Consider the following 230686-nt stretch of genomic DNA (forward strand, 5'->3'; position numbering starts at 1 on the left):
TGGCGACGTCGATACGCACGTGGGCGATGTCGTTGAGGCCGAGGTCGTCCGGGGAGAGGTGGTCGGTGCGGCCGTCGATGTCGAGCAGCCGCTCGATCGCCGCGACGCGTCCCCGCACGAGTGAGGTGCCGTAGCGGACCTTCACGGGGGAGCCGGGGCGCAGGGTGCGGTCGCCGAGTCCGACGAGTGTGGCGGCGAAGGAGCGGGTCGGCTCCGGGCGGTCCTCACCGGCGATGAGGTCGCCGCGGATGAGGTCGATGTCGTCGGCCAGGCGCAGGACCACGGAGTCACCGGCGTGGGCGGAGCGGACCTCGCCGTCGGCGGTGTCGATGTGGGTGACGGTGCTGGTGCGCCCCTCGGGGAGGTGGACGGTGTCGCCGACGGTGAGCACGCCGGCGTCGACACGCCCGGCGTAGCCGCGGTAGTCGGAGGAGTGCTCGCGGATGACGTACTGGATCGGCAGGCGGAAGCCGAGGGCGTGGGCGCGGCCGCGGTGGACCTCGACGCTCTCGAGCAGTTCCAGCACCGTCGGCCCCTCGTACCAGGGGAGGTTCGCCGAGGGTTCGACGACGTTGTCGCCCAGCAGCGCGGAGACGGGGATGACGTGCGCGTCGTCGACGCCGACGTCGGTGGCCAGCGACGTGAACTCCGCCTCGATGTCCCGGAAGACGGCCTCGGACCAGTCAACGAGGTCGATCTTATTCACCGCGAGGAGCACTGTGCGCACCCCGAGGAGCGCCGCGACGGTGAGGTGGCGGCGGGTCTGCTCGACGACGCCGTGGCGGGCGTCGACAAGCAGGACGACCACCTGCGACGTGGACACGCCGGTGACGGTGTTGCGCGTGTACTGCACGTGGCCGGGGGTGTCGGCGAGGATGAAGGTGCGGCGGTCGGTGGCGAAGTAGCGGTAGGCCACGTCGATGGTGATGCCCTGCTCGCGTTCGGCGCGGAGGCCGTCGACGAGCAGTGAGAGGTCCAGGCCGCCGTGGAAACCGCGGTCGGCGGAGGTGCGCTCGACGGCGGCGAGCTGGTCGGCGAGGACGGAGCGGGTGTCGTGGAGCAGGCGGCCCACGAGGGTGGACTTGCCGTCGTCGACGGAGCCGGCGGTGCACAGGCGCAGCGTCTCGCGGGTGCGCAGGAGCGTGGTGGTCATCAGAAGTAGCCTTCCTTCTTGCGGTCTTCCATGGCGGATTCACTGAGGCGGTCGTCGGCGCGGGTGGCCCCGCGCTCGGTGAGGGTGGAGGTGGCGATCTCGGCGATGACGTCGTCGACCGTGGTGGCGTCGGAGAGCACCGCACCGGTGCAGGACATGTCGCCGACGGTGCGGTAGCGCACGCGGCGGACCTCGAGGGTCTCGCCCTCGCGGGGCCCACCCCACTCGCCGGCGGTCAGCCACATGCCGTCCCGCTCGAAGACGGCCCGCTCATGCGCGAAGTAGATCTCCGGCAGCGCGATGCCGCGGGCGCCGATGTACTCCCAGATGTCGGCCTCGGTCCAGTTGGAGATGGGGAAGACGCGGACGTTCTCGCCCGGCAGGTGGCCGCCGTTGTAGAGGTGCCACAGCTCCGGGCGCTGGCGGCGCGGATCCCAGCCGCCGAAGGAGTCGCGCACGGAGAAGACACGCTCCTTGGCGCGCGCCCGCTCCTCGTCGCGGCGGGCGCCACCGAGGACGGCGTCGTAGCCCTGCTCGGCGATGGTCTCCACGAGGGGGACGGTCTGCAGGGGATTGCGGGTGCCGTCGGGACGTTCGACGAGGTCACCGCGGTCGATCCAGTCCTGCACGTGCGCGACGCGCAGCCGCACGCCGGTCTCGGCGACGACTCGGTCACGGAACTCGATGACCTCGGGGAAGTTGTGGCCGGTGTCCACGTGGAGCAGCTCGAAGGGCACGGCCGCCGGAGCGAAGGCCCGGCGCGCCAGCTCGAGCACGACGACGGAGTCCTTGCCGCCGGAGAACAGCAGCCCGACCCGGTCGAACTGCCCGGCCACCTCCCGGAGGATGTGGATGGACTCGTTCTCGAGGTCCTGCAGATGGGGGGAGAGTCTGGTGAGGGTGGTGGTGGTCATGAGTGGAGCCCGCATTCTGTCTTGTTCTGTCCGGCCCAGCGGCCGGCCCGGGGATCCTCCCCGTCGGCGACGGGGAGGGTGCAGGTGGCGCACCCGATGGACGGGTAGCCCTGCGTGGTCAGGGGGTGTCGGATGAGGTCGTGGTCCGCGATGAACGCCTCCGTGTCCACGAGGGACCACGTGACCAGCGGCGAGATCTTCAGCCGCCCCGTCGCGTCAAGGCTGAGCGCCGGGGCGTGCGCCCGGGTCGGTCCGTCAGCGCGGCGCAGGCCGGTGACCCACCCCGCGTACGGGGTCAGGTGCACGGCCAGCGGCTCGACCTTGCGCATGCGGCAGCACGCGGCCGGGTCGCGCCGGTACAGGCCGGGCCCGTAGGCGGCGTCCTGCTCCGCCCGGGTGAGCGTCGGCGTCGCGGTCACCAGCGTCTGCGGGTACCGCCTGTCGACGTCCCGCGCCACCGCCAGCGTCTCCTCGAAGTGGTAGCCGGTGTCGAGGAAGAGCAGGTCGGCGTCGGGCGTGTGCCGGGCGGCCAGCTCCGCGAGGACGGTGTTCTCCATCGAGAGCGTCACCGCGAGGCGACCCGGCACGTGCTCCCGGGCCCACGCCAGGATGACGTCGGCGGGGGCGTCGTACAGCTCATCCGCGTGCTTCTCGACGAGCCGCGCGTTCTCCTCCCGCACCGCCCCCGGCAGGTCCCCGGTGGCGGTGGGGCCTGCCGGGCTGACGGCGGGGTCGTTGAGGTGGCCGCGACGGGACAGGGAGAGCTGGATCGCCGCACTCGTGGAGAGTGCCGGGGCCGGTCGGCGCGCCGGGGCGTCCTGCCCGTGGTAGCGGACGGAGAACACCCGGGTGCAGTCGCGGCACAGCCAGGCGAAGTCGTCCTCCGTGTTGGGCAGCAGATCCTCGCCGGCGCACCACGGGCAGTGCAGCGGATGGTTGCGGTTCGGGTTGGGGGCGCGACGGAAACTCACTGGAGGTCCTCCTCGGCGGCGCGCTGGACCCACTCCTGGAAGGTCTCCTCCGGTCGGCGCTGGTCCCGGAAGTGGGTGACCACGCGGGTGACGTAGTCCCCGATGTCGTCGGCGAGCACCTTGTGGCCGCGGAGCTTGCGGCCGAAGTTGGCGTTGAGGCTCATCGACCCGCCGAGGTGCACCTGGAAGCCCTCGACCCGGTTGCCGTCGGCGTCGGTGACGGTCTGGCCCTTGAAGCCGATGTCCGCGACCTGCGTGCGGGCACACGAGTTGGGGCAGCCGTTGACGGCGATGCGCACGGGCACGTCGATGTCGCCGACGCGTTCCTCCAGCTCGTCGACCAGGGCCACGGCACGCGACTTGGTCGTCGCGTGCGCCAGTTTGCAGAACTCCAGGCCGGTGCACGAGATGATGTTGCGGCGCCACTCGCTCGGCTTCGAGTACAGGCCGGTCTCGTCGAGGGCGGCGGCCAGGGCGGTGAGGTCGGTGCGCTCGACGTCGAGGAAGAGCAGCTCCTTCTCCGAGGTGGTGCGGATGCGCTCGATGCCGAAACGCTCCGCCACCTCGGCGATGGCGATGAGCTGCTCACCGGTGGTGTGCCCGACGGTCGGCTTCACGCCCAGGTAGAAGCGGCCGTCCTTCTGCGGGTGGATGCCGATGTGGTCGCGGTAGCCGGGGTTGGTGGGCTGGCGGGGTCCGTCGATGAGCGGGCGTCCGAGGTACTCCGTCTCGAGGACGTCCCGGAACTTCTCGATCCCCCATTCCGCCACGAGGAACTTGAGACGGGCACGATTCCGCAGGCGGCGGTAACCGTAGTCGCGGAAGATCCGGGCGACGCCGGCCCACACGTCCGGCACGTCCTCCAGCGGGATCCACGCGCCGAGCGACTGCGCGAGCATCGGGTTGGTGGACAGGCCACCGCCGACGAAGCACTCGAAACCCGGGCCGTGCTCGGGGTGGACGGAACCGATGAAGGCGACGTCCTGGATCTCGTGGGTGACGTCCTGGCGCGAGTGGCCGGAGATCGCGGACTTGAACTTGCGCGGCAGGTTGTGGAACTCCGGGTTCGGCAGGTGCTCGCGCTGGATCCGCTCGATCGCCGGGGTGGCGTCGATGATCTCCTCGGCGGCGACCCCCGCGACCGGGGAGCCGAGGATGATGCGCGGCACGTCACCGCAGCCCAGCAGGGGGCTGAGCCCCACGGAGTCGAGCTTCTCCCAGATCGCCGGGATGTCCTCGATGCGCAGCCAGTGCAGCTGGATGTTCTGCCGATCGGTGAAGTCCGCGGTGCTGCGGGCGTAGTCGCGGGAGATCTCCCCCACCGCGCGGAGGCGGGCCGGGGTTACCTGGCCGCCCTCGAAACGCACGCGCATCATGAAGTAGCGGTCCTGCAGCTCGGCGTCGGGCAGCTGGCCGGTGAGCTCACCGCCGAGATCCTGGCGGCGCTGCGTGTACAGGCCCAGCCACTTGAAGCGCGGGGCGAGGTCGTCGGCGGGGATGGAGTCGAAACCCTGCTTCGAGTAGATGTTGACCACCCGGTCGTAGACGGCGAGGATGTCGCCGTCCTGCTTCACCTCCTCCACGTGGTTGAGCGGCGTGGTGCCGTCGATCCGCCACTGGCCCTCCGGCTTGCGGGCGCGTCTGGGGCGCTCGCGGCGGGGTGCCTTCTCGATCGTGGTGGTCGTGTCCATGACCATCTCCCTACTGAACTGTTCTGTCTATTTCATTCACGTGGATTCGGCGCCGGGCGCCGCCACGGAGCCCCTGCCGGGGCGTCTGCAGTGGATTAGAGCAGACAGATCAGTTCATGGCAATGGTGGAGAGATGTAGATACGTCATGATTTTGGGCAACTTTCCCGATCATGGCTGTACGTAGTGTTTATATCCGACATACATTCACTGAATTGAATTGGGGGCGTCGAAGAGCGATGCCCGGACCCTGAATTGAAGTCGCCTTTTCGCTTGCATTACCGCCCAGGGGTGCTACTTTCACAGACCAGTCAGTCTAGTGATTTCCCGAAAGGAACCCATGAGCCAGCCCACCCTCCGCATCGCCGTCATCGGCGCCGGCCCCGCCGGCATCTACGCCTCCGACCTCCTGGTGAAGAACGCCGCCTCCATCGGCCGTGAGGTCCACGTCGACCTCATCGAGAAGCTGCCCGCCCCCTTCGGGCTCATCCGCTACGGCGTCGCCCCCGACCACCCGCGCATCAAGGGCATCATCACCTCCCTGCACCGCGTCCTCGACCGCCCCGAGATCCGCCTGCTCGGCAACATCGAGATCGGCCGCGACGTCACCGTCGAGGAGCTGCGCGAACACTACGACGCCGTCATCTTCGCCACCGGCGCCATCGCCGACCGCGACCTGGACATCCCGGGCGTCGACGCGCAGGGCTCCTTCGGCGCCGCCGACTTCGTCGGCTTCTACGACGGCAACCCCGAGTTCCCCCGCACCTGGGACCTGTCCGCGCAGTCCGTCGCCGTCATCGGCGTGGGCAACGTGGGCCTCGACGTCGCGCGCGTCCTGTCCAAGACCGCCGACGAACTCAACGTCACCGAGATCCCCGACAACGTCTACGAGACCCTCCGCACCAACCAGGCCACCGAGGTCCACGTCTTCGGCCGCCGCGGCCCCGCGCAGGCCAAGTTCACCCCGCAGGAACTCAAGGAACTCGACCACTCCCCCACCGTCAACGTCGTCGTCGACCCCGAGGACATCGACTACGACGACGCCAGCATCGAGGCCCGCAGCAGCTCCAAGTCGCAGGACCTCGTGTGCCAGACCCTCGAGGGCTACGCCATCCGCGAACCCAAGGACGCCCCGCACACCCTGCAGATCCACCTCTTCGAGTCTCCCACCGAGATCCTCACCCGCGACGGCCGTGTCGTCGGCCTGCGCACCGAACGCACCGAACTCGACGGCACCGGCCACGTCCGCGGCACCGGCACCTTCACCGACTGGCCCGTCCAGGCCGTCTACCGCGCCGTCGGCTACCGCTCCGAGCCGGTGCCGGGCGTGCCCTTCAACCATGTCGAGCATGTGATCCCGAACGACGGCGGCCACGTCCTCGACCCCGCCGGCACCCCCGTCCCCGGCCTCTACGCCACCGGCTGGATCAAGCGCGGCCCCGTCGGACTCATCGGCAACACCAAGTCCGACGCCAAGGAGACCACCGACCTCCTGCTCGCCGACGCCGCCGCCGGACTTCTCGACGCCCCCCTCCACCCCGCCGACGCCTTCCTCCAGCTTCTCGACGCCCGCGGCATCCCCGTCACCACCTGGGAGGGCTGGTACCGGCTCGACGCCGCCGAGCGCGCCCTCGGCGAGGCCTCCGGCGTGGAGGGCAAGGAGCGCCGGAAGATCGTCGAATGGGAGGAGATGGTCAGCCACGCACACATCACCCCGGCCTATGTGTGATTTCTCAGGCTCAGGGCCGGCAGCTGAGACTGGGCAGCGCTATGCCACGGGCCATGACACGCCGGGCCGGATAAAAATTCCTGACCCTGAGTCGATCTAACTGCGGTAACGGTCCGGTAGGCGAATTGTTACCGATCAGCAACCGTCCAAATTCATACCCACTAATGTGATCACTGTTACTCTCAAGAGTGGAAAGTACAACTGACAATTCTTAAGGAGAAACATCATGCGCGGTAGCGGACTCATCTGGACCATCGTCGGCATCCTGGCCATCATCGCCCTAGTCATCTGGATCATGTCGGCGATGTAATTCGCCCAGCATTAACCACCTGACTCCGAGGCACGTGTCCCCGGACCCTCCACTGGAGGTGCCGGGGACACGTGCGTTCCGGGGTACTGATGCCCGGGGCGATCCTGGAACCGGTAGTTCTTCGGAGATGCCGGAAGTCGGATGTGTCTTCAGCTTGGAAGGCTGAGGTTTTGTCGGCCAGCCTCTGATACCGGGAGTATCTGGGCCGCGAGTTAAGCGGAAGCCGGCGGGGCTTCATCCCCGCAGTACAAAACGCCACCGGTTGCCCTGCGGATAAGCTCAGGCTCATCCCCGCTGACGCGGGGAGCACGGGTCCGGAGCCTGCCCGACATCCGCCCCCGGGGGCTCATCCCCGCTGACGCGGGGAGCACCCGGCCAGACCAGAGCCTTCGAACGTGCACTGGGGCTCATCCCCGCTGACGCGGGGAGCACGCAGTGTGGGCTTGCCCGCAAATCGTGGACAAATAGTTAAGCGGCTACCAGCGCCGCAGCTGGCTGATCAAGCGATAATTCATAGGCCACCGGACTCAGAAAGCCGATGGCGGAATGCCGGCGGTAGCGGTTGTAGAAGACCTCGATCCACTCACTGACACCGTCGTAAACCTCCACCCTGGTGGCGAAGGCATGCCGGTAGAAATACTCGACCTTCAACGTCGCCCAGAACGACTCGGCCATCGCATTATCCCAGCACACCCCGGTCTGACCCATCGACATCCGCACACCGACTTCACGGGCGGCCTCATCCAGCTGCCAGCTGGTGAACTGGGCACCGCGGTCAGCGTGCAAGATCACCTGCTCCGGGAGGCTGCCACGGGTGGCTCGCGCGTTGTTCAACGCTGTGAGCACCAGATCGGTGTCCTGCCTCGGTCCCATCGAATGCCCAATGACCCGACGAGAGTGCCCATCGCGGATAGCACACAGATACACCCAGCCTTCGCCGCAGCGCAGGTAAGTGAAATCCGTGATCCAGGCGGCGTCGAGACGTCCGTGATCCCAGGTACGCTCACACAGATCCTCGTGCCGGCACTGCGCCTGTATTTTACGCCCGGGCACCCGAAACGACCTGGTCGACAATCCCTCCAGGCCTTGACGTCGCATGGATCGTGCGACCGTCTTACGGTCCACGTCCACACCGGCATCATGCAGGTCAGCGGTGATTCTCGGGGCACCGTAGGTGCCCCGGGAACGGTCATGGAACCAGCGGACCTGCTCATCCAGATCCTGCTGACGCGCACGGCGTTTACCAAGAATGTTCCGGCGCTGTGACCAGGCGTAAAACCCGGACCGGGAGACGTCCAGCACGCGTGCCATCATGGTGACCGGGTAGTTCGCCTTCTCTTGCGCCATTAGCTCGAACCGTTCCGGTGCTGTTGCTTGGCGGCGAAGAAGGCGCTGGCTTTTCCCAGGAACTCGTTTTCTGCCTTCAGGTCAGCGACTTCCTTACGTAGCCGGGCGATTTCGGCTGCCGTTTCCTCCGGTGACGGCTGTCCGGTGTCGGTGGAGGTGCGCCGGATGCGTTCTTTTTTGACCCAGCTACCGAGCAGTTGTTCGCCGAGGTCGAGCTGCTGGGCGACCGCCCGGATCGTTTGTCCGGTATCGAGGACCAGGCTCGCGGCGTCGCGGCGGTACTCCTCGGTGTATCGGCGTCGTTGTCCCATGTGAACATCCTTCCGCAGGGCACGGTGGCCCCGCTAGTTTAGGTGTCCACGACAAGAGGGTAACCCCAGTGGCCGGTGGACTCGTCCGAGTGCACCTGGGCTCATCCCCGCTGACGCGGGGAGCACTTCTCCCGCGCCGCGTCGAGCTCCTCCAGCGCCGGCTCATCCCCGCTGACGCGGGGAGCACGCAGCCGCACCGCCAACAACAGCGGCGAGGGGCGGCTCATCCCCGCTGACGCGGGGAGCACTGGATGCCGTTCCCGGGCCGATGCCTGCCCCGGGGCTCATCCCCGCTGACGCGGGGAGCACGCCACTGTGAAGCCAGTCGCGACCGCCGCCATCGGCTCATCCCCGCTGACGCGGGGAGCACCGTTTCGGGAATGAGCGCGAGACGCCGGGGGCGGGCTCATCCCCGCTGACGCGGGGAGCACGCATGTGTTCCATGAGGCACCCGAGGGGCCTGGGGCTCATCCCCGCTGACGCGGGGAGCACGTGGAAATCGACAACGCCGAAGGCCTACTCGCCGGCTCATCCCCGCTGACGCGGGGAGCACACGTCGGTAATCCCCCCGGATTCCTTTTTGATTGGGCTCATCCCCGCTGACGCGGGGAGCACGCGGATGCGGTAGGACTTTCCGAGTCGTAGGTGGGCTCATCCCCGCTGACGCGGGGAGCACGGCCGACCGCGATTGCCACCGCAGCCGCATCCCGGCTCATCCCCGCTGACGCGGGGAGCACGCGACCCAGCGGCCACGCTTCTCCGGCGGCTCCGGCTCATCCCCGCTGACGCGGGGAGCACTCGCGCAGGTATTGCGCGTTCCCGGCCCCCCACGGCTCATCCCCGCTGACGCGGGGAGCACCGGTCCCAGCACCCCCGACAACCTCGCCACCGCGGCTCATCCCCGCTGACGCGGGGAGCACCTGTGGGAGCAGTACCCGGAGCTGAGGCCGGAGGGCTCATCCCCGCTGACGCGGGGAGCACCCGAGTAATTAAGGAGTACTGATATGCCTACAAGGCTCATCCCCGCTGACGCGGGGAGCACATGAGGGGAAATAATGGCGTATACAAAGACCGCGGCTCATCCCCGCTGACGCGGGGAGCACGGCAAGGAGATCAAGCTGACCGCCCCCGCGGACGGCTCATCCCCGCTGACGCGGGGAGCACCGTCCGAGGCGGCGCTGGACCTCGGTCGCTCGCGGCTCATCCCCGCTGACGCGGGGAGCACTTGGTACATGGGGAGGATGCCCCCACTCCCGCGGGCTCATCCCCGCTGACGCGGGGAGCACAGCCGACGCCAACGGCACCCTCACCATCGAGGGGGCTCATCCCCGCTGACGCGGGGAGCACATCAAGCAGTCCGTGAAAAACGTGGACGAAGTTGGCTCATCCCCGCTGACGCGGGGAGCACACTAACCGGGAAGTCCGGGAGGGTACGTCTGCGGGCTCATCCCCGCTGACGCGGGGAGCACATCCAGCCCTACAACGACCACGCTGTTGCGACGGGCTCATCCCCGCTGACGCGGGGAGCACTGCTGTGGCTGCAGCAGGACGCCGCTCAGATCGGGCTCATCCCCGCTGACGCGGGGAGCACAGGATGTCGATGACGGGGCGGGTGTTGGCTCGGGGCTCATCCCCGCTGACGCGGGGAGCACCATGGTGCAAACGCTGACACAGGCTCACGCCGACGGCTCATCCCCGCTGACGCGGGGAGCACGCCTCCGCGTCCAGCTGCATCAGAGCCTCCGAGGGCTCATCCCCGCTGACGCGGGGAGCACCGGACGATGCGCACGACTCACCGCCGGGTCCTGGGCTCATCCCCGCTGACGCGGGGAGCACCAACCCCCGCAGAGATTGACTACGAGGCCGTAGGGCTCATCCCCGCTGACGCGGGGAGCACCTTGTGAAGCGTGCTGAGCGTCGCCAGGGCCAGGGCTCATCCCCGCTGACGCGGGGAGCACCGACTTTCAATCGGTAGTAACAGTGTGATACTGGGCTCATCCCCGCTGACGCGGGGAGCACTTTTCCAGTCCGTCTCCGATAGCGCGACAGAGCGGCTCATCCCCGCTGACGCGGGGAGCACAGCGTCGGCGGGCGGCGGCGGAGGAGAAGCGGCGGCTCATCCCCGCTGACGCGGGGAGCACCGCGGACCCCGCTGATATAGCGCTCGTGGATGGGGCTCATCCCCGCTGACGCGGGGAGCACCTGGAGTCGTCGGCGGGGCGTCGCCTCGGGATTATGGCTCATCCCCGCTGACGCGGGGAGCACGCCGGGGTGTGCTCGTCACACACCCCATAGGGGGGCTCATCCCCGCTGACGCGGGGAGCACGGGTTGAGGACATACTCCGGCTCCATCGCCGTCGGCTCATCCCCGCTGACGCGGGGAGCACTCTACGCGCGCCCGGCTGTGAAGTCGAAGGCTGGGCTCATCCCCGCTGACGCGGGGAGCACTAGCCACGCGCAACAACACGCAGCGCAACCACCGGCTCATCCCCGCTGACGCGGGGAGCACGACATGACACCATCAACCAGCCTGGGGACGGTGGGCTCATCCCCGCTGACGCGGGGAGCACGCGGCTTGGTCAGAGGGTCCGGCAGGTGCCGGGGGCTCATCCCCGCTGACGCGGGGAGCACCGGGACATGGCCGGCCGCCAACGATCCCGCAGCGGCTCATCCCCGCTGACGCGGGGAGCACTCGTGGCTGTCGACGTCGATGCCGGCCAGCAGGGGCTCATCCCCGCTGACGCGGGGAGCACCCGGTCGGCCACCTGAAGGGGGATCTGCTGACGGGCTCATCCCCGCTGACGCGGGGAGCACCGCCGGAAGCATGATCCGCTGCCGGCCTACCAGGGCTCATCCCCGCTGACGCGGGGAGCACTTCCTCGACCCCGAGGGGTATATCGACGACGCCGGCTCATCCCCGCTGACGCGGGGAGCACTGAGGTCACGGAGCAGGGTGTCACGTCGGGTGAGGCTCATCCCCGCTGACGCGGGGAGCACCCGCTAGTTTCAGACACTTCGATAGCCTGACACGGCTCATCCCCGCTGACGCGGGGAGCACCCAGTTTTCGCGGGGTTGGACTGAGGTGGCGCGGGCTCATCCCCGCTGACGCGGGGAGCACCCGGCCTCGATCCACTCATAAATGGTGGACTTCGGCTCATCCCCGCTGACGCGGGGAGCACGCCTTGTGGATGAGCAGGCCGCGGCGGGTGCGCGGCTCATCCCCGCTGACGCGGGGAGCACCAGCGCCCCGGAATCCACCCGGTCCGCCGCCGCTGGCTCATCCCCGCTGACGCGGGGAGCACGTGTGCGAGGAGTGCGAGGGCGACATCCTCGAGGGCTCATCCCCGCTGACGCGGGGAGCACCTGAGAACCCCTTATTGCGAGCTGCTTCAAGTGGGCTTGGGGTTACCCTCTTGTCGTGGACACCTAAACTAGCGGGGCCACCGTGCCCTGCGGAAGGATGTTCACATGGGACAACGACGCCGATACACCGAGGAGTACCGCCGCGACGCCGCGAGCCTGGTCCTCGATACCGGACAAACGATCCGGGCGGTCGCCCAGCAGCTCGACCTCGGCGAACAACTGCTCGGTAGCTGGGTCAAAAAAGAACGCATCCGGCGCACCTCCACCGACACCGGACAGCCGTCACCGGAGGAAACGGCAGCCGAAATCGCCCGGCTACGTAAGGAAGTCGCTGACCTGAAGGCAGAAAACGAGTTCCTGGGAAAAGCCAGCGCCTTCTTCGCCGCCAAGCAACAGCACCGGAACGGTTCGAGCTAATGGCGCAAGAGAAGGCGAACTACCCGGTCACCATGATGGCACGCGTGCTGGACGTCTCCCGGTCCGGGTTTTACGCCTGGTCACAGCGCCGGAACATTCTTGGTAAACGCCGTGCGCGTCAGCAGGATCTGGATGAGCAGGTCCGCTGGTTCCATGACCGTTCCCGGGGCACCTACGGTGCCCCGAGAATCACCGCTGACCTGCATGATGCCGGTGTGGACGTGGACCGTAAGACGGTCGCACGATCCATGCGACGTCAAGGCCTGGAGGGATTGTCGACCAGGTCGTTTCGGGTGCCCGGGCGTAAAATACAGGCGCAGTGCCGGCACGAGGATCTGTGTGAGCGTACCTGGGATCACGGACGTCTCGACGCCGCCTGGATCACGGATTTCACTTACCTGCGCTGCGGCGAAGGCTGGGTGTATCTGTGTGCTATCCGCGATGGGCACTCTCGTCGGGTCATTGGGCATTCGATGGGACCGAGGCAGGACACCGATCTGGTGCTCACAGCGTTGAACAACGCGCGAGCCACCCGTGGCAGCCTCCCGGAGCAGGTGATCTTGCACGCTGACCGCGGTGCCCAGTTCACCAGCTGGCAGCTGGATGAGGCCGCCCGTGAAGTCGGTGTGCGGATGTCGATGGGTCAGACCGGGGTGTGCTGGGATAATGCGATGGCCGAGTCGTTCTGGGCGACGTTGAAGGTCGAGTATTTCTACCGGCATGCCTTCGCCACCAGGGTGGAGGTTTGGGGTTACCCTCTTGTCGTGGACACCTAAACTAGCGGGGCCACCGTGCCCTGCGGAAGGATGTTCACATGGGACAACGACGCCGATACACCGAGGAGTACCGCCGCGACGCCGCGAGCCTGGTCCTCGATACCGGACAAACGATCCGGGCGGTCGCCCAGCAGCTCGACCTCGGCGAACAACTGCTCGGTAGCTGGGTCAAAAAAGAACGCATCCGGCGCACCTCCACCGACACCGGACAGCCGTCACCGGAGGAAACGGCAGCCGAAATCGCCCGGCTACGTAAGGAAGTCGCTGACCTGAAGGCAGAAAACGAGTTCCTGGGAAAAGCCAGCGCCTTCTTCGCCGCCAAGCAACAGCACCGGAACGGTTCGAGCTAATGGCGCAAGAGAAGGCGAACTACCCGGTCACCATGATGGCACGCGTGCTGGACGTCTCCCGGTCCGGGTTTTACGCCTGGTCACAGCGCCGGAACATTCTTGGTAAACGCCGTGCGCGTCAGCAGGATCTGGATGAGCAGGTCCGCTGGTTCCATGACCGTTCCCGGGGCACCTACGGTGCCCCGAGAATCACCGCTGACCTGCATGATGCCGGTGTGGACGTGGACCGTAAGACGGTCGCACGATCCATGCGACGTCAAGGCCTGGAGGGATTGTCGACCAGGTCGTTTCGGGTGCCCGGGCGTAAAATACAGGCGCAGTGCCGGCACGAGGATCTGTGTGAGCGTACCTGGGATCACGGACGTCTCGACGCCGCCTGGATCACGGATTTCACTTACCTGCGCTGCGGCGAAGGCTGGGTGTATCTGTGTGCTATCCGCGATGGGCACTCTCGTCGGGTCATTGGGCATTCGATGGGACCGAGGCAGGACACCGATCTGGTGCTCACAGCGTTGAACAACGCGCGAGCCACCCGTGGCAGCCTCCCGGAGCAGGTGATCTTGCACGCTGACCGCGGTGCCCAGTTCACCAGCTGGCAGCTGGATGAGGCCGCCCGTGAAGTCGGTGTGCGGATGTCGATGGGTCAGACCGGGGTGTGCTGGGATAATGCGATGGCCGAGTCGTTCTGGGCGACGTTGAAGGTCGAGTATTTCTACCGGCATGCCTTCGCCACCAGGGTGGAGGTTTACGACGGTGTCAGTGAGTGGATCGAGGTCTTCTACAACCGCTACCGCCGGCATTCCGCCATCGGCTTTCTGAGTCCGGTGGCCTATGAATTATCGCTTGATCAGCCAGCTGCGGCGCTGGTAGCCGCTTAACTATTTGTCCACGATTTGCGGGCAAGCCCAGTTTACGACGGTGTCAGTGAGTGGATCGAGGTCTTCTACAACCGCTACCGCCGGCATTCCGCCATCGGCTTTCTGAGTCCGGTGGCCTATGAATTATCGCTTGATCAGCCAGCTGCGGCGCTGGTAGCCGCTTAACTATTTGTCCACGATTTGCGGGCAAGCCCAGCTCATCCCCGCTGACGCGGGGAGCACCCTTGGTCCACGCGAACAAAAAGCCCCGGCCTAGGCTCATCCCCGCTGACGCGGGGAGCACGGGCGATTATTGGAGAAGCCGTTGATTAGTTTCGGCGCATCCCCGCTGACGCGGGGAGCACTTGACCATTGACGGACTGCCGCCGGACTCGACGGGCTCATCCCCGCTGACGCGGGGAGCACGCGATTTTATCCCTGGCGCGCACGAGCTGGACGGGCTCATCCCCGCTGACGCGGGGAGCACTTTTCGGCGTTCGCAGTGTAGGTATTCACAGGCGGCTCATCCCCGCTGACGCGGGGAGCACAAGACCGTCTACACCGACGGCATCAAGCCGGTGGGCTCATCCCCGCTGACGCGGGGAGCACTGGCGGGACATGCCGGCCGCCTCGGCGATCTGCGGCTCATCCCCGCTGACGCGGGGAGCACCCGCACCGCCAGGACTGGCATCTCCTGGAACCCGGCTCATCCCCGCTGACGCGGGGAGCACGATTTGGTTGGAGTCGATGATTTCGGGCACATCGGCTCATCCCCGCTGACGCGGGGAGCACCACGTGCACTGGGGCACCCACAGCGCACTGCGGGGCTCATCCCCGCTGACGCGGGGAGCACGAGGGTGTCGGCTGCGGACTGGGCGTCCATGAGGGCTCATCCCCGCTGACGCGGGGAGCACCTGGCGGTCAAGGCGCGGATTGTGAAGTCCGCGGGCTCATCCCCGCTGACGCGGGGAGCACATCGCCACCGTCGCAGCATTCCTCATCAACCGCGGCTCATCCCCGCTGACGCGGGGAGCACATCACCTACACCGTGACGGTGGCGTAGTGGTGGGGCTCATCCCCGCTGACGCGGGGAGCACCTTGACTGCTCTAAGTCAGAGGATGCGACCGCGGGCTCATCCCCGCTGACGCGGGGAGCACATCACCTACACCGTGACGGTGGCGTAGTGGTGGGGCTCATCCCCGCTGACGCGGGGAGCACCTTGACTGCTCTAAGTCAGAGGATGCGACCGCGGGCTCATCCCCGCTGACGCGGGGAGCACGCTGCGACGGTCAGGACGTGAACGGCGATCTAGGGCTCATCCCCGCTGACGCGGGGAGCACCGGAAGAAGGCTGCTGACAGGCTATTGAAGCCCGGCTCATCCCCGCTGACGCGGGGAGCACAAGCCGAAGGGCTCCGAGGATTCGGAGTGGATGGGCTCATCCCCGCTGACGCGGGGAGCACCCGATAGCAGCCACCGACGTATCGCCCAGGTACGGCTCATCCCCGCTGACGCGGGGAGCACGACCCACCTACGGCAGCACTGATCATGTGGCGGGGCTCATCCCCGCTGACGCGGGGAGCACGAGCACCCCACTGGACAGGTCGATCCCGTAGTGGGCTCATCCCCGCTGACGCGGGGAGCACTCCGCGTCCTCGCCTGCGGGCGGGGGTGTGATCGGCTCATCCCCGCTGACGCGGGGAGCACTTTCGTCCGGCCTGCCGGGTGGCGTCACGTCGGGGCTCATCCCCGCTGACGCGGGGAGCACCCGATAGCAGCCACCGACGTATCGCCCAGGTACGGCTCATCCCCGCTGACGCGGGGAGCACGCCTTCCGCACGTCACGGCCCTCAGCCAGCGTCGGCTCATCCCCGCTGACGCGGGGAGCACCTGGTCCTGGGCTCGGGGGGTTGGTGCCCTATGGGCTCATCCCCGCTGACGCGGGGAGCACTTCGGTGTCGTCTGTCCTGTTTCCTGGGCAGACGGCTCATCCCCGCTGACGCGGGGAGCACCCTACCGCTAGCCACCCCCATACGGGGGCATGAGGCTCATCCCCGCTGACGCGGGGAGCACTTCGTCTTGGTAATCCGCCCATCATCCACCCACGGCTCATCCCCGCTGACGCGGGGAGCACCCTACCGCTAGCCACCCCCATACGGGGGCATGAGGCTCATCCCCGCTGACGCGGGGAGCACTTCGTCTTGGTAATCCGCCCATCATCCACCCACGGCTCATCCCCGCTGACGCGGGGAGCACACCTCGGGGGGGGTCATAGGGTGTGCCGTCGGGGGGCTCATCCCCGCTGACGCGGGGAGCACCGGCGCCACTGTGAGTCATAGCCACGGGCGCGGGGCTCATCCCCGCTGACGCGGGGAGCACGCGCCACCGGGCCCGGGCCGGGGGACTCGGTGGGGCTCATCCCCGCTGACGCGGGGAGCACGCTTGTTCCCGGTTGAGTACGCGCCGCCGCCGGGGCTCATCCCCGCTGACGCGGGGAGCACCAGCACCTCGGGGCCAGGAGAACCCGGGGGTTCGGCTCATCCCCGCTGACGCGGGGAGCACTCCCCCTACGGCGGTGGTGGCGAGGATATGCCGGGCTCATCCCCGCTGACGCGGGGAGCACGTCCGTGATGGGCGTGCGGCGTGGCTTTGCGGGGGCTCATCCCCGCTGACGCGGGGAGCACTGCCCAGCGTGTTCTCGGTGGTGTGGACGATGAGGCTCATCCCCGCTGACGCGGGGAGCACTTTGATGTGCAGATCAAAGTGCCGAAGCGCCGGGGCTCATCCCCGCTGACGCGGGGAGCACGACACCGGACAGGTGACGGACATGTACTACATGGGCTCATCCCCGCTGACGCGGGGAGCACCCAGTCGGTGATGAAGCGACGGACTGGGACATCGGCTCATCCCCGCTGACGCGGGGAGCACCGCACGCCGGTATCCGTCCCGTCGACCCACCAGGGCTCATCCCCGCTGACGCGGGGAGCACCCGGTGAGCATGTTCAGGGTGCCCACGTTCGGGGGCTCATCCCCGCTGACGCGGGGAGCACCTAAATCGGGTTGCCGGCAGCGTCGTAGAACGGGGCTCATCCCCGCTGACGCGGGGAGCACCGTGACCCCGCCGGCAAGCCCCGCTCCAAGACCGGCTCATCCCCGCTGACGCGGGGAGCACCTGGTCCTGGGCTCGGGGGGTTGGTGCCCTACGGGCTCATCCCCGCTGACGCGGGGAGCACTCGAATCTGAAGGGCGCGCGTCCGTGGGTGCACGGCTCATCCCCGCTGACGCGGGGAGCACGAAATGTTCCCGTTCGATCAGTTTAAGGCTCTGGGCTCATCCCCGCTGACGCGGGGAGCACAGAGGCTGAATCGTCGACCTCGTGGTGTTGTTGGGCTCATCCCCGCTGACGCGGGGAGCACCTGTGTGGTGTGCAGGGATGCGTGCCCGAGGTGGGCTCATCCCCGCTGACGCGGGGAGCACTGCAAAAAGAGCAGTGGGATCTGGTCGCGCAGCGGCTCATCCCCGCTGACGCGGGGAGCACCTCGCGAGCTGACGGACCGCATCAAGATCGCGGGGCTCATCCCCGCTGACGCGGGGAGCACCGGGGAAACCGTGTCCGGCGTTTCCGTGTCCGGGGCTCATCCCCGCTGACGCGGGGAGCACATCGTCTCCAGCTTCGCCTGCATCTCCTTGTCCGGCTCATCCCCGCTGACGCGGGGAGCACGACCACGCTTCCTTCTGCTGCGGGTACATGGCCGGCTCATCCCCGCTGACGCGGGGAGCACGAGGTCTCCCCGTTCTCGAGGGCAGCGGTGTTGGGCTCATCCCCGCTGACGCGGGGAGCACAAGGCGTGGGACGCCATGGACAGCGAGGGTCGGGGCTCATCCCCGCTGACGCGGGGAGCACATCCCCCCGGATTCTTGTTTAGGTGCCGTAATCGGCTCATCCCCGCTGACGCGGGGAGCACTTGGAAGGCCAAATTGATACTGGTCTGCAATTCGGCTCATCCCCGCTGACGCGGGGAGCACCCAACCATTCGAGAAGTGCGAGCGGCTTGACCGGGCTCATCCCCGCTGACGCGGGGAGCACTTTTCTGCTCGTACACGGACATGGACAGGGCACGGCTCATCCCCGCTGACGCGGGGAGCACGTCTCCGGGGTGACACCCATCGTGCGGACCAGCGGCTCATCCCCGCTGACGCGGGGAGCACGTAGTCGCGGGCGTTCTGCAGCCGGACTACCCGGGCTCATCCCCGCTGACGCGGGGAGCACGCACCCGGGGGTTTCGCCTTGAAAAGCCTTGCCGGCTCATCCCCGCTGACGCGGGGAGCACACGTGGACGCGGGCACAGTGCGCGCGCGCGACCGGCTCATCCCCGCTGACGCGGGGAGCACTCCATCGGAGGCACCGTCGTCAGCGACGGGCAGGGCTCATCCCCGCTGACGCGGGGAGCACAGCACATCACCCGACGAGGTACGGCGGACCACCGGCTCATCCCCGCTGACGCGGGGAGCACCTCGCTGAACGTGAGGCGAAGACCGATGATGAGGGCTCATCCCCGCTGACGCGGGGAGCACTCGGCGGTGGCCTCGGCGGGCTGCTCCTTGGCCGGCTCATCCCCGCTGACGCGGGGAGCACGTGTCCGGCACGCGCTACTCCTCCGACGCCGACGGCTCATCCCCGCTGACGCGGGGAGCACCAGCGGGTCGGCGCAGAGTATGTTCTACGGCTGGGCTCATCCCCGCTGACGCGGGGAGCACAGACGCACATTCCCGTCAGTCAGCGCCGAGCAGGGCTCATCCCCGCTGACGCGGGGAGCACGGGGCATCCCCGGCATCCGCGCCGGCGTTCGCCGGCTCATCCCCGCTGACGCGGGGAGCACGTGCCGGAGACAGGCCCGGTGACCCTCGCTGAGGGCTCATCCCCGCTGACGCGGGGAGCACGCCGCAGCTATGGCTGCGGAGGCGGCGAATGAGGGCTCATCCCCGCTGACGCGGGGAGCACGAGGCTAGTGAGCATTACGCCTTCCGGCCGTTCGGCTCATCCCCGCTGACGCGGGGAGCACAACATCGATCTGCTCGGTTCCGATCCGGAGAAGGGCTCATCCCCGCTGACGCGGGGAGCACTCCGATACTGCGCGGCGCTGACTGACGGGAATGGGCTCATCCCCGCTGACGCGGGGAGCACTGGGCTGATGCAGGCCGGTCTGTCCAGACACGGGGCTCATCCCCGCTGACGCGGGGAGCACTTAACACTGGCGGTAACCATCGCGATAGTGCTGGGCTCATCCCCGCTGACGCGGGGAGCACGATACGTCACAGGTGACGAACATGAGAAACATGGGCTCATCCCCGCTGACGCGGGGAGCACACGACGATGGACCTCGGCAACCGTATCGGGGCGGGCTCATCCCCGCTGACGCGGGGAGCACGCGATGGTCAAGGACCTCGATCACATTGTGCTGGGCTCATCCCCGCTGACGCGGGGAGCACCCGGCTAAGGCTGGTGACGGCCAGACCACCGCGGGCTCATCCCCGCTGACGCGGGGAGCACCGATGATGAACCTCCGTACCAGCGTGCACGAGGGGCTCATCCCCGCTGACGCGGGGAGCACGGTTACCTCTCCCCGGACGGCGTCGCGATCAACGGCTCATCCCCGCTGACGCGGGGAGCACTCGACACCGATGGACCGCTGGTTGATATCCCAGGGCTCATCCCCGCTGACGCGGGGAGCACCAGGGTGCCGAACCTGACTCAATCGGACATTAAGGCTCATCCCCGCTGACGCGGGGAGCACCACGGACGCGGGTACCTCGGAGACGGCGAACAGGGCTCATCCCCGCTGACGCGGGGAGCACCACGGCAACGTGGGCGGAGGCCGTGGCAGGCGGGGCTCATCCCCGCTGACGCGGGGAGCACGACACCGACGGCGACAGGGGCACGTCACCGGTGGGCTCATCCCCGCTGACGCGGGGAGCACCTCGTCGCTGTCGAGCCCGTGGCCACCGAGTTGGGCTCATCCCCGCTGACGCGGGGAGCACAGGGGACCTATCAGGCCAGTGACCATGGACGCGGGCTCATCCCCGCTGACGCGGGGAGCACAAGGTGTCGCTGATTAATAAGGGGCATGATTTCGGCTCATCCCCGCTGACGCGGGGAGCACATTGTTGTTGATAGCGAGCACCCGGAATTGTCGGGCTCATCCCCGCTGACGCGGGGAGCACGTCGACGGTGGCGACATGCTCATTCGGCACGGGGGCTCATCCCCGCTGACGCGGGGAGCACGATGTTGAGCAGCAGTCTAAGCCCAATGATGAGGGCTCATCCCCGCTGACGCGGGGAGCACGTCAACCTTGCTCGGTTGCGTGCCGTAGGGTTGGGCTCATCCCCGCTGACGCGGGGAGCACATCACTCAGTCCGACCACTCCGTGACGCTTCAGGGCTCATCCCCGCTGACGCGGGGAGCACAGCAGCACGGATCGTCGCCACCACGAAGGCGGGGGCTCATCCCCGCTGACGCGGGGAGCACCCCGTAATCTTGTGTAGAGACATGTCGGCCTCGGGCTCATCCCCGCTGACGCGGGGAGCACCGGTGAGGTATCCGACCTCTTTCCCTGCCATACGGCTCATCCCCGCTGACGCGGGGAGCACTGCCGGAATCGCAGTGGCCAAACCTGTCGAACGGGCTCATCCCCGCTGACGCGGGGAGCACTGGGACATGACATAGAACGCATGCCCGCCACTGGGCTCATCCCCGCTGACGCGGGGAGCACACGCCACCCAATCCCACCAGTGGCTAGGCCAGAGGCTCATCCCCGCTGACGCGGGGAGCACTTGGCCCCGTTGATATACGTGTCATAGGAACCGGGCTCATCCCCGCTGACGCGGGGAGCACTGTTCCCAGGTGGCGATCGCCGACGCCGCTGAGGGCTCATCCCCGCTGACGCGGGGAGCACCGGCCCCAACACAACGGCAAAGGCCGGGTGTGCGGCTCATCCCCGCTGACGCGGGGAGCACTAGTCATGCGGCTTGTATTTCATCCAGGATTCCGGCTCATCCCCGCTGACGCGGGGAGCACTCCAGTGGTGGGATAGTCGTCAGGCCCGAGCAGGGCTCATCCCCGCTGACGCGGGGAGCACTGCGCGGACGCGGGCCGGGTCTGCCACACCTCGGGCTCATCCCCGCTGACGCGGGGAGCACGTCATGCGCCCACATTCCGACGCAATCGGCCTGGGCTCATCCCCGCTGACGCGGGGAGCACCGCACTATCGCCAGCCTGCTGGACAACGGCCAGGGCTCATCCCCGCTGACGCGGGGAGCACGCTGGTGTGGGATAGGCCCATGCCTTCTTTGAGGGCTCATCCCCGCTGACGCGGGGAGCACCCCGCGTAGTCCGTGACCACAGCAACAATCTCCGGCTCATCCCCGCTGACGCGGGGAGCACGGGTGCCCTTCGGGTTAGCCATTCTGGTTGTCCGGCTCATCCCCGCTGACGCGGGGAGCACGACAGTAATTATGAGCGCGCCGAAGTACATTAGGGCTCATCCCCGCTGACGCGGGGAGCACCGAGGTCACAGCCGTAGAAGTGGTGGAAGTCAGGGCTCATCCCCGCTGACGCGGGGAGCACTGCTCCGCGCACAGTGTGAACACCGAGTCCTTGGGCTCATCCCCGCTGACGCGGGGAGCACGTGACTACTGGCTTAACGAATCCACGATGGAGCGGCTCATCCCCGCTGACGCGGGGAGCACGCCACCTGGGGGACGGGCACGGCCGTGATGAGCGGCTCATCCCCGCTGACGCGGGGAGCACCATGACCTACGGCTCCAGCCTGACCCGAGAGCCGGCTCATCCCCGCTGACGCGGGGAGCACTCCTGGACCTGGACGGGTCCTACGCCCCGCTCAGGCTCATCCCCGCTGACGCGGGGAGCACTCCTGGTGGTGGAGAATCTGGACGGCACCCCGAGGCTCATCCCCGCTGACGCGGGGAGCACCTGCAGCACGGCGGGCCGGGCACGGGTGAGGTGGGCTCATCCCCGCTGACGCGGGGAGCACCCCATCGACCGGCCGGCCGCGTCCGTCGCCTTCGGCTCATCCCCGCTGACGCGGGGAGCACAGGGAGGGGTCATTCGACAGGGAGAGCATGGAGGGCTCATCCCCGCTGACGCGGGGAGCACGGGGTGGATGAAACACAGTGGGTGCTGGGGGCGGGCTCATCCCCGCTGACGCGGGGAGCACTCTGCACGACATCGCGACGACGATGACGACTGAGGCTCATCCCCGCTGACGCGGGGAGCACGTCAGGTTCACCGTGTGGCCGCCTGCCCTGCGCGGCTCATCCCCGCTGACGCGGGGAGCACGCCTCAACGAGGTTGAGGGGATGAAGGCCAACCGGCTCATCCCCGCTGACGCGGGGAGCACGAGGCGGCGCAGCGTGAGCGGGATAAGCAGCGGGGCTCATCCCCGCTGACGCGGGGAGCACTGACGCAGCTCCTCCACCTCGAGGGCCATGTCCGGCTCATCCCCGCTGACGCGGGGAGCACTCGTGGGCTGTTGCAGCAGCCTCACCCACTACAGGCTCATCCCCGCTGACGCGGGGAGCACCAGGTCGGTATCCGCATCCGTCGGGAGGATCATGGCTCATCCCCGCTGACGCGGGGAGCACGGCGGATACCGTTTTCACCGACCTGGATGGTGCGGCTCATCCCCGCTGACGCGGGGAGCACCAGAAGTCGCACGCTGACTTCGTCGCCCGCTTCGGCTCATCCCCGCTGACGCGGGGAGCACGACAGTGAGCTGGCGGACAGTCTGCAGGAGTGGGGCTCATCCCCGCTGACGCGGGGAGCACAATTGCTCTCCGTCGCCCCACCTGCCCGCCCCGGGCTCATCCCCGCTGACGCGGGGAGCACGGGGGGCGTGGAGGTGTGCGCCTCGGGCGGTGAGGCTCATCCCCGCTGACGCGGGGAGCACAACGCCTCCCAGAAGCGCCTCCTCGGGGACCTCGGCTCATCCCCGCTGACGCGGGGAGCACCTCAACCCCGAGTTCGCCAGCTGGATGATGGGGGGCTCATCCCCGCTGACGCGGGGAGCACGGTTCCACCCCGCCGACAAGAACACGTAGGTTCGGCTCATCCCCGCTGACGCGGGGAGCACACGGGGATGGAGAGCTGGCGGGTGTTGATGGCCGGCTCATCCCCGCTGACGCGGGGAGCACGGATCTGGCGGTCATGCTGCTTCTCCGTTCAGGGGCTCATCCCCGCTGACGCGGGGAGCACGCGGTCTGCTCGGCGGGGGTCAGCCAGGTGTGCGGCTCATCCCCGCTGACGCGGGGAGCACCTCGAACGCTGACCTCACGAACTCCCTGAACGCGGCTCATCCCCGCTGACGCGGGGAGCACGACAGACAGCCCGGCGCGGTCGTCGTGAAGTCCGGCTCATCCCCGCTGACGCGGGGAGCACAAGCGCCGCGGCACGACTAACCCCGGCGACCAGGGCTCATCCCCGCTGACGCGGGGAGCACAACACCAGCAAGGGGGTGAGCAGGTTTGACCCGGGCTCATCCCCGCTGACGCGGGGAGCACAACGACCCGCCGACCACGGCGCAGAAGGACCGCGGCTCATCCCCGCTGACGCGGGGAGCACGGGACAGCGGGCCACTGGCTGCTGACCACCCACGGCTCATCCCCGCTGACGCGGGGAGCACCGGAGATCCAGAAGATCCTCGGATACCAGTTGCGGCTCATCCCCGCTGACGCGGGGAGCACACTGGCTGAGCTGCACCATTCCAATGGAAAACCGTCGTGCAGATACAACTGTAGTTTGTCGATCGCGCTAATAACGGCTTTTTCGTATTTGCCTGGCCTTGCTCCATCCGGTCCGGCGGGTGAACTTCTTCTTGGAGGGCCGGACCATCAGAGTGAGGCCATCGAAGTCGGTGGGTTCCCAGTCGTGTCGGTGTGTGCGAAACTCCATGCCCTGCTCATTGTTGGTGCTGTAGACGAGCAGAGCGCGGCCGTCCTTCGACAGTTCGACAGTTCGCTCCCACAGAAGGTCTCGTATGCGGGCACTGGGGCGGCCAACGAATACTCCCGGGGAGATCTCCGATAGCCACTTGGTCAGGTCTCCCCGTAGTCCTGCGGGGCAGGCGGTCACGACCAGGACGATCATCAGAGGTCGATTCCTTCCGGTTCGGCCCAGTTGATGCCGGCGGCGATGACCTCGAGCTCGTTCCAGAGCATCAGCTCGACGTCAATCGAATCCGGGTCATCTTCCGTCCGCATGAGGCTGTGCAGGTCTTTCACCATGCGTTCCATGAGTCGGTGTTCGACAACTTTCTCGCGGACTCTGCGGCGGACGTTCTTCACGGCGTCGAAATCCGGGTCAGCTGCGGCATCGAAGGCTGCGGGAATGGAGATCTCTGCTTTGTAGAGGTCCGCAATGTCGTAGACGAATGCACGGTCAGTGCCGCTGTGGATCACTCCCAGTGAGGGTACGAATCCCAACGCTGTGATGACGGCGTGCGCGACTCCGTAAAGGGCGGCATTGGCGCCGGTCAACGCCCGGTTGATCGGGTCCCCGGATTCAAAATCGTTGGGGTCGTAGCTTCGCCGGTCCCAGTACACGCCGACCCGCTGCGCATGTTCCGCGTAGATGCGTTTCATCCGCGCGCCTTCACGGCCCCGGAGCTGGGCCATCGTTGCACGTGAAACATCCTCACCGGCGAATCTCATGCTGTACATGGCCCGCGCACATTCCAGGCGACGCCGCTGATGACTGACTATCGACGCCTGCGCCTCCGCATTCCGTGACGTCTTGGCGGGAGGTCGTCCATGTGCGTAATAGCGGACGCCCTTTTCACCGGTCCAGACGACGGACACCCCGGCATCCCCCAGCAGCGCCATGGCCGCATAGGTGACGCGGGTACCGGGCCCCAGGAGAAGTGCGGCCAGTGTGGTCGCCGGGACATGCGCGATGCCCCGCTTGTCGGCAATGGTCAGCGCATTGTTGTCGCGGTTGACCACTGCTCGTTCGACGTAAAGGAAGCTGATGCGTCTTTCCACGCGCGCCAGCTCCTTACGCACAATGGGCACTTCACTCGGGTTCCGCACTGGTCACCCTCCGATTCGGGCCAGAGTCAGCAGTCCGCAGCCGTATGCTCGGGCGCGTCCGATGCCCTGGTTCAGGGTCGTCCGCAGGGCCTCCGCGTCGATGATCTCGAGGGTGCCCTCGAAGCGCGCGGTCGACAGGGACACCGTCCGTGACGACGACTCGTTGTTCTTCCGGAAGGTCTTGCGCTCACGGCCGACCACGACGGCGTCGTCAAGCAGACGGAAACCGGCGGTCTCGCTGCGTTGAGCGAGCCAGGCGAGCTGCTGTTCGGCGGTGACATGGGCGACAATCTTGCCGCGTGTGCCGCGTTCGCCGGCTTTCGATGACACCGGGTTGGCCACCAACGCAAATCGCCACCGCTGTCCCTTGACCAGGGTGTCCTGGAAACGCTGATAGTCAGCGCTCTGCGGAGGGCGGGTATCCCAGCCGGCCTGTTCGACGATGTGCAGTGCATCGGGTTTCTCCGGACCCACGATGTACAGGATGTGCTCGTCACCCTGGGAATCAGCGCGCCACAGCACACGCGCGGAGGAGGCGTCGATGTCCGGAGGGAAGGCCGAACGGACCGCCGCATGCATCGCCTCGGGGTTGGTCAGCAGTTTCCGCCCCCCACGCTTCCGAGGGTTGAGGTAAATGCGGGTCAGGGTGCTCATACTGAAATCACCGTCTCGAAGAAGGGGTCAACCGAGGTGCCCATGTCGTTGGGGAAGACACAGCCCTCCGGCTCCTGGACAACAGTGCGCCAGGAGTACACACGGTTCTCCTGGGAGAACGACACCGGCACATCCTGCTGCGCGACACCGCTCTCCCCGGGCCGGGCATCGCGGTAGATGGGCAGTTCCACGTTCTTGGCACGTGCCTTCCGGTGGAAGTCGGAGGCGTGCCACGGCTCCGCGCGCAGCGCCTCCACCGCCGACTTGTCGACGACCTTCAGCACCAGGTTCACCGGCGCCGGGCAGGAACGTCGCCCCAGGTAGAGGGGGAAACGGGGGTTCTTCAAGGCGTCGGCCAGACCGTCGACAACCTCCCGGTGGGGGCTTTCCAGCGCCGCCACGAAAGCGGCGTCCGACAGGTAGTAGCGGGTGACCAGGTTGGCGTGCTTCGCACCCTCAGCCAACGCGGTCTGGTAATCGCGCATTAGGCTGCCGGGCTGATCCACACGCACGGCCAGAGTGAGTTCCGCCAGATCCTCGACCGGATCCGTACGGCGTCGGCCCTCTGCTGCGGCGAGCAGTCCGATGATGCCGGACTTCGTGGGCACCTGACCGGTCGTACGCTGTTTGTAGCGGCTGGAATCACCCCATGACTGCATGGGCCCCTTCAGCAGAAGGAGCAGTGAGTGCGCCATGATCAGGCACCTGCCTCTGCGATGGCCTCGCGGACCAGTCCGTCCAGCTCAGGCAGCGTGGTGGTCGTGGCGATGTCCTGGAAAGGCTCGGTGAGATCCCCCAGCCCCACGACGAATGCCCGGGCCGGCACGAAACCGTAGGCGGACTCGATGGACTTCTCCTCCTCGGCGAGCGCGCGGGCACCCGCCTGTCGACGCCCCTCGTTGCTGCCGGCGGCCACAGGGTTCTCGAAGGCGTTGACCAGGGAGATCGACCGGTCCTCACGCACCGTCACGTAGACCAGCTCGGGGAGCGTGTTGTGTGCGAAGGTGTTCTGCTTGCCGGTGGGCAGGCTGGTAATGAAGCTGCGCACGAACGCGACAGCAGCGGTGACAGCGGCCTCCCGGTCACCGAGATTCTCCGCCAGGGACTCCACGTCGAGGGTGGCGAAGCGGTACAGCGTGGAGGACATCATCTGGACGGTGCCCATCATGCCGGCACCGGTCTCGTCATGATCCTCGACGACGTCATCCACGGCCGTGAAGAAATCGAACTCCGGCTCGGACTCGTGGATGCCGATGGCGTGCGCCACCTGCACGGAAGCATCCACGTTGTACGCGGCATCATCGGCGACCATGCGTCCGAACATGGCGATGTCGACGCTGTGGTCGGTGTCGATCAGCTTCGCGACGTCCGTCTTCTTCAGGTTCTCCCCGTCCGCGTCCACGATGGCCTGGGCGAGGTTCTCGATCTGACGCGGGCTGAGGAACAGCAGGTACCCGGTCTGCTGGAAGATGCGGCGCTGCTCCTCCTCGCTGTCGGTCTCCTTGACCTTCGGCTCGACGAGCTTGATCTTGACCACCTTGAACGCCTGGGCAACGCGATCCTCGGCGCGGTCCTCCGTCCAGGCTTCGCCGCCGAGTTCCATGACCTTGTTCACCACGAGTTCAACGACATGCTTCGTGCGGTAGCCAACGCTGGCGGGGTCGAAGGTCTCCTCGAAGTCCTTGCGGATGGCGCGCTTCCAGGACTGGGAGGACACACGCTGGCGCGGAACGCCGCCGTAGACGGCGCTCTTCGGGGCACCGGTGTCATCGCGGTTGATCAGGCTGGGGGGAAGGGTCTGCAGGGCATGGATGTCGATGATGAGGGACATGATGTTCCTTTCGGGAGGTGAGGTCAGTTGTCAGAGGTGGTGTCGGAGTCTGCGGCGGAACGGAAACGCCCCATGGCGAAGTCGCGGCCCCATCGCAGGAGGACGCCGGCACGTCGGTCGTCGTAATCAAGTGCGCGCAGGTCGTTGGCGAACTGGGCGTAATCGAAACCCAGCTGCTCTCCCCGCAGGAGAGTGACCATGGACCGCGTGTGGTTGAGGCGGGCACGGGAGGAGCGGGCGAGCAGGAGGGCGTCGAAACGCGGTTTGAGGGACGCTGACTCACTCTGCGCGTACAGACGCCCACAGGCGGTGGCGAAGGAGACCCCGCGCACGTGCATGGGCCGGGTGGAGCTCTGCATGTGCAGCGCAAACAGCGTCAGCGCATGGAATGCGGCGGCCTCTGAAGGGGATGCCGCGTCCCCGTGTCCGAGCGAGTTCTCGTTCAGGGCCGGGCTGAGCACGAGCAGGGTCTTCTCCAGGGAGAGCGGATCCTGTTCGATGGGCTGCCCGGCGCGACGTCGCAGTTCCGCCAGCACTCCCCTGGCCTGCGCCTGGGCGCGTTCGCCCTGCTCTCCGAGAATCTGCGACTGCAGCCGCGTGGCTGTCGCGCCCACGGAGACGAACAACGTGTCGCGTTCCGTTTGTTGTGTCATCGGTAGTTCTCCTTAGTCTTCGGTGTCATCGGTGTCGTCGATGCGGTGGAGGATCTTCCTCAGTCGTCCCTGCAGCATCCGGTAGGCGGATCCTGCGGACAGGATGCGGGTGCCCGCACCGTCGGGACCACTGCTGATCTCCCGGCCGACCAACGCCTTCGGGCCGGCACCGCGCATGAGCTCTGCGGCACGCTCGAGGATCTGCTCCCTGACCTCCACCTGCCAGTCGCTGATCTGCCTGTCGGTGTCATCCGGGTCAAGTTTGCCCAGCCAGGTGACGAAGCGCGGCTCAATTTCCGCAAGGATCCCATCCGTGGGGTCCGGCTGGAACTCGTACATGCCGCCGGCTGCCTCCAGGAGGTGGCCCGCGAACTGGCCCAGCGCGATTGCTGCATCCCGGGTGGAAGCAGCGGCGTCGATGACCTCCGCGCGGAGGTCCGCGGCCTCGGGTTCCAGCAGGGCCACCGGCAGATCGATCCGCCCGGTGACCACCGTGGCCACGGAAGATTCATTGGGCCCATAGGAGACCGACACCATCTGGATGTCCAGGACCGGGGGCATCTCCACGTCTTCCGCGATCTCCGCCAGTTGCGAGAGATTCCGGGGGCGGATGGGTGCCACGTTCTTCCCGTCGAAGCCCGGGTCCCGGTCCAACGAGATGAGGGGCTCCAGGGAACGCCACATCGTCCGGTTCGGATCGAAGGGCTGGGCGTAGTGGACAACCTTCCCGCCCTTGGACTGGTTCTTGCTGAAGCGGTACGGCGTCATCGGGTCGTCCAACACGTTGGCGCCGGCATCGGGGATGCGGTCACCGTTGCTCACCAGCACGGCCGTCACCCGACCGTCCTCGACGAACAGGCGAACGCGCCGCCCCTGCCAGGTGGCCAGGTCGCTGGGCCCCTGCGGGCCCGCGGTCTCTCCCGCACCCTCCGGCTTGTCGATGTGCCTCTCCGCCGCCGTATCCTGATTCCTCTCCCAGACCGGCCGGTCGTTGGTATCTGTGAGAGCTTTCTGCGTGGTGTTGAGGAGGAGCGTCTCCCGCAGGTTCTTGCCCACGACCAGGGTGCCGCCGGTACGGCCGGTCCAGCCGGTGCCGATCGGATAGCCTCTGCCACCCTTGACGCGGGCATCACCGACGGCGCCCGACTTGATGCCGGAGTAGTCGTAGGCCTGCGCGTAAATCAGCCAACGGGCGGCCTCCGCCAGGTCAAGGGATTCGCGTGCCTCGCCGGCGCGCATGGTGAAGTACTCGTCCTCTGCCTCCGGGATGATCCTCTGCACCGGGAAACGCGAGTCCTTCGACGTGCGGAGATCCGCCACCTGCATGAAGGGCTTCTCGGGGTGCAGGAGATCGAAACGGTCCTGGTATTCATCCAGGTACTCGCTGACCAGCTGGTCCGGCCCGCCCAGTTCCTTGAGCCGCGCCTCAAACCATCCCGCATAGGTGAAGGTCTGTCCGGGGCGGACAAGTGTCTCCGGGTGATGTGCCCGCCAGAAGATCGCCAGCAGCACGCGGAGAACCGCATAGTTCTGGGTGGGGGAATCGCCGCGGATACTCCTGACCTCATGCTGTCCGTCGAAGATGTCGCGGATGCCCAGGAGCTTCTCGCTACCGTCGGCTAATTCGCAGTTGATCCACGGCTCGGTGAGCAGGGAATAGGTAGGTGGTGAACTCACATTGTCCTCTCAATAAAGCGCATTGTTGTGATTTGTATCCGATTCAGCGGTTTTGTTCTCGACTTTGGTGTTCCTCTCCGCCGACCATCTCCAGCCCGAGTTCGGACGTGTACCGAAGCCGGCCGCCATTCAGTTCCGCCTCACCGCCCTCGTTGAAGCGGAGCGCCACCTGCCCCTTGAGCAGGAAATGTCCGGTCCATCCGATCGGCGTCTGTTTCTCCAGTTGATCGATCACCGCATCAAAGTCAGAGGCAAAGCGGGTGAGTCTGGCCGGCAGGCGGATCACGGAGGAGGCCAGCTGAAATGCTGTGTCCCGGTCCAGCACATCGTCGTCGACAAGTTCGATGTCATTGCAGTCGGCGTCGGGTGTCGGCATGGGCCGGTACCCGTACTCGGTGTCGATGACCGGGATGACCTCGATCGTGGGATCCGTGTCGCGCACCTGCGCGACGCCGGCCTCCTCCCCGGTCGGGGTCTTCTCGTCCATGCCCCGGTGATACCTCCCGAACAGACCCTCGAGTTTGTCCGCCTGGTCCGGTTCCGGGATCTGGAATGCGCGGGCCCTCAGCTCCGCTGTCCCCTGATTCATCTTCAGCTGGGACTTCACCTCCGTGTACGTCTCCGCCCAGGCGGCCGGTGGCACAAAATCGGGAGAGTAGGTGCGCTGGACGAGGGCGGAGACGTCATCGGGGCGTCGGAAAGCTGTGGAGAGATTCGCCAACGTCGACATGAGAATGGCGGGCTCATACACGGCGGCGCATCCCCGGTCGAAGACCGGGACCGGATCCGTGGCCAGGAGGCCGCGGACGTAGACCTGCGGCTCACGCAGCGCGGCAGGACGGTCCTCCACGGGCCGCTCATGGCGGTGCATACGGCCGATCCGCTGGATCAGCAGGTCCATGGGGGCGATATCGGTGATGAGGGCGTCCGCGTCAATGTCGAGACTCTGCTCGGCGACCTGCGTGGCACAGATGATCCGCCGGTACGGGCGCCCCTCCCCGCGGCGGGAATCGGGGCCGAGAGCCTCCCGCAGCCGGTCCTCCTTGAAGGCGCGGTCCGAGGCCAGGAAAGCACTGTGGTGGAGCTCCACCTCTTCGGGGAAGGCCTGCGAGATCTCCGCGTACGCATCCTGTGCACGACGGACGGTGTTGCTGATGATCAGCAGGCAGCCGCCATCCTCAGTGAGCTTCTCGACGAGCCCCCGCAACTCCTCCAACCCGTCCGGCACGATCTCGATCGAGGCCTCGATGTCCGTCGGACGTGACTCCACCTCAATCTCACGCACCCCCTGCCCGTCGACCACGGTGATCAGCGGATACGCCTCGGACAGGTCCTCGGGGAACGTGTCCTGGGTCTCCGAACCGTAGGCCTCGACCAGCGCCAGCTTCGTCTCCTTGGGCAGCGTCGCGCTGAGCAGGATGACGGACACCCCATACCGGGCCAGCCACCGCAGCGCCAGCTGCAGGTAACTCTGCATGTAGAGGTCGTAGGCGTGCACCTCATCCACGATGATCACCTTGCCCGCCAGTCCGATGTGCCGGAGCATGGAGTGCTTCATCTGCAGGGCCATCATCAACACCTGGTCGACGGTGGCGACGACGAAGTCGGACAGCATGGCCTTCTTCGTGCCCTGCATCCACTGGCTGGCCACCACGGCTCCGTGCCCGCCGTCGGTGTCGGTGCCGATCCCGCCCATCCGCAGCTTCTCGAAGTCCGCCGACAGCATCTTCCGCGAATGGACCAGGTTCATCGAGGTCACGGTGTGTTCCGGCGTGTTGCGTGTGGCCCACTCCGCGACCCGGTGGAACAGTCCGTTCGCCGTTCCCATGGTCGGAGCCGCGAGCAGGAGCCCCTGCGCCCGGGTGTCAGCGGCGATACGCTGCCCGGCGGCCAGGGCGGCCTCCGTCTTCCCCTCCCCTGTCGGGGCCTCCACGATGAGCAGGCACGCACCGTCCACGTCGGACACCGCCTCGAACGCGGCCTTCTGCATCGGGCGCGCCCCGAAATGCTCCGGCCACCCGAAGGCCCGACGGTAGAACTCGTCCGTCCCTTCATCCGGTTGGTACTCCACCGCCCACGGGCGAGTGAGATCCACCGCCGCGAACCCGGAACGGACGCGCTCCGCCTGTGAACCTGATGCCACCATGGGGAACGCCTTCTCATTGGAGGCGATCCAGTCCGCCATGACCAGCAGACCCACCAGCCGCATGGTCACGTCAGCGTGGATCTGCTCCGGCAGCCGGGGCAGAACCTCCTCCACACCCGCCACCTGGGCCATCCCAGCGAGGATCTCCTGCTGCAGGGCACTCCATTCCTTCGGGTACCTCCGGAGGATCCTCGCCGCCTGATTGCGGGCCTCTCCTGTCGTGGCGATGCCGTGGTGGGCCCCGACCACCGCTCCGAGCGCATTCGCCACCCTTTTCGGGCAGCCCCGCTTCTGCAACCAGTCACTGACCAGCAGCTCACCGACGAGTCCGTGCTGGAAGTGTCGCGAGCCCTCCTCGACCTTCGACATCTTCATGGGCAGCCCGGTGGCCGCGATGTCGTCGACGATGAGCCTCCCGAGTTCGTCATGTTCAATCTGCCGCACGAACTTGAGCGTCGCCTTGGCCACGTCATGCGTGCCCGCCAGAAAAAGGAACAGCGTCCGCAGATCCGACTCCGCGATACCGGACTTCTTCTCCAGTGATTTCTTCACCGACTCCGCCAACCACTCATCCCACAGGACAGCGCCCACACAGGCCACGTCCCCCAGATGCTGGACGAGCGGCAGATATCCGAACTCATCGCCGGGTTTAGCCCACAGCACACGCAACTCAGGCGAAGAGGAGTCGATGAACTGCTCCACACGTTCGAAGAACGGCAGGTCCATGTCGGGTGCGACCAATAGGCTCATGTTCATGACGCTAGCTTCCTACACAAAACGTGTCAAGCGCTAGATCAAAACCATGTTTACAGTTATATTGATGCCATGCTTTACGAATCCCCCCTCGGCGCATTAGCGTTGCAGTTGGCCCGCGTCAGCCGGCATGAGCCATGCAACCATGGCTGTGAGCTACCGAAGCTCTCCTCTCCCCGCGTCAGCGGGGCTCTGCGGCACGCGGCCCCCAACTCGTCACACCAATTCGCCAGCAAGGTTAGCCCTTTCCCCGCCCCTCCCCACCCCCCGGTGTCAAAGATAAGCCTTATCCTTGACGCCCCTCGGGCGGAAGTGAAGGATAAGGGCTATGTCTGATTGGATAGAGAAGCACTGGCCCGGAGCCGACGGCCCCGGGCTGAGTCGCAGAGCCAGGATGGGAGGTCCCTATCGGGCCTTCCTTCCGGATCCGCTCATCACTCGCCGTATCAACATCCCGGCAGCTCTGTCCCGGAAGGCGAGTCACGTTGAACAGCAGATCCTCTCACTGTCCAACCGTGGCTCCCTCCACACCACAGGCACCGGCCTGGAGGGAATTTCCCGCTTCCTTCTCCGGTCGGAGGCCATTTCCTCCTCCCGGATCGAAGGCATCGCCCCGCAACCGGACAAAGTGGCCATCGCGGAACTGCGCTTAGAACCTGGGGCGCCTTCAGCAAGTGTCGCCCAGCTGGTGGCCAACAACGTAGCCATCCTGCAGCAGCTGAGTGAGAAAGTCCGACGTACAGAAACCATCGGTCTGGCCGAGATTATCGAAGCCCAGGAGCTCCTCCTCAGGAACCCGCGCATCAGCGGCATCCGGGAGACCCAGAACTGGATCGGAGGATCCGACTACTCCCCCATCGAGGCTGAGTTCGTCCCGCCTCCCCCGGAGGTGGTTCCCGGACTGATGGATGACCTGATCGAATACCTCAACGGTGCCACTCATGGCGCACTTATTCAGGCAGCGCTCGTGCATGCCCAGTTCGAGACGATTCATCCGTTCGCAGACGGCAACGGCCGCGTCGGCCGAGCACTCATTCACGTCGTCCTGCAGCGCCGCGGTCTGGTGGACTACCCGGTCCTACCTGTCAGCATGGTCCTGGGCACCTGGTCCGACCGGTATATCCACGGGCTCACCCGGTTCCGGGCACCTGATTCCGGGTCTGCCGGACTGAGTGAGTGGCTGGATGTCTTCATCTCTGCTGCTGAAGAAGCTGCCACGCAGGCGACACGGATCTCCCGTGAGATTGATGAACTCCGTGCTGAGTGGCGGGAACGTGTCGATGCCCACCGGAAGTCACAGGGCATGGACCTGACCCCTGTTTGGTAGACACCCGACAACCCGGCTTTCTGCCGGGGAAGAAAGGTAACCTGCCACCATGCCGATCAAGACCTACACCGAGGAGTTCCGCCGCGACGCGGTCGCCCTCTACGAGAACTCACCCGGGGTATCGATCAACGCCCTCGCCACAGAACTCGGCGTCAACCGCAACACGCTCCAGATCTGGGTCCGCAAATACGGCACCGGCGCCCGCACCAGCAGCTCGGATTCTTCCTCCAGCTCTGACACACCGACCGTGGTGACCGAAGCGGAACGCATCCGCCAGCTGGAACGAGAAGTTCGCAGACTCCGGGAGGAACGCGACATTCTGCGCAAGGCCGCGAAATATTTTGCGGAAGAGACGAACTGGTGATCCGCTTCCAGTTCGTTGACGACGCCCGGAACGACCATTCGGTTAAGCGGTTATGCGAGGTCCTCCAGCTCAATCGGTCCTCGTACTACAAATGGAAAAACACCTCCGCCACCAGGAAGAAACGTCTGCTCAGCGACGCGATCCTCGGCGCAAGGGTCAAGGCCGTGTTCACCAAGGAACGCGGATGCTACGGGGCGAAACGCATCACTGCGGAACTCAACGACGATTCGACCGCAACCCCGGTCAACCACAAGAAAGTCGCCCGCATCATGCGCTCGTTGAAGCTGTTCGGGTATTCGAAGAAACGCAAGATCACCACCCCGGTGTCCGAGGGAAAGAAGTCGGTTTTTCCGGATCTCGTGGGAAGGAAATTCACCGCTGAGCATCCCAATCGGGTCTACGTCGGCGACATCACCTACCTGCCGATCGCGGACGGGTCGAATATGTACCTGGCCACCGTCATCGACTGTTTCTCCCGTCGGCTGGTCGGCTTCGCGATCGCCGATCACATGCGCACCTCCCTGGTCCAGGACGCGCTGGTGATGGCGAAGGGACAGCGTGGAAGTCTAAAGGATGCTGTTTTTCACTCGGATCACGGAAGTGTCTATACCTCGCATGCGTTCCAGGACACGTGCGGGGAGTTAGGGATCCGGCAGTCGATGGGCGCGATTGGTGCCAGTGCTGACAATGCCTTGGCGGAGTCATTTAACGCCGCGTTGAAGCGCGAGGTCCTCCAGGACGCGAAGACGTTTACCAATCAGTTGCAGTGCCGGCGAGATGTTTTCCGCTGGTGTACCCGCTACAACACCACGCGTCGACATTCCTGGTGTAAATATCTCGCGCCAGCAGTGTTTGAGGAGCGGTGTCCTGTTATGCTGAGATCTGCTTCCTGATCACATCCCCTGTGTCTACTTTCCGGGGGTCGGGCCCCATGACCAGGGCACTGCGCAGTGATTCCATCGAGGCCTCCATCCTCGAAAGCATCCCTGACCACCCCCTCCTCACCGCTCCCGTAGCTGCGTCGATGTTCTCCACCTCTCGAACCGCAGCAAACAAGGCCCTCGATAATCTGGTGGACGCAGGGGTCCTCCGAAGAAAATCCGTGGGAAAGGGGCTCTTCACGATTTAGAGTGCGTTGATCCGGTTGTGTATCTGGCCGGAGTGGATCAGTGACCGCAAGATGTAGTGGTTGAGATTCCTGAACCCCAGAGCAATCCCGCGTAGATGCTCAAGCCGTCCGTTGATCGCCTCGACCGGACCGTTGGACGCCCCGATATCGAAGTACGCCAGGACATCTTCCCGCCGACGCCACAGGGTTCTCCCGAGTTGAGCCAGCTCCTCCAGACCTTTCGGCAAGCCTTTGCGCAGGGTGTTGATGATCCGGTCCATCAACTTCTTGCCCTCCGACTTCTTCGGATGCCCGTACGCCTGGATCACGTCCTGATAGAACATCCACGTCACCTCCAGGGCCACGTAGTCGTCATCGGTGGCCCACAGCATGTCCAGTCGCTGTTTCTGCCGCTCGGTGAGGTAGTCCGTCCTGGTCAGTAGCGTGCGACGGTGCTTGTACAGCGGATCGTCCTTGCGGCCCCGGCGTCCGGTGGTCTCTCGTTGGAGCCGTTGCCGGCATCCGGTGAGCTTGTCAGCTGCCAGATGGACCACGTGAAAGGGATCCATGACCTTGGTGGCGCCCGGGAGGACCTGGTCGACAGCGCTGGCGTAGCCGGTGAACCCGTCCATGGTCACGACCTGCACCTGCTCCCGGAAGCCAGGGTCGCGTTCCTGCAGCCACGTGCGCAGCACGTCTGCGCTGCGGCCTGGGCGGATATCCAGTAGTCGGGCCGGCCCACGTCCGTCGACCAGCGGGGTGAGGTCGACCAGGATCGTCACCAGGTTGGACGGCTGGCCTGGCTTTCGGGTGTGCTTCCAGACATGTTCGTCCACACCGAGGATCCGGACTCCATCGAGGTGGGAAGCATCGTCGTAGACGAGCTGGCGGCAGGCATCCAGTGCGACCTGGTTGACCAGCTCCCACCCGACGCCCAGCGCTGTGGCGGTCGCAGCCACGCTCATCCGGTCAATCGCTAGTCGCTGGAGGACCCAGCGGGTGACGCGGTGGGTGAGCTTGGATCGGTCATCCGCGCAGGCCAGTGAAGCCTGGAAGATCTTGCGGGGACAGGACGCCATCGTGCACAGGAATCTGGGGACGCGCACATGCAGGCGGGTGGGGAACCCCACCACCGGCAGGTCGACCAGAGTCCGGACCACGTGATCACGTTTCGTCCCGGGGTGTCCGCACTCGGGACAGGTGGTGGCCACGGCCACCGGGGTGGCGTCGATGATGGTGATGTTGCCGGCGTCAGCGGCTCCGGTGATGGTCAGGCCGATTTCTGCCGTGCGGCAGATGGTGTCGGCGACGAGGTTGCCACTAGGCTGCACAGTAGGGTCCTGGTTCGGTCAGATGGAAGCTTCGCAACTCTCATCTTGTACCGGCCAGGACCTCTACATGTTGTGCCACCCCGAACCCCACCCCGTGGTCAGCTACGCACTCCAAATCGTGAAGAGCCGGGAAAGGGAGTCACCGGGTTCCTGGCAGACGAAGTCTTCCACCTCATCACCCTCGCTGAACGTCGACTGGCCAGCACTCGGTTCGACACTCTTCATGCTCCACCCTCCGCCCGTGCGGTCCCACTTCCTCCCCAGTAGATCTCCCTTATCTTTCACCCCACCGCACCTCCCGTTCCGCTGCTCAGGAGGGGGATCAGTGGGGCGTCGATAAGCAGCGATCAGGGTGCTCACCAGTGCGCACTCTAGACTGAGCACATGTTTGCGGTTGACCAGGCAATCTCCCCCACCACCATCGTGTTCGGTGTCATCGGCCTTGTTCTGTCACTCCCCGTGTGGGGGCTTTTCGTGGCGGCGGGGCTGCGGATGTTCCGTTTCGTCCGTTCGGGGCAGCCGCTCCCGGCGGGTGACCGCACGGACAGGCCGCTGCAGCGTTTCTCCCGTGTGCTCGTGGAGGTGTTCGGGCACACGCACTTCAAGTCACGCCCGCTGGTCAATGTGGCCCACTGGCTGGTCATGGTGGGTTTCCTGTTCGGTGTGCTGGTGTGGTTCGAGGCGTACATCCAGACGTTCAATCCGGCGGGCGGGTGGCCGTGGCTGGGTGACTGGGGTGCGTACCGCTTCGTTGAGGAGGTGCTGGGTATCGGCACGGTCGCGGGTATCGTGGCCCTGGTCGTGGTGCGCCTGCGCCAGGGCACGAAGGAGCGTGGTTCGCGGTTCTTCGGTTCCGACCACACCGCCGCCCGCGCCATCGAGGCGATCGTCTTCTTCGAGGGCCTGGGCATGCTGCTGGTGAAGGCCGGCAAGATCGCCACGTTCGGCGGTGGGCACCCGGTCGCGGACTTCCTCTCCCGCCACCTGGCGACGCTGCTGCCGGCCTCCCCGACGATGGTGTCCGCGTTCGCGCTGCTCAAGCTGCTCGGCGGCATGGCGTTCCTGGCGCTCCTGGGGCTCAACCTCTCGTGGGGCGTCGGCTGGCACCGTTTCCTCGCCTTCTTCAACATCTACCTGCAGACCAACGCGGACGGCCGCAAGGCCACCGGCCGCCTGAAGCCGATGACGTCGGGCAGCAAGGTGCTCACCCTCGACAACATCGGGGAGGAGGACACGTTGGGCGTCGGCAAGCTGGGGGACGCCTCGTGGAAGATGCTTCTCGACGCCTCCACCTGCACCGACTGCGGCCGCTGCCAGGACCTCTGCCCCGCCTGGAACACCGGCAAGCCGCTCAACCCGAAGCTCCTAATGACAGACATCCGCGACGCCGCGTTCGGCAGGGAGTACGAGGGCGTCGACGTGCTCAGCATGGCCAACGTCATCTCCGACGACGTCCTGTGGTCCTGCACGAACTGCGGCGCCTGCGTCGACCAGTGCCCCGTCGACATCGAGCACCTCGACCACGTCGCCGACCTGCGTCGCTTCCGGGTCCTCGCCGACTCCGAGTTCCCCTCCGAACTCACCGGCCTGTTCAAGAACCTCGAGTCCAAGGGCAACCCCTGGGGCCGCAACCGCGCCGACCGCAACTCCTGGGTCGCCGCCGCGCGTGCCGACGGCATCCCCGTCCCCGTCGTCGGCGACGACATCCAGGACCTCAGCGACACCGAGTACCTCTTCTGGGTCGGCTGCGCCGGCGCCTTCGACGACGACGGCGTGCGCACCACCCGCGCCGTCGTCGAACTGCTGCACACCGCAGGCGTGAAGTTCGCGGTCCTGTCCACCGGCGAGACCTGCACCGGCGACCCCGCCCGCCGGGCCGGCAACGAGTTCCTCTTCCAGATGCTCGCCACCGAGAACATCGCCACCCTCAACGACGTCTTCGACGGCGTCCCCGCCGGGCAGCGCAAGATCATCACCACCTGCCCCCACTGCTTCAACACCATCCGCAACGAGTACCCGGATTTCGACGGCCACTTCGACGTCTTCCACCACACCCAGCTGCTCAACCGCCTCGTCCGCGACGGCCTGCTCACACCCGTCCCCCGCGGCCCCGAGCACCGCCGCCCCGTCACCTACCACGACCCCTGCTTCCTCGGACGCCACAACCAGGTCTACGACCCGCCGCGCGAGATGGTCGAGGCCGCCGGCGCCTCCCTCGTCGAGATGGGCCACACCCGCGAGGAGGCCTTCTGCTGCGGCGCCGGCGGTGCACGCATGTACATGGAGGAGACCATCGGCCGCCGCGTCAACGAGTTCCGCTCCGAGCAGGCCCTCGCCACCGGCGCGGAGGAGATCGCCACCGGCTGCCCCTTCTGCACCACCATGTTCACCGGCGGCGTCAAGGCCCTGGCGTCCCCTGACGCACCCGCCCCAGTCGTGCGCGACGTCGCCCAGATGCTCCGCGACTCCATCCTTATCGACGGCCACCTCCCACCCGCCCGCGAACCCCACTTCCTCGGCGAGGTGATCCGCCCGAGGCGTTCGCGTGGGAATGGCGCGGCCGGTGCTGATGCGCCGCTCGCGGGTCGCGACCTCGGTCTGACCTCCACGAAGAAGCCCTCCCCCACAACTCCGCCTGCGCCTGCCACGCCTCCGGCACCGGTCGCTCCCGCGGCGCCCAATGGTGTGGTTCCTCCTGCTCCGGGTACCGCTGTACTGCCTGCGCAAGGTGCTCTCGCGGTGCCGAATGTTGTAGTTCCGCCCGTCCCGGGTGCCGCTGTGCCACCCGCACCAGGCACGGCGGTTCCTCCTGCGTCGACCACGCCACCGGCCCCTGGTGTGGCCGTTCCTCCTGCGCCGGGTGCTGCTGTACCGCCAGCCCCAGGTACTTCCGTGCCACCCGCACCGGCCGTTCCCGCAGCACCAAGTGTTGTAGTTCCCCCAGCACCAGGTACCGCCGTGCCACCCGCACCGGCCGTTCCCGCAGCACCAAGTGTTGTAGTTCCCCCAGCACCAGGTACCGCCGTGCCACCCGCACCGGCCGTTCCCGCAGCACCAAGTGTTGTAGTTCCCCCAGCACCAGGTACCGCCGTGCCACCCGCACCGGCCGTTCCCGCAGCACCAAGTGTTGTAGTTCCCCCAGCACCAGGTACCGCCGTGCCACCCGCACCGGCCGTTCCCGCAGCACCAAGTGTTGTAGTTCCCCCAGCACCGGGTACTGCCATGCCTCCCGCACCGGCCGTTCCCGCAGCACCAAGTGTTGTAGTTCCCCCAGCACCAGGTACTGCCATGCCTCCCGCACCGGCCGTTCCCGCAGCACCAAGTGTTGTAGTTCCCCCAGCACCAGGTACCGCCGTGCCACCCGCACCGGGCACAGCTGTTCCGCCGACACCGGCGGTGCCACCCGCCCCAGGCGGCGCCGTGCCACCCGCCTCGGCGGCTTTCGCGTCGCCAAATGTTGTAGTTCCACCCGCACCTGGCTCCGCAGTCCCGCCGACGCCGGCAGTCCCACCGGCACCGGGCACCGCGATTCCGCCCACGGCTGAGAAGAACGACACAGAGGAAAGGTGAGGGACTGGGGAGCGGGGCTCGTCGAGAAGCTCTCTGTTTACACGTGAACCCCATGAGTCACAGATCGCGACCTGGGGAAACACAAAGGGTCACGGAAGTTGACGTGGAATCGGAACCTTCCAGCACCACAACCCCCGGCCGAAAGCCCCGCCCCAACCCCCAACCCACTCCCAAAAGATCAGGGCTTCCCCGGAGGGTACTTTCAGGCTGCATCAGTAAGCTTGACGGCATGAGTATGAGGTACCCGACCCCCGGACCGAACATGAGGCTGAGCGACGCCGAGCGCAGCGCCGCCATGTCGACGCTGGGCCGTGCCTTCGCGGAGGGGCGGCTCTCCATTGACCAGTACGACGAGCGTTGCCAGAAGATCGCGCAGGCGGAGTTCCAGCGTGACCTGGATCCGCTGTTCAGCGACATTCCACGGTTCAGTGGTCAGGCGACGGGGCAGGTCGACAAGTTGTATTCGGCGCAGGAGATCGAGGCCGCGTACCGGGAGGGGCGCAACATCCGCCTGGGCCTCCTGGGGCTGTCGACGATCGGCACGGCGGTCGCCTCCGGGCTCCTGCTGACGGTCACGCCGGCTGCGGGCCTGCTGTGGCTGATCATCCCGACGGTGTGGATCATGTTGTACATCATGAAGGTGGGGCCGAAGTCGTGGTATGTGCCGAGTGCGCGGGCCGTCGACAAGCAGCGCCTCAGGGAGCTGCGGACGACGGAGCAGCTGCGCGCCGTGGAGCTGCGCCTGGCGAACCAGGAACAGCTCGAGGCTCTGAGGGCGGAACGACGCGCCCAGACGGCTGAATTGACGAACAAGGCGATGGGATTCGTGAACAAGGCGTTGGAGCGTGGCAAGAAGTAGTGGCAACATGTAGTCCATGAGTGAGACCGACTCCCCGACCCCTATCCGCCGACGCCCCCGTACCTTCGATCAGTCGAACAAGATGAAGGACGTCCTGTATGAGATCCGCGGCCCGGTGTCGGCGGAGGCGGAGCGGCTGGAGGCGGACGGTCACCACATCCTCAAGCTGAACACCGGCAACCCGGCCACGTTCGGCTTCGACGCGCCGGACGTGATCATGCGTGACATGATCGCCGCGCTGCCGACCGCGCAGGGCTACTCGACGTCCAAGGGCATCATCCCGGCCCGTCGTGCCGTGGTCACCCGTTATGAGCTCGTCGAGGGTTTCCCGGACTTCGACGTGGAGGACGTGTTCCTCGGCAACGGTGTCTCCGAGCTCATCACCATGACGATGCAGGCGCTGCTCAACGACGGTGACGAGGTCCTCATCCCCGCCCCGGACTACCCGCTGTGGACCGCCGCGTGCTCCCTGTCCGGCGGTAAGCCGGTGCACTACCTGTGCGATGAGGAGGACGACTGGAACCCGTCGATCGAGGACATCCGTTCCAAGGTGACGGAGAAGACGAAGGCGATCGTCGTCATCAACCCGAACAACCCGACTGGTGCGGTGTACTCGCGTGAGATCCTGCAGCAGATCGTGGACATCGCGCGCGAGCACGAGCTGCTCATCCTCGCCGACGAGATCTACGACCGCATCCTCTACGACGACGCCGAGCACATCTCCCTGGCCACCCTGGCCCCGGACCTGCTCACCATCACGTACAACGGCCTGTCCAAGGCGTACCGCGTCGCGGGCTACCGCGCCGGCTGGATGGTGCTCACCGGCCCGCAGGACCACGCCCGCGGCTTCATCGAGGGGCTGGAGCTCCTCGCCGGTACCCGCCTGTGCCCGAACGTGCCCGCGCAGCACGGCATCCAGGTGGCGCTCGGCGGCAAGCAGTCGATCTACTCGCTGACCGGCGAGGGCGGGCGTCTGCTCAACCAGCGCAACGTCGCGTACCAGAAGCTCAACGAGATTCCCGGCGTGAGCTGCGTGAAGCCGATGGGTGCGCTCTACGCCTTCCCGCGTCTGGACCCCAACGTCTACGAGATTCACGACGACGCCAAACTCATGCTCGACATCCTCCGCGCCGAGAAGATCCTCCTCGTGCAGGGCACCGGCTTCAACTGGCCGACGACCGACCACTTCCGCATGGTCACCCTGCCGTGGGCGTCGCAGCTGGAGAACGCCATCGAGCGGCTGGGCAACTTCCTGGTCAGCTACAAGCAGTAGCGGCGAAATCCGGGACGACGTGCTCGATGAGTTCCTCGAGCACCTCGTCCGCCGGGCGTGTCCCGCGCTTCAGGCCGAGGATGCAGTGGTCGACGCCCATCGCCTCCAGTTCGTGGAGGATGCGCACGAGCGGCCGCGCGCCGACGGACCAGCCGAACTTGATCGGCCCGGGCTCCGCGTCGAGGTCGGGGTGCAGGTCGAGGGCGATGTTCATGCCGAAGGGCTTGTCCACCCCGTCGCGCCACTCGGCGAGGTACTTCTGCTGCGTGGGCAGGGGACGGTGGTAGGTGAGGTGGGCGTCGGCGTGCTCGCGGTGCCACTCCATCGACTGCAGGCATGAGCCGACGGTGAGCACCGGCGGGCGCACGGCGAGGGGCTTCGGCACGATGTCGCCGCCCCACATACGGCCGCGTGACCAGCGGATTCCCTGGTTCTCGGTGGTCCACGCCTGGTCCATCACGTCGAGGTTCTCGCGGAACACGTCGGCGCGGGCGCCCTCCTCGAGACCGAAGGCCTTGTACTCGACGGGCCGGTCGCCCGTCGCGATGCCGAACAGGAACCGCCCGCCCGACAGGTGGTCGACGCTGGCCGCCTCCTTCGCCAGATGCAGGGGATGCCGCACGGGAGCCACGACGGCTGCGGTGCCCAGTGCGATCTCGCTTGTCGACGCCGCCAGGTACCCCAGATACGGGAACGGGTCCCACACCTGCCCCACGTCGCCGAAGTCGGCGACACGCAGCGGGATGTCGCGGAGCCAGGCCGTCGCGAAGCCGCCCTCCTCGGCCCGCCGGATGAGCTCGACCTGACGCCCGATGTCCACCGCAGGGTGCTCGGCGCTGCCCGCGACCAGCGGCAGCGCGATCCCCAGGGTCAGGCGGCCGCGCGGGAACGTCCGCCGGAAACCGGGCAGAGTGGTGACGGGTGCGTCGGACAGGGAGAACGGGGACATACCTCCTCATGCTATCGGGACTAGGGTTTCTCTACATGGGAAAACACCGCAGCTCAGGCACCCCCGTCTCTCCCTGGCGGCGGATACTCCTCGGCTTCCTCGTCCTCTCCCTCCTCGCCACCGTGTTCGGGGTGTGGCGGCTGTGGCCACCGGCCGGGGAACCGCAGGTGAGTGAGGAGTTCGCCACCACCTTCAACCTCAACCACACCCAGGTCAGCGGCACCGTCGAGCTTGTCGACGCCACCGCCTGCTCCTCCCCCTCCACGGGGAGGGCCTTCGACGGCTCACCCGTCGTCCCCCTGGAGCAGTCCGGGCAGGAGTGTGAGCGCTCTCTGGTGACCATCACCTCCGGCCCCGACGAGGGGCGGCGCACCCAGCTCGTCCACTACGGGCTGCCCGGCGAGCCGCACCTGCGGGAGGGCGATGAGGTGCTGCTCACCGCCACCGACGGACCGGAGGGCACGACCTACACCTTCGGCGACTACCAGCGTGCGGTCCCACTGGCGGTGTGGGGTGTACTCATCGCGCTCATGATCGTGGTGTTCGCCGCCTGGCGGGGCGTGCGCGCCCTGGTCGGTCTGGTGGTCACCCTCCTCGGGATCGGGGTGTTCCTCCTGCCGGCGCTGCTCCACGGCCGGGAGCCGCTCGCGCTGGCGGTGGTCGCGGGTTCGGCGATCCTCATGGTGGTGGTGCCGCTCGTCCACGGAGTGAACTGGAAGTCCGCCTCCGCGTTGGCGGGCACGCTCATCGCCCTGGCGGTGGCCGCCGGGCTGGCGCGGGCCGCCATCGGCACGACCCACCTGCGCGGCCTGGGTTCCGACGACAACCTCACCATCCTGCTCTACCTGCCGGACGTGTCCATCGTCGGTCTGCTGCTGTGCGGATTCATCATCGGCGCCCTCGGCGTGCTCAACGACGTCACGGTCGCCCAGTCCTCCACCGTCAACGAACTGGCGGACCTCGACCCCGACGCCTCCCCGTGGCGTCTGTTCCTCGGCGCGATGAAGGTCGGGCGCGACCACATCTCCTCGATGGTGTACACCCTGGTGCTCACCTACACGGGTGCGGTGCTGCCGATGCTCCTGCTCATCTCCGTGGCGCAGCGCCCGCTCACGCAGACGCTCACCAGCGACATCGTCGCCACGGAGCTGCTGCGCTCCGGCATCGGCGCCCTGGCGCTCACCCTCGCCGTGCCGCTGACCACGCTCATTGCGGCGTGGACGGTGCCGGAGAGGGCCGGGCGGGCGTCGACAGGCGTCTAGAGGGTGCGGCCCAGGGCGTGGATGTTCCAGCCGGCGGCCTGCCACTTGTCGACGTCGAGCACGTTGCGCCCGTCGATGATCGTGCGACGCTGCACGAGCTCACCGACGACCTCCGGGTCGAGGTCCCGGAACTGCTGCCACTCCGTGGCGAGCACGACCAGCTCCGCACCCTCGAGGGCCTCCTCGACGGAGTCGGTGTAGCCGAGCGTCGGGAAGACCTTGCGGGCGTTGTCCATGGCCTTCGGGTCGTAGACGGAAACCTCGGCGCCCGCCAGGGACAGGGAACCCGCCACCGACAGCGCCGGCGAGTCGCGCACGTCGTCCGAGTTCGGCTTGAACGCCGCGCCGAGGACGGTGATGCGGTGGCCGAGCAGGTTGCCGTCGCACAGCTCACGGGCCAGCTGCACGACACGGTCGCGGCGGCGCATGTTGATGGTGTCGACCTCACGCAGGAAGGTCAGTGCCTGGTCGGCGCCCAGCTCACCGGCACGCGCCATGAAGGCCCGGATGTCCTTGGGCAGGCAGCCGCCACCGAAGCCGAGGCCCGCGCCGAGGAACTTGCGGCCGATGCGGTCGTCGTAGCCGATGGCGTCGGCAAGTTTGGTCACGTCGCCGCCCGCGATCTCGCAGATCTCCGCGACGGCGTTGATGAAGGAGATCTTCGTGGCCAGGAACGCGTTCGCCGACACCTTGACCAGCTCGGACGTCACCGTGTCCATGACCAGGAACGGGGTGCCCTCCGCGATCGACTTCGCGTACACCTCACGGGCGACCTCCTCCGCGCGGGTCTCACCGCGACGCACACCGAGGACGATGCGGTCCGGGGAGATGGTGTCCTGCACGCCGTAGCCCTCACGGAGGAACTCCGGGTTCCAGGCGATCTCGACGGTGGTGCCCGGCTTCGCCAGCTCATCGGCCAGCTTCTGCAGCTCATCGGCGGTGCCCACCGGCACGGTCGACTTGCCGAAGATGATGTGGTCACCCTCCAGCAGCGGCACCAGGTCCCTGATCACCGCGTACACGTAGGTCAGGTCCGCCGCGTAGGAGCCCCGCTCCTGCGGGGTGCCCACACCGAGGAAGTGCACGTTCGCGAAGTCCGCCGCACGCTGGTAGTCGGTGGTGAAGTCCAGCCGACCGGACTCCAGGTTCCGGGTGAGCACCTCCGGCAGGCCGGGCTCGTAGAACGGGACCGTGCCCTCGCTGAGGGAGTCGATCTTGGCAGAGTCCACATCCACGCCGAGCACCTCATGGCCGAGCTCAGCCATGCAGGCCGCGTGGGTCGCACCCAGGTATCCGGTGCCGATGACAGTCATACGCATACCGGTTATTGTTACTGCTCCCGAATGAACGCAGGCTGAACTGGGATTGAATGCCACTTCCGGGGGTAGAGAACGGGGGACACCCCGCCCCGGCTACTCCGCCGGGAAGTTCAGGTACGCCCGCGACGGCGTCGGACCCCGCTGACCCTGGTACTTCGACCCCAGGGAGCCTGTGCCGTAGGGCACCTCCGCCGGGGAACTCATCCGGAACAGCGCCAGCTGTCCGACCTTCATGCCGGGCCACAAGGTCATCGGCAGGTTCGCGACGTTCGACAGCTCCAGCGTGATGTACCCCGAGAAACCCGGGTCGATGAAGCCCGCGGTCGAGTGCGCCAGCAGCCCCAGGCGTCCCAGCGAGGACTTGCCCTCGAGGCGACCGGCGAGGTTCGGCGGGAGCGTGAACTTCTCCAGCGTGGAGGCCAGCACGAACTCCCCCGGGTGCAGCACGAACGCCTCCCCCTCCTCCACCTCGACGAGGCTGGTCAGGTCATCCTGCTGCAGCTTCGGGTCGATGTGCGTGTACTTCGAGTTGTTGAACACCCGGAAGAACCGGTCCATGCGGACGTCCACGCTCGACGGCTGGATGTTCGCCGGTTCGAAGGGCTCGATCCCGAGGTCACCGGAGTTGATGGCGGAACGGATGTCACGATCTGAGAGAAGCACGGTCCTGAGTGTACGTGACGACGCCCCTCCGCTGGCCCACTCGATCACATGTACTAGTTAGCGGACATTGATGTCCTGGGGGCCCGTTAATGTCCGGGCTGTTCCACCAGTTCCTGTCTCTCGAACCGAAAGGTCCATCATGACCCGTTTCACCCGCGCCCTCACCGCCTCCGCCCTCGCGCTCACGATGGTGCTCGCCCCGACCGGCGTCGCCCACGCGCAGTCCAGCTTCGGCATGTCCTCGGCGGCCACCCAGAACTCCACCGAGCAGCGCCTGCGTGCCGCCGCCGAGGGAGCGATGTCCCGCTCCGGCCACCGCATCAACGAGTCCGCGGCCCGCCAGGCGCGGACCATCCTGAAGCGTGCCCTCTCCGGGGACTTCATCTACTTCAACGGCCAGGCCACCTACTTCGCCCCCGACTTCAGCGGCGGCGCCGTCATCTACCGGATCCCCAACTCCGACGTCGAGCGCGTCATCAGCGAGCTCGAGACCGGCTCGGCGGACTTCTCGTTCTCCGCACCGAAGGGCTTCGCCGCGGGTTCCGACGACACCCACCACTACCTGGTGGAGTACACGCTCCTCTAGACCAGGCGTTTCCTGACCGACCCCACGCCAGTGCTACACTTGTCCGGTAGCTCGTCATGAGCGACTGCCGGCGTAGTTTAATGGTAGAACTGCAGCTTCCCAAGCTGCTGGCGCGGGTTCGATTCCCGTCGCCGGCTCGGTCTGGAAACAGCCCCCCACCTGGATTTTCAGGTGGGGGGCGTTTTTCCGTCTCAGGGTCGGGGTAGCAGGACATGGAGTGCGGGAAGTAGGCCGTCCTGGCGCAGGTCCGATTCCTGTCGCCGGCATCATTGCTTTCCGGGGCCCCTGTGCTCACCTACCGCAGGAGGCTCTCCGCCACGAGCGCGGAGGCCCGCACGGACCCCGCCGACCTCGCCGCGTGCCCCGCAGTCTACTGCCGGGCGACGAAGTCGGTGAGGTGCAGCTCGTTGGTGGGGGTCACCGGCGCCCGCTCCCGCACGGGTTCATCAGACACACCGGACGATCGGCTGCGGATCGTACCTGGTGGTGATGGTCTCCCGGGAGATCTCGTTGCCGGAGAGGTCCCGGATGATGCGGGTGTCGGAGGTGGTGAAGCCGGGGATGCCGCCCGAGGGGATGCAGTCGGAGCCGGAGACGGTCTGCTGGCGGGGCTGCGTCGGGGCCCAGCGGCCGCCGTTGACGGATTCGACGGTGACGGTCTTCACGCCGGTGAGTCGGACGGTGACGTCGCCGCCGCCGACGGCGGTCTCGATGCGCACCGGGTACTGCGAGTTGTTGCGGAACTGCAGGTCGATGGCGCCCTCGAAGACGGTGGCCTCGCGTCCCGCGGGGTAGCGGGAGATGTAGTAGCTGTGCGGGGTGTGGGCGACGTCCTCCATGCCGGCGAAGTAGGCGGCGTTGTAGAGGGTGGTGGCGAACTGGCTGATGCCGCCGCCGACGGCCTCGCCGGCGCGGCCGTTGATGATGATGCCGGACTCGACGTAGCCCTGGGCTGCGCCGCGGGGGCCGGTGTAGCCGTTGAGAGAGAAGGTGTCGCCGGGGGCGACGATCGCGCCGTGGACCACGCTGGCCACCTGCGCGATGTTGACGCCGGAGGCCGCGGAGTAGCCGGAGGTGGTGAACTCGCCGACGACCTGGTCGAAGGTGGCCACCTCGGCCATCTCGGTGGTGAAGGTGGCGGGCTCGTCCTCGTAGACGGCGTCCCACTCGCGGTCCGCGGCGTCGGCGGACAGGAGACGCTTCTCGACGCCCTCGAGCGTCGTCTCCCAGTCGAGCTTCACGCCGTCGACGCTGGGGGTGATCTGGCGGGAGCCACCGGAGAAGTTGATCTGTGCGTTCTGCTTCTTCGCCTCGGTGTCGGCGAGGGTCTCGTTGAGGATCGCCTGCGCGGCCTCGAGGTCGAGCTCGGTGCGCAGGGCGCGTCCCTCGGGGACGAAGGTGACCACCTCGCCCATGCGGGCGGGTTCGATGACGCCGTCGATGTCGTCGCGTCCGTGGAGGGTGAGCGGGCCGGACACCGCGGCGGCGGCGTCGCCCTCGGCGGCGGCCTGCACGGCATCCCTGCCGATGGCGGGCGGGGTGATGTCGGCGTCAACCTCGACGCCGCTGGGGTCGAGCCAGTCGGTGGTCACGCGTTCCCGCAGCTGGGCGGGGTCGATCTCCTGGCCGTTGACGGGGTCGGTGACGTCCACGCGGCCGTCGGCAAGCGTGACCACGCCGTCGGCCGGCTCGGCGGTGAGGTCCGCGTGCAGTCGTTCCAGCTCGGGGGCGAGGGCGGCGTCGTCGACCAGGGAGACGATCTCGGCCTCGCGGCCGGACCCGAGGATCCCCTCCAGGCGGGGGAAGGGGTTGAGCGGTTCGGTGCCAATCTGGGCGACCGTGTCCGCGAAGTCGATGCTCAGTCCGGCGGAGGCCGGGATGAACTCGGTCTCCCGGTCGCCGGCCTCCACGCGGACCGGCTGGTTGACCGTGTCGCCGAGCTCGCGTTCCAGGGCAGCCTGAGCCTCGGCGGGGCTCATCCCGCCGATGTCGACGCCGCCGACGGTCGTGCCGCGCGGCACGTCACCCTTAGTCAGGGCGTAGTCGACGCCGTAGACGATTCCGAGGAGCGCGAAGAGTCCCACGACCACCCCGAGGGCGATCCTGAGTCCATTTCCACCCTTGTCCTGGCTGTTTGACTGACTCACAAGTCACACATTAGTGGCCGGGGTCATCTTTGCCTACTTTCGGCGGCCTACCGACCGGTCATTCACGCACCGGTGCGCAGGAGCTGAAGCTGGACGCGGTAGGCGGCCTCGTCGAGACGCTCCGTGGGGATCTCCCCGCGCGTGACGGCCTCGTCGAGGGCGTCGATGGCCGCGACCAGGGCCCCGCCGGAGGAGAAGAGCGGCTGGTCGACGCCCGCCCGGACCGCCGCGACCACGGCCTGCGGGAGCGTGTGGCTGTCGGTGATCGCGCGCATGCCGGTGAGGTCGTCGGTGTAGGTCAACCCGTCGAAGGGCCGCCCGCCCGGGTAGTCGCCGCTGCGCAGCAGCCGGTAGACCGCCGGATCGAGGCTCGAGGGCGTGCGCCCGTCGCCGAGGCCGGGGACGACCATGTGCCCGACCATCACCGCGCCGTCGACCTGCGGCAGGGCCGTCGCGTAGGGAGGCAGGTCATGCGCCAGCACCTGCTCCAGCGGCGGGGTGACCGCCAGCTGGTGGTGGGTGTCGCCGCTGGCCTGGCCGTGGCCGGGGAAGTGCTTGAACACGGGGGTGATGCGGGCGGCGGCCAGGCCCCGCGCGAACGCCGCCCCGTACTCGCCGGCCTGCACCGGGTCGGTGGAGAAGGAACGGTCGCCGACGACCTCCAGGCCGTGCGCGTCGACGTCGAGCACCGGCGCGAAGTCGACAGTCACGCCGTGCCAGCGCAGGACGTTGCCCAGGTCGGTGGCGTACCTCTCCACCTCCTGCGGGGTCATCTGCGTGGCCATCTGCCGCGGCGAGAGCCAGGAGCCGATGACGTGCTCGTGCCGCTGGACGCGTCCGCCCTCGTAGTCGATGGACACGGAGAAGGGCCGGCCGACGGCCTCCCGCAGGGCCACGATGTTGCGGCCCGGCGTGGTCAGCAGTTCGGGGTTCGCCCAGCTGGTGATGAAGATGCCGCCGACGCCCTGCTGCAGCTTCCACAGCGCGTCGTCGTAGTTGTCCACGCCGACGACCATGAGCGACGCGGCCTTCGCACGCTGCTCCTCCGGCACGCGGTCACGCGCGACGTCCTCCGGGGTGGGCGCGACGCTTGTCGACGTCCCCGAGCTCGTCCCCGTGCTCGTCGCCGGGGAGGAAGCTGCGGTGGTCGCCGAAGCACTCCCGGCGGGGACCGGGTCCGGCGTCGTCCCGGTGCAGCCGACGAGCCCCAGGGACAGGAGTCCGGCGAGCAGGCCGGCAGACGTGTACATATAACGGAGGGACCTCACGAGACGCACCCTAACAGGGTGCCCGCGGCGTCGATAGACTGACATACCGGACCACCCGCCCCAGACCCCAGGAACGTGATCCACCGTGTCGCAGCCTTCCACCATGCTCATCGCCTTCGACGGGTCCCGTGAGGCCCGGCGCGCCCTCACCCACGCGGCGCGTCTGCTGGCCATCCGGGAGGTGGAGATCCTCACGGCCTGGGAGCCGGTGCACCGCACGGCGGCCCGCGCGGTGGGCATGTCCGGCCACCACCAGGCGGAGTGGGTGACCGACGCCGAGCAGGACGACCCCGCCTACCTGCAGGCCCAGGACACCTGCCACGAGGGTGTGGCGCTCGCCCAGTCCCTGGGGCTGACGGCGCGGGCGCACCTGGTGGAGGCGTCCACCACGGTGTGGTCGGCGATCTGCGAGGCCGCCGAGGAGCTCGGTCCGGACGTCATCGTCACCGGTTCGCGGGGGGTGAGCGGGTGGCGGTCGCTGTGGCAGTCGTCCACGTCGGAGGGCGTGCTGCACCATGCGGGGATTCCCGTCCTCGTTGTTCCGCCGGAGTCCGGGGAGTAGGATGATCACCCATGTCCTACTCTTCCGGATCCGTTGACCGCCGCTCGGTGAGCTCGGTGATCGCCAGTGCGGTCGTCGGCGTCGCCCTCGGCGTGGTCTCGGTGATCGGTGTCGCCTCCTTCTCGGGGCAGGACACCGTCCCGCAGGGCAACGCCGTGCCCGCCGACGAGGCCCTGCTCGGTGGCCCGGAGTACGGCACCCGCGGCTAGCCGCCCATGCACCTCCTCGGCTGGGTCGTCCTCGGACTGGTCAGCCTCCTGCAGGCACCCGGCCGGGTCGCCGTCGACACCAAGCACGACCTCACGGCCGACCCCGCCGGTTTCCTCGCCCAGGCCACGCACGCGTGGACGGACACGTTCCCGCTGGGCCAGCTGCAGAACCAGGCCTACGGGTACCTCTTTCCCCACGGGGCGTTCTTCCTGCTCACGGAGCCGTTGCCCGACTGGCTGGCCCAGCGCCTGTGGTGGTGGCTGGTCCTGGGCGTGGGCTACTCCGGGTTCCTGCTGCTCCTGCGCCGCACGAACACCGGCACGCCGCCGTTCCGGGTGCTGGCCGCGTTCCTCTTCGCGCTCTCCCCGCGCACGCTGACCACGCTCACCGCGATCTCCTCGGAGACGTGGCCGGTCATGCTCGCGCCGTGGGTGATCCTGCCCTTCCTCGGCCGTCTCGGCCTGCGCGCGGTCGCCGCGGCGGTCATCCCGGTGGCGCTCATGGGGGCGGTCAACGCCACCGCCACGCTGGCCGCCTGCCTGCCCGCGGGTCTGGTGCTGGTGTGGCGGCTGCTGCGGCGTGACACCCACGCGCTGCCCACCCTCCTCGGCTGGCTCGCCGGCTGCGCCGCCGTCAGCCTCTGGTGGCTGGGGCCGCTGTTCATCCTGGGCCGCTACGCGCCGCCGTTCACCGACTACATCGAGTCGGGTTTCGTCACCACCCGCTGGCTCAACCTCATCGAGATCCTCCGCGGCACGACGAGCTGGGCGCCCTTCGTCGACACCGAGCGGGAGGCCGGGTTCCTGCTGGTCAGCTCCCCGACCTTCGTGCTGCTCACCACCGCCGTGGCGGCGCTCGGCCTGTGGGGTCTCACCCTGCGCAGCACCCCGCACCGCGGCCTGTGGGTCGGCATGCTGCTCGTGGGCGTCACCGTCCTCGGCGCGGCGCACGGCCCGCTCGGCCCCCAGTGGCTCGCGCTTCTCGACGGCCCCCTCGCCCCCTTCCGCAACCTCCACAAGTTCGACCCCCTGGTGCGCATCCCCCTGCTCATCGGCGTGGCTGGGCTGGGCACGCGGCTGCCGGTGCCGCGGACGCTGCACCCGGGGCGTCGGGAAGCGGCGGCCGTGCTGGTCCTCGTCGTGGGCGTCGCCGCCCTGGCCCCCGCCTGGTCGGGCCGGCTGCTGCCGCGTGGCACGTGGGAACACGTGCCCGGCTACTGGCAGGAGGCCGCGAACCTGCTCAACCGCGAGGCCGCGGGCACGCGCACGCTCATCGTCCCGGAGACGTCGTTCGCGCGGCAGACCTGGGGCTGGACCCGTGACGAACCCGCGCAGCCGCTTCTCGACGTCCCCTGGGCCGTCCGCGACGCCGTCCCCCTCGTCCCGCCCGAGGCGATCCGCGGGCTCGACGGGGTGATGGCCGTGCTCCACCACGACCCGGTCGCCGGCGCGGAGTCGCTGCGCCGCCTCGGCATCGGCGCCCTGCTCAACCGGAAGGACCTCGACGGCGCCGAGGAGGACGGGGGGCTGAACCTGCGGCCCCTCGCGCAGGCCACCGGCACCACGCTGCACCGCTTCGGCGGGGTCGAGGTGCTCATCCTCGACCCGCACGCCGACTGGACCCTCACCGAGCAGCAGCCGGTCCGGGTGGCCGGGGGCGGCGAGGTGCTCGCCGTGCTCGACATGCTCCACGGTCCCGGCCCCCGGGTGCTCGTCGACGGGGACGCGGAGATCGTCACCGACACCCCGGTGCTGGCGGTACGCAACTACGGCACGCTCGCGGGCGCGGTCTCCGCTCCCCTGGCCGGCCTCAGTGAGGGCGCGGACGTGCGCAACGCCGTCCCCGACTACCCCTCCGCCGGTCCCCGCACCCGCGTGGCGGAGCACGGCGGGCAGGTCACGGCCAGTTCCTCCGCCTCCGACGCCACCAGTTTCGGCGGGGCGGACCCGGCGCGCTCGCCCACGGCGGCCGTCGACGGCCACCCCGACACCGCCTGGTGGCCGAGCCCGGGCCCCGCGGAGGGGCAGTGGCTGGAGCTCACCCCGGAGCAGGTGATGCAGGACCCCGAGGTCACCCTCCACGCCACCGGGGAGACGGTCGTCGACGTCAACGGCACCGAGGTCGACCTCGGCACGGAGCCCGTCACCGTCACCCTCCCCGGCACGCACGAGAGCCTGCGCGTCACGCTGACGGAACCGGTCGGCCTGGCGGAGGTGACGGTCGCCGGTCACCCGCTCGGGAGGATCGTCACCGTGCCCGACACGTCCCCGGACGTGCGGCAGTTCCTCTTCCAGCGGCTCACCACCGACACCGGCACGCTCATCCGTGCGTTCACCGCCCCCCGCCCGCTGACGCTGCTTCTCGACGCCCCCGGGCCCGTCACCCTCGACGACACCGAACACGCCCCCGGCGACCTCGTCGAGCTCGCCCCCGGACCCCACACGCTGCGTACCGACGCCGCCTGGGTCACCCTCACCGAGGAGGGCTTCGACCCCTCCCCCGCCTGGGAACCCACCGGGCCGCGCCTCTCCGCCGCGCCCACCGACCGCCTCCTCGTCACCGGCCGCGCCGCGAACCCGGGCCTGGAGGCCACCCTCGACGGCGTGCCCCTGGAACCCCGCACCGTCGACGCCGCCACCCAGGCCTTCCTCATCCCGGCGGGCGCGGCCGGCACCGTCACCCTCTCGTTCGCGGCCGACGGCCTCTACCGGGGGCTGCTCCTCGGCGGCGGGGCGCTCGCCCTGCTCACGGTGCTGGCGGCGGGGGCCGTCCTGGTTTTCACCCGCCGCCGGGAGGAGCCGCCCCGGGAGGAGGAGGCGTCGCGGAGCCTCGTGCTCCTCGGTGCGGCCACGGCGCTCCTCGTTGCGGGCTGGCCGGGTCTGCTCGCCGCCGCCGCCACCCTGGTGGTCCGCCGGATCACGGTCATCCCGGCGGGGCTGCTCGCGTTCAGCCTCGTCGGCGTGGCCGGGGCGTGGCTCGCGCGCGGGCCGTGGCCGGTGGCCGACTACGCCGGCGACTCCACCGCCCTGGCGCTCCTGCTCGTCGCCGCCCTCACCAGCCTCTTGCCCGGTTCCTCGAGGAAGACGTAGCTCGCGGCCGCCACCGGCAGCGTCAACCCGAGCGTGACCAGCAGCACGGGCCAGAAACCACCGGAGAACCACTCGATGCCCAGGAGCGGGAACGCCAGCGAGAGCATCGCCACGTGCCACAGGAAGATCGAGTAGGACCAGCGCCCCAGCGCCTGCATGAGCGGCGTGACCAGCCACCGGCCACCCCGCGCGCCGGGGTCGAGGGCCTCGGGGACGACGACCGCGAAGGCGAAGACCGTCCCCGCCACCACGCGACGGGCGAACTCCTCCGGCTCCGGGTGCGTCAGACCCACCGGCCCGAACCACTCCTGGCCCGCGATCCACGCCGCCGCCAGGGCCACCCACCACCAGACCCAGCGCGCTCCCAGCGCCCGGCGGAACCAGCCGGGGACGCGCCCCTCCACCTCTGCGGCGAGCAGCCCCACCGCGAACCACGCCGCATACGCCGGCGGCCAGATCTGCCGGTTCGGGATGCCCGCCGCCGCGTCCGGGCCGGCCGCCACCCAGGGCAGGAAGGCCCAGCCCAGGGACAGCACCGCCAGGCCCAGGACCACGCCGATGCGGCCACTCCGGGGCAGCCGTCCGACGGTCAGGGCCAGCAGCGGCAGGGCCAGGTAGAAGGCCACCTCGACGCTCAGCGACCACAGGTGCGTGAGCCCCGGGGCCAGGCCGTCCACGAAGTACACCTGCGTGAGCGTGAGGTTCGCCACGACCTGCTCCCCCGACATGGTCGACGCCTCCGGCAGCAGCAGGATCACCGCCACCACGCAGCCCAGGTAGGCGGGGAGGATACGCCCGGCGCGGTTGAGGAGGTACCGGGTGATCGTCGGCAAGCTCCTGTCGGAGTGGTGCCCCCGCCACAGCAGGAACGCCGACAGGGCGAAGAACACGGGGACGAAGAAGTCGAAGCGGGCGAGCAGCGACCCCCACGGCGAACGCGGGTCGACGCCCGTCTGGAAGGCGACGTGGGTGAGAATCACACCGAGGGCCGCCACCGCACGCAGCCCTTCCAGCCCCGGCAGGTGCCGCGGTTTGTAGTATGTACGGGGAACAGGCGAGCCGGACACCGGTTCACCTCCCATTTTGTCCACCACCACCACCAGACCTCACGTCGATGGGTGTCTGCCGGTGATCTTAAACGAAGAGGGTGGGCCCGTGTCCGAGGCCTTTCTGCGACGAACCCCGATCCGGCTGCTGCTGCTCGCGCTGCTGCTGTTCGTCGTCGCCGGGGTGGTCCCGCCCTTCATCATCGGGCAGATGCGGCCGATCGAGATCGGCATGACGGAGGAGTTCCGCACCCGCCCCGCCGCCACCATGGTGCACGGCGTCCCCACCGCCGACGGCAGCCCGCCGCGGGACAACCAGCACCGCCCCGAGTGCCGCGACGTGCCCCTCACCGAGATGCCGCCCTCCTGCTTCCTGGTCGTCCGGGAGTCGCAGCACACCCTCACCCTGACCACCAGCAGCGCCCCCAAGAAGGGCGAGGTCAACGTGGACGCCATCACGCAGGTGCAGATCTCCGGCCGGGTCGCCAGCGAGATCCACGACTCCGTCCGCCTCGACCGCCGCTCCAGCTACCCGGTCTCCGACCCGGTGAGCCACCTGCGGCACTCCATGCCCGAGAGGCGCAGCGGAGTCGGCGAGGAGGACTTCGTGCGCGAGGGGCTCCAGTACTTCTTCCCCATGCCCACCTCCCGCCAGTCCTACGCCTGGTACGACACCACCGCCCGCCGCCCCCTGTGGCTCGACTTCGTCGGGGAGACCGAACGAAACGGACTGGACACCTACGAGTTCCACCTCACCGAGACTGCCCTCGACCTGAGCGGGCAGATGTCCTCCCTCCTCGAGATGCGCGACGACGAGCAGGCCGTCCTCGACGAGCTCGCCGCGAGCGGTGTCGGCACCCCCTGGTTCGCCATCCGCCGCACCGTGTGGGTGGAGCCGCAGTCCGGTACCATCGTCGACCTCCACCTCGAACCGCACGTCTACTTCGCCCCGGACGCCGCCACGGCGGAGGCCCGCGCCTTCGACCTCGACCCGGACCACACGATCTACCACTCCACCCTCGACTGGGACGACGAGACACTCGCCCGCGTGCACGACCGTGCGCAGGGGACCGTGCAGAAGCTGCGGGTCCTGCAGGTCTTCGCCGTACTCACCAAGGCCCTCGCGCTGGTGGTGGCGCTGGCCGGCGTCGTGCTGCTGCTGCGTGAACGCCGGGGACGCCCGTGACACGGATCCGGTGGTCCCCCCTGTGGGCGGGGCTGCTGATCGTCGCCCTCCTGTGGCCGCTGGCCCTGCCCGGGGAACTGGCGCTGCGCGACATGCTCGTTCCCGACTCCCCCGCCCTGTCCGTCGGGGCGCTGGGCACGGGGGACCTCCCGGCCCGCAACGCCCCGCAGGACGGGTTCCTCGCCCTGGCGGGCACCGTGCTGCCCGCCTCGTGGGTCGCGCGTCTGATGCTCCTCGGCGCCGCGGTCGCCGGGGCCTGGGGCGCGGTGCTGCTGGCCCGCACCCGGCAGGCCGGGCAGGTGGCGACCCTCGCCGCCGTCACCCTCACCCTGTGGAACCCCGCCGTGGTGGAGCGGCTGCTGCAGGGCCACTGGTCACTCGTCATCGCCGCGTGGCTGCTGCCGCTCATCGCCGCCGCCGGTCTCACCGGACGCACGTACCTGCAGTGGGGGGCGGTGTGGGCCGCCTGCCTCACCCCCACCGGCGGGCTGTTCGCCCTGTTCACGGCCCTGGCCACCGCCCGGGGCCGCCACCTGCCGACCGCCCTGCTCGGCCTCGTCTGCTGCCTGCCCTGGCTGGTCCCGGGGCTGCTGCTCGCCGGCGGGGAGACCGGCGCGGCCTCCGTCGCGGCATTCGCCCCGCGCGCCGAGGGCTGGCCCGGCGGGTCCGCCGGCGCGGTGGTCTCGGTGCTGGGGCTGGGCGGCATCTGGAACGCCGACGCCGTCCCCCAGTCCCGCACCCTCGGCTTCGCCCTGGTCGGGGTCGTCCTCTTCATACTGCTGCTCACCCGAGTCCGGCACGTCCCGGTGCCGCTGCTCGTGCTCGCCGGCGTGGGGCTCGGCGGGGCGCTGCTGCCCGTTCTGCTCCCCACCCTCTGGACGGCCGCGCTGACCTCCCTGCCCGGCGCCGGTCTGCTGCGCGACGCCAGCAAGCTCACCCTCCTGGCGGTGCCCGCGTGGGTGGCCGCGGCGGCGTCGTTCCACCGCTGGACGGGCCTCCTCCTCGCCCTCGCCCTGCTGCAGGTCCCCGACGCCCCGCGCGCGCTCGCCCCGCTGGCCCCGCAGGAGATCCCCGTCGACGAGGCCCTCGTGGAGCGTGCGGCCGGGCGCGACGTCCTGCTCGTCGACGGCACCCCGCTCACCCTCCGCCCCGACGGCACGGTCATCGTCGAGCCCCTCACCAAGGTGCTGTCGACGGTGGAGTCCGGGGCCCTCGTCGTCGACGGGGTGCTGGTCGACCCGCCCTCCCCGCGGTGGACCGCCGCGATGTCCGCCTGGGAGGACCACGACCTCGGACGCCTCGCGGAGCTGGGGGTCGGCGTGGTCGTCGACGACGGTCAGATCACCGAGACCACCGCCCCGCCGCGGTCCCGCGCCCTCGGGCTCAGCCTGCTGGCGGTGTGGTTGACGGTCCCCCTGCTGGTGGCCGGTCTGCGTCTCCGACGAGGCCGTGCAGCAGCTCCTCGAAACGCGCACCCGTGAGCTCCCAGGAGTAGCCCGCCGCTCGCTCCCGGGCGGCGCTGCCGAGGCGGTGGGCGAGGGCGGCGTCGTCAAGCAGGCGGGTCGTGAGCACCGTCAGCGCGGAGGGCGTGTCCGCCAGCAGGCCGGTGACGCCGTCGACGATGGAGTCCCGCAGGCCACCGGCCGAGCGGTACCCGACCGTGGGCACCTCATGCTGCGCCGCCTCCATGACGGCCAGCCCCCACCCCTCCTTCCGGGAGGGCATGAGGTGGACGGCGGCGCGGGCCAGCAGGGCGTGCTTGTAGTCCTCGGTGACCTGGCCGTGGAAGACGACCCGGTCCGCCACGCCCCGCTTCCGGGCGTGCTCGTGCAGCTCATCGGCCCACCAGCCGGAACCGATGACGTCGAGCACCAGCTCCCGGTCCCGCAGCGCCGCGACGACGTCGATGGCGTGCTCCAGCTGCTTGTGCGGCACCAGGCGGCTGAGGGTCACCAGATAGGTCGTGCCCTCCGCGCTGCGCAGCTGCGGGACGTTCGCGGGGATCGGGTCGACCCCGTTGCCGATGATCGTGATGTCCTCCGCACTGACCCCCAGCCCCACCAGCTCATCGCGGGAGTTCTGCGACACCGTCACGTACGGCGCACCCCGGTACACGCGCGGCGCGACCTGCGACTCCAGGAACCACCCCACCCGCGACAACACGCGGCCCACGACCGGCCACTGCTCACGATGGCAGTGGTGGGTGAGCAGCACGGTGGGCACCCCCGCGACCAGCCGCGCGAAGAAGGGGATGCCGTTCTGCGTGTCCACCACGACGTCGATGTCCCCCAGCGTGCCCAGGCCCGCCCGCCCCAGCAGGATCCCGTACCACGCCCGCGGGTACACGCTGAACTTGCCGCCGCTGCGTGAGTACCGCACCCCGTCGCGGTGGCTGCGGCGTGGCGCATCCGTGTGCCCGGCCGTGCGGTACACCACCTCATGGCCCTGCCGCGCCAGATACTCACCGACGCGCTCCAGGTAGCGCTCCGACCCCCCTCCCTGCGGGTGGGTCGAATCGCGCCAGCACAACAGCAGAATCTTCATGGTCCCGACTAGCCTACAGGTGTGTTCCCCCGCACCCGCCGCTTCTCGACGCTCCCCCGCTCCTGGTCCCTCCTCCGCGCCATCCGCCACGAGCAGACCCGCCCGGAGCTGTTCTACCGCCCCCTCGCCGAGGACACCGCCGGGCTGCTCGAGGCCCTGCTTCTCGACGCCCGCGGCACCCCCCTCTCCGGCACCTCCGTCCTCGACGTCGGCGGCGGACCCGGCTACTTCGCCGCCGCCTTCGCGGACCGCGGCGCCTGGTACGTGCCCGTCGAACCCGACGTCGGCGAGATGGCGGCCGCCGGCATCAGCGTCCCCGGCTCCGTGCGTGGCGACGGCCAGGCGCTCCCCTTCCGCACCGGCCGGTTCGACGTGGTCTACTCCTCCAACGTCGCCGAGCACGTCCCCGCCCCGTGGACCATGGCCGACGAGATGCTGCGCGTCACCCGCCCCGGCGGGCTCATGGTGCTCAGCTACACCCTGTGGCTCGGACCCTTCGGCGGCCACGAGACCGGCCTGTGGGAGCACTACGTCGGTGGGGAGTTCGCGCGGCGTCGCTACGAGAGGCGCCACGGGCACCCGCCGAAGAACGTCTGGGGCGAGTCGCTGTTCAACGTGTCCTGCGCCGCCGGTCTGCGCTGGGCCTCCGCGGTGGAGGGTGCCGACCTGCTCCTGGCCTTCCCCCGCTACCACCCCTCGTGGGCGTGGTGGATGGTGCGGGTGCCGCTGCTGCGGGAGTTCCTCGTGTCGAACCTGGTGGTCGTGCTGCGGAAGCACTGACGGCGTTCCCCTTCCCCCCTCTTCCCTGACGTCGAGATCACATCGTCGAGAGGAGTCCCGCGGGGGTCCCGCACGTTCGAGAGGACTCTCCTCTCGAACATCCTCTCTCGGACTTACGGTGCGACCGGGGCAGAAAAAATCCCACCCCCCAGGGACTGAGTCAACCTGGAGGGTGGAAGTTCTGAGGGGAGACGAACTAGTTCTTGTTCGCCTCGATGCGCTCCTTGAGCTTGCCCAGCTGCTCGTGGACCTCGTTCGGGACACGCGGGCCGAGGAATGCCAGGTACTCCTCGTTGTCGGCGACGTCGCGCTCCCAGTCTGCGGCCGGCGCAGTCAGGGCCTCCTTGACGTCCTCGAGCGGGGTGTCCAGGCCGGTCAGGTCGAGGTCCTCGGCGCGGGCGGTGTGGCCCACGACGGTCTCCTCGGCGTCGACCTTGCCCTCGATGCGGTCAATGATCCACTTCAGGACACGGGAGTTGTCACCGAAGCCCGGCCACAGGAAGCGGCCGTCCTCGCCACGGCGGAACCAGTTGACCAGGAAGATGGCCGGCATACGGTCGCCGCCCTTCTTGCCCATGTCGATCCAGTGCTGCAGGTAGTCACCGGCGTTGTAGCCCATGAACGGCAGCATGGCCATCGGGTCGTGGCGCAGGGAGCCGACCTTCGCCTCAGCGGATGCGGCGGTCTGGCCGGAGGCCAGGGTCGCACCGATGAAGGTGCCGTGCTCCCAGTCGTAGGACTGGGTGACCAGCGGGACGGTGTCGGCACGACGGCCACCGAAGAGGATGGCGTCGATCTTGACGCCCTTCGGGTCGTTGAACTCCGGTGCGGCGACCGGGCACTGCTCGATGGCCACGCAGTAGCGGGAGTTCGGGTGTGCGGCGTTGGTGCCGGACTCCGGGGTCCAGTCGTTGCCCAGCCAGTCGATGAGGTGCTCCGGCTTCTCGCCGTCCATGCCCTCCCACCAGACGTCACCGTCGTCGGTCAGTGCGACGTTGGTGAACAGGGTGTTGCCCGGCTCCATGGTCTCCATGGCGATCGGGTTGGAGGCGTAGTTGGTGCCCGGTGCGACGCCGAAGAAGCCGTTCTCCGGGTTGACGGCGTAGAGGCCGTCCTCGCGCAGCTTGAGCCAGGCGATGTCGTCGCCGACGACCTCGGCGGTCCAGCCCTCGATGGTCGGGGTGATCATGGCGAGGTTGGTCTTGCCGCAGGCGGACGGGAAAGCTGCCGCGATGTGGTAGCTCTTGCCCTCCGGGGAGTTGAGCTTCAGGATGAGCATGTGCTCAGCCATCCAGCCCTCCTCCTTGGCCATGACGGAGGCGATGCGCAGGGCGTAGCACTTCTTGGCCAGGATGGCGTTGCCGCCGTAACCGGAGCCGTAGGACCAGATCTCCTTGGTCTCCGGGAACTGGGTGATGTACTTGGTGTCGTTGCACGGCCAGATGACGTCCTCCTGGCCCGGCTCCAGCGGGGCGCCGACGGAGTGGAGTGCGCGGACGAAATCGCCGTCGGTGCCGATCTTCTCGAGCGCCTCGGAGCCCATACGGGTCATGATGCGCATGGAGAGGACGACGTAGGCGGAGTCGGTGAGCTGGACACCGAGCTTCGGCTCCGGGTCGGTGATCGGGCCCATGCAGAACGGCACGACGTACATGGTGCGGCCCTTCATGGAGCCGCGGTATACCTCGGTCATCTCCTTCTTCATCTCGACCGGGTCCGCCCAGTTGTTGGTCGGGCCGGCGTCCTCCTCCTTCTCGGAGCAGATGAAGGTGCGGGACTCGACGCGGGCGACATCGTCCGGGTTGGAGCGGGCCAGGAAGCTGTTCGGGCGCTTCTCCTCGTTGAGGCGGATGAAGGTGCCTGCCTCCACGAGCTCGGCGGAGAGGCGGTCCCACTCCTCCTGGGAGCCGTCGGCGAAGACGACCTTCTCCGGCTGCATCAGCTCCACTGCCTCGGCGATCCAGGTGAGGAGCTTCTCGTTATCGGTCGGTGCGGGGCCGACGAGGCCCTTGATGGCAGTGGTCATGTGTTCTCCTGACGTTTGCGGCAGTTCTCTCTATACAGGGTATCCATTAAATCGCGGTTGTGACGGTCTCACAGGACATGAGGTACGGGTCACAGGTCATATCCAGCGGGTTTATCCGCCGTCGATCCGCCGCCACCGTGCCTTTTCCCCGGAAATGCCCTGGTTGGAGGCCACACTTTCGGGGGTGACCATACCGGCTAAACCCCACGCCAGGGGCCCCTCTGACTGAGGTTTCACAGGTTCCGGGACCGCCAGACCCCAGGCCGCGCGGTGCGGGTCTGTAGTCCAGATGTCATAGCGTCCGTCGGCGTGGACCGAGGAGATGTGGTCGATGACGCCGTCGCCGTCGAGGTCGGCGTACACCGTGGTGCCGTCTCCGTCGGCGAGCGTGACGGAGTCACCGGGGTCGCCGTCGAGCAGGTGGTGCTCACCACCCAGGTCCAGGCGGAGTGCCCCGCCCCCGTCGAGCCCCTCAAGTCCGTGGAACATCTACGTCTCCTTCGCCAGTTGCCGTCGCAGCCACGTCGCCTCCGCGGGTGGGGTCCGCAGGAGGCGGGCGGTCTCCTGCCGGAGCCACGCCCGCCGTGCTTCCCGACGCCCCGTCCGCCACCGCAGCCCACCCGCGACCAGCCCCGCGACCGTCCCCGCCAGGAGCCCGGGCACCGGTCCGAGGAACCACGCGGCGCGCCCGAGCGTGAGGGCGGCCGCAGCCGCCAGGAACAGCGCCTGGGCGAGCACCTCCCACATCGCGGGAGGTCGGGCGGGGACCAGTCCGTGGCGCCGCGCGAGGGCGGGCAGCTCGGCGTGGGAGGCGGCGTCGATGAGCAGGCGGCGGCGACGTTCCAGCTGTTCGGCGGCACGCAGCCAGGCGCCGGGGCGGGGCGGCGGCAGCGCGGCGGGCAGGGTGAGCGCATGGCGGACGGCGTCCACGGGCGGCTGCCCCGGACGTACGACCGTGCCGGGGACGTCGGCAGGCAGGGGCGCGGTGGAGACGAGCCGCCCGGCGCGGTGGGCGGCGTCCCGGAGGGTGGGGTGGTCGGCGGTGGTCCAGCCGCCCGCGGGGGCGACGGCGAGGACGGCGTCGACGTGCGGGTCCGCCGCGACGATCTCCATGCCGGGCAGGTCCACGTCCCCAGGGTCGGGTCCGATGACCGCGACCCGCGGGCGGGTGCCGGCCACCACGGGCCGTCCCGCGATGGCGAGCAGTTCACGGGCCACGGAGGGGTGGCGGGCAGCCAGGGCGTGGAGCTCGCCGGCGAGGAGGCGGGTACGGACGTCGAGAAGCGGGACCTCGGGGAGCTCCGCGGGGAGCGCGGGCACGACGAGGAAGTGCTGCGGTCCGGCGGCCAGCCGCGCGCGGACGGCCGCGGGCAGCGGGCCGGGGTGGAGAAGCAGGACGACGTCGACGGCCGTGGTGGTCACCGGCCAGCGGACGGTGACCGCACGCACGGGCCAGTCGGGCAGCGGCACCGGGCCGTCGAGGGTGCAGGCCCCGAGGCGCGGCGGGCCGGTCAGTTCGAGGAGCACCCGGCGCAGGGCGAGGCCGGCAGGGCAGCCGAAGTCACGCGCGTGCGCCCAGTCAGCCGCGCGGATGAACATGTCGGGCGTGTCCACCGGCCCTCCCCCCCCCGCTCAGCAGATACGCGCCCATGATCACCCGGGCCCGCGGCCGCCGCAACAGGAGGCGGAACGGCCACGCCCCTCCGCCGGAGAATTGAAGTTTGACCATCACCGGGGGAGAATATCGAGGATGTCTAACTCTGATTTTCCCGATAACGCCCACTCCGCCGACGACCGTGCGGAACGCCCCCTCGGCGACCTCCCTGCCGGCCGTCCGCTGCAGACCGATTTCGGCGACGACGGCCGCGACTACCCGCGCCTCGGTGCCGTGAGTTTCCGCCGCGGCACCCTCACCGACAACCAGGAGAAGCTCTGGGAGGAGAACTGGCCGCGCCTCGGCCGCGTCCTCGCCGATGAGCGTATCGACGTCGACGAGTGGTTCGGCCGCACCTGTGCCCGCACGATCCTCGAGATCGGGTCCGGCACCGGCACCTCCACCGCCGCGATGGCCCCGCTCGAGGCGGACACCAACGTCATCGCCGTCGAGCTGTACAAGCCCGGCCTGGCGAAGCTGCTCGGCGCGGTGGTGCGCGGCGGCATCGACAACATCCGCATGGTGCGCGGCGACGGCGTCGAGGTCCTGGCCCGCATGATCGAGCCCGGTTCCCTCGACGGTGTCCGCATCTACTTCCCGGACCCGTGGCCCAAGGCGCGCCACCACAAGCGCCGCATCATCCAGACGGGCACGCTGCACCTCATCGCCACGCGCCTCAAGCCGGGCGGTGTGCTCCACGTGGCCACCGACCACGCCGACTACGCCGAGTGGATCACCGAGCTCGTCGACGCCGAGCCGCTCCTCGAGTTCAAGGGCTGGCCGTGGGCGGAGTGCCCGCAGCTGGTGGACCGGCAGGTCATCACCAAGTTCGAGGGCAAAGGTCTGGACAAGGACCACACCATCACCGAATTCCTCTGGCAGCGCACCGGTACTCCGGCCGCCTGATTTTCTTACTTAGAACCGAAAAGAGCCCCCCGTGAGCGATCTTCACGAATCCACCCACCACTACGGTGCCCAGGACGCCCCCGGCCCGGAGAATCTCCTGCTCGTCTGGGACGCCCCCAACCTCGACATGGGGCTGGGCGCCATCCTCGGCGGCCGTCCGACCGCCGCCTACCGCCCGCGTTTCGACGCCATCGGCCGCTGGCTGCTGGCCCGCGCCGACAGGCTCTCCCAGGAGACCGGCAGCCGGGTCGAGGCCGAGGCCACCGTCTTCACCAACGTCACCCCCGGCGGCGCGGACGTCGTCCGCCCCTGGGTGGAGGCGCTGCGTAACGTCGGTTTCGCCGTGTTCGCCAAGCCGAAGACGGACGAGGACTCCGACGTCGACCCGGACATGCTGGCGCACATCCGGCGTCGTCACGCGGAGGGCGTGCTCCGCGGTCTCGTCGTCGCCTCGGCCGACGGGCAGAACTTCAAGGAGACCATCGACGAGCTCATCGCCGAGGGTCTGCCGGTCACCGTCATCGGCTTCCACGAGCACGCCTCGTGGGCCGTGGCCTCCGACACGATCGAGTTCGTCGATCTGGAGGAGATCACCGGCGTCTTCCGTGAGCCGCTGCCGCGCATCAGTCTCGACCAGCTGCCCGACGAGGGTGCCTGGCTGCAGCCCTTCCGCCCGCTGTCGGCGCTGCTCGCCGGTCGCAACCACTAGGGGGCGGCGCATGTTCGAGAAGTGGGGACATTTCTCCTACCGCCACCGTCGTCTCGTTCCCGTGGTCGTCATCGCGGCGATCCTGGCCGTCTACGTGCTCTTCGGTCTGAAGCTGGAGGAGCGCATGAGCCAGGAGGGCTGGGACGATCCGGGCTCCAGCTCGACGACCGCCGCCGCCATCGAGCTCGAGACCTTCGGGCGCGACAACTCCGGCGACGTCATCCTGCTCTTCGAGTCGTCCGGGGGACGCCCCCTCAACGACCCGGCGACGTTCGGGGCCCTGGCCTCCCACCTGGAGGAGCTCAAGGAGCGGCACCCGGCGGAGATCGCGCACGTCACCAGCTACTTCGACACCCGCAACGCGCAGCTGATCAACGACGACGGCACCCGTGCCTTCGCCGCGATCGGCCTGCGGGGTGACGGGGAGCAGACGCTGCGGGACTTCCGCGCGATCGAGGACTCCCTCGTGCCCGCGGACCTGCCGGAGGACGTGGAGGTCCGCGTCGCCGGCGCCACCGCCGTCGCCGACTCCCTCGACGACGGCATGGCGGGCGACATCGTCCGCGCTGAGGTCATCGCCCTGCCGCTGGTGGCGGTCCTGCTGCTGTTCGTGTTCGGTTCCGTCGTGGCGGCGTTCATGCCGCTCATCGTGGGTGTCCTGTCCATCGCCGGGTCGCTCGGCGTGCTCTCCGTGCTGGCGGGCGTGGTGCAGGTCAACGTGTTCGCGCAGTCCGTCGTGACGCTGCTGGGCCTGGGCCTGGCCATCGACTACGGCCTGTTCATGGTCTCCCGTTTCCGCGAGGAGCTGGACAAGGGCACGTCCGTCCCGGAGGCGGTGGGCACGACCACCGCCACGGCCGGCAAGACCGTGGTGTTCTCCGCGGCGATGGTCGCGGTGGCCCTGTCCGGTCTGCTGGTGTTCCCGCAGGCCTTCCTCAAGTCGGTGGCCTACGGCGCGATCTCCGCGGTCGGTCTGGCGGCCCTGCTGTCCGTGACGGTGCTGCCGGCGCTGTTCGGCATGCTCGGCCACCGCATCGACAAGTGGACCGTGCGCCGCACCGAGCGCACCGCCCGCCGCCTCGAGGACACCGTCTGGTTCCGTGTCCCGGGTTGGGCGATGAAGCACGCCAAGCTCGTCACCGTCGGTGTGGCGGGCCTGCTCATCGCGCTCACCCTGCCGCTGGCGGGCGTGAAGTTCGGCGGCATCAACGAGACCTACCTCCCGCCGTCCAACGACGTCCGCGTCGCCCAGGACGACTTCAACGAGACGTTCCCGGCGTTCCGCACGGAGCCGGTCAAGCTGGTGGTCACGGGCGCCACCGAGCAGCAGCTCGTCGACATCTACGTCCAGGCCCGGGAGGTGACGGGCCTGAGTTCCCCGTTCACCCCGGACCACGGCACCGTCGACGGCACGACGGTGCTCTCCGCGGGCATCGAGGACCGTGCCCTCAACAGCTCCGTCGTCGAGCAGCTGCGTGCCCTCGACGTGCCGGAGGGGGTCGACGTCCACATCGGCGGCACCCCGGCCATGGAGATCGAGTCCATCGAGGCCCTCATGGACAAGCTGCCGTGGATGGCGCTGTACATCGTGGTGGCCACGTTCATCCTCATGGCGCTGGTCTTCGGGTCGCTCATCCTGCCGGCGAAGGCGATCATCATGACCGTCCTCGGCCTCGGCGCGACGCTGGGCGTGCTCACCGCCATGTTCGTCGACGGTGTCGGCGCGGGCCTGTTCAACTTCACGCCGGGTCCGCTGATGTCGCCGGTGCTGGTCCTCATCGTGGCGATCGTCTACGGACTGTCGACGGACTACGAGGTGTTCCTCGTCTCCCGCATGGTCGAGGCCCGCGACCGCGGACGCTCCACCGACGACGCCATCCGCTACGGCACGGCGCAGACCGGCTCCATCATCACGGCCGCGGCGCTCATCATGATCGTCGTGGCGGGAGCGTTCGGCTTCTCCGACATCGTCATGATGAAGTACATCGCCTTCGGCATGATCTTCGCCCTGGCCATCGACGCCACGATCATCCGCATGATGCTCGTCCCCGCCGTCATGCACCTGCTGCGTGAGGACAACTGGTGGGCCCCCGGCCTCGTCAAGAAGGCCTACGCCCGGATGGGACACAGTGAGCCGGAGACCGCGGAGGTCGCGGAGGCCGCAGCGGAACCGGAGCCCGAGCCCCTCCCCGAGCCTGAGCCGGAACCCGAGCCGGAACCCCAGCCTGAGCCCCTCCCTGAGCCGGAGGAGACGGAACCGGAGGACGTCGAGAAGCAGGAGGAGCCCCTCGAGGGTGAGCTCATGCTGGACGACGCCGTCGTCGTCGACCATGACGAGGCCGCCCGCGGGGGCCGCACCACGGCCGAGGACGAGGAGCTCATCCCGTTCACGGAGCTGATGAGGCGCCTGGAGGCCGACCGCAACGGCCCCCGCAAGCTGGAGGGCTGACATGTGGCGCTGGGTGCGGTGGCTCGCCCCGCTGGTGGTGCTCATCGTCCTGGCGCTGGTCTTCCGTGACCGGATGCCGTTCATCGGCGAGGGGGTGCGCCTGCTGCGCGACGCCTCGCCGTGGGCGGTCGCGGCTGCGGTGGTCGCCGCCCTCGCGTCGATCCTCGCGATGGCGGAGGTCATGCGCCTGCTTCTCGACGCCGGCGGCACCCCCGTCCCCCTCCGCCGCACCGCCGCCATCACCCTGGCGTCGAACTCCTGGTCCACGTCCCTGCCGGGTGGTCCGGCGTTCTCCGCGGTCCTGACGTACCAGGTGCAGCGCGGGTGGGGTGCGTCGCGGCTGCTGTGCGGCTGGTTCCTCGTGCTGTCGTCGGCGGTGTCGACGATGTGGCTGGTGGTCATCGGCGTCGCGGGGGTGTTCTTCCTCGGGGCGGACGTCAACGTGTGGTCGCTGCTGCTCACCCTCGCGCTCATGACGGGGCTGTCGTGGGCGGTGTGGTGGGCGGCCAACCACCCGGACACCCTGGAACGGTGGACCCGCGCGCTGCTCCCTCGCTTCAACCGGCTGCTGGGCCGAACCCCGGACCAGGGTGTCGAGGCGGCCGTCCGGCACATGCACCAGCTGGAGTCGGTGCACCTGGGCCCGGGGCGTTTCAGCCTGGTCGCGGGCTGGTCACTGCTCAACCGGGTCCTCGACGCACTGACGCTGTTCCTGTGCGTGTGGGCGGTGACCGGTTCGGTCCCGGCGGTGGCGGCGGTGCTGCTCGCGTACACCACCGCGAAGCTGGCCGGCTCCGCGCAGGTGACCCCGGGCGGGTTGGGGACGGTGGAGGCGGCGGTCATCGCCACGCTCGTGGCGGCGGGGATGACGGCGGTCGACGCGACCGCCGCGGCCGTGGTCTACCGGCTGGTGTCCTTCGCGCTCATCACGGCGGTCGGCTGGGTGGTGTACTTCCTGTACTACGCACGTCGGGGGGTCCGCGCGGGCACGGGTTAGTGTGGAGGGCATGAAGAGGTCCACCGCACTCATCGTCGACGTCATCGCCATCGCCGTGTTCGCCCTTCTGGCGCGCATCGCCCACCAGACCGACGCCATGCCGCTGAACTTCGCCGGCTGGCTGTCCACGTGGTGGCCTTTCCTGCTGGGCGTGTTCCTCTCCTGGGGCCTCATCGTGGCGTTCCGGCTGGACGGGCACCGTGTCTTCCCGGCGGGTCTGCTGGCGTGGGTGGTCACGGCCGCTGTGGGCCTGGGGATCTGGTCCTTCCGCAACGGGGCGATCCCGCACTGGTCCTTCGTCATCGTCGCGACGGTGATGTCCGGTCTGCTCCTGCTGGGCTGGCGCGCGGTGGCGCGTGTCACCCTGCGGAGGCGGCACGCCTGACTGTTCAGCGGACGCTGTACAATTCAGTGCATGCTGAACAGTGATCCGCGTCTGGATGTGATGAACAGGCTCGGCCGCGCCATGGCCGACGCCACCCGTTCCCGCATCCTCCTCCAGCTTCTCGACGCCCCCGGCTACCCCGGCGACCTCGCCGCCACCCTGGGGCTCACCCGCGCCAACGTGTCCAACCACCTCGCCTGCCTCCGCGGCTGCGGCATCGTCACCGCCACCCCGGAGGGGCGGCGCACCCGCTACGACATCGCCGACGCCCACCTGGCCCACGCCCTGTCCGGGCTGCTGGACACCACCCTCGCGGTGGACGAGTCCGTCCCCTGCCTGGACCCCTCCTGCGAGGTCGCGGGGTGCGCGTCATGAGCGCCCCCGAGACCGTCTCCGCCTGCGGCTGCTCCCACGAGGAGGAGGTCACCCTCGACCGCCCCGCGGACCCCACCCCCTGGTGGCGGGACCGCGCCATGCTCATCCCGGCGCTGTCCGGCCTGACCCTGCTGCTGGGGCTGCTCCTCGAGTGGCTCGGCGCCGGCCTGCCCGCCCGGGTGCTCTTCTGGCTCTCCCTGCTGCTGGGCGCCTCCCAGTTCGTGCCCGGTGCGCTGCGCAACCTGCTGCAGCACCGGCGCCTGGGCATCGGGCTGCTCATGACCATCTCCGCGGTGGGTGCCGTCCTCCTCGGTTACGTCGAGGAGGCCGCCGCCCTGGCCTTCCTCTACTCCATCGCCGAGGCCCTGGAGGACCGGGCGATGGACAGGGCCCGCAACGGTCTGCGCGCCCTGCTCACCCTCCTCCCCGAGACCGCCACCGTGCTCGTCGGTGGCGTGGCCCGGGAGGTGGGCGTCGAGACGCTGCGTCCCGGTGACCGCCTCCGGCTGGCCGCCGGTGAGCGGCTGGCCACCGACGGTGTCGTCGTCGCCGGGCACAGCAGCGTGGACACCTCGGCGATCACGGGTGAGTCCATCCCAGTGGAGGTGAGCCCCGGCGACCGGGTGCTGGCCGGCGCGATCAACTCCTCCGGCGTCCTGGAGATCGAGGCGACCGCCCCCGGCACCGACAATTCCCTGACCACCGTGGTCACCCTCGTGCAGGAGGCGCAGGAGAGGAAGGGCGACCGCGCCCGCCTCGCCGACCGCATCGCCCGCCCCCTCGTCCCGGGTGTGCTCGTCCTGGCGCTGCTGGTCGCGGCCCTGGGCTCCCTCCTCGGTGACCCGGCAGTGTGGATCGAACGCGCCCTGGTCGTGCTCGTGGCGGCCTCCCCGTGCGCGATCGCGATCTCCGTGCCCGTCACGGTCGTCTCCGCGATCGGCGCGGCGAGCCGCTTCGGCGTGGTCTTCCGCTCCGGCGCCGCCTTCGAGGAGCTCGGCGCGGTCCGCCACGTGGCGGTGGACAAGACCGGCACGCTCACCCGCAACCAGCCGACCGTCACCGAGGTGCTCACCGTCGACGCCACCCGCGCGGAGGTCCTCGCCTGGGCGGGCGCGCTGGAGTCCCACAGCACCCACCCGCTCGCCGCCGCCATCGTCGCCGCCGGCGAACCCGCGGCCGCCACCGACGTCCGGGAGACCCCCGGCCACGGCATCACCGGGCTTGTCGACTCCGTCCCCGTCACCGTCGGCTCCCCGCGCTGGCTCGACGCCGGCTCCCTGGCCGGGCAGGTGGCCGCGCTGGAGGAGGCCGGCATGACCGTCGTCCTCGTGGAGCACGGGGGCCGTGTGCGGGGGGCGATCGGCGTGCGCGATGAACTGCGCCCCGAGGCCGCCGAGGTGATCTCCACGCTGCGTGCCGACGCCCTCGGCGTCACCATGCTCACCGGCGACAACGCGCGTACCGCCCACGCCCTCGCGGCGGACGCCGGGATCACGGACGTCCGCGCCGAGCTGCGCCCCGCGGACAAGTCCGCGGCCGTGGCGGCCCTCCCCCACCCGGTCGCCATGGTCGGCGACGGCATCAACGACGCCCCCGCCCTGGCCACCGCCGACATCGGCATCGCCCTCGGCGCCACCGGTTCCGACGCCGCCGTCGAGTCCGCCGACCTGGCGATCACCGGCGACGACCTGCGGGCCATCCCCCGCGCCCTGCGGCACGCCCGTCGCGGCCGCCGGATCATCGACCAGAACATCGCCCTGTCGCTGCTCATCATCCTCCTGCTCCCGCCGCTGGCCGTGACCGGCGTGCTGGGGCTGGCCGCGGTCGTGCTCATCCACGAGATCGCCGAGGTCGTCGTCATCGTCAACGGCCTGCGGGCGGGCCGCCTGCAGGCCGGGTGACGTCGGAAAGCACGCGACCGCCCCGCCCACCGGAAAGGCGGGCAGGGCGGTCGCGGTGCGCCGGAGATTAGGCGGCGGCGCTGGAGAGCATGTGGGTCAGCTGGTTGGTGATCATGATGACCAGGTTGACGAGGTCGCCGAAGAGGTCGACTGCGGTGCTCAGCATGGTGAGGTTCTCCTAGAAGGTATGGATGACGATCAGTTTCAGTGGCTATATCGTGCCACAGTGACCATTTCGTTACATAAACGGTCGGCTACATCGGCATGATGGTGTGCTTCTTCGGCAGGTCCTCCTCGACCTTCGTCTCCATCTGCCGGATCGCCTTGCGCAGCGCCAGACGGGTGTCCCGCGGCTGGATCATCGCGTCGAGGTAGCCGCGCTCGGCGGCCACGTAGGGGCTGGTCATGTTCTCGTCGTAGAAGTCCATGAAGATCTTCTTCAGGTACTCCCGCTGCTCCGGCGGCGCGGCCTCCAGCTGCTTGCCCTGGATCATGACCACGGCGGCCGCGGAACCCATGACCGCGATCTGCGCGGTCGGCCACGCGAGGTTGATGTCACCGGTGAGGTTCTTCGAGCCCATGACGGCGTAGGCACCGCCGTAGGCCTTACGGACGATGAGCGTGATCTTCGGCACCGTCGCCTCCACGAGGGCGAAGGCCAGCTTCGCGCCACGGTGGATGAGACCGGCCTTCTCCTGCTCCACGCCCGGCAGGTAGCCCGGGGTGTCCACGACGAAGACGAGCGGGATGTTGTACGCGTCGCAGATGCGGATGAAACGCGCGCCCTTGTCGGCGGCGTCCGCGTCGATGCAGCCCGCGAAGTGCATGGGGTTGTTGGCCACGAAACCGACGGCGCGGCCGTCGATACGCCCGAACGCGGTGATGAGGTTCGGGGCGTAGTTCGGCTGGATCTCGACGATGTCCTCGTCGTCACCGAGCAGCGGCAGCAGCTCGAGCATGTCGTAGCCGGCGTTGGAGTCGTCCGGCATGAAGCTGTCGAGCTCCGCCTCGTCCGAGACCTCCTCGTCGGAGGGCGCGGCGAACACCGGGGCCGGATCGTGGCACGTCAGCGGCAGGTGCTCCAGCAGATCGCGGACGAAGTCGAAGGCGTCCTCCTCGCTGGAGAGCACCGCCGAGATGTTGCCGTTGAGCTCCTGCTGACGGGCGCCACCCAGCTCGGCGGAGGTGACGTCCTCACCGGTGACCTCACGGATCACGGCGGGACCGGTGACGTACATCTCGGTCTGACCGTCGACGGCGATGACGAAGTCGGTGGTCACCGGGGCGTACACCGCACCACCGGCGGACTTGCCCAGCATGATCGAGATCTGCGGGCTGCGGCCCGAGAGCGGCAGCTGACGACGCGAGATCTCCGAGTACATCGCCAGCGACGTCACCGCATCCTGGATACGGGCGCCACCCGAGTCCTGGATGCCGATGATCGGGCAGCCGATCTTGATGGCCATCTCCATGACCTCCACGACCTTACGGCCGAAGGTCTCACCGACGGAACCGCCGTACACGGTCTTGTCGTGCGCGTAGATGCACACGGGGCGGCCGTCGATACGGCCGTAACCGGTGACCACGCCGTCGGAGTAGACGGCGTCCGCCACGCCCGGGGTCTTCGCGAGTGCGCCGATCTCGACGAAGGAGCCTTCGTCGAGGAGCGCGTTGATACGCTCACGCGGGGTCGTCTGACCGGCCTCGTCACGCCGTGCGCGGGCGCGTTCGCTGCCGGGGTCGCGCGCCTGGTCGAGGCGGGCACGCAGGTCGGCGAGCTTCTCGGCGGTGGTGGTGCGGGCGGTAGACGTGTCAGTCACAGATCACTCCAGTTCATTGATCCGCTTGGCCATGTGGGCGCCGACGACGCCGATGGCGGGCTCGTCGGGCACTGCGAGGTGATCGCCCTTGAGCTGGACGATGTCAAGGTCGTCAACGATAGCCGACCAGCCGCCGTCCGGGTCAATATGGGCGTAACGCGGCTCCAGCTCGATGGCGCCGTCGTGCATGCGCTCGGCACGGAAGAGCACCACCGGCAGCTGGACCTCGGCCCAGCGGTGGAAGTCGAGCTTGTCCAGGATGCGGTTGTCCACGAAGCTGGCGCGCTGGTGCTCCAGCACGCCGGCGGCAAGGCCGTGCTCGGAGGCGTCGGTGGTGGCGAGGAACTGCTCGAGCATGCCGAGCATGGCCTCCTCACCGGCGGTCTCCAGCAGCTCGTAGGGCACCGGGAAGTCGAGGCCGTAGGTCTTCTTCGCGAACTCGCTGTAGCGCTTCCAGCGGGCCTTCGTCTCCTCCATCGTGTCCGGAACCGGCTCGGAGGGCTGGACCGTGTCGAGCAGCGCGATGTACGCGACCTCGACGTCTGTGTCCTTGAGCTGGTGCGCGACCTCGTAGGCCAGGGCACCGCCGAAGGACCAGCCGCCGAGGACCACCGGACGGCCGTCGGAGTACTCGCGGATCTCGTCGATGTAGGCGGCGGCCCGCTCCTCGAGGGTGCCCTCCAGGCGCTCGACGCCGTAGACCGGGACGTCCTCCGGGAGGCGGCGGGTCAGCGGCAGGAACACCACGGACGAGCCACCGGCCGGGTGGAACATGAACACGCTCGGCTTCGTGGAGCCCTCCGGGCGGGCACGCAGGACGCGGATGTTGCCCTCCACCTCGGTCTCCAGGGCGTCACGGACGATGTTCGCCAGCGGCTCCAGGGTGTCCACCTCGAGCACCTGACCCGGCTCGATCTCCCGGCCGACGCGGTCCGAGAGGCGCTCCGCGATCTCCTTCGCGACGTCCTCCGTGATCTCCGGCAGCGTGCTCGTCACACCGGCCGGGGCCTTCCCGGTGATGCCGGCCCAGGTGCCGAACACCATGCGCTCGGCGGCGTCACGCGGGGCGACGCCGACACCCTGCGGGGCGTCCCCGGCGGGGAGCTCCCCAGCCTCGCGGACCTCGGTCTCCGCCTCCTCAACGTCCTCGACGGACACGACCGGCTCGAGCAGGGAGGTGCCCTCGCTCTTCGCGGCGACGGCCTCCTCGACGATGCGGACGACGTCGGCGACGGAGGCGTCACGCAGTGCCTGGACCTGCAGCGGCGGGATCTGGAAGTCGTTCTCCACGCGGTTCTTGATGCGCATGCCCATGAGGGAGTCCAGGCCGAGGTCGATGAGCGGCAGCTCGCGCGGCAGGTCGTCGACGTCGTAGCCCATGGACTCGGACACGATGGCGCGGAGGCGGTCCTCGACGCTCTCACCCGAGGCCGGGTCCCAGCGGACCTCCTCGACCTCGACGGCGTCGGTGAGCGGCGCGTAGTCGGGCACGTCGGTGGCCTGCGGGGTCTGCACACCCGGCACGGTGCGCGGGGCACCCAGCGCCAGGGAGGTGGCGAAGCCCTCCGCCAGCAGGGTGGTGGTGCCGGCCTCGGAGACGCTGTGGACGGTGAGGGTCACGCCACCGATGGAGCGGGTGACCACGGTGGTGATGTCGCCGTTGACCGGCAGCATCGCGTGCTCCTCGGCGGCGACGAGCTGCGCGCCCGGCTGGACGGCCTCGGCGGCACGCTCGAGCAGCGCCAGGGCGGACGGCACCTCGTCGGCGGTGGTGGCGAAGGCCACGACGCCGTTCGGCAGGGTGACGCGCTGGCCCGGCAGGTCGGCGGCGCGGTGGCTGGCGGGGCGGGCGTTGGTCCAGAAACGCTGGTGCTTCCACGTGATGTGCGGGGCCGGGATGACCTCGCCCGGGCCGTAGACCAGGGAGAAGTCGACCGGGGCGCCGGTGGCGTAGAGCTTGGCCAGCAGGTCACGCAGGGCGTCGACCTCGCCGACCTTGCGCTTGAGCGCGAAGAGCAGCTGCGCGTCCGGCTTGCCCACGCTGAACGCCGTGTTCATCATGCCCATGATCGCGACCGGGTTCGGGGCGATCTCGACGAGGGTGGTGTGGCCGTTGGCGAAGGCCTGCTCGGTGGCGTCCTGGAAGTAGACGGCCTGGCGGGTCATGCGCAGCCAGTAGTCGGTGTCGTGGACGGTCTCGCCCGGCTGGTGGATGACGCCGCGGTCCACCGAGCTGATCAGCGGGGTGTGCAGCGGGGTCGGGGTGATGCCGGCGGTCTCGAAACCGAGCTCGCCGAGCAGCGGCTCGACGGCCGAGGTGTGGCCGGCGCCCTTGACGTTGAGCAGGCGGGCGAACTTGCCCTCCTCCTCGAGCTTCTCGACGAGCGCCGTGACCTGCTCACGCGGGCCACCCACGGTGGTCATGCCGGGGCCGGCGTAGACGGCGGGCTCGATGTCGGCGAAGGTCTCCTCCGCGTTGAGCTCCTCCAGGGCCTCGGTGGACAGCTCCACGACGGCCATCGCACCGAGCTGGTCCTCGGGGAGGGACTTCTCGCCCTCGCCCATGAGGCGGGCACGGTGGCAGGCGATCTGCATGGCGTCGTCCGCCGAGAGACCACCGGCGGCGTAGGCCGCGGCGATCTCGCCCATGGACATGCCCATGACGGCCGCCGGCTTCGCGCCGAAGGCGGCGAGCAGGTCGGTGAGGGCGATCTGGATCGCGGTGATGGCGACCTGGGCGGTCTCGGTGTCGTAGGTCTGCTCGTCGTCGTTGACGATCTCGAGGACGGACCAGCCGGACTCGAACTGGACGCGCTCGTCGAGCTCCTCCAGGCGGGCGCGGAACAGCGGCGACGCGGCGACGAGCTCCTTGACCATGAGGCGGTGCTGGGAGCCGAAACCGGAGTAGACGAAGACCGGGCCCACCGCGGAGGGCGCGTCGGCGGCGGTGATGCCGACCGAGACCTTGCCCTCGGCGACCTGACGCAGACGCTTGACCGCGTCAGCGACGTTGTCGGCGGTGACGACGGCACGGGAACGGCCGTGGTTGCGGCCGGCCAGGGAGCGGGCCACCGGCACCAGGTCGGTGTCCGGACGCTCCTCGAGGAAGTCGGCGAGATCGGCGGCCGCCTGCCGACGACGCGACGGCAGCAGGCCGCTCACCGGCAGCAGCACGGCGTTCGGGTGCTCGGCGTCGGGCAGCTGGGCCTCGGCGGGTGCGGGGGCCTCCTCCCCCTCGGCCGGTGCGTAGTCCGCGGCGTCGAAGGAGCTGACGACCAGGTGGGCGTTGGTGCCGCCGAAACCGAAACCGGAGACGCCCGCGATCCGGCGGCCGGAGTACTCGGGCCACTCGCGCGGGTCCTCGACGACCTCGAGGCGCTCGGCGTCGAAGTCGATGTAGCGGTTCGGGCCCGCGAAGTGCAGGGACGGCGGGATGACGCCGTGCTGGATCGACTGGACGACCTTGATCAGCCCGGCGGCGCCGGCCGCCGACTCGGCGTGGCCGATGTTGGACTTCACGGAGCCGAGCAGCGTCGGGCGGGACATCTCGCGGCCCTCACCGAGGACGGCACCCAGGGCCGTGGCCTCGATCGGGTCGCCGAGGATGGTGCCGGTGCCGTGGGCCTCCACGTAGTCGACGTCGGCCGGGTCGACGCCGGCGTCCGCGTAGGCGCGGGCCAGGACGTCGATCTGGGCGTCCGGGTTCGGGGCGGTCAGGCCGTTGGAGTGACCGTCGGAGTTGACCGCGGAACCCTTGATGACGGCGAGGATCCGGTCGCCGTCGGCAAGCGCATCAGCGACCCGCTTGAGCACGACGACGCCGGCGCCGTCGGCACGCACGAAGCCGTCGGCGTCGTCGGAGAAGGCGTGGATGTGGCCCGTCGGGCTGAGCACGCCGAGCTCACCGAAGGCCGTGGTGACGAACGGGGAGGCCAGGATGTTGACGCCACCGGCGAGCGCCACGTCGGCGTCGCCGTCGCGCAGTGCACGTACCGCCTGGTGGATGGCCACCAGGGAGGAGGAGCAGGCGGTGTCGACGTTGACGGAGGGGCCGCGGAAGTCGAAGGCGTAGGAGATGCGGTTCGGGATGATCGAGCTCGCGGTGCCGGTCAGCGCGTAGGGGTGCGCCTCGGCCGGGTCCGCGGTGATGAGCATGCCGTAGTCGTTGTTCGAGGAACCGAGGAAGACGCCCACCGGCTCACCGCGGAGGGTGTTCGGCGGGATGTGCGCGTCCTCGAGCGCCTCCCAGGCGACCTCGAGCATGATGCGCTGCTGCGGGTCCATGTTGGCGGCCTCGAGCGGGGAGAGCCCGAAGAACTCGGCGTCGAAGTTCGCCAGGTCATCCAGGTAACCGCCGGTCAGCGGCTGTTCCGCCATCTTGGCGGCCATGGTCTCCTCGGCGGCGTACTCGGACCAGCGGCCGATCGGCAGTGCGCCGGTGCCGTCCCGGCCCTCGACGAGCATGGACCAGTAGGCGTCCAGATCGCCGGCCCCCGGGAAACGGCCGGCCATGCCGACGACGGCGATGTCGTGGGTGCCGGGGGTCTGCGCGGCGCCGGAGACACCGGCGTGGCGGGACCGCGGACGGGAACGCTCGCGGGAGGCCGGTTCCCCGTCGATGAGGCGCTGCGCCAGCGCCTGGATCGTCGGGTACTCGTAGGCGATGGTCGCGTCGAGCTGGACACCCAGGAGGTTCTCCAGCTCGCCGGACATGACGACCGCGTCACGCGACGAGAGTCCGAAGTTCTCCATGGGCTTGGTGTCGGTGACCTCGTCGGGTGACAACCCGGTCACATCAACGACCCAGTCGCGGAGCCATCCGCGGAGCTGCTCGACGGTCATCGTCGCGGGTGCCTGGCTCTCAGTCATCTACGCGGTCTTCCTTTTCCTGCAGTGGTACAGCACGGTCTATACATCCGGAACTCTATCGTCCGCATGAATGTGTCCGTTACATGTCCCCGGTGGACGGCCCCGGGAGGGGCCACCCCCGCTAGCCGCGCTCAGCCAGGTAGGACTTCTGGATGACGCGACGGGCGATCTTGCCGGCGGAGGAACGCTGGATCTCGTTTGGGGCGACGAAGCGGATGTCCGCCGGGGTGACGCCGTGGGCGGAGGTCACCGCGCCACGGATCTTCTCGACGGCCTCCGCGTCACCGGACTCGTCGGCCTTGTCGTCGCGCTCGATGACGAGGACGAGCTGCTCGGTGGACTCGGCGGCGTCGTCGTCGGCCATGACCGAGAACGCGGCGACGGAGTCCGGGCGGACGTGGTCGGAGGCGTTCATGACGGTGTACTCGATGTCCTGCGGGTAGTGGTTGCGGCCCGCAATGACGATGAGGTCCTTGAGACGGCCGGTGATGTAGGTCTCGCCGTCGACGATGGCGCCCAGGTCACCGGTGGCCATCCAGCCGTCGTCGGGCATTCCCTCGGCGCGGGACTCCGGCAGACGCTCACCCAGGGTGTTGGCGAAGGTCTCGGCGGTCTCCTCCTCGCGGCCGAGGTAGCCGGCGGCGAGGTTGTCGCCCTTGACCCAGAGCTCACCGATCTGGCCGTCGGGCAGCTCGGCGCGGGTCTCCGGGTCGACGATGGTCAGCGCCTGCGGGCGCACGACCTGACCGTTGGAGGCGAAGGCGACGGCCAGCTCGGAGTCCTTCTCCACGAACTCGACGACGCCCTCGGCCAGCTTGTCGCGGTCGAAGTAGGAGATGAGCGGGCGCTCCTTGGTCTGCGGGGTGGTCACCAGCAGGGACGCCTCGGCCAGTCCGTAGGAGGGACGCAGGACGGTGTCGACCAGGCCGTGGGGGCCGAAGGCCGCGCGGAAGGAGTCGAGGGCCTTCTCGGTGACCGGCTCGGAGCCGATGATGATGCCGTCGAGAGCGGACAGGTCGAGGGTCTCGCCCTCCTTCGGGGTGCCGTAGCGGGCGGCCAGCTCGAGCGCGAAGTTCGGGACGACGGTGTAGACGGAGACACCCTCGTCGGAGTCACGGCGGTTGAGCTGGTCGACCCAGCGCTTCGGCTGCTGGATGAAGTCACGCGGCGACATGATCTCGTTCGGCAGGCCCAGGATGGTGACGAACAGGGCGAGGATGATGCCCATGTCGTGGTGCAGCGGCAGCCAGGACACCAGACGCAGCGGGGTGCGCAGGCGGGCGGCGGTGAAGATCTGCAGCACGTTGGTGAGGATGGAGCGGTTGGTCAGCTGCACGCCGGCCGGCACGCGGGTGGAGCCGGAGGTGTACTGCAGGAAGGCGGGCTGGTCGACCGGCATGGTCGACATGGAGGCCATGAGCTGCTGACCCTGCAGGGTCATCATCGGGTTCATGTAGGAGGCGGCCAGGGTGTCCGGCAGGGAGTCCACCGACAGGATGCGGGGACGCTCGCGGGACGGCAGCTCCGCGAAGTGCTCGCGCACGGCGGCGGCGGAACCGGAGTTGGTGAGCACGAAGGAGGGCTCACAGTCGGCGAAGACGGCCTTGAGGTGGTCCGCGTGGCCCGGTTCGGACGGGTCGTAGAGCGGGACCGGGGTCATGCCGGCGTAGAGGGCGCCGATGAATCCGAAGAGGTACTCCGGGGAGTTGTTGGCCAGGATGGCGACGCGGTCGCCGATCTTGCCCACCTGCTGCAGGCGCGCGGCGACGGCCTTGATGCGGGTGTTGATCTCCGTGCGGGTGTAGTCCACCGGGGTTCCCTCGCGGGATTCGGAGAAGTCCCAGAAGCGCAGGCAGTGGCGCTCGCCGCCGCCGAGCTGCAGGTCGCCCTGGTACATCAGCTCCGCGAGACCCGCGAGGGTCAGCTGGGGTGCCAGGACGATCTCGCCCTTGTCGTTGAAGAACTGGCTCATCGCCGCTTGCAGGTCCATGCTTCTCCTTTGGTGTACCCGCTGGTCAGTGGTGCGGGCGTGAAGTTTCTCAGCGCTAATGTCTTTTGTGCCAACCTAACAGAGCGGGCACTCGTTCTGTTAGTCCAAGTTCGTGATGTTTCCGTTACAAACGAGAGTACCCCGGGGGCACCCCCGGTCACTGGTGGATCAGGTCAGAGGCCCACTCCACGACCCACGCATTGGTGGTGGTCCCGGGGATGACGTCGGGGTTGGACGCGTAGAGGGCGTGGACTCCGTTGGCGGCGACCAGCGCCTGCGCGCGCTCGAGGGCGTTGCCCACCTGGCGGGGGGCGTCGCAGATGCTGTCGTTCGGGGCGCAGATGTCCCACACGCGGTCCTGGAGCTCACCGAAACCGCCGACACGCGGTCCGCGCATCGTGGCGCCGGGGACGATCGGCTGGACGAGCAGGTTGAGCGGCTGGAGGGCGACCTCGGCGCCGACGCCGGAGACGTGGGTGCCGGGAACCTGGCCCACACCAGGTTCCCTGCGGCCGTCCGCGATCAGGGCGACACCCCTGATGCGGTCGGCCGGCACCACGCCGCCACCCTGGCCGATCTGGCTGGCGACGTCCCCGAGGATGACGGCGCCCTGCGAGAATCCGGCCAGGATGAAGTCGGTGTAGGGGCACTCGTCGTGCATGGTGACCATCTCAGTCTCCAGCACGGACTGGCCCTCCTGCCGGGACTCGTCGTAGGTCATCTCGTGCTGCGCCTGGATGGAGCGGAACTGCGCCGTGTAGGGCAGGGTCCACACCCGCACGTCCTCGGCCGGGAAGCGCTCCTGCAGCGGACGGGTGATCGACAGCATGAAGCTGTACTCGTTGGCCGTCGGGTGGAACGGGTCGTCGCCCGGCGCCGACTCCCAGGTGCCCGGGGCGGCGATGACCTGGACGTCCGGGCACCAGTCGGGCTGGAGGATCTCCGTCGGCTCCGGCAGCCCCGGGGGAAGGGGGATGTCCTCCCCGGGTCGCAGGAAGCGGAACGTCCCGACTCCGATGAGGAGCACCAGGATCAGTACCGCCAGGATGGTGAACAGCTTGCGCATGCGGTGATTTTCCAACTAACAGTAGGCGTTCTTCGCGGCGGCCTCGATGATGGCCGTCACGTCTTCCACGGACTTGTCCGTCCGTCCCTGGCTCACCAGCTGGCCGGCGACCGCGGGAACGGTCGCACGGCCGAACTCGCTGTCGTCGTCATTGCACACGATGGCGGCGGTGCCGATGAGCTGGCTCTCGACGCCCTCGACGTCGATGCCCTCGTCGGTGAGTTCGCCCAGGAACTGGACGTCCTCGGGGGTGCGGGGCATCCCGGGCTCGGGGATCTCGTCGATCTCCCGGGCGCCCTGGTCCTGCGGGCCCGGGTCGGCGGCCCGGGGACGGCCGGGGGCCGCGTCCCTGCCTGCCGACGCCGCGCCGTCCCCGTCGCTGTCCTCCGTGCGCGTCTCCCGCGGTGCCCGCTCGAGCGGGGCGATGGACGTCGGGGTGGAGTCGTTGTCGTCCACCGTGGCGTCACCGCAGGCGGTGAGGGTGAGCGCGCCGATCAGGAGGGCGGCGAGCAGGCCGGACCTGGCCGGTGTGCGCATGATCAGTTCCGCCCCTCCACGATGCGTCCGTTGAGCTGGCTGATGGTGCCGTTCTGGAAGCGGACGACCTCACCGCCGGCCGGGACGTTGGCGTGGTCGGCGGCCGGGTAGCCGAACTCGCCGCCCTCGTAGCCCTTCGTGCCCCAGTGGTCGAAGATGGCACCGTACTTGATGTACTTCGCGCCGGTGGCGGCGGACCAGTAGATGTTGCCGTTCTCGAACTCCTGGAACGCTCCGCCGCGGATGATCTTCTCGTCGGAGGTCGGGAAGCCCAGCTCGGACTCGGCGGTCTTGAGGGAGGCGTACTTCTCGGCGATGGCACCGCGCACCCAGTGGGTCCGGCCGTCCGGGGTGGTGGCGATGACGCCACGCTGGAACTGCTGGACCTGGCCGCCCTTCACGTTCTGCGGGGCACCGGTCGGGTAGCCCAGGTCGCCGCGCTCGTAGCCGGTGGCGGCCCAGGAGTTGAACAGTGCCTTCGGGATCTCGCGGGCGCCGGTGGACGGGGTCCAGTAGATGGAGCCGTTCTCGAAGTGGACGTAGCGGCCGACGCCGTCGGGGGTGACCCGCTCACCGGTCGTCGGGAAGCCGAGCCAGGAGGCGGGGCCGCCGATGTGGTGGTAGCGGGCGTTGATGGCGCCGTACAGGGCGTGGGCACCGGTGTCCGGGGACCAGTAGGCGACGCCGTTGCGGAAGTCCTGGCGCATGCCGTCCTCGACCGGGTACTCGTTGGTCACGCAGGAGCCGATGACGCCGGACTGGGTGGCGGCGGCGATGGCGCCGACGGTGATGCAGTCCGTGCCGCGGTCCTCGCGGGAGAGCTGCATGGCGTTGGCCATGTGCGGCCAGGCCTGGGACATCTCGAACTGCCAGTACGGCCAGGCGTGGACGCCGGAGGGGCGGAAGTGGACGACCGGCTCGACGCCGACCTTGCGGGCCTCGCGGACGAAGGTCTCGGAGGTCATGCGGGAGAGGATCTCCAGGCCGATGCCGGCGGGGTTGGCGGGGCCGGTGGCCACGGAGTCGGGGTTGCCGAAGTCGTCCTGGCCGGAGCCGGCGGAGACGTAGACCTTCATGTCGCGGAGGGCCTCGATGCCCAGCTTCGGGTCGTTGTCGATCCAGGCCTGGTCGCCCGGCTGGCCCCACATGCGGGTGCCGTCGTAGCCGCCGGCGTCGCGCTGTGCGGCGAGGATGGACTCGGCCATGCCGACGGAGGTGGTGTCCAGGTAGCCGGAGAAGGAGCCCACGAAGGAGAACATGTGCGGGTTGTGCTGCGCGAGGTTCATCGCGGCGGTGCCGCCCATGGACAGGCCGACGATGGAGCGGGTCTTGCTGGAGCGGAAGCCCTCGTCGAGGATCGGGACGAGCTCGCGGATGAGGAAGGTCTCCCACTTGTAGTGCTTGCCGTTGTCGGGGCGCTGCCAGTCGGAGTAGAAGGAGGACTCGCCGCCGATCGGCAGGATCACGTTGACGTTCTTGTCGGCGTAGAACTGCTCGATGTTGGTCTCGATGGTCCAGCCGGAGTCGTCCTCGCGGGCGCGGAGACCGTCGAGTGCCCAGACCTCGGGGAAGGTGCGGCCGGGGCTGGAGTGCCAGTCACGGGCGAGGAGGATCTGGACCTGCTGGATCTGGTCCGGCATGGCGGCGGAACGGATGAACAGGGCGATGCGGCGGTTGGTGATCCACTCGAGGCGCTCGACCTTCACGCCTGCGGGGAGGTTCGCGATGTCGGGGTACTCGGTGTTGATCGGGGTGCGCTGCGGCGGGTCGGAGGGACGGATGGAGTCCGAGAGGCTGCTGCCGGAGCTGCCCGGCAGGATGCTCTGCGCCTGGGCGGCGGGTGCCACCGACAGTCCGAGGGCCAGGGTGGTGGGGAGGACGACGGCGGCGAGCCAGGGGCGGCGGCTCTGCGGGGAACGGGATGCGGTGTCGCGCATGAGAGGGTCCTTGTGGTGATGGTGTCGTGGCGGCGTGCGTGGGGTGGGTGTGCGTCCGGCACGTCCCCGGGGTTCCCGCCCCGGGGCTGCTTGCCGACGTCCGCCCGTCCCCGGCGTCACACGCCAGGTCTGTTCAGTTGTTCTCACCGTGGGCTCGTGAGGTTGTGGGACCTCGCCCGGGTCGCGTTCAAGTTTAAGTTGAACTTGAGACTTTAGGTAAGGGCACGCCGACAACGGGGGAGAAAAAGTGCACCCCGGGAGGTCGGGGACCTGCCGGGGTGTGGTGCACGCTGGTTACCAGGCGTTCATCACGTCGAGGACGCGCGGCTTGGTCTTGTGCAGCTGGTAGCCGAACTGGTTCCAGTTGTGGATGCCGGTCAGCGGGTAGTCGGCGGTCACGTTGAGGCCGGTGGCACGGGCCTTGACCTCCCACAGGCGGGTGGAGACACCGGCCAGCATCTCCAGCGGGGTGGCGGAGAGCTTGAGGTTCATCGGGTAGTTGGCGTCCTCCGGACCCCAGAAACCGGTGGCGGCGGAGATGTAGACGTCCTTGCCGCGCAGGCCCTCCATGTTGAGGAACGGGTCGTTCTCGAAACGGCGCGGGTTGATCACGGTGCCGTACATGGCGTTGACGTTGAAGCCGCCGGCGTCGAGAAGCGCGACACGCATGAGGGTCTGCATGCCCGGCATGGTCTGGGTCAGGTAGCCGGACCAGGACAGGGCCTGACGGAACTGTCCCGGGTGCTTCGCGGCGATGTTCAGGGCCGCGGTGCCGCCCATGGACAGGCCGGCGATGGAGTTGTTGTCCGGTGCGACGCCGAAGTGCTGCGCCAGGTAGCCCGGCAGCTCAGAGGTGAGGAAGGTCTCCCACTGGTAGGTGACCGGGTTGTTCAGGTCGTAGGTCGCCGGGTGCTCCCAGTCCGCGTAGAAGGAACCTGCACCACCGACCGGCATGACCAGGGTGATGTTGGAGTCGACGTAGAGCGCCGGGGCGTTGACGTCGACGGTCCAGGCGTTCGCGTGGTTGGTGGCACGCAGGCCGTCGAGCAGGTAGAAACCTGCGTTGCCGCCGCGGGCGGCGGGCTGGACCTGGACGGTGATGTTCGCGCCGGTCGACGGGGACCAGACGTCGCAGCGCTGGACCCAGTACTGGACGGGGTCCCACTCGCAGTGGCCGGTGGCGTCGGGGCGCAGCCACCCGCGGTTGTCTGCATGGGCGGTACCCACGCCACCTGCGACCATGACGGTCAGGGCGGTGGCGAAGGCGACCAGGGCCGCAATGATTCTCCTGCTCACGCTGCGGGCTCCGGTGATGACGGACATGGTTCTCCTCGGCTTGGCGTTTCTTCTACGGGACTATCGGCCCTGCCTGCCGGCTCGTTACCTGACCGCGCAGCCCTGACAGCATCCCTGCTGCGAGACACTCTAGAACAAAAGATAAAGAAAAGCTCACCCCTTCGTTATCTTTCTGTGACTATTTCGCGTCTCACCTGGGACGTTCGGGGGAAATATTCATTTCCCACGCAACACGGATTCCGGGGTCCGCGGGCCCGAACTCCTCGATGACCTCCTCCGGGGCGAGGCTGATCTCCAGCGAGCGGCCGTCGGTGAGCGCGAAGCGGATGTTCGCCAGGAAACGGCTCACACTCATCGGCTCCCGGTAGGAGGCCAGCAGCTCCGCCACCGCCGGGGTCTGCAGCGCCTCCCGGGCGCGGGCGGTCTCCTCCCGGTCGTACCACTCGGGCACGAACTCCGGGACGATCGACGTGTCCGCGGCCTGCCAGGACCACGGCAGCCACTTGTCGTGGCCCACGCGGGCGTCGGGGTCACGCGGCTGGCGGGCGGCCAGCGGCGTCGTCAGTCCGACGGTGTCGAGCACGCGCATCTCCAGCGGCGCATTCATGCTGGTCATGCCCAGGTTGATGTGGTACACCGTCGGCGGCTGGCCCGCCAGGCCGGAGGGGTCCCCGGCGGCGAGCTCCCGCGGGATGCGCGGGGAGGTGATCCACGAGAACTCCTCCTCGTTGAGCAGGATCATCGACATCATGGCGGTGTCCTCCGCCATCGCCCGCTCCATGACCTCCGGGTAGTGGTTCATGGCCTTCGCGGTGAGGAAGTCACTCGCGTACCTCGGCGGATCGTGCTGCTCGCGGAAGGTGGCGTACGTCCAGAAGTCACGCTCGTCGACGATGCCGAGCTCCTCGTAGTCGGTCTCCCAGTCGACGGGGTGACCGGTGATGGTCGTGCTGGCGGCCCACCAGCCCACGCCGATGAGGCCGACGGCGGCGAGCAGGTCGATGCGCGGACGGGTCACCCGCAGGTCCGACAGCGGCACCACGGCGACCGGCAGCAGCAGGGCGAACAGCGGCAGCAGGAGCATGCGCCCGTGCATGAAGTCGCCGCCGACCCGCAGCACGTAGAGCACGTGGATGAACCCGGCCAGCAGCACCAGAGCGATGGCCGCCTCCGGGGAACGTAGGCGGGCCAGCCCCCGCGGGGCGGTGTCCGGGTCGGCCGGGGTGGAGGGGCACGTCGACAGGCGCCACAGGGTGACGGCGCCCAGGGTCACGGCCAGCGCCAGCGCCACCCACAGCCAGTACGGGTCGGTGAGGTCCCGGACGTAGTTCCAGCCGTCGGCCCACTCGGAGTCACCCGCGGACTTCGCGACGGCCGTGTGCGGCGTGAGCAGCCCGTAGTAGCCCATGCGGAAGATCTGGTAGCCCGTCGGCACCGGCAGGGCCACCGCCAGGATGAGCGCCCGCTCCCGCCACGTCGCCGCGGCGAGCAGCAGGAGCAGCCCGGCCAGGCCGCCGTACAGCGCCAGCTCGGGGCGGACCAGCCAGGACAGGCCCGTCCAGAAGGCCAGCGCCCAGGTGGCCCAGCCCGTTCCGGTGCGCTGCGCCCAGCCCACGAGCAGCGCCCACAGCCCGGCGATCCACAGCAGGCTGAGACCCCACTCGAGGCCGGAGGTGGCGAAGTCCCGCGCCGGCGGCAGGGCCAGGTAGATCAGTCCGCCGACGGGCAGCAGCAGGAGGGCGGGGCGACGCCGGTACAGGAGCGTCGTGCCCCACGCGGCGATGCCCAGGGCCGCGGTGGTGAACAGCAGCGCCAGCCACATGGCGATGTCCTCGAGGCGGGCGTCGGTGACCCGCGCCCCGAGGTAGATGAGGTACTGCCAGAGGGTGGAGGTGTTGGCCTCGACGCGCTCCCCCGCGTTGAACACCGGGCCGTTGCCGGCGAGGAGGTTGCGCACGGTGCGCAGGACGATGAGGCCGTCGTCGCTCATCCAGCGACGGCGCCAACCGCCGGTGAACGCCAGGACGGCGACGAGCACGGCGGCGCCCGCCCCGGTCCACACCGTGAGCGAACGCGTCGTGGACGGTGATGTGCTGGCCCTCCGGTGGCGGCTACTCCCCGTTCGTGCAGGTTGACCGGACACCCCGGCAGCTGTGGTCATGCGGCAGATGTTAGCAGGGGGACGGGTGGGCCCCGGGGACCGGCGGCAGCGGGCGGCTCCCCCGGAATCAGAGGACCCCCGGGACCTGTTCCGGTCCCGGGGGTCGCGTCACGTGGCAGCTAGATCGCCGGCACGAGATACACCGCGAAGACGATGCACAGGATCCACAGCACGGCCAGCAGCTGCAGGACACGGTCCGACAGAGCCATCTCGTCCGGGGCACCACCGGCGCCGCGGTCGACGTCGGCGGCGTAGCGCAGGATCGCGATGGTGAACGGCACCATGGAGATCTGGTACCAGACGCCGGCCATGCCCTCGACGGCGTTGGAGAGCTGGAAACCCCACAGGGCGTAGCTCATGACGACGGCGGTGGCGGCCAGCGTCCACACGAAACGCAGGTACGTGGCGGTGTAACCCTGCAGGGAGCGGCGGATCTTCTTGCCGGTGCGCTCGGCGAGCTGCAGCTCGGCGTAGCGCTTGCCGGAGGCCATGAACAGCGAACCGAAGGCGGCGACCAGCAGGAACCACTGGGACAGCTCGATGCCGGCGGCGACGCCACCGGCCATGGCGCGGAGCATGAAACCGGAGGAGACCAGCGCGATGTCGATCACCGGCAGGTGCTTCCAGCCGAAGCAGTAGCCCAGCTGGAGGGCGATGTACACGGACACGACGGCGGCCAGGCCCCAGCCGGAGGAGGCCAGGAAGGACAGGCCGACGGCGGCCACGATGAGGATGACCGCCATGGCGTACGCCAGGTTGACCGGCAGCATGCCGGAGGCGATCGGGCGGAAGCGCTTGGTGGGGTGCTCGCGGTCGGCCTCGACGTCGCGGGCGTCGTTGACCAGGTAGATCGAGGACGCCGCGAGGCAGAAGACGACGAAGGCGAGGAGGACGTCGAGAAGCGTGCGTCCGTCGGTAAGCGCCTCGGCGCCGGCGGCCGCGGGGGCGGCGACGACGAGGACGTTCTTCACCCACTGCTTCGGGCGCAGCGCCTTGATCATGGCGTCCGGCAGGCTCTTCGGCGGGCGGCGCTTACGGGTGTTGTCGAGTCCCTCGGTGTGCGGCTCGGGGTAGAAGATGCCGGTCCGCTCCTCGACCTGGTGTTCCTCGGTCACGCGCTCTTCCTCTCGATTGCGGTGATCACCTTCGCGGTGGTGGCCCCGAGCACGGCACCCGCGAGGGTGTCGGTCGGGTAGTGGACTCCCAGAACCATACGCGACAACATCATCACCGGAACCCCGACGAGCGGCAGCTTCGAGCCGCTGAGGTCCGCCAGGCTGACGAGCGCCGCGGTGGTGGAGGTCGCGTGCGAGGACGGGAAGGACAGCCGCGAGGGCGTGCCGACGCCCACCCGGATCCGCTCGTCATGCGGTCGGGTGCGACGCACGATGCGTTTGATCACCACTGATGCGGCGTGCGACGTGAAGGCGGAGGCCCCCAACGCCAGCCACTGGCGACGCCGCCCACTGTCGACGGCCGCGCCCGCCCCCGCCAGGGCGAACCAGCCGAGGGCGTGCTCGCCGAAATGGGACAGCACGGTTGCGGCAGGAATCACACCCGGTCGGTCGACGAGTGCGTCCTGCACCCGGACCAGAAGGTCCACCTCGCGGCTCATTCGAAGATCCTCCTCCAGGACTCGCGGCTGACCAGCCCGGGCTGGGCGGTGCGGTAGGTGGTGCGCAGCTCGTCGAAACGCTCCCCGATCTCCTTCTGCAGGGCCCACGTCTCCTTGAGCAGACGCTCGGCGAGGGCGCGGTCGCGCTTGCGGTAGGCCACGCCGTTGTTGCCGGCGGTGGTGACGGTCGCGCCGTCGAGACGCGAGAGCGAGAACCAGCGGGCCTCGGCCGGGGACAGGTTGGCCTGCGGCGTGGTGTGGTGCTGCGGGTCCTCCTTGCCCAGGGAGTGCTTCAGGCCCTTGAGCAGCCAGCCGACCTTCTTGATCTTGGCCAGGCGGCCGCCGATGTCCTTGGTGGGCACACCCGGCGCGCCGGAGGCCGGCGGCAGGTCGGCGGCCGAGGGGATGACCACGGCGTCGGGGTAGCCGGCGCGGATCTTCGCGATGCGCGGCAGGGAGGTCTCGAGGATGTCGAAGAGCTGGTCGGGGCCGGCGAGGAAGTCCTTCATCGACTCGATCTGGATCGCCAGGGTCGAGTACTCCATGCACATGAGGTGCTTGAAGGTGGACTTGCGCAACGAGGTGATGATGCCGTCGACGGGCCCGTCGTGATTCAGGGCCGCGACGATGAGGCGGTTGCGCAGGTGGAAGTAGGCCTGCCAGTCGATGGCGTCGTCCTTGTCGGCCCACGCCATGTGCCAGATGGCGACGCCGGGCCAGGTGACCGTCGGGAAGCCCGCCTTTCCGGCACGCAGGGAGTACTCGGTGTCGTCCCACTTGATGAACAGCGGCAGGGGCTGCCCGATCTGTCGGCTGACGACGCGCGGGAACATGCACATCCACCAGCCGTTGTAGTCGACGTCGATGCGGCGGTGCAGGTCCTTCGAGTTCTTCGCGTCGGGGTCCTTCTCGTCCCCGTCGTGGCCGGTGAAGCCGAGGGGATACTTGGCGAAGTCATGGTCGTACGTGGAGTGCGGCGCCTCGCCCCACATGAAGTCGTGGCGCTGGACGATCTCGCCCATGGTGCGCAGCTGGGAGCGTTCCTGCAGGTTGAGCATCTGCCCGCCGACGATGATCGGCGACTTCGCGTAGCGGCCGACCTGCACGGCGCGGAGGATGGACTCCGGCTCGATGGCGATGTCGTCGTCCATGTAGAGGATGAACGGGGACTCCGCGGCACCGGCCGCGCCGTCGCCGAGGGCCTCGTACATGATGCGGGAGTAGCCGCCGGAGCCGCCGAGGTTGCCCTGACGGAACTCGTGGAAGCGGTCGCCGAAGTGGGCGACGGCCTCGTCGTAGCCGGGCTCGTCGGCCGGGTGCCGGTCGCCCTGGTCGGGCATGATGACGGCGTCGATGGCGGCGTCGACGAGCGGGTCCTCGCCGAGGGCCTGCAGCGCGGCGACCGCGTCGTGGGGGCGGTTGAACGTCGGGATGCCGACGGTCACGCGCTTGTCGAAGGGCCCCACCTCCGTGCCGTCCGGCATGATCTGCGGGCCGGGCTCACGGTCGGCGTACCAGCCGGCGTCGGTGAGCGTGGTGGCGGTCTCGGCGGTGACGTCGAACCACAGCCAGCCGCCGTCCTCGAAGTGCGAGAGGGGGATGGTGAATTCCGCCACATCGTCGGTGACGAACTGTCCGGCGACGGCCACGCGCGTGCCGTCGATCTTGGAGCGGTACACCTCGATGCTCGCCTGGCCGGCGACGTTCATGCGCAGCAGCACGTGGTCCAGCTGGGACCAGCGTCGCCAGTAGCTGGCGGGGAAGGCGTTGAAGTAGGTCTGGAAGGAGGCCTCGGCACCTGCGGGGACCGTCACGGTGACGCGGTCCTCCCAGGTCAGGCGCTCCTTGTTCTGCTCCGCCTCGATCAGGTAGAGCATGCGCACGTCGTGCGGCTCTCCCTTCCGGGGCAGCAGGATGCGCTGCAGCATCTCACGCACGGGTGCGTTGGGGGTGTTCTTCACGTCGTTCACGTCCGGTGAATCCGCCTTTCGACTCATCTCCGGAACAAGGGTAGTGCCCGGACGCCGGATTCCGCGCCACACGCACCGACGGCGACCCCTATCCTGGGCGGCATGAGACCCTTCCTCACCGCCGTTCTCCTCGGTCTGGCCGTCCTCGGTCTGGCCGTCCTCGGACTCGCGCCCGGGGTGTCCGCCGCCGTCGCCGTGCGCGGGGTGGAGGTCCTCGACCTCGCCGACGAGCTCTCCCCCGCCGACGAGCAGCTCCTCCTGGACCGCACCCCGTCCATCGACCTCCCGGCGGAGGTCACCGACGTCACCTACATCCTCTTCCCCACCAACGACGACAACCTCAACGACACCGTCCTCCACTTCGGCCGGGACGAACGCCCGGACCTCATCTCGGAGGCCGGCGACAAGTGGGCGCCCGGCGCGCTCATCGTCGCGGTGGGCCGCGACCCGCAGCGCATGGGCGTGTACTGCGGTGACGACGTCTGCGACGCGGCCGACATCTACGCCCCGGGGCGTCTCGACGGCATCCTCGACCGCATGCGTCCGCCCCTGCGGGACGGCAACCTGGCGGCCGGCATACTGGAGGGCACGAAGGCCGTCGCCGACCCCACGGCGGTGCGCGAGTCCTCCGGTCTCCCGGCCTGGGTGGGCGCGCTCATCGGCGGAGTCTTCGCGGTGGGTGGTCTGGGTGCGGCGGTGTTCGCCTGGAGGTTCACCCGCCGCAAGGTCATCCGGACGGCGCGCGAGCAGTTCGACGGGGTGCAGCGCGACTACGGGCGGGTCGCCCAGCAGCTGCAGGCGATCGACGTCCGCGCGCACTCGCTGACCTCTCCCCTGGCCAACGACGCCCTCCGCCGCCAGTGGGAGGAGGTCAAGACCGGCTTCCTCGGTCTCAACACCACCTTCGACCAGCTGGAGGGCCTGTCGGCGGGGGCGGAGGACAAGGAGTTCTGGCGGCGTCGGAAAGCGATCGGCACGGCACACGAGCAGGTCACCCGCCTGCGCACCGCGGAGGAGAACATCGAGCAGCTCGCCCAGATGGAGCACGGCGACGCCGACGTCCGCCGCCGCGAGCTGACGGACCTGCACGAGGACATCCTGCGGGCCGTCGCCGACATCGAGGACATCGACCTGAAGAACCGCCTCTCGCTTCTCGACGACCGCGTGCTCGCCCTCCGCGACCGCCTCGACGCCCCCGGTTTCATGGACGAGTTCGCCGGGCTGGTCTCCGACCACCGCGTGCTGGTCGAGGCGGCGCAGAAGAAGCTGTACGAGGAGTCCGGCACCAAGGAGGGTCGGGACCGGGACCGCCGGGCCCCCGCCCTGTGGGACTCCGGCTGGCGGCCGGGGTACGGCTACGGCAACTACGTCCCCTACGCCACGGTGTACTCGTGGCACTCGGCGGACGTGCAGGCGGCGCAGTCCTCGGGCAGCGCGACCACCGGCTACTCCTCAGGCGGTTTCTCCGGCGGTGGTGGTTCCTCGAGCTACTAGCCCGGCCGGAACGCGGGAGGCCGCCCGGGAAAGTGTTCCCGGGCGGCCTCGTCGTGTCCTGAGGGCTGCCTTCTTAGGCGGCGATCTCCTCGGCCTGCACCTCGTCGAGGGGACGGATCGCGATGTCCAGCGTGGCGAGCAGGTGGGCGACGCGGGCCTCGATGTGGTCGGCGATGACGCGGACCTGCTCGACGTTCATGCCGTCGGTGGACGGCACCTCCCACTGGACGAAGGTACGGCCCGGCAGGTCGTGCGGCTCCTCGGAGTCCATGTACACGACGACGTCGGCGGCGGCCACGGTGCGGCGGCGCTCGGTCTTGTACTTCGCGCCGTCGGCGGCGAGGCCGCGCTCGTCCATGACCCACTCGATGAGGGCGTCGTCACGGTTCTCCGGGTGGGTGCTGGCGACGGTGGCCACGATGGAGTTGTCGCTCAGACGGCGGGCCATGGCGGCGGCGAGGACGGCACGCTGGGAGTTGGTGCGGCTGGCGAAGAGGATGCGTTTACGCGGGGTACCCACGATCCCGTGGGTCCACAGGTGGTCCTCGATCCGCGAGGCCGCCTCACGGTGGACGAGCACCGGGAGGAAGTTCGGGATGCGTGCGGTCTCCGCGTGCTCGGCGATGACCTCGTCGAGGATGGCGTCGATAACCGTGGCCTCCAGGCGGTGGCCGAAACGGGTGTAGAGCTCCTTGCGGACGGGGCGGAAGTTGATGTTGTTCATGCTTGTCTGACCTCTCTTGTCGTTCAACTAAAGTTAACCCTAGGTGAACACAAGGTAAACATGCAAGTAACTGTCCTGCGCCTTTGCAAGACTATATCAGATAACCGCAGCTCAGGGGAGTTAACGGAGAATTAACTTTAATCCGGCAAAGTACGTGATCAGGGCCACTGCGGCGCCCACCAGCCACCCCGCCAGGACGTCACTGGCCCAGTGCACGTGCAGCACCAGACGCGACAGGCCGACCACGAGCGACAGCCCCCAGGCGACGGCCACCGGCACCCGCCACCATCCGCCCCGCGGCCACAGCAGCAGCGTGAGCGCCGTCGCGAACGCCGCCGTGGCCGTCGCGTGCCCCGACGGCAGCGCGTGGTTGCCCACGTCGATGAGCCACTCCTCCACCGGCGGCCGTTCCCGCCCGATGAGCCGCTTGAGCAGGTGGCTGACCAGGCTCGCGGTCAGCACCGCCGCGGGCAGCAGCAGCGGCGCCGCCCGCCGGGTGCGCGCCGCCCACCCCACCCCGAGGAGCAGCGCGAGAAGCCCCGTGAAGGTCGGGCCGGTGACGGGGGCGAGGGCCACGGAGGCGTCGACAAGCAGGGGCGGAGGGGAAAGGAGAAGGCCCCGGACGTGATCGTCCGGGGCCCAGCCAGCACCTGTCATGCCTGGGCGGCGTAGTTGGCCTTGCCCAGCTCGACGAGCAGTTCCTTCACGTGCGCCTCGATGTCGTCGGCGATCTCACGGACCTTCTCCACCGGCTGACCGGCCGGATCCGCGATGTCCCAGCGCTCGACGCGGTCACCCGGGATGCCCGGGATCTCGTCGACGCCCATGAGCACCACGACGTTGGCGCGGTGGACCGTGCGGGGCACGATCTCCTTCTGGTAGAGGTGCGCGTAGGGGATGCCGCGCTCCTCGAGCACCTGGAGCACCTCGGGTTGGATGCCGCCGGTCGGGTTGAGGCCCACGGAGCGGACGAAGACGCGGTCGCCGACGGCCTGCGAGGTGATGGCGGAGGCCAGCTGGGAGCGGCCGGCGTTGCGCTCGCAGACGAAGAGCACCTCGGGGCGGGCGGTGCCGGACCGGCCCCGGGCCCCGGCACGCTCCTCGAGAATCTCGGAGACCTCGCGCTCGACGGTGACGGGGAGGAAGGTCTCGACCGTGGCGTGGGAACGGGCCTCGGCGATCTTCTCGTCGAGAAGGTCGTCGATGGTGCGGGCGTAGAAGTACTGCCCGTACCGGCGGTGGAGATCCTCGCGGACGATGGCGAAGCGGTCGGTGCTCATGATGGAGGTACCTTTCCCTCAGTGGCGGAAAACTCTTAGTTCTCTATTTGTTAACCTACTGTTAACCTTACTCCCGCGTATTCCACCGCACAACCGGAGGAACCCGGCGGACTCTAGTGGCCGCGCTCCTGCTCCAGGGCCACGCCGTCCTCGAAGAACGGCACGAGCTTGTTGTCCCACAGGGTCAGCGCCGACGCGATCGCCATGTGCATGTCCAGGTACTGGTAGGTGCCCAGACGACCACCGAAGAGCACCCGGTTGTCCCGCGCCTCGGCGGCGGCGAGACCGCGGTACTCCTTGAGCATCGCGCGGTCGTCCGGGGTGTTGATCGGGTAGTACGGCTCATCCCCCTCCCCGGCGAAGCGCGAGTACTCCTTCATGATCACCGTCTTGTCCTTCGGGTACACGTCCTCGCGCTCCGGATGGAAGTGACGGAACTCGTGGATGCGGGTGTAGGGGACGTCCGCGTCGTTGTAGTTCATCACCGGCGTCCCCTGGAAGTCACCGGTGCCGAGCACCTCGGTGTCGAAGTCGAGGGTGCGCCAGCCGAGCTGGCCGGCGGAGTAGTCGAAGTAGCGGTCGAGCGGGCCGGTGTAGACGACCGGCGCGTCCGGGGACTCCGCACGCAGCTGATCGCGGACGTCGAACCAGTCGGTGTTCAGGCGGACGTCGATGAGCTCGTGGTCGGCCATGCGCTCGAGCCACGCGGCGTAACCGTCGACCGGCAGCCCCTCGTAGGTGTCGCTGAAGTAGCGGTTGTTGAAGTTGTAGCGCACCGGCAGGCGGGTGATGTTGGAGGCCGGGAGGTTCTTCGGGTCGGTCTGCCACTGCTTGGCGGTGTAGTCGCGGATGAACGCCTCGTAGAGGGGGCGGCCGATGAGGGAGATCGCCTTCTCCTCGAGGTTGTTCGCGTCGGCCGGGTCGATCTCGCTGGCCTGCTCGCGAATCAGCTCACGCGCCTCGTCGGGCGAGTAGTAGCGGCCGAAGAACTGGTTGATCATGCCCAGGCCCATGGGGAACTGGTACGCGGAACCATTGTGCATGGCGAAGACGCGGTGCTGGTAGTCCGTGAACGAGGTGAACTGGTTGACGTACTCCCACACGCGCCTGTTGGAGGTGTGGAAGAGGTGGGCACCGTACTTGTGGATCTCAATGCCCGTCTCCGGCTCCGCCTCGGAGTAGGCGTTGCCGCCGAGGTGGTCGCGGCGCTCGACGATGAGCACCTTCTTTCCCAGCTGGCTGGCCGCGCGCTCCGCGACAGTGAGTCCGAAGAGGCCGGAGCCGACAACAAAGAGGTCGTAAGTCATGGCTGACAGGCTAATCGACGCCCGCCCCTCCCACCCGCTGCAACACCGCCGCAGATTTCCCCGCCGACACGCCCGCACGAATCCTGCAGATTATTGTCACCGCAGTATCATCAATCACGATTGTGTACTAGTGTCACTGGTGACCCACCGGGACAGACATGTAACTAAGACCCAGGGAGTTCCCCCGTGCAGCAACGACGCCGAATCGCCACCCCCCGGCTGTCCAGCGTCAACCCGACGTTGGCCATCATCCTCACCCTCGCACTCATCGCCTCCGCCGCCTTCGGCGGCAACCGCATCCTGCAGACCCAGGACATCGGTTCCGGCCCCATCGAGGTGTCGAAGGCCAGCGCCTCCTTCGCCTCCGGTGACAACGTGCTCATCGACGACGCCGCCATCGCCGCCCAGTCCGGCGTCGCCGGACCGCGCACCGTCAAGGAGTTCAGCCGCGACGAGCAGTTCTCCATGTTCGCCGTCACCTGGCTGGACGACCGCGACATCGCCGCCTACGTCCGCGCCGAGATGGCCGACGGCAGCTGGGGTCCCTGGTGGCCCGCCGAACCGATCGGCGAGAAGGGCCCCAACGGCGAGAACGGCACCGAGCTGATCTACGTCGAGCCCACCCACAAGGTGCAGGTCTCCATCACCGGCGTCGACATCCTCGGCCCCCTCGAGGAGACCCCGGCCGAGGTGGACATCAACGTCGCCGACGCCGCCGCCGTCGACACCCCGGCGCGGGCCCCGGTGTCCGCCGGCCTGGCCCCGCTCCCGACCAACTACGGTGACATCCAGCCCGTCGCCGACGTCGCCGCCGCCGAGGACCTCGACGTCGTCTTCATCGACGGCCGTGCCGAGGAGGGCGGTATCGCCCTCGCCACCGACTCGGTGACCGACGGCATGCCGAAGGTCGTCACCCGCGCCGGCTGGGGCGCCCCCTCCGGCAACCGCTGCGGATTCCCCACCGACAAGAAGCTGCAGGCCGCCGCCGTGCACCACACCGCCGGCTCCAACAACTACACCCGGGCGCAGGCCGCCGGCATCATGCGCGGCATGCACAGCTACCACGCCAACACCCTCGGGTGGTGCGACATCGGCTACAACGCCGTCGTCGACAAGTTCGGCACCATCTACGAGGGCCGCGCCGGCGGCCTGGACAAGAACGTCCAGGGTGCACACGTCGGCGGCTTCAACAAGGGCACCTTCGGCATCTCCATGATGGGCAACTACGACGTCGCCCCGACCACCCCGGAGATGATCCGGTCCGTCGGCGAGATGATCGGCTGGAAGGCCGCCCTCGCAGGCTTCGATCCGAACGGCTCCGCCCCCTACACCCCGCTGTCCTTCGGTGGATCCAGGTACCGCGGCGGCGTCCCGATGACCCTCCCGAACGTCTTCGGCCACCGCGACGCGCACCACAACGCCTGCCCGGGCACCTACGGGTACGCACAGCTGCCCAGGATCCGGGAGATCGCGTCTGAGAAGCGCGACGACATCCTCGCGGGCCGGACCACCACCACAGCGCCGGCCCCGGGCGAGGACACCACCACCTCCCCCACGACCACATCCCCGACGACCACCACCCCGCAGGCCCCGCAGCAGCCGGCCCCGCAGCAGCCGCAGGAGCCCGGCATCACCAACACCCTGAGCTCCGCCGCAGGTGGCGACGAACTGGCCCTGCTCACCATCGTGGGCTCCCTGGCCGCCGTGGCCGTCGCGGTCATCGCCTCCAACGGCACGGTCCCGGGCACGACGCAGAAGGTCGGTGACGTCCAGGTCATGCCGGACCTCAAGCTGGCGGACCTCAAGCCGGTCCTCGACATCGTCTCCACGCTGGCCGGTGACACCAAGATCACCCAGGCCGTCGACCGTGTCGGCGCCAACTACGGCGCGGTGCTGGGCAACCCGCGCGGCGGCGTGAACACCGAGGACGCCCGGGTCGCGCTGTTCGACAACGGCATCGTCATCGACCAGGTCGGTTCCTCCGAGGCCCGCGCCCTGTGGGGCATCATCGGTGACGTCTGGGCCGGCCAGGGCTTCGACCTCGGCCCGCTGGGCATGCCGCTCAACGAGCAGTACAACGACGGCGACCGCCTCCGCGTCGACTTCGAGGGCGGCAACATCACGGTCAACCCGTTCGACGGCAGCGTCGACGTCGACCTGAACAACTAGGCCCAGTCGAGGGAGCGTGCCACGGCGCGCTCCCACTCCCCCACCAACGCCTCCCGACGCTCCACCGTCCATCCCGGCGCCCATGACCGGTCGGGGACCTGGAGCGCGCGGACGTCGTCAAGCGAAGACCAGAAACCACGGCCCACGCCGGCTGCGAAGGCAGCGCCGAGGGCCGTGGTCTCGATGTTGAGGGGACGGTGGACCTCCGTGCCGAGGATGTCCGCCTGCAGCTGCATGAGCGTGTCATTCGCGGTCATGCCGCCGTCGACGCGCAGGCCGGTGAGTTCGATGCCGGAGTCCGCGACCATCGCCTCGACCACCTCCCGGGTCTGCAGCGCCGTCGCCTCGAGGGCGGCACGCGCGATGTTCGAACGGTCGGCGAAGCGCGTGAGACCGACGATCACGCCGCGCGCGTCCGGTCGCCACCGCGGCGCGAACAGACCCGAGAACGCCGGGACGATGTACACGCCGCCGTTGTCCTCCGCCGCGATGCGCTCCACCTCATCGGCCGAGCGGATGATGCCGAGCTGGTCACGCAGCCACTGGATGAGCGAACCACCCACCGCCACCGACCCCTCCAGCGCGTACACGGGGGCCTCCCCCTCCCGCTGGTACAGCACGGTCGACAGCAGCCCGTGCTCGGAGACCTGCGGCTGCGCACCCGTGTTGAGCAGCAGAAACAGTCCCGTGCCGTAGGTGTTCTTCGCGTCACCGACCTCGAAGCACCCCTGCCCGAACATCGCCGACTGCTGATCCCCCAGCACCCCCGTGATCGGCACGCCCGCCAGGGTGCCCCGCCGACGGACCGCACCGAAATCACTTATCGACGCCCTGATCTCCGGCAGCACCTCCACCGGCACCCCGACCTCCGCGCAGAGCTCCGGATCCCACTCACACGTGCGCAGGTCCATGAGCAGGGTGCGCGAGGCGTTCGTGACGTCCGTGGCGTGCACCGCCTCCCGCCCTTCGTCGCCTCGCGCACCGCCGGTGAGGTTCCACAGCAGCCACGTGTCGATCGTCCCGGCCAGCAGCTCACCCCGCGCGGCCCGCTCGCGGGCACCCTCGACATGGTCGAGGATCCACGCGATCTTCGGGCCCGCCGGGTACGAGTTCGCGAGCAGCCCCGTACGGTCCAGCCACCGCCGCGGGTCCTCCCCCGCGACGTCAGCGGTGCGGGTGTCCTGCCACACGATCGCATTGTGGATCGGCTTCCCCGTGGCCTTCTCCCACACCACGGCGGTCTCCCGCTGGTTGGTCACCCCGAGGGCGGCGATCCGGTCGGGCGAGACGTCGATGTCGACCATCGCCGTGGACACCGCCCGGCGCGTGTTCGCCCAGATCTCCAGCGGATCATGCTCGACCCAGCCCTGCCGCGGCATGATCTGCTCGTGCTCGTACTGGGCCGAGGAGACCACCTGGCCGTCCCGGTCGATGATGACGCAGCGTGTCGACGTCGTGCCCTGGTCAATCGCCGCCACATATTGTTTCGGATGCGAAGCCGTCATGGCTCAAGTCTGCCACGGGGCGGTGGTGGGACGGGTTCACGTGGAACCACGCCGCACGACCCTAGAACCAGCGCTCCAGCACCTGGGCCAGGCCGCCCTCGTCGTTGGTGCCGGTGGTGAAGTCCGCGACGTCCTTGACCGAGTCGCGGGCGTTGCCCATGGCCACGCCGGTGCCGGCCCAGGCGAGCATCTCGATGTCGTTGGGCATGTCGCCGAACGCGATGACGTCCTCCCGGGCGATGCCGTGGAGGGTGGCCAGGGTGGAGACTCCCAGGGCCTTGGTCACGCCCGGGGCGGCGACCTCGAGGAGCCCCTCGTTCATGGAGAAGGTGACGTGGGCGACGTCCGGGTCGATGAACGGTGCGACCAGGTCGAACATCTCGGGGGCGGTGAGCTGCTCGTGGCGGAGGATCATCTTCACGGCGGGCTGGCTGATGACCTCGTGTTCGGGGGCCACGCCGTAGCCCTGCTCCTCCCAGGTGTGGAGGTAGCCCGGGGAGATGACGAACATCTCCTCCTCGGGGTCGAAGGCGGACCGGCCGACGCGTTCGCAGCCGATGGCGATGCCGCCGACCTCGTGGAACGCCTCCTTGGACAGCTCGAGGACCTCGGCCATGGTCTCCGGGGTCAGTGCGTGGGTGGCCAGGACCCGGTCGTTGGCGGAGTCGTAGACGACGGCGCCGTTGGAGGTCACGCAGACGGGGCGGATGGGCAGCTGGTCGAGGACGGGGAAGATCCACCGGTGGGGGCGCCCGGTGGCGAGGGCGACCTCGGTGCCGGCCTGCACGGCACGGACGATGACGTCGCGTACGCGGGGGATGATGCGGTCCTGCGAGTTGATGAGCGTGCCGTCAACGTCGCTGGCCACGAGCCTGGGGGCAGGTCCGGGGGTCTGCATGGGTCCTATCTCCTGAGTTTTTCCTTCACCTGGTCGATGAAGGTCCGTGCGTTGCCGAGGATGGCGTCGGCACGTTTGTCGAGTTTGGCGGAGGCCTTGGCCTCCTTCTTGGCTGCCCTGGCGGCGCGGTCCTCGGTGTCGATGCGGTGGGCGTCGGCAAGCGTGGGGGCGCTGCCGCCGGCGGCGTTGGGGATCCAGTACTCGCCGGCCGGGAACGGGCCGTAGGCGCGGTCGTAGTCGTCGCGGACGCGGTCGAGGAGGATCTGCATGGCGTCCTTGAGGCGCTGGATCGCGACGTCCGGGTCACCGCCGGGGTCGACGGGCTCGCCGACGCGGATGAACACCGGGGTGTTGGTACGGCCGAGGCGCTTGGGGTGGTCCTTGGTCCAGATGCGCTGGGAACCCCAGATGACCACGGGGATGAGCGGCACGTCGGCCTCGTCCGCGATGCGGGCCGCGCCGTTCTTGAAGTCCTTGAGCTCGAAGGACCGCGAGATCGTCGCCTCCGGGAAGATGCCCACGAGCTGTCCCTCGCGGAGACGGGAGACGGCCTCCTCGCGGGAGGCGGCGCCGGCGGCGCGGTTGACCTGGAGGTGCTTCATGGCGCGCATGAGGGGGCCGACGACGGGGGTGTCGAAGATCTCCTTCTTCGCCATGAACCGCACCAGGCGGCGGCCGCGGAGGTGCGCGGGGATGCCGCCGAAGATGAAGTCGTAGTAGCCGGTGTGGTTGACGGCCAGCAGGGCCGGCCCGTCCACGGGGATGTTCTCCGCACCGAAGACCGTCAGCCTGATCCCCTGCGCCTTCATCAGCGCCTTCGCGACGGGGATGATGATCCGGTTGTACGGGCTCTCCTTCCCCTCGACCGGGTGGCTGGGGACGTCGGGCAGGTCAGCGGGGACGTAAAATCCCCGGCTCTTGCGGAAACGTGGGTTGGCGGCCATGGTGTTCTCCCCTACTTCTTGGGCTCGAGGACATCCTTGCCCACGAACGGGCGCAGCGCCTCCGGAACGACGACGGAGCCGTCGGCCTGCTGGTTGTTCTCCAGGATGGCGACGAGCCAGCGGGTCGTGGCGAGGGTGCCGTTGAGGGTCGCGGCGATCTGGGCCTTGCCGTTCTCGTCGCGGTAGCGGGTCTGCAGGCGGCGGCCCTGGAAGGTGGTGCAGTTCGAGGTGGAGGTGAGCTCGCGGTAGGTGTTCTGGGTCGGGATCCAGGCCTCGGTGTCGAACTTGCGGGCGGCGGACTGACCGAGGTCGCCGCCGGCGATGTCGATGATGCGGTAGGGGACCTCGACGGCGGAGAGCATCTCGCGCTCCATGTCCAGCAGCGCCTGGTGCTGCGCGACGGCGTCCTCCGGCTTGCAGTAGACGAACATCTCGAGCTTGTCGAACTGGTGGACGCGGATGATGCCGCGGGTGTCCTTGCCGTAGGAGCCGGCCTCGCGACGGAAGCACGAGGACCAGCCGGTGTACTTCACCGGCCCCTGGGACAGGTCGATGATCTCGTCCTTGTGGTAGCCGGCCAGGGCGACCTCGGAGGTGCCGACCAGGTAGAGGTCGTCGCGCTCGAGGTAGTAGACCTCGTCGGCGTGCTCGCCGAGGAAGCCGGTGCCCTGCATGATCTCGGGGCGCACGAGCACCGGGGGGATCATGAGCTGGAAGCCGGCCTCGCGGGCCTTCTGCGCGGCGAGCATCATCATGCCGAGCTGCAGGAACGCGCCGTCGCCGGTGAGGTAGTAGAAGCGGGCGCCGCCGACCTTGGTGCCGCGCTCCATGTCGATGAGACCCAGGGAGGTGCCGAGCTCGAGGTGGTCCTTCGGCTCGAAGTCGAACTCGCGGGGCTCGCCGACGTGCTCGAGGATGACGAAGTCGTCCTCCCCGCCGGCGGGGGCGCCCTCGACGATGTTGGACAGCTGCATCTGCAGTGCGTGGACCCGGTCCTCGGCGGCCTTCTGGGCCTCCTCGGCGTCCCGGACCCTGGCCTTAAGCTCGTCCGCACCCTGGAGGAGGGACGGGCGCTCCTCCGGCGAGGCCTGGCCGATCGTCCTGCCGAAGGCCTTCTGCTCGCCGCGCAGGGCGTCGGCGGCGGAGATGGCGGCGCGGCGCTCCTCGTCGGCGGCGATGAGCCGGTCAACGAGCTGGGGGTCCTCGCCTCGGTTGAGCTGGGAGGCGCGGACGACGTCGGGGTTCTCGCGGAGGAATCTGAGATCAATCACGAATATGAGCCTACCGCGCGGGCCGGTGAGTCGGGCCGCGACCTGCGCAGAGGGCGTGACCATCACGACAGCCCGATTCCGGGCACTGGTCATAACCAGTGGACTAGAATGAGCGGCATGGCTTCTGCACCGCGGAATCTCCGCCTTCCCCAGTTGCCCGCCACGAGGATCACGGACGGGCCGAAGCCCAAGCACGCGCAGCTGCGGGCGATCCTGGAGGAGATGTGCGACACCCAGCTGCACCCCGGCGACCTCCTGCCGGGCGAGCGCGTCCTGGAGGAGACCTACGGCGTCTCCCGGATCACGGTGCGCCGGGCGATCGGTGACCTGGTGGCCAGCGGCCGTCTGCGGCGGGCCCGCGGCAAGGGCACGTTCGTGGCCCCGAATCCGCTGGTGTCGCGCCTGAATCTGGCGTCCTTCAGCTCCGAGATGGAGGCGCAGGACGTGACGGCGACGTCGAAGATCCTGCTCTCGGAACGCGCCCCGGCCCCGCCGGAGGTGAGCGAGTTCTTCGATTCCCCGCCCGGGACGGCGCACACGCACCTGCGGCGCCTGCGCCTGGGCGACGGGGAGCCCTACTCCATCGACGACGGCTGGTACAACGCCGTGCACGTGCCGGGGCTGCTGGAGAACGACGTGTACAACTCGGTGTACTCGATCCTGGAGAAGGACTACCGCGTCCCCGTCACCGAGGCCGATCAGGTGGTCACCGCGGTCAGCGCCGACGAGCAGGAGGCGATGCTTCTCGACGTCCCACCCGGCACCGCCCTCCTGCGCATCGTCCGGTACTCCCGTTCGGGTTCGCTCCCGGTGGAGTGGTGCTCCTCGGTGTACCGCACCGACCGGTACCGCCTGAACACCCGCGTCACACGTGTGTCGGACCGGCCGCGCGAGTAGGATCAGGGGATTATGACGACACGATCCGCACGTTCCGCGGCGGCAGTGCGCACCGGACTGGTGGCTGCACTCGCCGCCGCCGTCGCTGTCGGTTCCTACAGCTACTTCTCCGATGCCGCGACGACGGGCGCGGCGGCGGGCGGGGACACGACGTCCAGCCCGTCGCGGGACAACGGCGGCAACGGTGACTCCAACGGCACCTCCAGCTCGGTGGCCCCCTTCACCACCGCCGACGTCGGGGCGTGTCTGACCTGGGACATCGCCGCGGACGGCACGGTGAGCAACTTCCAGCAGGCCTCCTGCGAGGGGCAGCACCGTTTCGAGGTCTCCGCCCGCGAGAACCTCGCGACCTACCCGTCCTCGGAGTTCGGCCGCAACGCCCCGATGCCGGACCTGACCCGCCAGGCGCAGCTGCGCGAGGAGCTGTGCCAGTCCCCCACCCTGCGTTACCTGGGTGGGCGTTTCGATCCCGTCGGCCGGTACTCGATCGCCCCGATTCTCCCGCCTGCGGAGGCCTGGGCGGCGGGCGACCGCACGATGCTGTGCGGCGTCCAGTCCACCGACGCCTCGGGCGTGCCGCTGCTGACCACGGGTGCCGCGGCGGAGCAGGACCAGGCCGTGGTCGCGCAGCCGGGTGAGTGCGTGTTCGTCGACGACTCCCGGTCCCTGCGTCTGGTCGACTGCGCGGAGAACCACCACCTGGAGACCACGTCGATCGTGGACCTCGCGCCGGTGTTCCCGGAGGGCACCCCGAGCGTGGAGGACCAGGACCGTCACCTGCAGGAGGTGTGCACCCAGGCCGCGATCGACTACCTCGACGGCGAGGAGAACCTCTACCAGTCGACGCTGCAGCCCTACTGGGGCACGCTCGGCCAGGCCTCGTGGATCGGTGGTTCGCGCTCGGTGAACTGCTCGCTGTTCCACGTCAATGAGGCCGGTGGCTTCGCCAACCTCAACGGCACGGCGAAGGGCGGCCGGGAGGCCCTGCTCATCGACGGCCACCCGCCCGCCGAGCAGCCGCCCCGTAACCCCCTGCGGGAGCAGCCGGTACCGTAGTCGCCATGGTGGATGTCAGCGATGAGGACTTCGACGAGATGGTCAACGACGCCCTCGACCAGATTCCCGACGAGTTCGCCCGGCAGCTGCGCAACGTGGCGATCCAGGTCGCGGACTACAACGAGGAGCACCCCAGCTACCTGGGGCTCTACGTCGGGGTGGCGCTGCCGGAGCGCACGCACCACCACTCCGGTTTCCTGCCGGACGCGATCTTCATCTACCGGGAGTCCCTCAAGCGTTACGCGCACTCCGAGGAGGATCTGCGCGAGCAGGTGAAGGTGACCGTCTTCCATGAGGTCGGCCACTACTTCGGGCTCGAGGAGGAGGACCTCGAGCGTCTCGGCTGGGGCTGAGTCCCTAGATCTGGTGGTCCAGGTCCGCCCAGCGCACGAGCTTCCACTCGCCGAAGGGCCGGTCGTCGGGCTCCAGGACGATGAAGCGGCAGTTGCCCAGGTAGCCGGCGAAGGCGTAGTCGGGGTCGACGCTGGCGGCGTGCGCCGCCATGGTGCGGATCGCCGCGCCGTGGCTGACCACGAGGACGTCCTTCTTGGCGCCGTCGGCCAGGTGCTGCAGGGCGAGGTTCTCCATGACGGGCCGGTAGCGGTCCATGAGCTGCAGGTACGTCTCCCCGCCGGGGATGCGGGCGTTCGCGTCGGAGTGCAGCCAGCCGCGCAGGGCGGTGGCGTAGGAGCGGTGCGAGTCGTCGTCGGAGAGCATCTCGTGGTCGCCGGCGTAGATCTCGTGGAGTCCGACCTCCACGTCGATGGCCATCTCGCGTTCGCGCAGGCCGGCGGTCTGCTCGAAGGCGGTCATGGCGAGCAGGGCGGTCTGCTGGGCGCGCAGCGCCACGGAGCTGACCACCGCGCCGAGGCGGCCGGCGGACCCGCCCCCGGCCTCGCAGTACTCGACGAGTTCGACGCCGACGTTCCAGGCCTGGTTGCGGCCGGTGTCGGTGAGCTCGGCGCCCGGGGGACGGGTGTCGAGCTTGCGGGCGACGTTGCTGTGCGTCTGACCGTGGCGCAGAAGAATCAGACGACCGTTCACGGGAGATCCTTTCCGTCGCGGGCGGCCCGCACCCAGTCGGTGGCGCGTTGCAGCCGGGCCTGGTCGGCCTCGAGGGCGTCCTCGCGGCCGTCGCGGCCCGGGGTGGGCCAGGAACCGAGGTAGGTGATGTCCTCGGCGCGCAGCCACAGGGCCCGCAGGGCCTCGGCGAGCGGGATGTCGTCGATGTGGCCGACGAGGTCGACGTAGAAGTGGTAGGTGCCGAAGACCTTGCGCGTCGGGCGGGACTCGATGCGGCTCATGTCCACGCCGCGGAGGGAGAACTCGGTGAGCGCGGCGACGAGGGTGCCGGGTTCGTTGGGCAGGGTGAACACGACGGTGGTCTGGTCGGTGCCGGTGCGTGGTGTGGGCACGCCGCGGGGGCCGACGACGACGAAACGGGTGCGGGCGCCGGCCATGTCGGCGACCTCCTTCGCCACCACGTCGAGCCCGAAGAGGACGGCGGCGCGGTCGGGGGCGGCGGCGGCGTCGGCACGCCCCTCGGCGACGGCCTGGGCGGCCGCGGCGTTGGAGGAGGCAGGGACGAACTGGGCGTCGGGGAGGTGCTGTGCCAGCCACTGACGGACCTGCTGGTGGGCGACGGGGTGCGTCGTGAAGGTCCTGACGTCGGACAGTTCCGTACCGGGGCGCAGCATGATGGAGAAGGCGATCTCGATCTCCAGCTCGTGGTAGATCTGCACGCCGCCGGCCTCGACGAGGGCGTCGAAGGTGGAGGTCACGGCGCCGTCGACGGAGTTCTCGATGGCCACGCACGCGAACTGGGCGCGTCCCCCGCGCACCGCGTCGAGGGCCTCGCGCGGGGAGTTGACGGGGAGCTGTTCGACCTCGCCGTCCCCGAAGGCACCCTGGTCCTGGAAACGGATGAGGGCGGCCTCCGTGAAGGTGCCGGCGGGGCCGAGATACGCGACAGTGGTGGGTGCGGTCATGGATGACAGCCTATCCAGTCGTATTCTGGTCTGCATGACCCTGTCCCTGCCTGCGCTCGCCGTCCAGCTGCGGTCCGGGGAGCGTTCGGCGGCGGAGTCCGTCGAGAAGCTCGCCGACCGCCTGCGTGCCCTGCGCCCCGCTGAACACGGCTTCTCCCATCTCGCCCTGGAGCAGGCGCATGACGCGGCGCAGCGGCTCGACCGGCTGCGTACCGCCGAGCGGGGGCGTCTCCACGGGCTGCTGCTGCCGGTCAAGGACCTCTCGCAGGTGGCGGGCATGCCGACGACCTTCGGGTCCGCGCACCGCACCCGCCCGGCCGACACCACGGACACCCTGCCGGCGGCGTTGCTGGCGCAGGGGGCGCTCATCCCGGGCAAGTCGCACACCGCGGAGCTGGGGTTGATGATCTACACGGAGCCGCCGGGGTTCACCGCGCCTGACAACCCCCTCTGGCCGGGGCGCACGCCGGCGGGTTCCTCGGGTGGGGCGGCGGCGCTAGTGGCCCGTGGTGTGCTGCCCGCCGCGCACGCCTCCGACGGCGGCGGGTCGATCCGCGTGCCGGCCGCCGCCTGCGGCGTCGTGGGTGTCAAACCCTCGGCGCCACGGTTGGCGGCGCAGGGTTTCATCACACGCTCACTTATCGACGCCACCTTCCTCCTCTCCCTCACCCCCTCCCCGGGGCATCGCCGGGTCGGCGTGCTCACCCAGCCGCTGTTCACCGGCGCGAACGTCGGGGAGGTGCATCTGCGGGCCGTCGCCGAGGCAGCGGCGCGGTTGGCGGCGGCGGGGCACGAGGTCGTGGAGGTCCACCCGTACCCGGACGCGGAGGTCACCTTCGAGGCCTTCCGCACGATCTTCACCTCGAAGCTGGCGGGGCTGCCGGGTCCGGCGGAGGGACTCGTCGGTTGGCTGCGTGCCCACGGCCGGGCGGTCACGCGCACCCGCCTGGACCAGGCCAACCGGCACGCGGACGCCCTGCCGCGGCACCTTGCCGAGTACTGGGACGTCGATGCTCTTCTCACCCCGATGACCACGGATGATCCTCCGCCGATCGGGCACTTTGCGGCGATGGACCACGAGGAGAACTTCCTCGCACAGACCCGCTGGTCACCGTGGGGATCGCTGTTCAACATGACCGGCCGGGCGGCGGTGTCCGTGCCGTGGCCGGTGCCGGGCAGGCATCCCGTCGGCGTGCACCTGGGGTCGATCCGGCTTAACGACGGCGAGTTGATCGCCCTGGCGCAGGAGCTCCACGAGTGACCCGCCAGCGCCTGTGGACGGAGATCCTCATTGTCCTGGCCGTCAGCTTCGGCGTCTCCGGGATCCGCGGGATCCTGAGACTCACCGACGCGCTCATCGACGCCCGCCCGCTGTCCGCGCAGCAGGTCGCCCTCCACCAGACCCTGTCGAATGCCTCGTGGATCGACCTCGGCCTGCAGCTGGCGTCGGCCACCACGCTCTTCGCGTACGGCGCGCTGGCGTTGTTCCTCCTCGCCGGGCAGGTGCGGCTGCCGCGTCCCCGCTGGTCAGACCTGGGGTGGGGTGCCGGGCTCGCCGCGGTCATCGGCATCCCGGGGCTGGCCTTCTACGCCGCCGCTCTGCACCTGGGCCTGACCCGTGAGGTCGTCCCCACCACCCTGACTCACCCGTGGACCGAGGTTCCGGTACTGCTGACCTGGTCTTTCGTCAACGCCTGGGGTGAGGAGATCGTCGTGGTCATGTACCTGCTCACACGCCTGCGGCAGCTCGGGTGGGGGCTGGCCGGAGCGCTGGCGTTCTCCAGCGTGCTCCGCGGCAGCTACCACCTGTACCAGGGGATCTCGGCGGGGTTCGGCAACATCCTCATGGGCGTGCTCTACGGCTGGTTCTTCTGGCGCACCGGCCGGGTGTGGCCGCTCATCATCGCGCACTTCCTCATCGACGCCGTCGCGTTCGTCGGTTACGCGATCCTGCTAAACCGGAACTGATTCTTTTAACCCTGAACTTTCCCACTGCAAAGGGCAAGGCTGCGCTATGTTCCGCATGATTTTTTGCTGAGAATTGTGTGCAGCGGGTTGCAAACTGTCTTTTTCGTGAACAAAGTCACAAATAGCGCCCTCACCTGCATGGGTGATAGGGGCTTCCACTGTCTGTGATCTGAAAGTTGCTGAGATGTGACCGCTGACTCCCCCTGCTTCCACCCCCGAATCCAGGTAAAAGACAGCATTTCCGCAGCTCAATTCAACGCCATCCGCTTATGTGGGCGCAGGCTGTAAGTTCCCTTTTGATTCCCGGAATGAGTTCTCTATATTCAAAATTGTTCTGATATAGCAGGAACACAGCTCGATTGGTCCGCACACGTTGCCGAGACGAGCACTCAAGGCATACCGCGTGGCCCAAGCCCCTTCATACCCTGAGGATAGTTATGCATAAGAACAATAAGCGGATCGCCGCTGCCGTCCTGAGCCTCGCGCTCGGTTTCTCCGCCGCTGGTGCAGGCATCTTCGCACCGGTCGCAGGCGCGCAGGTCACGGTCACGGCTGGCGAGGTGTCCACCATCGACCTCAACGCTGACGTCACCCTGAACATCGAGAAGCTCAAGGGCAATCCGGATGGCAGCACCCCGGGCGCCACCGATCCGGTCGCGGGCATCAAGTTCGAGATCCGTAAGGTCAACCTGACGAACGGTCTGGACACCCTGGCCGGCTGGCAGGAGGTCGCTGGACTGACTGCTGCAGGTGTCGCGGCGCAGGACCTCCCCGTCCTGACCACCCTCACCACCGATAGCGACGGTAAGGCCTCGATCTCCACCGGTGACAACACAGACTTCACCGTCGGCCTCTACCTGGTGACCGAGAAGCAGTCCGCCGGTTACTCCGTGATCGACCCCTTCCTGATCACCCTGCCGCTCAACGACTCCACCGGCTGGAACTACGCCCCGACCGTCAAGCCGAAGAACCAGATGGATGAGGGCGACATCTCGAAGACCGTCAACGACCTCGGTGCCGTGGTCGGCAAGGAGATCGAATACACCATCTCCGCAGGTGTGCCGGTCGGCAATCTGACCCAGGTGGTCGTGGAGGATGACCTGCAGACCGGCCTCACCCCGGCCACCAACGTGGTCGTCACGTACGGCACCACCACCTTCGAGGCGGGCACCGACTACACCGTGAACTCCACCGATGGCGACGGCAACAAGCTCACCGTCACTTTCACGGCTGCCGGCCTGGCTACGCTGCAGCCCCTCGTGACCGAGGGCACCAAGCTGGAGGTCTCCTTCAAGACCACCATCGAGTCCCTGCCCGATGCAGAGAACGGCGGCGTCATCGAGAACGAGGCCTCCATCGACTTCGGCGGTGGCATCAAGTACTCCACCGACCCGGATGAGGGCGGCGACGACACCGGTACCGAGACCCGTCTCGGTAAGCTGAGCATCAACAAGGTCGCCAAGGACGGCACCGCCATCACCGGCGACGCAACCAAGGCCGCCACCTTCGAGCTGTGGCGTTGCAACCTCAACAACGACAACAAGTACGAGACTGTCGGCACCTCCCTCGGCTCCTACACCACCGATCCGGCCACTGGTGTCGCCACGCAGGTCGTCCAGGTCTCCGACTGGGTCAACAACGCCACCCCGGGTACGGGCACTGGCGCTGAGCTCTGCGTCGTGGAGACCTCTGCACCGGCCGGCTACGTCGTCAACCCGGCGCCGCAGAAGGTCGACTTCGACACCACCACCACCGATGACCCGTACGACATGATCGTCACCGTCACCAACGTCGAGGACACCATCACCGGCAACCTGCCGAACACCGGTGGTCTGGGCACCATGGGCCTGATCGCCGCTGGTGTGGTCGTCGCTGCCGCAGGTGGCGCCGCTGCACTGCGCGGTAACCGCTCCCGCGCCTAGTCACGTGACACCGCCCTCGTGTCCGGTTCCGGCCGGGCACAGGGCGGGCCACGCGGCATCGGCCACGTAGAGAATGGGTGTTCACACATTGCAGGTCCCCGAGAAGACTGCTCCCCGGAGGAGAAGCCTCGGCTATGTCCTGCGTTATGTCGTGACACCCATTCTTTTCGTTCTGGCGGGTATCAGCCTCATGCTGACGCCGGTGATCATCACCCAGCTGCAGAACCTGGAGCAGGCGCGGGCCGCCCGCGACTACTCCGCACAGGTGCTGCAGATGAAGGAGGAGATCCTCCGGCAGGAGCGTGACCAGGCGTCGGCGTGGAACGCGTCGACAAGCATCCCCATCGCAGGGGACCCGTGGACCAGCGACGCTGACCACGGGGACCCCGACTACCAGGCCTACCTGCGTCAACTGGATGTCGTGCCGGTGATGGCGCGCATCCGGGTTCCCGCCGCACAGATCGATCTTCCGATCTACCACGGCACGGACGAGCAGACGCTGGCCAGGGGTGCCGGGCACCTGTTCGGCACCTCGTTGCCGGTGGGTGGGCCGGGTACGCACGCGGTGATCACGGGACACACCGGAATCACCTCGGCCACACTCTTCGACAACCTCATAGATGTCCGCGACGGCGACCTCATGGCCGTCGACGTCCTCAACGAGACCCTCGTCTACCGCGTCACGCAGATCCAGACGGTGCTGCCACACGAGACGGAGTCTCTCGCCAGGGAGGCGGGACTCGACCAGCTCACGCTGATCACCTGCACCCCGTACGGCATCAACACGCACCGTCTGCTCGTCACCGGAGAGAGGATCAGCGACACCTCCCTCCCCACCCGGGACGTCGGATTCATCTGGCAACCCTGGATGATCCAGGCGCTCGTCCTGAGCGCAGTCCTTGTCGCCCTCATTTTCCTGGTCTGGATTTACCGGCACAGAAAGGAACGGAGATGACTGTAGTGATACGCCTCCTGTCACTGCTGCTCGCTGCTCTGGTCATGGCGTTACCCGTCACGGCCACGGCACAGGGCGAGCTCGGGTCCGTGACCGTCACGAAGCTCCCCACCACCCTCGACAGCCCGGGGGTCAGCCCCGTGCGCTTCGAGCTGTCGGGAGGTGATCTCACCGCCCCGGTCACGCGGTTCAGCGACGGCAACTCCGTCCACTTCGGTGACCTCACCCCCGGCACGTACCACGTCCGTGAACTGGCCACGCGCACCGGCGACATCGCCCGTGCGACGTCCGCGCCCTTCACCGTGACCATCCCCCGGGACGGTCGCTTCGACGTGACCGCCTACCCCAAGCCGCAGCCCCTCATGCTGGAGAAGTCCGCAGACGTGAGCAAGGTGGTGCCGGGGTCACGTTTCACCTACATTCTCGACGGCTCCGTCCCCCTGCCGGACACCAACGACCAGCTGCACCGCTACGTGCTTCGCGACGCCCTGCCGGAGGGTGTCACCCTCGTCGGCAGCACCCTCATGCAGGTGCACGTCGGGACCCGCACGGTCCCCCTGACCGAGGGCGTGCACTACAACGTCACCTCGGGCGATGACCGCGTGGTCACCGCCACCCTCACCCCGGCCGGCCTCGAGCTGCTCGCCCACGAGCGCAGCAGCCACGACGACGTCACCGTGCGTTTCGCCTTCGGCGTGCGCGTCTCCACCGGGGTGAAGCCGGGCAGCCACCTGCTCAACATCGCCCACCTCTACCCGGACGGCTACCCCGAGACCGGCCCGGACTCCGTCACCTCCAACGAACACGTCCTGCCGGTCACCGGCGCCGGCGGTTCCAGCGTGCCGGCCCTCCCGCTCCTGCCCCTGATCCCGTTCTTCCTGGGCTCCTCGGCGAGCAGCCTGGCCGGATCCTCCGCCGCCCCGGACGAGTCCGCCGACGCCCCGGCGACAGCACCGGACACCGACGTCCCCCTGGCACCCACCCCTGACCAGGCCACAGGTGCAGCCCCCGGCACCGGCTCCACCCCCGCCACCGCCGCTCCGGCACGACCCGCCCGTTCGGGCCTGGCATCCACCGGTGCCAGCGTCCTCGGTGTCGTCGCCCTGGGCCTGATCCTCACCCTGGCCGGAATCACCTTCATGAAGCGAGGTCGCCGTGATTAAGAACCTGTCAACGAAGATGCGCCGCCTGCTGGCCACGATCCTCAGCGCCCTGCTGGTGGTCAACGTGGCTCTGCCGGTGCAGGCACAGGCGCAGGATCCGAGCCCCTACGATCCCCTCGTCCACCTCGATGACGCCTACGCCTACGGCTACGGCGGCCTGCTGGATCTGCGTCTGCTCAACCAGTGGCTCACCATCGGAGCAAACGGTCGTGCACTGAGTGCCGCCGAGCTGCGCGGAGTGGACCAGCTGTGGGAAACCATCGCGGACAACGGCCAGGCACCGAACACCTCCGACATCGATGTCGAGCTCCTCGAGCTGATCTACATCAACCTCGGTGCGATCTCCCTGCCGCTGCTCGGTGAGGACGGTCTGCTGGAGTTCGTGCTCAACGACGCCCAGGTGGGTATCCTCCGTGAGTACGCCCACGCCCCCTCCGCCGCGCACGGGCACGGCGCCGCCGGTGTGGTCAGCGACTCCGGTGGTCTCGAACTGACACAGCCGGGTTCCGGCAAGAGCGCGTCGGTCGACATCCTCAGCCTGCTGAACCTGGGTGGCTCCCCCTTCATCACCGACCACGTCATCTCCGAGGCCGCCCTGGAGCTCGGCGCCATCAGCGCCGTCGCCATCAACCCGGACGACTCCGAGTTCCCCGACTACGAGGTCACCTGTGACCCCGACCTCACCGCGACCGACATCGGGGACAGCGACATGCCGGAGGTCATCTGCCACGGCTACCAGGTGGCGGACGCCATCGTCGTGCTCGACGCCCCCATCGTCAAGACCCTGATGAGCACCATCACGGACCTGCTGTCCGGCCTGGACACCACCATCAACGCCGCACTGGGGCAGAGCGGCCTCTTCAAGGGTCTGCTGGACACCCTCACCACGCTGCTCAAGGTGCTCACCCTCGGTCTCGTCGATCTGGAACTCAGCGTGACCGCGCGGGTGCCGGTCGTCGACATCCTCGACGACCTCCTGAACAAGGAGCTGAGCGACGAGTCCGGCCTGGTGAAGATCGACCTCAAGGAGGGCGTCATCAAGGTCGACCTGGCACAGCTGCACGTCGGGGGGCTGAACAACCTGGACCCGAACACCCCCCTGCTCACCGCGGACAACATCAACGCCATCACCGCCTCGGTGCTCAGCCTCCTCACCGACGATGCCGTGACCAACCCGAACGGCCTCATGGCCCACCTGGAGAGCGTCCTCGTCGGCGACGTCGACCCCGTGACCGGGGAGAACCTGCGGACCGGTGGTCTCTACGACACCGAGCTGGAGATCCTCCTCGTCAACAGCCTCCCCGTGGTCGGAGTGACCGGGACCCTCGAGGTCAGCGGCACCCTGGGCGAGATGTTCAACGGTGGCTTCACCTACGAGGGAACCGGCATATTCTTCGCGGCGAACGTCCTCTCCGGCATCCTCAACCCGCTCACCAGCGGCGTCGGTGAGATCCTCGAGGCACTGCTTTTCGACGGCCCCACCTCCATCGTCAGCACCCTGATCGGCAGTGCCCAGAACGCTGTCCTGTCGCAGCTCGTCGGCGTCCTGGACCCGGTCCTCCAGCAGGTGCTGGCGCCCCTGGCCAACGTCATCATCAACAAGCAGACGACGACGCAGGTTCCGCACGGCAAGGTCTTCACGGTCTCTGCAGTCGAGGTCAACGTCCTGGACCTCAACACCCAGGGCGAGCTCATCCACCTGCCGCTGGCCACCGCCGCTGTCATGGCGCAGCCCCCGGTCAGGATGGACTTTGACGTGGCCAAGGTCGGTGACGGCCGCAACCTCTACACCGGCGGGTACACCTACGACATGCTGTGCAAGCTGGGCGAACGCACCGTGGTGGACAAGACCGGCCTCCAGTACGCGGAGGGCCAGGTGGGCGACGGCTTCTTCTACGAACCCCCCAATCTGTCTCTGACCGGGGCCACCGGCGGTCTGCCGATGCCGGTGCGGATCACGCCCGGTGCAGTCTGCACCGTGACCGCCACCTCGGAAACGCTGACCACACCCCACGCCGCCCTGCGTCCCACCGGTGACGGTGAGGGCACCCGCACGCCGTACACCTACTTCCTGGACGTCGACAAGACGGACGGTGTGCTGATCTCCGGTGCCACCCCGGCCGACGGGCTGACGGAGATGAACCCCATCCCGATGACCGCTGCCGGCCAGGTGTCCCCGGACACCGACACCGTGGGTGACGAGTGGAAGAACCACACCTTCACCTTCGCGGTTCCCGCAGGCAAGAAGGTCCACCACGTCAGCATCGTCCATGCGTACGAGATCGACGACCGTGACGTCATCCTGTCGAAGGAGGCTGTCGGCGCGGTCCCGGAGGGTGAGACCTTCACCTTCGAGTACTCCCTCGACGGCGGGACGACCTGGATCTCCCAGGTGGCGGAGGAACCGCTGACGCTGACCGCCGGTGGTGACCCCGTCACCATCGCGGACGTCCCCGTGCTCGACCTGGACAGGCTCAACGCCACTCCGTCTGAGGTGGCCAACACCCAGATCATGATCCGCGAGAAGCTGGGATCGAACTCCGGGGCACAGTACGTCGACTGGACCGTTGACGGTGCCGAGCCCACCAGCGTGACATACATGACGGAGGGCGACTTCCAGTACGCCGTCGCCACGTTCGAGGCCGGCCCGGTCGAGAACGCCGCCACCGTTCCCACCCCGGACAAGAATGTGGAGATCACGAACTCCTACCTGGAGGTGAGCGTCGACAAGCACATCGACGGTCTGCTCGGCAGCATCAGCAACACCACGCTGCTGTCCTTCGGTCAGGACGAGATGACCATCCGCTACACCGTGACGGCCGAGGGTAACCCGACCTCGATCACGCTGTCCGACCCCTCGCTGAACAATGACCTGTTCACCCTGCCGTCCCACATCACCGTCGACCCTGACACCGGTGTCATCTCCGGGTGCCTGCTCACCGCTGTCGACGGCCGGGACGACACCTACTCCTGTGAGTTCACCGTCTCCATCAACGACCCGGAGGCACCGTTCCACTACAAGGCTGATGAAGCTGAGGTGACCGCGACCGTGACCGTCACCCACAACGAGCGCACCGTCACCGCCAGCGACACCGACAAGCACGGCGCCATGCGCCTGGCTGACATCCCCGGCCTGCTGCCGGAGACCGGTGCCACCTCCCTGGTGCTGGTGCTCGGCCTGGGCGTGCTCATCGCACTGGCGGCACTGGTCAACTTCGTCCGGAACCGGAGGAACTAAATGGTCACCCACACCCTGGAACACCGCCGGAAGGCGGAGAAGCCTAAGGACCAGGGGCGGAAATCCCGCCTCGTGTCCCTGGTGCTGCTCATCCTGAGCCTGCTGCTCATGGCCTACCCGGTGGTGGCCACGGTGTGGAATGACTACCAGAACGTCAAGGTCGCCCAGCAGTACGACGAGGAGCTGGCGAAGTCCCCGGACACGCTGGCCGGCATCCGGCAGCAGGCTGAGGACTACAACGTCCGACTCGACGCCGCCGGGCACCACTTCCGCCCGGAGGACCCCGCCGACCCGGAGTACCAGGACTACCTGTCCCAGATGCTCACGTCGGAGAGCAGCTCCATCATGTCCCGTCTGATCATCCCGGACATCGGTGTGGACCTGCCCGTCTACCACGGCACGACCGACAAGGTCCTCTACCGCGGTGCCGGCCACATGTACGGCAGTGACCTGCCCATCGGAGGAGAGAGCAACACCGCCGCCATCACCGCCCACACGGGCATGGTCAACGCGAGCATGTTCGACAACCTCTACAAGCTGAAGGAGGGGCAGCCCGTCTACATCAGTGTCCTCGGTGAGAAGCTGCGCTACCGGATGACCGGCTCCGAGATCGTCAAGCCGGACGACTACGACGCAGTGACCTACGAAGACGGTGTGGACAAGGTCGTCCTGATCACCTGCACCCCCTACGGCATCAACTCCGACCGCCTGCTGGTCACCGCCGTCCGTGACCACTCCCCGCTCACGGACGACGAGGCCGACAAGGGCTGGCAGCTCCAGCTGTCCTGGTGGATGAAGCTGGACCTGGCACTCATGGCCATCATCGTCGCCATCGCCCTGTGGTCGGCGCTGCGCCGCCGCAGGAGGCTCAAGGAGGAGGCCGAGGCCGCGGCCGAGGTCGCCGCCGAGTAGCCGTACCGTCCCCCGTTCGGGCCGTCTGATCACCATGATCAGACGGCCCGAACCCGTTGGTGAGGGTTCCCGCCCCGGGTGGCGTTACTCTATGACCCATGGATGATCGCGAACACCGCAGGCGGCAGCACCCCCGCCCGCTCGGCCATTCCTCCGACCCCCGCGACTCCGAAGACTTCGTCCTCGGCCGCGACGGCAAGCCCCTCGTCGACCGCTACGGGCGCCCCGTGCGCCGCCGCTCCCCGCAGCGGCCACCGCGACGGGAACCGCAACGACCGCCGCGTCGAGAAGCACCCTCCCCGGCGGAACGCCCGCAGCAGTACATCCCGCCCCGCCAGAAGGCACCGCGCCGGCAGGTCGCCCCGCCGCCCCCGGCCGCACCGCGCCCCCGCCGCCGCCGGGCCCGGTCCACGGGGGGCCCGCTGCGGAAGCTCGGCTGGCTCGTCGCCGTCGTCCTGGTGCTGGCACTGTCGCTGACGCTGTGGGCCGACGCCCAGCTCAACCGCGTCCAGGCACTGCCCGAGCAGCGGGTGGCCAACACGGCGGGCACCAACTGGCTGCTCGTCGGCTCCGACTCCCGCCAGGGAATGAGCGAGGAGGACGCCGAACGCCTCGGCACCGGCGGCGACATCGGCGTCGGACGCACCGACACGATCATGCTGCTGCACATCCCCAACGGCGGGCAGGCGCGTCTGGTGTCCCTGCCGCGTGACTCCTACGTCACCATCCCCGGCTACGGCGACGACAAGATCAACGCCGCCTTCACGTACGGCGGACCGCAGCTCCTGACGGCCACCGTCGAGAACGCCACCGGCCTGCGCATCGACCACTACGCCGAGATCGGCATGGGCGGACTGGCCAACGTCGTCGACGCCATCGGCGGCGTCGAGCTGTGTCCCGCCGAACCCATCAACGACCCCCTGGCCCGCCTGGACATCCAGGCCGGCTGCCAGACCATGGACGGCCCCACCGCCCTCGGCTACGTGCGCACCCGCGCCACCCCGATGGGCGACCTCGACCGCGTCGACCGGCAGCGGGAGTTCTTCGCCGCGCTCATCGACGAGGCCACCGCCCCCAACACCCTGCTCAACCCGCTGGAGTTCTTCCCCCTGGTGACCAGCACGGCGAACTCCTTCACCGTGGGCCGGGGCGACCACGTGTGGAACCTCGCCCGCGTGGGCCTGGCCATGCGCAGCGGCGTGCAGACCGAGACGGTGCCCGTCGGCGGTTTCGCGGACACCGCGGTGGGCAACGTCGTGCTGTGGGAGCCGGGTGCCACGGCGGCGCTGTGGGAGTCGATGCGGTAGGTGCCCCCTGAATCAGTGAAAGGAGTGCGCAGCTGCGCACTCCTTCCTTGCCTGACCTGCGGTGATGCTAGCGGATGGTCACCTGACGGGACTTGATGTTCTGCAGCTGCTTGCGCTCGTCGGCGGTGAGCTGCTCCTCGTTGGCCACCTCGGCGGCGACGGCCTCGGAGACGCGGGTCAGCTCGGCGCCGTAGGCGTCGTGGGCGACGGTCGGGTCGAGGTCGAAGACCGGGACGATGATGCCGTGGGTGCGGAACACACCGGCGAACTTCGTGCCCTCACCGAGGTTGAGCTCACCACGGGCGGCGACGCGGGCCAGTGCGTTGAGCAGGCCGTCCTCGTTGTCGTCGGGGCGGACCCACCGGATGTGGGCCTTGCCGCCACCGGGGTTGACCCACCAGACGGCGCCGGGGATCTCGGTGTCGACGCGGTGGGACTCCACGACGGCGTCGTTGGCCTGCTGCAGGGCCTGCGCGGTGACCGGGTCCAGCTGGGTGCCCTCCGGCATCCACCAGTTGAAGTCCTGGTACTCGGCGATCTCCAGCTGTGCGTCGGCGGCGATGAGCTCGCTCAGCGCGGGCTGGGAACCGTCGGCCACGCCCTGCTCGAGGGTGGCGCCGGCGGCGGCGTCACGGACCCACGCCAGGGCGTAGGCCAGGTCGCGGCCCGGGTTCTGGGAGGGGATGCGGGTCTGCAGGGCTACGAAGGCCTCGTTGCCGTCCTCGCGGACCAGGGCGGCGGCCCCGCCGGGCAGGACGGTCGCGATGTAGACGTCACGGTCGGTGCCGGCGACAGCCACCTTGGCGGTCGCGGCGGGGACGAACTCCTGCAGGGCGATGAGGTCGGCCTCACCGCCGATGCCTCCGAAGGGGCGGGCGTCCTTCTCCAGGGCGGCGCGCTCGGCGGCGCGGGCAGCGAGCTTCGCCTGACGACGGCTCATGCCCTCGGGCAGGTTCTCGTTCTTCTTGTTCTTCTTGGCCATGCGTCAAAGATACCCGGCGGGTCCTAGCCGGACGCGCCCAACACCTGCAACGCCAGGGAGACCTCGTCCGTGGCGATCATGTCCACGCCCTGTTCGCAGGCCCAGAGCATGTCCTCGGGGTCGTTGACGGTCCACATGTAGGTGGGCAGCCCCTGCCTGCCGATGAGGGAGGGTCTCATCTTCGCCCGCAGCAGCGACAGCCCCAGCCCGGTCGGCCTGCCCGGGTGGACGTCCAGGGGGTTGGCCCAGCGCTCGTACTTGCGGCGCAGGTGGATGCGGTCGATGTGGGGTGCAAGGCGGCGCATGCGCACGATGGCGCTGGCGGCGAAGGAGATGACGTGGATACGTTCGTCCCGTTCCATGCCGTGGTGCCGCAGCACGCGCACGACCTGTTCCTCGACCATCGGGCCGTAGCGGGAGGGGTGCTTGGTCTCGATGTAGAGGTGCTTGTCCGTCGGCTCCACCATCTCCAGCAGCTCCGGGAGGGTGAGCATGTCCTGCGGCAGCTCGGCGGTGCCGTAGTTGTGGTCACGCAGGGCGTCCACCGTCATGCGGGAGACCCGCCCGGAGCCGTCCGCGACGCGGTCGATGAGCGGGTCATGCAACACCACCACCTCCCCGTCGAGGCTGAGGCGTACATCGCACTCGATGCCGTGGACGGGCAGTTCCAGCGCCCGCTCGAAGGCGACGGGCGTCAACTCGGGGTACTTCGCGGAGTAACCGCGGTGGGCGATGATCCTGGGTGCGGCGGTCATCTACTCATTCCCGGGCATCCAGCTCGAGATCTGGCGGAGCATCTGGCGGTTCTTGCGCTGGGAACGGCCGAGCTTGGTCGACAGGGTGTGGAGGATGCGGATCGCGTCGGTGATGTGCGGGCCCTTGTTGAGCATCACGGCCTCGGAGCGCAGGGCGTACGCGGCGTCGGTGATCTCGGCGCGGGTCGGCAGGCCGGACTTGGCCAGGTTCTCGAGCACCTGGGTGGCCATGATGACGGGCACGTGGGCGGCCTCCGCCATCTGGGCGATGAGGCGCGGGACCTCGGCCATGCGCTCGAAGCCGAGCTCGACGGCCAGGTCGCCGCGGGCGATCATGACTCCGAGGTTGGGGTGGCGCATGCCGGCGAGCAGGACGCTGCACAGGCCCTCGTAGGCGGGGATCGTCTCGATCTTGAGCACGATGCCGAGGTTGCGGACGCGCTCCGGGTCGTCGGACTCCTGCGCGATCTGCTCGAGGGTGTCGAGCACGAAGTTGACGTCGTCGGCGTCGCGAATGAAGGAGACGTTCGCGATGTCACCGTGCTCGGCCACGAAGCGGAACGCCTCGATGTCCTCCTCGGTGAGGCTCGGCAGCGGCAGGACGGTGTCCGGCAGGTTGATGCCCTTGTACGCGGCGAGCTTGGTGCCCTCCGGCCCGGCGTAGGTCACCTCGAGGCGCACCTCGTGGTGGCCCTGCTCCGTGACCTGCTTGTCGACGGCGCGGGCGGCGATCGAGCCGTCGTCGAAAAGCACCTTCTGCCCGACCTCGATGGCGGCGACGGCCTCCGGCAGCGTGCAGCCGATGCGCGGGGTGACGTCCGGGGCGACGACGGCGGGGGTCTGGTCGTCGGTGAGGATGAGCGTGTCTCCGATGCTCAGACGCAGGCGCTGCTCGGTCGGCGGGACGCCGGAGACGCGGGTCTTGGTCCAGTCGGTCTCGAGGAGGGTGGAGTTGGAGACGTAGGCGTTGCGACGCCCCTCCAGCAGCACCCCCTGCCCCTCGATGCGGGTGACGGTGAACCGGCGCTTCGCGTCGCGGTTGTCGTGGAAGGTGATCTCGGAGCCGATCTCCAGGGCCTCCAGCCAGTCACGCTCGACGCGCAGCGGCAGCGTCGGGCGGCCCGGCAGTCCGGCGGGGACCGGCGGGACCTCGTCGTCGGCCAGGTCGGCGGGGGTGAGCCAGATCTTCGACGGGGTGACCACCACGCCGGTGTCCTCGCGGGTGACGCGGGCGCGGCCGACCTCCGGGCCCGGCTCGATCTCCCCGGTGCGGACCTTCGGGCCCGCCAGGTCCATGGCGATCCTGATCTCCCGGCCGGCCTCGCGGGCGGCGGTGTGGACGTTGTCGATCATGCGCCTCCACACCTCGGGGCCGTCGTGGGCGCAGTTGATGCGGGCCAGCTCCATGCCGGCCTCGACGAAACCGCGGACCAGGTCGAGGTCCTCGCCTGCCTCCGTCGGCAGGGTCACCATGATGCGGGAGTGCGTCTCCTCGGAGGAGTAGCCGAGGAGCTGCAGGGCGTGGTCCTCGAGGATGTCGTCGGCGGTGGCGAAGGCGTCACGGACCTCGCTGCCGGTGTACTTGAGCTGCTCACCGTTGTAGGCGGAGAGCACGTTCCGCGCCGCGTGGAGACGGGCGAGGACGGCCGGCTCCGCCGTCGACAGGCGGGTGGCGCCGATGGAGGCCAGGCCGCCCTGGACCGCGCGGACGTCGTGCTGCCGCAGCTCGGCGTAGTGGACGAGGTTCACCGCGCCGTGGCGGTGGTTCTCGGCGACCCGCCCGATCGCGGGGGCCACCTGCTCCTCGACCTCCTTGAGGCAGTCGATGAGACCGTCGACCTCGGTGATCAGTTCCTGCAGCCTGGCATCCACGGCTGTCCTCCCGTACGCGCACGACAAAATGGGTGATACCCCCATATTGTGCCTGTGTTCGGGAGGTTCGGCATCTCGGGGAAGCCGTCAGTCGGCGGGGAAGAACTCCTCCTTGATCGCGCGCAGCGTGTCAGCCGAGTGGGCGAAGCGCTCCGCCTCGTGCTCGTTGAGCTTCAGCTCGACCGTGCGGGCGATTCCGGCGCGGTTGATGATCGCCGGGGTGCCGATGTAGAGGTCCTTCTGCCCGTACTCGCCGTCGAGGTACGCGGACACCGGCAGAGCGACGTCCTGGTTCTGGATGATCGCCTTCGTGATGCGCGCCAGGCCCATGCCGATGCCGTAGGAGGTGGAGCCCTTGGCGTCGATGATCTCGTAGGCGGCGTCGCGGGTCTCCTCGAAGATCTTCTCGATCCGCTCCGAGAAACCCTCCTCCTTCTCCGCGCTGGCCGACAGCGGCACGCCCGCGATGGTGGCGGTGGAGACGACCGGCAGCTCGGTGTCGCCGTGCTCGCCGACGATGTAGGCGTGGATGGAGGTCGGCGAGGTGTGGAACAGTTCGCCCAGCATGAAGCGGTAGCGGGCGGAGTCGAGGACCGTGCCCGAGCCGATCACCTGGTGGTGGTCGAGGCCCGAGTAGCGCCACACGGCGTACGTGAGGATGTCGACCGGGTTGGTGGCGACCAGGAAGATGCCGTCGAAGCCGTGGCCCATGACCTCGTCGACGATGGACTTCATGATCCTCATGTTCTTGTCGACGAGCTGCAGCCGCGTCTCGCCGGGCTTCTGTGCGGCACCGGCGCAGATGACGACGATCGCCGCTTCGCGGCAGTCCTCGTAGGTGCCCTCGGTGACGCGGGTGCGGGAGCTGGACCACACCACGCCGTGGTTGAGGTCCATGACGTTGCCGCGGAGCTTCTTCTCGTCGATGTCGATGATGGCCAGGTGGTCGACGGTGCCCTGGTTGACCAGTGCGTAGGCGTACGCGACGCCGACGTCGCCGGCGCCGATGAGGACCACTTTGTTTCCGACTGCAGTGCGCATGGGGTCTCCGTGCTTCCGAATGTGTCCGAATGACTGTCGATGTACAATCACCCCCTATTATGCCCCTTTCCGATCGGGCAGGCAGTGTGTAATGCGCTACACCTGATTCTCTGCCACACTCAGTGGTCATGAGGGGCCACCACCTGCGCCGTGCACTGACCTTCGTCGCACCCGCCGCCGTCGCCACGCTCCGCGCCGTGGCGTTCGGCCTCGAGGTGGTCAACGACCTCACCCCCGGCATCCGCATGACCCGCCGCCGACGCCTCCCTCAGCACCTCGGCGCCGGGATCCTCGGCGCGGAGGTCGCCACCTGGTGGGCCGTGTCCCCCTCCCTGCTGCCCCGCCCGTGGTGGGTGACCGCCGCCAACGTCGCCATCGTGCAGGGCGTCGGCCACGTGGGCGCCACCGCCCTCGCCTACGTGCTGCGCCGCTGGCTCCCCCCGACGAACTGGTTCTGGACGGGCACCGGACACACCGTCGTCGCCGTGGTCACCGCCAACGCCCTGCTCCTCAGCCTGCGCCGCCAGACCCAGCAGGCGCGGATGGTGGGCGTCGGCAGACGGCGCGGACGCTCCCACGCCCTCATCGGCGGGCTCGTGGGCACCGCCGGGTACGGCGTCCTCCTCCTGCTCGGCGACGCCGCCCAGGCCTCCGTCGACCGCCTCGGCGCCCGCCTGGCCCGGCACATGCCCCTGTGGGTCGCGTGGCCGCTGGCCGCCGGGGGCCTCACGTGGCTCGCGCTGCTGCTCAGCGACAAGGTCCTCGTCCGCCGCATCCTCGCCGACATGTCACGCCAGGCCAGCGTGGTCAACCAGTCCGTGTTCCCCGGCTCGATGATGCCCTGGGAGCCCGAGCGCTCCGGCTCCCCCTGGTCACTGGAGCCGTGGTCGGCGGTCGGTTCCCAGGGTCGCGCGGTGCTCTCCCTCGGGCCGCGCGCCCGCGACATCCACGAGGTCACCGGCCTCGACGAAACCCACGAACCCATCCGCCTGTTCGTCGGCCTCGTCCCCGGCCGTTCCCTCGAGGCCGCGGCCCAGCTCATCCTCGCGGAGATGGACCGGACCGGCGCTTTCCGACGCGACACCCTCGTCATCCAGACCTCCGCCGGCACCGGCTGGATCACCGACTGGTCCGTCGGCGCCGTCGAGTTCCTCACCGGCGGCAACTGCGCCACCATGGCCATGCAGTACTCCTACCTGCCCTCGCCGGTGTCCTACGTCGTCGACCGTGACACCCCCGTCCGCGCCTCCCGCATCCTCATCTCCGCGGTGCTCTCCCGCCTCGCGCAGATGGACCCGGCGGACCGCCCGCGCCTCTACGTCGCCGGCGAGTCCCTCGGCGCCTACGGCATCGCCGACTCCTTCGCCGACCTCGACGAGCTGCTGGAACGCACCGACGGCGCCCTGCTCACCGGCGCGCCCCGCTTCACCCGCCTCATCCGCGACCTCACCCGCTCCCGCGACCCCGGCTCCCCCGAACGCGTCCCCGTCATCGACGGCGGCCGCCACGTCCGCTTCGCCGCCCGCCCCCTGCACCTGCATCAGGACGTCCACGGCATGCCCTTCCCCCACGCCTGGGAGCACCCGCGGGTGGTCATCGGGCAGCACGCCTCCGACCCGATCGTGTGGTGGGACCGGCGGCTCTACTGGCGCCGCCCCGACTGGCTCACCGAGCCCGGTTCCCGCGGCATCCGCGCACCCCGTCCGCAGCACCTCGACGTGGTCCCCGGCATGCGCTGGGTGCCGTTCGTCTCCGGCTGGCAGGTCGGCCTCGACCAGCTCACGTCCGTCTCCGTGCCGGGCGGGCACGGGCACAACTACCACTCCGAGATGCTCTGGTACTGGGACGCCGTCCTCGGCGACCACGCCACCGTGCGGCTCACGCGGCCGCTGGCGCTGCGGATGGCGGCGTTCATCCGGACGGACTCGATCAGGCGGTGACCAGGGCGCCGTCGTAACGCATGCGCAGCGCCTCGGTGACGGGCGAACCGGCGACGGTGACGTCGGCGACGCGGTGCCAGGACATCTCCACGTGCGTGGGCCGGACGGTGAGGATGGCGTAGCCGTGGGCGTCGAGGTCCACGTGGCTGATGTGGCGGTTGTGCGCGAGGACGTGACGCTCCGCGGTCTGCGAGACCGGGTTGTCCTCCGCCGCGCCGAGGAACTCGTCGACGTTGGCCGCCGTGACCGAGGAGCACACCAGCTCGGCGGCCACCACGCGGTCCCTGTGCCAGATGTGGTTGGCCCACTCGGAGTGGATGTCACCGGCGAGGAAGACGGTCCGGCCGTGCGCGTGCTGCTCCGCCAGCTGCGCGAGCAGACGGTCCCGGTCCGCCACGTAGCCGTCCCACTGGTCGACGTTGACGGGGGTGCCGGCGACGTCGAGGCCGACCATCCCCGTCAGCTGGGCACGCAGCTGGTGGTCGATGTGCACCAGGTTGAGCGGTGCCAGCATGACGGACGTGCCGATGAGGTTCCAGCCCGTGTTCGCGGTGGCCAGGCGCGCGGAGAGCCACGAGAACTGTTCGCCGCCCATGATGGTGCGGTCCACGGAGGTGCGGGCCGCGGGCTGGAGCATGCCCGGCGCGCTGCGGTGGGAACGCAGGTCGAGCATGTGCAGCTCCGCGAGGCGGCCGAAACGCAGCGTGCGGTAGATGCGTCCCCCACGCGACGGGGAGGTGCCGCGGACGGGCAGCCACTCGAGGTAGGCCTGCATGGCGGCGTCGCGGCGCGTCTCCCAGTCCCCGTGGAAGTCGCTGTGTCCCTCGGCGCCGCCGGCCCAGGAGTCGTTGGCGATCTCGTGGTCGTCCCAGGTGACCACCCACGGGGCGGCTGCGTGGGCGTCCTGGAGCTCGACGTCGCGCCGGTAGTGCCCGTATCGCGAACGGTAGTCGGCGAGGGTGCGGATTTCCCACGTGGGCACGTGCGGGCGGACGACGCCGTACTTCCCCGCGTAGTCGCCGGAGGCGTACTCGTAGATGTAGTCGCCCAGGTGGACGACCACGTCGACCTCCCCGGCGTGCGCCCGCCGCGCGATGTCCGAGTAGGCGGAGAAGTAGCCCGCCTCGAAGTTCGCGCAGGAGCACACCGCCAGGGAGAGCTTCCCGATTTCCGCCTCGTCCGCCGGGGCCGTCCGCGTCCGCCCGGCGCGTGACACCCGCCCGGCGTGCTCGCCGTCGAGGACGGTGAAGCGGTACCAGTAGACGGTGTCCGGCTGCAGTCCGAAGGGGTCGACGTGGACGGTGTGGTCGTGGGCGGCGCGGGCGGTGGTGGCCCCGGCGCGCGCCAGCCGGCGGAACTCCGGGTCGGCGGCGACCTCCCAGCGGACGTTCACGTCGGGGCCGAGGCCGGAGCCGGGCACGCACTCCGGGGTGGGGGTCACGCGGGTCCACAGGATCACGGAGTTGGGCACCGGGTCGCCCGAGGCCACGCCGTGCATGAACACGTGGTGCTCCGGCGCAGCGTAGGGCTGCGGGGCGTGGAGGGTGTCAAGGTCCACGTCCGCCCAGGCCTGCACGTCCGAGGCGCGCACGCGGGCGAGCGAGCTCGGGGCGGCCGCGGCGGCACCGGCGATGAGGGTGCCCTGCAGCAGGCCCCGTCGCGTGATCCGGTGTTCGCCTGTTTGCCTCACGCTGGTCATTATGGGCGTTGTCCAGCGGTTTCGCAGCACAACGGGGGAAGTGTTCACGCTGGCTTCATAAAGGTCACGGCACCGTCATTTATGGTGTGACCCATGCTACTTCCCGCTGACACCCGCGCCGTCCTCTACGACCTGGACGGCACCCTCGTCGACCACGAGCACGCCGCCCGCGCCGGCGTCGAGTCCTGGAGCCGGGCCCTCGGGCTCCCCGCCGGGCAGTGGCAGCGCTGGCTCACCATCGAGAGGAAATGGTTCACCGCCTTCGAGAACGGCGAGGTCAGTCACCTCGGGCAGCGCGTCGCACGCTGCCGCGAGTTCATCGGCCGGGCGGAGCTCAGCGACGAGGAGGCCCTCACCATGTACGAGGACTACCTCGCCGTGTACCGCAGCAACTGGGTGGCCTACCCGGACGCACTGCCCTCCCTGCGGGCCGCGCTGGAGCGGGGCCTGACGGTGGGCGTCCTCACCAACGGCGCCGAGGAGATGCAGCGCGCCAAGCTCGAGCGCACCGGCCTGTGGCTCGACGGGATGATCATGTGCGCCACGGTGGAGCTCGGGGCCCCGAAACCGCAGCCGGAGTCCTACCGGGCGGCGCTGGAGAAGGTCGGCGCGTCCGCGGGGCACACCGTCATGATCGGCGACTCCTGGGAGAACGACGTCGCCGGGGCCCGCCGCGCGGGCCTGCACGCCGTGTACCTGGACCGGACGGGGAACGAGGGGACGTCGATAAGCAGCCTCGACGAGCTCGTCTGGCCCTAGTCGGGCAGGCGGCAGGCCACTCCGGTGGAGTGGTGCGGGCAGTAGCCGTGGGGCACCTTGTGCAGGTACTGCTGGTGCTCGTCCTCGGCGAGGAAGTAGGCGCCGGAGGGCGTGTCCGCGAGCGGCTTCACCTCGGTGGTCACCTCGCCGAACCCCTCCTTCTTCAGGTCCGCGGCATACTTGTCGACGATCGCCTGCACCCTCTCCGCCTCCTCCCGGGCCTCCGGACCGGTGGTGTAGATGGCGGAACGGTACTGCGTGCCGACGTCGTTGCCCTGCCGCATCCCCTGGGTCGGGTCGTGGTTCTCCAGGGCCAGGGCGACGAGCTCGTCGAGGGAGACCTTCTCCGGGTCGTAGACCACCTCCACCACCTCGGTGTGGTTGGTGCGCCCGGAGCAGACCTCCCGGTAGGTGGGGTGCGGGCTGACGCCGCCGGCGTAGCCGACGGACGTGCCCTCCACGCCGTCGAGCTCCCAGTACATCTTCTCCACGCCCCAGAAGCAGCCGATGCCGACGATGAGGGAACGCTGCCCCTCACGCCACGGGCCGGTGATGGGGGTGCCCAGCACGGCATGGGGGCGCGGGTGCGCCAGGATCGGGGTGTCGCGGCCGGGCAGGGCCTGCTCGGTGGGCACCAGTTCGGGGGTTCTGACAAACATCCAGGACATGTTGCCCAGGGTACCGTCCGTTCCGCGTGGGTCGAGGGCCTCGGCGATGGCGAGCACCTGCGGCAGGGCGTCCTCGCCGGCCGCGGTGACCTCGAGCGTGACCTCCGCACCCGGCACCACCACGCGCGGCACCCCGGCGAGCGCCAGGGCGTCCAGGCTCTTTCCCTCTGTGACCAGCGCATCCACCCCGGCGGCCCGCAGGGCGGTGTCGATCTCCGCGGCCAGCTGCCGGATCTTCCCCAGCTGCGCGTCACCGTCGGCGCGGTCCCTCGCATCCATCTCCTGCGCGTCCCGGAACACGCGGTACCCGAAGGGCGCGGTGTCCGGGTGGGCGCGGAAGTAGTCGATGATGTCGCCCAGGGTGCGGGCCGCACCGGCGGAATCCGCCAGGTGCCGCTCCATGGAGGGACCGGCCCCGGCGAGGAGCACGGACTCGGACTCGGTCCCCTGCAGCCGGTCGTACAGGTCCCGGATGTTCTCCGGTACCTCCACCAGCTCGACGCCGGCCTCCCGGGCCCGGTCCCGGAGCTGCGGGCTGATCTCCCCCATGACCATCACCCGGGCCGGACGCCCGGGCTGCTCTGCGGGCGGGCAGGCGGCGTCGTGGCCGAGCCGCACGTCCCGCAGGCTGCGCCCGAAAAAGCCCACCGAGTCGACGCGGTCGTCGATGGGCACGATCCCCCGGATGGAGCAGTCGGAGTGGGCGGCCTTGAGCCCGACCACCTTGTTCGCCTGCGCCGGGGAGATGACGGACCCGGAGGTCTCCGTGCCCACCGTCAGGTCCGCGTAGTCGAGGGCGACGGCGGTGGCCGAACCCGTCGAGGAGCCGAGCGGGTCGACCGTCAGCGGCCCGAGCGGGCTCAGCGCCTGCCCGCCCCGGCCGGAGAATCCGTTGGGTGCCTTGTAGGAGAGGAAGTTGGCGAACTCCGACAGGTTCGTCCGCCCCGCGATGACGGCACCGCGGGAACGCAGCTGCTTCACGACGTCCGCGTCCTCCCCCGCCACCGCATCCGCCAGCGCCCAGGAGCCCGAGTCGTTGGGCAGCCCCTCCACCGCCACGTTGCCCTTCACCATGACCACGGCCCCGTGGAGCGGGTTGTCCGGGTCCGGCGCCCCGGCCTGCTCGGCGGCGGCGATGGCGCGGGGATCCAGTTCCAGGACGGCCCGGTAGTAGGAGTTCGGCCGGTCCCCGTCCTGCATCCGCCACACGTGGTAGGCCAGCATGTCGCTGGCGGTGTAGCCGTGCTCGAGGCGGACCCGGTGGCGGTCCACCAGGTCCCGGTTCCCGAGACGCTCCTTCATCTCCTGCAGCCTTTCCTTCCCCACCGCGGCGAGGAGCTGCCCGAAGGGGCCGAAATCCACGTCCACCTGGCGGTCGAAACGGTTCTCCGTCTCGGTGAGGGTGAAGGCCGGGCCGGTGCCCCGCTGCAGGCCGCCGGCCTGCTGCATGAGGCGGGTGCCGCCGACGACCAGGCCCGCGCCCAGCGCCAGGACGATGATGAGGGCGGTGAGCAGCTTCGTGCCCCGGCTCCCCCGGTTCCCCCGCCGTCGCCGGACGAGGGAGACGGCCCCCAGCAGGACCGCGGCCACCACGAGGGTCACCGCGAGGAAGAGGAGGAGGGGGACGCCGTAGGCGTCGAGAAGCGAGGTCATGCCCCCATTATGAAACGCGGAACGCCGTCCCCGGAGGGGGACGGCGTCGGCGGTGGGAACTACCTGGTGGGGTTACTTGTTGTCGCGCGGCGGGACGAACGCGGTGGCGACGGCACCGATGACGGTGGCGACGGCGAACACCAGGAAGGCGTCCGAGGCGCCGAGGCCGAGGGCGATGATGAAGCCACCCATGGCCGGGCCGGCGATTCCGCCGAGGCGACCGAAGCCGGCGGCCCAGGACATGCCGGCCTGACGGGCGCGGGTCGGGTAGTAGTTCGAGGTCATGCCGTAGACGAGGATCTGGGTACCGGTGACGCCCAGGCCGGTGAGGGCGATGGCGGTGTACATCAGCGGGGCGGCGGTGAGGTACGGCATGGCGAACATGCAGGCGGAGGCGATGAGGAAGGTGGTGATGATGACCGGCTTCGGGCCGATGACGTCGGCGATCTTGGCGGCGGCCAGGGCACCGAGGGCGGCACCTGCGTTGAGGGCGACGAGGGAGTAGAGCGAGCCGTCGGAGGACATGCCGTTGATCTGCATGATCTGCGGGAGCCAGGTGTTGAGGCCGTAGGTGGCCATGATGGCCATGAAGCTCATGAGGCCGATCATGAGGGTGCCGAGCAGGAAGTGGCGGGAGAAGATGGCGGCCAGGCCGATCTTCTGCTTCTTCACGACGGCGCCGTCGTGGTCCAGCTTCACGATCTCGTCACGGGTGAACTGCTCCTCCGGGAAGTCGTACTTGCGGCAGATCTCGCGGGCACGGTCGGTGCGGCCCATGGCGGTGAGCCAGCGCGGGGACTCCGGCAGCAGGAACCAGGCGAGCGGCAGGAGGATGAGGATCGGGGAGGCGCCGATGAGGAAGAGGCCACGCCAGGAGATGGCGTCCTCGAACCAGAGGGCGGAGAAGGAGGCGATGACGCCGCCGAAGGGGATGCCGGCGTAGCCGATCGCGTTGAACATGTTCTTGCGGTGTGCCGGGGCGAACTCGGCGATGACCGCGCCACCGCCGGCGGTGATGACGCCGAGGGCCAGGCCGGTGAAGAAGCGGGTGGCGCCGAAGAAGGCGATGCTGGTGGAGAAGGCGGACATCGCCATGCCGACGGAGAACCACGCCAGTGCCGCGAGCATCATCTTGCGGCGTCCGATGCGGTCACCGATCGCGCCGGCGCCGAGGGCACCGAAGAGGATGCCGATCATGGTGTAGGAGCCGAGGGTGCCGGCGACGGCCGGGGCGAGGTGGCCGATGTGGTGCGGCTCCGCGAGGAGCGTCGGCAGGACGGCGCCGTAGATGACGATGTCGTAGCCGTCGAACACCATCGTGAGGAACATGACGGCGACGACGCCGAGAACGGACATCTTGTGTTGGTTGGACTTCCAGCCGGGGGCGGCGGTCGTCATGCGCGGTAGGGCGGCGGGGGCTTTCACGGACATGGTGTCACTCCTTGGGTGAGATCTGGGGTGTGGCGTGACCCTCACCACAGATCGCTATGGCCTGGCTCACATTGATGGAGGATTTATAACAAGGATTCGACCCACCCGGAACACCTTCCGTGGGGAACTACCCACGTCGGCATTGTTGTGACCTTCCCCCTTTGAGTGCGATGACCTGCGGATTCATCCTTTAATTCAGTTAATGCGGGCTAACTGTAAAGTTTGCAACAGGGGGTGATCACAAGTCACACCAAAGGCCTCCGGGGTCCGGTCGCGCCTCATCGCCGAAAGCCACGGAAACGCACTTCCCCCTCCCGGAAGCGGCATTCATTCAATTCCGCAACACTAACGTTGCCGAAATCAAAGATTCGCCTATCATGGTGGCAACGCGCCATCCGCCGGTACAGTCGGAAGGCGCACCCCGTTTAACGACAGGAAAGAGAACAACATGGCTGTTTACACCCTTCCGGAGCTCGACTACGCCTACGACGCCCTCGAGCCGCACATCGCCGCCGAGATCATGGAGCTGCACCACTCCAAGCACCACGCCGCCTACGTCGCCGGCGCCAACGCCGCCCTCGAGGCCCTCGAGGCCGAGCGCGACGGCGAGGCCAACCCGGACAAGATCCGCGCCCTGTCCAAGAACCTGGCCTTCAACCTCGGTGGCCACGCCAACCACTCCATCTTCTGGAAGAACCTCTCCCCGAACGGCGGCGGCGAGCCGACCGGCGAGCTGGCTGAGGCCATCAACCGCGACTTCGGCTCCTTCGACAAGTTCAAGGCGCACTTCACCGGTGCCGCCATGGGCCTGCAGGGCTCCGGCTGGGCCGTCCTCGGCTTCGACCACGTCGCTGACCGCCTCATCATCCAGCAGCTGACCGACCAGCAGGGCAACATCTCCGTGAACTTCACCCCGCTGCTCATGCTGGACATGTGGGAGCACGCCTTCTACCTCCAGTACAAGAACGTCAAGGCCGACTACGTCAAGGCCGTCTGGAACGTCTTCAACTGGGACGACGTCGCAGAGCGCTACGCCTCCGCGAAGTAACCCCCGCTTCTCGACGCCGCCGCACCCCGGGACACCCCGGGCTGCGGCGGTGTCGCCTTTTCTGCGCTACCTCCCCATGACGAAACGCCGGAACTGGTCCACCGGCGGCGCCTCCTGCGCCCCGGCGCGCCACACCATCCCCAGCTCCCGGTGGGCGGGCGGGTCCAGCGGGCGCAGCACGATGCTGCGGGGCGCGAGGTAGGGGTCGTCGAGGGGCAGCAGCGCCACACCCAGCCCCGCAGAGACCAGCCCCGCGACGGTGGTGAGCTCCATCGACTCGAACACCAGGTGCGGGCTGAACCCGAGCTCCCCCGTGAGGCGGTCGAGCAGCATGCGGGTGCCGTAGCCCGGGAGCATCCCGATGAAGGGCTCCTCCACCGCCTCCCGCAGGCTGACCGGCCCCTCCCCGGCCAGGCGGTGCCCCTCCGGGACGGCGAGCGCCAGGCGCTGCAACTCGAGTTCGTCCCACGCCAGCACGGCGTCCGCCCCGACGGACTCGCCCGGGCGGGGACCGACGAGGGCGATGTCGGCGGCGTCGGCAAGCACGCGGTCGATGAGGACCCGCGCCGCCCCCTGGTGGAGCTGGACGTCGACGTGCGGGTGCAGCGCGCGGTAGTCGCGGAGCAGGTCCGGGACCATCCACGTGCCCAGGGAGTGCATGAAGTCGAGGCGCACCGTGCCGCGCTCCGGGTCCATGAGACGTGCGACCTTCGTGCGGCCCTCCGCGAGTTCGCGCAACCCGGCGCGGGCGTGAGGCAGGTAGGCGCGGCCCCGGCCGTTGAGCACGAGACGGCGGCCCACGCGGTCGAAGAGGTCGGCCCCGACGGCCTCCTCCACCCGGCGGACGCGGCGGGTGAGCGTCGGCTGCGGGATGCCCAGGGCGGCGGCCGACTCCGTGAGGTGCCCGATCTCGGCGACGGCGATGAATCCGCGCAGGTCGGAGGTCGTGAGAGTGCTCATGCGCTAACCGTATCAATATGCGTCAATCCGCACATTTTACACATGATCCCCGGTGGGCCACGATGGGCACATGAGCCCAGGCCTGACCCGCACCGACCGCAACTACCGGCGAGCCGTCCTCGCCATGCTCGCCGCCGGCCTGGCCACCTTCAACGCCCTCTACGCCACGCAGGCGCTGCTGCCGACCCTCGTCGAGGACCTCGGCATCACCCCCACCGAGGCCGCCCTCACCGTCTCCGCGACGACCGGCCTGCTGGCGGTGTGCATCGTGCCGATGTCGATCCTCTCGGAACGCTTCGGCCGCGGCCGCCTGCTCGTCATCTCCGCCCTGACCGCCACCGCCCTGGGTCTCCTGCTGCCCCTCGCACCCGACGCCCCCACCCTCATCGCGCTGCGCGCCCTGCAGGGCATCGCCATCGCCGGCGTGCCCGCCGTCGCCATGACCTGGCTCGCCGAGGAACTCGACCCCGCCGCCCTGGGCCGCGCCATGGGCATCTACGTCGCCGGCACCACCGTCGGCGGACTCACCGGCCGCCTCATCCCGGCCGGCCTGCTGGAGATCGTCGACTGGCGGGCGGCCCTCGTCGTCAGCTCGCTCGTGGCGCTGGGCATGGCGGTCCTCATGACCGTCCTCCTGCCCCGCCAGCGCCGCTTCACCCCCAAACGGATCGGTCTGCGGACCGAACTCGCCGCCATGCTCGAGCACCTGCGCAACCCCCGGCTGGTCGGCCTGTTCGTCATCGCGTTCGTCGGCATGGGCGTGTTCGTGTCGCTGTACAACTTCTTCGGCTTCCGCATGATCGACCACTTCGGGCTCTCCCCCGCGCTGGTCGGCCTGGTGTTCCTCATGTACCTCTCCGGCACGTGGAGCTCCGCCCGCGCCGGCGCGCTGACCGACAAGTACGGCCGCGGCCGGGTGCTCATCGCCGGTGCCGCGCTCATGTTCCTCGGCCTGCTGGCCACGATGTCCGGCTGGCTGCCCGGCGCGCTCACCGGCCTGTTCCTGTTCACGGCGTCGTTCTTCGCCATGCACTCCACCGCCTCCAGCTGGATCGGCCTGGCCGCCACCAGCCACCGCGCGGAGGCGTCGAGCATGTACCTGTTCTCCTACTACGCCGGCTCCTCGCTGGTGGGCGCGGCCACGGGCGTGGTCTTCGCCCTGACCACCTGGTCCGGGTTCATCCTCGTCCTCGCAGCGCTCCTGCTGCTCGTCGTGGCCACGGCGCTGGTGCTGGGACGCGCGGAGGTGCGCGTGGCGTAGCTGCCCCGGCCGGGTACGGCTAGAGCCGCTCCACGCCCGGCGCGCCCGCCCGCAGCCAGTGCCGCACCGCGGCCGTCGCGCGGCAGTCGTCCTCGTTGTAGCGCAGCAGCTGACGCCGGGCCTCCAGGGCCGCCGTGTCCGATCCCCGGGAGATCCGGCGGGCGTTGACGGACTCCTCGCCGTCGAAGTCACCGTCCTCCCACGTGTAGCCCGCCTCCGGGGCCACCACCTTGAGGCCCAGCCCACCCGGGCCGGCCAGCTGCGCGCGGACCAGGCGGAACACGTCCACCCACTCCGGGGAGGAGATGAAGGCCCGGACCTCGGCCTCGGTGGGCACCCTGACGGGACCGAAGGTACGCCCCGCGAAACGCCGCGCGCTCATGAGCAGCCAGTGGTTCTCGCCGTGGTTGGACCAGCAGTAGGCCGCGAAGCTCTGCCCCGCGGCGTGGGCCCGCTCCCGGCGTTCCATGAGCCAGTGCCAGAAGCGGGCGAAGTTCTCGGCCTCCCCGTCCCCGCCGAGCGGCACCCACGTGGCGAAGGGCTGGTAGTTCTCCCCGTCGAAGGCACCCCACAGGTAGGCGCCCTGGTCGAGGTAGGCCTCCATGTCGACGTCGATCTCCACGTCCGTCGCCGGTGCCGTCACCTCGTCGACCTTCCGCAGCAGCACGACGCCGTCGCGCCAGGCCTGCGCCAGGCGGCTGGCGTCGCCGAGGTCGGCCTCGATGAGCCCGCCGACGGTGTCGATGCCCTCGTCGCGGTACTTCCTCGCCCGGTCACCGGCGAGGTAGAGGGAGATGTCGTCGACGGCGACCAGCTGCTCCTCGCACAGGGGCCAGAAACGGCAGGTCGCGCACTCCTTCACGCGGCGCGGGAAGTCCGGCAGCTCCGCGGTCAGCGCGGCGTCGAGGGCCGGCTGCAGCGGGGCGGTCGGCGTGAGGAAGGCACGGGAACGGTCTTGACCGATGGCGGCGCCGACCCCGGAGTCGACGCCGATATCCTCCAGCGCGCGGGCCGCGAGGCCGAGGCGGTAGCCGTCGGTGACGTGGTGACGCAGCCGGTAGCGGGCCTCCACCGCCTGCCCGAGGCCGAGGCGGGCGGTGGCGATGACCGGGGTGGAGCTGCCGTCGTCGGCACGCGCCACCCGGTGGTTGCTGATGATCACCGGCATGTACGTGTCGTCCGGCCGCCGGACCAGCAGATCGACGTCGACACGCCAGTCCACGCCGGACGAGGTGCCCATGAACACGGCGCCGGTGATGAGGTCCGCCTGCGCCGCCAGGGCCTCGAGGGTGGCCATCTCCGCGTGGAAGGAGTCGTCCTCGAGGGGGACCGGGGGGACGTCGACACGCAGGAAACGCTGACGGTCACCGCGGGCGGGGCGCACCGGAAGCAGGGCGTGGACGGCGGCGCGGGCGGCCTCGACGCGTTCCTGCCGCATCCGGGCCGCGCGGGTCCGCGGCACCTCCGGATGCCTGAGCTTCTGGACCTGCCGGTAGCGGCAACCCACCAGATCAGCGGCGCTCACAGGCTGGGCAATCACAATGGCGTGAGCATAACCCACCCTGACAGGTAATGTTGAACCCGACCACGAACTTCCGGAAAGACTGAGGCTAATCCACATGGGCATTTTCGAGGCCATCCGTAAGGGCCGCGCTAAGACGAAGGCAGAGATCCAGGCCGCGAAGGTCCGTGCCAGGAGCGAGGCCAAGCAGGAGGCGAAGCTGCAGCTGAAGCGTGAACAGCTGCTGCAGAAGTTCGAGAAGGACCTTCTCAAGGAGGAGCGCAAGGGCCTCAAGGCGAAGCGGAAGCACGAGCGCCGCATGGCGGAGAACACCCTCGAGCAGCTGCGCGCCGGCCGCCTCAATGCAGCCACCTTCAAGCGTTACGCCGGACTCGCCCGCGTCGCCCTGCCGGTCATGCTGCCCCTCATCTACCGGGCGGTCACCGCCGGCCGCGAGCAGGTCGTGGACGCCCGCGCCCGCAAGCTCGGCGTCAGCGCCGATGAACTGGCCCGTTTCTCCGGCCACGGCGCCGACCTGAAGGCACGTATCGACGGCATCAGCCGCACCCTCAACCGGGACCACCTGCCCACCGGTTTCATCCGTGACGTGGAGGACCGCCTCGCCGAGCTCCACACCGCGACCGACAACGCGGAGTTCATGACCCCGGAGCAGCGGCGCCGCGCCCACGCCACCATCTCCCGTGACATCGACGCCGTGACCCAGGAGATCCAGGAGCGTCTGCGCCGCCCCTAGGGTCATTTCCCCCGCAAAAATACCGCCGCCAATACGCCCCTGTAAGCGTATCGACGGCGGTTTACATTTCCCATGTGAATCACTATTGGGCAATATGCATTCAGGGTACCCATAAAGTGCCCCGAAACGTTACTATGTGAATGACCGCTTAAACGGATAGTGGCTTTATCCCCACAAAAGGAGAGACATTCCCATGGCCCGTCGCGAAATCACCCAGTACTTTGATGACCTCGACAATTCCCCCCTCGAGGACTCGGAGGTGAATATCATTCATTTCAGCGTGGACGGCAGCCACTACACCCTCGATCTCTCGGAGGAGAACGCCGCCGCTTTCCGGGCCGCACTTGATCCGTGGATCGCCGTCGCCCAGGTGGCCCAGGCCCCGCAGAAGAGCCCGGCCCGCGCCTCCTCCGCGTCCACCGCAGCCCAGCGTGAGAGGTCCCGCGCCATCCGAGAGTGGGCCCGTGCGAACGGCATGGACGTCTCCGACCGCGGCAAGATCGCCGCGTCCGTCCTCGAGGCCTACGAGAAGGCCCAGGGCAGGTAGCCCCCGGGGAAGGTCAGAGCACGCCCTGCTCGCGTGCGGCCGCCACGGCGGAGGTCCGCGAGCGCACACCCAGCTTGTCGTAGATGTGGACGAGGTGGGACTTCACCGTCGCCTCCGAGAGCATGAGCTCGTGGCCGATCTCCCGGTTCGAGGAACCGGCGGCGACGAGGGTGAGCACCTCCAGCTCACGGGGGGTGAGCGAGGTACGCGGGGTACGCACACGCGTCATGAGGCGGTCCGCGACCACCGGCGACAGCGCCGAGTCACCCTCCGCGGCGGAACGCACCGCGGCGAGCAGCTCCGCCGGCGGGGCGTCCTTGAGCATGTAGCCGACGGCCCCGGCCTCGATGGCGCCGAGGATGTCGGCGTCGGTGTCATAGTTGGTCACCACGAGCACGTGCGGCGGGTTGGACATGGACGCCTTGATGCGGGCGGTCGCCTCGGCACCGGTGGTCACCCGGGTGCCCTCGACGCCGGGTCCGAAGCGCAGGTCCATGAGCAGCACGTCGATGCCGCCCGCCTGGGCGGCGGCGACGGCCGCGTCCGCGGTCGCCACCTCGCCGACGACCTCGATGTCCTCGGCCTCCTCGAGCACGGCTCGCAGTCCCATACGGACGATCTCATGATCATCGGCCAGCAGCACACGGATCATGACGGCATCAGGCCCCTTCCTCGTTCGACGTTTCTGGTTCGAGTGTAGTCGTCTCCGCGGCGTCCTCCGGAAGGGGGATTGCCACGGACACCGCGGTGCCGTATCCGGGCGTCGCCTCCACCTCGAGCACACCGCCCTGTTCGGCGGCGCGCTGCCGCATGGCGTCGAGGCCGACGTGCCCCAGCCCGGCGGGGCGTTCCTGCACCGTCGCGGGGTCGAATCCCCGCCCGTTGTCCACGACGTCGAGGCGTACCTCGTCCGGCTCGTAGGTCACGGTCACGCGGCACCGGCTCGCCGCCGCATGCTTCGCGACGTTGCCCACCGCCCCCTGCGCGATACGCAGCAGGGCGGCCTCGGTCCGCATGGGCAGCTGCCGCACGGCCCCCTCCACGCCGACGTCGATGGTCAGCTCGCCGGCGGCGGCGAAGCCGGCGGCCATCCGCTCGAGCGCGGCCTCCAGCGAGGTCTCCTGCAGGGAGGCGGGCGTGAGGGCGGCGATCATGGCGCGGGCCTCGCTGAGGTTGTCCCGAGCGGTGGTGCGCGCCAGGTCGATGAACCGGGTGGGGCCGGCCAGCTGCTCCGGGGAGAGGCCGAGCTTCTCCAGGTCCCGGTCGGCGGAGTGCAGCAGCATCTGGATGCTCGACAGCCCCTGCGCGACGGTGTCGTGGATCTCGTGGGCGAGGCGCTGGCGTTCCGCGGCGACGCCGGCGGCGCGTTCGGTCTCCGCGAGCTGGGTGCGGGTGTTGATGAGCTGGGCGATCAGCTCCTCACGTTCCCGGCTGATGCGGATCAGCGTGCGGAACGCGTAGTGGATCGCCAGGACCACTCCCGCGGACACGGCCGGCCCCATGACGCCGCCGACGGTCAGCCCGTTGGGCACCTGCGTGAACACCGACGCGAGTGTCGCGGCAATGACGGCGACCACGCCGCGGATGTCGTCCATCACCCGGAGGTAGAGGAAGAACAGGGTGAACACGAGGTAGATGCCCACCGGCGAGATCATCATTGCCAGCACCCACAGCATCGTCAGGCTGAACAGCCACGCCAGGGCGGTGGGTTCCCGCCACTCGGGCAGCAGGGCGGTGCCGTAGAAGTAGAGCACCGCGAAACCCGAACCGAGCAGCAGGTTGAGGGCCGCCTCGCCGAAGGGCAGGTTCACCGAGGACACGAGCGCCGCGATCAGCAGCACCGTCGTGAGGATGTGCACACCGTCGATGAGCGCGTCCTCGTCGGGGGCCCGGGTGCGCCGGAGCTCCTCCACGTCGTCGAGGGGATCTAGGCTGGTCTCCATGCGTCTGAGCCTACCGAGCGTCCTGCCCGTCGCCCTCCTCACCGCACTCACCGCGGCGCTGGCGGGCTGTTCCCCGTCGGAGAGCCCCGAGTCGACCCCGCGTGCCGACGCCCCCGGGATCACTGAGGCCCCCGAGACCGCCGAGGTCACCGACTCCGGCCTGCCCCACGACGCCCTGCCGGAAGTCCCCGGCGGGCGGGACAGCTGGGAGGAGTGCCCGTACCTGGACACCGAGTGGGTCTCGGACACGAACGGGCAGCGGACCCTGGGGGTGGGCGTCGACACGCGTTTCGACACCCCGGCCTGCGTCTTCTGGTCCTACCCCGAGGAACCGCACCTGACGGTCATCGTCCGGGACATGGCCGACGTCGACGCAGCCATCGCCGTCGTGGACTGGGCCGCACCGATCGACACGACGGAACCCGCGGAGGACCCCGCGGGCTGGTCCGGGGGCCGGGCGGGCGCGGGCATGGTGCCGGACCGGGTGGGCTCCGTGTACGCGGTGCAGAAGGACGACCGGGCCGTGGTGGTGTTCAGCAACCAGGATCAGTCGGTCAAGGCGGAACTGGTCGCTACGGAGGTCATCTCACGCCTGGGGCTCTAGATCACACGGCCACGTCGTTGTAGGGCATGAGCGTGGACACCCACGGGAACACGACCTCCATGAGCAGGAGGAACACCGCCACGACGAGCGCCACGACCAGCAGGAGCTTCACCGGCCAGGGGCCCGGCAGGGCCCGCCACAGTGGTCCGTACATCTACTTCTCCTCCAGTACTGCCGGACGCTGCCCGGCGATCTTCGGGGTCGACTCGACCTCGATGGCGTGGACGATCATGCGCTCGGCGTTCGAGAACTGCGGGTGGCACGTGGTCAGGGTGATGAGCGACTCCATCGACTCGTCGACCTGGGTCGCCGCGAGACCCGGCACCGGGTTGATCACCTCGACGGCGCCCGGCAGGGTGATGTGCCGGCCCTGCACCCCGGCGTACTCGCCGGTGGTGATCCGCTCGACCTGCTCGGGGGTGAGGCAGCCGGTGGCCTCCGCGCGGCGGGCGTCCCCGACGGCGTCGATGGGCAGGACACGGTAGGTGATCCACTCGGTCTGCGTCTCGACGACCACCGCGTCACACACCTTCAGGTTCCCCAGGTCGTTGAACGGGGCGCCCTTGCCCACGCGGTGCCCGGCGACGGCGAAGTTGCCCGGCTCCCCCGGCATCTGCGTGTCGACGTACCGGCCCGGCCCCGCGTTGAGGTCCTCGTCGGAGGTGCCCTCGACGATGGCGAACTGGAAGTCCGAGCCGAACGCCGGCACGTACATGCGGGCGAAGGCCTCACCGAGTTCCGGGGTCAGCCGCTGCCGCGGGTTGACCCGCTCCCCGTCGCCGCCCCAGCGCGCCTCCAGGGCGGAGGCCTTCTCGTCCTGCAGTTTCCCCGCCGCGATGTTGGTCCAGTAGGACTCGTAGAAGGCGAAGAGCATGACGATCACGCCCGCGGTGAGCAGCAGTTCCCCGAGGACCTGGGAGACGCTCACACGTCGCCGGGGATTGTCGGTGCGGTTGCTCATGCGGGATAGACTCCTGGGAACGATACGATCGTCAAAGACTCACTGCAGTCTAGCGCCGAATGCATTTCTGCTGAATCCACTGAAGGTCAGGTGTCGCCCACCGTGCTCGAACCGTTCATCTACCCCGTCTCAGGGGTCCTGAAGCTCTGGCACATACTGCTGCACTCGGTGCTCGGGATCAACGACTCGACCGCCTGGATCATCTCCCTCTTCGGACTGGTGCTCACGGTCCGCCTCTTCCTCGTGCCCTTCTTCTGGGCGCAGGCGAAGACGGCCCGCATCTCGACGGCCATGCGCCCCGAGCAGATGGCCCTCAAGGATGAGTACGCCACCCGCACCGACAGGGAGTCGGTCGCGGAGCAGATGCGGCGCGAGAAGGAACTGAAGGAACGCTACGGGCACAAGGTGTCCGCCGGCTGCGTCCCGGCGCTCATCCAGCTGCCTGTGTTCCTCGGCCTGTACCAGGTGCTCATCCGCATCGCCCGCCCCACCGACGAGCTGGCGGTGGCGGCCGACACCCGCGTCGGCTTCCTCAACGCGGAGGAGATCAAGGCGTTCCTGCGTGCCACGGTCAACGACGTCCCCCTGCCCGCCTACATCTCCATGCCCGAGGAGACCCTCGCCCGCCTGGGCACCACCGCCGGCGACGTGCGTTCCTTCGTGCTCCCCTACCTGCTGGCTGCGGTGGTGTTCACCAGCGTGAACATGGCGGTGTCGATCTGGCGCAACCAGCAGACCCTCGACTGGGAGTCGGGGATGGCGCGCGGCATGCACCGCGTCATCATCATCCTCGCGGTGCTCGTGCCGTTCCTGCTGTTCTGGATCGCGTTCACCGGCCCCCTGCCGGTGGCGATCGTCCTCTACTGGTTCGCCAACAACCTGTGGACCATGGTGCAGACCCTCATCATGTACCCGATCCTCCACCGTCAGATCCCGCTCGACGAGTCCTTCCACGAGCTGCACCGGCAGGGCCGGGAGAAGGCCCGGGCGGCGGCGCGTGAGGCGCGGCAGGTGAAGTGGGACGCGCGGCGTCGGAAAGCAGTGGGCGCCGTGCAGCCGTGGCGGATCCCCGAGATCAGCCGCGAACTGAAGGCCGAGAAGGCCGAACGTCGCGAGCGGCTGGCGGCGGAGAAGGCGGAGCGGAAGGCGCTCGAGAAGGAGCGTCAGCAGGCCCGCAGCGCCCTGCAGCGGGAGGAGACGAACGCCCGCGTCGAGCGGTGGAGGGCGAAGCTGGAGGCGCGGAAGAACGCTAGATCGAGTAGTCCGCCGGAGGAGCCGACAGCATCTGACGGGCCAGATCACGGGCCGTCTGCAGCGGAGTGACCTCCCGGGCGAAGCGCGCGCCCGCCAGGCCGCCGTCGAGGAAGATGAGCAGCTGGTTCGCCTGCGTGGCGGAGGGGTAGCCGTTCTTCGCGGTGAGCAGGTCCGTCATCGTCTGGTGCATCCAGCGGCGGTGCTCCCGGCAGGCGGCGACGATGCCGTGCTCGGACTCGGTCTCCGGGCGCGGGTACTCGTTGGCGGCGTTCTGGAAGTGGGAGCCGCGGAACTCCTTGCCCGGCTCCTCCGCGATGGCGAGGTCGAAGAAGGCGAGGATCTTGTCCTCGGCGTCCGTCATCCCCTTCGTCCGCTCCTCCCAGGCCGTCCGGTACTGCTCGTCGAGGTTCTCCAGGTAGGAGATGACCAGGGCGTCCTTCGAGCCGAAGAGGGAGTACAGGGACGCCTTGGCGACGTCCGCCTCCCGCAGGATCCGGTCGATGCCGATGACCCGGATGCCCTCCGTGGTGAACAGGTTGGTCGCCGAGTCGAGCAGTCGCTGACGCGGGCTCGGTCGGTTGCGACGCCGCGCGGTCGTCGTCTTCTTCCTCACTGTTCCTGCGGACACGTGGGTACCGGTTCCTTTCCGGGATCGTTCGGGACTACCTCTCCCACACAATATAGACAAACCGGTACGTCTTTTGACAGTCGCCCTGCATACGGGCATGAAAAAACCCGCCCCGAGGGGCGGGTTCATGCGGGGACCCGCAGGCTAGCTCCGGCTGCGACCGGTCACCATGTTGACGATGGTCAGCAGGATCACCGCACCGAGCAGACAGGTGAGGAAGCTGAAGATCAGGCCTCCGCCGGCCACGTCGACCCCCAGGAGGCTGAGGAGGAAGCCACCGAGTAGACCGCCGACCACACCGACGACGATGTTGAGCAGGAGACCCTGCTGGGCGTCCGTGCCCTTGATCTTGGAGGCGATCCAACCGGCCAGGCCGCCGATGATGATCCAACCGAGAATTCCGAGTCCGAGCATTGTGTTCTCCTTTGGTCCGTGCAGTTACCTGCCATTCATGCGTATGTGAACATGTCTAGTCTGTCACGACACCGGCGCGACCGCACGGGGCAAAGCAAAAAGTAACGGGATCGTTGCAGAAATGAACACAGATGTTGACCGCCGGGAATCCCACATAAAACAACTACCGGAAATGACAGATCCCCCGTGCCGGTCCGGGACCGGCACGGGGGAACGTCGACGGGCAGAGGTTAGAGCGACTCGGGTCGCACCACCATCATCGGGCACGGCGCCGACTGCAGCAGCGCACGCGAGGTCGAACCGAGCAGCATGCCCTTGAAGCCGCCACGACCGTGGGAACCCACGACGAGGAGCTGCGCACCCTCGGAGTTCTCCACCAGGGCCCGCACCGGACGGTCACGCGTGATCACCTTGCGCACCTGGACGTCCGGGTACTTCTCGGTCATCGGCGCGAGACGCTCGGCCAGCATGTCGATCTGCTCACGCTCGACCTCCTCCCACTGCTGCTGGGCGGCGGACAGGCCGGCCAGCGAGGCCTGGACCTGCATGTCCATCCAGGTGTGGACGGCGACCAGCTCCGCACCGCGGGCGTGGGCCTCGGCGAAGGCGATCTCGGTGGCCTTCTGGGAGACGTCGGAACCGTCGACACCGATGACGACCGGGCCGTACTTGGTGGACTCGTCGACGGTGTTGTCCTCGCGCACGACCACGACCGGGCAGGAGGCGTGGGAGACGACGGCCGCGGAGACCGAACCCATCACCATGCCGGACAGACCACCCAGGCCACGCGAGCCCATGACGATCATGGTGACGTCACGGGACATGTCGAGCAGCATGTCGATCGGGGAGCCCTCGGCGATGGTGTGGCCGATCTTCAGCTCCGGCGCGACCTCGTGGGCGATGGCACGGGCCTCGTCGATCTTCTCCATGGTCTCGGACTGCAGGTCGTCGAAAAGCTCCTGCGGCGGGACCATGCCTTCCGCGTAGAGGAACTGCGGCATCGTGTACGACGATGCCAGCCGCAGCGGGATGCCCCGCTTGTTGGCAGTGTTGGCTGCCCAACGGACCGCGTTGTGGGAGGCCGGGGAGCCGTCAACTGCTACAACGACGATATCTTCCTGAGTCATCTCGTGCGCCCTTTCCTTCGTGAGGATCAGATTATGAGTATCACAAATTATTGTACCGGTTGATGACAGGTTTGAGTCAGATGTTACAACCAGTTGACCTGGCGCCCGCAGGGCAGGATAGGCTGCTCTAAGCTGCGTTTACGCCGGGATGTCGATGGGTCGTGCGGCATCCGAGTTCGCCGGGTACAGCAGGCTGTAGATGACCTTTGCGATATCGAGCATGACCGCTCCGATACCCTCAGAGGAAAAAGCGATGGCCGGGTTAAGGATTGCGTCGAAGTTCATGTCTGACAGAGTAGTACAGCCTCCCCGCGGACAACGGTCACCACTTCCGGTCCGCGACGGACTCACCGCCACCCGCGCCCGCCTCCCCGAGGACGCCGCGCCGATGACCGCCGGCGAATGGGTCGGCCACCTCATCGCCACCCAACGTCACCGTCACCCGCGTGACGACGCCCGCGCGCTCCGGCAGCGTTTCGAGGACGGCCTCGTCGTCGACCGCCGCGGAGTGGCCTTCGGCTTCGAGGACCCCGTCGCCCCCGGGCAGGACGTGTTCTTCTACCGCCTGCCGGCCCCCGAGCCCGAGGTCCCCTACGAGATCGGCATCCTCCACCGCGACCGGGACCTGCTCGTGGCCGACAAGCCACCCTTCCTGGCAACCATGCCCCGCGGGAAGCACATCACCGAGACACTCACCGTCCGCCTGCGCCGGGCGCTGGATCTTCCCGAGCTCACCCCGGCCCACCGCCTCGACCGCCTCACCTCCGGCCTGCTCCTGTGCACACTGCGTCGCGACGTCCGCGGCGCCTACCAGCAGCTCTTCGCCTCCCGCGCCGTGACCAAGACCTACGAGGCGATCGCCGTCCACGACCCGGCCCTCCAGCCGGGCACCGTGTGGCGTTCCCGCATGATCAAGGTCCCCGGCGAGATCCAGGGCCACATCGTCCCCGGGGAACCCAACGCCACCACCACACTTGTCGACGTCATCCCCCTCACCCCCGAGGAACAGGCCACACTCGAATCCGTCCACGGCCCCTGCCCACCCCTGGCGCACTACGTCCTGCAGCCGGAGACCGGCCGCACCCACCAGCTGCGCCTGCACATGTGGGAGGCCGGCGTCCCGATCCTCGGCGACGACATCTACCCACGGATCCACACCGAGGATGAGGAGGACTTCCGACGCCCCCTGCACCTGGTGTCCACCGGACTCTCCTTCGTAGACCCGCTCAGCGGCGAGGGCCGAACCTTCACGGCACCGCGCCGGCTGCTGCCGGTGCAGTACTGACCCGGGCCACAAGGAGGCACCCCGGGCCAGAAGGCACGGGGTGCGGATGGACGGGGTTCAGACGGGGCGGACTATCACTGCTTCCAGGCGACGAAAACGTAGAGGTAGTTGCCCTCCTCCTTGACTTCCACGCCAAGGCCAGGATTACCGGTGACCGGCTTCTGGCCCGAGGGGTCGACGAAGATGTCGGCGCTGGCCTTCGGGACCCTGTGGATGCCCGCAAAGTATCCCGGCTTGGCCGGCAGATCTGCCCATCGGCAGTCGCCACAACGGCTCCGCTTGGTCCACTTCTGGGCGGAGAGGTCAACCTGGAGGAACTGCTTCAGGTAGTTGTTCAACGCCGGGTCGTAGGGGTTCCAACCCAGATACTGGTAGTAGTTGAGCGTGTCCTGCTTGAACTTCGCCACGTCAAAGCCCGGGACCGGAGGCGGATCAGGCTGAGGCTGCGGCGCGCCCCCGGAGGAGCCCTGGGAGGTCAGGTCAAAGAGGCTCTTCACGATTTAGAGTGCGTTGATCCGGTTGTGTATCTGGCCGGAGTGGATCAGTGACCGCAAGATGTAGTGGTTGAGATTCCTGAACCCCAGAGCAATCCCGCGTAGATGCTCAAGCCGTCCGTTGATCGCCTCGACCGGACCGTTGGACGCCCCGATATCGAAGTACGCCAGGACATCTTCCCGCCGACGCCACAGGGTTCTCCCGAGTTGAGCCAGCTCCTCCAGACCTTTCGGCAAGCCTTTGCGCAGGGTGTTGATGATCCGGTCCATCAACTTCTTGCCCTCCGACTTCTTCGGATGCCCGTACGCCTGGATCACGTCCTGATAGAACATCCACGTCACCTCCAGGGCCACGTAGTCGTCATCGGTGGCCCACAGCATGTCCAGTCGCTGTTTCTGCCGCTCGGTGAGGTAGTCCGTCCTGGTCAGTAGCGTGCGACGGTGCTTGTACAGCGGATCGTCCTTGCGGCCCCGGCGTCCGGTGGTCTCTCGTTGGAGCCGTTGCCGGCATCCGGTGAGCTTGTCAGCTGCCAGATGGACCACGTGAAAGGGATCCATGACCTTGGTGGCGCCCGGGAGGACCTGGTCGACAGCGCTGGCGTAGCCGGTGAACCCGTCCATGGTCACGACCTGCACCTGCTCCCGGAAGCCAGGGTCGCGTTCCTGCAGCCACGTGCGCAGCACGTCTGCGCTGCGGCCTGGGCGGATATCCAGTAGTCGGGCCGGCCCACGTCCGTCGACCAGCGGGGTGAGGTCGACCAGGATCGTCACCAGGTTGGACGGCTGGCCTGGCTTTCGGGTGTGCTTCCAGACATGTTCGTCCACACCGAGGATCCGGACTCCATCGAGGTGGGAAGCATCGTCGTAGACGAGCTGGCGGCAGGCATCCAGTGCGACCTGGTTGACCAGCTCCCACCCGACGCCCAGCGCTGTGGCGGTCGCAGCCACGCTCATCCGGTCAATCGCTAGTCGCTGGAGGACCCAGCGGGTGACGCGGTGGGTGAGCTTGGATCGGTCATCCGCGCAGGCCAGTGAAGCCTGGAAGATCTTGCGGGGACAGGACGCCATCGTGCACAGGAATCTGGGGACGCGCACATGCAGGCGGGTGGGGAACCCCACCACCGGCAGGTCGACCAGAGTCCGGACCACGTGATCACGTTTCGTCCCGGGGTGTCCGCACTCGGGACAGGTGGTGGCCACGGCCACCGGGGTGGCGTCGATGATGGTGATGTTGCCGGCGTCAGCGGCTCCGGTGATGGTCAGGCCGATTTCTGCCGTGCGGCAGATGGTGTCGGCGACGAGGTTGCCACTAGGCTGCACAGTAGGGTCCTGGTTCGGTCAGATGGAAGCTTCGCAACTCTCATCTTGTACCGGCCAGGACCTCTACATGTTGTGCCACCCCGAACCCCACCCCGTGGTCAGCTACGCATTCCAAATCGTGAAGAGCCAATAAAAGCCAACCTACATGCAGAAACAGCTATGCGATCACTGGTAGCCGGTCTTCCCGACGCCGGCTGCGGGGTCGGCAGTTTCTGGAATCACAAAAAGGGTGGGTGGCCCCGGGCTGGAACTGTTGTTCCTGTCCCGGGGCCACCCACCCTCATATTCAGTTGTTCAATTTTTTAGCGTCGGCGGCAACCTACTCTCCCACACCCTCCCGAGTGCAGTACCATCAGCGCGGGCAGGCTTAGCTTCCGGGTTCGGAATGGGACCGGGCGTTTCCCTGCCGCTATCAACCACCGACACACCCACAGGACAACCACCACCACAGGTGGGGGTCCCGGTGACGGGCGTGTTGTGTCAGACACTGCATAGTGGACGCGAGCAAACCATGTGTTGCTATGTGTTGTTACGTTGCGTTGCACACACCCCACCACGAAGGGGGGTAAAGTTTGTGTGTTTTTGTCGGTCAATTAGTACCGGTCACCTCCACACCTCACAGTGCTACCAGATCCGGCCTATCAACCCCATCATCTATGGGGAACCTCAAAAGAAACCTCATCTCGAAACAGGCTTCCCGCTTAGATGCTTTCAGCGGTTATCCCTTCCGTACGTAGCCAACCAGCCCTGCTCCTGGCGGAACAACTGGCACACCAGAGGTACGTCCGTCCCGGTCCTCTCGTACTAGGGACAGCCTTCCACAAGTTTCAACGCGCGCGGCGGATAGAGACCGAACTGTCTCACGACGTTCTAAACCCAGCTCGCGTACCGCTTTAATGGGCGAACAGCCCAACCCTTGGGACCTACTCCAGCCCCAGGATGCGACGAGCCGACATCGAGGTGCCAAACCATCCCGTCGATATGGACTCTTGGGGAAGATCAGCCTGTTATCCCCGGGGTACCTTTTATCCGTTGAGCGACACCACATCCACAAGTTGGTGCCGGATCACTAGTCCCGACTTTCGTCCCTGCTCGAGCTGTCACTCTCACAGTCAAGCTCCCTTGTGCACTTACACTCACCACCTGATTGCCAACCAGGCTGAGGGAACCTTTGGGCGCCTCCGTTACATTTTAGGAGGCAACCGCCCCAGTTAAACTACCCACCAGGCACTGTCCCCAACCCAGATCATGGGCCAAGGTTCAGGTGTCCAATCCGATCAGAGTGGTATTTCAACAACGACTCCCACACAACTGGCGTCATGTGATCCAAGTCTCCCACCTATCCTACACAAACCGAACCGAACACCAATACCAAGCTATAGTGAAGGTCCCGGGGTCTTTTCGTCCTGCCGCGCGTAACGAGCATCTTTACTCGTACTGCAATTTCACCGGGCCTGTGGTTGAGACAGCAGGGAAGTCGTTACGCCATTCGTGCAGGTCGGAACTTACCCGACAAGGAATTTCGCTACCTTAGGATGGTTATAGTTACCACCGCCGTTTACTGGGGCTTAAATTCTCCGCTTCGCAACCCGAAGGTCGCTAACAGGTCCTCTTAACCTTCCAGCACCGGGCAGGCGTCAGTCCGTATACCTCAACTTCATCGTTTTCGCACGGACCTGTGTTTTTAATAAACAGTCGCTTCCCTCTATTCTCTGCGACCACCACCAGCTCCACATGCAAGATGCTTCACCAGTGACGGCCCCCCTTCTCCCGAAGTTACGGGGGCATTTTGCCGAGTTCCTTAACCACAGTTCACCCGAACGCCTTAGTATTCTCTACCTGACTACCTGTGTCGGTTTGGGGTACGGGCCATGTATGTACATCGCTAGAGGCTTTTCTCGACAGCACGGGATCACCGACATCACCCACAACGGGCTACGCATCACGTCTCACACATCATGAGGGGCGGATTTGCCTGTCCCCTCGTGCTACACGCTTACACCACAATCCAATAAGTGGCACGGCTACCCCACTGCGTCACCCCATCACTTGGCTACTACCAGATTAGGCCCCACGCACGCGCCAGGTGGAGACGTCAAAGACGACTCCACGAGGTTTGTGGGTGGTTAGTATCACTGATTCACCACGGGCGCACATACACGGGTACGGGAATATCAACCCGTTGTCCATCGACTACGCCTGTCGGCCTCGCCTTAGGTCCCGACTCACCCTGGGAAGACGAACTTGACCCAGGAACCCTTAGTCATCCGGCGGGCAAGATTCTCACTTGCCAATTCGTTACTCATGCCTGCATTCTCACTCGCACACACTCCACAGCCCCTCACGGTACTGCTTCACAGCATGCACGACGCTCCCCTACCCAAAAACAATTGTTTTTGCCGCGGCTTCGGCGGTGTACTTGAGCCCCATTACATTGTCGGCGCAGAACCACTCGACCAGTGAGCTATTACGCACTCTTTCAAGGATGGCTGCTTCTAAGCCAACCTCCTGGCTGTCTTCGCGATCCCACATCCTTTTCCACTTAGTACACCCTTAGGGGCCTTAGCCGGCGATCTGGGCTGTTTCCCTCTCGACTATGAAGCTTATCCCCCACAGTCTCACTGCTGCGCTAACTTGACCGGCATTCGGAGTTTGGCTGACATTGCTAAGATTGTGGTCCCGCTCAACCAACCAGTAGCTCTACCTCCAGCAAGCAACACGCAACGCTGCACCTAAATGCATTTCGGGGAGAACCAGCTATCACGGAGTTTGATTGGCCTTTCACCCCTACCCACAGCTCATCCCCTCAGTTTTCAACCTAAGTGGGTTCGCGCCTCCACGACGTCTTACCATCGCTTCACACTGGCCATGGGTAGATCACCCCGCTTCGGGTCCAGGACATGCCACTGCTTCACCCTCGTTAGGATTCGCTTTCGCTACGACTACCCCTCACGGGTTAACCTCGCGACATGCCGCTGACTCGCAGGCTCATTCTTCCAAAGGCACGCCATCACACACAAGAGGTGCTCTGACGGATTGTAGGCACACGGTTTCAGGTACTATTTCACTCCCCTCCCGGGGTACTTTTCACCATTCCCTCACGGTACTATCCGCTATCGGTCACACTGGGTATTTAGGCTTACCGGGTGGTCCCGGCAGATTCACAGCAGATTTCACGGGCCCGCTGCTACTCGGGAACAACATCACGCACAGCCCCTGGTCTTCACGTACGGGACTCTCACCCTCTTCGGCGGGCCTTCCCAGACCACTTCCGCTAACCACGACACCACACGCCCGGGGGTGACAGCCCCCGGGAAGATGCATCCCACAACACCGCATGCGCAACCCCTGTCAGGTATCACACACACACGGTTTAGCCTCCTCCGCGTTCGCTCGCCACTACTAACGGAATCATTGTTATTTTCTCCTCCTACGGGTACTGAGATGTTTCACTTCCCCGCGTCAACCTCCACCACGACTATGAATTCATCGTGGGGTGACCACCCATCACGGTGGCCGGGTTTCCCCATTCGGACATCCTCGGATCAACGCTCTATTGGCAACTCCCCGAGGCTTAACGCAGCCTTACACGTCCTTCATCGGCCCAGCATGCCAAGGCATCCACCATGTGCCCTTACACAAACACACAACAACCACACCCTAACGAAAAAAGGCGCAGCTGGTGAACTACAACTTGAACAAACAACCACACACCACCCAACCCCCAAAAGGAGCCAGGGATGTGCGGCACACAAAAAATAAAGATGCTCGCGTCCACTATACAGTTCTCACACAACACACCACCCACCCCCACCACCAGCACGAGGACATCAACGTCCCCCACCAGCAGGCGGGAAGAATAGGTGATCACCGGAAACAACCATGTTGTCCCAGACACCCAACAGCGTGCCAACATACCCACATGTTCATGATCAAGTCCTGGTCGTGTGCACCGCTACGGTGCGCGTCCACCCGATTACATTGTGGCCGGCGGGTCAACACTCGTGACCACCAACCGACCGACGCCACCGACGACAACTGTCAGACGTGGACTTTCAAAAAAGCTCCTTAGAAAGGAGGTGATCCAGCCGCACCTTCCGGTACGGCTACCTTGTTACGACTTCGTCCCAATCGCCGATCCCACCTTCGACAGCTCCCTCCACAAGGGTTGGGCCACTGGCTTCGGGTGTTACCAACTTTCATGACGTGACGGGCGGTGTGTACAAGGCCCGGGAACGTATTCACCGCAGCGTTGCTGATCTGCGATTACTAGCGACTCCGACTTCATGGGGTCGAGTTGCAGACCCCAATCCGAACTGAGGCCGGCTTTCAGCGATTAGCTCCACCTCACGGTGTGGCGACGCGTTGTACCGACCATTGTAGCATGTGTGAAGCCCTGGACATAAGGGGCATGATGATTTGACGTCATCCCCACCTTCCTCCGAGTTGACCCCGGCAGTCTCTCATGAGTCCCCACCATCACGTGCTGGCAACATAAGACAAGGGTTGCGCTCGTTGCGGGACTTAACCCAACATCTCACGACACGAGCTGACGACAACCATGCACCACCTGTACACCAGCCACAAGGGAAGGACCATCTCTGGCCCGGTCCGGTGTATGTCAAGCCCAGGTAAGGTTCTTCGCGTTGCATCGAATTAATCCACATGCTCCGCCGCTTGTGCGGGCCCCCGTCAATTCCTTTGAGTTTTAGCCTTGCGGCCGTACTCCCCAGGCGGGGCGCTTAATGCGTTAGCTACGGCACAGAAGTCGTGGAAGACCCCTACACCTAGCGCCCACCGTTTACGGCATGGACTACCAGGGTATCTAATCCTGTTCGCTACCCATGCTTTCGCTCCTCAGCGTCAGTTACTGCCCAGAGACCTGCCTTCGCCATCGGTGTTCCTCCTGATATCTGCGCATTTCACCGCTACACCAGGAATTCCAGTCTCCCCTACAGCACTCAAGTATTGCCCGTATCGCCTGCACGCCCGAGGTTAAGCCCCGGAATTTCACAGACGACGCGACAAACCACCTACGAGCTCTTTACGCCCAGTAATTCCGGACAACGCTCGCACCCTACGTATTACCGCGGCTGCTGGCACGTAGTTAGCCGGTGCTTCTTATACAGGTACCGTCACCAAAAGGCTTCGTCCCTGTCGAAAGAGGTTTACAACCCGAAGGCCGTCATCCCCCACGCGGCGTCGCTGCATCAGGCTTCCGCCCATTGTGCAATATTCCCCACTGCTGCCTCCCGTAGGAGTCTGGGCCGTATCTCAGTCCCAATGTGGCCGTCCACCCTCTCAGGCCGGCTACCCGTCGACGCCTTGGTAGGCCATTACCCCACCAACAAGCTGATAGGCCGCGGGCTCATCCCACACCGAAAAATCTTTCCACCCCCCACACTAAAGGAGGGTCCTATCCGGTATTAGACCCAGTTTCCCAGGCTTATCCCGAAGTGCAGGGCAGATCACCCACGTGTTACTCACCCGTTCGCCACTCGAGTACCCCAGCAAGCTGGGGCCTTTCCGTTCGACTTGCATGTGTTAAGCACGCCGCCAGCGTTCGTCCTGAGCCAGGATCAAACTCTCCACAAAAACTTCTATCAGAAGAATCAGGCAGGAAAGCCCAAACCCAACCAAAAACAAACAACCAGCACACCACCACCCCACAACGAGGCGATGATGAAAATGATTGTCCAAAATGATGATTCACAAACACCCCCACCACCAACCACCAAAGGCTGGTACCGGGGACATGTCCGCAACCCGGCCCCCACCACTTCGACGAGGAAGAAGAAGGAGGCCGGAAAAAATTCACGGCCATGATCATGCCTGCACCACAACAACTCACACCACACAACATGGTGGTGCGCATTATTTCCAGTGGCACCCTGTCATAGAAAAGGTACCACCCGGCACACACCCACCAACCCGAACATCATACGCCCGAGGCTGGCCGGCACACACAACCAATAGACCACAAACAAAAGTACATTGGCACACTATTGAGTTCTCACACAACACTTGCACACCTCGACACACACCCGGGAGAATATCCCTGGCACCGGTCTTGGCGACGAGTTACGAACTTACCGAAGTGATCCGACCGAAGTCAAATCCGTGTTCTGTTCGTGAATTTTTCTTAGCTTGTCAGGGCCTGTTTTCCTGCCGCCTACTCACATCCAGCACTCCCTGGTGGGGGTGTTGTCTGCGGGGCGTTGTCGGTCGCGCTGACTCACATAAAGTTACACACCCCCACACACCAACACAAATCCCCAGCTCACAGCACCTAAACGTCACACACCACACACGCCGATCGGCACCCAACAGGCAATCGTGAGCGCCTACGTCAGCGGTAGAGTCCCCGGCTCTCGGCGACAGCCTCGATGAGTGTCCGCACCTCTGCGCGGGTGAAGTCGAGCTTGGCGGCTTCGTCGACAAGCGGGACCAGGAAGTTGGCCGCGAAGTCCTCGCGCCGGCGGGCGAGGATGATGTCCCGCGCCCGTGGGGTGACGAACATGCCGAGGCCGCGCCTCTTCTCCAGGATCCCCCGGTCGGCGAGGAGTGTGAGTCCCCGGCGGGCGGTGGCGGGGTTGATGTCGTGGAAGTCGGCGAGCTCGTTGGTTGAGGGGGCGCGCGATCCGGGGGAGAGGGTGCCGTCGATGATGCCGTCCTCGATGAGTCCGGCGATCTGACGGAACAGTGGGGCGGTTGTATCGTCCATCGGCACTCTTCAGCGGTTGATTACATCACTAACCAACCTATCGGCGAGATTACGATCCGGCAACCGTCACCCCCTGCCACCTGCGTGAATGCCGGGAATCCCCTGCCCGCCATCGACGTGGCGCCCCGGGTTAAGGCATGCTGGTGGGGAAGAAACTCACCTTAGATACCGGACAAAAAAGAAATTAGGAGCCATGCTTGAACGCACACTTGTCTTCGTCGACACCTCTTATCTCCTCGCGAGTTTCTACAACTCGTGGGAGACGGGTGCTCGTGCGCAGTTAGAAATTGATCTCCCCGAGGTCGTCAACGTCCTCGGGTCGATGATCCAGAACCAGCTCCATCAGCCGATTCACCGGCAGCTCTGGTACGACGGCATCCCCGAGTCGGGGCCGCACCGCTACCAGCGGGCCCTCCGGACCTGCGACGGCGTGCAGCTGCGCGCCGGCCAGCTCATCGAGTGGGGCGAGCGCCGTACCCAGAAGGCCGTGGACACCCGCCTGGTCGCGGACATGGTCGTTGCCGCCTGCCGCCAGCAGGTCTCCGACATCGTCCTCGTCTCCGGCGACGCCGACATGATCCCCGGCGTCAACGAGGCCACCAACCACGGCATCCGTGTCCATCTCTACGGCTTCGGCTGGGACTCCATGTCCTCGGCCCTGCGCCACGCCTGTGATTCCACGACCATCCTCGATCCGCGGGAGGACTTCGCCGAGGCCATGCAGCTGCAGGTTCTCGAGGGTCCGCTGCCGCCAGTCGTGCGCGACCGCCCGCTGTCCGACGCCGAGCCCATCGAGGACCTCGGCATGACGGCGGTGCCCAGCCCGCACGGCGCACCCCGGGCCGAGAGCACCGAGAGCACCGACACCGCCGAGACTCCGGCGGCCCCCCACTCCCCCACCGTCCCGGCGGAGGACTGCAGCCCGGCCGAGGGCACCTTCGCCCCGGCCAGCCCGTTGTCGCAGGCCCCGTCGCCGGTGGAGGCCGCCGTCCAGGAGGCGGCCGCGGTGTCGGCGCAGCCGGAGCCGCTCCGCCCGCCGCAGCAGGCCTCCGAGATCGACGACGCCGACATGCCGCTCCCCGAGCGGCCCCTGCAGGAGGACCGCACTCCGACACAGCCGCCCGCCCCCGCGGCGGCGGAGAAGGAGAAGGAGGGGGACGTCGAGAAGCAGGAGGAGGAGACGCCGAAGCCGGCTCCCCGTCCGGCGGCCCCGAAGCCGTCGATGATGGCTCCCCGCCGGAAGCTGCGTTCGCGTTATGTGCCGCTGCCGGAGGAGGTCTGGTCCTCGGCCGGTTTCCAGACGCCCTTCGACGTCGGTCAGCAGTACGCGACCTGGTGGTACGAGAATGCCGCCACGTCGGAGCAGCGTGACCAGGCACATCTGCTCTCCGGTGGCGGCCTGCCCCCGGAGATCGACCGTCCGCTGCTGCAGTTCGCGTGCGAGACCCTCCACGAGTACACGCTCAGCGAGTCGCAGCGCGTCAACCTCCGGGACGGGTTCCACTCCGGGATCCGCGGCGTACTGATCAACTTCCGCCGCGAGATCCGCGAGTAGCTCCCTGTTCTACTGCTTGTCGACGCCGTCGGGACCCGGGGTCTCCCCCTTCCCGGCGGCGTCGTCGTCATTCTCGACCGGCTCCGCCTCGACGAGCTCCGGCTGTTCCTCAGCCTTGCCCTCGGTGAGCTCCTTGCCGCCGGCCATGGAGGCGCGGATCTCGGCGAGCCGGGCGGCGGCCTTCATGTCGGTGCCGGCGCTGGTGATCTCCGCGATGCGGTCGCCGACGGAGTTCTGGGTGAGTTCCTGCGCACCGAGTGCCTCGGCGTAACGACGCTCGATCTTCTCCCGCACCGCGTCCAGGGTGGGCACGTTGCCGTCCGGACGCAGCTCCTGCATGGAGTCCATCGCCTTCGTGGCGGTCTCCTGCATGGCGGCCTGGTCGGCCTGGGCACGCAGCTGGTCGATCTGTGCGAGCTGCTCACGCAGGCGGGCCTCGGACTCGAGCTGCTGGCGGGTGGCCTGCTCCGCATTCTGCGTGGCCTGGGCGTGGAGCTGCTTGGTCTCCTCGAGCTGCTGCTCGACGGCGACGAGCTGGGAGGCGAAGATCTCCGCGGTGTTCGTGTACTCCTGCGCCTTGGCCTCATTGCCTTCGGCGGTGGCGCGGTCGGCGGCCTGCAGGGCGGTGCGCGTCTGGTCCTGGTGCTCCTGCTGCGACCTGAGCAGGCGGTCCAGCTTCATCTCGAGCTGCTTCTGGTTGCCGATGACGGCCGCCGCCTGCTCGGTGATCTGCTGGTGCTGCTTCTTGGCCGCGTCGGCGGCCTGTTGGATCTGGACCTTGGGGTCGGCATTCTCGTCGATCTTCGCATCGAAGGACGCCAGCAGGTACTTCCAGCCCTTGGAGAGGGGATTAGACATATCGTGGGTCTCGCTTTCTGACGAAAATGGGTATACGACAGAGTTTAGAGCGAAAGACGCGGTCATGTCGGCACGAAAAAGCCCGGTCCGCACTCTTCCGGAAGGAATGTGGACCGGGCTGCAGCCGGGGGTTACTGGCTCTCGGCGTCGCGGGCCGCGTTGGCCTCGGCGACCTGGCGGCGGACGTCCTCCATGTCCAGCGCCTTGACCTGACCGATGAGGTCCTCGAGGGCGGCCGGGGGCAGGGCGCCGGCGTCGCGGTAGACCATGATTCCGTCGCGGAAGATCATCAGGGTCGGGATGGACTGGATCTGCAGGGCCGCAGCGAGACCCTGGTGGGCCTCGGTGTCCAGCTTCGCGAAGGTGGCATCCGGGTGCTTCTCGGAGGCGGCCTCGAAGGTCGGGGCGAAGGCGCGGCACGGGCCGCACCACGATGCCCAGGCGTCGACGAGGACGATGCCCTCGCCGGTCACGGTCTGCTCGAAGGTGGCCTCAGTGACGTCAATGGTTGCCAAGGGATTCTCCTGTTGGGTCGTTTTGTATGGTTCTACATATGACCGCATTTATGCGGTGTCTTTCTAGCTCAACCCTACCCGGCTGAACCTTATTCCCATTCGGAGGGAACACCCGGAGGAAAGGACCCCATGATCAAGAACTACGTCGTCGAGGGCATGACCTGTGACGCCTGCCGTGCCTCGGTGGAGGAGGAGATCAACGAGATCCCCGGCACCCAGGGCGTCGATGTGGACCTGGAGACCGGCCGTGTGGCGGTGACCGGCGAGGAGATCTCCGACGAGCTGGTCGCCCGCGCGGTGGAGGCGGCCGGCTACCGGCTGCAGGAGCAGGACTAGTCTTTTTCGGATACCTCCTGAGGGTATAGACTCGACCTCATCACCCACCGAGGAGAGGAATCTCATGGCCGTCAAGAACTACCAGGTAGAGGGCATGACCTGCGGACACTGCGAGCTGTCCGTGCAGGAGGAGGTCGGCGAGGTCGCCGGCGTCTCCGGCGTGGAGGCCTCGCACGAGACCGGCACCGTGACCGTCACCGGTGAGGGCTTCACCGACGAGCAGGTCACCGCCGCCATCGAGGAGGCCGGCTACCGGGTCGTCGAGTAGCCGCCGGCAGCCCGGGCCGCCCGGACCCCACCGAGGGTCCGGGCTTTTTCGTCGTTGCCCGATACCCTAGGGGGGTATAGGCTGTGGGTATGACACAGACACAGCCACCCGTCGACGTGGTCCGCCTCGACCTCGGCGTCACCGGCATGACGTGCACCGCCTGCTCGGGCCGCGTGGAGCGCAAGCTCAACAAGGTCGACGGCGTGGAGGCCACCGTCAACTTCGCCACCGAGTCCGCGTCCATCTCCTACGACCCGGCCAAGGTCGACCCCGACGCGCTCATCGACGTCGTCCGCGGCGCAGGCTACGACGCCTTCGAGCTCGCCGACGAGACCGCAGTGACCGCGGGGACGGCGGAGACCCCCGCGGAGGAGGATGCGGGAGCAGGTGAGAGCCCCCACGAGGCCGCCCGCCGTCGCGAGTCCGCGGACCTCCGGCAGCGCCTCATCATGTCGGCGGTGCTCACCGTCCCGATCGTGCTGCTGAGCATGATCCCGGCGCTGCAGTTCACCAACTGGCAGTGGGCGGTGCTGACGATGACCACGCCGGTGTTCTTCTTCGGTGGCGCCCCGTTCCACAGGGCAACGTGGGCGAACCTCCGGCAGCGTTCCTTCACGATGGACACGCTCATCACGCTCGGCACCTCCGCCGCGTACCTGTGGAGCCTGTGGGCGCTGTTCCTCGGCAACGCCGGCCACCCGGGGATGAAGATGCAGATGCACCTCTTCCCCTCCGACACCACGATGGACGAGATCTACCTCGAGACCACCGCCGTCGTGATCACGTTCCTGCTGCTCGGCCGCTGGTTCGAGGTCCGCGCCAAGGGGCGTTCCTCGGAGGCGCTGCGCGCGCTGCTCGACATGGGGGCCAAGGACGCCGCCGTGCTTCGCGACGACCGCGAGGTCCGCGTCCCCGTCCGGGATCTGCAGGTCGGCGACGTCATCATCGTGCGCCCCGGCGAGAAGATCGCCACCGACGGCCGCGTCATCGAGGGTTCCTCCGCGGTCGACGAGTCCATGCTCACCGGCGAGTCGGTGCCGGTCGAGGTGAGCGTCGGCTCCCGCGTCACGGGCGCGACGATCAACGCCTCCGGCCGTCTCCTCGTCGAGGTCACCCGCGTGGGCGGTGACACGACGCTCGCCCAGATGGCCCGGCTGGTCTCCGACGCGCAGGCCCGGAAGGCCCCGGTCCAGCGGCTCGTCGACCGGATCTCCCAGGTCTTCGTGCCGGTGGTCATCGTGATCTCGCTGATCACCCTCGGTGTCCACCTGGCGCTCGGCGCCGGACTGGCCCCGTCGTTCACGGCCGCCGTCGCCGTCCTCATCATCGCCTGCCCCTGCGCCCTCGGCCTGGCCACCCCGACCGCGCTGCTCGTGGGCACCGGCCGGGGCGCGCAGCTGGGACTGCTCATCAAGGGTCCGGAGGTCCTCGAGTCGACCCGGCGCGTGGACACCATCGTCATGGACAAGACCGGCACCGTCACCGCCGGCGTCATGTCCGTCACGGACGTCCAGGCTGGTGAGGGACACTCAGCCGAGGACGTGCTCCGGTGGGGTGCCGCCGTCGAGGCGGGGTCCGAGCACCCCATCGCCGCCGCCGTCGTCCGCCACGCGGGCCAGGGGCTGCCCGAGGTCAGTGACTTCCGGAACCTCGCCGGCCAGGGCGTGACCGGCACCGTCGAGGGCCGCACGATCGCCGTCGGCCGCCCCGCCGGTGAGCTGCCCGGCGCGCTGCAGGACGCCTTCACCGCCGCCCAGGAACAGGGCGGCACCCCGGTCGTCGTGTCCGTCGACGGACAGCCGGCCGGCGTCATCACCGTCCGCGACACCGTGAAGGAGACCTCCGCCGCCGCCGTGGCCGCCCTGCGGGAGCTGGGCATGATCCCGATGCTGCTCACCGGTGACAACGCCGGGGCCGCCCGGGCCGTGGCCGCGGAGGTGGGCATCGACCCCGAGCACGTCATCGCGGAGGTGATGCCGGAGGACAAGGTGGCGGTCGTCGAGAAGCTCCAGCGGGAGGGACGCCACGTCGCGATGGTCGGTGACGGCGTCAACGACGCCGCCGCCCTGGCCCAGTCCGACCTCGGCCTGGCGATGGGGGCCGGCACGGACGTGGCCATCGAGGCCTCCGACATCACCCTGATGAACAACGACCTGCGCTCCGCCGTCGACGCCATCCGGCTGTCCCGCCGCACGCTCGGCACGATCAAGGGCAACCTGTTCTGGGCGTTCGCCTACAACGTGGTGCTCATCCCGGTCGCGGCACTCGGCTTCCTCAACCCCATGCTCGCGGGCATCGCCATGGCGTTCTCCTCGGTGTTCGTCGTGACGAACTCCCTGCGGCTGCGCGGCTTCCGGGCACAGCACCGGTAGTCGGCGCAGACGCGCGGGTTTAGGATCAGAACATGAACCAACAACTGACCAGGAACCAGCGCCTCGACAGGCTGCCGGTCACAGGCAAACACCGGAAACTGCTGTTCGGCTCCGGCATCGGATGGGCGCTCGACGCGATGGACGTCGGCCTCATCTCCTTCATCATGGCGGCGCTGGTCGTCCACTGGGGGCTGACCCCCACCCAGACCTCCTGGCTCGGTTCCGTCGGCTTCGTCGGCATGGCGCTGGGCGCCACGTTCGGTGGTCTGCTGGCCGACCGCATCGGCCGCCGCCAGGTCTTCGCCCTCACCCTGCTGGTCTACGGCCTGGCCACCGGCGCCTCCGCCCTGGCGGGCAGCCTCGCGGTGCTCATCGCCCTGCGCTTCGTGGTGGGCCTCGGCCTGGGTGCGGAACTGCCCGTCGCCTCCACCCTGGTCTCCGAGTTCTCGCCGCGTCGGTACCGCGGCCGCATGGTCGTCATCCTCGAGGCCTTCTGGGCCGTCGGCTGGATCTCCGCCGCCCTCATCGGCTACTTCGTGGTCACCAGCGGCGACAACGGCTGGCGCTGGGCCCTGGCCCTCGGCATGATCCCCACCTTCTACGCCATCTACGTGCGCCGCAGCCTGCCGGAGTCCGTCCGCTTCCTGGAGGACAAGGGCCGCCACGAGAAGGCGGAGGAGGTCGTCGCCTCCTTCGAGGCGGACGTCGACACGCAGGAACTGCAGCGTATCGACGCCGCCGAGCAGCAGCGCCTCCGCGATCTCCCACGCGAGGACTTCGCGGACGCCACGTCGATCTGGGCGCCGGGCCTGCGGCGCCGTACCGCCGCCCTGTGGATCGTGTGGTTCTGCGTGAACCTCTCGTACTACGGCGCGTTCATCTGGATCCCGTCACTGCTGGTGGCGGACGGCTTCACGCTGGTGAAGTCCTTCCAGTTCACGCTCATCATCACGCTGGCGCAGCTGCCGGGCTACGCCGTGGCGGCCTGGCTCATCGAGGCGTGGGGGCGGCGACACACGCTGGCGACGTTCCTGGTGGGCTCGGCGGCGTCGGCACTGTTCTTCGGCACCGCCTCCACGGAGACGACGATCATCGCCGCCGGCTGCCTGCTGTCCTTCTTCAACCTGGGCGCCTGGGGCGCGCTGTACGCCATCGGCCCGGAGCTCTACCCCTCGCACGTGCGTGGGGCGGGCACGGGTGCGGCGGCCGGATTCGGACGCATCGCGTCCATCATGGCGCCGCTGATCGTCCCCCCGATCCTGCTGTGGGGCGACTCGATCGCCCTGTTCGGCCTTTTCTCCGCGGCGTTCCTGCTGGCCGCGGTGGCCACGCTGACACTCCCCGAGCAGCGCGGCAAGGTGCTGGACGTCTAGCCGAAGTAGAACATCCACGCGAGGCGGTCGAGCAGGCTCGGCCTGCGCTCGCGGGTGAAGTCGTCGAGGTTGCGCGGGACCGAGAGGATGGTGGCCCTCTCGGTGCGCTCGACGCGGATGGCCGGGTTGAAGGCTGCGGTCCGGGGGTTGAACTCTCGAGTGGTCATGATGTCCCTCCTTGGTGCTGCGTCTTATTCGTTGCTTTGTTGATGCTGAGCCTACGGCGTTTTCGCAGGTCAGGCACCATTGGCAAGCCATACCTTAGTAATGCCCGCCTTAAATAGGTGACCCTAAGAAGCAGGGAAACCGCAGGAAATCAACCCTTTGAGGCGTGACCTTCCTCACTTATAGCCGGGGCGCCATCAGGGGCATCACGGGCATCCCACCCCTTTCCGGGGGTGCGTTGGTGTCCGACCCACCCGGAGGGCGGTTGTCCCCGCATCCTCCCCGCAGGACATAGACTGTGCGGACCGTCACAAGTACCACCATCCCTGGAGGACCGGATGAGCACCGATTCCCGCACCTGGGTCCGCGTCGGCCTGGGCATGTTCGTCCTCGCCTTCGGCGCCAACCTCTTCGCCCCGCTCCTGCTCTCCTACCGGGCGGAGGTGGGACTCACCCAGCCGCAGGTGACCTTCCTCCTCGCGGTCTACGTGCTCGGTCTGGTCCCCGCACTCCTCATCGGCGGCCCCCTGTCGGACGTGAAGGGCCGCCGCGCGATGATCCGTCCCGCGCTCATCCTGGGCGGGGTGGGGTCCGCGATCCTGGCCCTCGGTGCGGGCGGCTCCTTCCTCGCCCTCTCTGTGGGGCGTCTCGTCGCCGGCACCGCCATCGGGCTCATCATGGCCGCGGGCGCCGCCTGGCTGCAGGAGCTGTCGACGGGCCCGGTCCACCTGGGGGCCCGTCGCGCCACGGTTGCCCTCTCCCTCGGCTTCGGAGGCGGCCCCCTGCTGGCGGGCCTCATCGCCGAGTTCCTCCCCCACCCCAACCTGCTGCCCTACCTGGTGCACATCGTCCTGCTCACCCTCATCGCGCCACTGGTGTGGCGGACACCCGGCGGCGCGCCCCGGCCGGGGGTGGAACGGCGGGCGCTGTTCTCCCGCAGCGTGCTCTCCCGCCACTTCCTCTTCGCCGTGGCCGCCTGGGCGCCGTGGGGTTTCGGCGCGGTGGCGACCTCCTTCGCCGTCCTCCCCGCTCTGGTCGACGACGCCCTGACCTGGCCGGTGGCCTTCACCGGACTCGTCGTGGCGGTTACCATGGGCACCGGCGTGCTCATCCAGCCACTGGTCTCCCGCTTCGGGTCGGACCTGGTGCCGCCGGCGATCCTGGGCCTCGGCTTCGTCATCCTGGGCATGCTGGCGGCGACCGCCGTCGCGGTGACGGGGTCGCCCTGGCTGGTGTTTCCGGCGGCAGTGCTGCTCGGCGCCGCCTACGGCGTGATGATGGTCTCCGGCCTGCGCGAGGTGCAGATCATCGCCCCGCCACGGGAACTGGGCGCGGCCACCGCGGTCTTCTACTCCCTGACCTACGTCGGCTTCTTCGTCCCGCTCGTCCTGTCCTACCTCGGCCCGCTGCTCGGCTACCCACCGCTCTTCCTCGGCGGCGCGGTGATCGCCGCCGCCTCAATCGGGCCGGTGGTGCACATCGCTAGAGGCCGCGGATCCGCTCCGCCGCCGCAGCGATGATCTCGGCGACCTCCTCCTGCTTGTCGACGCCCGCCTCCCGCACCGCCTCCTTCAGCTCCCGGAAGGCGCGTCCGTAACGGCCCCGCGGATCCTCGTCGGAACGCTCGCGGTAGTCGTCGAGGATGCCCGCCCACCCGGGGTTCGCCTCGACCCGGGCACGGCCCTCGGCGGTGAGGGTGGCGAGCTTGCGACCCTCCTCCACCGACATGGTGATCAGGCCCTCGTCCTCGAGGAGGCTGAGGTTGGGGTAGATGCCGCCCGGTGACGGGGTCCACGCCCCCTCGGTGCGCTCGTCGATCTCGGAGATGAGCTGGTAGCCGTGCATGGGTTCGTCGGCAAGCAGCACGAGGATGACCTGGCGGAGGTCGCCGCGTCCCGCGCGCCCGCCGCGCCCCCTGCCCCGGCGGCCGTGACCTCCGTGGTGGCCGTGGTAGCCGTGCCGCCCGTGCATGCGGCGGCGCCGGCGGTGGCCGTGTCCGCCGTAACCGCCACAGCAGTCGTCGGCGGGACCGTGATTGATGGTGATGTCGTACATTCTCTCTTCCTTTCGATATATCGGAATGTCTGTCGTCACCATAACTTGCGATGTATCGCTATGGCAATAGTGATGTATCGCTACCTTCTCGGCGGAGAGCCCCACCGGAGCGGTGGGCCCCCTGTCAGCCGCGCGCCATGTCCACGAAACGGGAGAAGTGCAGCTGGTGGGCGACGGTCACGGTGTCGATCGGGCCACCACGGTGCTTCGCCAGGATGATGTCGGCCTCGCCGGCGCGGACGTCCTCGCGGTCCTGCGAGTCCGGGCGGTAGAGCAGCATGACCATGTCGGCGTCCTGCTCGAGGGAGCCCGACTCACGAAGGTCGGCGAGCTGCGGACGCTTGTCGGTACGCGCCTCCGGACCACGGTTGAGCTGCGAGATCGCCACCAGCGGCACATCCAGCTCCTTGGCCAGCAGCTTGAGCTGACGGGAGAACTCCGAGACCTCCTGCTGACGGGACTCGACCTTCTTGCCGGAGCTCATCAGCTGCAGATAGTCGATGACGATGAGCTGCAGGTCGTGCTTCTGCTTGAGGCGGCGCGCCTTGGAACGGATCTCCATCATGGTGAGGTTCGGGGAGTCGTCGATGAACAGCGGCGCCTCGGAGATCTGCCCCACCCGGTTGGCCAGGGTGGTCCAGGACTCGTCGGTCATGCGGCCGGAACGCATGTCGGAGAGCTTGATCGACGTCTCCGCCGACATGAGACGCATGACGATCTCCGACTTGCTCATCTCCAGCGAGAAGATGACCGACGCCTTGTTGTGCTTGATCGAGCACGAACGCATGAAGTCCAGCGCGATCGTCGACTTACCCACGCCCGGGCGGGCGGCGACGATGATCATCTGCCCGCCGTGCAGCCCGTTCGTCAGGTTGTCGAGGTCGACGAACCCGGTCGGCACCCCCTGCGCCAGGCCACCGAGGTTGGCGATCTGGTCGAGCTCCTCCATCGTCGGCTCGATGATGTCGGCCAGGACTGCGTAGTCCTCGGTCTCGGTCTTCTGCGCGATGGCGAAGACCTCCTGCTGCGCCAGGTCGAGGACGGTCTCGACCTCCGCGCCCTCGTTGCCCTCGTAACCGAGCTGGACGACGCGCGTGCCGGCGTCGACGAGCCGGCGGAGGATCGCCTTCTCCGCGACGATCTCCGCGTAGTAGCGGGCGTTTGCGGCCGTCGGCACCGAGGAGATGAGGGTGTGCAGGTAGGGGGCGCCGCCGACGCGCTCGAGGTCGTTGTGCCGGTCGAGGCGGCCGGCGACGATGACCGGGTCGATGTCCTTGCTCTCGCCGAACAGGTCGATCATCGCCGAGTAGATGAGCTGGTGCGCCGGGTGGTAGAAGTCCTCCGGCGAGAGCTCGCCGATGATCTCCACGACGGTGTTCGGGCTCAGCAGCATCGCGCCGAGCACGCCCTGCTCCGCCTCCCGGTCATGCGGCGGCTGGCGGTACTCGCCGAAGGCGGCGCCCGTGTTCCCCCGGTTGCGGCGCCGCTCCGGCCGTCCGCCCTGGCGTTCCGGGGCCTGGAACGCGGGGACCAGTGCACCCGGGTCCTCCGGGAGGTCCGGCTCCGACGGCGGCACGTAGTCGTCGTCGAAGCTGGCGTCACCGATTCCTGAAGTCATGAGTCGCAGTCTAGTCACCGCCCCGGCGGACACGAATCTGCACAGGAACCTGTGGATAACTCACTTCCCCCGACACGTGACAAGGGGACATCCACAGGTCCGCAGACCCCTCGGAGGGGGGTTTATCCACAGGTTCTGTGGATAACTCTTGGTTAACGGCAGTCAAAGCGCTTTTCGACGCCACCGGCCCTGTGGACAAACTGTGGACAACCCCCTCCCCCATCCGGGGATGAAGCACCATAACAGCAGGCCAGAAGCCTTTTCCGGGGCTGTGGATAACTGTCCACGAACAGTGAATAACTGCCCTCACCAGCACCTTTGACAGGGCCCGCCAGGAGAGCCACAGGCGACGGCCGGGCATCCGCCGGGCCACCGGAGGGTTAAGTGGAGGTTACACTCCCCAGTTTGTCCACAATTGTCCACACCCCGGCGTACACGGACGAAAACGACGCCCCGCGGTTCACGTTCCGCGGGGCGTCGAGAGCTGTTGTCGTTGGGCCGGCAGACCTCCCGGGGGAGGCTCCGACCGTCGTCATGGCGCGAGTTACGCGGCGACGACCTCGAAGTTGATCTTGCCGGTCACGTCGTCGTGGAGCTTGACGATGACCTGGTAGTTACCGGTCTTCTTCACGAGACCCTTGGGCAGCTCGATGTTGCGCTTGTCCAGGGCCGGGCCGCCTGCCTTCTTCACTGCGTCGGCGATGTCGTCGGTCTTCACGGAACCGAAGAGCTTGCCGGAGTCAGAGGTGCGAACCTGCACGGTCACGCCGGACAGCTGCTCGAGCTGCTCGCGGACCTCACGGGCGTGGTCGAGGTCGCGGATTGCGCGGGCCTCCTGGGCACGCTGAATGCCCTCGATCTGCTTCTCAGCACCACGGGTGGCCACGATGGCCAGGCCGCGGGGAAGCAGGTAGTTGCGTCCGTAACCGTTCTTGACCTCGACGACGTCTCCTGCGTCTCCGAGGTTCTCAACGGCAGCGGTGAGGATCAGCTTCATGATCCCTGCCTTTCGTTGTTCATCCCTGTCGGGAAAGTTCTGTTGAGTGGTTTGATCTGCTCGATCAGAACGGAGGCTCGTCATCGGCCGCACCGCCGAAACCACCGGCCGGCGGGGCGGAACCCCACGGGTCGTTGGCCGGCATCTGCTGCGGCTGCTGGGGTGCCTGCTGGGGCTGGACGTGCGGGGCCTGCTGGCCCTGCTGTCCGAAACCGCCCTGGTACTGAGACTGCTGCTGCTGGGGCTGACCCTGCGGCATGCGCTGGCCCTGGGGCTGGCCCTGGGGCTGGCCACCGCCGAAACCACCGCCGCCGTAGGAACCGCCACCTTCACGTGGGTTGCGGTTGACCTGGGCGGAGGCGAACTTCAGCGACGGGCCGACCTCATCGACCTCGATCTCGAACACCGTGCGGTTCTCGCCCTCCTTCGTCTGGTAGCTGCGCTGCTTGAGGCGGCCGTTGACGATGACGCGCATGCCCTTCGTGAGGGTCTCCGCGACATTCTCGGCTGCCTGGCGCCAGACGTTGCAGGTGAGGAACAGGGCCTCGCCGTCTTCCCACTGGTTCGTGTCCCTGTTGAAGGCACGGGGGGTCGAGGCGATACGGAAATTGGCCACCGCTGCACCCGAGGGGGTGAAACGGAGTTCAGGGTCGGCGACGACGTTGCCGACAACGGTGATGGGGGTATCTCCAATAGCCATGTTCTTCTTACCTTCCAGTGACGGGCCCGGGCGACGGGCGTGTGCTCGTCACCCAGTATCCGTTCTTAAGCGTCGGTGCGCAGAACCTTGGTGCGCAGGACGGAGTCGTTCAGGTTGAGAACGCGGTCCAGCTCAAGCACGGTCGCAGACTCGCACTCGAGGTTGATGACGGCGTAGACGCCCTCTTCCTTCTTGTTGATCGGGTAGGCAAGACGACGCTTACCCCAGACATCAACCTTCTCGACCTTGCCGTTGTCCTTACGGACATTCTCAAGGTACTTATCCAGGGACGGGGCAACGGTGCGCTCATCCTGGGACGGATCCAGGATGATCATGATTTCGTAGTGACGCATCGACCTCATCACCTCCTATGGTCTAGTAATTGTGTTCGGCCACGCCCCATGTGGGCGTGACAGGAGGGTCTGTTGCGTCAAGCAACCCCAGCAGCGTACCGCACGAAGGGCGCAAAGAGTTAATCGCTTCCCGACGCCCGCGTCACCGCGTGACGTCGCCGGGCATCGTCGCGAAGAACACCGCGAGGATCACCGGGATGACGGTGACGAAGATGAAGGCGCCGATGCCGAAGGCGACGGGCCAGACGGTCGGGTACTTCTTCATGAAGGTGTGGAACGCCGCGGCGATGCAGAGGAAGCCGATGACGATGGAGGCGATGCCGAGGACGGTGACAGTGCTCATGCGTCCACCATACGACGGTCCTCCGCCGACTCCTCAGCCTCCTCAGCCTCCACCGGGGCGAGCATCTGCCGCACCACCAGCACCACCATGACGGTGAGCAGGACGAGGCGGGTGAGCAGGGCGGCGTCGAGAAGCTCGGAGGGGATGCCCTTGTTCTCCGCGCCCATCATGTACCACATGAGCAGGGGCCACACGAGGGCGTCGACAGTCATCCACGTGAGCAGCAGACGCCAGCGCGGCAGCGCCAGGACGGCGGGGACCACCAGCCACAGGGAGTACTGCGGGGACCACACCTTGTTGAAGATCAGGAACGCCACCACGATGAGGAAGATCAGCTCGACGGCACGGGGGCGACGGGCGGCCCGCAGCCCGAGGACGAGGATCGCCAGGCACGCGCCGGCGAACAGACCGAACGAGAGGACGTTGAGCAGCGGGACGGGAAGCGTCGGCAGGAGGGTGTTGCGGTCGACGATCGCGTAGACCGTGGTCCACTCCGCGCCGCGTTCACTGTTGAGGCGCAGGAACTCCCCCCACCCCTCCGGGTACAGCACCATGACCGGGACGTTGACCACCAGCCAGGCGACGAGCCCCGTGCCCACCATGGTGAGGAAGGGGACGAAACGGCGGTCCCGGATCGCCAGCACCAGGTACGCGCCGAGCAGGTACAGGGGCCACAGCTTGAAGGCCGCGCCCAGGCCGGTGAGCAGACCCGCCGTCGCGTAACGGCCCCGGGAGGCCGCCAGGATCGCCCCGACCGCGAACGTGATGGACGGGATGTCCCAGTTCGTGAACGCGTGGACGATGACCAGCGGGGAGGCCGCGACGAGGACCGTGTCCCAGACACGGTTGCCCGCCAGCTCCGCGACCGTGCGGATGGTGAGCACCCACAGCGCGGACATCGCCAGCGCCGTGAGCGCGAAGTACCAGGATGCCTCCGCGATGATGAGCGGCGTCCGCGCGACCAGCGGGTACGTCAGACGCGAGAACCCCGCGACGACCCCCTGGAACAGACCCGCCAGCACCGGGTACTCCAGGTAACGGGTGAGGCCGTCCTCCACCCAGGAGAACGCATAGGGGAACCCCGGGAGGTTCAGCCCGCGCCCCTCGTAGAGCGGGGTGATGTCGTTGTAGCAGGCCGCCACGTACTGACGGTTGCCCGACCAGTTCAGACCGATGACGCCGTCCTCCCCACGCACCCCCTCGAGGCAGCGCGCCTTCGACAGGAAACCGAAGGAGAGAAACACCAGCGCCACGGAGATGAGCACCCGCAGCGGGGTCCACCACCGTTGGCGGCCCACCGCCGCGAACCGCCCGACGGGCCCACCCAGGAAATCGACGACGCCCCGCGCCACCGGCTCCGTGGCGGCCGGCGAGACGCGCTCCGTCACCTCTCGGGCCGCCATCAGTTGGGCAGCTCGATCACGAGGCCCGGGAGGATCTCGATGGTGTCCGGCTCCGGCTCCGGGACCGGCTCGAACGGGACCTCCTCGACGGGCTCCTCGACGGGCTCCTCCACCGGCTCCGGCTCGGGAGCCGGGGCGGGGGCCTGGTACACCGGGGCCGGCGGGGCCGGGATGTAGCTCAGGGCGTTGCCACCGGACGGGATGCCGGTGCCGAAGTTGATCGGGCCCGGGGTGGCGAAGTACCTGATCTCCTTGCCCTCGTGGGCCCCGTCCATCGACGCCTTCCAGATCGACGCCGGGCTGCCGGCACCGAACATGTTGCCGCCCCACTGGTTGTAGATCGCGGTGGTGTTGTCGGCGGTGCCCACCCACACGGCGGTGGCCAGCTGCGGGGTCGCGCCGATCATCCAGGCGTCCTTGTTGCGGCCCGTGTCACCGAGCTGCGCGGTGCCGGTCTTGGCGGCCGAGGGGCGGCCCCCGGCCAGGGCGTTGCCGTTGGAGTAGGCGGCGATGGGCTCCATCGCGCTGAGCAGGTTGTCGGCGACGACCTCCGCCACGCGACGCTCACCCTCCCCGGCCTCGTGCTGGAAGAGCAGCTCACCATCGGAGGTCTCCACCCGCTCGACGAAGTAGGTCTCGTGCCACACGCCACGGTTGGCCAGGGTGGCCAGCGCCGTCGCCATGTCCAGCGGACGGGACTGGTACTGGCCGAGGATGATGCCCTCGTAGGGCTGCTCACCGGCCTCGGTGAGCGTCGCCGGCACGCCCGGCAGGGTCTTCGCCATGCCCAGGGCGTGCGCCATGTCGGCGGTGTCCTGGGTGGTGTTGATGAGGTCGTCCTGCAGGCGGATGAAGCTGGTGTTGAAGGACTGCTTGAGCGCCTCGGACAGGGTGGTGTAGCCGGCGCTGCCGCCGTCCCAGTTGTTCACCACGATGTTGCCCGGCAGGCGGACCGGGGAGGAGTCGTACACGGCGGACAGCGGGATGCCCTGCTGGAGGGCGGCGGCCAGGCCGAAGATCTTGAAGGTGGAGCCGGTCTGCAGGGCGGCGTTGCCGTAGTCCCAGCCGGCGGCGTCGTCACCGCCGAAGTAGGCGCGGACGGCGCCGGTGCCCGGCTCCACGGAGACGACGCCCGCGCGGGCGTCCTCCTGCAGCTGCGCCAGGTTGGCGTGGACCGCGTCGACCGTGGCGTTCTGGGCCTGCATGTCGATGGTCGTGGTGATCCGCAGACCGCGGGTGGTCACGTCCTCCTCGCTGATGCCGATGCGCTTGAGCTCGTCCATGACATGGTTCTTGATCATGCCGTTGGTGCCGGTGGCCTCGGTGTAGGCGGAGTACTCGGCCGGGTTACGGGTCTCCGGGTAGTGCAGGCCGGCACGCTCCGTCTCCGGGAGGACGTCCATCTCGACCATGCCGTCGAGGACGTAGTTCCAGCGGGCCTGAGCGCCCTCCGGGTTGTTCCACGGGTCGAGCTGGCTCGGCAGCTGGATGGTGGCCGCGAGGACCGCGCCCTCCTCGGGGGTCAGCTCGGAGATCGACTTGTTGAAGTACGCGTGCGACGCGGCCTCCACGCCGTAGGCGTTGCGGCCGAGGTAGACGGTGTTGAGGTAGGCGGAGAGGATGTCCTCCTTGGCCCACTCGTTGGTCATCTTCACGGAGTAGACGAGCTCGCGGGCCTTACGCACGTAGGAGTGCTCGTCACCCACGAGGGCGTTCTTCACGTACTGCTGCGTGATCGTGGAGCCACCACCCGCGGACGGGTTGCCGGTGATCTGGCCGATCACGGCACGGCCGAAACCGGTGAAGGAGAAGCCCTGGTTGGTCCAGAACTCACGGTCCTCCGCGGCGAGGACCGCGTTCTGCACGTGCACCGGCACCTCCTCCAGCGGCACCTGCCGACGGTTGCCCTCCGGCGGCACGACACGCGCCAGCTCCGTCGTGGAGTCCGACGCGTAGATGGCGGACACCTGCGCGGAGGTCAGCTCGCCCGGCTCGGGCACGTCCACGGTGGCGTAAGCCACGAGGAACACGCCCAGCGGGATGAGGATCAGCGCCGCCAGGGCTCCGAGAGCGGTCGTGAGAATCGGGTGGCGACGGGCCCGGGCACCGATGCCCTTCTTCTCCCGGTCTGCCGCCCGCGACGAGCCGGTGGAGCTGGTGTTCTTCTTGTCTGACACGTGTTGTCCCCGCTGTGATCACTGATGAGGGTTGTTACACACGTGAACACTACTGCCCCGAGGGCCTCTTGGGGAATCTTTCCGCAGGGTCGGGCGGGTCAGCGGGTCGTGGCGGTCACCGCGGTCAGCAGATGATTCCACCGGCAGCGGGGGCAGACCTCCACGGTGTGCACGGTCGCCTCCCGGCCGGAGGCCACGATCCGGGCGATCTCCTCGTCGCTGCGGGCCGTCCCCGCCATCCGGCCGAGCTGCTCCCCGTGGATCCACTGCACGATGCGCAGGTCGTCGGATTCACACACCGGGCAGACATGGCCCGCGGGCACGCCGTGGTACTGCGCTGCGGTGACGAGCAGGAAGTCGGCGTCGCACACCTCGTCACGGGACACCTCACCGGCCCGCCACCGACGCAGCAGCTCAGCGCGGGCGAAACGGTGCGAGACCTCATTGCGGTAGACGACGTGTTCTCCTGTCACGCCGTGCAGTCTACGCACGTCCGCGCCCCGCCTGCACCGGCCATCTTGATCGATCCTGCTGGGCCCGATCTGCTTTCCGCGCATGCGACGGCATACGATGGAACGTTGAATAACCTGACGCAAGGAGTGAACGGATATATGAGCAAGGTTCGCGTGGCAATTGTCGGTGTGGGCAACTGCGCCACTTCACTGGTCCAGGGCGTGGAGTTCTACAGGGACACCCCCGCCGATGAGAAGGTCCCGGGCCTGATGCACGTCCAGTTCGGTGACTACCACGTCTCCGACGTGGAGTTCGTCGCCGCCTTCGACGTCGATGCCGCCAAGGTGGGCACCGACCTCGCGGACGCCATCCTGGCGGCCCCGAACTGCACCATCAAGATCGCCGACGTCCCGGCGACCGGCGTGACCGTGCAGCGTGGCCCGACCCTCGACGGCCTGGGCAAGCACTACCAGGAGACCGTCGAGGAGTCCTCCGAGGCGCCGGTCGACGTCGCCCAGGCGCTTCGCGACGCCGAGGTGGACGTCGTCGTCTCCTACCTGCCGGTCGGCTCCGAGCAGGCGGACAAGTTCTACGCCCAGGCCGCCATCGACGCGGGCTGCGCCTTCGTCAACGCCCTGCCGGTGTTCATCGCCTCCGACCCGGAGTGGGCCCAGAAGTTCATCGACGCCGGCCTCCCGATCGTCGGCGACGACATCAAGTCCCAGGTCGGCGCCACCATCACCCACCGCGTGATGGCCAAGCTGTTCGAGGACCGCGGCGTCCGCCTGGAGCGCACCATGCAGCTCAACGTGGGCGGCAACATGGACTTCAAGAACATGCTCGACCGTGACCGTCTGGAGTCCAAGAAGATCTCCAAGACCCAGGCCGTCACCTCGAACCTGGTGGAGTCCCCCATCGCCGGCAAGACCGAGGACCGCAACGTCCACATCGGCCCCTCCGACTACGTCGAGTGGCTCGACGACCGCAAGTGGGCCTACGTCCGCCTGGAGGGCACCGCCTTCGGTGAGGTCCCGCTCAACCTGGAGTACAAGCTCGAGGTCTGGGACTCCCCGAACTCCGCCGGCATCATCATCGACGCCGTCCGCGCCGCCAAGATCGCCCTCGACCGCAAGGTCGCCGGCCCGGTCCTGCCGGCCTCCGCCTACCTGATGAAGTCCCCGCCGGTGCAGATGGCCGACGAGGACGCCCGCGCACAGCTCGAGGCCTTCATCATCGGCGCCGACGACTAGGCGAGAAAGGGACTTCCGGGCGGATCGGTTTCGGGGGCAAACGTGTCTACTATGGAGACCATGACACCATCGACCCCTGAGGACATCGCCGCCCGGATCCGTCCGGCAATGACCAAGCTGTACGTCATGTACTTCCGCATTGCCGAACAGTCCGACCTGACGGGACCGCAGTTGTCGATCATGGCCCGGCTCAAGGACAACGGCCCCGCGCGGATCAGCCAGATCGCCCGCGAGGAGGGCATCCGCATGCCCACCGCCTCCAACGCCCTCCACCAGCTGGAGCAGCGGGAGCTGGTGGAGCGCATCCGCGACGAGCACGACCGTCGCGGCGTGCGCGTGCAGCTCACCGGCCTCGGGGAGAGCGAACTGGAGCGCGTCGGCGAGGAGCGCACCAAGTACCTCGCCGAGATGCTCGGCACCCTCAGCGAGGACGACCTCGCCCGTGTCGGCGAACTGACCGACATCATCAACAAACTCGCCGACAACTACGGCGCCGACCTCATTGACACGAACGACGGGTAAACAGGGATAATAGGGGACGTAAACACCCCCTACACCCCGATCACTTGATGGCATCCACTTTTATCGCCGCCGATGACGCCCCCACCAGAGTCCTGGTCGCGTGGCGTCCCGATTCCCCGGGCACCGAGTCCATCGAACTCGCTGCCTGGCTCAGCCGTACCACCGAGGTGCAGGTCCGCGTCGTCTCCACCCTGACCCGCCCCTGGCCGGCGTCCTCCTTCAGCCGCCTCGGCGGCAAGTACCAGAAGTGGCTCCGCAAGCAGGCCGAGGTCTGCGAGACCGCGGTGAAGCGGGCGTTGAACAACGCGGGCGTCGAGAAGCGCTGCTGGGACGACGAGTACTCCGTCTTCCTCGACGGACCGAGCGAGTCCGTCCTCATCAGTGAGGCGGCCGACGACTTCGGGGCGCACCTCATCATCCTCGGATCCGAGTCCACCGCACCGAAGGGCCGGTTCATCGCCGGTTCCACGGCCGATGCGCTGCTGCACTCCTCCCCCGTGCCCCTAGGGCTGGCACCGCGTGCCGTGCGCCTGTCGAAACGCGGCGTCACCCGCGTGAACTACGCCTTCCTCGAGACCGAGATCGACGAGAACGACCACTCGCTCCACTACGCCGCGAACCTCGCGGACAGCTGGGACGTCGGGATGCGCATCCTCGCGTTCTCCCCCTCGTGCACCGCCGAGCAGACGTTCCACGACAAACTCGACTTCTCCCGCGAACTCATCGACGAATGGCGCGAACACTCCCTCGCCATCCTCGACCGCAGCCAGGACGTCATCGCGGATCTGCACCCCGACGTCGAGGTCGAGTCCGGCATCGGCTCCGGCCACGGCTGGGCCGGTGCCATCGACGCCCTGAAATGGCGCAAGGGCGACCTGCTCATCCTCGGTTCCACCCCGCCGGGCACCCTGGAGCGCGTGTTCGTCGGATCGACGGCCACCGAGTTCCTGCGGCACGTACACGTCCCGGTGTTCATCCACCCGTCGCCACAGGATTGACGAGGGGTCTAAGGTTGAGACCATGAGTCACCCGGAGAACGAACCCTCTCAGCCGGATCCCGGCCGCCTGAACTGGCGGAACTTCCTGGATCACCCGGAGAATGACCTCACGGCCGACGCCGACTTCCACAACCGGCGCCCCCCGGAGCCGAAGACCGCCGAGGAGCTCGCCTCCTCCACGGACCCGATCCTCCAGCAGGAACGCAACCGCCGCTCCACCCGGCAGGCCATCGCGTGGCTGTTCGGCACCATGCTGCTGACCATCGGCGGCGGCCTCATCCTCGCCCTGGTCACCCGCCTGATGGGCGGCCCCGCGTGCGACGCCGGCGAGGCCACCTGGCTGTGCACCCGTTCCGCGCAGATCTGGTGGCCCATCGTCACCAGCGCCTTCGCCATGGGCGGCGTCATCGGCTGCGCCATCATCATGGTGCGCAAGCTCAACAGCTACACCCGCTGGCGCCCGTGGATGGGCGTGTTCTGGGTGCTCATCCCCTTCGCCATGATGTGGATGCTGCAGACCTGGCAGATCCTCATCATGGCCCTGAACAACTAGGCCCCGGACGCCACCCCGGCGGCCACCTCGGCGCAGTCCGGACGACCACAGTGCGCGGTCGCCGGCTGCGCCGCACACGATTCACAGACCAGGGCCTGCTTCCGGCAGGTGTCCTCGTTGAGGCAGTTGATGAAGTTGTTCGTGTGCCCACCGCAGTGGAGGCAGTGGCCGAGCTGCGTGTAGTCCTCGCCGAACTCCATGTGCATGCGCTTGTCGAAGACGTACAGCGACCCCTCCCACAGGCCCGAGTTGCCGTACTTCTCGCCGTAGCGGACGATGCCGCCGTCGATCTGGTACACCTCACGGAACCCGCGGTTGAGCATGAGGGAGGAGAGGATCTCGCAGCGCACACCGCCGGTGCAGTACGTGACGACGGGCCGGTCCTTCATCCAGTCGTACTTGCCGGACTCGAGCTCGTCGATGAAGTCGTGCGTGGTGGTGACGTCCGGGACGACCGCGTCACGGAACCTGCCGATCTGCGCCTCCATCGCGTTACGGCCGTCGAAGAAGACGACGTCGTCGCCGCGGGACTCGACGAGCTCGTTGACCTCCTCCGGCTTGAGGTGGACGCCGCCGCCCATGATGCCGTTCTCGTCGACCTTGATCTCCCCGGCCGCGTTGAAGGCGACGATCTCGTCGCGGACCTTCACGCTCAGCTTCGGGAAGTCCTCCGCCCCACCCTCGGACCACTTGAACTCCATGTCCCGGAAGCCCGGGTAGTCCCGCGTCTTGCGGATGTACCTCTTGCACGCGTCGATGTCACCGCCGACGGTGCCGTTGATGCCGTGCTCCGAGACGAGGATGCGTCCGCGCAGCCCGAGCGACTCGCAAAGGTCGCGCTGCCAGAGCATCACCGCCTTCGGGTCGGCGATCGGGGTGAAGCGGTAGTAGAGGAGGATTTTGCTGATGGCCACGAGGAAAAGTCTAGTCCTGCGGGGCGTGGCCTCCGATCAGGGGTATTTGAGCCGGGGCATCAGTCGGGAGGCCGGTCCGGCGCACCCGGTTGATGCCCTCAGTCGAATACCCCCTACCGCTTCCGGTACAGCGACTTGCGCCAGTACTCTGGCTCGGAGGTGACGAGCACGCCCAGGTTGCGGAAGATGTCCTCGTCCACCGAGCCGAGGATGGTGGTGGTGTGGACCTCGCAGCCGCGGAGGTTCTTCAGCTCGGCCAGGGCCCGGCGCGCGTCGTCGCTGCCGGCGGCGGACACGGACAGGGCGATGAGCACCTCGTCGGTGTGCAGGCGCGGGTTGCGGGAGCCGAGGTGCTCCGTCTTGAGGGTCTGGATCGGCTCGATCGACTCGGGGGAGAGCAGGTGCAGCTCCCGGTCGATGCCGGCGAGGTGCTTGAGGGCGTTGAGCAGCATGCCGGCCGAGCAGCCCAGCAGCGGGGTGGTCTTGCCGGTGATGATGGTGCCGTCGGCGAGTTCGATCGCGGAGCCCGGCTCGCCGGTCTGGTGGGCGACGGCCAGGGCGGGGGCGACCACGCGGCGGTCCTCGACGGTGGTGCGTGCCTTCGACATGATCATGCCGATGCGGGAGGAGACGACGTCGTCGAGGTCCTCACGGCGTTCGTCGACAAGTGCCTTGTAGTAGCGGCGCACGATCTCCTGACGGGAGGCCTCGCGGCAGATCTCGTCGTCGGAGATGCAGTGTCCGACCATGTTGACGCCCATGTCGGTGGGCGACTGGTAGGGGCTCTCCCCGGCGAGGGTCTCCAGGAGGGTGCGCAGGAGGGGGAAGACCTCGACGTCGCGGTTGTAGCTGGTGACCTGCCGGCCGTAGGCGGCGAGGTGGAAGGGGTCGATGACGTTGATGTCGTCGAGGTCGGCGGTGGCGGCCTCGTAGGCGAGGTTGACGGGGTGCTCGAGGGGGAGGTTCCAGATGGGGAAGGTCTCGAACTTGGCGTAGCCGGCCTTCACGCCCCGCTGGTACTCGTGGTACACCTGCGACAGGCAGGTGGCGAGCTTGCCGGAGCCGGGGCCCGGCGCGGTGACGACCACCAGGTCACGGCTGGTCTCGACGTAGTCGTTGACGCCGAAGCCCTGCTCGGAGACGATGCGGCGGGTGTCGGTCGGGTAGCCGGGGATGACACGGTGGCGGTGCACCTTGAGGCCCAGGCGCTGGAGGCGCTCCATGAAGGCGTGGGCGATGGGGTTGTCGTCGGTGAGCTGGGTGAGCACGACGTTCTCCACGAGGAAGCCCCGCTCCCGGAAGACGTCGATGAGGCGGAGGGTGTCCTCCTCGTACGGGATGCCGAGGTCGGCGCGGACCTTCTGGCGTTCGAGGTCCTTGGCGTTGAGGCAGACGATGATCTCGACGTCCTCCTTGATCCGCTCGAGCATGGCGATCTTGTTGTCCGGAGTGAAGCCGGGCAGGACGCGGGAGGCGTGCATGTCGTCGAAGAGCTTGCCGCCCATCTCGAGGTAGAGCTTGCCGCCGATCTCCGAGCGGCGGGCGTTGATGTGCTCCGACTGCAGTTGGATGTAACGTTCGCGATCGAATCCGATCCTGTGCGGCATGCGTGTTCCCCTGGGTTCGTGGATCTGACTGCACTGACCTTACCCGCCCCGGGTTGCGCAGCTTCCTCCACGCGTCTCACCTGGCCTGACGGTGCGCACCTGCGCTGACAGCCCACCGTTAGACTGTTCGGCATGCCTGAAGGTCATGTCATCCATCGTCTCGCCCGTGAGTTGAACGCGGGGTTCACCGGCGACGCACTGGAGGTCACGTCCCCGCAGGGTCGTTTCTCCGCCGAGGCGGCGCTTCTCGACGGCCACCGGATCGTCCGGGCCGAGGCCGTCGGCAAGCATCTGTTCATCGAGTTCGACGCACCCCACCCGGAGCACATCGTCTACATCCACCTGGGGCTCATCGGGCAGCTGCGGTTCGAGCCGGCCGGGGAGCAGGCGGGGCAGATCCGGCTGCGGATCCGCGCCGGGGACGTGGCGGCGCATCTGCGGGGGCCGCAGTGGTGCCGGCTCATCACGGAGGAGGAGTACGCGCAGATCCGGGCACGGTCGGGTGAGGACCCGATCCGTCCCGACGCCGACCCGGAGGTCCTGTGGCCGCGGATCCGGCGGTCGCGGCGCACGATCGGCTCGCTGCTGATGGACCAGAGGCTCTTCGCCGGGGTGGGCAACATCTACCGCGCGGAGACGCTGTTTCGCCTGGGGATCTCCCCGTTCCTGCCGGGTGCGCAGCTGACGAAGGCCGAGTTCGACAGCATCTGGCTCGACCTGGTGGGGCTCATGGCGGAGGGGGTGGAGTCGGGGCGCATCGACACGGTGCGGGAGATCCACACCCCGGAGGCCATGGGGCGGGCGCCCCGGAAGGACGACCACGGCGGCGAGGTGTACGTCTACCGCCGCGCCGGGCTGCCCTGCTACGTGTGCGGCACGCCGGTGTGCCACCGGGTGCTGGAGGGCCGCAATCTCTTCTGGTGCCCCTCGTGTCAGGACGGTGACTAGCCTGAGGGCATGACGTCGCGCAGCCTCGCCCATCCGGTCGCCACGATCCGTGCCTGCGAACAGGTGCTTCTCGACGCCCAACCGGAACCTGACCACCTCATGCGCCAGGCGGCCCACGCGGTGGCCGTCGCGGCGGACGCGCTGCTCAGCGACGTGGAGGCGCCGGAGGTCTGCCTGCTGGTCGGCGCCGGGGGCAACGGCGGTGACGCGCTCTACGCGGGGGCGGAGCTCGCGGCCTCCCACGGTGGCCGAGGTGTCCACGCGATCCTCCTCGGCCGGGAGGGGCGCGTGCACGAGCGGGCGTTGGCGGCCTTCGAGGAGGCCGGCGGTGTCGTCGTGCGTCACCTGCCGCCGCAGCCCGCGGGGGACCTCATCATCGACGGCGTCCTCGGCATCGGCGGCGCGGGCGGTCTCTCCCCGGAACTGGGGGCCTGGCTGCGGCGGGCCCGGGAGGAGGCGATCCCGGTCCTGGCGGTCGACGTCCCCTCGGGCGTGGACGCCGACACCGGTGCCCTGCCGGAGCACCACGTCACCGCCGACGTCACCGTGACGTTCGGTGGTCTACGCCTCGCGCACGCGGTGGGCAACGCGTGCGGTGAGATCCTCGTGGCCGACATCGCGAACGGGGAGGACTCCCTGGGTGACGCGCTGGCCCGCGAGGTGCTCGAGGGCCGTTCCCCGTATGTGCTGGTCCTGCGCGCGCTGGCCCCCTCCCGGGACTGGCCGCTGCCGCTCCACGCGCCGCACACGCCGGAGTGGTCGGGGCCGCTCGAACCCGGCGCGGGGGACGACAAGTACAGCGGCGGGGTGGTCGGCCTGTGCGCGGGGTCGGGGACGTACCCGGGGGCCGCGGTGCTCACCGCCCTGGGGGCCGTGCGTGCGACCAGTGCGATGGTCCGGTACGTCGGCCCGCTGGGGCGTGACGTCGTCCGGGCGGTGCCGGAGGTGGTCATCTCCGCCACGGTGGCGGACACCGGCCGGGTGCAGGCGTGGGTCGTCGGACCCGGCCGCGGCGAGGACGCGTCCGAGCTCGAGGAGCTGCTGGCCCGCCCCGAACCGCTGCTTGTCGACGCCGACGCGATCACCCTCCTCGCCCGCTCCCCGGAGCTGCGCTCCGCGCTGCGGGCGCGGGAGGGGGACACCCTGCTCACCCCGCACGCCGGCGAGTTCCGCCGCCTGGCCGACGCCGTCGGCGGCCTGCCGGACGTCACCGCCGACCCCCTCGGGGCGGTGCAGGCGCTGGCGGAGGACCTGCGGTGTGAGGTGCTGCTCAAGGGCCGCCGCACGATCCTGTGGACCGGCGGGCGGATCGTCACCGTCGACGCCGGCTCCTCCTGGGCCGCGACGCCCGGCTCGGGGGACGTGCTCGCCGGGATCGCGGGGGCGTGGATCGCCCGCGCCGGGATGCCCGGCGTCGTGGAGGCGGTGGCGGTCCACGGGGTGGCCACGTGGCTGTCCGCGCAGACCCCCGACGGGCCCGCACCGACCTCGGCCTCCCGGATCGCGGAGGCGGTGCCGCAGGCGACGGCACGGCTGTCACGGGGGCGTCGACAAGCGGAAAACCGCGCCACCCACGAGGGGTGACGCGGTTTCTGCGACCGGGGTGGAGCTAGTGCAGGGACTTGCCCTGAATGCCCTTCGGGACCATGAAGACCGCGATGAGCGAGATGAGGGAGACCACCGCGATGTAGATGCCGATGGAGAGGGAGGTGCCGGTGCCCTCGAGCAGCATCGTGGCGATCATCGGGGCGAAGGCACCACCGATGATGGAACCGATGGCGTAGCCGATGGAGACACCGGAGAGGCGGACCTCAGCCGGGAACATCTCGGCGTACAGCGCAGACTGCGGGCCGTAGGTGGAACCGAGCAGGATGCCGAGGACGACCATCGCCATGATGAACAGCGCGACGTTGCCGGTGTCGACGAGCAGCCAGGTCGGGATGGCCCACAGGATGGAACCGATGTAACCGAGGGCGAAGACCTGCTTGCGGCCCAGGGTGTCGGACAGAGCACCGAAGACCAGCGTCGCGACGATCCAGGAGATCGCCGTGGCGGCGGTGACGGCCAGGGTGGTGGTGCGGTCGTAACCGACGACCTTGGTGCCGTAGGAGACGATGTACGCGATGGCCAGGTAGCCCGCGGCGTTGACGCCCGCGAAGATGAAGGCGGCCAGGGCGACCTTGCCGGAGTGCTCCTTGAACAGCTTGGACAGCGGTGCGGAGGACTTCTTCTTCAGCTCCTCCAGCTCGGAGAAGACCGGGGACTCCTCGACCAGGCGACGGATGAGGAAGCCGATGACGATCAGGACGAGGGAGGAGACGAACGGGATACGCCAGCCCCAGGACTCGAACTGCTCGGTGCTCAGGGTCGCGGAGAGGACCAGCATGAACAGGGTGGCCAGCAGCATGCCGGCCGGGACGCCGACCTGCGGGAAGGCACCGAAGTAGCCGCGGCGGTGGACCGGCGCGTGCTCGACGGCCAGCAGGGCGGCGCCGCCCCACTCACCACCTGCGGACAGGCCCTGCAGGATACGCAGGAAGACCAGGATCACCGGGGCGGCGATGCCGATCTGCGCGTAGGTGGGCAGAAGGCCCATGGCCACGGTCGCGCCGCCCATGCCCAGCAGGGTGATGACGAGGACCGGCTTACGACCGAGACGGTCGCCGAGGTGGCCGGCGATGATCGCACCCAGGGGGCGGAAGAGGAACGAGATGCCCAGGGACGCCCAGGAGATGATCTGGGCCATCGTCGGGGACTCGTTGGAGGCGGGGTTGAAGTACTGGGCAGCGAAGATGAGCGCCGCTGCCTGAGCGTAGATGAAGAAGTCGAACCACTCGATCGTGGTTCCGACCATGGCGCCGGAGAGGACACGGCGGTGCTCCGCGGTGATCGGCTGCGGATCCGTGGTGGAGACCGTGCCGGTGGCGCCGGAGGCGAGAGTGTCGTTGGTCATCGCGGTGGGCTTTCTGTGGGAAGGGGGAGAGGGGGTGCTGGGGGTCAGCGGTTGTCGACGATGCGCTTGGCCTTGCCTTCGCCGCTGTCGACCTGGTCGACCACGTCGACGTCGACGGTGACGCCCATGCGGTCCTTGATGAGCTTGCGGAGGTTGAACTGCGAGTAGTTGATCTCCTCCGGGGTGCGGCCCGGGGCATGCTCGACGACCAGGGTCAGGTGGTCCATGCGGCCCCGCTTGGTGAGGACGCACTGGTAGCGCGGGCGGAGGTTCTTGTCCATGGTGATGAGCTCCTCGAACTGGGTCGGGAAGCAGTTGACGCCACGGAGGATGATCATGTCGTCGTTGCGGGCGCTGATGCGGTCCAGGCGACGCATGGAGCGGGCGGTGCCCGGCAGCAGACGGGTGAGGTCGTGGGTGCGGTAGCGGATGACCGGGAAGGCCTCCTTGGTGATCGGGGTGATCACCAGCTCGCCGAGCTCGCCGTCCGGCACCGGCTCCAGGGTCTCCGGGTCGAGGATCTCCGGGTAGAAGTGGTCCTCCCAGACGGTGAGGCCGTCCTTGGTCTCGATGCACTCCTGGGCGACGCCGGGGCCCATGACCTCGGAGAGGCCGTAGATGTCGGTGGCGTCGATGCCGAAGCCGTCCTCGAGGTCCTTGCGCATGCCCTCGGTCCACGGCTCGGAGCCGAAGATGCCGACGCGGATGGAGGAGTCGCGCGGGTCCATGCCGTTGGCGCGCATGCGGTCGAGGACGTTGAGCATGTAGGACGGGGTGCCGACGATGGCGTCCGGCTCGAAGTCACGCATGATCTCGAGCTGCTTGTCGGTCTGGCCGCCGGACATCGGGATGGCGGTGGCACCGAGCTTCTCGACGCCGTAGTGCAGACCCAGGCCACCGGTGAACAGGCCGTAGCCGAAGGTCACCTGGACGCGGTCACCGGGGCGGACGCCGCCGGCGCGCAGGGAACGGGCGACCAGGTTGGACCAGTTCTCGATGTCGTTGCGGGTGTAGCCGACGACGGTGGGACGGCCGGTGGTGCCGGAGGAGGCGTGGATGCGGGCGATCTGGTGCTTCTGGACCGCGAACATGCCGAAGGGGTAGTTCTCACGGAGGACGGCCTTGTCCGTGAACGGGAACAGGGAGATGTCCTTGAGCTCCTTGAAGTCGTCCGGGTGGACGCCCTTCTCATCGAAGGCCCGACGGTAGTGCGGGACGTTGTAGTACGCGTGGCGCAGGGTGTTCTTCATGCGCTCGGTCTGCAGAGCGGTCAGCTCATCGCGGGAGGCGTACTCGATGCTGGTCTGGGGACCGTTGATCGTGGAGGTGATATCCGTCGAGGAAGCCACGGAGTGTTCCTTTCCTACGGTCGAACACCGGCATGGGGGCCGGGACCGTGGGTTAGCAGAAATGTGAATGCCATTTACTAACCGACCAATCGGTCGGCAAGTATGTGGTGGAGATTACAACCTCACACCTGTTACTTGCAACACATTGGCCCAAGAAAGTCGGGTCCTGACACACATTGCGCCTACCCCACTACCCCCGGAAAAGGGAAAACCGCAGGTCACGGCCCCGAGCCGCGACCCACCCGATACCCCACCCCGTTTATGCCCGCGACCGGACGATTCCCGTGAAAACCATTTCGGGGGTAATCGACTCCAGATCCGCCGGCGCGTAACGGCCCTCGGGGTTGTACCACTCCACGATCGAGTTGATCATCCCGAAGATGAGGCGCGCGACGACGCCGGCCTCCAGGTCGGTGCGCAGGGAACCCTCCTCCTGCGCCCGCTTGACGACGTCCACCAGCGCCCGGGTGATCACCCGGCGGCGGGCCATGATCGCGAGCTCGGCGTCGGTGTTGCCGCGCAGACGCAGCAGCAGCCGGACGTAGGCCGGGTACTCGCACAGCACGCGGGTGGTGCCGCCGATGAGCAGGCGCAGCTGCTCGACCGGGTCGGCGGTCTCGGCGAGGGCACCCTCGACGACGGCGGTGAGCTCCTCGAGCGCCTTGTCCGTGGCCTCGACGAGGATCTCCTCCTTGGAGGCGATGTGGTGGTAGATCGCCGACTTGCTCAGCCCGAGACGCTCGGCGAGGGCCCCCATGGAGGTCGCCTCGTAGCCGCGGGCGTTGAACTCCTCCACCGCGATGCGGATGACGTCCTCGCGGGCGTAACCGGGGCGACCCCGTCCCGAGCCGGTCGGGGTGACGGTAGTGGACATGTCTCTCCTTAACAGATCCGTGCTGCACGGGGGAGTGTACGTGACCACATACAAAGAGCTTGTATTGCATTTCCTACACAAAGTGACCCGCATCACGTACACTGACCGCTCAATACCGACCGATCGGGCGGTATTTCCGCGGCAGGAGGCGGCACTCGTGCCCCTGACCTGCGCCGACGACACCATTCCGCCAGTCCCACAGGAGTTCAGCATGACCCAGCTTCTCGCCCCCGGCGTCGCCCAGGGAGCCAAGTACGACCACGTCCGCACCATGTTCGAGGAGGATCTGGCCTCCGCGGGCCTGGGCATGGTCATCACCCACATCGGCGACGGCGAGGCCCGGGGCCACTTCACGATCCGCCCCGACATGTGCAACGGCCACGGCACCGCCCAGGGCGGCTACCTCTTCACCTTCGCCGACTCCCTGTTCGCCGGCGCCTGCAACTCCACCGGCAACATCGCGGTCGCGGCCCAGGTGGGCATCCACTACATCGCACCCGCCCGCGAGGGCGACGTCGTGGAGGGCCACGCGGTCGAGCGTCGCGTGTGGGGACGCAACGGGATCACCGACGTCACGCTCACCGTCAACGGCGAGCCCATCGCGGAGTTCCGCGGCACATCCCGTGTGGTCAGAGCGATCTGACGGGGGCAGCGGACACCCGCCAAACCACACCCGTCCGAAAGAAAGTGATCTACGCCATTGACATGGATCACACCCCACCCATATACTGACCGAACGATCGGTAATTAAATGCCGACGAGACCGTTGTCGAACTTCACCCGAACGAAGGATCACCGATGACCACCGCCACCGAAAACCTCTCCCCCGCCGATGCGGCCGGGCAGGAGAACTTCGACCGCCTCATCGCGGAAGACTCCCGCATCGAGCCCACCGACTGGATGCCTGCCGCATACCGCAAGACCCTGACCCGTCAGATCTCCCAGCACGCACACTCGGAGATCATCGGCATGCAGCCGGAGGCGAACTGGATCACCCGCGCGCCCTCCCTGAAGCGCAAGGCCATCCTCATCGCCAAGGTCCAGGACGAGGCCGGCCACGGCCTCTACCTGTACTCGGCCGCCGAGACCCTGCAGACCGGCCGCGACGAGCTCGTCGACCAGCTGCTCGAGGGTCGCGCCAAGTACTCCTCGATCTTCAACTACCCGGCACGCACCTGGGCCGACATCGGAGCCATCGGCTGGCTCGTCGACGGTGCCGCCATCGCGAACCAGGTCCCGCTGTGCCGTGCGTCCTACGCACCCTACGGCCGCGCCATGGTCCGCATCTGCAAGGAGGAGTCCTTCCACCAGCGCCAGGGCTGGGAGATCCTCTACGAGCTCTCCCACGGCACCCCGGAGCAGAAGCAGATGGCACAGGAGGCCATCAACCGCTTCTACGGCCCGGCACTGCAGATGTTCGGCCCGCCGGACAACGACTCCCCGAACTCCAAGCAGTCCATGGACTGGAAGATCAAGCGCTTCTCCAACGACGAGCTGCGCCAGCGCTTCGTCGACATGATCGTCCCGCAGGCCGAGGCCCTGGGCCTCCACTTCGAGGACCCGGACCTCAAGTGGAACGAGGAGCGCGGCCACTACGACTTCGGCGAGCTCGACTGGGCCGAGTTCTACTCCGCCATCAAGGGCGCCGGCCCCTGCAACGTCCAGCGCATGCAGCGTCGCCGCCAGGCCTTCGAGGAGGGTGCCTGGGTCCGCGAGGCCGCAGCCGCCTACGCCGAGAAGTACCAGTCCTCCGACTCCCAGCTCATCGCCTAACACGCCCCCACACATCAAGGAGCACATCAGAAATGTCTGACCAGCAGCACTGGCCCATGTGGGAGGTCTTCGTCCGAAGCTCCCGCGGTCTGTCCCACGTCCACGCAGGCTCCCTGCACGCCCCGGACGCCACCATGGCCCTGCGTAACGCACGCGACCTGTACACCCGTCGCAACGAGGGCACCTCCGTGTGGGTCGTCCCCACCGAGGCCGTCACCGCCTCCGACCCGGACTCCAAGGGCGGCTTCTTCGAGTCGGCCTCCGGCAAGAACTACCGCCACGCCACCTACTACGAGAAGTCTGAAGGGGTGCCGCACCTGTGAGCAGCTTCGCAACCGTTGATTCCGCCACCCGCCAGACCCAGGGTGACTCCCTCACCGCCGAGGACGTCCAGGGCCTCGGCGCCAAGGCCAGCGAGGACGTCGCCGCCTACGCCGCCATGCTGGGCGATGACGCCCTCATGCTCGGCCAGCGCCTGAGCTGGTGGATCTCCCGTGCGCCGGAGATGGAGGAGGACATCGCCCTCGCCAACATCGCACTGGACCTGATCGGCCACACCCGCTTCCTGTACTCCTACGCCGGCACCGCGTGGGACAAGACCGAGGACGACCTCGCCTACTTCCGCGAGGAGGAGGAGTTCCGCTCCGCCCGCCTCATGGAGCAGGAGAACGGTGACTTCGGCCAGACCATCGCCCGTCAGCTGATCGCCTCGTACTACATGCTCGGCCTGTACACGGCCCTGCTGGACTCCAAGGACGAGACCCTCGCCGCCATCGCCGCGAAGGCCGTCAAGGAGGTCGAGTACCACGTCGACCACGCGAACCAGTGGGTTCTGCGTCTCAGCCTGGGCACCGAGCTGTCCAAGCACCGCATCGAGGAGGGCCTGTTCTACATGTGGCCCTACGTCGATGAGCTGTTCGAGGACCTGGAGCTGCACACCCGCCTCGCCGAGCAGGGCATCGCCGTCCTGCCGTCGAGCCTCCGCGCCGAGTTCGACGAGCGCATCAAGCACGTGCTCGACACCGCCGAGCTGGAGATCCCGCAGACCCCGCAGGCCATGTCCGGCCAGCGCACGGGCCGCTTCTCCGAGCTGCGCGCCTACATCCTCGCCGAGCTGCAGGTCTTCGCCCGCAAGCACCCCGGCGCCACCTGGTAAGACCACCCGCACATCCGAAGGAGGAAAGTCGTGACCACCCATCCCCTGCGTCCCACCGATCCTGAGGCCGCCAAGGTCTGGGACACCGCCGCCAGCGTGCCCGACCCGGAGATCCCCGTGATCTCCATCGCGGACCTGGGCATTCTTCGCGACGCCGCCATCATCGACGGCACTGCGGTGGTGACGATCACCCCGACCTACTCCGGATGTCCGGCCATGGACCACATCACGCGTGAGGTCGAGGAGGCGCTCGTCGCCGCCGGCTACGAGAACTCCCGCGTCGACCTGGTGCTCCAGCCCGCCTGGACCACCGACTGGATCACCGAGGAGGGTCGCGAGCAGCTGCGTGACTACGGCATCGCGCCGCCCGTGCACGCTGCCGGCGACCCCCGTCAGGGTCCGATCAAGCTCACCCTCGCTCCCCCGCCCCCGGTCCCGTGCCCGCGCTGCGGCTCGACCCGGACCAAAAACATCGCCCAATTCGGCTCGACCTCCTGCAAGGCCCTGTACTCCTGCGAGGACTGCCTCGAGCCCTTCGACTACTTCAAGGTGCACTGATGACCGCTCCCACCAAGAAAAAGGCCAAGTTCAACCCGCTGCAGGTCTCTGAGGTCCGTCGCCTGACCGACAACGCCGTCGAGGTCAGCTTCGAGGTCCCGGAAGAGCTTCGTGAGGACTACGACTACGTCCCCGGTCAGTACGTCGCGCTGCGTGCCGACATCGACGGCCAGGAGGTCCGTCGTTCGTACTCGATCTGTGACATCCCGCGCCCGGGCGTCATCCGCGTCGCCATCAAGCGCGACCTCGGTGGCGTCTTCTCCACCTGGGCCAACGACGAGCTCGAGCCGGGCACCGTCATCGAGGTCATGAACCCGCAGGGTGCCTTCACCTCGCGTGTCCACGTCACCTCCCTCAACGACGCCCAGGAGCTGCTCAAGGACGAGCTGGCCGACGTCGATGGTGCCCCGCACCTGGTCGCCATCGCCGCGGGCTCCGGCATCACCCCGATCATGTCGATCGCGCAGGCCCTGCTGTCGGGCTCCAGGTCCGCGACCTTCGAGCTGGTCTACGCCAACAAGGGCGGCGGCGACGTCATGTTCGCCGAGGAGATCGGCGACCTCAAGGACAAGTACCCGACCCGTTTCGCGGTGCACCACGTCCTGTCCCGTGAGCAGCGCGTCAACCCGCTGTTCTCCGGCCGCATCGACGACGAGAAGCTCTCCCTCCTCCTGGACAAGGTCATCCGCACCGACGAGACCGACGAGTGGTTCCTCTGCGGACCCTTCGAGCTGGTCCAGCTGGTCCGCGACGAGCTCGACAGCCGTGGCGTGAGCAGCGACAACGTCCGTTTCGAGCTGTTCTCCACCGGTAAGCCGCAGGACGGCCCGGGCCAGGGCAACACCGGCCGTCCGGTCGTCGTCGACCCGCACGGCCGCAACATCACCGTCTCCTTCAAGCTGGACGGCCTGTCCGGTTCCATCGAGTCCCCGGTCTCCGCGAACGAGACGATCCTCAACGCCGCCCTGCGCGCGCGCCCGGACGTCCCCTTCGCCTGCGCCGGCGGTGTCTGCGGCACCTGCCGCGCCAAGGTCATCGAGGGCGAGTTCGAGATGGACGAGAACTACGCGCTGGAGCCCGACGAGGTCGCCCAGGGCTACGTCCTGACCTGTCAGACCCGCGCCACCGGTGACAAGATCACCGTCGACTACGACGCCTAGAGGACCCACACCGTGATTGATCTCCACATCGAGGACAACGTCGCCGAGGTTGTCCTCAACAACCCGAAGGCACTGAACTCGCTGACCGAGGCGGATCTGCAGGAGCTCTCCGACGTCTACACCGAGGCCGCCGACCGTGGTGTCCGCGCCCTGGTGCTGCGTGGCGAGGGCCGCGGTTTCTGCGCCGGACGCAACATCCGCGGTCTCGACCCGCGTGACGACGACGCCACCGACTACCTGGCCAACAAGGTCACGCCGGTGCTGCAGCAGATGAGCACCTTCCCCGCCCCGACCTTCGGCGCCGTCCACGGCGTGTGCCTGGGTGTCGGGCTGGGCCTGGCCATCGCCTGCGACATCGTCTACGTGGCCGAGGACGCGACCTTCGGCTCCCCCTTCGCCAACCTGGGCGCCACCCTCGACTCCGGCGGGCACTCCCTGTTCGTCGAGCGTCTGGGTGCGCACCGGGCGATGGACCTCATCGTCACCGGGGACATGATCTCCGGTGCCGAGGCCGTCACCGCCGGCCTGTTCTCCCGCGCCCTCCCGGCGGAGGAGCTCGTGGAGTTCACCCGCGAGAAGGCACGTCGGGCCGCCAACGGCGCGACCCGCGCGTTCCTGACCAGCCGCACCCTCGTGCAGGACATCCGCGACAACCGTCGCGGCCTGTGGGAGTCCGTCGCGGACGAGAACGTCGCCCAGGGCGAGCTGTGCTCCTCCGCCGACTACCTCGAGGGCTTCGCCGCGTTCAACGAGAAGCGCAAGCCCGTCTTCACCGGTAACTAGAACTACAGAAAGAGCAGCCAGTGACCACTGCATACCTGGTATCAGGCCGCCGCACCCCGGTCGGCCGTTACGGCGGCGCACTGTCGTCCGTGCGTCCCGACGATCTCGCGGCGCTGACCATCAAGGCCGTCATCGAGGACGCCGGCATCGACCCGGCGGCCGTCGACGAGGTGATCCTCGGCAACGCCAACGGCGCCGGTGAGGAGAACCGCAACGTCGCCCGCATGGCCTGGCTGCTGGCGGGCTACCCGGACACCGTCCCGGGCATCACCGTCAACCGTCTCTGCGCGTCCGGCATGTCGGCCATCGCCATGGCCACCGCCCTGGTGGAGTCCGGCCAGGCCGACGTCGTCGTCGCCGGTGGCGTCGAGTCGATGTCGCGGGCCCCGTGGGTCGTCGAGAAGCCGACGACCGCCTTCGCGAAGCCCGGTGAGGCCTTCGACACCGCCATCGGCTGGCGCTTCGTCAACCCGAAGTTCGCCGCCCAGGACAAGATGACGTACTCCATGCCGGAGACCGCGGAGGAGGTCGCGCGCGTCTGCGACATCTCGCGCGCCGACGCCGACGCCTTCGCCGTCCAGTCCCAGGCCCGCGCCCTGGCGGCCATCGAGGCCGGCCACTTCCGCTCCGAGATCGTCCCCGTCGAGATCACCGACCGGAAGGGCAACGTCACGCTCGTCGACACCGACGAGGGTCCGCGCCCCGGCACCACCCCGGAGGTCCTGGCGAAGCTCCGCCCCGTCGTCAAGGGTGGCGAGGTCGTCACCGCCGGCAACTCCTCCACCCTCAACGACGGTGCCTCCGCGATCCTCGTGGTGAGCGAGGCGGCCGTCGAGAAGTACGGGCTCCGGCCGCGCGCCAGGGTCGTCGCGAACGCCAACGCGGGCCTCGCCCCGGAGGTCATGGGCCTCGGCCCGATCCCGGCGACCCGCAAGGTGCTCGAGCGCGCCGGCTGGAACCTCGGTTCCGTCGACGCCGTCGAGATCAACGAGGCCTTCGCCACCCAGTCCCTCGCGGTGATCCGCGAGCTGGAGCTGGACCAGAACAAGGTCAACGCGTGGGGCGGCGCCATCGCGCTGGGTCACCCGCTGGGTTCCTCCGGTTCCCGCATCACCATCACCCTGCTCAACCGTCTCGAGCAGGAGGGCGGCCAGCGCGGCATCGCCACCCTGTGCATCGGTGTGGGCCAGGGTTCGGCCATCGCGATCGAGAGGGTCTAGACGTGTTCGCAGATTTCCAGGCACTGACCGTCACCGACCGCGGTGACCGCCTCGTCGTCGAGCTGACCCGCCCCGAGGTGCGCAACGCCATCGACGACCAGATGGTCTCCGAGCTGCACGCCGTGTGCGAGTTCCTCGAGCGCGAGCCGAAGATCCTCATCATCACCGGGTGCGAGCACAACGGCCGCGGCATCTTCGCCTCCGGCGCCGACATCGCGCAGCTGCGTGAGCGTCGCCGGGAGGACGCGCTGCGCGGCATCAACAACACCATCTTCCACCGCATCTCCCAGCTGCCGATGCCGGTCATCGCCGCCGTCGACGGCTACGCCCTCGGCGGCGGGCTCGAGCTGGCGCTGGCCGCGGACTTCCGCATCTCCACGCCGGCCGCGAAGTTCGGCCAGCCAGAGGCCAACCTCGGCATCATCGCCGCCGCCGGTGGTCTGTGGCGCATCAAGGCGCTGGTGGGCGAGGCCATCGCGAAGGAGATCCTCCTCGCGGGCCGCATCCTCTCCGGTGAGGAGGCCGCCGCCGCGCACCTCGTCACCGAGCTCGCCGAACCGGCTGAGCTTCTCGACGCCGCCCACGCCTACGCCGACCGCATCGCCGCGCTCGACCCGCTGGCGGTGCGCATCTCCAAGCAGGTGATGGCCATGCCGGCGGCGGCCCACCCGGCCGTCGACAACATCGCCCAGGCCATCCTCTTCGAGTCGGACGCCAAGTTCGACCGCATGCAGGCCTTCCTCGACCGAAAGAAGAAGTAAGAAATGACTGTTCCCCAGAAGGTCGGTGTCCTCGGCGGTGGCCGCATGGGCGCCGGAATCGCCCACTCCTTCCTCGCCGCCGGCGCGGAGGTCACCGTCGTCGACATCAACGACGAGGCCGTGGCCGCCGCCGCGGAGCGCATCAGCAACGACGTCGACGGTTCCCTCAAGCGTGGTGCCGAGGGCACCCGCGAGGAGTGGCTGTCCCGCCTGACCGTCACCACCGACACGAACGCCTTCGCCGGCCTGCCGCTGGTCGTCGAGGCCGTGCCGGAGTCGATGGACCTCAAGATCTCCTCGTTCAAGAAGATCGCCGAGGCCTCCCCGGAGGCCGTCATCGCGACGAACACCTCCTCCCTGTCCGTCTCCGATCTGGCGCTGACCGTCGACAACGACGTCATCGGTCTGCACTTCTTCAACCCGGTCCCGGCCTCCAAGCTGGTCGAGATCGTCGTCGCCGACACCACCCCGGACGCCCTCGTCGACGAGGCCCGCGGCTGGGTGGAGGCGCTGGGCAAGACCCCGATCGTCGTGAAGGACGCCCCGGGCTTCGCCTCCTCCCGTCTCGGCGTGTGCATCGCCCTCGAGGCGATCCGCATGGTCGAGGAGGGCGTCGCGAGCCCGCAGGACATCGACAACGCGATGGTCCTGGGCTACAAGTTCCCGGTCGGCCCGCTGGCGCTCACCGACATCGTCGGCCTGGACGTGCGTCTCGGCATCGCCGAGTACCTGTCCTCCACCCTGGGCGACCGTTTCGCCCCGCCGCAGCTCATGCGCGACATGGTCGAGCGCGGCGAGCTTGGTCGCAAGTCCGGCAAGGGCTTCTACGACTACAGCTAGCGCTTCTTCTCGACGATCGCGTTGGTGATCCGCGCCGTGCACAGCCGCTGCCCGCTCTCGTCCGTGACCAGCACCTCATGCGAGGTCAGCGTCCGGCCGAGGCGGATGGCGGTGGCGGTGGCGGTCACGATCCCGGTGTGACCGGACGCGTGATGGGTGGCGTTGATGTCCACGCCGACAGCCACCTTCCCCATCGTCGACGCGTGGATGACGGCCGCCCAGGAGCCCACGGCCTCCGCGATGGCGACCATCGCACCGCCGTGCAGCAGCCCCAGTGACTGCCGGTTGCCGTCGACCGGCATGGTGGCGACGACCCTCTCCGGGGACTGTTCGAGCACCTCGACGCCCATCTTGCGGTCCAGTTCACCCAGCTGAATTGTCCACGGTTCCACGGTCTTCTCCTCTGTAGGCCTTGTGGGAAATGTGATCTTGATTATACTGGCCTGAAATCCCGACCGTCCGTTCGGTCATTAAATAAACCTCCAGGAAAGGACCCCGATGTCCACCCTCACCGACACCCTCGTCCCCAGCTACCTCTCCGGCGCCTGGGTCACCCCCGAGAACCCCTCCCGCGTGACCGAGGTGGCCGACGCCTCCACCGGCGAGATCGTCGCCACCGTCTCCACCGAGGGCCTCGACCTGGCCGGCGCCATCGAGTACGCCCGCGAGGTCGGCCAGCGCAACCTGCGCGAACTGACCATCCACGAGCGCGCCCTGAAGCTCAAGGAGCTGGCCCTCTACCTGGGTGAGCACAAGGAGGAGCTCTACGAGCTCGCCTACAAGACCGGCGCCACCAAGCGCGACAACGGCATCGACATCGACGGCGGCATCCAGACGATGTTCGTCTACTCCTCCAAGGGTCGCCGCGAGCTGCCGAACGGCCACATCATCATCGACGGCCCGACCGAGATCCTCTCCCGCGACAACTCCTTCCTGGGCACCCACATCTACACCACGCTCCCGGGCGTCGCCGTGCAGATCAACGCCTTCAACTTCCCGGTCTGGGGCATGCTCGAGAAGTTCGCGCCGTCCTTCATCGCCGGCATGCCGACCCTGGTCAAGCCGGCCACCCCGTCCGGCTACGTCACCGCCGCCGCCGTGCGTCTCATGCTCGAGTCCGGCATCCTCCCGGAGGGCTCCCTGCAGCTCATCTCCGGCTCCGCCCGTGACCTGCTGGACCACCTGGACCACCGCGACCACGTCGCCTTCACCGGCTCCGCCGCCACCGCCGCGACCCTGCGCTCCCACGAGAACGTCCTGAAGAACGGCGTCCGCTTCACCGCCGAGGCCGACTCCCTCAACGCCGCCATCCTCGGCGAGGACGTCACCGAGGACTCCCCCGAGTTCGAGGCCTACATCAAGGCCCTGTTCATCGAGATGACCGCCAAGGCCGGCCAGAAGTGCACCGCCGTCCGTCGCGCCATCGTCCCGACCGCACTCGTCGACACCGTCGCCGAGGCTCTCGCCGCCCGCGTCAACGACAAGATCGTCCCGGGTGACCCGCGCAGCGGTGAGGCCACCATGGGCCCGCTCGTCTCCGTCGACCAGCGTGCCGACGTCGCGGCAGCCGTCGACAAGCTCGTCGCCGCCGGCGGCAAGGTCGTCACCGGCGGCTCCGACCAGCTCGAGGGCGCCTTCTTCGCACCGACCATCCTCACCTTCGAGGACGCCGACACCGACGCCGTCCACGACGTCGAGGCCTTCGGCCCGGTCGTCTCCGTCATCGGCTACACCGACACCGACGACGCCCTGCGCCTGGCCGCCCGCGGCAAGGGCTCCCTCGTCGCCTCCGTCATCACCCACTCCCCGGAGCTGGCCGCCACCTACGCCCACAACATCGGTGCGTTCCACGGCCGCCTGCACTTCCTCGACCGTGACGACGCCAAGACCTCCACCGGCCACGGCTCCCCGCTCCCCCACCTGGTCCACGGTGGCCCAGGCCGCGCCGGCGGCGGCGAGGAGCTCGGCGGCATCCGCGGCGTCAAGCACTACATGCAGCGCACCGCCATCCAGGGCACCCCGGACCACCTGACCGCCATCACCGGCGAGTGGGTCCGCGGCGCCAAGGTCAACAAGGTCACCCGTGCCGACGTCGAGGCCGGCACCGCCGAGCACCCGTTCCGCAAGGACCTGGCCACCCTGCAGATCGGCGACCAGTTCGCCTCCGACCTGCGCCACGTCTCCCTCGAGGAGATCATCGAGTTCGCCGAGAAGACCGGCGACACCTTCTACGCGCACGTCGACGAGGAGGCCGCCATGGCCAACCCGTTCTTCCCGCGTCGCGTCGCCCACGGCTACCTGCTGGTCTCCTGGGCCGCCGGTCTGTTCGTCGAGCCCGCCCCGGGCCCGGTCCTGGCCAACTACGGCCTGGAGAACCTGCGCTTCATCACCCCGGTCACCTACGACGACTCCGTCCGCATCGAGCTGACCGCCAAGCGCATCACCCCGCGCGTCACCGACGACTACGGCGAGGTCTGCTGGGACGCGCAGCTGTTCAACCAGAACGACGAGCTGGTCGCGTCCTACGACGTGCTGACGCTCGTCGAGAAGGAGAACACCACCTACGCCAACTGGAACAAGTAGGTCCCACAGTCCGGCGAAGCACCGGGGAGGCAGTGTCGCGCTCACTCCCGGTGCTTCGTCATTTCTCCGGTCAGGAGTGCGCAGCTGCGCACTCTTTATGGCCGGTGACCTGGGGTTTCCTCCGGGCATACCGTCAGGTGACCCGCCCCGCGTCGGCCGTCTCGAAGCCACGTCGTACAGTGCGCAGCTGCGCACTCTTTTCCTACCCTGACCTGCGCTTTCGCAGAACAACCCACGGCCAGGTCAGGGCAGCCGCCCAGCCGCCGACGAGGAGGCCGGCACCGACGAACAGGTAGCGGGGCCAGGGGCCCATGACGTCGAGAAGCGAGGGTCCGGGCGGGGTGCCGTTGAGGTAGCCGTAGTTGGAGCCGGTGGCGACGTTGACCAGCATGGCCACGGCCGCCCAGCCGAGGTCCGGGGTGACGATGGACTGGACGTTGAGGGTCAGACCCCAGTAGTAGGTCGGCGCGATCCAGCGTGCCTGGCGGGTGACCAGCGCGAGGGAGGCGGTCAGCCGTGCAAGGTCCGAGAGGTGCAGGGGCAGGGAACGCCGGAGATCGAAGACGGAGGGCCGCATGTCCCACAGGGCCCAGGCGACGGACACCGCGAGGAGGAGCCAGCCGGCGACGGTGATCCAGTGGTCACTGCCCCGCCGGGCGGCCCGCACGAGCACCGGGGTGGCCACCGCGATGACGAGCAGTGCCACCCAGTGCTCCGGCCCGTAGGGCTGCATGTACCCCATGATGGATCACCCCCACTGTCAGGCCCGGCCGGTGATGGTGCCGCCCCGCAAAATGAAAGGCCAGCTCAGACCGTTCTTGGTCAGAACCTGCGGGCGCAGTTTTTCGGGCAGGATGAGGGATTTGTCGGCGTAACCCAGCAGGATCTCGTCGAAGGCGGGGAGTTCATACGTCGCCGCCAGGGCCGCCTCAAGCTCTGCAGCGGGCACGTCGAGCTGCCACTCCCCCATCCAGTCCTCCTCGCCGCCGGAGCCGAAGGGGACGACATCGCGGGCCAGCGCCACCGCCCGGCGCGCCTGCGCCACCGTGAGCCCCGCCCACCACACGAGGTCCTTCACCGACGCCGGCCCGTGCGAGTGCAGGTAGCGGGTGCCCAGCTCGGCGAGGGCCTCGTCGCCCTCCAGTTCACGCTGTGCCACGGGTAGGTCGTCGACGTGCACGAACGTCTCCACCGACCCCTGCCGGGGGCCCTGCACGACGTCCCCCTCGCCGCCGAGGGCGCGGACCAGGTGCGGGCCCCGGCCCTCCGTCGGGTCCACTCCGGCGGCGCGGAACACCTCGTAGACCTCCGGCCGGGTGAGGGGGCCGCGGCGCAGGGCCGCGTGCAGTGCCTTCCGCGCGACGGCGACGTCCGGTTCGCTGAGCCCCAGGCCGGGGCGTCGCTGCTGCTGCGCACGGGCCACCCGCGGCCCGCACAGCCGCATCATCCAGCGGGCGTCCTCGGCGGGGAGGAAGTGGAGGGTCCCACGCATCGGCCAGGCACGCACCACCTCGTGCCGGTCGACGGCGGCGAGGACGGCGGCGTCGTCATGCGGGCCCCGCAGGGACAGCGCCCGGATGCCGGCCGCGTACGTCTGCCCCTGGACGCCGAGCATCCAGCGGGCGACCTCGGCGGCGGTGCGGACGGGGGAGTGCAGGCCCTGCGCGACGAGGCGGCGGGCCTGCAGTTCGGAGGGTCGGTCCATGCCCCCATCATGGCAGGGAGTCGGACACCGCCGGGCGCGTCTGACCTACCCTCGGGGTATGTACCCGAAAATCGCTCCTCCCGCCCGGATCGCCACCCCGCTGAGCAAGGTCGCCGGCGAGTACTTCATCGGTTATGACTCCGCCGACGGAGGGTGGGACATCCTCCTGCGTTCCCCCGACTTCACCCCGAGCACACCGGTGATCAAGGTGTTCATCGACGAGACCCGCGTGGCACAGGAGGACTACCTCGGGAACTGTGTGTCGCGGGTCAGGGCGGCGATGGAGGCCGCCCGGAAGCTCTGAGTCTTCTACGCCGGGAGAGCCTCCCGGAGGCGGCCGTCGCGCATCTCGACGACGTGGTCGAAGGCGTCGAGAAGCGTGGTGTCGTGGGTGACCACCACGGTGGCGGTGCCGGATTCGCGGGTGATCCCGGCGAGCAGGTCGATGATCTCGCGGGAGAGCGCGGAGTCGAGTGCCGACGTCGGTTCATCGGCCAGGAGGACCGCGGGATCACCCATGAGGGCGCGGGCGATGTTCACGCGTTGACGCTGGCCGCCGGAGAGCTGCCCCATGCGGCGTTGCCCGAAGCCGGCGAGTCCGACGCGGGCGAGGAGCTCGTCGGCACGCGGGGCCCGCTCGCGCAGGGCCCGCCCCCGCAGACCCCGGATGTGGTCGGTGATGAGCAGCTGCTCGCGGACGGTGAGCGAACCCAGCAGGTTGGCCTGCTGGAAGATGAGGCCACGGGTGCCGTCGACACGCACGGTGCCGGACGTCGGCTCCTGCAGTCCGGCGGCGACGGCCAGGAGGGAGGACTTGCCGGAGCCCGACTCACCGACGAGGGCGGTGAACTCGCCGGGGCGGAGGGTGAGCGAGACGTCGTCGACTGCGGTGACCTCGGTGAGGCCGTCGGGGTAGGTGAGGGTGATGTGGTCGAGGGTGAGGGTCATTATCCGTTTCCTCCGAGTGCGATGAGCGGGTCGACCTTCGCGACCCGACGGGTGGCCAGGAACGCGCCGGCGATGCCGAGCACCCAGATCCCGAGTGCCGGACCGGCGACGGTCAGTGTGGACAGTTCGAACGGCACGGCCTGCCCGGCGAGGGTGCCCAGGGCCCAGCCGGCCAGCGCCCCGGCACCGACGCCGACGGCGAGGATGATCGACGCCTGCCCCAGCGCATCCCGCACGAGGTAGCCGGGCGTCGCGCCGAGGGCGCGCAGGATGGACAGGTCGCGGGTGCGCTGGATGGTCCAGACGGTGAGGAAGGAGACGGTCACCAGCGCGGAGATGCCGTAGAGGAAGCCCTGCATCGTCTGCAGCGACCCCTGTTCCGACTGGTGGGACGCCAGTCCGCTGAAGGAGTCCCGCAGGGTCACCGCGGTCATCCCCGTGCTTGCCGACGCCGCCTCCCAGTCAGCGTCCCCCTCCACGAGCAGGGCCGTGCCGACGGCCTCGTCACGGGCGATGGCCTGCCAGGTGGCGGTGTCGACCCACACGACGGGGGAGTGGGAATAGTGCTCGTCGGCCGTGGTGCCGACGACGGGCACCTCCTGGCCGCCGAGGAGGACTGTGCCGGGGGTGGCGTCGAGAAGCGACTCGGAGAGCACCGCCCCCGGGGTCGCGTCGGGGAGTCCGAGCACGGCGACGGCCTGCGTCGTGCCGGTTTCCATGCGGGTCTGCACCGCGCCGAGGGCGCGGACGGACGTGACGCCGTCGATCTTCTCCCAGGCGGCGACGTCCGCCGCGGTGACGCGCGACTCGGTGAAGGAGGGCTCCTCCGAGGCGAAGACCACGCGGTCGGGGTCCAGGGAGCGCAGGGCGGAGACGTTCTGCGCGCCGAGGCCGCCGGTCAGCCCGGTGAGCATGACGAGCAGCAGGGTGATGAGGCCCACGACCGAGCCGATCAGTGCGAAACGGCCGCGGGCGTGGACGATGTCCCGGATACCGAGGAACATGTCGGGTCCTTTCTGTTGCAGTGACCCCCATGCTTCCGGCGCGGGACCCGGATTCCATCGGCCTGCCGCCCGAAAAACCGCTCAACCGGTCGGTTGATGCCCACCCGACCGGGTGGCGGCTACGGTCGGAGGTGTGATCACCCTGCTCCGCTCCCTCCGCGTCGGTCTGCACGTGCTCTTCGCGTTCCTGCTGGGCCTGGGTGTGGTGCTGTTCCTGTGGGAGGACCCGGCGCGCGCGGCGACGACCCCGGTGCTGCCCCTGACGGTGACGCTGGCGCTGGTCTACGTGGTGGGCACGGTGTGGGAGCACAGTGTCTCCACGCCTCCCCGCGGGGTCGTGTGGTGGTGGCTCGCCGTGGTGACGCTGCTGTGGCATGCGCTGGTGGCGGTGTCCATCACCTTCGTGTGGCTGCTGTTCCCGCTGGTCCTGCTGTTCCTGCACCTGCTTCCCCGCACGCTCGGGGTGGTGGCGGCGACGGTGCTGTGGGGCATCGCGGCCTTCGTGCCCGCCAAGCTGCACCCGGGGGAGTGGACGGCCGGTTCGGCGGTGGGGCCGCTCATCGGCACGGTCCTGGCGGTGGCGATCTACTGGACGTACGTGGCCCTGCACCGGGAGGCCGCCCACCACCGGGCCGTCGCCGACGACCTGCGGGCCACGCAGGAGGAGCTGGCGGCCTCCGAGCACCAGGCGGGCCGCCTCGAGGAGCGCGAACGTCTGTCCCGCGAGATCCACGACACCGTCGCCCAGGAGCTGAGCTCCATCGTGCTGGTCAGCCGCGCCGTGCGCGGCAGCCTCGAGCGGGGTGACCTCGAGGCCGCTCTCCGGCAGGTCCGCACCATCGAGGACCAGGCCTCCGACAGCCTGGGGGAGGCCCGCCGCTTCGTCCGTGACCTCGCCGCCCCGGGGGAGCCCGTGCCGGTGGCGGTGCGCCACCTCATCCACCGCACCCTGGCCCGCCAGGAGGCGCTCGGGGAGCCGCTGAGCATCGAGCTGCAGCTCTCCGGGGACACGGACCGGGAGCTGCCCGAACCGGTGGCGCGCGCGGTGACGCGGGCGGCGGGGGAGCTGCTGGCGAACGTCGTGAAGCATGCCGGGGCGACGCGCGCCGTGGTGACCTACGCGGTGTGGGACACCGAGGTCACCCTCGACGTCATCGACGACGGCCGCGGCTTCTCCGGCGCCCACGGCTACGGGCTGCGCGGCCTGGAGTCCCGCGTGGCGGCCGTCGGCGGCGAACTGCTCATCGAGTCCGACTCCGACGGCACGGCCGCGGCCGTCCACATCCCCCTGACCTCAGAGAAGGAGCCCTCATGATCCGCGTCATGCTCATCGACGACCACCCCGTCGTCCGCGCCGGCCTGCGCACCATCCTCGACGGTTTCCCCGACATCACCGTCGTGGCGGAGGGGGCCGACGGCACAGCCGCGCTCGAGGCGACGCGCGAGGACGTCGACGTCGTCGTCTGTGACATCCAGATGCCCGGCATGGACGGCATCACCGCCACCCGCCGCCTCCGGGCCGCGGACGGTCCACCCGTCCTCATCCTCACGACCTACGACACGCAGGCCGACATCGTCGCCGCTGTCGAGGCCGGAGCTCTCGGCTACCTGCTCAAGGACGCCCCTGAGCAGGCGCTTCACGACGCCGTCGTGGCCACCGCCGCCGGCCGCCGCACCCTCGCCCCCGAGGTCGCCGGCGCCCTCGCCGAGCGCATGAGCCGCCCCACCGAGGCGCTGTCCCCCCGCGAGATCGAGATCCTGCAGGCCCTGGAGACCGGCGCCAGCAACCGCGAGCTGGCCAAGATGCTCTTCATCTCCGAGGCCACCGTGAAGACGCATCTGGTGCACATCTACCAGAAGCTCGGGGTGGGCACCCGGACCGCCGCCATCACGGAGGCACGGGAAAGACGCGTCATCTGACCGCTGCAGCGCGTATCATTCTGCCCATGATCCTTCGTCGAAGCGCCGTCCTGCTGGCTGCCGCCACCCTGCTCACCGCCTGCGGTACCGACTCCACCTCGGACACCGACACCACCACGACCACCACCGCCCCGACCACCGCCACCTCCACGGCCGTCGAGACGGGCACCCCCACCGAGGACACCGAGACCGCGGAGGCCACCGAGACCGTGGCCGCCGACACCACCGTCGAGACCACCACCGTCATCCCCGCCGACTGTGCACCCGACTCCTTCACCGTCGGTGACCTGGGGGATCCGGTCGTCGACTTCTGTGACGGCGCCTTCGCCAAGGTGACCCAGAAGGGAACGTCCTTCAGCATCGTCTTCCAGTCCGTCGACGGCCAGTGGGACATCTACCCGCAGCACGGCCTCGAGGACAACGGGCAGTGGTGCTACTCGCCGACCCTCCTCACCGCCGACGGGGCCGCCGAGGAGCTGCAGGAGATGATCCCGCTCTGCACGGAGTAGACCACCACTCCATTAGGGTGAAGGCATGAACGCCCGCGCCCGCGTCACCCCGCTGCTGTTCGTCCCGCTGCTGCTCACCGTGAGTGCGTGCGGTGCCGACGACGATCCCGCCACGCCCACCGCCACCGTGTCGGTGACGGCACCGGTCACCGAGTCCGTCACCGTCGAGGTGACCACCACGACCAACGTGGCCCCCGTGCCCGCCTCCACGACGGCCCTGGCCACCGCTCCGGACTGTGGCGCGGATGCGTTCCGCGGTGACTTCAGCGAGCCTGTCGTCATGTACTGCGACGGTGAGTGGGCGCGTGCGGGCCAGGCCTTCACGGACCATCTCATCGTCTACCACGCCGTCGAGGGCCGCTGGGAACACTACGAGCCCCACGGCCGCTCCCCGGTCACGGAGTACCCGTGCTTCGATGAGTCGACCCTCATCGCGGACGGGGTGCCCGCCGAGCTCCGCGGGACGATGTCGGTCTGTCAGGACTGACCGGAGTGGGACTCCCGCCCCTCGACGCTGGTGACGGTGGTGAGCAGGAAAACGGAGTCCTCGAGCGCACTGACCGAGTGACGCTGGTGGGTCAGGGTGACCAGCTGGCCGGCGCCGATCGTCGTCTCCTCCTTGCCGGCGACCTTCACTTCACCGCTGAACAGGAAGATCGAGGCGGCGGGCGGGGAGTTGTGCTCCTGGAGCGTGGTGCCCTGCTTGAGGGCGATGACGGTCTGCCGCAGCGGGCCGTCGTTGACCAGTAGTTTCGCGGCGCGGCCGTTGTCGGCGCTGCAGGCCTTGTCGAGCAGCTGGCGGGCCTTCTCATCGACGATGGACATGAGGGGGTTCCTCCCTGTGGTGGTTGGTGGGCCTGATCCTACCCTCCCGCAGCGTGACCGGGGTCACTTTCAGGTCGGCCGCAGACGGGGGAGGAGTCGCCCTCCGCGCGGGTGAGCCCCCACACGACGAGCCCGATCGGCACCGGGTCCGTGACCAGTCCGCCGTGGCTCACGGGGTGGAGGCACGTGGACTCGACCTCGACGTTGACCACGTCCGCCCCGGAGGCGCCGGGATCGATCATGGACGTCTCGTTGGGTGTCGCGATGGTGTCGGAGGCGGTGTAGAGCGCGGTATACGTGACGCCCGGGGCGGCGTCGGGGAAGCCGTTGAGCCAGTCCACGAACTCGGAGTGCCGGAGCTGCTGCACGGCCGCCTCCCCGGCGAGGAAGGTCGAGGAGCCGGGGACGGCCTGCACGACGGAACCGACCCAGTTCCACCCGTTGACGTCCGTGCCGTGGAGCGTCGCCCCGAGGGTGACCACGCGGCGTACCTTCGCGGCGCCGTCGAGACCCATGACGTAACCCTTGGTCAGGGTGCCGCCCTGCGAGTGCCCGACGAGATCCACCCGTGAGGCGCCGGTGCGCCGGAGAACCCCGTCGACGAAGCTGTCCAGCTCGTGCACGCTGAGGAAGGGGTCGGCGTAGCCGTAACGTCCCACGGACGCGCTGAGCATGCTGAACTGGTCGGCGCCGTAGTTGAGGGCCCAGGTGCAGGCCCCCGCAGCGACGAGGCTCTCGGCGAGGGTGACCATGTGCCCGGACCCGCCGGCGGTGCCGTGGATGAGGACGACGGGGACGGGGAAGTCGGGCGTCGGCACGCAGGTGGGGTCGTTGAAGGGGCCGGCGACCGGCAGGTCGGAGGACAGCTGCACGGTCGATCCGAAGGTCTGCGCCAGCGCCGACTCCCGGGACATGCGGACGACGGGACCGGAGGACAGCTGCACCCCCGTGCCGGTGGAGTGGCCGATGCTGGAGCCCCGCTCGCGGGAGGAGACGTCATGCTCGGCGGACAGGCCGGGGACACGCGGCAGGCTCGACGCCCCGGCGGTCGGGGTCACCGTCAGTGCGACGGCCAGCAGGAGAGCGGCGGTCCTTCTCATGCCGCAATCCTAGGTGACGGACCTAGGTACCGGCGGCCACCTTCGCCGGGTCGCCGAGCCGTTCCCCGAGGCCCGCGAGCACCACGAACACGACGCCCAGGGCCAGGGCCAGGCCGATCCACACCCGGTGCCAGCGGGGACCGCACAGGCGCGCCACGACGGCGCCGAGGAACGCCCCGAGGGTGTTCATGAGCAGATCGTCGATGTCCGAGTAGCCGAGCGCGAACACGTACTGCGCCGTCTCGATCGTCAACGACGCGGCGAACCCGACGAGGACGGTGCTGAGGAGGGGACGGCGGGCGTCGATAAGCAGCATGTACACGAGCACCCCGAAGGGGACGAAGAAGGCGAGGTTGCCCAGGTAGCCGAAGGCGGGCAGGAACCAGCCGGTCGCGCCGAGGAGGTCCTCGAGGGGGACGGGGCGCAGCTCACGGTGCCGGTGGATGGCCGGATCCCACAGGTAGCCGATCCGGTAGAACGCCTTGAGCATGGTGAGCGCGACCATCACCGCGGCGTACACGGCGAGGGCGAACCAGGTGAGTCTGCGCATGGCCTCCACGATAACTAGCGTGGGGCCATGGACCACTCCCTGCTTGTCACACGTACCGACTCCACCGTCACCGCCACCCTCACCGACGAGGTGTTCCTCGGCCCCGGCGAGGTGCTTGTCGACGTCTCCCACTCATCCCTCAACTACAAGGACGGCATGGCGCTGCGCGGCGACCGCGGCGTGATGCGGGTGGACCCGCTGGTGCCGGGCATCGACGCGGTCGGAACGGTGGTGTCCTCGGAGGATCCCCGCTTCGCGCCGGGCGACCTGGTGACCACCAACGGTGGGGGACTGGGGGAGTTCCGCCACGGCGGCTACTCCACGCGGCAGCGGGTGCCCGCGGAGGCGACGGTGCACGTCCCGGATGTCTTCGACGCATGGCAGGCGGCGGCGATCGGTACGGCGGGGTTCACGGCCGCCCTGTCGGTCGCGGCGCTGCGTGAGCAGGGCGTGGACGGGGGAGAGGTGCTGGTCACGGGCGCGACGGGTGGCGTCGGTTCGATCGCGGTGCACCTGCTGGCGACCCTCGGCCACGACGTCGTGGCCGCGACGGGACGGGCCGGGGAGCACGGTGACTGGCTGCGTGAGCTGGGCGCGGGGGAGCTGGTCGACAGGGCCGAACTGGCGGCACCCGGCCGCCCCCTGCAGAAGGCCCGGTGGGCCGGGGTGGTGGACTGCATCGGTTCCCACACGCTGGTCAACGCGTGCGCGCAGACGCAGTGGGGTGGCACGGTCACCGCGTGCGGACTGGCGCAGGGCCCCGACCTACCCGCCACGGTGCTGCCGTTCATTCTCCGCGGCGTGAAGCTGGTGGGCATCAACTCGGTGGACGCGCCGCGGGAGCTCCGGGAGCGGGCGTGGGCGCTGCTGGCCGACACCCTGGACGTGGATGTCCTCACCTCCCTCAGCACGACGGTGCCCCTGGCAGAGGTCGTCGCCGCGGGGGAGGAGCTCATGGACGGTCGGCGCCGCGGGCGGACCGTGGTGGCGGTGCAGCCCTGAAGAGGCCCGGCAGAATCGCCGACGCGGCGCACGGTCTTGAGCCGTGCGCCGCGTGTACGGGGGATTAAGCGTTGACCAGGACCTTCTGCTCCTGGGCGAACTTGCTGGCGGAGGACAGCTGGTTGCGGAACAGGGTGAACGCGAGCCACAGGGTGGCGGCCGCGATGGTGGCCGGGACGAGCAGTGCGGCGTAGTAGGTGCCGGAGAACTTCTCGATCAGGCCGTTCTGGATCAGGCCGGTGTTGATGTAGAACATCGAGAGGACGGACAGTCCGACGCCCGGGCAGACCAGGGTGAAGGCAACGGGGGAGGTCTCCTCACGGGAGAGGACGAACTTCTGGAAGAAGCCGTTGGAGCGCATGACGACGTAGCCGAGGCCCAGGAAGGCGACCTGCGCGAGCATCATGAAGGTGAGGAAGAGCAGGATGCCGACGGAGGACTGTGCGTGCTCCTGCGGGCCGGCCGGGCCGGCGTCCATGAGGGTCTGCATGCCGTGGCGGTCACGCAGGACGGTGATGGAGTACAGGGTGAGGATCGGGACGGCGAGCCACAGTGTGGCGGAGTTCGGCAGCGCCAGGCCGTACTGCATGATGCTCATGACGCCGGCGACGAGGAAGACGCCGAAGAGCAGGACCGAGATGAAGCCGAAGAACATGGAGCCGGCGACGCCGATCATGACGATGAGCGGGTTGGTGCCCATGGCTGCGGGGGCACCGAAGCCGACGGCGACCATGGACATGGAGAACGCGGCGATGAGCTGGTTGAGGCCACCGTTGGCCTCGAAGGAGAAGCCGCCGCCGATGATGCGGCGCAGGTAGTTGGTCATGATGACCAGGGCCAGGACACCGACGGAGCCGTAGGCGAGCAGAGCCAGCGGCATGAGGGACTGGATGATGCTCCACAGGCCCGGGACGAGGGCGAGGGCGGCGACGAAGGCGCCGTTGATGGTCATGCCCAGGGTCAGCGGGATGGCCATGAGGGTGACCTCGGCGTTGGTGGACTTGAGGGTCTGGTACGCCTCGGTGTGCTTGAACTGGTTGAACTCGCGGAAGTTCCAGATCAGCAGTCCGATGTGGATGGCGAGCATGGCGATCATGCCGACGTAGCCGACGATGATGGCGGTGCGCATGAAGGAGTCGCCGTTGGCGTAGGCGCCGGTGATGGACTCGAAGGTCGGCATCGGGGTCTCCGGGTGCGGAGTGATGTGCATGAAGGCCATGAAGAAGAAGACGGCCATGCCGCCGAAACCGAGGGCGGCGAGGAAATAGAGGGGCGAGTACTTCTCGCCGAGGTTCCTGATCACGGTGGTGTTCCTTCTGTGTTTCGGACTTAAGTGGATACCCCGGGGGGTATGACGGTTCCTGAGATTAACAGAGCTTGCCGACGCCCGCAACCAGATACCCCCAGGGGCTTCACAGGTTGCCGCGAGGCGCGTCCAATGTTGAGTGCATCCGTTGCTCGCCGAAGACTCTCGGCAGAGGGATGCAGGAGTGCGCAGCTGCGCACTCTTTTTGCCCCCTGACCTGCAACGACGCCTTCCGGGAAGCTCATGTCCGGGGCGCCTGCTACGGTGGCCGTAATCGAACACCAATTCGACCACCGGGGGAATCCTTGCTCGCCACGATCACCGAGCCGTCCACACTCACCGACCGCCAGCTGACCACCTCGATCACCCACGCCCACCGCAACCTCACCCGCCACAAGGCCGCCTTCATCCTCCACCTCGCCGAGTTCGACCACCGTGGCCTGGGTGGTTCCGCCGGCACCGTCTCCTGGGCGGTACGCACCCAGGACCTGTCCCGGCGCACCGCCTTCGAGTACCTCCAGGTGGGTCGCGCGCTCCGCGACTTCCCCCTGCTCGCCCACCACTTCTCCGAGGGGGAGCTCTCCTACTCCAAGGTGCGCCTCCTCCTGCCGCTCCTGACCGCCGAGAACGAGGCCGAGCTGGTCGCCCTCGCCCTCGCGCACCTGTTCACCGAGCTGGAGACCCTGCTCGCCGGTCACCCACGGCCCAACGGACGCCCACGGAAGGCGCGGAACCGCCTCTCGGTGACCGTGGACGAGGACAACGGTGGGCTGAGGTTCTGGGGCGCCCTCGACGCTGAGCGCGGGGCCGAGTTCCTCGCCGCCCTGAAGAGCGCCGAACTGGCGCTGGGCGGGCAGGACTCCGCAGGCCCGGACTCCTCCACCACCCGTTTCGGCGTACCCACCAGCACCAGCCTCGTCGGGTCACTCATCAGCCTCTGCCACCTGGCGCGGACCAACCCGGAGGCGAAGACGACGGCCCCGGGCGCACAGGTGAACATCATCATCGACTCCGACGACCGCGCACGGATCCCGGGACAGCCCGCCGCCACCACCCCGGACCTGCTGCGCAGCATCCTCAACGGCTTCCTCTCCCTGCAGATCCGCGACGCCCGCGGACGCATCCTCCACCTGGGCCGCAGTTCCCGCCTGCTCAACCGCGCCCAGGAGAAGGCGCTGCTCACCCGCTGGAATCACCGCTGCGCCACACCCGGCTGTCCGTGCACCCGCTGGCTCGAGTTCCACCACATCGTCGCCTGGGCCGCCGGGGGCGGGACCGACCTCGAGAACCTCATCCCGCTGTGTTCCACGCACCACGCGATGGTCTCCAACGGGGAGCTGGTCATCGTGCCGGACGAGGTCGATCCGAGCCTCCTGCGATTCCGCTTCCCCGGCGGAGAGTCCTACACGTCGGTGGACAACGGGCCCGCGATGCTGGATCTGGCGATGGGGCAGCACGCCGACAGCTACTCCCACGGGCCCGTGCCGAAGGGCGATGAGGAGCTTCTCGACGTCTGGGAGCACCAGGACACCTTCGACGACATCACCCCAGTTCAGACGCCATAAAGAGTGCGCAGCTGCGCACTCTCCGACCCTCAGACCCCCGACAGGAAGGGAGCCACCACCAACCGCGACACCCGGCAGTCGAGGACCCAGACGCCGGGCACACCCTCCGCGAGCCACTCGCCGGCCGCCGCCAGGTCCCCCAACGTGTGCACCACCGTGCCGCGCGCCCCGAACGCACCGAACACCTCCGTGAAGTCGACCTCGGGGATCAGCATCGGCTCCTCCGGCACGCCCTGCGACGCGTACTGGTGGATCTCGGCGCCGTAGGCGGCGTCGTTGACCACCACGATGACGCACCGGCCGCCGGTGTCGTGGACGCGACGGATGACGGACTCGGCGTCGGCAAGCGCCATGAGGCCACCGCCGTCGCCGGTGACCAGGACGGTCAGCCGCTCGCCGGCGGCCTCGACGACTCCGACGGCGGCGCCGAGGCCGAGGCCGATCGTCTCGAAGCCGGTGCCCACGAGCACCAGGTGGTCCGGCGCGGGGACGTCGAGGTACATGCACGGCCAGGCGATGAAGTGGCCGCCGTCGGTGACCACGACGCGTTCACGCGGCAGGAGTTCGTTGAGTCGCGTAAAGAGCGTGCGCGGATCGAGCCGCCCGTCGGGGGCGAGTTCAGCGCCCTCGGCATGGGTGGTGCGCACCGGCGCACGCTTCACGACGCCGCCCTCCCCGGTCAGCTCCGGAAGCATCTCCTCGACGGTGCCGCGGAGGGGAGTGTCGATGCGTGGGGTGGTGGGGGAGTGGGGGTCGATCTGGATGACGTGTGCGTCAGGTCCAAAGGAGCCACCCTCGGTGAAACGGTTGAGGGACGCACCGAGGACGAGAACCACGTCGGCCTCCCGCATCGCGGCACGGGCTTCGGGGGCGGCGAAACCACCGCAGATGCCGAGGTCCCGGACGCCGGAGGCGCCGTCGAAGAAGCCTTTTGCCGGGGCGGTGGTGGCGACGTCGGCACCCCAGGACTCGGCCAGGGCGATGACCTCCTCGCGGGCCTCGACCGCCCCGCGGCCGGCGACGATCAACAGCTGTTGAGCACCACTGAGCAGGGACGATACCTCACCCGGAGAGTCCGAATCGGGCGTATCGGCGCCCTCCCACGGCAGGAAGAGCACCACCGGAACGGACTCCTCCAGCGCCACGCGCACAGCCACGGAGGGATCCGTCTCCACCCGCGCCCCACACGCCCGGGCCAGCGCTGCGTGGTCCACGGTCTCCGTGGAACCGGCGACGAGGAGGAGTGGGGAGCGGGAGATGGCGGCGTCGATAAGCGGGGTGAGGGCGTTGGTGAAACCCGGGCCGTAGGTGGTCGTGGCGACCGCCAGGCGCCGCGTCGTGCGCTGGAAGGCATCGGCGGCGGCCACCGCGGCGGCCTCGTGACGCACCGAGATGACGGAGACGCCCTGCTCCGCGAGTTCGCGGATGAACAGGGCGTTTCCGTTGCCCATCAGGCCGAAGACGGTGTCTGTGGCGGCTGCCACCACCTGCGCGGCCTCCCGGTGCACGGGGCTACTTCACCACCAGGTTGACCATGCGGCCCGGGACCACGATCTGCTTGATGAGGTTCTTGCCGGCGACGGCCTCGGCGATACGCGGCTCCTCGAGGACGCGGGCGACGACGGCGTCCTGATCGGCGTCGGCCGGGACCATGACGCGGGCGCGGACCTTGCCGTTGATCTGGACGGGCAGCTCGATCTCGTCGTCGACGAGCCACTTCTCGTCGAACTCCGGGAAAGGCTCGAAGGCGACGGTGTCGGTGTGGCCGAGACGCTTCCACAGCTCCTCCGCGATGTGCGGGGCAACCGGGGCGACCATGATGACCAGCGGCTCGACGGCGGCGGTGGGCACGGCGTCGGGGTAGGTCTTGGTCAGGTAGTTGACGTACTCGATGAGCTTGGCCACGACGGTGTTGACACGCAGGTTGTCGTAGTCGTCACGGACGCCCTCGATGGTGCGGTGGAGCTGCTTGTTGTCGTCGTCGCTGAGAGGGAGGTCCGCGGTGAGGGCGTCACCGGTCTCCTCGCTGACCACCAGACGCCACAGGCGCTGGAGGAAGCGCTGCGCGCCGACGACGTCCTTCGTCGCCCAGGGGCGGGAGGTGTCGAGCGGGCCCATGGACATCTCGTAGACGCGGAGGGTGTCGGCGCCGTAGTTCTCGCAGATGTCGTCCGGGGCGACGGCGTTCTTCAGGGACTTGCCCATCTTGCCGTACTCCTGGGTGACCTCCTCGTCGTTGTAGAAGAACCTGCCGTCCTTCTCCACGACCTCCTCGGCCGGCACGTAGACGCCACGGGCGTCGGTGTAGGCGTAGGCCTGGATGTAGCCCTGGTTGTACAGGCGGCGGTACGGCTCGACGGAGGTGACGTGGCCCAGGTCGTAGAGGACCTTGTGCCAGAAACGGGAGTAGAGCAGGTGCAGCACGGCGTGCTCGACGCCGCCGACGTAGAGGTCGACGCCGCCGCAGTCACCGTCGAACTGCGGGCCCGTCCAGTAGCGCTCGTTCTCGATGTCGACGAGCGCGTCGTCGTTGTTCGGGTCGATGTAGCGCAGCTGGTACCAGGAGGAACCGGCCCACTGCGGCATGACGTTGGTGTCGCGGGTGTAGATCTGCGGGCCGTCACCCAGGTCGAGCTCGACCTCGACCCACTCCTTCGCCTTGGCCAGCGGGGGCTGCGGCTCGGAGTCGGCGTCGTCCGGGTCGAAGGAGACCGGCTTGTAGTCCTCCACCTCGGGCAGCTCGATGGGGAGCATCGACTCGGGGAGGGCGTGGGCCTGGCCCTGCGCGTCGTAGACGATGGGGAAGGGCTCGCCCCAGTAGCGCTGGCGGGCGAACAGCCAGTCGCGGAGCTTGTACTGGATCTTCTCTGTGCCCTTGCCTTCGGCGACGAGCCACGCGATGGTGCGCTCGATGGCGTCGGCCTTGTTCAGACCGTTGATGTCCAGGCCCTCCTGGTTGGCGGAGTTCACCAGGGTGCCGTCGCCGGTCCAGGCGGCCTCGGTGACGTCGCCGCCGGCGACGACCTCGAGGATGGGCAGGCCGAAGACGGTGGCGAACTCGTAGTCGCGGTCGTCGTGGGCCGGGACGGCCATGATGGCGCCGGTGCCGTAGCCGGTGAGGACGTAGTCGGCGATGAAGACCGGGATCTGCGCGCCGTTGACCGGGTTGGTGGCGTAGGCGCCGAGGAAGACGCCGGTCTTGTCCTTGTTCTCCTGACGCTCGACGTCGGACTTGGCAGCGATGGCCTGGCGGTAGGCCTCCACGGCCTCGGCCGGGGTGGCGGCACCGTAGGTCCAGCGCTCGTCGGTGCCCTCGGGGAAGGCGTCGGCCACGAGGACGTCGACAAGCTCATGCTCCGGGGCGAGCACCATGTAGCTCGCGCCGAACAGGGTGTCCGGGCGGGTGGTGAACACGCGGATCGTGTGGCCGGAGGCGTCGAAGTCGACCTCCGCGCCGCGGGAACGGCCGATCCAGTTGCGCTGCATGGACTTGACCTTCTCGGGCCAGTCGAGAAGCTCGAGGTCGTCGATGAGGCGGTCGGAGTACGCGGTGATGCGCATCATCCACTGGGAGAGGTTCTTCCGGAACACCGGGAAGTTGCCGCGCTCGGAACGACCCTCCGCGGTCACCTCCTCGTTCGCCAGCACGGTGCCCAGGCCGGGGCACCAGTTGACCATGGAGTTCGAACGGTAGACCAGGCGGAACTCGTCGAGGGCCTGCTGCTTCTCGACGTCATCCAGCTCGTTGTAGTCACGCCCGTCCTTCGTCTGCAGGGCACCGGACTCCAGCAGCGGGATGAGCTCGTCGATGCGGCGGGCCTTCTGCTGCTCCTCGTCGAACCAGGCGTTGTAGATCTGCAGGAAGATCCACTGGGTCCAGCGGTAGTACTCCGGGTCGGTGGTGGCGATGGAACGGCGACGGTCGTGGCCCAGGCCGAGGGCGTCGAGCTGACGACGCATGTTCTCGATGTTGGCCATCGTCGTGGTGCGCGGGTGCGTGCCCGTCTGGATGGCGTACTGCTCGGCGGGCAGACCGAAGGCATCGTAACCCAGCGTGTGCAGGACGTTCCGGCCCATCATGCGGTGGAAGCGGGCGTAGACGTCCGTGGCGATGTAACCCAGCGGGTGACCGACGTGCAGGCCGGCACCGGAGGGGTAGGGGAACATGTCCTGGACGAAGAGCTTGTCCTTCGGCAGCTCCTGCCCGTCCGCGGGGGCGAGGTCGCCGACCGGGTTCGGGGCGTTGAAGGTGCCGTTGTCCACCCAGTACTGCTGCCAGCTGCGCTCAATGTCGTTGGCCAGTGAAGGGGTGTAACGGAACGCAGGGGTGGATTCACTCGGGTTCGTCATGGTTAAGCAGTGTAGTAGGCGCGCGCACGGACGGACGGTTGAGGCTAGTTCGGACGCTCGAAGACCACGAGCAGGCCGTCGACACCTCCCGGACCGACCCGGCCCTTGACGTCGACGGACGTCATCGACTTGTAGAGCCACCCCTCCCGAGCCTGCTCGTTGAGGATCTTCTCCAGTTTCTTCCCGGACAGCTTGCCACCGATGAGTCCCTCACGGATCTCCACGACCTTGTACTCCATGCCCGCCAGCCTAGACTGACTGGCATGGCCCCGTACCCGGCTGGTGAACTGATGCTGCGGCCGCTCCTCGTCGTCGTCGGAGCGGTGAGCCTGGCGCTCGGCGTCCTCGGCATCGTCCTGCCGGTCCTGCCGACGACGCCGTTCCTGCTGCTCAGCGCGTTCTGCTTCGCCCGCAGCTCGGAACGGCTGCACACCTACCTGGTCAACCACCCCGTGCTGGGCGAGTACATCAGCAACTACCACGACGCCACGATGACACGCGCCCACAAGGTGCGCACGATCGTCATGCTGTGGCTGAGCATCGTGCTCTCGACCGGCTATCTCGCCTGGTCAGGCCGCACGATCCCGGCGGTCATCCTGCCGTTCATCGCGGCGGGGGTGACCGTCCACATCCTCACCCTGCGCCCCCGGCGAGAGCCTCCAGCTCCGCCAGCTGAGCAGTGAGCTTCTCGACGTGCCCCCGTCCCAGCTCCGCCACCTCCGCGTCGGCGCTCGCCGCCGCGTGCTCGGCGAAGGGCAGGATCTGCGTGATGTGGGTGCGCATCTGCGCGACGTAGGCGTCGGCACCGTCCCGGAGAAGGGCCTCCCGCTCCTGCTGGCGCAGGGCGCCGCCGTCGCGGGGGCCGTCGATGAGTTCGTTGAGTTCACCGATGAGCGGGCCGGTGTTCTGCAGGCGGTCCCGGGCGAAGGCCGTGACCTCCGCGGGCACCCCCGGGCGGTCCACGATCATGCCGCTGCGCTGCATCACCTGGCGGTGGTGGCCGAGCAGGGCGAGGAGGGCGTCGCGGTCGGCGGTGACGGTCACGGTCTCCTCGACCGGCGCGGGCGTGTCCGCGGTGACCGTCTCGGTGACCGTCTCCGCCGGGAGAGTGGTGGCGTCCGGCCCGGCCGCGCAGCCGGCGAGGAGCAGGGGCAGCAGGAGGATCAGTCGACGAGCCATACGGTCTCACCCCTGACCTCAACCCGGTGGATCTTCATGGGGACGCGGGCCGGGTAGCGCACCGGGTCGCCGGACCGGAGGTTCCACAGCCCGTGGTGGAGGGGGCACTCGATGACGGCGTCCTCGTGGAGGGTGCCCGTCCTCAGCGACCACCCCACATGCGGGCAGCGGTCCTCGGTGACGTGGAAGTCGCCGTCGAGGTCGCGGATGAGGAGGAGGCCGTCGTCGAGAAGCAGCGTGCCACCGGGGGCGACGTCGTGGATCGAGGCGATGTCCTTCATGCCCACCATGATAGCGGCACCGGACAGACAGCTTGGTCTATCCGGGGGTCAGTGCGGAGCCTCCTCGGAGACCGTCGCCGGAATCTTTCCCCGCGCGAAGCGGTTCACGATCATCGCGATCGCACCGTCGCCGGTGACGTTCGCGGCCGTGCCGAAGGAGTCGACCGCGATGTACGCGGCGATCATGAGGGCGACCTGGGCGTCCGTGAAACCCAGCATGGAGCTGAGCAGGCCGACGGCCGCCATGATCGCGCCGCCCGGCACACCCGGCGCGGCGATCATCGTGACGCCGAGCATGAGGACGAAACCGATCGCCAGACCCGCGGACACGTCGAGGCCCGCCATGTGCACGATGGCGAAAGTGTAGAGGCCGATCTTCATCATCGAGCCGGCCAGGTGGATCGTCGCGCACAGCGGGACGACGAAACCGGCCACGTTGACGTCGACGCCGTTACGCACCGTGGAGGCGTAGGTGACCGGGATCGTCGCCGCGGAGGAGGAGGTGCCCAGGGCGGTGGCGTAGGCCGGCAGCATCGTGCGGAAGGCCCCCAGCGGGTTACGCCCCGTGACGGCACCCGCCACGGTGAACTGGACAGCAAGGAACACGAACGTCATCACCACGGACAGCAGCAGCACCTTGCCGAAGGCCAGCATCGTGTCCATGAGGTTGCCGTTCATGCCCATCGACAGGAACATGCCGAAGATGAACACCGGCAGCAGCGGGATGATGAACGCCGAGATCACCTTCATGACCACCCGCTCCAGGTCACGGGACGCCTTGTAGAGGGTGTCCGACTTCACCGCCGTCATCGACAGGCCCACCGCGAAGGCCAGCAGCAGAGCGGTCATCACCTCGAAGGGTGGGGTCATCTGGATCTCGAAGTAGGGGACCAGCCCGCCCTCCCCGACATCGGTGGCCTGCACCTCCTCCTGTCCCGCGAGCAGCCACGGGTACACCGCCCGGGCGACGACGTAGGCGAGGATGCCGGAGAGGATCGTCGACAGGTAGGCGATGCCCGTGGTCACGCCGAGCCACCTGCCCGCCCCGCGCCCCAGGCCTGCGATGGCCGGGGTGATGAGCGCGAAGATGAGGACGGGGACGAAGAAGCCGAGGAACCCGCCGAACAGACCGTTGAAGGTGGCGAAGATCCGGGCGAGCCAGTCGGGGAAGAAGAGGCTGCACACGATGCCCAGGACGATCGCGAGGATCACCCGGAACAGCAGCGATGAAGTCAGGCGTTTCAGGTCCATGTCAGGAATCTACCCCCGCAGGGTTAGACTCCTGGGTTATGACCGTCATCGCTGTGATTCTGCTCGTCCTCGCCGGGGCCCTGCTGCTTTTCGGCGTGCTCTCCTGGGCGCGGAAACTGCCGGGCAACGCGATCTTCGGCCTGCGTGTCCCGGAGGTCCGTAAGTCGGAGGAGGCCTGGCGCGCCGCCCACGCCGCCGCCGGCCCGATCTGGACCTTCGGTGGCGTGGCCCTGCTCTTCGGCGCCATGCTGGCCTTCGTCAGCGGTGGCTGGATGTGGGTGTTCACCGTGGTGACCCTCCTCGTCGCCCTGGTGGCGCTCTCCCTCGGCGCCAACGTGGGCGCTCGGACCGCCTCGCTCATCGAGGACTCCGGGGACTCCGAGGAGGGCGGCTGCGGCCAGGACTGCAACTGCGGGGCACCCGCCGAGACCCCCGCCGTGGACCTCGCCGCCCTCCGGAAGGCCGCCTCCGAGGCAGATAAAGCGTAGGAGGACTTGCGGAGTCCACCTCCGCGCATTAACGTTTCCTCCTGTGAAGAACATGACGAACACCCAGTGGTGGTGGCGCGCTTAGCGGCGTGCCACGTCTGTTCCTTCCGGCCCGCCAGCTTCCCATGAAGCGCCGCGGGCCTTTTTTGACGGTCGAGCCTGCGGGGCACACTCCCACCGAAAGGCCCGTATGAGCTCCCCGAACATCGTCACCAGGGACGTCCGTTACCACCCGGACGCCTCCGGCCTGTTCGCCCACATCGGCGGCACGGCCGCCCCGGATTCCCTCCTCCTGGAATCGGCGGACATCACCACCCGCTCCGGCATCTCCTCGATGGCGGTCCTCACCTCCTCCGTGCGCCTGACGTGCACCGGCCACACCGTGACCGCGGAGGCGCTGACACCGTCGGGGGAGGTGATCGTCGGGAAGCTCAACGAGCAGCTCGCCGACTACGGCCGCGACACGTTCACGTTCCCGCAGACCACCGCCGTGGACGAGCGGGAACGCCTCACCGCCGTCAGCCCCGTCGAGCCGCTGCGCGCCCTCACGCGGGACGCCGGCTACCGCACCGACACCCTGCCGCTGCTGGCCGGCGGCATCGCCTTCGACTTCCTCGAGACCTTCGAGGAGCTGCCGCCGGTGGGGGAGGGGCCGAACACCTACCCCGACTACCAGTTCGTGCTGGCCGAGATCGTGCTGCACATCAACCACGAGGACCAGACCGCCCAGCTCACGGGCGTCACCTTCGCCGACGCCGCCGACCTCGAGGCACGGATCGCGGAACTCGCCACGCTCATCGACGCCGACGTGCCCACCTACGACGTCGAGCACCACCCGGAGGACGTGCTGCGCGTCGAGGCCGACATCGACGACAGGAAGTTCTGCGCCCACGTGGAGGACCTCAAGGCCAACATCCACAACGGCGACATCTACCAGGTCGTCCCGGCCCGCACCTTCACCGCGCCCTGCCCCGACGCCTTCGCCGCGTACCGCCAGCTGCGCGAGACCAACCCCAGCCCCTACATGTTCTACCAGCGGGGCACCGGCACCAACGGCCGCCCCTTCGAGCTGTTCGGCGCGTCCCCCGAGTCGAACCTCAAGTTCGACGCCGACACCCGCGAGGTGCAGCTCTACCCGATCGCCGGCACCCGCCCGCGCGGCATGAACCCGGACGGCACCATCAACGACGAGCTCGACATCCGCATGGAGCTGGAGCTGCGCACCGACGCCAAGGAGATCGCCGAGCACACCATGCTCGTCGACCTCGCCCGCAACGACCTCGCGCGCGTCGCCGTCCCCGCCACCCGCCGCGTCGCCGACCTCCTCCAGGTGGACCGCTACTCCCGCGTCATGCACCTCGTGTCGCGGGTGACCGCCACTCTCGACCCGTCGCTCGACGCCTTCGACGCCTACCGGGCGTGCATGAACATGGGCACCCTCTCAGGGGCGCCGAAGATCCGGGCGATGGAGCTGCTGCGGGGCGTCGAGAAGCAGCGCCGCGGCTCCTACGGCGGTGCCATCGGCTACCTCAAGGGGGACGGCACGATGGACAACTGCATCGTGATCCGCTCCGCCTTCGTCCAGGACGGCGTCGCCCACGTGCAGGCCGGGGCGGGCGTCGTCCGTGACTCCAGCCCGCAGTCCGAGGCCGATGAGACCCTGCACAAGGCCTACGCCGTCCTCAACGCCATCGCGCTCGCCGCCGACTCGACCCTGGAGGTCATCCGATGACTCACATCGTGCTCGTCGACAACCACGACAGCTTCGTCTACAACCTCGTCGACGCCTTCGCGGAGGCCGGCCACCGGTGCACCGTGTTCCGCAACAGCGTCGCCGTCGAGGACATCCTCGCCGCGGAACCGGACCTCATCTGCCTCTCCCCGGGGCCCGGCTACCCCGCGGACGCCGGCAACCTGCTCGAGCTCGTCGACCGCGTGCTCGGCGAGATTCCGCTGCTCGGGATCTGCCTCGGCTTCCAGGCGCTCATCGAGCACCACGGCGGCACGGTCGAGCCCTGCGGTCCCGTCCACGGCGTCTCCCTGCCGATGGAACTCACCGACGCCGGCGTCGACTCCCCGGTGTTCGCGGGCCTGGCCGTGGACGCGGAGATCCCCGGCGAGGTCGGCCGCCTCGTCCCGGTCGCGCGCTACCACTCGCTCGGCTGCGTCACGGCGCCGGAGGGCGTGACGACGCTCGCCACCACGGACACCCGGGTCGGCGACGTCATCATGGCCGCCGCCATGGACCGGGCGATCGGCCTCCAGTTCCACCCCGAGAGCGTGCTCAGCCCGTCGGGGCCCATCATCCTCAACCGTTGCGTCGAGCAGCTGCTCACCGAAAGGACCCTCCCGTGACCAACCCCGATACCCTGCAGACCCTGCTGCGGTTCCTGGACAACAAGGCCCCGAGCGTCGAGGAGGCCGTCGAGGTCTTCACCCCGATGACCATCGGTGAGTACGACGACGTCCACATCGCCGCGCTGCTGGCGACGATCCGCACCCGCGGCGAGACCTTCGCCGACATCGCCGGCGCCGCCAAGGCCTTCCTCAACGCGGGCCGTCCTTTCCCGGTGTCGGGGGAGGGGGTGCTCGACACCGCCGGCACGGGTGGCGACGGCGCCAACACCATCAACATCACCACCGGCGCCTCCCTCCTGGCCGCCGCGGGTGGCCTCAAGGTGGTCAAGCACGGCAACCGCTCCGTGTCCTCCAGGTCCGGTTCCGCGGACGTCCTCGAGGCCCTCAACATCCCGCTGGACCTCGACCCGGACCGTGCGGTCCGCCAGTTCGAGGCGTCCAACTTCACCTTCCTCTTCGCCCCGGCGTACAACCCGGCGATCGCCCACGCGCAGCCGGTGCGCAAGGCGCTGAAGCTGCCCACCCTCTTCAACGTGCTCGGCCCGCTGCTGTCCCCGGTGCGCCCGGAGTTCCAGATCATGGGCGTGGCCAACCCGGGCCACGGCCAGATGCTCGCCGAGGTGTTCCGTGAGCTCGGCCGCTCACGCGCGCTCGTCGTCCACGGGGCCGGCACCGACGAGATCGCCGTCCACGGCACCACCACCGTATGGGAGCTGAAGGAGGACGGCTCGATCGAGCGTTACGAGATCACGCCGGAGGATCTCGGCGTCGAGAAGTGCTCCCTGGAGGACCTGACGGGCGGTGACGGTGAGGAGAACGCCCGCCACATGCGCGCCATCTTCGACGGCACCGGCCCGGTCGCGCACCGCAACGCCGTCGCCGTCAACGCGGGCGCGATGTTCTATCTCAACTCCCGCGCGGACAGCCTCCGCGAGGGCACCGATCTGGCTCTGCGCCTGCTGGAGGACGGTACAGTCCAGGACTGGATCACCACTCATGAGGGGACTGATTACAGTGTCTAAGCTGCCCACCGTTCTGGAGAGCATCGTCGAGGGCCGTCGCGGCCATCTCCCGGGGATCCGGGAACGCATCGCCCACGTCGATCTCGCCTCGCTCACGCCGTCCACCCGCTCGCTGTACGACGCCCTGCGTGCCGACGGCCGCGGTGGCAACCGCTTCATCATGGAGTGCAAGTCGGCCTCGCCGTCGCTCGGCATGATCCGCGAGCACTACGAGCCGGGCGCCATCGCGCGCGTCTACTCCCGCTACGCCTGCGGCATCTCCGTGCTCTGCGAGCCGGACCGCTTCGGCGGCGACTACGACCACCTGGCCACCGTCGCCTCCTCGACGCACCTGCCGGTGCTGTGCAAGGACTTCATCATCGACGAGGTCCAGATCCACGCCGCCCGCTACTTCGGCGCCGACGCCATCCTGCTGATGCTCTCCGTCCTCAGCGACGAGGAGTACACGGCGCTGGCAGCCGTGGCGGGGGAGTACAACCTGGACATCCTCACCGAGGTCATCGACGAGGAGGAGACCGAGCGCGCCCTGCGTCTGGGCGCGAAGATCATCGGCGTCAACCACCGCAACCTCCACTACCTGTCCATCGATCTCGGCCGCTCGGGTCGGCTGGCGCAGCTCGTGCCCGAGGACGCCGTGGTGGTCTCCGAGTCGGGTATCCGCGACAGCGAGACCGTCCGCCGGCTTGGCGCCCACTCCAACGGCTTCCTCGTCGGTTCGCAGCTGACCTCCCAGCCGGACATCGATCTCGCGGCCCGCTCCCTGGTCTACGGCCCGAACAAGGTCTGCGGTCTGGGTTCCCCCTCGGCCGCCCAGGCGGCTGCCGCGGCGGGCGCCGTGTACGGCGGCCTCATCTTCGAGGAGGCCTCCCCGCGCAATGTTTCACGTGAAACCGCGCAGCAGATCATCGGTGCCGAGCCGGGCCTGAGGTACGTGGCCGTCTCCCGCCGCACCTCCGGCTACGCGGAGCTGTGCTTGGACGGCGTGAGCGCCGTGCAGATCCACGCCCCGCTCCAGGGTTCCGTGGAGGCCGAGCGCGAGCTCATCGCCGCGGTCCGCGCCGAGGTGCCCGCGGGCGTCGAGGTGTGGCGCGCGGTGTCCATGACCTCCGAGGGGGGAGTGGAGACCGCCCTGGCCCTCGCCGACGCCAACGCAGTGGACATGCTCGTCCTCGACTCCGGGGACGGCGGCACCGGCACCGCCTTCGACTGGTCCACCATCCCCGCCGGAGTCACGCAGAAGTCCCTCCTCGCCGGCGGCCTGGCCCCCGCCAACCTGCACGAGGCACTCACCGTCGGCTGCCTCGGCCTCGACCTCAACTCCGGCGTGGAGTACCCCGCCGGAGCAGGGGAGTGGGCCGGCCGCAAGGACGCCGGGGCCCTGCGCACCGTCTTCGCCGCCATCCGCGCATTCAGCTACGAATAGGAACGATACCCATGACCACCTCCACCGACCGCGACGGCGGCGCGACCATCCTGCCCGCCTACTTCGGCGAATTCGGCGGACAGTTCGTCCCCGAGTCGCTCATCCCGGCGCTCGACGAACTGGAGCAGGCCTTCGTCGACGCCCAGAACGACCCGGCCTTCCGCGAGGAACTGGCCACCTACCTCCGCGACTACCTCGGTCGCCCCACCCCGCTCACCGAGTGCTCGAACCTGCCGCAGGAGGGGGAGGGGCGCGGCCACGCGCGGATCTTCCTCAAGCGGGAGGACCTCGTCCACGGCGGCGCGCACAAGACCAACCAGGTCATCGGCCAGGCCCTGCTGGCCAAGCGCATGGGCAAGAAGCGCATCATCGCCGAGACCGGCGCCGGCCAGCACGGCACCGCCACGGCGCTGGCCTGCTCCCTCCTCGGCCTCGAGTGCGTCATCTACATGGGCGCCAAGGACGTCGAGCGCCAGCAGCCCAACGTGTTCCGCATGAAGCTCATGGGCGCCACCGTCATCCCGGTGGCCACCGGCTCCGGCACCCTCAAGGACGCCGTGAGCGAGGCGCTGCGCGACTGGACCGCCACCTTCCACGAGTCCCACTACCTCCTGGGCACCGCCGCCGGCCCGCACCCCTTCCCGACGATCGTCCGCGAGTTCCACCGCGTCATCTCCGAGGAGGCCAAGGCGCAGATGCTCGAGCGCACCGGGGGCCTGCCCGACGTCGTCGTCGCCTGCGTCGGCGGCGGCTCCAACGCCATCGGCATGTTCGCGGAGTTCATCGACGAGGAGGGCGTCGAGCTCGTCGGCGTCGAGCCGGGCGGCCTGGGGCTGGACTCCGGCAAGCACGGCGCCACCATCAACGCCGGGCAGATCGGCATCCTCCACGGCGCGCGCAGCTACCTCATGCGCAACTCCGACGGTCAGGTGGAGGAGTCCTACTCCATCTCCGCCGGCCTCGACTACCCCGGCGTCGGCCCGCAGCACGCACACCTCCACGCCACCGGCCGCGCCACCTATGTGGGCATCACCGACCGGGAGGCCCTCGACGCCTTCCAGGCGCTCGCACTCCACGAGGGCATCATCCCCGCCCTCGAGTCCTCCCACGCCATGGCCTACGCCCTCAAGCGCGCCCGCCTGGCGGAGGAGAACAACGAGAACATCACCATCCTCGTGTCCCTGTCCGGCCGCGGAGACAAGGACGTCGACCACGTCCGCCGCACCCTTGAGGAGGCCCAGTAGCCATGTCCACCCGTTACGAGAAGCTCTTCACCGACCTCGCGGAGAAGGGGGAGGGCGCCTTCGTCCCCTTCCTCATGCTGGGTGACCCCACCCCGGCCGACGCCCTCGAGATCGTGCGCACCGTCGTGGAGGCGGGTGCCGACGCCCTCGAGCTCGGCGTCCCCTTCTCCGACCCGGTCGCCGACGGCCCGACGATCCAGACCTCCCACATCCGCGCCCTCGACGGGGGAGTGACGGTCGACGACGCCCTGAACCAGATCCGCACCATCCGCGCCGAGTTCCCCGACCTGCCGATCGGCATGCTCATCTACGGCAACGTCCCCTTCACCCGCGGCCTGGACAGCTTCTACCGCGAGTTCGCGGAGGCGGGCGCCGACTCGATCCTCATCCCCGACGTCCCCGTCCGGGAGGGTGCCCCCTTCATCGCCGCCGCCGAGGCCGCCGGCATCGACCCGATCTTCATCGCCCCGGCCCAGGCCGCCGAGAGGACCCTCGAGGGGGTCGCCGCCCACTCGCGCGGCTACATCTACGCCATCTCCCGCGACGGCGTCACGGGCACCGAGCGCGAGTCCTCGGTGACCGGCCTGTCCGAGGTGGTGGAGAACGTCCGCCGCTTCGGGGGCGCACCGATCCTCCTCGGCTTCGGCATCTCCACCCCGGCACACGTCGCCGACGCCATCGCGGCCGGCGCGGCGGGCGCCATCTCCGGTTCCGCGATCACCAAGATCATCAACCGCTACGTCGAGGGCGAGCACCCGGAGCCGGGCCGCGTCACCGACATGGCCGCCCTCAAGGGCGAGCTCCACGAGTTCGTCTCCGCCATGAAGGCGGCCACCCGCTAGGTTCCACGACAGACGCCCCCGCAATGTGCGGGGGCGTTTTTCTTTGCGACGCGCGCGGGCCACCGGACACGCCGACCCTTGACAGCGACGTAACGTCACAGTGCATCCTGGGGTCATGAAGATCAAGGATCTGGCGGATCTCGTGGGAACCACCCCCCGGGCGATCCGTCACTACCACCATGAGGGGCTGCTGCCGGTGCCCACAAATCCGGGGGTCCGGGACTACTCCCTCGACCACGCCGTCCGCCTGGTCCGCATTCGACATCTGTCTGAATCCGGGCTCAGTCTGGGGACAGTGCGGGAGCTGCTGCACAATCCCGACATGAGCCTCGACGAGGAGCTCGCTGCCGCCGAGGCCGGGATCGACGCACAGATCGAGGAGCTGGAACGGAGGCGAGGTCGACTCCGGGAGTTGCGGAGGCAACACGAGGCGGGGGACACGAGCGACCCCCTGCCGTACTCCGTTCCGGAGCGCCTGTCCCGCTTCTACGACCAGGTGGGGCCGCGGCTCTCTGCCGAGGCACGGCCCTCCTTCGAGATCGAACGGCGCGCCATGGAGGTGGCCGTCCGCATCCCCTTCGCGGCCGCGCTCATTGACGACTGGCTCACCGGATTCACGCCCGAGCGACTGGAGGCGACGGTGGACATCTACCACTTCTTCGACTCTCTTCCGGGCATGTCCAAGGAGGATGCTGAGGCCCGCTTCTCGACGGAGCTGGCGCGCTACCGCGCCGTCTTCGGCCCGGACTGGGGCGTCAACCACCGCGCGTGGCGGCAGACGATACGGCCCATCCTCCGCACGCCGGGAGTGATGACCCTGCTCTCCAAGGCCTATCCGCACCCCAACCAACAGCGGTTCATCGAGATCTTTCTCGAGGAAATCGCAGAACTCATGGAAGGGGGAGTTTCACGTGAAACATCCAGTCATTGAGGTCACCGGCCTGACCAAGAAGTTCGGCACCTTCCGGGCTCTCGACAACTTCACCATGTCCGTGGAGGAGGGGACGATCCACGGATTTCTCGGCCCCAACGGCTCCGGCAAGTCGACCACGATCCGCATCCTTCTGGGCGTACTGCACCCGACGTCGGGCACCGCGCGAGTGCTGGGGAAGGACCCGCGCCGGCACCCCTCCATCCTCCGGCGGGTCGGATACATCCCGGGGGACGTGGCGCTGTGGCCCACCCTCACGGGACGCGAGGTGTTCCGCGCCCTGGAATCGCTCCGCGGACGCCCCACGGATCGGGACCGCGAGGAGGAACTCATCGAGGCCTTCAAGCTGGATCCCGACAAGAAGACGCGGGACTACTCAACGGGCAACCGTCGGAAAGTGAGTCTCGTGGCGGCCCTGTCCACCGGGGCGGACGTGTTCATTCTCGACGAACCCACGGCCGGCCTCGACCCCCTCATGGAGCAGGTCTTCGTCCGGGAGCTCACGCGCGAGCGCGACAGGGGGGCCACGGTCCTCCTCTCGAGCCACATCATGAGCGAAGTGGAGAAGCTCTGCGACCACGTGACGATCATCCGCGATGGGCGGGCGGCGGAGTCGGGGAGCGTCGAGAAGCTCAGGCACCTGTCCGCCCACGAAATCACCGCGCGGGTTTCACGTGAAACATCGGCGCTCGCCGCCCTGCCGGGTGCCGAGTGGCGCGACGACACCTTCCGCATCACCACCGCCCGCGATGAGGTGCCACGAATCCTGCGGCTCGTTCTCGACGCCGGGGGAGTGGACGTCACCTCCACGCCCGCCAGCCTCGAGGACATGTTCCTCCAGCACTACGGAGACGAATCATGATCCGGCTCAACCTCCGACTGCGGCGCACCTTCCTCATCATCTGGAGCCTGTCGCTCTGGGCGGTGTTCGCGATCTTCCCTCCCGCGTACCAGAACTACTATCCGACGCCCGCGGACCGCCACTCCTTCCTCCTGGGCATGCAGCAGAACGCCGGAATGGTGGCTCTGTGGGGACCACTCGAGGATCCGCCCACCCTCGGCCAGATCGTCATGTGGGAGGCGGGGTCGATGATGATCATCCTGGGTTCCGTCATGAGCGTGCTCCTCTTCGTCGGCGTGCACCGAAGATCCGAGGCGCTCGGTCTCACCGAACTCCAGCTGTCCACCGGCATCAGCCGGATGGCACCCGCCGCTGCGGCCCTCGTGACCACTGTCATCGCCGCACTCATCGTCGGGCTCGGCAGTGCCGGCGTGTTGTGGCTCTCCTCCCTCTACGTCGAGGAGATGCCTATCGGGGGTGCCGTGAGCTCCGGGGCGGTCATCGCCCTCACCATGATCGGCTCCACGCTCCTGGCGCACCTGGTGCTCCTCTTCGTGGACAACCCGGCATCCGTCACACGGATCGCTCTGCTGACGGTGGCGGGCTCCTTCATCGCCCGCTCAGTCGCCGACTCCGAGGAATTCGGGTGGCTCAACTGGGTGTCACCGCTGGGATGGAAGACCGTCGTCCACCCCTATGTGGCGGATGACTGGCGCAGCATCGTGCTCCTCGCCCTCCTCTGCGCGGGAGTGGGCGGGCTCCTCCTGTGGGCCGAGCGGTACAGGGAGTACGGACGTGCCCTCGTCACCCTACCCACCTTCACCCGCACCCGTGCCCGCCGCATCCACGGTCCGGTGCACCTCGCCTCCGTCCTCCACCGCGGGACGGTGCTCGCCTGGGCGGTCGTCATCGCGGTCCTCGCCGCCTTCATCATCGCGCTCACCGGATCGCTCAGCGGATGGATGGAGACGGAGGCGAACGTCGGGCAGATCTTCAAGGACATCTTCGGGGAAGGCGACATGAAGGCGGAGTTCATCGCCTACACCGCCAAGCTCTGCGGCATCCTCGTCGCCACCTACGGTATCCAGGTCATCGTCGGACACCGGGCGGGCGAGCTCGACCGCACCGTCGATCTGCAGAGATCCACCGGCCTCCGCCGCTGGGTTCCCCTCGCATCTGTCACCGCGGTGAGCGTCGGGGGCGTACTGCTCGGCACACTCGCCATCCTCGGTGGGGGAGCAGTCGGTCTGTGGACCCAGGAGTCCACCACCTCCGTGGACTACGACAACCTGGTGCCGGCGGCCTGGTCCCAACTGGCTCCCGCGCTTCTGCTCACTGCAGTCGCGGTACTGCTCGTCGGCTGGGTGCCGCGCCTGACGCACCTCGCCTGGGCCCCGGTCGTCAGCGCCGCGGTACTCACCCTCTTCGGTCCGATCCTCAGCGCCCCGCAGTGGATGATCGACCTCTCGCCGTTCGAGTACCCGGTGAGCTCCACCAGTGGCGAATGGACGACACACCTCTGGATGGGTCTCGGCGCGATGGCGCTCATGGGCCTCGGGCTGCTGGGCTCGCAGCGGAGGGAGATCCTGTAAGCAGCAGACGGCCGCGCCATCCTTCCCCAGCGAGGATGGCGCGGCCGTCTGCTCTCCAGAAGGGTGGGGGAGCGGAACCGACATCCACGCAAGGCACTGGTGACCGGCGGCTCCCGGAAATGACCGACACTGAGGGGCAGCAAATGGGGCGCTAGGGCCAGCCCGCTGGCATCACTGCGGTGGATCACAGGGCAGACGGCCACGGCCAGCTGCGGGATGGGGGGACGCAGGGCACGCCCCGGAGATTGTCATTCCACTCGAGGCCGGGGAAGTGGTGGATGCTGCGGATCACTACCGAGGAGCTCTCTCCGGCCGCGTCCAATGACCGAGAGAATGCCCGACGCAGAGCAGGTCCGGTTTGTGTAGTTTCACTGGCTGGGAGGTGGAGTCCACGTGAAGTTGCAGAGTCCCCACTCCACCGCCAGTCCCCGAGACCATAGGACAGGGGACCACCTACGTCACAGTGACGTAATTCCCAACAAAGCCACCCAGAAGCCAACCAATTACGTCACAAATAAGTCACGTCAATCATGGGGCACCACAATTCCCGTGCCACACCATTCTGTAAGACATCAATAGTGGGGGACCGGAGCTCTCAGAACGACTCCCCGACAGCGCCGACACGGGCATACTGTGGGTATGTCTGATTCCATCACCTGCTCACGACGCATGTTCCTGCTCGGCACCGCGACGACTTTCGCGGGTGCCTTCCTCGCCGCCTGCGGTAGCGAACCCGACGCCGAGATCGCGGCGGCCGACGTCCCGGTGGGCAGCGCCACCATCTTCGACGGCTTCATCATTGCACAGCCGGTCGAGGGCACGTACGTCGCCTACTCCCAGACCTGCCCGCACCAGCGCAGCCCCATCACCGAGGTGGAGGGGGACACCGTGAGGTGCACCGCCCACAACTCGATCTTCCACATCGCGGACGGCTCGGTCATCTCGGGCCCGTCCCGGGACCCGCTCTACCCGGCGAAGGTCTCGCAGAGCGGCGGCACGCTCAACGTCTCCAAGTAGCGCGCCAGTAGGAGCCGGGGTAGGGGATCTCGCCCCGCTCCAGTCCGAGCTCGTGGGCGGCACGCAGCGCCCACCCGGACTCGCGGAGGGCCGCGCGGCCGATGAGGATGACGTCGGCCCGGTCCTCCCGGAGGATCTCCTCGGCCTGCTCCGGTTCGGTGATCATGCCGACGGCGGCCGTCGGTATGCCGGCCTCCCGGCGGATCGTCTCCGCGAAGGGCACCTGGAAACCGGGGCCGGTGGGGATCTTCGCCGGGGCGGCACCGCCGGTGGAGACGTCGATGAGGTCGACACCGGCGTCGCGAAGCAGTGCGGCGAGACGCACGGACTGCTCGAGGTCCCATGCGCCGTCGATCCAGTCGGTGGCGGAGATGCGCACCAGCAGCGGCATGCCCTCCGGGATGACCGCCCGCACCGCCGCGACGACGGCGAGGAAGAGGCGGGTGCGGTTCTCGAAGGAGCCGCCCCACTCGTCGGTGCGCCGGTTCGCCAGGGGAGTGAGGAACTGGTGGAGCAGGTAGCCGTGGGCGCCGTGGATCTCGACGGTGTCGAAACCCGCCCGCACCGCACGTTCGGCGGCGGCGGCGAACTGACCGGGGATCGCCGCGATCTCCTCGGCACTCATCTCGCGGGGCGCGTCGAGACCCTCCTGCGCGACGGCGGAGGGACCGATGGTGTGCCAGCCGCCGTGGCCGACGGGGACGGTGCCCTCGCCCAGGCCCGGACGCCAGGGGGTGGTGGACGCCTTGCGACCGGCGTGGTTGAGCTGGATGCCCATCTTCGCGCCCTGCGCGTGGACGAACTGGACGATGCGCGCCCAGGCCTTCTCCTGGCGGTCGTTCCACAGGCCGGTGCAGAGCGGGGAGATGCGCCCCTCGGGGACCACGCCGGTCGCCTCCGCGATGAGGAGGCCGAAACCGCCGGCGGCGCGGGCGCCGTAGTGGACGAGGTGCCAGTCCTCGGGGGTGCCGTCGGAATCGAAGGCGTGGTACTGGCACATGGGCGGCATCCACGCCCGGTTGCGGATCTCCAGATCGCGCAGGCGCAGCGGCGAGAAAAGTAGCGTCATGTGCCCCATGGTAGGACGCGCCGTAAACTCCAAGACATGTTGTCCCTTCTCAGGCGGACTGACCCGCTCATCCTTCTCATCATCGCGGCGGTGGTGGTGGCGATCATCGTGCCCGCCCGCGGCGACTTCGCGGAGTGGTTCTCCACTGCGACGAACATCGCCATCGCGTTCCTCTTCTTCCTCTACGGCGCCCGCCTGTCGACGCAGGAGGCGGTGAAGGGTCTCCTGCACTGGCGGCTGCACCTGCTCATCCTGGCGTTCACGTTCCTGGTGTTCCCGGTCATCGGCGTGGCCCTGCGCCCCCTCGGCGGGCTGATCGGCGAGGACATGTACCTGGGCATCCTCTTCATGACGCTGGTGCCCTCGACCGTGCAGTCCTCGGTGGCGTTCACGTCGATCGCGAAGGGCAACTACGCCGGCGCGATCGTCGCGGCCAGCGCCTCGAACCTGGCGGGTGTGTTCCTCACGCCGCTGCTGGTGATGCTGCTCATGTCGGGGGCGGGCACGATCCACGTGGACACGCAGGTGTTCATCGACATCGCCGTGCTCCTCCTCCTGCCCTTCGTCCTGGGCCAGGTCCTGCGCCGCTGGGTCAAGGGCTTCGCCGCGAACAAGGCCACGAAGATCGTAGACCGCGGCTCGATCACCATGGTCGTGTACTCGGCGTTCTCCGCGGGCATGGTCGCCGGCGTCTGGTCGGATGTGTCGGTGGGGCAGATCGTTTTCCTCATCGTCTTCTCGATCGTCCTGGTCGCCATCATGCTGTGGCTGACCCGTTTCTCCGCGGAGAAGCTGGGCTTCAACCAGAAGGACATGAAGGCCATCCAGTTCTGCGGCACCAAGAAGTCGCTCGCGACCGGCCTGCCGATGGCGTCGGTCATCTTCGGCGGCGCGAGCATCGGTCTGCTCATCCTGCCGCTGATGATCTTCCACCAGGTGCAGCTCATGATGTGCTCCTGGTTGGCGGCGCGTTACGCCCGCCAGGCACCGCCCCGCAAGCCGGTGGTCCTGCACTCCTGATTGCTTTTCGACGCCCGCCCCCTACGATGTTTCACGTGAAACAAAACATCCACGTACGCATCGACATGAGCATCCCGGGGGCGGGTTCTGTGATTCATGTGGCAGAACTCCTGCCGCGGGACGCGCAGACCTGCACCATGATCCGCATCATCGAGCTGGACCCCTCCGAGACGATCCGCGGCGGCGCCACCCAGGACACCTCCGCCGGCCTGGCGCAGGCCCCCAACCCGGTCGTGCCGCACCCGGACACCTACGCCGACTTCCCGGACATCGAGCACCGTCTCCTCAGCCCGGAGGAGTTCGAGGGCCTGTGGGCGGAGGCCGTGGCGGCCTTCCCGAAGCTCGGCTGACCGGACTCAGCTAGAAGACGAGGTTGACCAGGCCCATGTAGGCCAGGGTTCCTCCGAGGATCGAGAGCCCAGAGTCCCGCCGCCAGGCGTGCAGCCCCAGGGTCACCGCGACCCCGATGAGGGCCGCCGCCAGGCCACCGGGCGCCGAACGCTGCCCGAGGAGCGTGTACACCACCAGCACGGTCATCACTCCCACCGGCATCATCCGGGCGAGCAGACCGAAGAACTGGTTGTCGCGCAGCGCCCTGACAAAGGCGAAGGGCAGCCAGCGCAGCGCCACCGTGACCACCCCGATGGGCAGCAGGACCGCCAACGTCTGGGTGAGGGTGACCCCCTCGGGAAGCCCGTACATCAGACCCTCCACTCCAGGCGACGGTCCAGGGCGGGGGAGAGGTGCCGGCCGATGAGGACGAGGAAGTAGGCGCTCAGCGCCACCATGAGCATCTGCCCCGGGAGCACCAGGCCGGCAACGAGTGCCAGGCCACCGGCGAGCAGCGGCAGGGAGAGGTCCCGGCTGCCCCGGAAGGTCTCCCACGCCAGCACCACGAACAGTGCGACGAGTGCGAACTCCATGCCCTGGATGCCCGCCGGGATGACCTCACCGACGAGCGCCCCGATGATGCCGGGCACCACCCACATCGCCTGGCAGAAGAGCTGGATCGTCAGCACCTGCGTACCGGAGCGCGGAGGGTGGGCGGAGGCGATGGCGTAGGACTCGTCGGTCAGCGAGTACGTGGAGTAAGCACGGCCGGCCCGGCCCCGGACGAGGTGCCGGGGGAAGGTGAGGCCGTAGAAGATGTGCCGGAAGTTGACCATGAAGGCGGTCAGCGCCGTCGACAGGGGGCCGACGCCGGCGAGCACCAGGTTGACCGCCAGGAACTCCATGGACCCGGCGTAGATGAGCACCGAGAAGACCGGCGTCCACCACCAGGCGAAACCCACCTGCGTCATCAGCAGGCCGAAGGCCAGCCCCAGGGGGACCAGCCCGAGCGCGACGGCCCAGGCGTCCCGCAGTCCGGCACGGACGTCAGGGAACGCGGGGGTCAATTGTCCATGAGGTCGGCGGGGAACGTCGAGAAGAGCGGCAGCGGCGGCTGCTGGCGGCGCATGACGTCGCCCCACAGGTCGGTGCGGCCCGGGACGATGACGTCGGTGGGCAGCGCCGGGGTGACGAACCAGTCGCCGCGGTCGATCTCCCCGTCGAGCTGGCCGGGCGCCCACTCGGCGTAACCGGCGAACAGACGCATGCCCTCGACGAGCTCGGCGATGTCACCGGGATCGGCGCGCAGGTCGACGTGGGCGAGGCGGTTGGCCAGGCGGTTGAGCTGCGGGGCCGTCTCCATGTCGACGCCCGCCTTGGTCATCGCCAGACCGACGACGGACTGCTGGTTGAGGGGGCCACCGATGTAGAGGGCCTGCGGCTTCGCGACGGCCGGCAGCCAGTCCGGCATGACGTTGAACACGGCCAGGTCACTGCGCGACGCCAGGTTCACGCCGAAGGTGAGGTGCTCGTTGTGCTCGATGATGAGCACGACGGAACGGTTGAACTCGTCCGACAGCATCCCCGGGGCGGCGACGAGCAGCATGCCCGGCGCCGGCTCATTGCGCTCAAGGGCGTTGAACAGGCGATCGGCGTAGAAATCAGACATCGACATGGTGGGTGCGACCTCCCTCGCTCAGCTGACCCTGTGACTGTTCAGCTTCCCACCCCCCGCACGGTTCTGCAAACGCGTCAGTTCTGCGCGGCCCACCACGCCCGCAGTTCCGCGACGGCCTCCTCCCGCTCGAGGGGGCCCCGCTCGAGGCGCAGCTCCTTGAGGAAGGACCATGCGCGGCCGACGTCGGGACCGGCAGGCAGCCCGAGGATCTCCATGATCTCGTTGCCGTCGAGGTCGGGACGCACGCGGGCGAGATCCTCACGGGCGGCGATGTCCGCGATGCGCTCCTCCAGGTGGTCGTAGGTGCGCTGCAGGCGGGCGGCCTTCCGCTTATTGCGGGTGGTGGAGTCGGCGCGGACCAGCTTGTGCAGGCGGGGGAGCAGTTCCCCGGCGTCGGTGACGTAGCGGCGCACCGCGGAGTCGGTCCACTGGCCCTCACCGAAGCCGTAGAAACGCATGTGCAGGTAGATGAGCTGGGAGACGTCGCCGACCATCTGCTTCGAGTACTTCAGCGCCCGCATGCGGCGGCGCACCAGCTTCGCGCCGACCACCTCGTGGTGGTGGAAGGTGACGCGCCCCTCCTCGTTCCAGGAGCGGGTCTCGGGCTTGCCGCAGTCGTGGAGCAACGCCGCCCAGCGGAGCACGAGGTCGGGGCCGTCCTCCTCCTGGTCGATGGCCTGGCGGAGCACCTGCATGGAGTGGGCGTAGACGTCCTTGTGCTGGTTGTGCTCGTCCTTCATGTCCTGCATGGCGGGGATCTCGGGGAACACGTGGCGGGCGATGCCGGTCTGCACGAGCAGGTTCATGCCGGTCCACGGGGACTCGCCGAGCATGAGCTTGTCCAGCTCCACCTGGATACGTTCGGCGGTGATGCGTCCGATCTCCCCGGCCATGTCGGTCATGGCGGCCTTCACGCGGTCGGCCACGCCGAAGCCCAGCTGGGAGACGAAACGCGCGGCACGCAGCATGCGCAGCGGATCGTCGTGGAAGGAGATCTCCGGGGCGTCCGGGGTATCCAGGCGGCGGTCCACGAGGTCCTGCAGACCACCGACGGGGTCGTGGAAGCGGGCGGTGAGCTGCCCGGCGTCGTCGACAAGCAGTTCCACGGCCATGGCGTTGACCTTGAAGTCGCGGCGGATGAGATCGCCCTCCAGGGTGTCGCCGAACATGACGGAGGGGTTGCGGGAGACGCCGTCGTAGGAGTCGGAGCGGAAGGTGGTGATCTCGACCTGCTGGCCGCGGTGCGCGGCGGAGACGG

General features: G+C 68.4%; 193 protein-coding genes, 1 tRNA gene, 3 rRNA genes, 1 pseudogene and 2 CRISPR repeat arrays (2 of these 200 running past the window's edge). Of the genes and pseudogenes, 91 read left to right on the plus strand and 107 right to left on the minus strand.

Translation table 11 applies throughout. The annotated features are described in order from the left end of the window. The 4 genes from B842_RS11960 to B842_RS11975 all read right to left on the minus strand — a co-directional run. Positions 1-1153: the 5' portion of a sulfate adenylyltransferase subunit 1 gene (locus B842_RS11960; protein WP_040086898.1), read on the minus strand. Its footprint begins 116 nt before the window's first position; the window shows 1153 of its 1269 coding nt (coding positions 1-1153); its start codon is at positions 1151-1153; its stop codon lies beyond the left edge, outside the window. Beyond that, positions 1153-2067 (minus strand): sulfate adenylyltransferase subunit CysD, encoded by a 915-nt coding sequence (gene cysD / locus B842_RS11965; protein ID WP_040086900.1) that lies wholly within the window; start codon positions 2065-2067, stop codon positions 1153-1155. Before cysD ends, B842_RS11960 begins: the two co-directional genes overlap by 1 nt. Continuing rightward, the gene (locus B842_RS11970; protein WP_052438016.1) at positions 2064-2837 is read right to left on the minus strand and encodes a phosphoadenylyl-sulfate reductase; all 774 of its coding nucleotides are present in this window, start codon (positions 2835-2837) and stop codon (positions 2064-2066) included. Before B842_RS11970 ends, cysD begins: the two co-directional genes overlap by 4 nt. A gap of 197 nt (positions 2838-3034) precedes the next feature. Continuing rightward, on the minus strand, positions 3035-4729 hold the full coding sequence (locus tag B842_RS11975) for a nitrite/sulfite reductase (RefSeq protein ID WP_052438017.1): 1695 nt from the start codon (positions 4727-4729) through the stop codon (positions 3035-3037). A gap of 338 nt (positions 4730-5067) precedes the next feature. Between B842_RS11975 and B842_RS11980 the strand changes: the two genes are divergently transcribed. Next, positions 5068-6456 carry an FAD-dependent oxidoreductase gene (locus B842_RS11980; RefSeq protein ID WP_040086901.1) on the plus strand — a complete coding sequence of 463 codons (1389 nt, stop codon included), beginning with the start codon at positions 5068-5070 and terminating at the stop codon, positions 6454-6456. Positions 6457-7234: 778 nt separating this feature from the next. Here the strand turns inward: B842_RS11980 and B842_RS11985 are convergent. Beyond that, positions 7235-8424, minus strand: a protein-coding gene (locus B842_RS11985) for an IS3 family transposase (protein WP_156119430.1) whose coding sequence is annotated in 2 segments (ribosomal slippage) — positions 7235-8157 and positions 8157-8424 — 1191 coding nt in all. Because the reading frame shifts where the segments join, the coding sequence is not laid out codon by codon here. Between the two features lie 98 nt (positions 8425-8522). Next, positions 8523-11788: direct repeats of the CRISPR family, unit length 28 nt; unit sequence GGCTCATCCCCGCTGACGCGGGGAGCAC. Positions 11789-11893: 105 nt separating this feature from the next. On the opposite strand from B842_RS11985, the gene B842_RS11995 reads away from it, so the two are divergent. From B842_RS11995 to B842_RS12010, 3 genes are all read left to right on the plus strand, one after another. After that, on the plus strand, positions 11894-12205 hold the full coding sequence (locus B842_RS11995; protein WP_040085342.1) for a transposase: 312 nt from the start codon (positions 11894-11896) through the stop codon (positions 12203-12205). Beyond that, positions 12205-12981 carry an IS3 family transposase gene (locus tag B842_RS12000; RefSeq protein WP_052437929.1) on the plus strand — a complete coding sequence of 259 codons (777 nt, stop codon included), beginning with the start codon at positions 12205-12207 and terminating at the stop codon, positions 12979-12981. Before B842_RS11995 ends, B842_RS12000 begins: the two co-directional genes overlap by 1 nt. Before the next feature lie 38 nt (positions 12982-13019). Further along, positions 13020-14209, plus strand: a protein-coding gene (locus B842_RS12010) for an IS3 family transposase (protein ID WP_156119430.1) whose coding sequence is annotated in 2 segments (ribosomal slippage) — positions 13020-13287 and positions 13287-14209 — 1191 coding nt in all. Because the reading frame shifts where the segments join, the coding sequence is not laid out codon by codon here. A 194-nt stretch (positions 14210-14403) separates the two neighbouring features. After that, positions 14404-23948: direct repeats of the CRISPR family, unit length 28 nt; unit sequence GGCTCATCCCCGCTGACGCGGGGAGCAC. 67 nt (positions 23949-24015) lie between these two features. On the opposite strand, the gene cas2e is transcribed toward B842_RS12010, so the two are convergent. Genes cas2e through cas3 form a run of 8 tightly spaced genes read right to left on the minus strand, consistent with a single transcriptional unit; the run spans position 24016 to position 33003 of the window. After that, positions 24016-24351, minus strand: a complete 336-nt coding sequence (gene cas2e, locus B842_RS12015; RefSeq protein WP_040086902.1) for a type I-E CRISPR-associated endoribonuclease Cas2e — start codon at positions 24349-24351, stop codon at positions 24016-24018. Beyond that, positions 24351-25292: a type I-E CRISPR-associated endonuclease Cas1e gene (gene cas1e, locus B842_RS12020; protein WP_052437930.1), complete on the minus strand. Its 942-nt coding sequence runs from the start codon at positions 25290-25292 to the stop codon at positions 24351-24353. Before cas1e ends, cas2e begins: the two co-directional genes overlap by 1 nt. A gap of 3 nt (positions 25293-25295) precedes the next feature. Continuing rightward, positions 25296-25946 carry a type I-E CRISPR-associated protein Cas6/Cse3/CasE gene (gene cas6e, locus B842_RS12025; protein ID WP_040086904.1) on the minus strand — a complete coding sequence of 217 codons (651 nt, stop codon included), beginning with the start codon at positions 25944-25946 and terminating at the stop codon, positions 25296-25298. Further along, positions 25943-26641, minus strand: a complete 699-nt coding sequence (gene cas5e / locus B842_RS12030) for a type I-E CRISPR-associated protein Cas5/CasD (protein ID WP_040086905.1) — start codon at positions 26639-26641, stop codon at positions 25943-25945. The genes cas6e and cas5e overlap by 4 nt, the downstream gene beginning before the upstream one ends. Before the next feature lie 2 nt (positions 26642-26643). Continuing rightward, positions 26644-27777, minus strand: coding sequence for a type I-E CRISPR-associated protein Cas7/Cse4/CasC (gene cas7e / locus B842_RS12035; RefSeq protein ID WP_040086907.1), 1134 nt, complete (start codon positions 27775-27777; stop codon positions 26644-26646). Positions 27778-27800: 23 nt separating this feature from the next. Continuing rightward, on the minus strand, positions 27801-28430 hold the full coding sequence (gene casB / locus B842_RS12040) for a type I-E CRISPR-associated protein Cse2/CasB (RefSeq protein WP_040086908.1): 630 nt from the start codon (positions 28428-28430) through the stop codon (positions 27801-27803). Positions 28431-28442: 12 nt separating this feature from the next. Beyond that, positions 28443-30107, minus strand: coding sequence for a type I-E CRISPR-associated protein Cse1/CasA (casA, locus tag B842_RS12045; protein WP_245631405.1), 1665 nt, complete (start codon positions 30105-30107; stop codon positions 28443-28445). 43 nt (positions 30108-30150) lie between these two features. Beyond that, positions 30151-33003: a CRISPR-associated helicase Cas3' gene (cas3, locus tag B842_RS12050; RefSeq protein ID WP_169744864.1), complete on the minus strand. Its 2853-nt coding sequence runs from the start codon at positions 33001-33003 to the stop codon at positions 30151-30153. 331 nt (positions 33004-33334) lie between these two features. Between cas3 and B842_RS12055 the strand changes: the two genes are divergently transcribed. After that, positions 33335-34333 carry a Fic family protein gene (locus B842_RS12055; protein WP_052437931.1) on the plus strand — a complete coding sequence of 333 codons (999 nt, stop codon included), beginning with the start codon at positions 33335-33337 and terminating at the stop codon, positions 34331-34333. Positions 34334-34382: 49 nt separating this feature from the next. Further along, positions 34383-35590 (plus strand): IS3 family transposase gene (locus B842_RS12065; protein WP_373277311.1). Its coding sequence is split into 2 segments (ribosomal slippage): positions 34383-34683 and positions 34683-35590, totalling 1209 coding nucleotides; the frame shifts between segments, so codons are not numbered across the junction. Between the two features lie 232 nt (positions 35591-35822). Here B842_RS12065 and B842_RS12070 read toward each other — a convergent pair. Next, complete coding sequence (locus tag B842_RS12070; RefSeq protein ID WP_040085205.1) at positions 35823-37136, minus strand: ISL3 family transposase; 1314 nt, start codon at positions 37134-37136, stop codon at positions 35823-35825. A gap of 102 nt (positions 37137-37238) precedes the next feature. Beyond that, positions 37239-37496, minus strand: coding sequence for a hypothetical protein (locus tag B842_RS13780; RefSeq protein WP_156119520.1), 258 nt, complete (start codon positions 37494-37496; stop codon positions 37239-37241). A gap of 24 nt (positions 37497-37520) precedes the next feature. Here B842_RS13780 and B842_RS12075 point away from each other — a divergent pair, with 24 nt between their 5' ends. From B842_RS12075 to B842_RS12085, 3 genes are all read left to right on the plus strand, one after another. Beyond that, positions 37521-40706, plus strand: a complete 3186-nt coding sequence (locus B842_RS12075; RefSeq protein WP_052437932.1) for a (Fe-S)-binding protein — start codon at positions 37521-37523, stop codon at positions 40704-40706. A 229-nt stretch (positions 40707-40935) separates the two neighbouring features. Then, positions 40936-41565 (plus strand): DUF1707 SHOCT-like domain-containing protein, encoded by a 630-nt coding sequence (locus B842_RS12080; protein WP_040086909.1) that lies wholly within the window; start codon positions 40936-40938, stop codon positions 41563-41565. Between the two features lie 16 nt (positions 41566-41581). Further along, entirely contained in the window at positions 41582-42838 is a 1257-nt protein-coding gene (locus B842_RS12085) for a pyridoxal phosphate-dependent aminotransferase (protein ID WP_040086910.1), read from the plus strand. Here B842_RS12085 and B842_RS12090 read toward each other — a convergent pair. Continuing rightward, complete coding sequence (locus B842_RS12090) at positions 42822-43787, minus strand: LLM class oxidoreductase (protein WP_040086912.1); 966 nt, start codon at positions 43785-43787, stop codon at positions 42822-42824. The two genes, B842_RS12085 and B842_RS12090, sit on opposite strands and share 17 nt — an antisense overlap. 35 nt (positions 43788-43822) lie before the next feature. Here B842_RS12090 and B842_RS12095 point away from each other — a divergent pair, with 35 nt between their 5' ends. Continuing rightward, entirely contained in the window at positions 43823-45049 is a 1227-nt protein-coding gene (locus tag B842_RS12095; protein ID WP_040086913.1) for a YibE/F family protein, read from the plus strand. On the opposite strand, the gene B842_RS12100 is transcribed toward B842_RS12095, so the two are convergent. Together B842_RS12100 and dcd are read right to left on the minus strand one after the other, a co-directional pair. Next, the gene (locus B842_RS12100) at positions 45046-46368 is read right to left on the minus strand and encodes a UDP-glucose dehydrogenase family protein (protein WP_040086914.1); all 1323 of its coding nucleotides are present in this window, start codon (positions 46366-46368) and stop codon (positions 45046-45048) included. The two genes, B842_RS12095 and B842_RS12100, sit on opposite strands and share 4 nt — an antisense overlap. 93 nt (positions 46369-46461) lie before the next feature. Beyond that, positions 46462-47031, minus strand: a complete 570-nt coding sequence (gene dcd, locus B842_RS12105; protein ID WP_040086916.1) for a dCTP deaminase — start codon at positions 47029-47031, stop codon at positions 46462-46464. Positions 47032-47170: 139 nt separating this feature from the next. Between dcd and B842_RS12110 the strand changes: the two genes are divergently transcribed. Then, positions 47171-47617 carry a hypothetical protein gene (locus B842_RS12110; RefSeq protein ID WP_040086918.1) on the plus strand — a complete coding sequence of 149 codons (447 nt, stop codon included), beginning with the start codon at positions 47171-47173 and terminating at the stop codon, positions 47615-47617. A 66-nt stretch (positions 47618-47683) separates the two neighbouring features. Continuing rightward, positions 47684-47754 (plus strand) — tRNA-Gly (locus B842_RS12115). 309 nt (positions 47755-48063) lie between these two features. Here B842_RS12115 and B842_RS12120 read toward each other — a convergent pair. Together B842_RS12120 and B842_RS12125 are read right to left on the minus strand one after the other, a co-directional pair. Beyond that, positions 48064-49764, minus strand: a complete 1701-nt coding sequence (locus B842_RS12120; protein ID WP_052437934.1) for a VanW family protein — start codon at positions 49762-49764, stop codon at positions 48064-48066. Positions 49765-49826: 62 nt separating this feature from the next. After that, positions 49827-51014: a glycoside hydrolase family 3 N-terminal domain-containing protein gene (locus B842_RS12125; RefSeq protein ID WP_052437935.1), complete on the minus strand. Its 1188-nt coding sequence runs from the start codon at positions 51012-51014 to the stop codon at positions 49827-49829. Between the two features lie 121 nt (positions 51015-51135). On the opposite strand from B842_RS12125, the gene B842_RS12130 reads away from it, so the two are divergent. From B842_RS12130 to B842_RS12140, 3 genes are read left to right on the plus strand one after another with little or no spacing between them, the layout of a single operon-like run. After that, positions 51136-51594 (plus strand): universal stress protein, encoded by a 459-nt coding sequence (locus tag B842_RS12130; protein ID WP_040086919.1) that lies wholly within the window; start codon positions 51136-51138, stop codon positions 51592-51594. Positions 51595-51605: 11 nt separating this feature from the next. Continuing rightward, positions 51606-51803: a DUF2613 domain-containing protein gene (locus B842_RS12135; protein WP_040086921.1), complete on the plus strand. Its 198-nt coding sequence runs from the start codon at positions 51606-51608 to the stop codon at positions 51801-51803. 6 nt (positions 51804-51809) lie between these two features. Beyond that, entirely contained in the window at positions 51810-54893 is a 3084-nt protein-coding gene (locus B842_RS12140; protein ID WP_040086923.1) for an alpha-(1->3)-arabinofuranosyltransferase domain-containing protein, read from the plus strand. Here the strand turns inward: B842_RS12140 and B842_RS12145 are convergent. Next, entirely contained in the window at positions 54809-55975 is a 1167-nt protein-coding gene (locus tag B842_RS12145) for an acyltransferase family protein (RefSeq protein WP_052438020.1), read from the minus strand. The genes B842_RS12140 and B842_RS12145 overlap by 85 nt on opposite strands. 73 nt (positions 55976-56048) lie before the next feature. Here B842_RS12145 and B842_RS12150 point away from each other — a divergent pair, with 73 nt between their 5' ends. Beyond that, entirely contained in the window at positions 56049-57125 is a 1077-nt protein-coding gene (locus B842_RS12150; RefSeq protein ID WP_040086924.1) for a porin PorA family protein, read from the plus strand. Then, a complete protein-coding gene (locus tag B842_RS12155; RefSeq protein ID WP_040086926.1) occupies positions 57122-58606 on the plus strand; it encodes an MmpA family trehalose lipid delivery protein in 1485 nt (494 codons plus the stop codon). The genes B842_RS12150 and B842_RS12155 overlap by 4 nt, the downstream gene beginning before the upstream one ends. On the opposite strand, the gene B842_RS12160 is transcribed toward B842_RS12155, so the two are convergent. Continuing rightward, the gene (locus B842_RS12160) at positions 58509-59669 is read right to left on the minus strand and encodes a glycosyltransferase family 4 protein (RefSeq protein ID WP_052437936.1); all 1161 of its coding nucleotides are present in this window, start codon (positions 59667-59669) and stop codon (positions 58509-58511) included. The two genes, B842_RS12155 and B842_RS12160, sit on opposite strands and share 98 nt — an antisense overlap. 21 nt (positions 59670-59690) lie before the next feature. Here B842_RS12160 and B842_RS12165 point away from each other — a divergent pair, with 21 nt between their 5' ends. Continuing rightward, a complete protein-coding gene (locus B842_RS12165; RefSeq protein ID WP_040086928.1) occupies positions 59691-60449 on the plus strand; it encodes a class I SAM-dependent methyltransferase in 759 nt (252 codons plus the stop codon). A gap of 196 nt (positions 60450-60645) precedes the next feature. Here B842_RS12165 and B842_RS12170 read toward each other — a convergent pair whose 3' ends face one another. From B842_RS12170 to B842_RS13310, 3 genes are all read right to left on the minus strand, one after another. Further along, positions 60646-62475, minus strand: a complete 1830-nt coding sequence (locus B842_RS12170) for a phosphoenolpyruvate carboxykinase (GTP) (RefSeq protein ID WP_040086929.1) — start codon at positions 62473-62475, stop codon at positions 60646-60648. A gap of 111 nt (positions 62476-62586) precedes the next feature. Continuing rightward, positions 62587-62964, minus strand: a complete 378-nt coding sequence (locus B842_RS13305; RefSeq protein ID WP_052437937.1) for a DUF6802 family protein — start codon at positions 62962-62964, stop codon at positions 62587-62589. Continuing rightward, positions 62965-64089, minus strand: coding sequence for a hypothetical protein (locus tag B842_RS13310; protein WP_052437938.1), 1125 nt, complete (start codon positions 64087-64089; stop codon positions 62965-62967). It lies immediately after the preceding gene. Positions 64090-64225: 136 nt separating this feature from the next. Here B842_RS13310 and trmB point away from each other — a divergent pair, with 136 nt between their 5' ends. Genes trmB through B842_RS12215 form a run of 7 tightly spaced genes read left to right on the plus strand, consistent with a single transcriptional unit; the run spans position 64226 to position 71851 of the window. Then, positions 64226-65035 (plus strand): tRNA (guanosine(46)-N7)-methyltransferase TrmB, encoded by an 810-nt coding sequence (gene trmB / locus B842_RS12185; protein ID WP_052437939.1) that lies wholly within the window; start codon positions 64226-64228, stop codon positions 65033-65035. Between the two features lie 31 nt (positions 65036-65066). Further along, entirely contained in the window at positions 65067-65744 is a 678-nt protein-coding gene (locus B842_RS12190) for an NYN domain-containing protein (protein ID WP_040086933.1), read from the plus strand. A gap of 10 nt (positions 65745-65754) precedes the next feature. Beyond that, positions 65755-68193, plus strand: coding sequence for an MMPL family transporter (locus tag B842_RS12195; protein WP_040086934.1), 2439 nt, complete (start codon positions 65755-65757; stop codon positions 68191-68193). 1 nt (position 68194) lies between these two features. Continuing rightward, a complete protein-coding gene (locus tag B842_RS12200) occupies positions 68195-69190 on the plus strand; it encodes a lysylphosphatidylglycerol synthase transmembrane domain-containing protein (RefSeq protein WP_040086935.1) in 996 nt (331 codons plus the stop codon). A 10-nt stretch (positions 69191-69200) separates the two neighbouring features. Beyond that, positions 69201-69575 carry a DUF3054 domain-containing protein gene (locus B842_RS12205; protein WP_040086936.1) on the plus strand — a complete coding sequence of 125 codons (375 nt, stop codon included), beginning with the start codon at positions 69201-69203 and terminating at the stop codon, positions 69573-69575. Between the two features lie 30 nt (positions 69576-69605). Beyond that, positions 69606-69950 (plus strand): Cd(II)/Pb(II)-sensing metalloregulatory transcriptional regulator CmtR, encoded by a 345-nt coding sequence (gene cmtR / locus B842_RS12210; RefSeq protein ID WP_040086937.1) that lies wholly within the window; start codon positions 69606-69608, stop codon positions 69948-69950. Continuing rightward, positions 69947-71851 (plus strand): heavy metal translocating P-type ATPase, encoded by a 1905-nt coding sequence (locus B842_RS12215; RefSeq protein ID WP_040087727.1) that lies wholly within the window; start codon positions 69947-69949, stop codon positions 71849-71851. The genes cmtR and B842_RS12215 overlap by 4 nt, the downstream gene beginning before the upstream one ends. 254 nt (positions 71852-72105) lie before the next feature. Here the strand turns inward: B842_RS12215 and B842_RS12220 are convergent, their stop codons facing one another. The 11 genes from B842_RS12220 to B842_RS12270 all read right to left on the minus strand — a co-directional run bounded on the left by B842_RS12220 (position 72106) and on the right by B842_RS12270 (position 91070). Then, entirely contained in the window at positions 72106-73671 is a 1566-nt protein-coding gene (locus tag B842_RS12220) for an acyl-CoA carboxylase subunit beta (protein WP_040086939.1), read from the minus strand. A gap of 3 nt (positions 73672-73674) precedes the next feature. Beyond that, entirely contained in the window at positions 73675-78540 is a 4866-nt protein-coding gene (pks13, locus tag B842_RS12225; protein ID WP_040086940.1) for a polyketide synthase Pks13, read from the minus strand. Between the two features lie 121 nt (positions 78541-78661). Then, on the minus strand, positions 78662-80530 hold the full coding sequence (locus B842_RS12230) for a FadD32-like long-chain-fatty-acid--AMP ligase (protein ID WP_040086942.1): 1869 nt from the start codon (positions 80528-80530) through the stop codon (positions 78662-78664). Positions 80531-80687: 157 nt separating this feature from the next. Next, positions 80688-81596, minus strand: a complete 909-nt coding sequence (locus B842_RS12235; protein ID WP_040086943.1) for a cutinase family protein — start codon at positions 81594-81596, stop codon at positions 80688-80690. Positions 81597-81611: 15 nt separating this feature from the next. Then, positions 81612-82133, minus strand: a complete 522-nt coding sequence (locus B842_RS12240) for a DUF732 domain-containing protein (RefSeq protein WP_052437940.1) — start codon at positions 82131-82133, stop codon at positions 81612-81614. A 2-nt stretch (positions 82134-82135) separates the two neighbouring features. After that, positions 82136-84070 (minus strand): alpha/beta hydrolase-fold protein, encoded by a 1935-nt coding sequence (locus tag B842_RS12245; RefSeq protein ID WP_052437941.1) that lies wholly within the window; start codon positions 84068-84070, stop codon positions 82136-82138. Positions 84071-84364: 294 nt separating this feature from the next. Beyond that, positions 84365-85393 carry an alpha/beta hydrolase gene (locus B842_RS12250; RefSeq protein WP_040086945.1) on the minus strand — a complete coding sequence of 343 codons (1029 nt, stop codon included), beginning with the start codon at positions 85391-85393 and terminating at the stop codon, positions 84365-84367. A gap of 163 nt (positions 85394-85556) precedes the next feature. After that, positions 85557-87527, minus strand: a complete 1971-nt coding sequence (locus B842_RS12255) for an arabinofuranosyltransferase AftB family protein (RefSeq protein WP_156119521.1) — start codon at positions 87525-87527, stop codon at positions 85557-85559. 119 nt (positions 87528-87646) lie between these two features. Further along, entirely contained in the window at positions 87647-88642 is a 996-nt protein-coding gene (locus B842_RS12260; RefSeq protein ID WP_040086947.1) for a decaprenyl-phosphate phosphoribosyltransferase, read from the minus strand. Then, a complete protein-coding gene (locus B842_RS12265; protein ID WP_040086949.1) occupies positions 88639-89142 on the minus strand; it encodes a phosphatase PAP2 family protein in 504 nt (167 codons plus the stop codon). Before B842_RS12265 ends, B842_RS12260 begins: the two co-directional genes overlap by 4 nt. Beyond that, a complete protein-coding gene (locus tag B842_RS12270; protein ID WP_245631382.1) occupies positions 89139-91070 on the minus strand; it encodes a glycosyltransferase in 1932 nt (643 codons plus the stop codon). Before B842_RS12270 ends, B842_RS12265 begins: the two co-directional genes overlap by 4 nt. A gap of 144 nt (positions 91071-91214) precedes the next feature. On the opposite strand from B842_RS12270, the gene B842_RS12275 reads away from it, so the two are divergent. After that, entirely contained in the window at positions 91215-92606 is a 1392-nt protein-coding gene (locus B842_RS12275) for a DUF5129 domain-containing protein (protein ID WP_040086951.1), read from the plus strand. A 73-nt stretch (positions 92607-92679) separates the two neighbouring features. Here B842_RS12275 and B842_RS12280 read toward each other — a convergent pair whose 3' ends face one another. The 4 genes from B842_RS12280 to glf form a co-directional block, all read right to left on the minus strand. Beyond that, positions 92680-93330: a three-helix bundle dimerization domain-containing protein gene (locus tag B842_RS12280; protein WP_052437942.1), complete on the minus strand. Its 651-nt coding sequence runs from the start codon at positions 93328-93330 to the stop codon at positions 92680-92682. A 120-nt stretch (positions 93331-93450) separates the two neighbouring features. After that, positions 93451-93987 (minus strand): phosphatase PAP2 family protein, encoded by a 537-nt coding sequence (locus tag B842_RS12285; RefSeq protein ID WP_061241451.1) that lies wholly within the window; start codon positions 93985-93987, stop codon positions 93451-93453. Continuing rightward, on the minus strand, positions 93984-94610 hold the full coding sequence (locus tag B842_RS12290) for an arsenate-mycothiol transferase ArsC (RefSeq protein WP_040086953.1): 627 nt from the start codon (positions 94608-94610) through the stop codon (positions 93984-93986). The genes B842_RS12285 and B842_RS12290 overlap by 4 nt, the downstream gene beginning before the upstream one ends. Before the next feature lie 113 nt (positions 94611-94723). After that, a complete protein-coding gene (glf, locus tag B842_RS12295; RefSeq protein ID WP_040086955.1) occupies positions 94724-95917 on the minus strand; it encodes a UDP-galactopyranose mutase in 1194 nt (397 codons plus the stop codon). 186 nt (positions 95918-96103) lie between these two features. On the opposite strand from glf, the gene B842_RS12300 reads away from it, so the two are divergent. Then, positions 96104-98086 carry an N-acetylmuramoyl-L-alanine amidase gene (locus B842_RS12300; RefSeq protein WP_040086957.1) on the plus strand — a complete coding sequence of 661 codons (1983 nt, stop codon included), beginning with the start codon at positions 96104-96106 and terminating at the stop codon, positions 98084-98086. On the opposite strand, the gene glpK is transcribed toward B842_RS12300, so the two are convergent. The 4 genes from glpK to serS all read right to left on the minus strand — a co-directional run bounded on the left by glpK (position 98083) and on the right by serS (position 102704). Beyond that, positions 98083-99591: a glycerol kinase GlpK gene (gene glpK, locus B842_RS12305; RefSeq protein WP_040086959.1), complete on the minus strand. Its 1509-nt coding sequence runs from the start codon at positions 99589-99591 to the stop codon at positions 98083-98085. The genes B842_RS12300 and glpK overlap by 4 nt on opposite strands. A gap of 61 nt (positions 99592-99652) precedes the next feature. Beyond that, positions 99653-100489 (minus strand): Cof-type HAD-IIB family hydrolase, encoded by an 837-nt coding sequence (locus tag B842_RS12310; RefSeq protein ID WP_040086960.1) that lies wholly within the window; start codon positions 100487-100489, stop codon positions 99653-99655. Positions 100490-100494: 5 nt separating this feature from the next. After that, positions 100495-101433 (minus strand): lysophospholipid acyltransferase family protein, encoded by a 939-nt coding sequence (locus B842_RS12315; protein ID WP_040086961.1) that lies wholly within the window; start codon positions 101431-101433, stop codon positions 100495-100497. 11 nt (positions 101434-101444) lie between these two features. Next, on the minus strand, positions 101445-102704 hold the full coding sequence (serS, locus tag B842_RS12320; protein ID WP_040087733.1) for a serine--tRNA ligase: 1260 nt from the start codon (positions 102702-102704) through the stop codon (positions 101445-101447). A 117-nt stretch (positions 102705-102821) separates the two neighbouring features. Here serS and B842_RS12325 point away from each other — a divergent pair, with 117 nt between their 5' ends. Genes B842_RS12325 through B842_RS12335 form a run of 3 tightly spaced genes read left to right on the plus strand, consistent with a single transcriptional unit; the run spans position 102822 to position 105010 of the window. Continuing rightward, positions 102822-103601 carry a GntR family transcriptional regulator gene (locus B842_RS12325; protein WP_040086963.1) on the plus strand — a complete coding sequence of 260 codons (780 nt, stop codon included), beginning with the start codon at positions 102822-102824 and terminating at the stop codon, positions 103599-103601. A gap of 12 nt (positions 103602-103613) precedes the next feature. Next, on the plus strand, positions 103614-104657 hold the full coding sequence (locus B842_RS12330) for a septum formation family protein (RefSeq protein ID WP_040086965.1): 1044 nt from the start codon (positions 103614-103616) through the stop codon (positions 104655-104657). 5 nt (positions 104658-104662) lie between these two features. After that, positions 104663-105010 (plus strand): metallopeptidase family protein, encoded by a 348-nt coding sequence (locus B842_RS12335; protein ID WP_040086967.1) that lies wholly within the window; start codon positions 104663-104665, stop codon positions 105008-105010. Positions 105011-105014: 4 nt separating this feature from the next. Here B842_RS12335 and B842_RS12340 read toward each other — a convergent pair whose 3' ends face one another. Continuing rightward, positions 105015-105701 (minus strand): histidine phosphatase family protein, encoded by a 687-nt coding sequence (locus tag B842_RS12340; RefSeq protein WP_040086969.1) that lies wholly within the window; start codon positions 105699-105701, stop codon positions 105015-105017. Continuing rightward, positions 105698-106645 (minus strand): prephenate dehydratase, encoded by a 948-nt coding sequence (gene pheA, locus B842_RS12345; RefSeq protein ID WP_040086971.1) that lies wholly within the window; start codon positions 106643-106645, stop codon positions 105698-105700. Before pheA ends, B842_RS12340 begins: the two co-directional genes overlap by 4 nt. A gap of 34 nt (positions 106646-106679) precedes the next feature. Here pheA and B842_RS12350 point away from each other — a divergent pair, with 34 nt between their 5' ends. From B842_RS12350 to B842_RS12385, 8 genes are all read left to right on the plus strand, one after another. Continuing rightward, positions 106680-107906 (plus strand): amidase, encoded by a 1227-nt coding sequence (locus B842_RS12350; protein WP_082028463.1) that lies wholly within the window; start codon positions 106680-106682, stop codon positions 107904-107906. Next, positions 107903-108613 carry a CPBP family intramembrane glutamic endopeptidase gene (locus tag B842_RS12355; protein WP_040086972.1) on the plus strand — a complete coding sequence of 237 codons (711 nt, stop codon included), beginning with the start codon at positions 107903-107905 and terminating at the stop codon, positions 108611-108613. Before B842_RS12350 ends, B842_RS12355 begins: the two co-directional genes overlap by 4 nt. 437 nt (positions 108614-109050) lie before the next feature. Then, complete coding sequence (locus B842_RS12360; RefSeq protein WP_040086973.1) at positions 109051-110535, plus strand: SpaH/EbpB family LPXTG-anchored major pilin; 1485 nt, start codon at positions 109051-109053, stop codon at positions 110533-110535. A gap of 151 nt (positions 110536-110686) precedes the next feature. Next, the gene (locus tag B842_RS12365) at positions 110687-111490 is read left to right on the plus strand and encodes a class C sortase (protein WP_245631381.1); all 804 of its coding nucleotides are present in this window, start codon (positions 110687-110689) and stop codon (positions 111488-111490) included. After that, the gene (locus B842_RS12370; protein WP_245631380.1) at positions 111487-112653 is read left to right on the plus strand and encodes an isopeptide-forming domain-containing protein; all 1167 of its coding nucleotides are present in this window, start codon (positions 111487-111489) and stop codon (positions 112651-112653) included. Before B842_RS12365 ends, B842_RS12370 begins: the two co-directional genes overlap by 4 nt. Then, on the plus strand, positions 112646-115891 hold the full coding sequence (locus B842_RS12375; RefSeq protein WP_156119522.1) for a choice-of-anchor G family protein: 3246 nt from the start codon (positions 112646-112648) through the stop codon (positions 115889-115891). The genes B842_RS12370 and B842_RS12375 overlap by 8 nt, the downstream gene beginning before the upstream one ends. Next, positions 115892-116803 carry a class C sortase gene (locus B842_RS12380; RefSeq protein ID WP_040086977.1) on the plus strand — a complete coding sequence of 304 codons (912 nt, stop codon included), beginning with the start codon at positions 115892-115894 and terminating at the stop codon, positions 116801-116803. It begins immediately after the preceding gene. Positions 116804-116901: 98 nt separating this feature from the next. Continuing rightward, complete coding sequence (locus tag B842_RS12385; RefSeq protein WP_040086978.1) at positions 116902-118110, plus strand: LCP family protein; 1209 nt, start codon at positions 116902-116904, stop codon at positions 118108-118110. Positions 118111-118177: 67 nt separating this feature from the next. On the opposite strand, the gene B842_RS12390 is transcribed toward B842_RS12385, so the two are convergent. The 4 genes from B842_RS12390 to B842_RS12405 form a co-directional block, all read right to left on the minus strand. Further along, entirely contained in the window at positions 118178-119092 is a 915-nt protein-coding gene (locus tag B842_RS12390) for a DUF5926 family protein (RefSeq protein ID WP_040086980.1), read from the minus strand. Positions 119093-119115: 23 nt separating this feature from the next. After that, the gene (locus B842_RS12395) at positions 119116-119847 is read right to left on the minus strand and encodes a glycerophosphodiester phosphodiesterase family protein (protein ID WP_040086982.1); all 732 of its coding nucleotides are present in this window, start codon (positions 119845-119847) and stop codon (positions 119116-119118) included. After that, complete coding sequence (locus tag B842_RS12400) at positions 119848-121719, minus strand: pyruvate kinase (protein ID WP_245631379.1); 1872 nt, start codon at positions 121717-121719, stop codon at positions 119848-119850. It lies immediately after the preceding gene. A gap of 87 nt (positions 121720-121806) precedes the next feature. Beyond that, positions 121807-122760, minus strand: a complete 954-nt coding sequence (locus B842_RS12405) for an L-lactate dehydrogenase (RefSeq protein WP_040086984.1) — start codon at positions 122758-122760, stop codon at positions 121807-121809. Between the two features lie 128 nt (positions 122761-122888). On the opposite strand from B842_RS12405, the gene B842_RS12410 reads away from it, so the two are divergent. Next, a complete protein-coding gene (locus B842_RS12410; protein ID WP_082028525.1) occupies positions 122889-124700 on the plus strand; it encodes an alpha/beta-hydrolase family protein in 1812 nt (603 codons plus the stop codon). Here the strand turns inward: B842_RS12410 and B842_RS12415 are convergent. Further along, positions 124690-126390: an alkaline phosphatase D family protein gene (locus B842_RS12415; RefSeq protein WP_052437945.1), complete on the minus strand. Its 1701-nt coding sequence runs from the start codon at positions 126388-126390 to the stop codon at positions 124690-124692. The genes B842_RS12410 and B842_RS12415 overlap by 11 nt on opposite strands. Positions 126391-126492: 102 nt before the next feature. On the opposite strand from B842_RS12415, the gene B842_RS12420 reads away from it, so the two are divergent. Further along, positions 126493-127158, plus strand: coding sequence for an HAD family hydrolase (locus B842_RS12420; RefSeq protein ID WP_040086988.1), 666 nt, complete (start codon positions 126493-126495; stop codon positions 127156-127158). Here the strand turns inward: B842_RS12420 and msrA are convergent. The 3 genes and pseudogenes from msrA to B842_RS12430 form a co-directional block, all read right to left on the minus strand. Continuing rightward, complete coding sequence (gene msrA / locus B842_RS14035) at positions 127155-127826, minus strand: peptide-methionine (S)-S-oxide reductase MsrA (RefSeq protein WP_040087738.1); 672 nt, start codon at positions 127824-127826, stop codon at positions 127155-127157. The two genes, B842_RS12420 and msrA, sit on opposite strands and share 4 nt — an antisense overlap. 591 nt (positions 127827-128417) lie before the next feature. Continuing rightward, positions 128418-129479: pseudogene (locus B842_RS14120) on the minus strand (amidase family protein); the annotation flags it as partial. A gap of 72 nt (positions 129480-129551) precedes the next feature. Continuing rightward, positions 129552-130910 carry an MFS transporter gene (locus B842_RS12430; RefSeq protein ID WP_245631378.1) on the minus strand — a complete coding sequence of 453 codons (1359 nt, stop codon included), beginning with the start codon at positions 130908-130910 and terminating at the stop codon, positions 129552-129554. Positions 130911-131358: 448 nt separating this feature from the next. On the opposite strand from B842_RS12430, the gene B842_RS12435 reads away from it, so the two are divergent. Then, positions 131359-131958, plus strand: coding sequence for a superoxide dismutase (locus tag B842_RS12435; protein WP_040086990.1), 600 nt, complete (start codon positions 131359-131361; stop codon positions 131956-131958). Positions 131959-132024: 66 nt separating this feature from the next. On the opposite strand, the gene B842_RS12440 is transcribed toward B842_RS12435, so the two are convergent. Then, positions 132025-132918, minus strand: a complete 894-nt coding sequence (locus tag B842_RS12440) for a LysR family transcriptional regulator (protein WP_040086991.1) — start codon at positions 132916-132918, stop codon at positions 132025-132027. 70 nt (positions 132919-132988) lie between these two features. Here B842_RS12440 and B842_RS12445 point away from each other — a divergent pair, with 70 nt between their 5' ends. Next, complete coding sequence (locus B842_RS12445) at positions 132989-134179, plus strand: MFS transporter (RefSeq protein WP_040086992.1); 1191 nt, start codon at positions 132989-132991, stop codon at positions 134177-134179. Positions 134180-134198: 19 nt separating this feature from the next. On the opposite strand, the gene B842_RS12450 is transcribed toward B842_RS12445, so the two are convergent. Then, entirely contained in the window at positions 134199-135617 is a 1419-nt protein-coding gene (locus B842_RS12450) for a TM0106 family RecB-like putative nuclease (RefSeq protein WP_428839106.1), read from the minus strand. Positions 135618-135798: 181 nt separating this feature from the next. On the opposite strand from B842_RS12450, the gene B842_RS12455 reads away from it, so the two are divergent. Further along, a complete protein-coding gene (locus tag B842_RS12455; protein WP_040086995.1) occupies positions 135799-136434 on the plus strand; it encodes a DUF6474 family protein in 636 nt (211 codons plus the stop codon). A 193-nt stretch (positions 136435-136627) separates the two neighbouring features. Then, positions 136628-136981 carry a histone-like nucleoid-structuring protein Lsr2 gene (locus B842_RS12460; protein WP_040086997.1) on the plus strand — a complete coding sequence of 118 codons (354 nt, stop codon included), beginning with the start codon at positions 136628-136630 and terminating at the stop codon, positions 136979-136981. Between the two features lie 13 nt (positions 136982-136994). Here B842_RS12460 and B842_RS12465 read toward each other — a convergent pair whose 3' ends face one another. Both B842_RS12465 and B842_RS12470 read right to left on the minus strand, forming a co-directional pair. Further along, positions 136995-137633 carry a LuxR C-terminal-related transcriptional regulator gene (locus tag B842_RS12465; protein ID WP_040086999.1) on the minus strand — a complete coding sequence of 213 codons (639 nt, stop codon included), beginning with the start codon at positions 137631-137633 and terminating at the stop codon, positions 136995-136997. Positions 137634-137640: 7 nt separating this feature from the next. Continuing rightward, positions 137641-138924: a sensor histidine kinase gene (locus B842_RS12470; protein ID WP_052437947.1), complete on the minus strand. Its 1284-nt coding sequence runs from the start codon at positions 138922-138924 to the stop codon at positions 137641-137643. On the opposite strand from B842_RS12470, the gene B842_RS12475 reads away from it, so the two are divergent. Then, positions 138923-139528 (plus strand): DUF2020 domain-containing protein, encoded by a 606-nt coding sequence (locus tag B842_RS12475; protein WP_040087001.1) that lies wholly within the window; start codon positions 138923-138925, stop codon positions 139526-139528. The genes B842_RS12470 and B842_RS12475 overlap by 2 nt on opposite strands. 1 nt (position 139529) lies before the next feature. On the opposite strand, the gene B842_RS13785 is transcribed toward B842_RS12475, so the two are convergent. Together B842_RS13785 and B842_RS12485 are read right to left on the minus strand one after the other, a co-directional pair. Next, positions 139530-139682, minus strand: a complete 153-nt coding sequence (locus B842_RS13785) for a hypothetical protein (RefSeq protein WP_040087003.1) — start codon at positions 139680-139682, stop codon at positions 139530-139532. Then, positions 139683-140489, minus strand: a complete 807-nt coding sequence (locus B842_RS12485) for a class E sortase (RefSeq protein ID WP_040087005.1) — start codon at positions 140487-140489, stop codon at positions 139683-139685. 102 nt (positions 140490-140591) lie between these two features. On the opposite strand from B842_RS12485, the gene yidC reads away from it, so the two are divergent. Further along, positions 140592-141812 (plus strand): membrane protein insertase YidC, encoded by a 1221-nt coding sequence (yidC, locus tag B842_RS12490; RefSeq protein ID WP_040087741.1) that lies wholly within the window; start codon positions 140592-140594, stop codon positions 141810-141812. Here yidC and B842_RS12495 read toward each other — a convergent pair. From B842_RS12495 to B842_RS13870, 4 genes are all read right to left on the minus strand, one after another. Continuing rightward, positions 141739-142371, minus strand: a complete 633-nt coding sequence (locus B842_RS12495; protein WP_040087007.1) for a TetR/AcrR family transcriptional regulator — start codon at positions 142369-142371, stop codon at positions 141739-141741. The genes yidC and B842_RS12495 overlap by 74 nt on opposite strands. Positions 142372-142515: 144 nt before the next feature. Then, positions 142516-142785 carry a GlsB/YeaQ/YmgE family stress response membrane protein gene (locus B842_RS12500; protein WP_040087009.1) on the minus strand — a complete coding sequence of 90 codons (270 nt, stop codon included), beginning with the start codon at positions 142783-142785 and terminating at the stop codon, positions 142516-142518. Positions 142786-143015: 230 nt separating this feature from the next. Beyond that, a complete protein-coding gene (locus B842_RS12505; RefSeq protein WP_040087011.1) occupies positions 143016-143912 on the minus strand; it encodes a universal stress protein in 897 nt (298 codons plus the stop codon). A 138-nt stretch (positions 143913-144050) separates the two neighbouring features. Continuing rightward, positions 144051-144197, minus strand: coding sequence for a hypothetical protein (locus B842_RS13870; protein WP_169744865.1), 147 nt, complete (start codon positions 144195-144197; stop codon positions 144051-144053). Here B842_RS13870 and B842_RS12510 point away from each other — a divergent pair. Continuing rightward, complete coding sequence (locus B842_RS12510) at positions 144133-145197, plus strand: pseudouridine synthase (RefSeq protein ID WP_082028468.1); 1065 nt, start codon at positions 144133-144135, stop codon at positions 145195-145197. The genes B842_RS13870 and B842_RS12510 overlap by 65 nt on opposite strands. Before the next feature lie 74 nt (positions 145198-145271). On the opposite strand, the gene B842_RS12515 is transcribed toward B842_RS12510, so the two are convergent. The 6 genes from B842_RS12515 to B842_RS12540 form a co-directional block, all read right to left on the minus strand. Beyond that, positions 145272-145694 (minus strand): hypothetical protein, encoded by a 423-nt coding sequence (locus tag B842_RS12515; protein WP_040087015.1) that lies wholly within the window; start codon positions 145692-145694, stop codon positions 145272-145274. 3 nt (positions 145695-145697) lie between these two features. After that, positions 145698-147011 (minus strand): ISL3 family transposase, encoded by a 1314-nt coding sequence (locus B842_RS12520; protein WP_040085205.1) that lies wholly within the window; start codon positions 147009-147011, stop codon positions 145698-145700. 306 nt (positions 147012-147317) lie between these two features. Then, positions 147318-147435: ribosomal RNA gene (rrf, locus tag B842_RS12525) — 5S ribosomal RNA — on the minus strand. A 148-nt stretch (positions 147436-147583) separates the two neighbouring features. Beyond that, positions 147584-150659: ribosomal RNA gene (locus B842_RS12530) — 23S ribosomal RNA — on the minus strand. Between the two features lie 424 nt (positions 150660-151083). Further along, a 16S ribosomal RNA gene (locus B842_RS12535) occupies positions 151084-152606 on the minus strand. The 16S, 23S and 5S rRNA genes sit together here, the layout of an rRNA operon. 754 nt (positions 152607-153360) lie before the next feature. Beyond that, the gene (locus tag B842_RS12540) at positions 153361-153735 is read right to left on the minus strand and encodes a GntR family transcriptional regulator (protein WP_040087017.1); all 375 of its coding nucleotides are present in this window, start codon (positions 153733-153735) and stop codon (positions 153361-153363) included. A 193-nt stretch (positions 153736-153928) separates the two neighbouring features. Between B842_RS12540 and B842_RS12545 the strand changes: the two genes are divergently transcribed. Further along, positions 153929-155290, plus strand: a complete 1362-nt coding sequence (locus B842_RS12545) for an NYN domain-containing protein (protein ID WP_040087019.1) — start codon at positions 153929-153931, stop codon at positions 155288-155290. A gap of 9 nt (positions 155291-155299) precedes the next feature. On the opposite strand, the gene B842_RS12550 is transcribed toward B842_RS12545, so the two are convergent. Then, positions 155300-156148: a PspA/IM30 family protein gene (locus B842_RS12550; protein WP_040087021.1), complete on the minus strand. Its 849-nt coding sequence runs from the start codon at positions 156146-156148 to the stop codon at positions 155300-155302. A gap of 131 nt (positions 156149-156279) precedes the next feature. Continuing rightward, entirely contained in the window at positions 156280-156663 is a 384-nt protein-coding gene (gene trxA, locus B842_RS12555) for a thioredoxin (RefSeq protein ID WP_040087023.1), read from the minus strand. A gap of 129 nt (positions 156664-156792) precedes the next feature. On the opposite strand from trxA, the gene B842_RS12560 reads away from it, so the two are divergent. From B842_RS12560 to B842_RS12575, 4 genes are all read left to right on the plus strand, one after another. Beyond that, a complete protein-coding gene (locus tag B842_RS12560; RefSeq protein ID WP_040087025.1) occupies positions 156793-156999 on the plus strand; it encodes a heavy-metal-associated domain-containing protein in 207 nt (68 codons plus the stop codon). A gap of 64 nt (positions 157000-157063) precedes the next feature. Beyond that, positions 157064-157267: a heavy-metal-associated domain-containing protein gene (locus B842_RS12565; RefSeq protein WP_040087027.1), complete on the plus strand. Its 204-nt coding sequence runs from the start codon at positions 157064-157066 to the stop codon at positions 157265-157267. An 89-nt stretch (positions 157268-157356) separates the two neighbouring features. Next, entirely contained in the window at positions 157357-159639 is a 2283-nt protein-coding gene (locus B842_RS12570; RefSeq protein ID WP_040087029.1) for a heavy metal translocating P-type ATPase, read from the plus strand. A gap of 32 nt (positions 159640-159671) precedes the next feature. After that, a complete protein-coding gene (locus tag B842_RS12575; protein ID WP_040087031.1) occupies positions 159672-161012 on the plus strand; it encodes an MFS transporter in 1341 nt (446 codons plus the stop codon). Here the strand turns inward: B842_RS12575 and B842_RS13790 are convergent. Next, on the minus strand, positions 161009-161179 hold the full coding sequence (locus B842_RS13790) for a hypothetical protein (RefSeq protein WP_156119523.1): 171 nt from the start codon (positions 161177-161179) through the stop codon (positions 161009-161011). The genes B842_RS12575 and B842_RS13790 overlap by 4 nt on opposite strands. A gap of 336 nt (positions 161180-161515) precedes the next feature. On the opposite strand from B842_RS13790, the gene B842_RS12580 reads away from it, so the two are divergent. After that, entirely contained in the window at positions 161516-162697 is a 1182-nt protein-coding gene (locus tag B842_RS12580; protein WP_245631369.1) for an MFS transporter, read from the plus strand. Here B842_RS12580 and B842_RS12585 read toward each other — a convergent pair. The 9 genes from B842_RS12585 to B842_RS12625 all read right to left on the minus strand — a co-directional run bounded on the left by B842_RS12585 (position 162660) and on the right by B842_RS12625 (position 171296). Further along, positions 162660-163232: a PadR family transcriptional regulator gene (locus tag B842_RS12585; protein WP_052437948.1), complete on the minus strand. Its 573-nt coding sequence runs from the start codon at positions 163230-163232 to the stop codon at positions 162660-162662. The two genes, B842_RS12580 and B842_RS12585, sit on opposite strands and share 38 nt — an antisense overlap. A 124-nt stretch (positions 163233-163356) precedes the next feature. After that, positions 163357-164850 carry a replicative DNA helicase gene (dnaB, locus tag B842_RS12590; protein ID WP_040087035.1) on the minus strand — a complete coding sequence of 498 codons (1494 nt, stop codon included), beginning with the start codon at positions 164848-164850 and terminating at the stop codon, positions 163357-163359. 544 nt (positions 164851-165394) lie between these two features. Then, positions 165395-165847, minus strand: a complete 453-nt coding sequence (gene rplI, locus B842_RS12595; protein WP_040087036.1) for a 50S ribosomal protein L9 — start codon at positions 165845-165847, stop codon at positions 165395-165397. Positions 165848-165911: 64 nt separating this feature from the next. Next, positions 165912-166547, minus strand: a complete 636-nt coding sequence (locus B842_RS12600; protein ID WP_040087039.1) for a single-stranded DNA-binding protein — start codon at positions 166545-166547, stop codon at positions 165912-165914. Positions 166548-166612: 65 nt separating this feature from the next. Then, positions 166613-166900 carry a 30S ribosomal protein S6 gene (gene rpsF, locus B842_RS12605; RefSeq protein ID WP_040087040.1) on the minus strand — a complete coding sequence of 96 codons (288 nt, stop codon included), beginning with the start codon at positions 166898-166900 and terminating at the stop codon, positions 166613-166615. 142 nt (positions 166901-167042) lie between these two features. After that, on the minus strand, positions 167043-167243 hold the full coding sequence (locus tag B842_RS12610) for a hypothetical protein (protein ID WP_040087041.1): 201 nt from the start codon (positions 167241-167243) through the stop codon (positions 167043-167045). Next, entirely contained in the window at positions 167240-168646 is a 1407-nt protein-coding gene (locus B842_RS12615; protein ID WP_052437949.1) for a glycosyltransferase family 87 protein, read from the minus strand. The genes B842_RS12610 and B842_RS12615 overlap by 4 nt, the downstream gene beginning before the upstream one ends. Further along, positions 168646-170823: a transglycosylase domain-containing protein gene (locus tag B842_RS12620; protein WP_040087042.1), complete on the minus strand. Its 2178-nt coding sequence runs from the start codon at positions 170821-170823 to the stop codon at positions 168646-168648. Before B842_RS12620 ends, B842_RS12615 begins: the two co-directional genes overlap by 1 nt. A gap of 98 nt (positions 170824-170921) precedes the next feature. Beyond that, entirely contained in the window at positions 170922-171296 is a 375-nt protein-coding gene (locus tag B842_RS12625) for a DUF5318 family protein (RefSeq protein ID WP_156119524.1), read from the minus strand. Between the two features lie 138 nt (positions 171297-171434). Between B842_RS12625 and B842_RS12630 the strand changes: the two genes are divergently transcribed. Genes B842_RS12630 through B842_RS12645 form a run of 4 tightly spaced genes read left to right on the plus strand, consistent with a single transcriptional unit; the run spans position 171435 to position 174599 of the window. Next, the gene (locus B842_RS12630) at positions 171435-172526 is read left to right on the plus strand and encodes an inositol-3-phosphate synthase (RefSeq protein WP_040087044.1); all 1092 of its coding nucleotides are present in this window, start codon (positions 171435-171437) and stop codon (positions 172524-172526) included. A gap of 60 nt (positions 172527-172586) precedes the next feature. Then, positions 172587-173048 carry a MarR family winged helix-turn-helix transcriptional regulator gene (locus tag B842_RS12635; RefSeq protein ID WP_082028470.1) on the plus strand — a complete coding sequence of 154 codons (462 nt, stop codon included), beginning with the start codon at positions 172587-172589 and terminating at the stop codon, positions 173046-173048. 47 nt (positions 173049-173095) lie between these two features. Next, entirely contained in the window at positions 173096-174046 is a 951-nt protein-coding gene (locus B842_RS12640; RefSeq protein ID WP_040087047.1) for a universal stress protein, read from the plus strand. 22 nt (positions 174047-174068) lie between these two features. Beyond that, positions 174069-174599, plus strand: a complete 531-nt coding sequence (locus B842_RS12645) for a hypothetical protein (protein WP_245631368.1) — start codon at positions 174069-174071, stop codon at positions 174597-174599. Here B842_RS12645 and trhO read toward each other — a convergent pair. After that, on the minus strand, positions 174596-175513 hold the full coding sequence (gene trhO / locus B842_RS12650) for an oxygen-dependent tRNA uridine(34) hydroxylase TrhO (protein WP_040087049.1): 918 nt from the start codon (positions 175511-175513) through the stop codon (positions 174596-174598). The genes B842_RS12645 and trhO overlap by 4 nt on opposite strands. Before the next feature lie 113 nt (positions 175514-175626). Next, positions 175627-177120 (minus strand): DUF1846 domain-containing protein, encoded by a 1494-nt coding sequence (locus tag B842_RS12655; RefSeq protein WP_040087051.1) that lies wholly within the window; start codon positions 177118-177120, stop codon positions 175627-175629. Positions 177121-177252: 132 nt separating this feature from the next. On the opposite strand from B842_RS12655, the gene B842_RS12660 reads away from it, so the two are divergent. Further along, the gene (locus B842_RS12660; RefSeq protein ID WP_040087052.1) at positions 177253-178068 is read left to right on the plus strand and encodes an Fpg/Nei family DNA glycosylase; all 816 of its coding nucleotides are present in this window, start codon (positions 177253-177255) and stop codon (positions 178066-178068) included. Positions 178069-178077: 9 nt separating this feature from the next. Then, positions 178078-179652: a bifunctional ADP-dependent NAD(P)H-hydrate dehydratase/NAD(P)H-hydrate epimerase gene (locus B842_RS12665; protein ID WP_052437950.1), complete on the plus strand. Its 1575-nt coding sequence runs from the start codon at positions 178078-178080 to the stop codon at positions 179650-179652. A 25-nt stretch (positions 179653-179677) separates the two neighbouring features. Here B842_RS12665 and B842_RS12670 read toward each other — a convergent pair whose 3' ends face one another. The 3 genes from B842_RS12670 to B842_RS12680 all read right to left on the minus strand — a co-directional run bounded on the left by B842_RS12670 (position 179678) and on the right by B842_RS12680 (position 183244). Beyond that, positions 179678-181021 carry an MFS transporter gene (locus B842_RS12670; RefSeq protein WP_040087053.1) on the minus strand — a complete coding sequence of 448 codons (1344 nt, stop codon included), beginning with the start codon at positions 181019-181021 and terminating at the stop codon, positions 179678-179680. Between the two features lie 44 nt (positions 181022-181065). Further along, on the minus strand, positions 181066-182370 hold the full coding sequence (locus B842_RS12675; protein WP_040087055.1) for an AMP-binding protein: 1305 nt from the start codon (positions 182368-182370) through the stop codon (positions 181066-181068). A 259-nt stretch (positions 182371-182629) separates the two neighbouring features. Continuing rightward, a complete protein-coding gene (locus tag B842_RS12680) occupies positions 182630-183244 on the minus strand; it encodes a TetR/AcrR family transcriptional regulator (RefSeq protein WP_040087056.1) in 615 nt (204 codons plus the stop codon). A gap of 211 nt (positions 183245-183455) precedes the next feature. On the opposite strand from B842_RS12680, the gene paaI reads away from it, so the two are divergent. The 10 genes from paaI (at position 183456) to B842_RS12730 (ending at position 191495) form a co-directional block, all read left to right on the plus strand. Next, a complete protein-coding gene (gene paaI, locus B842_RS12685; RefSeq protein WP_040087057.1) occupies positions 183456-183887 on the plus strand; it encodes a hydroxyphenylacetyl-CoA thioesterase PaaI in 432 nt (143 codons plus the stop codon). A 155-nt stretch (positions 183888-184042) separates the two neighbouring features. Then, positions 184043-185017, plus strand: a complete 975-nt coding sequence (gene paaA / locus B842_RS12690) for a 1,2-phenylacetyl-CoA epoxidase subunit PaaA (RefSeq protein WP_040087058.1) — start codon at positions 184043-184045, stop codon at positions 185015-185017. A gap of 32 nt (positions 185018-185049) precedes the next feature. After that, positions 185050-185340: a 1,2-phenylacetyl-CoA epoxidase subunit PaaB gene (paaB, locus tag B842_RS12695; protein WP_040087060.1), complete on the plus strand. Its 291-nt coding sequence runs from the start codon at positions 185050-185052 to the stop codon at positions 185338-185340. Continuing rightward, a complete protein-coding gene (gene paaC, locus B842_RS12700) occupies positions 185337-186173 on the plus strand; it encodes a 1,2-phenylacetyl-CoA epoxidase subunit PaaC (protein WP_040087062.1) in 837 nt (278 codons plus the stop codon). Before paaB ends, paaC begins: the two co-directional genes overlap by 4 nt. A 30-nt stretch (positions 186174-186203) precedes the next feature. Continuing rightward, positions 186204-186731, plus strand: a complete 528-nt coding sequence (paaD, locus tag B842_RS12705) for a 1,2-phenylacetyl-CoA epoxidase subunit PaaD (RefSeq protein ID WP_040087064.1) — start codon at positions 186204-186206, stop codon at positions 186729-186731. Further along, a complete protein-coding gene (gene paaE / locus B842_RS12710) occupies positions 186731-187891 on the plus strand; it encodes a 1,2-phenylacetyl-CoA epoxidase subunit PaaE (protein ID WP_040087065.1) in 1161 nt (386 codons plus the stop codon). The genes paaD and paaE overlap by 1 nt, the downstream gene beginning before the upstream one ends. Positions 187892-187903: 12 nt before the next feature. Beyond that, a complete protein-coding gene (locus B842_RS12715) occupies positions 187904-188674 on the plus strand; it encodes an enoyl-CoA hydratase/isomerase family protein (RefSeq protein ID WP_040087066.1) in 771 nt (256 codons plus the stop codon). Between the two features lie 20 nt (positions 188675-188694). After that, positions 188695-189894, plus strand: a complete 1200-nt coding sequence (locus B842_RS12720; protein ID WP_040087068.1) for a thiolase family protein — start codon at positions 188695-188697, stop codon at positions 189892-189894. A 2-nt stretch (positions 189895-189896) separates the two neighbouring features. Then, positions 189897-190655, plus strand: coding sequence for an enoyl-CoA hydratase/isomerase family protein (locus B842_RS12725; RefSeq protein WP_040087069.1), 759 nt, complete (start codon positions 189897-189899; stop codon positions 190653-190655). Between the two features lie 3 nt (positions 190656-190658). Then, positions 190659-191495 (plus strand): 3-hydroxyacyl-CoA dehydrogenase family protein, encoded by an 837-nt coding sequence (locus B842_RS12730; protein ID WP_040087071.1) that lies wholly within the window; start codon positions 190659-190661, stop codon positions 191493-191495. Here the strand turns inward: B842_RS12730 and B842_RS12735 are convergent. After that, positions 191492-191845 (minus strand): PaaI family thioesterase, encoded by a 354-nt coding sequence (locus B842_RS12735; RefSeq protein WP_082028528.1) that lies wholly within the window; start codon positions 191843-191845, stop codon positions 191492-191494. The genes B842_RS12730 and B842_RS12735 overlap by 4 nt on opposite strands. 148 nt (positions 191846-191993) lie before the next feature. Between B842_RS12735 and paaZ the strand changes: the two genes are divergently transcribed. Next, positions 191994-194078, plus strand: a complete 2085-nt coding sequence (gene paaZ, locus B842_RS12740) for a phenylacetic acid degradation bifunctional protein PaaZ (RefSeq protein WP_040087073.1) — start codon at positions 191994-191996, stop codon at positions 194076-194078. 202 nt (positions 194079-194280) lie between these two features. Here paaZ and B842_RS12745 read toward each other — a convergent pair whose 3' ends face one another. Together B842_RS12745 and B842_RS12750 are read right to left on the minus strand one after the other, a co-directional pair. Continuing rightward, positions 194281-194820, minus strand: a complete 540-nt coding sequence (locus tag B842_RS12745; RefSeq protein WP_040087074.1) for a YwaF family protein — start codon at positions 194818-194820, stop codon at positions 194281-194283. Between the two features lie 18 nt (positions 194821-194838). Further along, entirely contained in the window at positions 194839-195783 is a 945-nt protein-coding gene (locus B842_RS12750) for a winged helix DNA-binding domain-containing protein (RefSeq protein ID WP_040087076.1), read from the minus strand. 58 nt (positions 195784-195841) lie between these two features. Between B842_RS12750 and B842_RS12755 the strand changes: the two genes are divergently transcribed. Next, positions 195842-196087: a hypothetical protein gene (locus tag B842_RS12755; protein ID WP_040087077.1), complete on the plus strand. Its 246-nt coding sequence runs from the start codon at positions 195842-195844 to the stop codon at positions 196085-196087. 5 nt (positions 196088-196092) lie between these two features. Here B842_RS12755 and B842_RS12760 read toward each other — a convergent pair whose 3' ends face one another. Beyond that, on the minus strand, positions 196093-196731 hold the full coding sequence (locus B842_RS12760; RefSeq protein ID WP_040087078.1) for an ABC transporter ATP-binding protein: 639 nt from the start codon (positions 196729-196731) through the stop codon (positions 196093-196095). After that, positions 196731-197735 carry an ABC transporter permease gene (locus B842_RS12765; protein ID WP_040087080.1) on the minus strand — a complete coding sequence of 335 codons (1005 nt, stop codon included), beginning with the start codon at positions 197733-197735 and terminating at the stop codon, positions 196731-196733. Before B842_RS12765 ends, B842_RS12760 begins: the two co-directional genes overlap by 1 nt. Before the next feature lie 133 nt (positions 197736-197868). Here B842_RS12765 and B842_RS12770 point away from each other — a divergent pair, with 133 nt between their 5' ends. Genes B842_RS12770 through B842_RS12785 form a run of 4 tightly spaced genes read left to right on the plus strand, consistent with a single transcriptional unit; the run spans position 197869 to position 200651 of the window. Then, positions 197869-199050: a sensor histidine kinase gene (locus B842_RS12770; RefSeq protein ID WP_082028472.1), complete on the plus strand. Its 1182-nt coding sequence runs from the start codon at positions 197869-197871 to the stop codon at positions 199048-199050. Next, positions 199047-199655, plus strand: a complete 609-nt coding sequence (locus B842_RS12775) for a response regulator (protein ID WP_040087082.1) — start codon at positions 199047-199049, stop codon at positions 199653-199655. The genes B842_RS12770 and B842_RS12775 overlap by 4 nt, the downstream gene beginning before the upstream one ends. Positions 199656-199681: 26 nt before the next feature. After that, a complete protein-coding gene (locus tag B842_RS12780) occupies positions 199682-200164 on the plus strand; it encodes a hypothetical protein (RefSeq protein WP_040087083.1) in 483 nt (160 codons plus the stop codon). A 25-nt stretch (positions 200165-200189) separates the two neighbouring features. After that, entirely contained in the window at positions 200190-200651 is a 462-nt protein-coding gene (locus tag B842_RS12785; protein WP_040087084.1) for a hypothetical protein, read from the plus strand. Here the strand turns inward: B842_RS12785 and B842_RS12790 are convergent. From B842_RS12790 to B842_RS12800, 3 genes are read right to left on the minus strand one after another with little or no spacing between them, the layout of a single operon-like run. Further along, positions 200642-200989, minus strand: coding sequence for a cupin domain-containing protein (locus tag B842_RS12790; RefSeq protein ID WP_040087085.1), 348 nt, complete (start codon positions 200987-200989; stop codon positions 200642-200644). The two genes, B842_RS12785 and B842_RS12790, sit on opposite strands and share 10 nt — an antisense overlap. Positions 200990-201027: 38 nt before the next feature. Continuing rightward, positions 201028-202089 carry an esterase/lipase family protein gene (locus tag B842_RS12795; RefSeq protein ID WP_052437951.1) on the minus strand — a complete coding sequence of 354 codons (1062 nt, stop codon included), beginning with the start codon at positions 202087-202089 and terminating at the stop codon, positions 201028-201030. Between the two features lie 22 nt (positions 202090-202111). Further along, positions 202112-202648 carry a VanZ family protein gene (locus B842_RS12800; protein WP_373277294.1) on the minus strand — a complete coding sequence of 179 codons (537 nt, stop codon included), beginning with the start codon at positions 202646-202648 and terminating at the stop codon, positions 202112-202114. Between the two features lie 18 nt (positions 202649-202666). Here B842_RS12800 and B842_RS12805 point away from each other — a divergent pair, with 18 nt between their 5' ends. After that, positions 202667-203641, plus strand: a complete 975-nt coding sequence (locus B842_RS12805; RefSeq protein ID WP_040087087.1) for an MDR family oxidoreductase — start codon at positions 202667-202669, stop codon at positions 203639-203641. Between the two features lie 64 nt (positions 203642-203705). On the opposite strand, the gene B842_RS12810 is transcribed toward B842_RS12805, so the two are convergent. After that, a complete protein-coding gene (locus B842_RS12810; protein ID WP_040087089.1) occupies positions 203706-204944 on the minus strand; it encodes a TsoY family (seleno)protein in 1239 nt (412 codons plus the stop codon). A 308-nt stretch (positions 204945-205252) separates the two neighbouring features. Here B842_RS12810 and B842_RS13910 point away from each other — a divergent pair, with 308 nt between their 5' ends. Next, a complete protein-coding gene (locus B842_RS13910; protein ID WP_040087090.1) occupies positions 205253-206512 on the plus strand; it encodes an HNH endonuclease in 1260 nt (419 codons plus the stop codon). Between the two features lie 29 nt (positions 206513-206541). Here B842_RS13910 and B842_RS12820 read toward each other — a convergent pair whose 3' ends face one another. Genes B842_RS12820 through B842_RS12830 form a run of 3 tightly spaced genes read right to left on the minus strand, consistent with a single transcriptional unit; the run spans position 206542 to position 211101 of the window. Beyond that, positions 206542-208020, minus strand: coding sequence for a thiamine pyrophosphate-binding protein (locus B842_RS12820; RefSeq protein WP_040087091.1), 1479 nt, complete (start codon positions 208018-208020; stop codon positions 206542-206544). A gap of 4 nt (positions 208021-208024) precedes the next feature. After that, positions 208025-210862: a leucine--tRNA ligase gene (gene leuS, locus B842_RS12825; RefSeq protein ID WP_040087092.1), complete on the minus strand. Its 2838-nt coding sequence runs from the start codon at positions 210860-210862 to the stop codon at positions 208025-208027. Positions 210863-210906: 44 nt separating this feature from the next. Further along, entirely contained in the window at positions 210907-211101 is a 195-nt protein-coding gene (locus tag B842_RS12830) for a DUF4177 domain-containing protein (protein ID WP_040087093.1), read from the minus strand. A gap of 24 nt (positions 211102-211125) precedes the next feature. On the opposite strand from B842_RS12830, the gene B842_RS12835 reads away from it, so the two are divergent. Next, complete coding sequence (locus tag B842_RS12835; RefSeq protein WP_245631367.1) at positions 211126-211545, plus strand: YbaN family protein; 420 nt, start codon at positions 211126-211128, stop codon at positions 211543-211545. On the opposite strand, the gene B842_RS12840 is transcribed toward B842_RS12835, so the two are convergent. The 3 genes from B842_RS12840 to B842_RS12850 are packed head-to-tail and all read right to left on the minus strand — an operon-like array spanning position 211496 to position 213573. Then, on the minus strand, positions 211496-212041 hold the full coding sequence (locus tag B842_RS12840; RefSeq protein WP_040087095.1) for a hypothetical protein: 546 nt from the start codon (positions 212039-212041) through the stop codon (positions 211496-211498). The two genes, B842_RS12835 and B842_RS12840, sit on opposite strands and share 50 nt — an antisense overlap. After that, entirely contained in the window at positions 212026-212322 is a 297-nt protein-coding gene (locus B842_RS12845; protein WP_040087750.1) for a Rieske 2Fe-2S domain-containing protein, read from the minus strand. The genes B842_RS12840 and B842_RS12845 overlap by 16 nt, the downstream gene beginning before the upstream one ends. Positions 212323-212370: 48 nt before the next feature. Beyond that, positions 212371-213573, minus strand: a complete 1203-nt coding sequence (locus B842_RS12850) for a dicarboxylate/amino acid:cation symporter (protein WP_040087096.1) — start codon at positions 213571-213573, stop codon at positions 212371-212373. 38 nt (positions 213574-213611) lie between these two features. Here B842_RS12850 and B842_RS12855 point away from each other — a divergent pair, with 38 nt between their 5' ends. The 11 genes from B842_RS12855 (at position 213612) to B842_RS12905 (ending at position 225331) form a co-directional block, all read left to right on the plus strand. Further along, complete coding sequence (locus B842_RS12855; protein ID WP_040087097.1) at positions 213612-214061, plus strand: SdpI family protein; 450 nt, start codon at positions 213612-213614, stop codon at positions 214059-214061. Between the two features lie 190 nt (positions 214062-214251). Beyond that, positions 214252-215793 (plus strand): anthranilate synthase component 1, encoded by a 1542-nt coding sequence (locus B842_RS12860; RefSeq protein ID WP_040087099.1) that lies wholly within the window; start codon positions 214252-214254, stop codon positions 215791-215793. After that, complete coding sequence (locus B842_RS12865; protein ID WP_040087101.1) at positions 215790-216416, plus strand: anthranilate synthase component II; 627 nt, start codon at positions 215790-215792, stop codon at positions 216414-216416. The genes B842_RS12860 and B842_RS12865 overlap by 4 nt, the downstream gene beginning before the upstream one ends. After that, positions 216413-217441, plus strand: coding sequence for an anthranilate phosphoribosyltransferase (gene trpD / locus B842_RS12870; protein WP_040087102.1), 1029 nt, complete (start codon positions 216413-216415; stop codon positions 217439-217441). Before B842_RS12865 ends, trpD begins: the two co-directional genes overlap by 4 nt. Next, positions 217428-218864 carry a bifunctional indole-3-glycerol-phosphate synthase TrpC/phosphoribosylanthranilate isomerase TrpF gene (gene trpCF / locus B842_RS12875; protein ID WP_040087751.1) on the plus strand — a complete coding sequence of 479 codons (1437 nt, stop codon included), beginning with the start codon at positions 217428-217430 and terminating at the stop codon, positions 218862-218864. The genes trpD and trpCF overlap by 14 nt, the downstream gene beginning before the upstream one ends. 11 nt (positions 218865-218875) lie before the next feature. Then, a complete protein-coding gene (gene trpB / locus B842_RS12880; RefSeq protein ID WP_040087103.1) occupies positions 218876-220108 on the plus strand; it encodes a tryptophan synthase subunit beta in 1233 nt (410 codons plus the stop codon). A 2-nt stretch (positions 220109-220110) separates the two neighbouring features. Further along, a complete protein-coding gene (gene trpA, locus B842_RS12885) occupies positions 220111-220950 on the plus strand; it encodes a tryptophan synthase subunit alpha (RefSeq protein WP_040087104.1) in 840 nt (279 codons plus the stop codon). A 115-nt stretch (positions 220951-221065) separates the two neighbouring features. Beyond that, the gene (locus B842_RS13315) at positions 221066-221881 is read left to right on the plus strand and encodes a MerR family transcriptional regulator (RefSeq protein WP_052437953.1); all 816 of its coding nucleotides are present in this window, start codon (positions 221066-221068) and stop codon (positions 221879-221881) included. Next, a complete protein-coding gene (locus B842_RS12895) occupies positions 221862-222743 on the plus strand; it encodes an ABC transporter ATP-binding protein (RefSeq protein WP_040087106.1) in 882 nt (293 codons plus the stop codon). Before B842_RS13315 ends, B842_RS12895 begins: the two co-directional genes overlap by 20 nt. After that, positions 222740-224314, plus strand: a complete 1575-nt coding sequence (locus B842_RS12900; RefSeq protein ID WP_040087107.1) for a hypothetical protein — start codon at positions 222740-222742, stop codon at positions 224312-224314. Before B842_RS12895 ends, B842_RS12900 begins: the two co-directional genes overlap by 4 nt. 639 nt (positions 224315-224953) lie before the next feature. Then, positions 224954-225331 (plus strand): Rieske (2Fe-2S) protein, encoded by a 378-nt coding sequence (locus tag B842_RS12905; RefSeq protein ID WP_040087108.1) that lies wholly within the window; start codon positions 224954-224956, stop codon positions 225329-225331. Here the strand turns inward: B842_RS12905 and B842_RS12910 are convergent. Further along, positions 225315-226400 carry an NADH:flavin oxidoreductase/NADH oxidase gene (locus tag B842_RS12910; protein WP_040087753.1) on the minus strand — a complete coding sequence of 362 codons (1086 nt, stop codon included), beginning with the start codon at positions 226398-226400 and terminating at the stop codon, positions 225315-225317. The genes B842_RS12905 and B842_RS12910 overlap by 17 nt on opposite strands. A 36-nt stretch (positions 226401-226436) precedes the next feature. Here B842_RS12910 and B842_RS12915 point away from each other — a divergent pair, with 36 nt between their 5' ends. Further along, positions 226437-227420, plus strand: coding sequence for a bile acid:sodium symporter family protein (locus tag B842_RS12915; protein ID WP_040087109.1), 984 nt, complete (start codon positions 226437-226439; stop codon positions 227418-227420). A 26-nt stretch (positions 227421-227446) separates the two neighbouring features. Then, on the plus strand, positions 227447-227770 hold the full coding sequence (locus B842_RS12920) for a hypothetical protein (protein WP_040087110.1): 324 nt from the start codon (positions 227447-227449) through the stop codon (positions 227768-227770). A gap of 10 nt (positions 227771-227780) precedes the next feature. Here the strand turns inward: B842_RS12920 and B842_RS12925 are convergent, their stop codons facing one another. The 4 genes from B842_RS12925 to B842_RS12940 form a co-directional block, all read right to left on the minus strand. Then, positions 227781-228122: a branched-chain amino acid transporter permease gene (locus B842_RS12925; protein ID WP_040087112.1), complete on the minus strand. Its 342-nt coding sequence runs from the start codon at positions 228120-228122 to the stop codon at positions 227781-227783. Further along, positions 228122-228817, minus strand: a complete 696-nt coding sequence (locus B842_RS12930) for an AzlC family ABC transporter permease (RefSeq protein ID WP_040087113.1) — start codon at positions 228815-228817, stop codon at positions 228122-228124. The genes B842_RS12925 and B842_RS12930 overlap by 1 nt, the downstream gene beginning before the upstream one ends. Further along, a complete protein-coding gene (locus B842_RS12935) occupies positions 228814-229419 on the minus strand; it encodes a YqgE/AlgH family protein (protein WP_040087754.1) in 606 nt (201 codons plus the stop codon). Before B842_RS12935 ends, B842_RS12930 begins: the two co-directional genes overlap by 4 nt. 83 nt (positions 229420-229502) lie before the next feature. Then, positions 229503-230686, minus strand: partial view of a CCA tRNA nucleotidyltransferase gene (locus tag B842_RS12940; RefSeq protein WP_156119525.1) — the 3' portion only. Its footprint extends 295 nt past the window's final position; only the last 1184 of its 1479 coding nucleotides appear in the window; its start codon lies off the right edge, out of view; its stop codon occupies positions 229503-229505.

Origin of the sequence: Corynebacterium humireducens NBRC 106098 = DSM 45392 (assembly GCF_000819445.1) — a bacterium.
GTDB classification, from domain to species: Bacteria; Actinomycetota; Actinomycetes; order Mycobacteriales; family Mycobacteriaceae; genus Corynebacterium; species Corynebacterium humireducens.

What these genes read in the sequence shown, in the direction of transcription:
- cysD (WP_040086900.1), bottom strand. Translation starts at nt 2,067, where the DNA reads ATGACCACCACCACCCTCACCAGACTCTCCCCCCATCTGCAGGACCTC.
- B842_RS11975 (WP_052438017.1), bottom strand. Translation starts at nt 4,729, where the DNA reads ATGGACACGACCACCACGATCGAGAAGGCACCCCGCCGCGAGCGCCCC.
- B842_RS11980 (WP_040086901.1), top strand. Translation starts at nt 5,068, where the DNA reads ATGAGCCAGCCCACCCTCCGCATCGCCGTCATCGGCGCCGGCCCCGCC.
- B842_RS11995 (WP_040085342.1), top strand. Translation starts at nt 11,894, where the DNA reads ATGGGACAACGACGCCGATACACCGAGGAGTACCGCCGCGACGCCGCG.
- B842_RS12000 (WP_052437929.1), top strand. Translation starts at nt 12,205, where the DNA reads ATGGCGCAAGAGAAGGCGAACTACCCGGTCACCATGATGGCACGCGTG.
- cas2e (WP_040086902.1), bottom strand. Translation starts at nt 24,351, where the DNA reads ATGATCGTCCTGGTCGTGACCGCCTGCCCCGCAGGACTACGGGGAGAC.
- cas6e (WP_040086904.1), bottom strand. Translation starts at nt 25,946, where the DNA reads ATGAGCACCCTGACCCGCATTTACCTCAACCCTCGGAAGCGTGGGGGG.
- cas5e (WP_040086905.1), bottom strand. Translation starts at nt 26,641, where the DNA reads ATGGCGCACTCACTGCTCCTTCTGCTGAAGGGGCCCATGCAGTCATGG.
- cas7e (WP_040086907.1), bottom strand. Translation starts at nt 27,777, where the DNA reads ATGTCCCTCATCATCGACATCCATGCCCTGCAGACCCTTCCCCCCAGC.
- casB (WP_040086908.1), bottom strand. Translation starts at nt 28,430, where the DNA reads ATGACACAACAAACGGAACGCGACACGTTGTTCGTCTCCGTGGGCGCG.
- cas3 (WP_169744864.1), bottom strand. Translation starts at nt 33,003, where the DNA reads ATGAGCCTATTGGTCGCACCCGACATGGACCTGCCGTTCTTCGAACGT.
- B842_RS12055 (WP_052437931.1), top strand. Translation starts at nt 33,335, where the DNA reads ATGTCTGATTGGATAGAGAAGCACTGGCCCGGAGCCGACGGCCCCGGG.
- B842_RS12075 (WP_052437932.1), top strand. Translation starts at nt 37,521, where the DNA reads ATGTTTGCGGTTGACCAGGCAATCTCCCCCACCACCATCGTGTTCGGT.
- B842_RS12080 (WP_040086909.1), top strand. Translation starts at nt 40,936, where the DNA reads ATGAGTATGAGGTACCCGACCCCCGGACCGAACATGAGGCTGAGCGAC.
- B842_RS12085 (WP_040086910.1), top strand. Translation starts at nt 41,582, where the DNA reads ATGAGTGAGACCGACTCCCCGACCCCTATCCGCCGACGCCCCCGTACC.
- B842_RS12090 (WP_040086912.1), bottom strand. Translation starts at nt 43,787, where the DNA reads ATGTCCCCGTTCTCCCTGTCCGACGCACCCGTCACCACTCTGCCCGGT.
- B842_RS12095 (WP_040086913.1), top strand. Translation starts at nt 43,823, where the DNA reads ATGGGAAAACACCGCAGCTCAGGCACCCCCGTCTCTCCCTGGCGGCGG.
- B842_RS12100 (WP_040086914.1), bottom strand. Translation starts at nt 46,368, where the DNA reads ATGCGTATGACTGTCATCGGCACCGGATACCTGGGTGCGACCCACGCG.
- B842_RS12110 (WP_040086918.1), top strand. Translation starts at nt 47,171, where the DNA reads ATGACCCGTTTCACCCGCGCCCTCACCGCCTCCGCCCTCGCGCTCACG.
- B842_RS12125 (WP_052437935.1), bottom strand. Translation starts at nt 51,014, where the DNA reads ATGTACACGTCTGCCGGCCTGCTCGCCGGACTCCTGTCCCTGGGGCTC.
- B842_RS12130 (WP_040086919.1), top strand. Translation starts at nt 51,136, where the DNA reads ATGCTCATCGCCTTCGACGGGTCCCGTGAGGCCCGGCGCGCCCTCACC.
- B842_RS12135 (WP_040086921.1), top strand. Translation starts at nt 51,606, where the DNA reads ATGTCCTACTCTTCCGGATCCGTTGACCGCCGCTCGGTGAGCTCGGTG.
- B842_RS12140 (WP_040086923.1), top strand. Translation starts at nt 51,810, where the DNA reads ATGCACCTCCTCGGCTGGGTCGTCCTCGGACTGGTCAGCCTCCTGCAG.
- B842_RS12145 (WP_052438020.1), bottom strand. Translation starts at nt 55,975, where the DNA reads ATGGGAGGTGAACCGGTGTCCGGCTCGCCTGTTCCCCGTACATACTAC.
- B842_RS12160 (WP_052437936.1), bottom strand. Translation starts at nt 59,669, where the DNA reads ATGAAGATTCTGCTGTTGTGCTGGCGCGATTCGACCCACCCGCAGGGA.
- B842_RS12170 (WP_040086929.1), bottom strand. Translation starts at nt 62,475, where the DNA reads ATGACCACTGCCATCAAGGGCCTCGTCGGCCCCGCACCGACCGATAAC.
- B842_RS13305 (WP_052437937.1), bottom strand. Translation starts at nt 62,964, where the DNA reads ATGTTCCACGGACTTGAGGGGCTCGACGGGGGCGGGGCACTCCGCCTG.
- trmB (WP_052437939.1), top strand. Translation starts at nt 64,226, where the DNA reads ATGTCTAACTCTGATTTTCCCGATAACGCCCACTCCGCCGACGACCGT.
- B842_RS12195 (WP_040086934.1), top strand. Translation starts at nt 65,755, where the DNA reads ATGTTCGAGAAGTGGGGACATTTCTCCTACCGCCACCGTCGTCTCGTT.
- B842_RS12200 (WP_040086935.1), top strand. Translation starts at nt 68,195, where the DNA reads ATGTGGCGCTGGGTGCGGTGGCTCGCCCCGCTGGTGGTGCTCATCGTC.
- B842_RS12205 (WP_040086936.1), top strand. Translation starts at nt 69,201, where the DNA reads ATGAAGAGGTCCACCGCACTCATCGTCGACGTCATCGCCATCGCCGTG.
- cmtR (WP_040086937.1), top strand. Translation starts at nt 69,606, where the DNA reads ATGCTGAACAGTGATCCGCGTCTGGATGTGATGAACAGGCTCGGCCGC.
- B842_RS12215 (WP_040087727.1), top strand. Translation starts at nt 69,947, where the DNA reads ATGAGCGCCCCCGAGACCGTCTCCGCCTGCGGCTGCTCCCACGAGGAG.
- pks13 (WP_040086940.1), bottom strand. Translation starts at nt 78,540, where the DNA reads ATGACTGAGAGCCAGGCACCCGCGACGATGACCGTCGAGCAGCTCCGC.
- B842_RS12230 (WP_040086942.1), bottom strand. Translation starts at nt 80,530, where the DNA reads ATGGACCTGCAAGCGGCGATGAGCCAGTTCTTCAACGACAAGGGCGAG.
- B842_RS12235 (WP_040086943.1), bottom strand. Translation starts at nt 81,596, where the DNA reads ATGCGCAAGCTGTTCACCATCCTGGCGGTACTGATCCTGGTGCTCCTC.
- B842_RS12240 (WP_052437940.1), bottom strand. Translation starts at nt 82,133, where the DNA reads ATGCGCACACCGGCCAGGTCCGGCCTGCTCGCCGCCCTCCTGATCGGC.
- B842_RS12245 (WP_052437941.1), bottom strand. Translation starts at nt 84,070, where the DNA reads ATGCGCGACACCGCATCCCGTTCCCCGCAGAGCCGCCGCCCCTGGCTC.
- B842_RS12250 (WP_040086945.1), bottom strand. Translation starts at nt 85,393, where the DNA reads ATGTCCGTCATCACCGGAGCCCGCAGCGTGAGCAGGAGAATCATTGCG.
- B842_RS12255 (WP_156119521.1), bottom strand. Translation starts at nt 87,527, where the DNA reads ATGACCACAGCTGCCGGGGTGTCCGGTCAACCTGCACGAACGGGGAGT.
- B842_RS12265 (WP_040086949.1), bottom strand. Translation starts at nt 89,142, where the DNA reads ATGAGCCGCGAGGTGGACCTTCTGGTCCGGGTGCAGGACGCACTCGTC.
- B842_RS12270 (WP_245631382.1), bottom strand. Translation starts at nt 91,070, where the DNA reads ATGCTGCAGCGCATCCTGCTGCCCCGGAAGGGAGAGCCGCACGACGTG.
- B842_RS12275 (WP_040086951.1), top strand. Translation starts at nt 91,215, where the DNA reads ATGAGACCCTTCCTCACCGCCGTTCTCCTCGGTCTGGCCGTCCTCGGT.
- B842_RS12280 (WP_052437942.1), bottom strand. Translation starts at nt 93,330, where the DNA reads ATGAACAACATCAACTTCCGCCCCGTCCGCAAGGAGCTCTACACCCGT.
- B842_RS12285 (WP_061241451.1), bottom strand. Translation starts at nt 93,987, where the DNA reads ATGACAGGTGCTGGCTGGGCCCCGGACGATCACGTCCGGGGCCTTCTC.
- B842_RS12290 (WP_040086953.1), bottom strand. Translation starts at nt 94,610, where the DNA reads ATGAGCACCGACCGCTTCGCCATCGTCCGCGAGGATCTCCACCGCCGG.
- glf (WP_040086955.1), bottom strand. Translation starts at nt 95,917, where the DNA reads ATGACTTACGACCTCTTTGTTGTCGGCTCCGGCCTCTTCGGACTCACT.
- glpK (WP_040086959.1), bottom strand. Translation starts at nt 99,591, where the DNA reads ATGACGGCTTCGCATCCGAAACAATATGTGGCGGCGATTGACCAGGGC.
- B842_RS12310 (WP_040086960.1), bottom strand. Translation starts at nt 100,489, where the DNA reads ATGCAGACCCCCGGACCTGCCCCCAGGCTCGTGGCCAGCGACGTTGAC.
- B842_RS12315 (WP_040086961.1), bottom strand. Translation starts at nt 101,433, where the DNA reads ATGGCCGCCAACCCACGTTTCCGCAAGAGCCGGGGATTTTACGTCCCC.
- B842_RS12325 (WP_040086963.1), top strand. Translation starts at nt 102,822, where the DNA reads ATGGCTTCTGCACCGCGGAATCTCCGCCTTCCCCAGTTGCCCGCCACG.
- B842_RS12330 (WP_040086965.1), top strand. Translation starts at nt 103,614, where the DNA reads ATGACGACACGATCCGCACGTTCCGCGGCGGCAGTGCGCACCGGACTG.
- B842_RS12335 (WP_040086967.1), top strand. Translation starts at nt 104,663, where the DNA reads ATGGTGGATGTCAGCGATGAGGACTTCGACGAGATGGTCAACGACGCC.
- pheA (WP_040086971.1), bottom strand. Translation starts at nt 106,645, where the DNA reads ATGACCGCACCCACCACTGTCGCGTATCTCGGCCCCGCCGGCACCTTC.
- B842_RS12350 (WP_082028463.1), top strand. Translation starts at nt 106,680, where the DNA reads ATGACCCTGTCCCTGCCTGCGCTCGCCGTCCAGCTGCGGTCCGGGGAG.
- B842_RS12360 (WP_040086973.1), top strand. Translation starts at nt 109,051, where the DNA reads ATGCATAAGAACAATAAGCGGATCGCCGCTGCCGTCCTGAGCCTCGCG.
- B842_RS12370 (WP_245631380.1), top strand. Translation starts at nt 111,487, where the DNA reads ATGACTGTAGTGATACGCCTCCTGTCACTGCTGCTCGCTGCTCTGGTC.
- B842_RS12380 (WP_040086977.1), top strand. Translation starts at nt 115,892, where the DNA reads ATGGTCACCCACACCCTGGAACACCGCCGGAAGGCGGAGAAGCCTAAG.
- B842_RS12385 (WP_040086978.1), top strand. Translation starts at nt 116,902, where the DNA reads ATGGATGATCGCGAACACCGCAGGCGGCAGCACCCCCGCCCGCTCGGC.
- B842_RS12390 (WP_040086980.1), bottom strand. Translation starts at nt 119,092, where the DNA reads ATGGCCAAGAAGAACAAGAAGAACGAGAACCTGCCCGAGGGCATGAGC.
- B842_RS12395 (WP_040086982.1), bottom strand. Translation starts at nt 119,847, where the DNA reads ATGACCGCCGCACCCAGGATCATCGCCCACCGCGGTTACTCCGCGAAG.
- B842_RS12405 (WP_040086984.1), bottom strand. Translation starts at nt 122,760, where the DNA reads ATGCGCACTGCAGTCGGAAACAAAGTGGTCCTCATCGGCGCCGGCGAC.
- B842_RS12410 (WP_082028525.1), top strand. Translation starts at nt 122,889, where the DNA reads ATGAGGGGCCACCACCTGCGCCGTGCACTGACCTTCGTCGCACCCGCC.
- B842_RS12420 (WP_040086988.1), top strand. Translation starts at nt 126,493, where the DNA reads ATGCTACTTCCCGCTGACACCCGCGCCGTCCTCTACGACCTGGACGGC.
- msrA (WP_040087738.1), bottom strand. Translation starts at nt 127,826, where the DNA reads ATGTCCTGGATGTTTGTCAGAACCCCCGAACTGGTGCCCACCGAGCAG.
- B842_RS12430 (WP_245631378.1), bottom strand. Translation starts at nt 130,910, where the DNA reads ATGTCCGTGAAAGCCCCCGCCGCCCTACCGCGCATGACGACCGCCGCC.
- B842_RS12435 (WP_040086990.1), top strand. Translation starts at nt 131,359, where the DNA reads ATGGCTGTTTACACCCTTCCGGAGCTCGACTACGCCTACGACGCCCTC.
- B842_RS12440 (WP_040086991.1), bottom strand. Translation starts at nt 132,918, where the DNA reads ATGAGCACTCTCACGACCTCCGACCTGCGCGGATTCATCGCCGTCGCC.
- B842_RS12445 (WP_040086992.1), top strand. Translation starts at nt 132,989, where the DNA reads ATGAGCCCAGGCCTGACCCGCACCGACCGCAACTACCGGCGAGCCGTC.
- B842_RS12450 (WP_428839106.1), bottom strand. Translation starts at nt 135,617, where the DNA reads ATGCGGCAGGAACGCGTCGAGGCCGCCCGCGCCGCCGTCCACGCCCTG.
- B842_RS12455 (WP_040086995.1), top strand. Translation starts at nt 135,799, where the DNA reads ATGGGCATTTTCGAGGCCATCCGTAAGGGCCGCGCTAAGACGAAGGCA.
- B842_RS12460 (WP_040086997.1), top strand. Translation starts at nt 136,628, where the DNA reads ATGGCCCGTCGCGAAATCACCCAGTACTTTGATGACCTCGACAATTCC.
- B842_RS12465 (WP_040086999.1), bottom strand. Translation starts at nt 137,633, where the DNA reads ATGATCCGTGTGCTGCTGGCCGATGATCATGAGATCGTCCGTATGGGA.
- B842_RS12475 (WP_040087001.1), top strand. Translation starts at nt 138,923, where the DNA reads ATGCGTCTGAGCCTACCGAGCGTCCTGCCCGTCGCCCTCCTCACCGCA.
- B842_RS12470 (WP_052437947.1), bottom strand. Translation starts at nt 138,924, where the DNA reads ATGGAGACCAGCCTAGATCCCCTCGACGACGTGGAGGAGCTCCGGCGC.
- B842_RS13785 (WP_040087003.1), bottom strand. Translation starts at nt 139,682, where the DNA reads ATGTACGGACCACTGTGGCGGGCCCTGCCGGGCCCCTGGCCGGTGAAG.
- B842_RS12485 (WP_040087005.1), bottom strand. Translation starts at nt 140,489, where the DNA reads ATGAGCAACCGCACCGACAATCCCCGGCGACGTGTGAGCGTCTCCCAG.
- B842_RS12500 (WP_040087009.1), bottom strand. Translation starts at nt 142,785, where the DNA reads ATGCTCGGACTCGGAATTCTCGGTTGGATCATCATCGGCGGCCTGGCC.
- B842_RS12505 (WP_040087011.1), bottom strand. Translation starts at nt 143,912, where the DNA reads ATGACTCAGGAAGATATCGTCGTTGTAGCAGTTGACGGCTCCCCGGCC.
- B842_RS12510 (WP_082028468.1), top strand. Translation starts at nt 144,133, where the DNA reads ATGACCGCTCCGATACCCTCAGAGGAAAAAGCGATGGCCGGGTTAAGG.
- B842_RS13870 (WP_169744865.1), bottom strand. Translation starts at nt 144,197, where the DNA reads ATGAACTTCGACGCAATCCTTAACCCGGCCATCGCTTTTTCCTCTGAG.
- B842_RS12540 (WP_040087017.1), bottom strand. Translation starts at nt 153,735, where the DNA reads ATGGACGATACAACCGCCCCACTGTTCCGTCAGATCGCCGGACTCATC.
- B842_RS12545 (WP_040087019.1), top strand. Translation starts at nt 153,929, where the DNA reads ATGCTTGAACGCACACTTGTCTTCGTCGACACCTCTTATCTCCTCGCG.
- B842_RS12550 (WP_040087021.1), bottom strand. Translation starts at nt 156,148, where the DNA reads ATGTCTAATCCCCTCTCCAAGGGCTGGAAGTACCTGCTGGCGTCCTTC.
- B842_RS12560 (WP_040087025.1), top strand. Translation starts at nt 156,793, where the DNA reads ATGATCAAGAACTACGTCGTCGAGGGCATGACCTGTGACGCCTGCCGT.
- B842_RS12565 (WP_040087027.1), top strand. Translation starts at nt 157,064, where the DNA reads ATGGCCGTCAAGAACTACCAGGTAGAGGGCATGACCTGCGGACACTGC.
- B842_RS12570 (WP_040087029.1), top strand. Translation starts at nt 157,357, where the DNA reads ATGACACAGACACAGCCACCCGTCGACGTGGTCCGCCTCGACCTCGGC.
- B842_RS12575 (WP_040087031.1), top strand. Translation starts at nt 159,672, where the DNA reads ATGAACCAACAACTGACCAGGAACCAGCGCCTCGACAGGCTGCCGGTC.
- B842_RS13790 (WP_156119523.1), bottom strand. Translation starts at nt 161,179, where the DNA reads ATGACCACTCGAGAGTTCAACCCCCGGACCGCAGCCTTCAACCCGGCC.
- B842_RS12580 (WP_245631369.1), top strand. Translation starts at nt 161,516, where the DNA reads ATGAGCACCGATTCCCGCACCTGGGTCCGCGTCGGCCTGGGCATGTTC.
- B842_RS12585 (WP_052437948.1), bottom strand. Translation starts at nt 163,232, where the DNA reads ATGTACGACATCACCATCAATCACGGTCCCGCCGACGACTGCTGTGGC.
- dnaB (WP_040087035.1), bottom strand. Translation starts at nt 164,850, where the DNA reads ATGACTTCAGGAATCGGTGACGCCAGCTTCGACGACGACTACGTGCCG.
- rplI (WP_040087036.1), bottom strand. Translation starts at nt 165,847, where the DNA reads ATGAAGCTGATCCTCACCGCTGCCGTTGAGAACCTCGGAGACGCAGGA.
- B842_RS12600 (WP_040087039.1), bottom strand. Translation starts at nt 166,547, where the DNA reads ATGGCTATTGGAGATACCCCCATCACCGTTGTCGGCAACGTCGTCGCC.
- rpsF (WP_040087040.1), bottom strand. Translation starts at nt 166,900, where the DNA reads ATGCGTCACTACGAAATCATGATCATCCTGGATCCGTCCCAGGATGAG.
- B842_RS12610 (WP_040087041.1), bottom strand. Translation starts at nt 167,243, where the DNA reads ATGAGCACTGTCACCGTCCTCGGCATCGCCTCCATCGTCATCGGCTTC.
- B842_RS12615 (WP_052437949.1), bottom strand. Translation starts at nt 168,646, where the DNA reads ATGGCGGCCCGAGAGGTGACGGAGCGCGTCTCGCCGGCCGCCACGGAG.
- B842_RS12630 (WP_040087044.1), top strand. Translation starts at nt 171,435, where the DNA reads ATGAGCAAGGTTCGCGTGGCAATTGTCGGTGTGGGCAACTGCGCCACT.
- B842_RS12635 (WP_082028470.1), top strand. Translation starts at nt 172,587, where the DNA reads ATGACACCATCGACCCCTGAGGACATCGCCGCCCGGATCCGTCCGGCA.
- B842_RS12640 (WP_040087047.1), top strand. Translation starts at nt 173,096, where the DNA reads ATGGCATCCACTTTTATCGCCGCCGATGACGCCCCCACCAGAGTCCTG.
- B842_RS12645 (WP_245631368.1), top strand. Translation starts at nt 174,069, where the DNA reads ATGAGTCACCCGGAGAACGAACCCTCTCAGCCGGATCCCGGCCGCCTG.
- B842_RS12655 (WP_040087051.1), bottom strand. Translation starts at nt 177,120, where the DNA reads ATGCCGCACAGGATCGGATTCGATCGCGAACGTTACATCCAACTGCAG.
- B842_RS12660 (WP_040087052.1), top strand. Translation starts at nt 177,253, where the DNA reads ATGCCTGAAGGTCATGTCATCCATCGTCTCGCCCGTGAGTTGAACGCG.
- B842_RS12665 (WP_052437950.1), top strand. Translation starts at nt 178,078, where the DNA reads ATGACGTCGCGCAGCCTCGCCCATCCGGTCGCCACGATCCGTGCCTGC.
- B842_RS12670 (WP_040087053.1), bottom strand. Translation starts at nt 181,021, where the DNA reads ATGACCAACGACACTCTCGCCTCCGGCGCCACCGGCACGGTCTCCACC.
- B842_RS12680 (WP_040087056.1), bottom strand. Translation starts at nt 183,244, where the DNA reads ATGTCCACTACCGTCACCCCGACCGGCTCGGGACGGGGTCGCCCCGGT.
- paaI (WP_040087057.1), top strand. Translation starts at nt 183,456, where the DNA reads ATGACCCAGCTTCTCGCCCCCGGCGTCGCCCAGGGAGCCAAGTACGAC.
- paaA (WP_040087058.1), top strand. Translation starts at nt 184,043, where the DNA reads ATGACCACCGCCACCGAAAACCTCTCCCCCGCCGATGCGGCCGGGCAG.
- paaB (WP_040087060.1), top strand. Translation starts at nt 185,050, where the DNA reads ATGTCTGACCAGCAGCACTGGCCCATGTGGGAGGTCTTCGTCCGAAGC.
- paaE (WP_040087065.1), top strand. Translation starts at nt 186,731, where the DNA reads ATGACCGCTCCCACCAAGAAAAAGGCCAAGTTCAACCCGCTGCAGGTC.
- B842_RS12730 (WP_040087071.1), top strand. Translation starts at nt 190,659, where the DNA reads ATGACTGTTCCCCAGAAGGTCGGTGTCCTCGGCGGTGGCCGCATGGGC.
- B842_RS12735 (WP_082028528.1), bottom strand. Translation starts at nt 191,845, where the DNA reads ATGGGCGTCGAGGTGCTCGAACAGTCCCCGGAGAGGGTCGTCGCCACC.
- paaZ (WP_040087073.1), top strand. Translation starts at nt 191,994, where the DNA reads ATGTCCACCCTCACCGACACCCTCGTCCCCAGCTACCTCTCCGGCGCC.
- B842_RS12745 (WP_040087074.1), bottom strand. Translation starts at nt 194,820, where the DNA reads ATGGGGTACATGCAGCCCTACGGGCCGGAGCACTGGGTGGCACTGCTC.
- B842_RS12750 (WP_040087076.1), bottom strand. Translation starts at nt 195,783, where the DNA reads ATGGACCGACCCTCCGAACTGCAGGCCCGCCGCCTCGTCGCGCAGGGC.
- B842_RS12755 (WP_040087077.1), top strand. Translation starts at nt 195,842, where the DNA reads ATGTACCCGAAAATCGCTCCTCCCGCCCGGATCGCCACCCCGCTGAGC.
- B842_RS12760 (WP_040087078.1), bottom strand. Translation starts at nt 196,731, where the DNA reads ATGACCCTCACCCTCGACCACATCACCCTCACCTACCCCGACGGCCTC.
- B842_RS12765 (WP_040087080.1), bottom strand. Translation starts at nt 197,735, where the DNA reads ATGTTCCTCGGTATCCGGGACATCGTCCACGCCCGCGGCCGTTTCGCA.
- B842_RS12775 (WP_040087082.1), top strand. Translation starts at nt 199,047, where the DNA reads ATGATCCGCGTCATGCTCATCGACGACCACCCCGTCGTCCGCGCCGGC.
- B842_RS12780 (WP_040087083.1), top strand. Translation starts at nt 199,682, where the DNA reads ATGATCCTTCGTCGAAGCGCCGTCCTGCTGGCTGCCGCCACCCTGCTC.
- B842_RS12785 (WP_040087084.1), top strand. Translation starts at nt 200,190, where the DNA reads ATGAACGCCCGCGCCCGCGTCACCCCGCTGCTGTTCGTCCCGCTGCTG.
- B842_RS12790 (WP_040087085.1), bottom strand. Translation starts at nt 200,989, where the DNA reads ATGTCCATCGTCGATGAGAAGGCCCGCCAGCTGCTCGACAAGGCCTGC.
- B842_RS12795 (WP_052437951.1), bottom strand. Translation starts at nt 202,089, where the DNA reads ATGAGAAGGACCGCCGCTCTCCTGCTGGCCGTCGCACTGACGGTGACC.
- B842_RS12805 (WP_040087087.1), top strand. Translation starts at nt 202,667, where the DNA reads ATGGACCACTCCCTGCTTGTCACACGTACCGACTCCACCGTCACCGCC.
- leuS (WP_040087092.1), bottom strand. Translation starts at nt 210,862, where the DNA reads ATGACGAACCCGAGTGAATCCACCCCTGCGTTCCGTTACACCCCTTCA.
- B842_RS12830 (WP_040087093.1), bottom strand. Translation starts at nt 211,101, where the DNA reads ATGGAGTACAAGGTCGTGGAGATCCGTGAGGGACTCATCGGTGGCAAG.
- B842_RS12835 (WP_245631367.1), top strand. Translation starts at nt 211,126, where the DNA reads ATGGCCCCGTACCCGGCTGGTGAACTGATGCTGCGGCCGCTCCTCGTC.
- B842_RS12840 (WP_040087095.1), bottom strand. Translation starts at nt 212,041, where the DNA reads ATGGCTCGTCGACTGATCCTCCTGCTGCCCCTGCTCCTCGCCGGCTGC.
- B842_RS12845 (WP_040087750.1), bottom strand. Translation starts at nt 212,322, where the DNA reads ATGAAGGACATCGCCTCGATCCACGACGTCGCCCCCGGTGGCACGCTG.
- B842_RS12850 (WP_040087096.1), bottom strand. Translation starts at nt 213,573, where the DNA reads ATGGACCTGAAACGCCTGACTTCATCGCTGCTGTTCCGGGTGATCCTC.
- B842_RS12855 (WP_040087097.1), top strand. Translation starts at nt 213,612, where the DNA reads ATGACCGTCATCGCTGTGATTCTGCTCGTCCTCGCCGGGGCCCTGCTG.
- B842_RS12860 (WP_040087099.1), top strand. Translation starts at nt 214,252, where the DNA reads ATGAGCTCCCCGAACATCGTCACCAGGGACGTCCGTTACCACCCGGAC.
- B842_RS12865 (WP_040087101.1), top strand. Translation starts at nt 215,790, where the DNA reads ATGACTCACATCGTGCTCGTCGACAACCACGACAGCTTCGTCTACAAC.
- trpB (WP_040087103.1), top strand. Translation starts at nt 218,876, where the DNA reads ATGACCACCTCCACCGACCGCGACGGCGGCGCGACCATCCTGCCCGCC.
- trpA (WP_040087104.1), top strand. Translation starts at nt 220,111, where the DNA reads ATGTCCACCCGTTACGAGAAGCTCTTCACCGACCTCGCGGAGAAGGGG.
- B842_RS13315 (WP_052437953.1), top strand. Translation starts at nt 221,066, where the DNA reads ATGAAGATCAAGGATCTGGCGGATCTCGTGGGAACCACCCCCCGGGCG.
- B842_RS12900 (WP_040087107.1), top strand. Translation starts at nt 222,740, where the DNA reads ATGATCCGGCTCAACCTCCGACTGCGGCGCACCTTCCTCATCATCTGG.
- B842_RS12905 (WP_040087108.1), top strand. Translation starts at nt 224,954, where the DNA reads ATGTCTGATTCCATCACCTGCTCACGACGCATGTTCCTGCTCGGCACC.
- B842_RS12910 (WP_040087753.1), bottom strand. Translation starts at nt 226,400, where the DNA reads ATGACGCTACTTTTCTCGCCGCTGCGCCTGCGCGATCTGGAGATCCGC.
- B842_RS12915 (WP_040087109.1), top strand. Translation starts at nt 226,437, where the DNA reads ATGTTGTCCCTTCTCAGGCGGACTGACCCGCTCATCCTTCTCATCATC.
- B842_RS12920 (WP_040087110.1), top strand. Translation starts at nt 227,447, where the DNA reads ATGTTTCACGTGAAACAAAACATCCACGTACGCATCGACATGAGCATC.
- B842_RS12925 (WP_040087112.1), bottom strand. Translation starts at nt 228,122, where the DNA reads ATGTACGGGCTTCCCGAGGGGGTCACCCTCACCCAGACGTTGGCGGTC.
- B842_RS12935 (WP_040087754.1), bottom strand. Translation starts at nt 229,419, where the DNA reads ATGTCTGATTTCTACGCCGATCGCCTGTTCAACGCCCTTGAGCGCAAT.